This is a genomic window from uncultured Chitinophaga sp. (assembly GCF_902168175.1).
Lineage (GTDB): Bacteria > Bacteroidota > Bacteroidia > Chitinophagales > Chitinophagaceae > Chitinophaga.
Genome location: NZ_CABHOU010000092.1, coordinates 173,014 through 403,699, shown reverse-complemented (window position 1 = coordinate 403,699; position 230,686 = coordinate 173,014). Strand labels below are relative to the sequence as shown.

Here is a 230,686-nt window from a genome sequence, read left to right as displayed (position 1 = left end):
GGGTAATAGGTACCACCGTAAAAAGGCTGCTTGTTCGGCAACAGGAATACGTTCAGCGGCCAGCCTCCCTGCCCGCTCATGGCCTGCAAGGCATCCATGTATATATGGTCGAGGTCGGGACGTTCTTCCCGGTCTATCTTAATATTAATGAAATGTTTGTTCATAATGGCGGCAGTAGCTTCGTTCTCGAAGCTTTCCCGCTCCATTACATGGCACCAGTGGCAGGCGGCGTAACCGATACTCACCAGTATTGGTTTGTTCTGTTCCACAGCCAGGTTCAGCGCTTCTTCGCCCCAGGGGTACCAGTTTACGGGATTATGGGCATGTTGCAGCAGATAGGGACTGGCCTCTCCAGCCAGTTTGTTCGTATGTGCAGGTATCAAAGTGTCCGGTTTTTGATTGTAAGCTCCTCAAATTACAGGCCGCCCCAAAAGCAGCAGGGGAACGGTTTACACCGCTCCCCTGCAATTAATGATATTTTTCTGAGTTTGAATCTATTTTTTGCCCAGGTCGTTCAGATATTTTTCCAGCGCTGCTACCATCGAAGGTGCCTGTGGCGCCGGCGCTTTAACATCCAGGCGAAGACCTGCTTCTTCTACTGCTGCCGAAGTGGTAGGCCCAAATGCCCCAATAGCCGTACCGTTCTGCTTGAACTTAGGAACATTTTCGAAGAGCGATTTTACGCCCGAAGGACTGAAAAACACGATCAGATCGTACAAAGTACCGGCCAGGATGTCCTTCACATCGTTCGAAACCGTTTTGTAAAGGCTGGCTGTTGCGTACTCGCACTTGTTCGCCTTCATCCATTCTTCAATATCTTTCTTCTGGCTGTCGGAACTGGGGAACAGGAATTTCTCGTTCTCCTTGTGTTTGTTCATCACGTCCAGCAGGCTTTTGGTGGTACCGTCGGCCCCGAAAAATACTTTACGTTTACGGTAAAGTATGAACTTCTGCAAGTACAGCGCTACTGCCTCTGTAATACAGAAATACTTACAATCCTGTGAAACCTTTAGCTTGAGTTCTTCGCAAACCCTGAAAAAGTGGTCTACGGAATTACGGCTGGTGAAAACGACAGCTGTATAGTTGAGAATATCAACCTTTTGCTTACGAAACTCTTTGCCAGGTACACCTTCCACCCTAATAAACGGATGAAAATCCAGTCGCACGTTGAATTTCTTTGCTAAGTCGTAGTAGGGGGATTTCTCTGTCTCTGGCTTAGGTTGGGAAATGAGGATTGACAGTTGCTTTTCTTGCAATTCTTTTTTTTGCCCGCCTTTAATCATACGTAATTTGCTCTTGTGTTAACAATCGCAGTAATTTACATTACCAGTTAACCAATTAGGTTTAATAGTGCCTTAGTTATTATCAACACCGGCACAACTTCGAATGCGCAAAGGTAAAGAAAAAAATGCAACTTACTGAAAGATAAGTATTGCTTTACAAGGGTATAGGATCTTATATACCTATAAACAACCAGTAATACTATAGAAAATAAAGAAATGTATAGCATCGCCATCCCTAATTCGGTCTTTCCGAAGGCTAATAATACGAGGAAGGGCGCCAGCAATATGCCTAACACCTTGTTAATGAGGTATAGTACGAACACATAAGCATCTATCAGATCGGCGATGCCGAACAGCCAGCCGCAAAAACGTAATACCACGTATTTCACGAAATAAACGATGCCTACCAAAGCGATCAGCGCAGGAATCAGTATCCAGGCATTTTCGCCCACGGGATAATCCAGGCGTTTCATCAACAGGTATAAGTACAAACCCAGGCTGATGACGAAAAACACATTCAGCAAAAAGTTAGGGAAAGGCGACTGCGAAAGCTGGTCTTTTAACTGGCGCTGGCTGAGCGTAGGGTTAAAGAAGGCACGGAACAGGTCGGAAAAGTACTTTACGTACGCAGCGCGGATAACACCCAACAGCAGCAATACGCCGGCCACTGTATATATCAGCCAGTCGTCCTGCTGGTCGGGACGTACCGGGTTTATATCATAAAAAGGAGGATCGATTTTCTTGCTGAGCAAGGCGTTGCGCTCGGCTAAACCCGCCATCAGCGTATCGAAATGATGTACCGGCACTACGGTGTCGCGCAGCTGTGCGGCGCTGTCAATTGCAGGAATAGCAAGGGTTTTCGCAACTTGCAGAGAATCCTTCTTAACTTTGGGCACATACGGCCTCGCCACAGGAGGGGCCGTTTGAACTGGAGCAGCAGCGGGCGTACTGTCCGATTGCGCGGCAAGCGGGAAGTAGGCAAATAATAAGACAAGGAAAGATATAATACGCACCGGATAGCTTTTTTACTGCGATGCACCGAATATAGTGCAACTATTCTTGATCAGAAAATTTTGACAAAACTCCCTTGTATTTTCGAGGTTTGCAAATATTAGATCGTTTTCTTTTTTAACAGGAGCCATGGCCGGTATATATATTCACATCCCTTTCTGCAAAAAGGCATGTCATTACTGCAACTTTTACTTCTCCACCTCGGCGCAATACCGCGACGAAATGGTAGACTGCCTGTTGGCGGAAATGGAGTTGCAGCGCAGTTACCTGGCCGCACAGCCCATCTCCACTATCTACTTCGGCGGCGGCACGCCCAGTATTTTACCCGCGTCGGACATCAAACGCCTGCTGGATAAAGCCAGCTCGTTATTCGAAGTCACCACATCTCCCGAAATTACCCTCGAAGCCAACCCCGACGATCTCACACCGGAGAAACTGGAAGAGCTGACCAGCGCTGGTATTAACCGCCTGAGCATCGGCGTACAGTCGTTCCGTGAAGAAGACCTCCGCTGGATGAACCGCGCCCATAACGCGGAGCAGGCGCTTACCTCCATTGTAAACGCGCGCGCGGCCGGTATCGAAAACATCAGTATCGACTTAATATATGGCGGCCCCACGCTTACGAACGAAGGTTGGAAAGAGAATGTGGCCAAAGCTATTGAACTGGGCGTACCACACCTTTCCTGTTACGCATTGACGGTTGAACCTGGCACCGCGCTGGATTACTTCATCGAAAAGAAAAAGATACCGCCGGTTGATCCGGACAAGGCGGCGCAGCACTTTGAAATGCTGATGAACTGGGTGAGCGATGCGGGTTATGAACATTACGAGATATCCAACTTTGCACAGCCAGGTAAACATTCGCGGCATAACAGCAGTTACTGGAAAGGCCAGCCCTACCTGGGTTTGGGCCCTTCGGCACATTCCTATAACGGGCAGTCGAGGCAGTGGAATGTGGCTAACAACCCGCTGTACATGCAAAACATCCGTAAAGGACAGGTGCCTTTTGAGATAGAAGAATTAACCCCGTCGATGAAACTGAACGAGTTTATCATGATATCGCTGCGTACGGCCGCAGGCTGTAACCTCGAGGAAATAGCAGAAAGGTTCGGAGAAGAAAAAAGCCGGCAACTGTTGGCTGCCGGCTCAGAATTTATTGGAAAGGGCTGGATGATGTTAGAAGGTGTTACCCTCAAGCTTACACGCCAGGGCAAGTTTTTTGCCGATGGTATTGCTGCATCGCTGTTCTTTTAGCAACCGTCCTGTATTTCCAGTTCTCCTTTTTTATTAAACTTATAAGTCGGTTTCCCGTTATTCTTATCCATCTGCCAGATGTGTGTCATCTCTTCCGGTACGCCCATTTTATCGTGCATGGTGGCAGTACCTATGCCGTGCATCCTTAACCTGGTAAATACGCCCAGCACCTTGGTAGCAAAAGCTTTGCGCCATGCCTCATCCTGCAGGTACTTCACATCGTTCGGATTGGTTACATAACCGATGTTTAACATTACTGCCGTGGTAGGCGCGTTATCAAGTACATAAATTCCCTTTTCACGTACGATCGGATTCTTCGTTACAGGAATACCTTCCAGATCTTTCAAACTGGTTTGCATTTCCCGGGCTGCATGTACGGAGGAGCTGAAGTACTGATTTTTGTTTGAAATATAAATCTCCGAGCCGCTGGGAGTGGCATTCTGTGCGCCATTGGTGTGTATGCTCAGGAACAGGTTCGCCTTCTTTTTATCCTTCAGCATTTCTACCCGCCCCTTGGGGTCGATAAATTCATCACCAGAGCGGGTGTATATTATTTCGAAACCTGCAGCTTTCGCCTGTGTGGCAATTTCTTTGGTTAGCTGCATAGCCATATCTTTTTCATACGCATCGGCTCCTTTGCTTCCCCAATCATGGCCACCATGGCCTGCGTCAAGAACAATTACATAAGGCTCGTCATTAGCCGGCACTGTGCCCGGAGCAGTTGGTTTTTCAACCATGGCGAAGCTGTATAGCAGCACACCTGCTACGGGAATTACCAGCAGGAAGAATAGTTTTTTCATGTTGTGAGATGGATTAGTGAATAACATCGTAATGCGGCCTTTCAGGGGTTGCATGCTGAAAGTATGAACCGGTAACGACATGCCGGCCGTAGCCAGTTTTAATAATATACCTGCGTAGGTTTTTGCGTTTGTTTCGCCCGACACAATACGGTCTACCTGGTACTCATGCACTTCTTTCACCGATTTTTTATACAGCCATATTACCGGGTTAAACCAGCAAATGACCGTCACCAGCTCCAGCAACATCAGGTCGGCAGAATGGCGGAGCTTCACATGTGTTTGTTCATGCAGGAGGATGTGTGTCCGGTCATCGCTGGCAAAAGCATCGCGGTCAATAAAAATGTAATGGGCAAAAGAGGCATTAATGCCTTTCGTGAGTATAATGCGATAACCGTCTTGTGTAATTCTTTCACTGTTCCGTACCATGCGCCACATGCCTGCCACGGCCAGTAACAGCCGGCCTGCTACGATCATGGCGCCGGCCAGGTATACCATCCATACTACCTGCGGCCAGATGGGAGCCTGTGCTTCGCCGGCTGGTACCAGTTCATCTTCAAACCCGCCAGGCAGTACGGTTAACGTCACCTGTTGTAATGGCTGTATTACCGTCACGGGGGCCGCTGCAAAAGAACTTTCGATCGTTAACTGCGGTATGATTGCCGATGCAAACAGTGCCACCAGCAGGTATATACGTGACCAGCTAAAAAACGTGAGTCGCCTCAGTACTGCGAGGTACAACAGATAAAAGGCCAGCAGGCAAACGGAACTTTGTACCAGGTATTGAAAGAACACCGACATACACGGAGTTTTATTGTTTATCAATCAGTTTTTTCAACGCTTCTATGTCACTCGCTTTCAGCTTTTCTTCCTGCACCAAAAACGACATCACATTCGCAGCAGAGCCATCGAAATAATCGGCGATCATTTGTCGCATAGTGCGTTTACTGTACTCCTCGCGTTTTATTACCGGGTAGTACTCATGCGTTTTACCATACGCTTTATACGCCACAAACCCCTTCCCTTCCAGTATGCGCACGATGGAGGATATAGTAGTGTAAGGCGGTTTAGGCGATTCGTCGAGGTTTTCGATAATATCTTTCACGAACGCTTTGTCCAGCTTCCACAATACCTGCATCACCTTTTCTTCTGCTTTTGTAAGACTTTCCATTGATCATTGAATTGTACAATACGAATGTATAACGTATTTTTCAGTTAAACAACTATTTTATACGTTAATAAACTTATTTTTCAGTTAACCATCGTCAGACAAACCATTAAACCCCCGTTGCGACGCTCCGTTCAACGACAGTAGTACTATTGAGCGAAATACTTGTCGCAAACACACCCACAGGTATAAAAAGCGTCTTCATCGTCCGCTCACCGTCCGCTCAGCTACCGCTCACGCGCCGCTCATCTCGTATGTTCCTTATGTGTGTCCTACTTGTTTCTTCCTGCTCCCACGGGAAAATACTCCGTTCGGGAACAGTTTTTCCTCCGTTCAGGAACAGTTTTCGCCCTGCGGCTGACCGAACTTTACGGAAACAAACTATATCATCATGGCTATCTATACACATAATTCAATCACCTACGGGCTCACCGGAAAGTTCGGGGAACAGGGATATTTCAGGCAACATCACGGAAAAACGGTGTTATGCAAAGTGGAGCATCCTTACGCCGGGCAGGCTACAGCAAAGCAAAAAGAAAGCAATAACCGGTTCAGGCGGGCACAGTTGTTCGCACAATCAGTCATCCACGATCCGGCACGCAAAGCGATTTATGAAGCCCGGGCGCGGAAAGGACGCAGTGCCTACAACGAAGCCATTTCGGACGCCATGCGCGCACCGGAAATCAGACAGGTAAAGGTGGAAAACGGCATTATCAGCCTCCTGGCATTGGACAATTTTGAGGTAACAAAAGTGTATGCGCAGGTGTACGACAACACTGGCATGCTGGTAGAAGAAGGGCTGGCGGTTAAAGTAGCTGGTTTATTTAACTGGCAATACGAAGTAAAGGCTGTGTTTACTGTACGCGTGGTGGTAAAGGCCTTTGACGCCGCGGAAAACTTCGCGGAACAGGAACTTTTCGTAGAGGGCAAATCCCGGCTTTTGCCCAATAGTAATCCTGCCGCTGAAGGGAGTGACACAACGGCGGCTGAACAGGGAACGGAAGCTGGTTACCTAAATAAAACCTTTCTCCAGGGCGAGGAAAGCTTCGCCAGGATTGAGTCCTTCCCAGAGGATGGAGTGAACGGCCTGCGCGATAGGCATGTGGGCGCCGGTGGCCTTGTTGATCTCGAAAATACATTTGGCGGCATAATACCCTTCGGCCACCATATTCAGCTCGAGTTGGGCGGCCTTCACGCTGTAACCCTTACCGATCATGTTACCGAAAGTACGGTTACGGCTGTGGAGGGAGTAACAGGTTACCAGCAGATCGCCGAGATAGGCGCTGGCGTTGTAGTTATGCTGGGTGGTATTGCCTTCGGGCTGCTGGCGCTCGAAGGTTTCGAGAAACTCCTGCATTTCGCGGAAACAGTTGGTGGTGTATACACTCAGAAAGTTGTCGCCATACTCAAGCCCGTGCGCGATGCCACAGCCAAGGGCGTAAATGTTCTTGAGCACAGAAGCAAACTGCACTCCCATCACATCCCTGTTCACAATGGTTTGCAGGTAAGTGTTGGTAAACATATCGGCCAGGAGCTGCGTATTGGGCAAATTAATGCCCGAGAACGTAAGGTACGACAGCTTTTCAGCGGCCACCTCTTCGGCATGGCAGGGACCCGTAATGGTAAAATATTGCTCCAGCGGCAGGTCAAACGTTTCCAACAGGAAGTCGTTGATGAGCATATTGTCGCCGGGTATCAGCCCTTTGATGGCTGACACGATCTTTTTATCCTGTAATGCATCGTTAGAAAGTGGGGCCAGCACATCGCGCAAAAAGGCGGAGGGCACGGCCAGTATGATATAATCGCTGGCGGCAATTACATCAGCTACCGAATTGCTGAGGTGCAGCAACTGCGTATTAAAATATACAGAAGTAAGGTAGTGTTTGTTGTGATGCCTTAACTGCATATGGCGGATCGTATCTTCATTACGCACCCACCATTGCACATTATGTTCATTGTCTGTGAGGATTTTGGCCAGGGCCGTAGCCCAGCTGCCGCTCCCGATAATCCCGATTGTATTACCCATGCTCAACGTGTCCGGAAATTTCCTGCAATGTAAATAATATTGCCGGAACTTATTTAGACCCGCCTTCGAACAACTCGTTCTTGGGTACTACCTGCACCTTTTTACCGTTGCTCAGTTCGCGGGAAACAGCGGCGTATGGCGCGGCTATCACCTGTTCGCCACTTTTAATTCCGCTACGGATCTCGATGTTATTATCATCCTGTATACCGATCGTTACTTCGCGCATACGCACGGTACCATCGGCTTGCAGGATAAACACCACTTCGCGGATATCTTTTTTCTTTTCGGGTTCGTCTGAATTAGCAACTGGTGCGGCAGGCTTTTTATCCTTCTTTTCCACCTTGCCCGTATCGTTCATATCGCGGGTAGTAACGGCGGTGATGGGGATAGACAGTACGCCTTTACCATAACGGGTTTGAATGTCTACGCTGGCGCTCATACCGGGCCTTAACGGGAACACCTTTGCCCTGGAAGGATCGTACAGGTCAGCGTACGACTCGCGCAGCACGCGGATGTGTACGATATAGTTGGTTACCTGGTCGGCCGAGCCGGTGCTGGTGGTAGTAGCAGCATCCTTGCTGGAGCTGGCTATTTGTGTTACCAGGCCTTTGAACTTGCGGTTATTATAAGCGTCTACCTCTATAACAGCCGTATCACCATATTTTACTTTGGGAATATCGTTCTCTCCCACGTCTACCCGCACTTCCATGGTATTCATGTCGGCAATACGCAGCATTTCGGTACCTGCCATTTGTGCAGTACCTACCACACGTTCGCCTCTTTTAACAGGCAGCATGGAAACAATACCACTCATCGGGCTGGCAATGGTAGTACGGCCAAGGTTGGTATTAGCTTCTTTAAGATTTGCCTGCGCGCTTTGAACAGCAAACTTATTGCTGTTTACCTGTTGTACGGCGGCGTTGTAATCAGAGAGGGCAGCTTTGTAGTTAGCATCTGCCGTTTCAAATTCAGAGCGGGCAATTACTTTCTGGTCCAGCAACTGTTTGTTACGATCGTAAACAATTTTGGCCTGGTCCATACGCGCTTTAAAAGCATTAATGGAAGCATCGGCATTGGCCAGTTGGGCCTGCGACTGGCTTACGGCAGCAGAGGCCTTATCGCGCATGGAGCCGTATACATCAGCATAAATACGGGCCAGCACCTGGCCTTTCTTTACAGAGTCGCCCTCTTCCACTAACAGGTCGGTAATTTCGCCTGATACGTCGGAGCTTACTTTAACTTCTATTTCCGGGTAAATTTTGCCGGTAGCCGAAACAACCTCGATAATATCCCTGTTGGCCGCTTTGTCGGCAGCCACTTTAATACCATCATCCTTTTTTCGTCCCTTGAGTACTACAAACACCACTGCCACTACTAGTACTGCCAGTATGATATAAAGTATTCTCTTCCTTTTCATAAACGGTTTTGTTTCGGCCGGCGCCTACACTACAGCGTGATTTTCTGGTCGCGATAGAACTCCAGCAGTTTGATTTTAAATATATAGTCGTAAAGGGCGGACACCTTATCCACCTGTGCCTTAAATAGGTTCGTTTGCGTAGTAATATACTCCACCGAGTTCATTAATCCAACATTGTACCTTTTGGTAGCAAAGTCGTATGCTTTTTGCGATGCCGCTTCTGTAACGGCGGCTGCCTGGTACTTCTGCAAAGCTGCTGCTGCGTTGGCATGGGCCGTATATACATCCTGCCTGAGCTGCTGGCGGTTTATTGCCTGGGTTAGCTCCTGGTTGGCCAGGTCAATCTTTGCCCTGTTCACCGCGCTTTTATTTGCCCAGCCGTTAAGGATGGGAATATTAAGACTAAGCCCGATATATTGGCGGAAGTTATTATTGATCTGTGTACCGAAAGGCGTTTTTTGCGTGTTAAAGCTGTAGTTGGGCTGATAAACACCGTACTCGGCACCGCCTACGCTAACAGCGGCGATGGTATCGTACCCGTTAAACACAGGCGCACCAAACACTTCGCGGGAAGTACTGGCATAGTTGGTACCCATGCTGCCCGCTGCACGAAGGCTTGGGTACTGCTGGGCCTTTGTGGCTGCCAGGTAACGTTCGTACGAAAGCACCCTCGACCGGTCGGCCTTGGCCTGTGGCTGCGTAGACAATGCTGCGCTAAACACCATTTCGGGGGCGGTTTGCGCAATGTCCAACACAGGAGTTTCTTTAATATTAGCCGGAATTTCCGGTTCAAAAGGAATGTTGAAGTCGAGATTGAGGATGGCCTTCATTTGCAACACCGTAATAATAGCCTGGTTGCGCGCCGATACCAGCGTAGAGCTGTCGCGGGCCAGTTGCGCTTCCAGGTCGGCCTGGTTGCTTTCAGGCACAGAACCTGCCGCTACCAGCTTCTTCGTATTGTCCAGCTGCGACGAAGAAAGCGACACCTGCGATTCGCTGATCTTAACCTGTTCATTAGCCAGTAATATCTGCAAAAAGGCGTTAGCGATATTGAACGACATATCGTTACGGGCCTTTTCCAGCAGGAAAGTGCTGGCTTCCAGTTCGTATTTACTGCCTTTGATATTGTTTTGCACACGGAAGAAATTGAACAGGTTGGCCCCTGCGCTAAGACTTAAACCGCTGCTGAAAAGGGTGGTATTATCGAATGAGTTGGTGGTCGGGTTAATGGAACGGCCAAAGTTATACCCCACGTCTGCCCCCCCATTGATGGTGGGCAACTGTGAAAGCTGGTTCTGTTGAAGGGTAAGGGCCGCCAGCCTGCGCTGCAGTTCCGACTGTTTTATAGTTAGGTTATGCTCCAATGCAAATGCCACGCACCGCTCAAAACTCCACTTTTCCTGCGCTATTGCACGGAAGGAACCAACAAACAATAAGGAAGAAAGCAGGGCAGCTTTAACGCATTGATTTAATCTCATAGCCTGACAAAAGTATATTAATTGTAAAAACACCAGCTTCCTCATCTTGATAAATGGCAATTTAAGGGTAGGTATGGTGCAAGGCCATACGAATTTAACGGAAAACATCATATCAAAGGCTTTTATGTATTCAAACCACCGTATTTTTTTATAAATGGATGCCTATTGCACCTTTCCGTCCATAATGCGGACAATACGGTTGCCGTAGGTGGCATTCACGTCAGAGTGAGTTACCTGCACAATGGTGATTTTATCTTTCTCGTTCAGTTCTTTGAACAGTTGCATGATAGAGAGGGCCTGGTCAGAGTGGAGGTTACCCGTAGGTTCATCCGCAAAAATGACCTTGGGTTCGCCTATAATAGCCCGGGCAATACCCACCAACTGCTGCTGACCGCCCGAAAGCTGGTTAGGGAACAGGTCTTTTTTAGCCACGATGTTAAACCTGTCGAGTATGTCGGCTACACGGCTTTTACGTTCGGCGGCCGGTACGTTACGGTACAACAGCGGCGTTTCTATATTCTCGTACACGGTAAGTTCGTCGATAAGATGATAAGCCTGGAACACGAAACCGATGCTGCCCCGGTGCAACTGGGTACGCTTTTTTTCGTTCATCTTACTCACCAGTTCATTGTCGAAATAATACTCTCCCGCAGAAGGCTCTTCCAGCAGGCCCAGGATATGCAACAGCGTCGACTTCCCCGAGCCGCTGGGGCCCATGACAGACACAAACTCACCTTCATGAATATGCAGGTCGATGTCTTTCAGGATGTCGTTTTTACCAAAACCAACCGGGTAGTGCTTGGAAATATGCTTTAAGTGGATCATAACTAATATAGATGTCTTTATAAATATAAAAAGGTTATTCTGATCTTAATGATTTTACCGGGTTGGCGAGGGCAGCTTTAACAGACTGGATGCTTACCGTGAAAAGGGCAATTATAATGGCGGAGAGGCCTGCCAGTACAAACACCCACCATTGCAGGCCCACATTGTACGCAAACCCGTTGAGCCACTGCCCCATGGCGTACCACGCCAGCGGGGTGGCAATAACAATAGCGACGATTACCAGTTTAAGGAAGTCGCGGAACAGTAGTACCACAATAGCGGCTACACTGGAACCCAGTACTTTCCGGATGCCAATTTCCTTGGTGCGTTGGGTAATGGCCATAATAGCGATGGCGAACAGGCCCATGCAGGAAATAATAATAGTGATGATAGCGCCCGCCACGAACAGCTGCGTCATTCTCTTCTCCTCATTATATTGCCTGTTCACGTTCTCGTCGAGGAACGAACCACGGAATTCAGCCCCCGGCAGTATTTCAGCCCAGGCTTTTTCCACACGCGCCATAGAAGCTGGCAAATCGTTGGGCTGCACTTTCACAAATGCGTAGGAAACATTGCGTGCCCCTTCCGTCATGTTCAGCGATAACGGTTCTATTTTCCTGTTCAGCGATTTAAAGTTGAAGTCCTTCATAATGCCAATCACCTGGTGCTGCTCTCCATCTTCATCAAACTTTATAAACTTGTTCACAAGATCTTTATCGCCCAATTGTTTGGCCATCGTTTCATTGATAACTATTGCCGTAGAGTCGGACGCCATTTCCCGGGAGAAGTCGCGGCCGGCCACCAACTGGATCCCCAGCGTTTGCAGGTAATCGTAGTCGACGCACAGCCAGTGTGTATATACCTCACGATCGTTATAATCGAAACTGATCACTGAGTTCATGGACGAGCCATCGCGGCCCAGCCCCATATTATTATCGGCCCCCGTTACACCCAGGATGCCTGGCTGTGCGGCGAGTTTATTACGCAATAACCCCATCAGCACGTCTCTTCCCATTTCTCCCGCCAGTGGCATGCTGATCACCTGCTCTTTATTAAACCCAAGCGGTTTGGAGCGCAGGTAATTCGTTTGCTGCCAGGCCACCAGCGTACAGCAGATCAGCAGGGCAGAGAAAGCAAATTGCACCACGATGAGCGAGTTACGTACATACTGTTTCCTGCCAGGTTTTACACTGCCTTTTAAGGCCTGTACCGTATTAATGCGCGTCATCACCAGCGCGGGATAAACACCCGCCACCAGCGTCATTACTACAAACACCAGGAAGATGGAAAGCAGTATGGTAGGCTGTATGATCATACTCATGGTAAGCGGCACCCTTAGCCAGGCATTGTAGCCCTTCATCAATACAGCCGTAAGCCCGATACCCAACGCCAGGGCGATTAAACAAATAAGCACCGCTTCGCCCCATAACTGCACGATTAACTGCAGGCGCAAAGCACCCATCGTTTTGCGCATTCCTATTTCCTTTGCACGGTTAAATGCGCGGGCTACCGAGAGGTTTATAAAGTTGATGCAGGCGATAAACAACACAAAACCTGCAATGAGCAGCAGCAGGTAAGGCACTGTCCTTTTGATATCGCCCCCCGTACCACTCACGTTGTTGAAGTGTATATCACTCAATGGTATGCCGCCAAACTTCTTGATATACCCATCCGCGTCGGGTTTGGCACCATCGCGTTTGAGTTTTACAAGGTCATCCGCATAGTACTTATTTACCACCGCCTGGCTATGTTTTTCCAATCCTTCCGTGGTAGCATTATCAGCGAGTTTTACAAAGATCTCCGTGCTATAGTTCGTCCATACGTCCTTATTAGAGGCATAGGATGGATGGTTCTCTATCAACATCAGTGCGCCAAACGTTAAGTCGGAGTTCATCGGCGCATCCTGTATCAGGGCACTGATGGTATAGCTGTTCCAGGTATCCCCGAGTTTAAGCGACACCTGTTTGCCCACCACATCTTTTGTTCCAAACCACTTAACCGCCGACTTTTCACTGATCACGATGTTACTGCGTTCGTCCAGCGGGGTTTTACTACCCGCGATAATAGGGAAAGAGAAGATGCGGAAGAAGTCGGGATCAACAAACCGGATGCCCATACTGCCATTTTTCGCACCGAAGCGGTAATGCGCCCCACCGCCCAGGAAACGGGTAGATAATTCTACCTCAGGCATATCCTGTTTAATCACATCTTGCAGGGGCATGGGCATATTAGACTTCGGAGTAGCTCCTTCCGCCTTATTTTCCAGCTCAAATACCTGGTAAATGGAAGCGCCGTTCTCATGAAAGTTATTGAACGATAGCTGGAAGTGCGCCGTAACCGCCAGCAGCAAAGCTGCCGCCACCGCAACGGCCAGGCCGGTAACATTAATGGTGGAAGTGCCTTTTGACTTCCAGATGTTTCGCCAGGCGAGTTTAAAATAGTTCCTGATCATAACTTAATGTTTTATTATTCCGTCCGCAATGCGCGGGCGGGGTTCATCACAGCAGCTTTAACAGAATGAAAACTTACCGTTAGCAGCCCGATAACGATAGCCCCGGCACCTGCCAGCACAAATACCCACCACTCAATATTTATCCTGAACGCATAATCGTTCAGCCATTTGTGCATCGCATACCAGGCCAGCGGTGTGGCAATAAGCAGCGCTATCACTATCAGCCTGATTACCTCTTTCGTAAACAGCGCCACAATGCCCGTAATGCTGGAGCCCAGTATTTTCCGGATACCGATTTCCTTCGTGCGTTGCGTGGTGGCATGTATAGAGAGGCCGAGCAAACCGAGGCAGCTGATAATGATCATCAGGGCCATAGCCCAGGACAGCAGTTTACCGAGCGCCAGTTCGCTATTATAAAAGTTCGCTATTTCATCATCATAAAACTTTAGCGTAAAATCCATTTCCGGGAATACCTCAGCGGCAATTGTATTTATTTCAGCTATCGTTTTTTTCCAGGTGTCGGCGCTGCCTGGCTGTAATAGTATGTTGTAATCATAACAGTTCCTGATGTTACTGGTGATGAGTATCGGCACTATCTCAGCTTTTAAGGACCGTACGTGGAAGTCCTTAACGACGCCGACTACAGGCAGCTTCTTATCATTCCATTCAATGAAAGAGCCAATAGCATCGGCGGGATTTTTAAAGCCGGCCTCGCGTGCAGTCGTTTCATTCATAATAAACTCCCGTGCCGTATCGCTGGGTAACAGGTTACGGCCTGCCAGCAGCTTAAGACTATATATGGGCAGGTAGCTGGTATCGGCAATTTTGAACTGTAGGGTATGAGAGCGTCTTTCCTTTTGATTCAGGAAATATACCCCGCTGGACATAGAATTATTGCTGGCAGGCGGCTGATTGCTACGCCCTGCCATCTTAACGCCCGCCACATGCTGCAATCGTTCTGCAAACAACTGCCTGTTAGCCGCAGAGGCCTTGTAGAAGATAGAGCCGTGCAATATCGCCTCTTTACTAAAGCCTAAATCCTTTGTTAAACCATACCTGATTTGCTGCCCTACGATTATGGTGGCAATAATAAACACCAGCGCAATGGTAAACTGCGATACCGTAAGCACCTGTCTTAACCACGATTTGCTACTCCGCCCCGCTACCTGGTTCTTTAACACCGATACCGGCTCGAAGCGCGACATTACCATGGCAGGATAAAATCCGGACAAAAGACTAATAACTAATACCAGTAACAATACGAACATGATTACATGCGGCTGGAACAGCGTACTGAATGTTACCCCTTCAGGAATAAACGAACGGAATAATGCCAGGATAACAGGCACCAGCCCGATGGAAAAAAGCGTGGACAGCACCGTCAATAAAAGGCTTTCGCCCAGGAACTGCTGAATGAGCCGCGACTTAGAACTGCCCATTACCTTTCTCACTCCTATCTCTCTTGCACGGCTGCCCGCCTGCGCGGTTTGCAGGTTGATAAAGTTGATGCAACCTAAAATAAGCAGGAACGCCGCGGTAAATAATAAGCCTGTTAACGTGGCTTTGCTGGCAATACGCTGGTCGAATGCACCATAGCCATTATTGAAGTGCAGGTCGCTGAGCGGCTGTAAAATATAACTGGCCTTAGAATCCGGCGATGGTTTATTGTACTTGTTGCGTAACGAGTCAAGCCCGGCCTGTACCACTGCCGGCGATGTACTGTGATGCATTTTGACGAACAACTGGTTGGCCGAGTTGGTGCTGCCCCACTGTGCATCCGAACGCGCATCTGCCAAACCAGCAGCAATAAGCGTACGGCGCGAAATGAAAGTATGGAACCTGAAGTCGGTATTACCCTTTAAATCGGCCACCACGCCAATTACCTGCGTATGCACCGTATCATTATAAATGATCTCTCTGCCAATAACGTCGGCAGGCGCTACACCAGGAAAATACTTAGCGGCCACACTTTGCGTAAGCACCAGTTTATACGGTTCCTCAAAAGCAGCGGCGGTGCCAGCCAGCCATTCGTAGTTGATCAGCTTAAAATAATTAGTATCCGCAAACATGCTCCCCTCCTTACTGCGGAACGTTGTAGCCGTTCCTCCCAACCGCACCTGTACATCTTTAAGTAAACTAAAGAACGTGGTCATCTCAACTCCCGGTACTTCTTCCCTGATTGCCGCTGCCAGGGGAACAGGCACGCCGGAGGTTTTCATATTAAACTCCCCGAACGACAAGTCGGTCACTACGCGATAAATCTGGTCGTTATCTTTCTGAAACTTATCGAACGAAGAATCGTACTGTACGATCATGTATATCACCAGCGCAGCGCTGATACCAACGGCGAGGCTGGCCATATTGATCATGCTCAGCACTTTGTGCTTCCAGAGGTTGCGCCAGGCGATTTTGAAGTAGTTTGAGAACATTATACTTTTGGTTTTCGCTGTTCGTAATAATTTGGCTGGGTTGATAAATTGCCTGGAGGCAGGAATGTTTGAAGGCTGAAATGAGGAATGCCGGCAGACTGGCAGCGTTGATAATGCCCTTATATTTCAAGAGGTAAGGCCTTACGGTTTTAAAATAGTTTAAAAACATCGCCAACGCTCTTTACAGGGGATAAAACGTATCGCCGGTCCGCCTGCGATGGCGTCCGCATAAATAGCCGGTTAAAACAATGGTTGCAGGCAGCACCAGGAATACCACACAAAGGCCGTACAGCAGCACCTCACCCACGGCAGGCAGACCGCTGCCCTCCGCTCCGTGATAACCTTGTATTTCCACCAACGGCTTCAGTAAAAGCCTCCATTCTGTATTCATGATGACTGCATTTATCGTTTATACGTGAAACTGCTCCTTGATATTCTCCGTTACCACCCGTCCATCGAACAGGTTCACGATGCGATGGGCAAAACCGGCGTCGTAGGGAGAGTGGGTTACCATGATCATGGTAGTACCGGCGTTGTTCAATTCCTGCAACAGTTTCATCACTTCTTCACCGTTGGTAGAGTCGAGGTTACCCGTGGGCTCATCCGCCAGTATCAGGTTGGGGCGGGCTACCACCGCGCGGGCAATGGCCACGCGCTGCTGCTGGCCACCCGACAGCTGTTGCGGGAAGTGGTTACGGCGGTGCATGATGCTCATACGTTCCAGCACCTCTTCCACCTTCTTTTTACGATCGGCGGCAGGCACTTTCAGGTACAGCAGTGGCAACTCCACATTCTCGAATACCGTAAGTTCGTCGATGAGGTTAAAACTCTGGAACACGAAGCCGATCGCGCCTTTACGTAACTGCGCGCGCTGGCGTTCGCTCATGCGGGCTACCTCTTTTCCCCAGAAATGATAATCGCCGTCGGTAGGGTTATCCAGCAAGCCAAGGATGTTCAGCAGGGTAGATTTACCACATCCCGAAGGACCCATAATGGCCACAAACTCGCCATCCTGGATTTCCATATTGATACCGTTGAGTGCTGTTGTTTCCACTTCTTCGGTTGCAAACATCTTTTGTAAATTGACTGTTCTGATCATGACTTCATTTTTATGAATGATAGGGGGTAGATGTGAGTATCTAATTTATTAAAATGATAAAACTTCTTTATCGCCATAATTCTCGTACGAGGAGGTAATTACCTGTTCGCCAGGCTGCAAACCATCCAGCACCTCGAAGTACAGCGGGTTTTTACGGCCCAGGGATATCTGGCGCTTCACAGCTTTTTTACCGCTCTTATCCACCACGTACACCCAGTTGCCACCCGTATCGGAGAAGAAACCACCCATGGGCAGCAACACCGCTTCCGATGATTTACCCAGTTCCAGGTGGATAGGGGTACTTTGACCACGGCGTATACCTTCCGGCGTTTTGCCGTCGAATACCATATCTACTTCAAAACGGCCGCTCTTTACTTCAGGATACACCTTCGCGATCATCAGCGTATTTTCTTTTCCGTTAAACTCGAAGTTAGCTTTCAGGCCTACATATACGCGGGAAATATAGTGTTCGTCGATTTCCGCACGCAGTTTAAAACCGTCCATATCATCGATCTGGCCAATGTTTTGTCCGGCAGTAATGCTCGATCCTACTTCCACATTGATAGAAGAAAGCTGGCCACTTACCGGGGCACGCACCACCAGGTTGGCGAGGTTGCTTTTCATCATTTGCAGGTTACGCTGCGTACGCTCGATGGTAGCCTCGAGCTGTATGATTTGCAGACGGCTGTTCTCTTCCTGGTACTTCTGCGATTGTACTTCAATTTCGCGGTTACGCTTCAACTTCTCAAAATCTCTTTTTGATTTAAGAAAGTCCGACTCAGCGATCACTTTATCCTTAAACAGGCTTGAGTTACGATCGTACACATCTTTTGCCTGATCGAGGGTGTAATCGAGGTCGCTCAGGGTTTTATCCAGGGTAAAGCGATCTTGTTTCAGGCGCAGGCGGGTGTTTTGCAGCTCGTTAATGAGGCGGTACATTTCCGTTTCGCGGTTTACGAATTCCATTAACAGGCGCTGATTATCGAGGCGCAGGATAGAATCTCCCTTTTTAACCATGCTCCCCCCGTCGAGGTACTTTTGCATTACATAACCACCCTCAATAGCATCCAGGCGGATGGTTTTGAGCGGTTGCACTACTGCGGTTACCACGATATAAACATCAAACGTGCCCTTAGTGACGGTTGATACGGTTACTTTGTCTTTTTCAACATTGAGCCTGGAACGGTGATCGGCAAATATGAGCTGGTAAGCCAGCAGTAGGACCACCAGCGTACTACCGCCTATTATCATGATGCGTTTTTTGTTCCAGAACTTCTTTTCAATTTTTCTGTCCATGCAGTGTAAGTTTGCACCCAGCAATTTCCAATCCATATGCCAAACAGCTATTCCCTTTACCATGGCTGTTTCCGGCAAAATACATCTGATAAAAACGTCCTGTGCCGGACGCGCAGTGTTCGTTTCCGGACATTTGCCCATGGCTGATGGAGGAGGGTAAGAAAATATTGAGTGCCAGCAAATCTTTATTTATATTGCTTTACAGCCCGGATAGCGGGCTGCCTGCCATTCATCCGCAATAACGGGAACATTGTTTGCAGTTCCTGCATTAACCTAAAGAGATAATAACAACTATGCTGCAAGGAAAAATTCTTATAGTAGATGACGATACCGACGTACTGCGTGCTGCCAGGCTGTTGTTAAAACGCCATTTCGCACAGGTCGACTTTGAAAAGAATCCCCAGAAAATCCCATACCTCGTTACCAATTTCGACTACGATGTAATTCTACTCGATATGAACTTTACCCGCGACCTGAGTACGGGTAAGGAAGGTTTTGAATGGCTTGACAGGATACTGGACATCAATCCCAAAGCCTCGGTAGTGTTATTTACAGCCTATGGCGATGTGGAAATGGCCGTACGTGCTATAAAAGCCGGTGCGGTAGATTTTGTACTAAAGCCCTGGGAAAACGAGAAGCTGCTGGCCACCATGCAAAAAGCATTCGAGGCCCGGCAAAGCGATGGTGCCGACAAAACCATAGCCGCACCTGCCGCCAACAACAACCTTATCAGTGTTAGTAAAGCCATGCAGGACATACTGGACACGGCCGAACGCGTGGCCGCTACCGATGCGAATGTGCTGATACTTGGCGAGAACGGTACCGGTAAAGACCTGCTGGCGAGGCATATTCACCAGTTATCATTAAGGAAAGATAAATCGTTCGTAAGCGTAGACCTTGGCGCCCTCAGCGAAAGCCTCTTCGAAAGCGAACTATTTGGCCATACAAAAGGTGCCTTTACCGATGCCCGTGAAGACAGGACCGGCCGTTTCGAAGAAGCCAATGGCGGCACTATCTTCCTGGACGAGATCGGGAATATTTCGCTCCCTTTCCAGGCGAAGCTGCTCACCGTGCTACAGAACCGTTCCGTTACCCGCGTGGGTTCCAACAAATCGGTGCCGGTAAACGTACGCCTCGTTTGTGCTACCAATCGTAACATCACACAAATGGCTTCGCAGTACCTGTTTCGGCAGGACTTACTGTACCGCATCAACACCATCGAAATAAACCTGCCCGCATTACGCGATCGTACGGAAGATATTGTGCCGCTGGCGGAATACTTCCTGGGCATGTACCGCAAGAAATATAACCGTCCCGTTGCATTCCTGCACGACACTTTAGTGCAGCAAATGGAACAGTACGAGTGGCCGGGCAACATCCGGGAACTGCAGCACGCCATTGAACGTGCCGTTATTCTCTCGCAGGGCAAAACACTCATGCCCAAAGATGTGTTTATGAAGAACAATGCGGCCAGCGGCAACGAGAAACTAAACACCGGTTATAATCTCGAAGAGATGGAGCAAAACATGATTAACCAGGCACTGAAAAAATGTAGTGGCAATATAACCGAAGCAGCCAGGGAGTTGGGATTGAGTAGGGCGGCCTTATACCGTCGCATGGAAAAATATAACATCTGATAGTGAACAGGTTCAGTTTAAATATTCTCTTTCGGATAACAGCACTTTCCATCACCGTAGCATTGGGCGTATGGTTCCTGCTGCAGCACATGTATTTCCTGGCGGGTTGCATGCTGCCTTTGCTGGCCATACAGATATACGGCCTGTATTACTACCTCAACCGTGTTAACCGCAAACTCACGCTGTTCTTAGAATCGATCCGTTACGAAGATTTCAGCATCCGGTTTAGTGCGGATAATAAAATGGGCAAAAGCTTCAGCGCACTTAACCACCAGTTTAACGAGGTACTGGAAGCGTTCCGCCAAACACGCGCCGAACGCGAAGCAAGTCTGAAGTACATCGACACCATCATTCAACACATTAGCGTAGGTATACTCTCCTTCGACAACGATGGCAAAATTGAATTGATCAACCCGGCGGCCTTTCGACTGTTAGGCATTTACCGCCTGCGTTACATCGATGAGTTAAAACATACACATCCCGAGTTACCTGAGCTGATGTTATACCTGCAGGCCGGGCACAAAAGCCTGTTCGGCACGCAAAACGGGCAGCAGCTTTCCATAAATGCGGCCAGTGTAAGGTTACAGGGCCGGCTGGTAAAACTCATCTCTATCCAGAACATTCATGCCGAACTGCAGCGAAAAGAACTGGAAGCCTGGCAAAACCTTACCAAGATCCTGCGTCACGAAATCATGAACTCCATTACGCCCATAGTATCGTTGATTGGTACAATGAAGGATATCGTGGAGTACGATATAGCCGCCGGCACACCTGGTCCTGAAGCCGTGGAAGATTTAAAAGAAGCCCTGCAAACGGTAGAGAGCCGCAGCAAAGGCATTATGAATTTCGTAAATGCCTACCGCGACTACACCACACTGCCCGAGCCACAGTTTACACAGGTAAGCCTTAAAACCCTTATCGCCTCCGTTAGTAACCTGCTGCAGTCGGATATGCGTGCCGCCGGCATCACGTACCACGCGGGCGTATCGCCCGAAAATATAGAGGTACATGCCGATGCGGCACAGTTGCAAATGGTACTCATCAACCTGGTAAAAAATGCCATGGACGCGCTGGAACATACAGACAAACCACTCATCAACATAAAAGGATATATCAGTAGTACCCAGCAGGTATGTATTGAAATAGCAGACAATGGCCCTGGTATTGAGCAGGAAGCGCTTGAGCGGATCTTTATTCCCTTCTTTACTACCAAGAAAAAAGGCTCCGGTATTGGCCTTAGCCTGTCGCAACAGATCATACAAATGCACGGCGGGCAGCTGAAAGTGGTGAGTCCGCCTGCAGCCGGTACAACGTTTTATGTATTGCTTAATAGCTAAATAGTCTGTAAGTTGCGCTTACTCGACCGTTCCTTATGAGAAAAAAAATCTGGGGGCTACTGTATTTCATTGTGCTGGCAATCGATATGCTGGCCATTGCTGTAGATCTTCCCTATCCACGTTATATTACCAAGCCATTACTGATGGTTTTGCTGGCCTTTCACTATTGGTCGGATGCTATTAATCTGCAACAACCTGTACGTAATCTCATTTTTGCCGCGCTCATCTTTTCCTGGTGGGGCGATATTTTGCTCATGTTTGAACACGACAGTAATTTGTTTTTTATCAGTGGATTGATATGTTTCCTGCTGGCACATCTGGCCTATACTGCTTTCTTCCTGAAAGTAGAACACGATGAGTACTTCGTTAAACCACGACACATCACCTGGACCTGCCTCTCCCTCGTATATGCCATCGGGTTATTGTACCTTTTGTATCCCAATATGGCCGAGTTGCGGGTGCCCGTTACCATTTACGCACTGGTCATTACTTTCATGCTTTTATCGTCTATCTACGCCTTTGCGTTCAAGAATTCGCTGGGTGCATTTCTTTGTATACTGGGTGCCGTGCTCTTCGTATTATCCGACACGCTGCTGGCCGTTCGTAAGTTTTACACCCCTAATTCCATAGCCGGTATAGGGGTGATGTTTACCTATGGCCTGGCACAGTGGTGTTTAGTAGAAGGAAGCCTGAAGCATATGAAAAGCTAAGCTTTTTTACAAGGGGGAACATTTTTTGCCTTCTCTGCCGTAATTTTGGACACATATGCAAAAGACAGACTTTCTCGTAGTAGGCTCAGGCATAGCAGGGTTAACATATGCCCTGAAGGTTGCAGAACAATGCCCGGATAAAAAGATCACCATCATCACCAAAACCCGGGAGGATGAAACCAATACCAAGTATGCACAGGGCGGCGTTGCCGTGGTAAACGATCTTGAGAATGATAGTTTCGAAAAGCATATTGATGATACACTCATTGCCGGCGACGGTCTCTGTAACGAAAAGATCGTCGAGATCGTCGTAAAAGAAGGCCCCGAACGTGTTAACGAGATTATAGAATGGGGCGCTAACTTCGACCGCAATCCCGGCGGCGATCTGTCACTGGGCCGCGAAGGAGGTCACTCCGAATTCAGGGTTATCCACCACAAAGACGTTACTGGTAAAGAAATAGAACGCGCCTTGCTGGAAGCCATCCGCAGGCGCCCGAACATAGAAGTGATCACCCATTGCTTCGTGGTAGACCTTATTACGCAACACCACCTGGGTTTCCTGGTAACCAAATCGACCCTCGATATTGAATGTTACGGTGTGTACGTGCTCAACCTCCAGACCAATAAAATCGAAAAGATACTGAGCCGCATTACCCTGCTGGCAACAGGTGGCAATGGGCAGGTGTACCGCAGCACCACCAACCCGGTAATTGCTACCGGCGATGGGGTGGCGATGGTTTACAGGGCCAAGGGCAGGATAGAGAATATGGAGTTCATCCAGTTTCATCCCACCGCTTTATTCCAGCCCGGCACTAATCCATCGTTCCTGATCACAGAAGCAGTACGTGGTGATGGTGGCATATTGCGGAATAAGAATGGTGAGGACTTTATGCACAAGTACGACGAGCGTCTTTCGCTCGCTCCGCGCGATGTTGTTGCCCGCGCCATCGACAGTGAGATGAAGATTACCGGTACCGAACATGTATACCTCGACTGCCGGCATATGGATTTCGATAAATTCATCGATCACTTCCCCAACATTTATGAAAAGTGTAAATCGATAGGGATTGATATAACGAAAGATATGATACCCGTTGCTCCAGCTGCCCACTACAGCTGCGGCGGTATTAAAACCGACGAATGGGGCCACACCTCCATCCGTAACCTGTTTGCTTCGGGCGAATGTGCCAGCACAGGTTTGCACGGCGCCAACCGCCTGGCCTCCAACAGCCTGCTCGAAGCCATGGTATTTGCGCACCGCAGCTTCGTTAAAGCAGTAGAAGAAATAGATAAAACCAGCATTAAAGCAGATGTGCCCGACTGGGATGCCAGCGGTACTACCGCTCCAAAAGAAATGATCCTGATTACCCAGAGCCTGAAAGAACTGAAGCAGGTCATGAGTGATTACGTAGGTATTGTGCGCAGCAATACGCGTATACAACGTGCGTTGAAGCGGTTGGATATATTACACGAGGAAACAGAAGACCTCTACGAGCAAACAGCCGTATCGCCACAACTGTGCGAACTTCGTAACCTTATTACTGTTGGGTACCTTATTGTTAAAAGCGCAGCCTTCCGTAAAGAGAGCCGGGGCCTGCATTTCAATACTGACTATCCGTACAAGAGCGAGCTTGTACAGAATATAATCTTGTAAATAAAGCGGAGCAAGCTTCTCCCGTAACTGAGTGTGTATGTATTACCTGATGATGTTCGTTTCGTACGGTTTTTCCCTGCTGCCATTTCCAGTATTATACCTGTTCAGCGACTTTCTTTATGTAATGATGTATTATGTGGTCGCTTACCGGAAAAGGACCGTATTCGAAAACCTGCGTAAATCTTTCCCTGAAAAAACGGAGCAGGAGATCACACACCTTGCCAGAACGTATTTCCACAATCTTACCGACATGATGGTAGAAACCATGAAGCTGCTGACCATGAGCAAAGCGGAGTTGCAAAAACGCTTCAAGTGTGACCTCACTGTATTACAGGAACTTTATAAAACAGGCAGGAGCTGCCAGCTACACCTGGGTCACAATTTCAACTGGGAATGGGCGAACCTGTTTTGTATGCAGGGTGTCGATTATCCTTTCCTGGTGGTGTATATGCCGCTGGCGAGCAAGCCCGCCGACCGCATGTTTCGCCACTTCCGCGAAAAGTTCGGCAGCATCCTTATATCTGCTAAAGATATGCGCAATGCCATGGCGCGATGGCACGATAAACAATACCTTATTGCACTGGTAGCCGACCAAAACCCCGGCAAACGCCGCCGTGCCTTCTGGTTCGACTTCCTCCACCAAAAAACATTGTTCTACAAAGGCCCCGAAATGTCGGCCAGGCGGAACGATATACCAGTCGTGTTTGTTGACATCCGTAAAATAAAAAGGGGCTACTACGAAGCCAGACTGGAACTGGCTTACGACCACCCCGCGCAAACGCAGGAACGGGAGATTACAGGCCACTTTGTGAACTACCTGGAAAAGAACATACGCGAGCAGCCAGAGGGCTGGGTTTGGAGCCACCGCCGCTGGAAACACCAATATATTCCGGGAGAAACGGAAGTGTAACTCATTAAAAAGCCCCGACGACTGCCGGGGCTTTTTCTATCGCGCATGCATCCTCAAACAGTTGGGATCTTCAGCTTTTGGCCGGGGTGAATAAGATTTGGATCTTTGATCTGATCTTTATTTGCCTCGAATATATCTTTCCAGGAAACACCCGGATAGTTCTTCGCAATTTTGCTCAGGTTGTCGCCAGACTTCACTTCATATTCCGATGTTTGGCCGGCCGCTCCCTCTGCCAGGCTGATGTTTAATACAATGTCGGAAGCACGGTATTCCGGGTCCAGCTTTTCGAAAGCTGTCCATACCTGATCTTTAGCGGCGGTGCTGGGCGCAGTACCGGTAATATACAGCACGCCTTCCTGCTCGGTAGCCTGTAAGTTGGCTACACCGGCGCTGTTTGCCTGCAGAATAATATCTGCATACTTATCTTTTAAAGCCATGGGATTACATTTAAATAGTTTACAGTATTATTTCTTCACGGTGAGGTTATTGATCACTTTTTTGGGTTTAGACTGATCGGCTGCCTGCCTGGCTTTCTTAAGATCGTCTTTAGTTACTTCACCGGCCAGCGTTACTTCTCCATTTATTACCGTTACGGTTACGCCGGTAATGCCAGAAGCATTAAGCGATGAATCTACGCTCATACGGATTTTATCGTCCGGGCTAATTTCTACTGGCGGTGGCGGGGGGGCAAGTACTTCTGCAGGAGTTACTACAATGTTATTGGTTACCGACTTTACCCCTTTAACAGATTTGGCGCCATCCTCCGCAGCAGTTCTGGTGGCATCGTCCGGCACTTCGCCGCTGAGGGTTACAACTCCCTTAGCTACATCTGCAGTAGCGGTAGGGGCACTGGCTGCCAGTTTTTCTGAAACCTCCTGTTTGATCTTAGTGTCATTAGGACCGCAGGAAACAAGCCCGATCGTGATAAGACAGGCGAATAAAATGGATCTGTTTTTCATGGTGAATTTTTATAACTAGGAAACAAATCACGAGCCAGAGAGTTCAATTTTACTTGTTTAAATAATTGTTGCGCAGATGTATATAGAATATAAAATAATTAATATATTTGTGATATAATTGATTCTTACATACGTATCTGATTCATGAGCATGCAATAAAAAGCAGGACCAATAGCTAGTCCTGCTTTTTCTATTAATTTGAGGTGATGCACTTTTAGTTCAGCACGTTCTTTTCCTGAACGGTTTCGATGCCTTTGGTTTCTTTCAACTTACCATAACCGCCTGCAACATTACGCAGGTTGTGTATACCTTCCCTTTTCAGCAAAGAGCAGGCAATTACGCTACGGTAACCGCCGGCGCAATGTACGTATAGGTTGTGATTGTCTTCGAAATCGCCCAGGTTACCGGGGTCGGCCATATCACTTAAAGTTAAGTTGATAGCGGCTGTCAGGTGACCATCCGCAAACTCCGCGGGTTTACGAACATCTACTACCACCAGCTGAGGATCGTGTGGAATGTCCATCGCCAGTTCATCCGGATCGATAGTGATAATAAGGTCGATGCGCTCACCAGCTGCCTGCCAGGCTTCAAATCCGCCGGCCAGGAAACCTTCCACCTTATCCAGTCCCACGCGGGCAAGGCGAATGATCGTTTCTTCTTCCTTACCCTGATCGGTAACTAACACCATTGGCAGGTCGAAAGGCAACAGGCTGCCGGCCCATTCTGCAAAACGGCCTTCGAGGCCAATGCTGATGGAACCTGGTACAAAACCTTCGGTAAAGAGGTTCGCATTGCGGGTATCCAATATTACCGCGCCGTCTTTCACTTTCTTTTTGAAGTCGGGGATAGATAACGCCACATTCGCTTTTTCCATCACGTTATTCAGCGCGTCGTAACCTTCTTTATTAATTTTTGCGTTGATGGGGAAGTACTGGGGCGGAGTGGCCAGGCCAGTAGTCAGTTCCCGTATGAAAGCGCCTTTATCTTCCGCTTTCAATGCATAGTTCGTATTCTTCTCTTCACCAATAGTACTGGAAGTGTTTGGCCCCAGGTTTTTGCCACAAGCCGATCCGGGCCCGTGCGCCGGGTATACCAGTACGTTATCGCCCAGTGTTTTGATCTTGTTCTGCAATGAATCAAACAGCATAGCTGCCAGCTCTTCCTTTTCAAGGTTACCGCTAAACAGGTCGGGACGGCCCACATCACCCACAAAAAGGGTGTCGCCCGTAAACACAGCATGGTCGGCACCGCTTTCATCCTTTAACAGGTAGCAGGTACTTTCCAGTGTATGCCCTGGCGTATGTAGTGCAGTGATCGTTAATTTTCCGATGTTAAACACCTCGCCATCGGCAGCTTTATGAAAATCGAAGCCCGCTACGGTATCGGGGCCGTATACGATCGGCGCTTTAGTGGCAGCGGCAAGGTCGAGGTGACCGGAAACGAAGTCGGCGTGAAAGTGTGTCTCAAAGATGTATTTAATGGTGGCATTGCGTTCCTTCGCCAGATCGAGATAAACCTCAATATCGCGTAAAGGATCTATTACGGCTGCTACACCGTCAGATTCAATAAAATATGCAGCTTCTGACAGGCAGCTCGTATATAACTGCTTAATGAACATGGTTTTTGATTTTCACAAAGTTAATAAATCTCCCCCGGAACGCCCCGGGAGGCATGAAGTTACGAATAAACCCTATGCGGGGATATGAGTAAAATCAATACACCCATAGGCAGCCCAAAACAAAAAAGGCCCTCTCACCGGAGTGAGAAAGCCTTCAATATGTTTGGCCCCGCAGAAAGCGGTTTCGAAAAAGATATTAACCTACCAACTCTTCAACAAACTTAGCTACTTCAGCTATGCGTTGCTTGTTGATGGTATAATGGATAAACTTGCCATCACGCTCTGTGATAACGATACCTGCTCTTCTGAGGATCGCCAGGTGCTGCGAAGCAACCGACTGCTCAAGGCGTAATTTTACGTAGATCTCAGTTACAGTCATGCGTTTGTGATCTTCCAACAGTTTGATCATCTGCTGGCGCAGCTTATGGTTGATGGCCCTCAGTACCATTGCTGCCTTTTTAACGGCAATGTAATCCAATTTGATCTGATCTTTTTCATTGTTACCCCTAGAAATAATAAGAGTATTAGAAGAGGTAGTTAATAATGTTTTTTCCATCGCAAAATAATTTTAAATAATAATGAAATGACAGGGATCAACGGACAGTAAAAACGCGACTGTTAGAAAACAATCTCGGATATTGATTACACAAAATTATAATATTACTCACAATAAAAAAAATTTCTATACCTTCTTTTTTAATATATAAGCCCGAATACTTGCCAAAATCGCATGTTTTGACAATTTCATGACTTTGGGGAATAGTACTTATTTGCTACCCGGATGGAAAAAGGCTTTCAGGTAATGAGGGGCAAAATAGGCAAGGTCTTCGAAGTCATTATTAATGAATGACTTATCAGCTAAAGTTGCCATATGTGCAACAGAAATCTCGTATTGGGGGAATTTTGCGTTGGGCTGGCCCTCCATTAAAGGTTGCCATTTGGGGGTGCCATCGCCAAAAAAGTATATTTCGTGTGTGCTTAACCAGGTGTTATAAGATGATGCATCCAGCACCAGTGGCTGCGGCGCAAGCAAAGGAGTTAACTGCGCATCGTAAACCGCTGTAAATACTTCCATCCTGCGCGCATCTATCATTGGGCAATACAGGCTGTTAGTATTGCCCATGGCTGTGATGAGGCCGTTGGCCATCATCTTTAATGTACTTACCGCGATCAAAGGTTTCTTCCAGGCGTAACAAAGTCCTTTCGCTGTGGCCGCGCTTACACGAAGTCCTGTATAAGAACCCGGCCCTGCGCTTACGGCAATAGCATCAAGAGAAGCGGCGGTAATACCGGCAGTTTGCAGTATTTCCTGCACGAATAAAGGAAGCTTTGCCGCATGGTCCTTCTGTTCGGCATTCCTGATGGTATGCAGTACCTCTCCGTCTTTAGCAAGACAAACTGAACCTATGCTGGTTGCGGTATCAATGTTAAGTATCAGTGCCAATCTCTTCCCTGTTGGCTGCAAGCGATTTCATATACTGGAAATATTCGGCCTGCAGTAGTTCACAAATCTTGTATCGTTCCTGGCCCGTTTCTCTGTAAACAGCCTGTAGTACTTCGTACACCTGCTGAATACCTATCTTTTCGCACCACTCGAACGGGCCATAAGGGTAATTGGTACCCAGTTTCATTGAAATATCAATATCCCCGCGACTGGCCACCTGCTGTTCCGCGGCATAATAAGCCTCATTAATGATCATGCTTACCACACGTGGCGTAACCATTCCTGCCTGGTCGCCTACAATTTCGTAGGTCCATCCCAGTTGCTGCATTGCCTGTTGCAGGCGCTGCTGCTGTTCGGAAAAGGCGAGCGTAATTTCTTTTACCTTCATGCCCATGAACCCAGGCAGCAGATTGCAGCCTATTACATTTAGTGCCACGTTACCTGCAGCCTCAGCCTTCAGCATTCTCCAGGAGCTTTTTACCATACTACCCAACACCGTTATGTGGGGGAAGTCGCGGTAAACTGCCGCCCGCCGCGGATGCTCATCGAAAGTAAGGTCAATAACCAGTTGGTGATGTTCCCAATCGCGCACTTCGGAAAGCAGCGCTTTCCATTCCATTCCTACCTCACCTGCTGTTTGCTTCCATTCCTCCCAACGCCGCTCGTCGCCAATGACAAGGATGTTCATGCGCTAAATTTTGAAGGTAAGATCGATTTGGTGTATATGCCTATTTTACGGCAATCATAGATATTTCAACGCTCACGCCTTTAGGCAAACCTGCCACCTGTACTGTTTCGCGGGCAGGGTAATTGCCTTCGAAGTACTGTCCGTAAACTTCGTTAATCTGCGCAAAGTCGGCCATATCCATAATAAAGATGGTACTCTTTACCACATCGCTGAAGGTCATACCGGCTTCGGTAAGGATGGCGCGCAGGTTCTGCATAACCAGGTGCGATTCTGCCACCACATCTCCCTTCTTCACTTCATTAGTTACCGGGTCTATTGCCACCTGGCCGGAGATGTAAAGCGTATTACCCGCTTTTATCGCCTGGTTGTAGGGACCGATAGGCGCCGGGGCCTTATCTGTTTTAATGATCTGTTTTTCCATAATATCGCAAAAATAACATGTTCACGGCGGCTTTCCATGCATTTTTAGTCTATGTTTTTACATGCACCTGTGGAAAGTCGCAGTTCGCAGTACCATTAAATTTATCTTAATTTGCAATTGATTATTCTCGTAAACGATCCCAATTTAGCCTTAGTCAATTAAGAAAGATTCTTGTCCTTAACCCGGCCGAATACCGAATACTAATATGCGAGTTAACAGCCAAAACGGATTTTCACTTAAGTATGCCTGGTTTGTACTGGTAAAACTTTACATTGCCCTGTTCATCTTCAGTGCTACGTTTTTCTTATTGTTTATTACCCCGGCTTTAGCACCAGGGTTATGGCCTTACCTGTTAAGCTGTGCCGGTATTATCCTGTACATGCTTACTGCACAGTCCGAAAACTTCCGCCTGGTAACAAAAGTCAGCATTCAGCCAATCGCTCTTTTATTATCGCTGATAATGGCGCTTTCGTTGTTCGTGGTGCGCGACATACTCATCAAACTTATACCCCTGCCCTCCTTTGAGGCCGTTAACTTCTCCTCCGTGCGTATCGACTCGGTGCCTGCCATTATCGGCTCTGTATTTCTGCTTCCATTGCTGGAAGAAGTACTTTTCAGGGGCATTATACTTGAGGCGCTGTCCAAAAAATATCCACCTTCCTTTGCATTGGTGCAGTCGTCCGTAATTTATGCTGTGGCCACACTTAACCCGGTATACATTATTCCCAACTTCCTGCTTGCTATGTTATGCGGGCTCTTTTACTTAAAACTCCGCGACCTCTGCATACCTGTCTTTATACATATGGCGGGCCATATTGCGATGGCGTTTGTAATGGCAAAGGGGCATGCAGGACTGGCAGAGCTGTTGGGGAAAGGAGGTTTGCACTTTTCCATGGTATTAGCCGCCTTCGTATTGCTACCCTTAGGCTATTACTTACTGGAAAGGGTAAACGAAGCAGGCCGGTTACCTGTTACTTTCCGAATAAGAGGCCGGCGAGTTTAGCATCGTGACCATACACATCATCGCGGAAGTTCAGCTGCCCCGAACTGCTTACCCATGCAGTAAAGTAGCCGATAAACACTGGTAGTTTGTACTTCAGCGTTACATACTGTTCCTTTGCGCTGTTCATGGCTGCATCTATCCTTTTCTCCGTCCAGCTGCTGTCGTTGCGAAGCAGGTAAATGGCCAGTTTTCGTGGTTCGGATATACGTATGCAACCATGGCTGAAAGAGCGTTTGGTTTCGGCAAACAGGCCTTTGGAGGGCGTATCGTGCAAATAGATATTGTATTCGTTCGGGAACAGGAATTTTACTTTTCCAAGAGAGTTGGCGCCGCCCGGCTTCTGGCGGATAATGTAAGGGAAGTTGCGGGCGGTGTATTTACTCCAGTTTATAGAAGATGGGCTAATCACGTTCCCACTGCCGCCGGCCACTTCCATATTATGCCGGGCAAGGTAGCTGGTGCTGCGTTTAATGCCGGGCAATACCTCACTTCCTAATATTCCGGGAGGCACGTTCCAGTAAGGACTAAACACCACATACTTCATTTCGCGGCTAAAAATCACCGTACTGTTAGCGGGCGTGCCTACCACCACGTTACTGCTCCAGGCCAGTTGGTCGTTTTCATACACGTGCATCCGGAATTCCGGGATGTTCACCAGTATGTAATTACCGCCCGGATCAACCGGCACCCAGCGAATGCGCTCCATGTTCACCAATATCTGGCGGATGCGTTTAGACAACGGAACATTCAGGGCATTGAGGGTAGATTGATTTATTTCACCGTTTACGGTAAGGCCGAAACGGGTTTGGAACGAACGGAGCGCACTGTCTAAAGCAACGGTGAACAATGGCGAATTCTCATTTTCTTTCAGATCGCCAAGCGCCGACAGCCTTGCTTTCACAGCACCAATAGCTTCCGCCGAATCACCCTTCTTATAGCTCTTCTTGTCTATTTTGATCGTATCCCATTTCGTTTTGCCTTCGAGTTCCGACAGCCTAGCGAGTTCGCGGCGCAGCAGGTTGTACTGGCGGTTAACAGGCTCTTTACCTGCAAGATCGCCCGGCTTGGCTGCCACTACTGAGTCCAGCAGGCTGCTCATATCCATCTTTTTTCTGGGGATGTACCACTCCAGGTCGCGCGCCTTGTCGGAGGTCATACCACCCCATGTTTTATTGGCGTACGAAAAAAAGCGTGATGTGAGCTGGATATCGGCGTGCGGCAGGGTTGTATCACCCGACCTTAACTTACCCTGTGCGGTAAGCGTGTCGAACAGCATCATGAGTGCCGAATCGGCAGCCCCAATACCATAGGAGGCATCCATCCCCATCATATTCAGGAAACTCCCGGCCTGCTCCGTAACGCCCGACTCATTGATCCACGCATAGTGGAAATTACGTTTGCGATAAAAGTCGCGGATGTAATCGGCGTACTGTGTATCGCGGGCCAGGTAATTGTTTAAAAGGTTACTGTCTAGCGTAAGTGAAATGTACTCCTCGCGCGTATAGTGCGTAGTATCCCTGATAGCAGCCTGTTTTTTAGGTGCGTTCTGCTGACAAGAAACCGCTACCATGGCGGTAAGCAAAAGAAGGAGTAATGAAGAACGTGTAATCATGTAAGATAGTCGTTAAAACGTAATAGCACTATATAACAGGGCCGGGGGCCTCTTAGTTCGGCAAAACTACTAAAAACAAAGCGTCCCTTCCTGGTTGGGAAGGGACGCCTGTCAATAAGGTTTGATATTTTACAGTTTGATTTCTTCGTCGTTGGCGTCGAAGAACTTGTATTCAGTAAGGTGATAGTTCGAATCTGCGTGCAGTTTGATCCATTTTTTAAAGCGGAAGTACCATTTCCACTGGCGTGAACCGAGCCAGCCTTTTGTAAGGAAGGCATGCAGGATAGGGTGAATACGAATGGTAAGGCCCTGGTGCTGGTGGTTAAGCAGGTACTGCAGGTTCTTTTCGATATCCTCTACGATCAACATAGAAGCGCCGATTTTACCGGTGCCTTTACAGGCAGGACAATCTTCGGCCACCGAAATGGTTACCTCCGGTTTCACACGCTGGCGGGTGATCTGCATCAAACCAAACTTGGAAATGGGGAGGATCGTGTGTTTAGCACGGTCCTGCGACATAAACCTTTCCATATGTTCGTACACCGCTTTCTTATTTTCCGGCAGTTTCATATCGATGAAGTCGATGATGATAATGCCGCCAAGATCGCGGAGGCGTAGCTGGCGTGCTATTTCGGCTGCAGCTTCCAGGTTACTGGCCAAGGCATTTTGTTCCTGGTTGTTGCTGGAGCTTTTGTAACCGCTGTTCACGTCAATTACATGCAAAGCTTCCGTAGCCTCAATAATGAGGTACACACCACTATCCAGGTTTACTGTTTTACCAAACGAGGCCTTTACCTGGCGGGTAACGCCAAAACTATCGAAGATAGGCGCGCCGTTGTGGTAATAGGAAACGATGTCCTGCTTTTCCGGGGCGATTTTCTGAATGTAAGTTTTAGTGTCCGCGTAGATGTTTTTATCGTTCACCACGATGCGGTTAAAACTTTCATTGAGCAGATCGCGGAGGATGCTGGTCGTTTTGGTTTGTTCGCTCAGTATCTTTTGAGGAGGCTGTGCGTTGTGCAGGTTTGTCTGGATGTTTTTCCAGGTTTCCACCAGCGTCACCAGGTCTTCGTGCAGTTCAGCAGTTTTCTTTCCTTCGGCGGCGGTACGCACGATCACTCCAAAGTTCGGAGGTTTGATCGCTTCCACTATTTTCTGCAGTCGTTTTCTTTCCTCGGAAGAATGGATCTTTTTGGAAACGGCAACAATATCGTTAAACGGGGTTAGTACGATGAATCTGCCGGGGAGAGAAATTTCGCAACTGAGACGGGGGCCTTTGGAAGAGATGGGCTCTTTAAGAATTTGCACGAGGATATTAGGTTTACCGCCTAATACTTCAGTGATTTTACCGGTTTTGATGATTTCCGCTTCATTTTTGAATTTAGAGAAGTCGAAACCTTCCGGTGATTTGTCGCCGATGGCAAGTTGGGTAAACTTTAAGATAGAGCGAACATAGGGGCTGAGGTCGGTGTAGTGAAGGAACGCATCTTTTTCAAAACCGACGTCTACGAATGCGGCATTCAGTCCGGGGATCAGTTTCTTTACTTTTCCAAGGTAAAGGTCTCCTACCGCGAAGTTTGGGTTACCGCTCTCATGATGCAGCTCCACTAGTTTCTTATCTTCCAGCAATGCAATTTCAACACCAGACGGTGCTGCATTAATAATTAGTTCCTTATTCAAGGGTCCAAAATTTTAACCATTTAATACTTCACCTTTTATGTAAATGCCCGGGTTGAATAGCAGGATTTAGCCAATCACGTGATCGTTCAGCGTGATTGCCTGGCATTTTCACATAACGTGTGATGATAGATCGCTTAAGGGTTTAGTGATATATACAGGTCGTGTTCGGAAATTTTGCCGGCAGTTCAGTTTAAACAGCCTGCATGACTTCAGCAATTTAAGAATAATCGCTAAAATCATGCAGTATTGTATAAAAATTTCTTGTCGCGCCGCAAAAACATACCTGTTAGTATAAATGGCGGGAAACAGGAGTATTATTTCTTTTTCTTATGACGGTTCTTTCTCAGCCTTTTTTTCCTTTTATGTGTAGCAATTTTATGTCTTTTTCTTTTCTTTCCGCAAGGCATGCTAAATGAATTTTTAAATGTTTAATAATCAATTACTTAATACTCTTTATGTAATTGTCTATTTCAGCTCCAAGTTCCGGATCGCTAATCAGCGCACGGCATTGCTGGAATAGTTCAATTGCTTTTGCTTTGTCACCCTTGCTCCTGTATGCTTCGGCCAGTATAAACATGGCTTTGGCGTTATTCGGATTACGAGCCAGGAAGCCGTCCATACGCTCTATTGCTTTGTCGAACTGACCGGATGTGATGGCCATGTTCCCCAGCATGAGCTGTGCTTCGGCATTGTCCGGGTTGGCGGTTACGAGTTCACGTAATTTCGCTACGCCGGCCATTGGTTCGCCTGTTTCTACAAGAATGGTTGCCTGCAAGTACTTGAGTGAATCGGTTTGAGGAGGAGTAGAGAGCGCAATTGCCTTTTCGTACAATTCCACGGCCTGCTCGGCCTGCCATTTCATCACAGCAGCATCTTTTGCATGGCTATAATGTTTAAAAAATAAATTGGCTGCAAAGGTGAGGCTTTTTTCGGAATTTTCCAACTTGGCTGCTTCGCCGGCATAATAAGCAGCTACCGGCGTTTCATCGAGGCTCTCCCAAATCTCGTATAATTTGCGGTTAACAGCGATCTGCTGGGTCTTTACATCGCCTCTTACAACAGCATGTTCGAGGCTGTTGATCTCGGCCAGTTTATCGGCCGGGGCTTTTTCTTTCGCTTTCTGAAGCACGTCTTCAAATGAGGCCGCGGCCACCACAGGGGGTTGGCCGGGCATAACTTCACCTGCAGCCTTTTTGCTGGCCACAGGCACTGTACGTCCAAAAATGAACAAGGTAGCCACCAGTACGATGGCTCCGCCAATAAGAATCAGTTGAGATTTCTGCACCCTAAAATGTATTAGGATGCAAACTTAAGAACTTTTAAGTTTCTTTACTTCGGCAACAAACTCTTTTGATGGCTTGAACGCAGGAATGAAGTGTTCAGGGATCTCCACTGCCACGTTCTTTTTAATGTTACGGCCGATCTTCGCGGCGCGCTTCTTGGTGATAAAACTGCCAAAACCTCTAATGTAGATATGCTCGCCATTTGCTAACGCTTCTTTCACCTCCTTGAACATGGCCTCAAGAGTAACTAACACATCTACTTTGGGTATGCCGGTTTTTTCAGCAATGTTGTTTATTAAGTCAGCTTTTCTCATAATAGAGCGGAGGATTAGTACTTTAGTTTCAAAGATATTCAAAAAAATTTAATTGCTGAAGTTTCAAGCCGATAAAATTTAACATTTTTTCTTATGGATAACCACCACTGAAAATCTGTTTATTTGTGCTCTCATTCCAGCTTTTTTCCCTAAAAATCATCTTTTTAATGACAGATTGGGAACACGAATATATAGAAAATTTTGAATGTATAAAGATTTATTCTTGTGATTAGCCAAAAAGATTTTTTTTCGACCGCCCTTTTACGCTGGAATAAACTGGAAAACCGGCGCCAGATGCCGTGGAAAGGGGAAAAAGACCCTTACCGCATATGGCTTTCTGAAATTATTCTCCAGCAAACGCGCGTGGAACAGGGCTGGCCGTACTACGAACGTTTCACCAGCCAGTACCCAACCGTTATAAAACTCGCCGCAGCCGCGGACGAAGAGGTATTCCGTCTTTGGCAGGGGCTGGGGTATTATGCCCGTTGTAAGAATATGCTGGCCGCCGCGCGCGAAGTTGCCTCAGTGTATAACGGCAAATTTCCAGATACATATGAGGGTATTGTTTCACTTAAGGGCGTCGGCGCCTACACCGCAGCCGCCATCGCTTCATTTGCCTTCAATTTGCCTCACGCCGTACTCGACGGCAACGTTTACCGGGTGCTGGCCAGGTACTTTAATATAGATACGCCGATCGACAGCACCGCCGGCAAAAAGCTTTTTACTGCCCTGGCAGCCGAAATGCTTCCCGCCAAAGAACCTGCCACTTTTAACCAGTCGATCATGGATTTTGGTGCAGTGGTATGTAAACCGCAGTCGCCGGACTGCCCCCGGTGCCCGTTAAACAGTCATTGCGAAGCTTACAGTGTGGGAACCGTGGCCGAACTGCCGGTTAAAACAAAGAAACTCAAAATCAAAACCAGGTACTTTAACTACCTGTTCATGGAACACAAGGGCCATGTATACATCCGCAAACGCACCGGGAAAGATATATGGCAAAATCTACACGAGTTGGTGCTTTTAGAAACACCTGCCGAAACGGGTGTAGACGAACTAACCGCCTCGCCCGCCTTTGAAAAGCTGCTGGGCAAGGAAACTTATAAGATCACCCGGGTATCGCCCCTGCTGAAACAACAACTTACCCATCAAACCATTTATGCGCGGTTTATACACCTCAGGTTTGAGAAAGGCGTTCCCCAGCTTGACGACTGGATGGCCGTACCGCTGGATAAACTTCACCTGTACGCATTCCCGAAAACAATTATCAGCTACCTGCAAAGCGAGCAGCTTGCGCTGGACTAAATACTTTTATGGCCACCCTTCAGCGATCCCCGCGCTACCGCAAGGCCGCTGAAGGGTGCGGATCGCTCAATCCCAGCTTTCTCCCTGAATCGGCTTACGGTTAACTGCTCCTACTATACGTAAAAGCCGTTAACATGAATCCCTGCATTGTGTCGATCGCATGGACCTTGGGGATCGGGAAGCCTTTGGACTGACGTTTGAAAGTGTAGAGGGAGTATGGTGAAGCGGAGGATGAGCGGACGGTAAAGACGTGTTTTTGATCTGCGGGTGCGATTGCGACACCCCGCCTGATCCCCAGGATTTCCTTATCAACTGCCGCCTGAATGTGTAGAATAGGTGTGGCGAGCGTGTGGGGAAGCGGAGGGCAAGGCATGTTTTATACATCATGGGCATGATAGCGACAAACTATCATTCTTTAAGGAAATGCACACCTTTCTACTAAACAATTTCCGCCCGGCCAGCGGTTTGCCGTTAAAGGGAGTGACACAACGGGGGCTTAATAGAAAACTACTGCTTGCCCCCCCTGCATTATCACCTCACCAACAAGTACTGCCCTATCGCGAACGGCTGTTTTTAAGTGTGGCAGAGGATTGTGGCATTTGCACAGAATAAAGAACCACAGACTGTTTGGCACAAAAATTATAGTTAATGATTGGAAAAAAATATTAACTTTAGAAAGGTTGATTGATTACAGGAGGAATATTTAACAACAGATTAAAACCTACAATCATGAGAGGTGTCAATAAAGTGATTCTGATTGGCAATCTAGGCAGAGACCCCGACGTGCAATTCCTTGAAGGCAACATTGCCGTAGCCAAGTTCTCTCTCGCTACCACAGAAACATTTAAGGACAGGGCGGGAAAACTAATTTCCCAAACTGAATGGCATACGGTAGTCTTATGGAGAGGCCTGGCCGAACTGGCGCAGAAATACCTCCACAAAGGCAGTCTTGTATACATAGAAGGCCGTCTTCGGACCCGCAGCTGGGAAGATAAGGAAGGCAATAAGAAGTTTGCTACCGAAGTGGTGGGCGACAACTTAGTAATGCTTGACAAACGCATGGACGTCAGTAATGGTGAACATGCTATCCACCACCACCAGGGAACCACACCCGGCGGCACACCTGCCGGCGGCGAGGGCTATCCGGGCCTGGAGATACCGCCCATCAACGAACCGGCGGACGATCTGCCCTTTTAAGGGGTAAGACGGGCTCAACGTCATATTTCGCATTAATACATTCCATATATTTGCATGCGGGAAAGCGATTCAATCTAACAACCTGAATTACTTTCCCATTATTTTTGATTGTTTACCAAAGCGTTATCACTTGGCTCACCATCCGGCTAGCATTCATTTTTCGGAGACTATTCTATTACAGGAGCTCGCAACTCCACAACCTAATGTGGTGGTGTTCTTGCTGGTTATATTCCTGCTTTTGCTGCTATCCTTTATCGTATCCGGCGCCGAAGTGGCCTTCTTTTCCCTCAATTATAAGGACCTGAATGTGCTCAAAACCCGCCAGAACCAAAGCGGTAAACTGATCACAAAACTGCTGGAAAAGCCTAAATCCCTGCTCGCTTCGCTCCAGATTTCCAATATCGTACTTAATATCGCCTTCATCTTTATCACCAACTACCTGATAAACCAGATGGAAGCGCTGCAAAGCCTGGCTGTACTCTCAGCCGTGGTACGTATTGCGATCATCACCATCGTACTGCTGTTTTTTGGACAGATATTGCCAAGGGTATGGGCGGCACAGAACAATATCCGCTTTGCCACTTACTTTGCCTGGTTCGTAAACATTATCCACGCCACCCTGGAGCCTATCAGCGACTTCTTTGTGGGGCTGAGCGATGGTATTGAAAGCCGCCTGTTTCACCGTAACACCAAACCGGTAAACTACCAGGAAATAGACGAAGTAATAGCCATGAGCGTAGATCCGGACGCATCGCAGGAGGAAAAAAACATCGTTAAAGGGATTCTTAAATTTGGCAATATCGCCGTGAAGCAGATCATGCGCACGCGCCTGGACGTTAACGGCATTGAATACAACTCCACTTTCGACACCGTAGTTAAACAGGTGGCCGATCTTCATTATTCGCGCCTGCCCGTTTACAAAAACAACCTCGATACCATAGTGGGCGTAATTCATACCAAAGACCTGTTGCCGCACCTGGGTAAAACCAGCAATTTCGACTGGCATGAGGTAATGCGCCAGCCGTTTTTCGTACACGAACATAAACTGATCGAAGACCTGCTGAGCGAGTTTCAGACCCGCCACATGCACTTTGCCGTGGTGGTAGATGAATTTGGCGGCACTTCCGGTATTGTGACCCTGGAGGATATTATCGAAGAAGTGATCGGAGATATTAAGGACGAGTTTGACGAAGACGAGTTCAATTTTAATAAAGTAGATGACCGCACTTACGTTTTTGAAGGCAAAACCATGCTGAATGACGTTTGTCGCATTATGAACATTGCACCCGATACCTTTGAACTGGTAAAAGGCGAAAGCGACTCCCTCGGCGGCCTGCTGCTGGAGATTTCCGGTAAATTCCCGGAGGAGAACAGCGTGATCAGTTACGGTGCCTACGATTTTACCGTACTGGAAGTGAATAAAATGCGCATCCAGAAAATACAGGTGAGCATTAAATCCGGCATAGAAACAGAATAATTGTCAGTGAAAAGATACTATCCAATTTTAGCGGTAATGGTGCTGTTTTTAACAGCAACAGCCTGCCAGCAAACCTTTACTCCCAAACCGAGAGGTTACTTCGAAATCCCCCTTCCAAAGAAGGAATACAAGGTATTTGATGAACCGGGATACCCCTACACATTTGAATATCCTGCGTACGGGAAAATAGTGAAGGATACGGTGTTTTTTGACGCCAAACCCGAAAACCCCTACTGGATTAACCTCGAATTCCCGGACTTTAACAGCAAAATATACCTGAGCTACAAGACCATTGGAGGGGCCAACAGCATAGAGCAGCTGGTGAACGATGCCTTCAGGCTTACGTATAAACATACTTATAAAGCAGAGTTTATTAACGAAAGGTCGATAGAAACGCCCAACAATGTGTTCGGGTTGTTTTACGACGTGGGCGGTAATGCGGCCTCCGCCAAACAGTTTTTTGCAACAGACTCAACCAGGCACTTTCTGCGCGGGGCCTTGTATTTCTACGCTGCACCCAACGCCGACAGCCTGGCTCCAGTTATCCGGTTTTTACAGGAAGATATGGAGCATCTTGCTGGAACGCTTAAATGGCGGTAACTTTGTGTTATGATAGTGATTGACGACAAATACATCAGCGACGATGTAGTGGAAAAGAACTTCGTTTGCAATCTCACTGCCTGTAAAGGTGAGTGCTGTGTTGCAGGCGATTGCGGCGCCCCCCTGGACGAGTGGGAACTGGAATCATTAAAGACTATTTTCCCGAAGATCAAATCCTACCTGCGCCCCGATGGCCTGAAGGAAATTGAAAAAACGGGCCTTTATACAATTGACGACGAACATGGCTACGTTACCCCAACGGTAAATAAAGGCATTTGCGCCTATGCACACATCGACGAACAGGGTGTAGTGGGTTGCGCAATAGAAAAAGCATATAACGACGGTGTAGTGGATTACAAGAAGCCTGTTTCCTGTCACCTGTACCCCATAAGAGTTACCAAGTACGAGAGTTTTGAAGCCCTTAATTACGATCGCTGGGACATTTGTAAAGCCGCCTGCAAAAACGGCAATAAACTTAAGGTCCCTGTATACCGTTTCCTCAAAGATGCGATCACCCGTAAATATGGCACGGAATTTTATGAAGTGCTGGACAAGATTGCTACCAAGCAATACGAGAGTGAAATGTAGGAGTTACAGCTGCTTGTAAATCAACGCTGTTGCTACATGAAAGTTCTCTATCTTTACGCATCGATACTACCCAAACAATATGAATAAGACGGCAAGCACTTTTTTGGAGAAGAGTGAGGTGAAAGCTGCAGACCTCAAACATCGCAGCACCATCAACTTCAACATCGGAAAGTACAATGCGGCGGTGAAAAATGGTAAACACCAGTTTGCCGAACTGCCCATGGCACGTGAGCGCGCGAAGAACATCAAGTGGAGAGCCATCGAAAACCTGGATAAATATCTCGAGGATTTCGAGATGAACTTTATAAAGCGTGGAGGCAAAGTACTATGGGCCGAAACGACCGAACAGGCGCAGCAGGAAATCCTGAACATCTGCCGTGAAAAGAACTGTAAAACGGTGGTGAAGAGTAAATCGATGGCCACCGAAGAAATCCATCTCAATCATTTCCTGGAGCAGAACGGCATAGAAAGCGTGGAAACGGACCTGGGCGAATACATCCAACAACTGGATGGAGAACCGCCTTACCATATCGTTACGCCGGCTATGCACAAAAGTAAAGAAGACGTGGCCCGTTTGTTTGCCGAAAAACTCGGCACCGACCCATCTCTCACACCCGAACAGTTAACCCTGGTAGCACGCGAAAAGCTGCGGCAGAAATACGTTCAGGCCGAAGTAGGTGTTACCGGCGCCAACTTTATCATCCCGGAAATAGGTGGTATCGCGGTTACTGAAAACGAGGGTAATGCCCGTTTAACTACTGCTTTTCCTAAAACTCATATTGTTATCGTGGGCATTGAGAAAGTATTGCCTGCAATGACCGACCTGGCGCTGTTGTGGCCTTTGCTGGCTACTTTTGGTACCGGCCAGAAAGTAACTTCTTATAACACCATCTTTACCGGTCCACGCCAGGAAGGCGAAACCGATGGTCCGGAAGAGATGTATGTGATATTGCTGGATAACGGCCGTACGAACATCCTTAATGATGTAGAAGCCCGCGAGGCGCTTTACTGTATCCGCTGCGGCTCCTGCCTTAACGCCTGCCCTGTATATAAAAATGTAGGCGGTCATTCCTACGGCACCACGTACAGCGGACCGATAGGCGCAGTTATTACTCCACACCTGCGTGGTATGGACGAATACGTGCATCTTAGTTTTGCTTCCTCACTTTGCGGCAACTGTACCGAAGTTTGCCCCGTACGTATCAACCTGCACGAGTTATTACTCCACAACCGTAGTAAAGCGGTAGATGAAAATCATACGTCCGGCGGCGAAAAGCTGGGATGGTATGGTTGGAAACAAGCCTGTCTGAGTCGGAAAATGATGAACATTGCGGGTGGCAGGATTAAAAACCTGGTAGTGGGTAGATTGTTTGGTAAAGCATGGGGCAGCGATCGCGAGATGCCTGTATTTGCAGCCAAATCATTTAACCAGCTCTGGAAAGAGCGGAAAAAGTAACTACTCCTTCGCTTCGGCGGTTTTACGGCGGAAAGGGACAAACACCTTCACCCTCACCTTCTTCTTCGATTTAGAGGCCGGCAGCCATTTAGGGCCATCCTTGATAACCCTGATAGCCTCGGCGTGGGCTATTTTGTTAATGTCTTTTGGCGCGTGTAAGCTTCGCTCTATCTTAAACTGGCCAATAGTGCCATCGGAATTAACATCGAATGAAACTTCCACGCTGTCGTCTACATTCGCCTGGCTCATTTGGGTAGTGTACCGGACGTTATTGGCGAGATAGTCATTAAACTCCTCAAAACCATCTTCTGGCTCGGCGGCTACTTTTGCCCTGCTGAGCGCTTTCTTCCTAGCTCCATACCCAACTACTACCACGTCGTTCAGTGCAGCGGCATTCTCGTTCAGACTAATACTCAGGTTATTTTGCTGCGGATTTATCTTCAGATCTTTCGGGTTGTAACCAATACCAGCCAGGGTGAGATCCGACTGCCTGCTGCTATCGAGCTTAAGCGAGAATCGGCCCTGTTCGTCAGTAAGTGCCCAGTTATTAGATCCTTTTTCCCTGACGGACACGCCGGGCAGCGGGATTTTGTTCATATCTGTTACAACTCCCCGTACATTACGTTTAAGAGGTAGCGGAGCCGGAACGCTGCTGGCTGCTGCTACGCCAGTTGCCTTGTCTTCCAGCACCCCCAGATATCCTCTTCCTGGTTTGGCTGTCAAAGAATCGCCAGCGGTTTTTGCGGACAGGGACAGATTTTTATTTTTGTAGAGAAACGAGTCAGCCTTCGCCCCGTCAACAGAGAAGGCGAAAGCCTTGTTATAGGCAAGCGAATCTCTACGCACATCCATCGCCACCGCTCTCATTTTTGCGTGTTCGAGGCGATGTTCTTCTTTCGCCGCCTGTTTTTCCTTTAGCATGGCCACAAGATCCTGTTTGTCTGCCTCTGCTTCACTAACGGCTACCTCTGTAACTGGTACATTAGCCACTGTAGCACCCTGCACGGCATCTGCCCGGGTAGCCGGAGGAGTCTTAAACGTAGTCACGGGAGCGGCTTCTGATTCCGCTGCAGGAGGTACATTATTGGTTAGATCTTCCGGAACAGCACTCCCTGCTGCGGCAGTATCTGGTTTAAATTGTTTATTTACTGCCAGGGGACTGCGTTCCTTGGCCGGGTTCATGAACATGTATAGGCCGGTAGAGATGAAAATGAGCATGGCAGCCGCTGCCGCCCAGTAATAGTTTAGGCGGCGTACTTTAGGCGCGGCTTTACCCGACACCCTTTGCGACAAACGAGCCTGTAGGTCTTGCAGGTGATGACCCGCCGCGGCTTCAGGAGCTTCGGCAAATCCGTCCAGTGCCTCTGCCAGGAATGGATCGTCGAGCGCCTGTTTTTCCAGGGCGTGCATTGTTTTATCATCCAGTTTACCTTCGAGGTACAACCGGATGAGTTCTGCAGTGGGCTCCATATGTTTGTGCTGTTCTGTCATTTCACACCTCCTTCTGCTTTAAGTGCCTGTTTATCCATGCACAGCTTCAGGTTCCTTTTGCCGTTTTGTATATAGCTTTTTACTTTTTTGATGTCATACCCGGTCAATTCTTCCACCTCGCGGTAGCTCTTTTCCTGGAGATAAAACAGGTCTACGCTCCTTTTTTGCTCTTCCGGCAGCGTATCGAGGCATTTCTCCATAACCTGCAGGTTCTTCTCAAGACTGAGGCCATTTCCCTGTTCATGATGTAAATTTTCCCCGGTTTCCATAAGTGGTCTGTCCTCCATAGAAACCTCGAGTCCCTCGCGGGTTTTGGCGGAGCGAAGTTTCATGAGGCAGTGGTTACGGGTAAGGACGTGCAACCAGCTCTTGAAGTTCTGCACTTCGTGCTGTTTCAATTTTACGATCAGTTCCTCGAAAATTAGCATTACTTCGTCTTTTGCCGGTTCGGGGTCGAGATATTTGAGGCATACGCCATATACAAGGTCCATGTAACGCTGGTACAGTGCCGCCAGGGTGTCCAGATGGCCGTTGGCCTTGTACTCCCTGATCAATACTGCATCATCGGCCTCTGGCCTCATATGTTGGCGCAAAAAATTCATCTGTCTGTGGCAATAGTATAAAATTTCCGGTAATATTTGTGCAAAATGGGCAGGAAGATGGGCGATTTGCGAATCTCAGTTGGTTGGGGAATAACCATAAGGAGGATACAACGCCAGCCTGATTCTGCAATTCGGTATAATGCATCTCTAACTGGCTGGTCAACAGCAGCCGGCTACTTCTGCCACCTGTGCCTCATGGGCAGGGAGGCGCTTACCAACTTCGCGTAGTGCATGTTTGACATCTCTGTTTCCTACACCTGCGGTTTGCAATAAATCTTATCTCGGATATTAAACGTGGAATTATGGTAGTGATAGATTTGCAAAAGAGCGGCAATGCGCTGCACCGCCAGGAAAATTTGGAAAGCATGTTAAGAGTTCCAACTAGCTTGAAGAATGGTTAAGCTGTCGAAGGAGGTTAATCCCGCACCCGGTCGAAAACAAACTGGCCAGGAACCACAGGATCTCAGCAGCCGGTAACCGGCTAAGCTGTAATCCCGTGCCTCCCGGCCAGTCATATCATTACTAACGTCGGTTAGTGGCGGAAGTGGCGCATGCCTGTTACCACCATTGCCATACCGTGCTGTTTGCAATATTCAATTGAATCGTTGTCGCGGATAGAACCTCCTGGCTGAATTACAGCAGTAATACCAGCTTCATCTGCGATGCGTACACAGTCGTCAAACGGGAAGAACGCGTCCGATGCCATTACTGCACCTTTCAGTTCGAACTGGAACTGGTGGGCTTTCTCGATCGCGTGCCTTAATGCGTCGATCCTGGAAGTCTGGCCACAGCCTTTACCTACCAGCTGGCGATCTTTAACAAGAGCGATGGCATTTGATTTCAGGTGCTTACAAATGATATTGGCAAACTCCAGGTCAGATTTCTGTGCTTCGGTTGACGGAGCGGCTCCCACCTCTTTCCATTCGATGTGGCTGCCTTCGTCGTTCTGCTGCACCAGTACGCCGTTCAATACGTTTTTGTACATGTATTTAGCCTGTACCGGTTGCTTTTGCTGCAACAGGATGCGGTTTTTCTTGCCCTGCAGAATTTCAAGTGCATCGGCTTCAAAACCGGGTGCGATCAGGATTTCAAAGAAGATTTCAGTGATCGCTTTTGCAGTTGTTGCATCCACCACTTTGTTACAAACCAGTACACCACCGAAAGCACTTTCTTTATCTCCCTGTAATGCAGCATGCCATGCCTCTTCCAGTGTTGGACGAGATGCAACGCCACATACGTTTGTATGTTTGATTACGGCAAAAGTCGTTTCTGAGAATTCATTGATCAGCTGAAGAGCAGCGTCTACGTCTACCAGGTTATTATAGGAAAGTTCCTTACCATGTAACTTATCAAACAATTCGCTGAGGTTACCATAAAAAACACCCTGCTGATGTGGATTTTCGCCATAGCGTAACACCTGGCCCTGCGGAGCCGATACCTGGAAGTAAGCAGAAGGCTCGTTGTTCAGGAAATAACCAGAGATGGCTACGTCGTAATGCGCGCATACTTCAAAAGCTTTAGCCGCAAAACTCCTGCGTTGTTCGATGGTAGTAGCACCATTGCCATCTGTAAGCACCTGCTCCAGGTCGGCATACTGGTCTTTCGACGCCACGATCACTACGTCCTTAAAATTTTTACCTGCAGCGCGGATCAGGGATACGCCACCAATATCGATCTTCTCAATAATAGTCTGTTCTTCTTTGGTGCTTTTTACCGTTTCTTCAAAGGGATACAGGTCTACGATTACCAGGTCGATTTCAGGAATCTCGTACTGCTTCAATTGTTCGAGGTCCTGACCGTTTTCGCGACGGGCGAGGATACCACCGAATACTTTCGGATGAAGGGTTTTAACCCTGCCCCCGAGGATAGAAGGATAGGCGGTAAGATCTTCAACCGCTACGCATTTCACACCCTGCGCTTCAATAAATTGCTGAGTTCCGCCTGTGGAATAGATAGTTACGCCTTGCTCACCGAGCTTCTTAACAATATTCTCCAGGTTGTCTTTATAGAAAACGGAGATCAATGCAGATTTAATTTGCTTTTGCATGAATGGAAATAATTATTAGAGATTTAAAACGAAGGCCCCTTCATCCGGGACCGAAAAGCAGCGCAAAGTTAGTGCCTTGCAGTCATTTTTCCAGCTTTGAATACGTCTTGCCTGGTTAGATGCATCAATTATAACGGCAGAGAATTCATATTGTTCGGCTAACTGGCTGATTGTTACTGGTGGATTATGTGAAAGCAAAATATAATCCGTTTTTAATTTGTGGGAAGAACGTTGATAATTAAGCCTGTGGCTCACCATCGCTATCCTCACATTATAAAATTGAATGACGTTTCCAGATAAGAACAGCCCCTCCACCCTCCCCTCCTTCATCCTGTACAGCAGTTGTGCCGGGCGCACATTGTAACCATACAGAGAAACGGGTAAACTATCCGCCAACAGTTGCTGGCGCTGACCGTTAACGACGCCGATAGCGGTTTGCGCCGGTATATTATATACAATTATCTTCCGCTGGCGTTGTGCCTCCCAAAAACAGTAACTATGCACGCCGGCCAACAGCAGCCAGCAGCCGATACCTGCAACAAGTGCATACTTCATCTTCATAAGCCACCAGACTGCCATCGTCGCAATAATCAAATACAACAACAGCGCTTCTGTTCCGTTTAGCCACAAATTATCTGTTACGGCGAACGGCAGCCTGTTAATCCACTCAATGAAACCGTTCATCAAGGTAATGCCCCATTCTACCGCCTTACCCAACAGTGTAGCCACTGGCGTGAGGCCGCCAAACATCACCAGGAAAATTTCGCCATACAGCACGATTGTGGACATGGGAACAGCAATCAGATTAGCCGGCAAAAACAAGTTGGGGAACTGATGAAAGTAATAAAGACAAACCGGCACCGTCAGCAACTGCGCAGCCAGTGATACCGCTACCATCTGCCATAATTTGTCTGCCCACCTATTCCTGATATCCCATAGTTCATAAAGCGGCTTATAGAAAACCAGTATACTCAACACCGCCAGGTAAGAGAGCTGGAAGCCTACGTCAGCAATAAAATAAGGATTGTAACTTAGCAACAGGAAGGCCGAAGCCGCCAGTGTGTTATAGATGTTCGTATGCCGTGCTATCAGGAACTGCCCGATGGCAATGGTAGTGAACATTACCGCAGAGCGTAACACCGAGGCAGACGCGCCTGTAATAATAGAGAAGCCCCATAACACGATGAGAATGATTAATACCTTCAGCCAGCCCGTACTTTTCTTATCCGGCAGCCACTTCAGCAACCATAAAAGACTAACATAAATAAGCCCCAGATGCAAACCCGAAATGGCGATAATGTGTACCACTCCTGTATTAGTATATGCCTGCACTACATCCTTATCCAGCTCTTCCCGGTACCCGATGAGTAAGGCCTGGGCGATGCCGGCCTCCGCCGGCCCTTTTACGTATTTTCTCAATACATCTAAACAATATGCTTTGGCCCTTAGCAAACATTTCGTCACCACATACTCTCCCCGTCCCGGCAAAGCCTGCCAGTCGCCCGTCCGCAGATAGGCCTGGTGAAAAATGTTTGCCCTGGCGCAGTAGCCTGCATAGTCAAACGCTCCGGGATTACCCGGCCCTCGTATCCGCTGCAGCTTGTTACGGACGAGCAACCGACTTCCATATCCCACCGCCGGAGGACCTGAATCTTTTGCGAAGTACAATATCACTGTGCCGGCGTGCAACTGCATCAACCCAGCCCCTGCCTGCGCCGTTACGGTAGCTATGGCTTTCCAGGAGGCTTTCTTTTCAACCAACGGCTCCTGTACAGTAACCACCAAGGCCGTACTGTCATTCAAAACATGCCCGAACCACTGCGGGTTGTGACGCACGTCATAAAAATACAGGACCAGGTGCCCCAGCAGGTAAATCAATAAAAACACCGCTGGCCCCTGGCCTGCTTTAAGAGAGAACCGGATTTTAGGTGCGAAGTAGTTGACGCCTGCCACCGCAAGCAAAACAACGAACAGTATTATCAACAACGCGAACAGTGGCCATTGAAAATAGTGTTGCGAAAGTATGCCTGCAATAAGCGGCGGCAACAAACGCACAAAAGGAGCACGTTTAAAAGGGTTAACAAACATTAGTGATTGAAATTTTGATCACATGAAATTAGATCAATTCATGCATTCGCGGAGGCGAGAAATTGTCGGTTTCACTAGAGAATATCTCCAGTGTCACTTAATGTAAAAGGCCCACTTCTTACGAAGCAGGCCTTTTCCTTTATCCTTACTGAACAGTATTATTTGCTCAGGTACATGCTTTTTTCTTTGTACAAAGTTCTGAAGTAAGGGTCGCGCAGGTCTTTAATGAAACGAATAGCTTCGCCGGTCGATTTCATTTCAGGGCCGAGTTCCTTGTTTACACCAGGAAACTTGTTAAAGGAGAACACCGGTTCTTTGATCGCGAAACCGTCAAGCTTCTTCTCGATGGTAAAGTCGGTTAGTTTTTTAGCGCCGATCATCACTTTGGTGGCAATATTCAGGTAAGGTACCTGGTATGCTTTAGCGATGAACGGAGTGGTGCGGGACGCGCGTGGGTTGGCTTCGATCACGAACACCTGGCCGTTTTTAATGGCAAACTGAATGTTGATAAGGCCGCGAATATCCAGCGCACGTGCTATTTTCTCTGAGTAGTACTCCATGGTGGTAACCTCCAGCGGAGTGAGGTTAAACGCGGGCAATACCGCATTACTGTCGCCACTGTGGATACCAGCAGGCTCAATATGTTCCATCACGCCCATTACATGGAAGTTTTCGCCGTCGAAGATGGCATCTACTTCCGCCTCCTGGCAACGGTCCAGGAAGTGGTCGATCAGGATTTTGTTACCTGGCAGGTGTTTCAGCAGGCTAACTACTGAATCTTCCAGTTCCTCTTCGTTAATTACGATACGCATACGCTGACCACCGAGTACGTAAGAAGGGCGCACCAGTACCGGGTAACCTACTTCTTTTGCTACTTCGATCGCTTCGTCTGTATTATAAGCCGTACCGTAGTTAGGGTAAGGAATACCGAGTTCTTTCAACATGTCAGAGAAGCGGCCGCGGTCTTCGGCAATGTCCATGTTATCGAAGGACGTACCAATGATTTTGATACCTTTCTCTGTAAGTATTTTCGCCAGCTTCAATGCTGTTTGGCCACCCAACTGAACGATCACACCTTCTGGTTTTTCCAGCTCGATGATTTCCCACAGGTGCTCCCAGAACACCGGCTCGAAGTACAGCTTGTTAGCCATATCGAAGTCGGTAGATACTGTTTCGGGGTTACAGTTTACCATGATAGCTTCGTAACCGCTTTCCTGGATAGCCTGCAAACCGTGTGTACAGCAGTAGTCGAACTCAATACCCTGGCCAATCCTGTTAGGGCCGGAACCGAGTACGATGATCTTCTTTTTATCGCTCACTTTACTTTCATTCTCAGAATCGAATGTAGAGTAGAAGTAAGGTGTTTTCGCTTCAAACTCAGCCGAGCAGGTGTCTACCATTTTATAGGTACGCACAATGCCGAGTGCTTTACGTTTTTCGTACACTTCATCCTCTTCGCAATTACCAAAGAAGATGGCCAGTTGTTTGTCGGAGAAACCCATTGTTTTCGCATCTTTCAACAACAACTCAGGCACATCGCTCAATTCGTACTCCATCAATTTTTTCTCCATGATCACGATATCGTTGATCTGGTTCAGGAACCAGCGGTCGATATAGGTCATTTCATGGATCTTTTTCACGGAGTTACCTTCCATGAGCGCGTCTTTAATGCGGAACACGCGATCCCAGGTGGGGCGCTTCAGCTTTTCGATCAACTGCTCGTTCTTCATCAGCGACTTGCCGTAGTAACCCAGACCGATAGCATCGTTCTCAAGGCTCTGACAGGCTTTTTGCAATGCTTCGGGGAAAGTGCGGCCGATAGCCATTACTTCACCTACCGATTTCATTTGCAGACCCAATGTATCGTCGGCACCTTTAAATTTATCGAAGTTCCAGCGTGGCATTTTTACGATCACGTAATCCAGTGCCGGTTCAAAGTAAGCGGAAGTAGTTTTGGTAATCTGGTTCTGCAGTTCATCCAGCGTATAACCGATCGCCAGTTTGGCAGCGATTTTAGCGATAGGATAACCAGTGGCTTTGGAGGCCAGTGCAGAAGAGCGGCTTACGCGGGGATTGATCTCAATGGCGATCAGCTCTTCGTTCTCAGGATTGAGAGAGAACTGAACATTACAACCACCGGCGAAGTTGCCGAGGTCGCGCATCATTTTGATCGCTTTGTTACGCATGTCCTGGAAAGCAGTGTCGCTCAGGGTCATGGCAGGCGCTACCGTGATGGAGTCGCCAGTATGTATACCCATGGGATCGAAGTTCTCCACGGTACAAATGATCACTACGTTGTCGTTTTTATCGCGCAGCAGTTCCAGCTCAAACTCTTTCCAACCCAGTACGGCTTTTTCTACCAGCACTTCGTGGATAGGAGAAGCCTTGAGGCCACGGTCCAATGCTTCGTCCAAATCCTCGCGGGAGTGTACGAAACCTCCTCCGGTGCCACCGAGGGTAAAAGAGGGGCGTATAACCAGCGGGAAGCCTATTTCCTGGGCAAACTCCTTGCCTTCAAGGAAAGAGTTAGCCGTTCTTGCAGGCGCTACCGGAATGCCGATCTCGATCATCCACTGACGAAACAGTTCACGATCTTCTGCCTTTTTGATCGCTTTAACGTCAACACCGATCAGGCGAACGTTATTTTTCTCCCAGATACCCAGCTCATCAACCTCCATACAGAGGTTAAGTGCAGTCTGGCCACCCATGGTAGGCAATACGGCATCAATCTGGTTCTCTTCCAGTATCTGCTCAATACTTTCTACTGTTAGCGGCAGCAGGTAAACTTTATCCGCCATCATAGGATCGGTCATGATCGTGGCGGGATTAGAATTGATCAATATCACTTTAATCCCTTCTTCCCTGAGCGAACGTGCCGCCTGAGAACCGGAATAGTCAAATTCGCAGGCCTGACCAATAATAATAGGACCCGAACCGATAATTAAAACAGACTTGATAGAGGTGTCTATGGGCATTTCTTATTGCGATTGAAAAATGAAAAACCTAAGCTTTGATCTCCCTGCCCCAGCGAACAAAAAAATCGTGCAAAATTACGGGATAAAAAAGTTTTTCACCGCATTAATTTTAAGAAAGTACCAGAATAAAGATAGTAGTAGATTTTTTCTTATACCTATATGATATCATATGAAGCAATAGCGTACGTTTCGCCGGTTACTTATTTATTAGCATAAATGTAGACTAATTTCCAGCGACCATCGATTTTCTGGAATTCCATGTCGTCGATCGTAGCGGAGCCATCGTTAATAAGTGTGAGATCCTCTTCGCTTAATTCCTTCTTGGCACGCAACAAATCGTAACGCGTCATGTCCTCGCTGGTGCGCGACAGGTAGCCGCTGAAAAACTCAGGAAAACCATCTTTTTTCACGGTTTGTGTACCGGAAGCTTCCCTATTTCCCTCAACGATCAAAGGAAACTCAACGAATTGGCTTAGTGTAGTATAATCTTTTTTGATAATAGCGGAGTGCAGCTTCTTCCAGAATGATTCAAAGTCTTTAGGCTCAGTATCGCCAGACCTGGCATTTCCCACCAATAAACACAGGAAAGCAAATAGGGAAAGGATGCTCTTTTTCATAGGACAGGTAAATTTAGATATATCGAAACTCTAATATATATAAATATTCCGGAAATACGTAATAATCAACCCGAAAAATGTTTTTCCGCATATTGCAAATAAAATTCCGGGCTAAATATGCAAAATCCCAATATGAAAAATATATTGCATCCGTTTAACGATTATTACGTTTACCCGTTAGCGATATAAAGAAACAATACCCTCAATCCCTATAACCTATGAGACCCGTCAAATGCTGTCGTGAAAGATGACAGCATTTTTGTTTTGTAAGGATACCTAATCTTTCGGCGGCTGAGATCTGAGTTTAGCCAGTTCCCTTTTAAATTCCTCCATCTGTAGTTTCAGGCGCTCGTTTTCTGCGCGTAATTGCGCAAGTTCCAGCTCTGCACGGTGTTGTGACATTTGGTGCGCCTGGGTTAACTTTTTGTAATCTTCGAGGCTGCCGTAATATTTTTCGCGCCAGTTAAATGCTTCGTTATATTCTACACCAGCGTCATAAAAACCACCCGGATTAAGAAACTCGTTTACCGTCATATCCAGTCCCGACAGCACTTTGCGAAGCTGTTCGGCACTTAGTGTTTCCAGTTCCAGCAAATTATATAGCGCACGGCGGCTTAAGCGGATACGCTCCGCCAGCTTTGTTTTATTTATCCCCTTCTGGTCGATGAGCGTAGCCAGCCGCTTGCCCTGGTGCAAGTCTTCAGCATCGATTTTAATCACCTGGTTCCAGCTGTAAAACTGCTCCAGAGAAATACCCAGCACTTCACAAAACCCCACAAGTGTCGTTCTTTTTATTGACTCCTGACGGAGATAATAATGAGCGATCTGATTGCTGAAACCCGCGCGCTTAGCGAAGTCTATCACTTTGATTGCCTTGTCTTTAAGCACCTGCTTCAATCTCGCACCTTCGTTGATAATATTTTTTTGATCAACATTCAATGTAAATAAATTTTGGTATAATTGTGTATTAAATCAACTTTAAAAGTGATAATCTTACTATCAATATAAGATTTTTATTTACAAAAGGATTGCAACATTGTCAATTCAACAAAAAAAGCGTCAATATGCAAGTAAAAAAGATTTCATCCAGTAACTTCCTTCAGGACACGCACACACGCTTACTTAACCTGGCAAGAACGTTCAGGGAAAGCATCTGTGAAGAGTGCGGCTGGAGCGAGGCTACGTTTTACAGGAAAGCGAAAGGAAAGAACACTTTCAGTAATGCCGAAAAAGATAAAATCCTCGCAGTCCTCGAAATATTGCTCAAAAGCGCAGCGGAACAAAACGAAAAACACCGTACCCGCTAAATTCACACTATTGTAAAGTACCGAAAGCCACCCAACTGCCTGCCACTTCATACTCCAGCTATCCATCCACAAACATTATTTGTTCACCAAACATCATTGCCGATGCATACCTTACAGGACACATCCATTCCTGAAGAAAAACTGCGCTCCATTGTTTCCCAGTTCATCAAAACCTTACATGAAGCCGGCGGAAGAAGTATTTCTAACATCAATATTACTTTTCACGGCTGCGTAAACCACTTTACCACGGGTAAACAAACACACGCCGTACAGCTTCCCAACAAGGGAAACACCAAAATGCTTTTTTACCAGGAATTATCCGTAGAAGCTCCAATAAGAAACATGATTACCATTATAGCCCCGGCACATGAAGAAGAAGAATAGGCCGACCGGTTGTAATATTGCCAAACGAAAAGGGGTGCTGTGCATTAAATGCAGCCCCCTTATCAATAATTTATCAGCAGCAGTAAAGTAATAATGGTTAAAAGCAGCACCGCTGCTACCAGGTAACGAATATTAACACCCGACCTGCGAACCGGAACAACCTCCTCTGAAGGTGTATACACCCCGGCCGCCCAGGCAAACAACCTCCTGTCATACACTTCCCGGCGGCCTGCATCAGACAATACGGTATACGCCTCACTCACATTCTTAAACTCATCCTCCCATACCCCCTCTCCCCGATGCCTGTCCGGATGGTACACCTTGGACAACCTGCGAAACGCGCTCTTTATTTCTGATGCATCCGCAGTGGAAGAAATACCCAGTATGGTATAATAGTTTTTCATTCTCCCAGTTACTATGTAAAGCTAAGCCAGGCAGCACAATTTCCGATCAAACTAAAAACTTCTTTTAAAAACTAATAAATTAGTTATATATTGACGATACGAAAATAAACAGCCATGAAGTCAACACTACTCAGCATTATAACCACCCTCGTGCTCCCCTGTTTCGCTTCTGCACAAATGCAGGACTCATTGAACCAGTCGGTAGTAATGGAATACATGCAGAACCAGCAATACGACCTCGCTGCCACCTACCTGAAAGACAGGATAGACACGGAGAACCCGAAACAACTGTCAACGCTCGGCTATTTCTATTTCATGTCGTCGCAACTGCCTGCCGCCGAAAGTATCTATGAAAAAGTACTCGGACTCGACTCAGGCAATCTGCAGGCACATTTTTACCTGGGTAACATCTGGATGCAGAAAGACCAGCCGGAAGTGGCCATTCCACACTATTTTAAACTCATTGCCCTGCAACCGCAAAGCGCCCTATACCACAAGCTGCTCAGCACCGCCTGCGCCGAGGCACAGAAGCCCGATTCGGCCTTTAGCTTCCTGAAGGAAGCCGCCCGGCTCAATCCGAAAGATGGCAAAACGATCGGCAACCTGGGTAATTCATTTGTTGAAAGAAAGATGTTTGTGCAGGCTGACAGCGTATTGAACGCCTACCTCGCCATCGACTCCTCCCAATTCACGGTAGTGGCAGCCGCGGTTAAATCGGCGTATTTTCAGAAACAATACAAACGGGTCGGCCTGTTCGGCGAGTACCTCATGCAAACACACATTGTATCGCCCACTGTGTTTACTTATGTAATCGCTGCCAGCTACTACGACCGTCAGTACGAACAATGTTCGAAGGTGTACGGATACATGGCCCTCATGAACCAGACACCCGAAGCGGTCATTTACTATGCAGCCCTGGCAAAGAGCGCCTTGAAGCAATATGAAGAAAGCACCCAACTGCTGCAGCAGTGTGTAAGCCTGGCCAAATCGAAAAACCTTGGCGACTATTACGCCGGCATTGCCGACAATTACGAGCAGCTGAAACAATACAAAACAGCCATCAACCACCTCGATACTGCATATTATCTTTTCAAAAACCCCATCCACCAATATAGCATTGGCCGGATTTACGACCAGCACCTCAATAATGTGTTGGCAGCCAAAAAATACTATCACCAGTATTTTGTACGCGCCAAACCCGAGGACGCACAGGATTCGGCCATTCACCGCTTCGTGCGCGACAGGATGAAACAGTTAGCCAATTAACCTGCGGCAACACTATTATTCCTCATAGATCTTTCCTAAATTTAGCCTCTCGTTATAAAACTATTACAAAACCTTTTAGGGAAGCATCTATGTCATATCCGTATCAAATACGATCGATAGAAGAATATCAGCAAGCCTGGCGCGACAGCGTTACAGATCCTGAGGGATTCTGGGCTAACATAGCAGATCATTTTTATTGGAGAAAAAAGTGGGACAAGGTACTGGACTGGAACTTCCGCGATCCGGAAATTAAATGGTTCCAGGGCGCGAAGCTGAACATTACCGAAAACTGTCTTGACCGCCACCTGGGCACGCTGGGTAACCAGCCTGCGATTATTTGGGAACCCAACGACCCGGAAGAACACCACCGCGTTATTACCTACCGCGACCTTTACAACAAAGTATGTCAGTTTGCCAATGTACTTAAGAACAATGGCGTAAAAAAGGGCGACCGCGTTTGTATTTATATGGGTATGATACCCGAACTGGCGATTGCCGTATTGGCCTGTGCCCGCATTGGCGCTATCCACTCGGTAGTATTCGGCGGTTTCAGCGCACAATCTATTGCCGACCGTATACAGGATGCACAATGTAACGTGGTAATTACCTGCGACGGCGCATTCCGCGGCGCAAAAGATATTCCCTTAAAATCGGTGATCGACGATGCGCTGATGGCCTGCCCCTCAGTAAAGCGCGTAATCGTTTGCACCCGCACCCGCACGCCCGTGAGCATGCTCAAAGGCCGTGATGTTTGGTGGGAAGATGAGATCAAAAAAGTAGAAACCATGGGCAACCCGGCCTGCCCTGCCGAAGAAATGGATGCGGAAGATATGCTCTTCATCCTCTACACTTCCGGCTCTACAGGCAAACCCAAAGGGGTGGTACATACCTGCGGCGGTTACATGGTTTACTCCAACTACACGTTCGTAAATACATTCCAGTACCAGCCCCGCGAGGTTTACTTCTGTACGGCGGATATCGGCTGGATAACCGGCCATAGCTACATCGTGTATGGCCCGTTGAGCGCCGGCGCTACCACATTGATGTTCGAAGGCGTACCCACCTACCCTGATGCCGGCCGCTTCTGGGACATCGTTGACAAATTCCGGGTTAATATCTTATACACTGCCCCTACAGCTATCAGAAGCCTGATGAGCTTTGGTCTTGGACCGGTAAACCATAAGGACCTGAGTTCCATTACCAAACTCGGATCGGTAGGTGAACCTATTAACGAGGAAGCATGGCATTGGTTTAAAGATCATATTGGTAAAGGCAAAGCACCGATCGTTGATACCTGGTGGCAAACGGAAACCGGCGGAATTATGATTACACCTATTGCCGGCATAACACCCGAAAAGCCAGGTTTTGCCACACTGCCGCTGCCCGGTATACAACCTATACTGGTAGACGAAAATGGTAAAGAAGTAGAAGGTAACGGCGTAAACGGCAACCTTTGTATCAAGTTCCCATGGCCGGGCATGTTACGCACGACCTATGGCGATCATGAACGCTGCCGCAAAACATACTTCTCCACTTACGATAACCTGTACTTCACCGGTGATGGTTGTACCCGCGACGAGGACGGCTATTACCGCATTACAGGACGTGTGGACGATGTACTGAACGTAAGCGGCCACCGTATTGGCACGGCAGAAGTAGAAAATGCGATCAACATGCACCATGGCGTAGTGGAAAGCGCTGTAGTAGGATATCCGCACGACATTAAAGGACAGGGCATTTACGCCTTCGTGATCCTGGAAAAGCAAACACACGACCAGGAACTTACCCGCAAAGACATCCTGCAAACCGTATCCCGCATAATTGGCCCAATTGCCAAACCGGATAAAATACAGTTTGTGAGCGGCGTACCTAAAACACGCTCCGGCAAAATCATGCGCCGCATACTGCGTAAAATAGCAGAAGGTGATGCAGAGAACCTGGGCGATACAAGCACACTGTTAGATCCCGGTGTAGTAGATGATATTAAGCAGGGAAGATTATAAATACTGATGCCGTCCCTCCAGGGGGCGGCATTTTTCTTTTAGTTAAAGTGGTCGATAATAAGGAATGTTTTGAAGTTGGTGACGCTGAACGTTTGCTCGGGATCGTGTACAATAGCGTAACCCTTCCAGGTGCCGGTGATATAGCTATAAGACTCTGTAACAACAACACTACCCGCTGCGGTAATACCATTGCCAGTTACTGCGATGGTGTATTTCGGTGATGCTTCGAACAGGCTGCTGCCCCCAGGCGTAGCGGCGTTAAAATGCACATTGTATATTTTCCCGTTTAGCGTATTGGTAAGCAACACCAGCAGCTTCGTTTTATTTCCGGGCAACTCTTCCACCGTAACCTGCATGGCAGTTGTTTTAGGATGTGTACCCACATAAGCGTCGCCTACAGCACCTGTATTAAACCCAAATGAATAATTCCTCGAAGCCATATCCGGGTCTTCTTCTCTGCTGCAGGAAATAAAAAGGGTGGCGAACAGTATGGGTAACACAATGGCCATCTTCAGGGTCGATACAATTTTCATATAAGAATGTTTGGTGCGTACTACCAACATGTACGAGCTGTTTTACGCATTGGTTTTTGCTACTGGTCTTTTTGTTCAACAAACGGCTAAAACCTATCCTGGACGCGGGTTATGGTTAACAGGTAAGGGCCATTGGGCGTATGGGACCGGCCACAAACATACTCAAAACAACATCTCAATTAACTACAAAAAAAGTGCAGTGGATAATCACCCAAACTGCACTCGTATTACACTGTTGTTTGAAATATCCTTATCGCCTGATCACTACAGGCGTTCCTACTTTAATAATATTGTACAACTCCGCCACATCCCTGTCTTTCATGCTCACACAGCCCAGCGTCCAGTTAATACGCTGTTCTACATAAGAATCGTTGATGCCCGAAGCCGACTCCACACCGTGAATACCAATGCCGCCGCCAATATCTGTATTAGCCGACAGTCCGCGGCTGCGCGACTTCTCGTAAGATGCTGCATTCGGGTAATCGAGCAGCATAAAACGGTTCCAGCGATTATCTATCCGTTTGGAGAGAATACGGAAAGTGCCTTCGGGTGTACGACGATCGCCCTGAATTTGCTTGTCCGACATATCCTTGTTACCAAACACTACTTTGTAGATCTTGATCAAGGTTACATCTTCATACAAATACATCCTGTATTCGCTCTTATCCACCAGTAAAAACACCTTATCGGCATCAATAGAAGAGGGATTGAGACGGACGGTATACAAGTCGTTTTCGTTGTTAAAACTGCTCAGTGGGAAAATTAACACCAACAGGCAGTACCACATCATTTTCTTCATAAGGAGTTAAAATCATTGAGAATAACGCGGGGCCGCAAACAATTATTGTGATAAAAAAGTACGGGGAAGTGAGACAATAGCCCCACTTCCCCGTATATGATTTAATTTCAATGTATTAGTAACCGAATACTTCTTCAAGTGACAATTTCTTTACATCACCGATTTTCTTCAAATCGTCGGCTTTTACGTTTTTGTCGGACGCAACGATGCAATAAGTGTAAGGCTTGTTAGCCAGGTTGGCATCGTGGAACTTCTTCACATCGGCAAAGCCCAGGGTGTTAATGGCCGCGTAAGTGTCTTTACGCAGGTCCTTATCAAGGCCAAGGCGCTGCGCCTCGAGGTAGCTGAAGATGATACCGTCCTGCGTAATGCGCTGTGTTTCAATATCCTGCTTAATGCTTAACCTGGCCGTTTCCAGTGCTTTTTCAGATTCGGGCAGTACATTCAGCAATTCGTTCATACCACCGATCGCATCGCCCATTTTATCGGCCTGGCTGCCTACATAAGCAACTACTGCATACTGGTCGTCCTTTTTGCTGGGGGCGGAGTATACGGCGTAGGTAGAATAAGCCAGTGCTTTGGATTCGCGGATGGTCTGGAATACGATAGAACCCATGCCGCCACCGAAGTAAGCGTTAAAAAGTTCTACCACCGGCGTAGCTGTTGGGTCGTAAGCAGTGGCATTCCTGATCCAGTTTACTTCTGACTGCACCATGTCGTAATCGGCAAACAATACCTGGTTCTGCGCCTGGGATGTTTTGGCGAATTTAACAGCGGTTGGCGCTTCTTTGAAGCTGGCAGGAATAGCATGCAGTTTTTGAATATCGGTAGTGGCCGCTGCGGCAGTTTTAGGACCGTAGTAGATCACCGTTTGTTTGATATTGTTCAGATCGTGCAGTAAGTCCACGAGTTCGTTCGCCGTAAGTGCGTCCAGCTCTGCGTCGGAAAGACTGTTGTTGAACGGGTTTTTAGCGCCGTACATGGCATAACTCACCAGGCCGCGCATAATCTGTCCTTTATTTAGCTTGGCATCCGAACGACCTTTTTTAAGCCTGTTCTTCAATGCTGCCAGTGCAGCCTCATCTGCCTTGCAATTATTAACCACGTGTTCGTACAGTGCTACTGCCTGATCGAAGTTCTCCTGGAGGCCGGAAATAGTTACTGTAGTATATTCTGTACCCGCCGATACGTTGAAGGAGCAGGCAATGTTATAGAACTGACGGCTGATATCCTGCGCAGAATATTTATCTGTAGAGAGGAAGCTGAGGTAAGAAGCGGCCAGCGCCAGTTTCTTATTGTTCCAGCCACCTACTTCGTAACGGTAGTACAAACGGAACAGGCCATTGTCTGTATTCTGAACGGTTAACAGGTCGGCAGCGCCGATCTTTCCTTTCTGAATGTCTTTATTGTAATCCAGCCACTGTGGCTGTACAGGCGTGGCCGGGATAGCGGATACGCTTTGCAGGAAGGGCGACTGTGCATCGCGGTTTACTTCTACCGGCGTAATCGGCGGTTTATCCACCTTTACAATGCTTTTATCTTCGCCTTTACGTTTGTACAACAGCACATAACTGTTACCGAGGTATTTGTTGGCAAAGTCTACGATGTCTTTCTTCGTTACTTTACTCATATCATCGATAAAGGCCACATCGTAATTCCAGTTTTTACCTCTGTGTTTAATGAAACCGTCCATCAGGCTGGTAGCGCGGTTGTTGTTATCTTCCAGGCCCTGGATCTCGAACAGTTTAAAGTTATTGACGATCGCTTTGATCAGCGATTCGTCGAACTCGCCCTTACGCAGTATTTCGATCTGGGCAAGCAGCAGGTCTCTTACATCATCCAGTGTTTGGCCCTGTTTGGCGCGACCGGTGAGGGTAAACACGGTGTAATCTTTCCAGTTCATTTGCTGTACACCGGCACCCAGCAATTTCTGTTGCTGGTTCAGGTTAAGATCGAATAAACCGGCCTTTCCGTTAGAGAGTACCTGCGAAATAACCGTTGCCACTACGCTGGATTTAGTATCCAGTGCGCCGGGCAGGCGGTAAGCGATATTGATGTTCTCTGCATCCGGACCAAATACTTCTTTCACGATAGGCGCTGCAATGGGCTTTTCGGGAGCGGCTTTGTATTCAGTAACCGGCTTTGCCTTCATGTAGCCGAACTTCTTGTCGATGCTTTTAATTACATAATCCGGATCAAAGTCGCCTGCCATCACAACGGCCATGTTATTGGGAACATACCATTTGTTGTAGAAATCGCGGATGGCTTTCAGGTTAGGATTTTTAAGATGTTCTACCGTACCGATGGTACTCTGCTGCCCGTAATTATGTGTAGGGAACAACGTAGCCAACATCAGTTCGTACATCTTACGGCCGTCGTTATCCAGGCCACGGTTCTTTTCCTCGTACACCGCTTCCAGTTCGGTGTGGAAGATGCGGAACACCGGGCTGCGGAAACGTTCTGCCTGCACCGTAAGGTATTTATCGATCGCATTGGAAGGAATATCTTCTTCGTAAATCGTTTCTTCTACCCAGGTGTGCGCATTGGTACCCTGCGCACCCATGCCGGTCATCATTTTATCGTACTCGTTGGCAATCGCATATTTAGCGGCCAGGCCCGATAAACTGTCGATCTGGTGGTAAACTACTTTACGTTTTGCCTCGTCGGTAGTTTGATTATAGGTATCGTACAGACTTTCGATTTTGTCCAGGTAAGGTTTTTCCTTTGCCCAGTCGAGTGAGCCATATTTATCGGTGCCTTTGAACAGGAGGTGTTCCAGGTAGTGGGCCAGACCAGTGTGGTTGGCAGGATCGCTGTTGCTGCCTGCGCGGGTGCCGATGAGTGTCTGGATCCGGGGATCTTTTTTATTGACGCTCAGGATAACGGTAAGACCATTCTTAAGCGTATAAAACCTCGCCTTCATGGGGTCGTTGGCGATATACTTGTAGGTATAGCCGCCCGACGAAGCCTCTTTCCACTGAGCCTGGGCGGTGGTGTGTACAGCCCCGGCAAACAGCATCACAAAGAGCAGTTTGAACGTTTTCATAAATTGGTGGTTGTTTTTGGATTTTAAGATTTTCCAAATATAGGCTCCCGGAATCAATATAAACACCGAAAGCAGGAAATTATGGTATACGGCCGGATAAGTGGTTAAAAAACAAAAGGCCCGCTGCGGGCGGGCCTCATTGTATATTCAATTTATCTTGTAAGGTTAAAAACCATTCAGGCGTACACCTATTGCAAAAGGATATTGTTCCAGCCCGTAATCGTGCAGTGGGGTGAATGCTAAGTTACCATACAGTTTTACCGGTCCGTAACCCAGTTCACCCGTAAATCCGGCCTTCCACTTGTTCAGGTTAAAGTCGTCGGTACGTTTGATCTTGCCCCGCTCTTCGCTGATTTGTTTAGTACGCGATTTAAGCAGGTAACCGCCCTGAACACCGAAACTGGCCTTAAATGCACGGCCCGGACGAAGCGGGTTGGAAGTATAGTTAAGCATGAGCGGTACAGTGAGGTACTGCGCAAATAATTTGTTCTTGGAAAACTGTACGGTATCGCGAACGATAACAGTAGGATAACCTGGCAGGTAACTAATGTTTCGGGCGAAGTGGTAGTTATTAAACTCCATACCCAGTGCGTATTGCAGGTTAAATTTGTGTTTGTACAAATTAAGCCGCTGCATGAACAGCCAAACATTAATATTGACCGATTTGCCGGGCAGCAGTTTAAATTCTGACGGCGTGAGCGGCGAAGAAGCACTACGGGGGGCGAAGGTATTGAGCCCTGTAGCAGAATAATCGTACGACTTATTTACGCTCTGTTGCTCCAGGAAATAACCACTGCTGCCAATATTCGTAACTGGTGCAAAAAAGTTAAGCGCAGTCGCTTCGTTGTACTTACTACGGTCGGCGTAGTTATTAAACCCAAAGTCGAACACCAGCCATTTGGTATGCAGGTTTTTCTTCAGTTTGTTTTTCTGGTACACCGTATCCTGGTAAAATTTGTAGTTGGAACGCCCTCTCGTATCCTTGTTTTTAACAATGATGAGCCCTTTGATCTGCACGGTATCCGTTTGTACCTGTGCCATTCCATCTGATGCCATAAACAATATGGCCAGCACGAGTAAAATTTTATACTTCATATCGGTAATTGAAATCTGCTTTTATCATTTTCTTTTCTTTGAAAAGAAGCGCGCTACGTTCGTTACACCATTCATCAGTTTCGATTCGCCCGAGCTGCTCACCGACATAATCAGTTCGCCCTGTATGGGCGCGGGGGCAGCTGCGGCCACGGTAGCTTCCTGGGTTTTATCTTCCCGGGTAACGGCCGCTATGGCGGGCTCTTTTACATCTGGCCTCGGGCTTTCTGTTCCTGCGGCAATGTTGGTAGTCTTCTTCTCATTCTCTATCTTATTCACAATGTCCGTAGTGGCCAGTTGGCGCTCGGGGGCTGTAACGCTTGCTATTACAGGCGCCGTTGTTTGTTCCCTGCGTTGTTCCGGTGTTGCGGCCTTATTGTCTGTTTTCGGCTCCTTTGTTACAGGGGCGGTAGTTTTGGGGGTGATGCGACTCTTCGGTGCGCTGATGTTTTCAGCAGCAGCAAGAATAGCGGCATCGGTTTGCTTGTTTACCTCACTCGCTTTGGCAGGGATTGTTGCCGGGGCGGTTTGTTCGGTGGCAGGTTTGTTCTGCTGCTGCGCTACCGGGGTAGCAGGCGCATTGCCCGGCTGAGGCAGTTGCCATATGAGCAGGCCTGCAACCACTGCAGCTGCGGCCGACCACCAGTACACAGGGCGTAATTTGCGCTGTTTCGCTTCGGTTTGGCGGTACAGGCTGGACTTGTTTTCGAACACTACCGAGGTATCGGGGTACTGGCGGGTAGCGTTCCATAACAGCATTTCCTGCTTCACCTGCGGATGCTGGCGCATGAACTGCTCGAACTGGCCATGTTCTTCGGCCGACAGTTCATTGTCGAGGTAACTTAAAAGATAACTCTCATAGTTGTTGGTATTGATGGCACCACCGCGGTAAAGCATGGCTTTGTTGCCGAAGCTGAACGCCCCGGCCTCCGGCTTTAACCTGGTAGCTTCCAGCAGCGCCAGTTCCTGCCGTGCGGCAGGATTGCGCTCCAGGAATACCTCCAGGGCAGCCAGCTCGTCGCCTGCCAGCTCGCCATCTATGTAGCTCAGCAGGTACGATTCGTAGTTTGATATGTTAATGTCGATGGACATCTTACTTTATTTTGACGCCGTTGCCGGCATTTATCCTCCGTTTATATCACGTTATCCATTCTTACCAGGTAATCCTTCAAATGCGCTCTGGCCCGGTGCAAATATACTTTAACCTGCGAGGGGTTCAATTGCATGATCTCTCCTATCTCCTCATAACTATACCCTTCATAATCCTTCAGCATAATCAACGAACGCTGCACCTCACTCAACCGGTTTAAAGCTCCTTCCAGCACATTCCGGGCATTGTGCACCTTATGGTCCGATACCCGGTCTTCTTCCTTAAACTGATCTACCAGCGTTATCCGCTTCACTTTCCGCACATGGTCGATCATATTATGGTACGCTACGGTAAACAGGTAGCTCTTGGCCTTTTCTAAAGGCACATCACTACAATGCTTCCATAAAATCTCAAATGCGTTCTGTACCACATCTCTCGAATCTTCCGCGTGCTCAAGGTTCTTTACGATAAAGCGAAAAAGATTATCGGCATACAGATCAACGCATTTGTTGTACTCTTTTTCCGTCATCCCGGGTATTGACTATTGTGCAAAGTTCCGACAAATACATTTATATCCTGCATCCTGCTTATACCAAACATTCGTGTATTCATACCAGAAGCGCTAAACACCAGATAATCAACACCTTTTATGTAGAGTACGGTAATGGCGGCAGGCAATTACAAGCAGTAATGATAATTATATGACGCAAAGCGGCTCTTAAATGTTACATATGGGTCAAACTTTTTTACAATTCGCAGAAAGCCCGGGGCTGCCATGGAATATCTGGATACATTTATCCTCTAACTTTGTACAAGGTCATAAAGCCGCTATCATGAACCAGAACTTTTCAACACGCATTAACCAGGAGCTGAAAGAGATTGAAACCGCAGGGTTGTATAAAAGGGAACGAATTATCAATTCGGACCAGGGCGCCGAAATAGAAGTAAATGGCAAAACCGTTATTAACTTCTGCGCCAACAACTACCTGGGCCTCTCCTCGCACCCTAAAGTGCTGGAGGCCGCTCACAAGGCGCTCGACAGCCGCGGTTACGGCATGAGCAGCGTACGCTTCATTTGCGGCACCCAGGATATTCACCGCGAACTGGAACTTAAGATCGCCCAATTCCTCGGCACCGAAGATACCATCTTGTACGCAGCGGCCTTTGACGCCAACGGCGGTGTATTCGAACCCCTGTTTAACGAGCAGGACGCTATCATCTCCGACGCACTCAACCACGCTTCCATCATCGACGGTGTGCGCCTTTGTAAGGCTCAGCGTTACCGTTATGAACATAACAACATGGCCGACCTGGAAGCCAAACTTCAGGAATCGGCACACCTGCGCAGCCGCATTATTGTTACCGATGGTGCTTTCAGCATGGACGGCACCGTAGCACAACTGGGTAAAATATGCGACCTGGCCGATAAATACGATGCCATCGTAATGATCGACGAAAGTCATTGCTCCGGGTTTATGGGTAAAACAGGACGCGGTACCCACGAATACTGTGGTGTAATGGGCCGTATAGATATTATCACCGGCACCCTCGGTAAAGCACTGGGCGGCGCTTCTGGTGGTTTTACCAGTGGAAAGAAAGAGGTGATCGACATGTTGCGCCAGCGCAGCCGTCCTTACCTGTTCTCTAACTCGCTGGCACCCAGCATTGTAGGCGCTTCTATTGCTGTGCTGGACATGCTGAGCGAAACGACCGAACTGCGTGATAAACTGGAGCAAAACACCAAATACTTCCGCAGTAAAATGACGGAAGCCGGCTTCGACATTAAGCCCGGCGACCACCCAATCGTTCCCGTAATGCTGTACGATGCCGTACTAAGCGCACAGTTTGCCGACAAACTGTTGCAGGAAGGCATTTACGTGATCGGCTTTTTTTACCCCGTTGTGCCTAAAGGCCAGGCCCGCATACGCGTGCAACTGAGCGCAGGTCACGAGCAGGAACACCTGGATAAGGCGATAGCAGCCTTTACCAAAGTGGGCCTCGAACTGGGCGTAATTAAAGACAAAGCAGCTGTTTGATTTTAAAATTGATAAATGGAGTAAGGGGTTGTTCTATACAGAACGACCCTTTTTGTTTTGACCAGTCGCCTTGTTGCCGCTGAAGGGTGCGACGCAACGGACGTTTAATAGAATTTCTAACGCCTGGCCCACCCTTTTCTTTATCCTCATTATTTGTCAAAGTTTTTCAAATAACCGGAAATAAGCGGGTGTTGCCTTACTTTTGCAGCGTTAAAAAGATACAGATGAAAACTTTTGGGTGGATATTATTAGCGGCTGGAGTATTGCTAAACGCCTGTGCGCCCAACAACGTGCACAAGGAAGATAGCTGGGAAAAATATTTTGCAGAATACAAGGCTGAAGGCTGTTTTATGCTGTTCGACAACGGCCAGGGCGACTTTAAAGTATATAATATTGACCGTGCCAAACAGCCGTTTTCGCCGGCAAGCACCTTTAAGATATTCAACTCCCTGGTAGCCCTGCAAACAGGCGCCATTGCCGACACCGGCACTGTTATAAAATGGGACAGCATCGTTCGCTCCTACCCGCAATGGAACCAGGACCTCAGCATGCAGGCCGCCTTCCGCGCTTCCAGCGTCCCCTATTTCCAGGAAGTGGCCCGCCGCATTGGCAAAGACCGTATGCAGCACTGGCTCGACACCGTGAAGTACGGCAACATGAAAATCTCCGCAATCGATACTTTCTGGCTCGATAACACCTTGAAAATCACGCCGGACGAAGAGCTTGGTTTCGTAAAGAAACTCTATTTCGACCAGCTTCCTTTCTCCAAAACCACCATGGAATTTGTACGTAACATGATGCTGATGGAGAAAACACCGCAGTACACGCTTAGCTACAAAACAGGCTGGGCCGTGTTAAAAGACAAACAAATCGGCTGGATCGTAGGCTGGATCGAGAAAGAAGGTCTTCCTTCCTTCTTCGTACTGAACGTAGAAAGTGAAGATCCTAACTTCGATATGAAGACCGCCAGGATCGACATCCTCAAAAAAATCCTGAAACAGGAAGGCTATTTCTAATACTATTAAGATGGTTTGATAGAAGGTCCGGCGTTGCCCGGGCCTTTTTTTATGCCCTGAACAGCCGGGTTCGTAGCTCCCTGCACGATCCTGGTACGATCGCGGCTACATCCCAGGTATATCTAAAGTTAATATAAGGTAAATCCTAGGTTGATTCTAGGTTCATATACCTATGATGAGCCTAGAATGAACCTAGAATGAACCTAGGATGAACCTAGGATGAACCTAGAATGGTATAAGGATCCTGGAAGGATCGTGCAGGGGGCCTCGTACTGGGTCTTGTCCTGCTATAGGTTTACACCTGTTGTTAGGAAATACTGAATTTGGTTTACAAAGATCCTGGTTGTCCTGAGGCCGGTTTACAGGTTTCAGGAATAGTCCTGTTGGAGGTTGGCACCTCTTTTTGGAGGTGCTTTCCATTGTTTTTTAGGTATTTCCCTGATAATAAGTCACGTTGAACTCTTTGGCAATAGAGCCATAGCCTCCAGTGCTGGCTAAGTAAGCGGATACAACCTGGCGCATGAAATTTGGCTCATCCTTAAAGGAGCCACCCCTCTTTTTTTGTCGGGTTTTATCCATGTTTACTCTTTTGAAGGTGTAAACCTTTTTTAGGACGTGACCGGAAAAGCCATAAGGCACAACTTGTAAGAGAACTGATTGCCCTACGGGGATTGGCAGGCGAAAAAGGGGGAAACAGGCCGTAGAAAAATCACCTTCAGAAGTTATTCGTTAAAAAACTCATAAATAACTCACGGCGACTCTTGCAAACAAGTATAAAAAAATTATTTTTGAAGGCAGGCCGTATCGATTGATGATAGCCAGCCAACTTACAACATGCTACGTTTTCAACATACAGAATACCTTTGGGCCCTTGCACTGTTATTGGTGCTGCTGGCAGCTTTCCTCTTTGTTACATGGTGGAAACGCCGTTCTATCCGCCGCATCGGCGATCCGGAACTGGTAGAAAAACTGTTTACCGGTTATTCCCGTAAGCTGTTCACACTCAAGTTCATACTGGTGTTTATCGCCTTCTTTTTTGGCGCTGTAGGCCTGGCTAACCTGCAAAAAGGCAGCCGTATGGAGAAAATCACCCGTAAAGGTGTGGATGTGATCGTTGCGCTGGACGTAAGTAAGAGCATGCTGGCCACCGATGTAAAGCCCGACCGCCTTACCCGCGCCAAACAAATGGTGACCCGCCTGATGGAAAAGCTGGACAATGACCGTATTGGCCTGGTAGTATTTGCCGGTAACGCCTATCTGCAAATGCCCCTCACCGTAGATTATTCCGCCGCCCGCATGTTTCTCGCCACCGTGAGTCCGGACATGATACCGACACAGGGTACGGAAATTGCACAAGCAATACAGATCAGCAACGAGGCTTTCAATAAAAAAGAACGTAAACACAAGGCCCTCATCATTATTTCTGATGGTGAAGACCATGACGAAGGCGCAATTACGCAGGCTAAAAAGGCGTTTGAAGATGGGGTGGTGATTAATACCATCGGCGTAGGCTCTTCTAACGGCTCACCGGTACCCGACGCAGAATCGGGCGGTTTTAAGAAAGACCGCGACGGCAAAACGGTGATATCAAAATTAAATGAAGAAGAACTCCGTTCGCTGGCAGCTGCCGGCCGCGGTGTATATCAACACCTGGACGATGCCGAAGATGTAGTAAGTACGCTGGCCGCTAAAATAGACGGCATGGAGCAAAAAGCTTTCGGCGAAAATATATTTACAGATTACGACAGCTACTTCCAGTACTTCCTCGGCATTTGCCTGGTGTTACTGGTAATTGAACTGTTTGTTCCGGAAGTGCGCCGCACCCGCGAAACAACCACGAAAGCTGCTTAAATTAAAACGAACATGACCAGATTATTCACCATAAACACACTTGCACTGCTGCTGCTAACCACAGTCGCCGCTTTTGCGCAAAGCAGTAACAAGTATATACGGCAGGGCAACGAACTCTATAAAAAGAAACAGTATGCCGATGCCGAAGCATCGTACAAGAAAGCGGTAGAGAAAAACCAGGCTTCCGTAGAAGGTAATTATAACATGGGCAACTCCATGTACGAGCAAAAACGCTTTGAGGATGCACGCAAACAATATGCGAGCAGCGCGAAACTGGCACCTACCAAATTAGTAAAGGGCGATGCAAATTATAACACGGGCAACACCTTTATGGAGGAAAAGAAGTGGGAAGAAAGCATTAAGTCCTATAAGGCTGCGTTAAAGGCAAATCCGCAGGACGAGCAGGCCCGCTACAACCTTGCTTATGCCCAGCAAATGCTGAAGCAGCAGCAACAACAGAACAAAGACAATAAGGATAACAAAGACAAAAAGGACCAGAAAGATAACAAAGACAAAAAGGACGATAAAAAAGATCAGGATAAAGACAAGGATAAAAAAGACCAGGACAAAGACAAAAAGGATCAGGATAAAAAAGACGACGAAAAGCAGGACAAGCCTGATCCAATGCCCAGCAAACTAAGTCAGCAGGAAGCCGAAAACCTGTTAAAAGCACTGGCGCAGGAAGAAAAGAAGTTACAGGATAAAGCGAAAAAGATAAAAGGTCGCCCGGTAGCAGTAGAAAAAGACTGGTAAACCGAAACGGTTGTTAAAATATAAGCCCCCGCAGGAAACTGTGGGGGCTTTTCATTTTCTCTCATAAACAAAAATCCGGTAGCTGGTACCGGATTTAGCTTGATAATAACAACCTTTCTATTGATTCTATGGTAACCTTGAATTCTACTTTACAGTGCTTCGTTCATTCTCAAACATCCTCAACACAGTTTCGGAACGAAACAAAAACATGGTCTCCGTTATGGATCGATGCAAAATTAGGTGCCAGGGGCACATAAACATTGGACAAAACGGCTATTAACTGGTACTATTTGAACATCGCATCGCGGAAGTCGTGCGGCGATGAACCGGTGTGGTTACGGAAAAAGCGACTAAAATAGGCAGGGTCCTCAAACCCAAGCTCATAGCAGATTTCCTTTACAGAACGCTGACTGAAAGCAAGTTGTCTTTTGGCTTCCAGCACCAGCCGGTCGTGCAACATTTCAGTAATAGTTTTGCCGATAGCCTCCTTCGTAATTTCACTTAACCGCTTGGGCGTAAGCGAAATAGCCTCCGCATAAAATCCGGCCTGATGTTCATTGCGAAAATGGGTTTCGAGGATGCGGCGCACCTGGAGTACACGCGTATCGAACTGCGAGGGTACCGAGGTATTAGCAGTATTCACCTTCTTTTCGCGTTCGGCGATAGTAAGAAAGGCATTCAGGTAGTTTTTGAGGATGCTGCGGCTGTACTTTCCGTCGTTGGACGCACTTTCGCCATACATTAACTGCACTACTCCCAACAGCGCCCTGGCGGCCTCGGGACGTATACGTACCGGCGCATATTCCTGCGAATAGTCAAAAAGGGTGGTAAGGTCGAAAAACACCTCCCTATCCTGTTTATTAGAAAAGATGAATTTCTCCGTAAAAACAACCGCATGTCCCTCCCGCTCGTAGTCCAGCACCTGGTGTACCTGCCCGGGACGCAGGAAAAACAGCATATCATCCTCCAGTTCGTAACTCACAAAATCCACTACATGCCGGCCTTTACCCTTTGTAAACCAGATAATTTCGAAGGTATCGTGGGTATGTGGGTAAGAACTAAGCTCGTTCTGGAACGCACCAAGGTCGAACACCGAAAACTGGCCCTTCATGGGGAGCTGCTGGTAGGGGATGGCAGATATGGCTTTAGGGTTTGGCATACTATAAAGGAAACAAAAAAACCGGAAAACAGGCCCGGGTTTTACATTAACGGGATTATCCTTTTTTTAATGCTTCATACCTTCCCCGCTTTTGTCTAATTTTGAACCTCGTAAAGGAGGAACAGTATGCAATTGTATTGCGATTCATTAACACAGTATAAGAGACTGGCTACACTGGAGGCAAAGGTAGGCGACCTGCTGATCGGGAATTTTAACCCTATCCGCATCCAAACCATGACCACCACGGACACCATGGACACCAAGGGCACCATTGAACAGGCAGTGCGCTGCATAGAAGCCGGTGCCGAGCTGGTGCGCATTACCGCCCCCAGTAAAAAGGAAGCCGAAAACCTGCTCCCCATCCGCGATGGGTTGCGTGCCCGCGGTTATAAAACACCGCTGGTAGCCGATATTCACTTCACACCTAATGCAGCCGAAGTAGCGGCCCGCATCGTGGAAAAAGTGCGTATCAACCCCGGTAACTACATCGATAAAAAGAAATTCGAACTGCTGGAATACACCGACTCCGAATACCTGGAGGAGATCGACCGCATCCGCGAGCGGTTTACACCGCTGGTGAGCATATGCAAACAGTATGGCACCGCCATGCGTATAGGCACCAACCACGGTTCCCTGAGCGACCGCATCATGAGCCGCTACGGCGACACGCCCATGGGCATGGTGGAAAGCGCGATGGAGTTCCTTCGTATTGCCGAAGACCTTAATTACCGCAACATCGTGCTGAGCATGAAGGCGAGTAACCCGCAGGTAATGGTGCAAGCTTATCGCCTGCTGGTACAAACCATGCAACAGGAACTGGGCCACGCCTATCCGCTGCACCTCGGCGTTACCGAGGCTGGTGATGGTGAAGACGGCCGTATTAAATCGGCCATCGGTATAGGCACCCTGCTGGAAGACGGTGTTGGCGACACCATTCGTGTATCCCTTACAGAAGATCCCGAGTTCGAATTACCAGTTTGCCGCGACCTGGTTAAACGCTATACCCGCCGTGAAAACCACGCGCCCATAGCACCCATGCCCGCCAACCTGCCTTATTCACCTTATGCTTACAAACGCCGCGAAACCATTAACACCGGTAACATCGGCGGTAAACAGGTACCAGTTGTAGTGGCCGACTTTAGCCACCTGCAGCAAATAACAACTACCGACCTGCAAAGCATTGGTTACAACTACGACGAGCCTACCGATAAATGGAACATTGGCGACGCTGCTGCCGATTACATTTTTACGGGCGATAAGATACTGGACTTCGCCCTGCCCGGCACACTAAAGGTAATTACCTACCCCGCTACCTGGGAAAAGGCCGCAGACAAAGAAAAATACTTTCCTTATTACAGTACCAAAGACTTCCTGGAGGCCGCGCCGTACAACCGTATTGCCACCATTAATTTCGTGGACGTAAATGCCGACGAGTTTACACAGGGTCAGGTAAAAGAGTTCATCGCGCAGTTAAGTAACCCAACGCTGGCTGGTGCTGTGATACCAGTTATACATGCATCTTCCGGACACGCCATGGCTTCGGTGCGCCGTACGCTTGTGGAGTTGGCGGACAAGCGCGTAAACAGCCCGGTGATCCTTCAATCCATCAGCAGGTTGAACAATGCCGACGATGACCTGATCCACTATTCCACCGAAAGTGGCGCTTTGCTGCTCGATGGTTTTGGAGATGGGCTTTGGTTGAAACAGGCCGCTAATGCCGAACATCAGCCAACTATCGTGAACAATGTGGCATTCGGTATACTGCAGGCTACGCGTACGCGCATCTCCAAAACCGAGTACATATCCTGTCCATCCTGCGGCCGTACGCTGTTCGATTTGCAGGAAACCACGGCTCGCATCCGCGCTGTAACCAATCACCTGAAAGGCGTTAAGATCGCTATCATGGGTTGCATTGTTAATGGTCCGGGCGAGATGGCCGATGCCGACTTCGGTTATGTAGGCAGCGGTGTGGGCAAAATCACCCTTTACAAAGGCAAGGATATTATGAAACGCGGCCTGAATAGCGATGTAGCTGTAGCCGAGTTAATAGACCTGATCAAAGAAACCGGAATGTGGGTGGATGCGCGTTAATGCGTTACCAGCTACTTAGCATATTGAAACACCTGCCGGAAACGGTGGGTGTTTTTTTATGTGGATAGATTAAACAAGAACACCTGCCCGGATGAAGCGGCAGGTGTTTCGATATCACTGATTTTTTGGAGATCCCGTTAGGGATTTGGGGCTAAATGCGTTTAAGCATGGTACAAAGGTAATATGCGTAACAGGGGTAAGACAAGCGTAGTTCTACGTAATTTATTACGTGTTAACCCGGCAGGGCTTGCCACCCGTACCTGGCACATCAGCATAAAAAAACCGCTGTAGCAGGCTGCCACAGCGGTTTCAATAGTATAATCATTTACTAGATGTCGTATTCAAGGTTAGGCCTCAGCCATTTTTCGGTTTCTTCTACGGTCCAGCCTTTACGGGCGGCGTAATCTTCCACCTGGTCCTTTTCTATCTTACCCAAACCAAAATACTTTGACTCAGGGTTAGCCATGTACCAGCCACTTACGCTCGAAGCAGGGAACATTGCCAGCGATTCGGTGAGAATAATGCCGGTATTAGCGGTAGCATTAAGCATATCGAACATCTTCCACTTTTCGGTATGGTCGGGGCAGGCAGGGTAACCTGGTGCCGGACGAATACCTGCGTATTCTTCCTTGATAAGATCTTCGTTAGAAAGATGCTCTTCGTTTGCATACCCCCAGAATTCTTTTCGTACACGTTCGTGCAATAATTCCGTGAAGGCTTCTGCGAGGCGATCGGCCAGCGCTTTAAGCATAATGCTGCTGTAGTCATCATGCTCTTTCTCAAACTTCTCCAGCCACTTCTCAATACCAATGCCCGTTGTTACAGCAAAGCCGCCAATGTAATCTTCCTTACCATAAGAGGCAGGCGCAATAAAGTCGGCCAGTGAAAAGTTGGGCTGACCCGGCGCTTTCTTAATCTGCTGGCGCAGGAACTCGAGGTTAACCTCCGTACCATCAGGCATTTTTACCGTAACCGTGTCCTCTCCGTTGGAGTTGGCAGGAAACAGGCCTATTACAGCTTTACAGCCTAACCACTTTTCCTTCACCAGGCGACCCAGTTGCTCTTTCGCATCTTCATACAGTTTAGTAGCTTCTTTACCCACCACTTCGTCTGTTAAAATCTGCGGAAACTTGCCATGCAGTTCCCATGCAATGAAAAACGGCTGCCAGTCTATATATTTCGCAATTTCCGCAAGGTCGTAATCTTCAAACACCTGTAATCCTAACTTAGCAGGCTTCACTGGCTGAAACTTCTCCCAGTCGATCTTTGTTTTATTCTTGCGAGTATCGGCAATAGAGAGGTATTGTTTGACCGGTTTTTTATTGCGGAACGAGTCGTTCAGTTTTACATATTCACCCTGAACACCGGTGAGGAAGTTCTTCTTCAACGCCTTATTAAGCAGGCTGCCCGTAACCGTCACACTGCGCGACGCGTCCAGTACGTGTACTACACCATTCTCATATTCAGGCGCGATTTTCACCGCGGTATGCGTTCTTGAGGTGGTAGCACCGCCAATCAGCAAAGGAATATCGAAACCCTGGCGCTTCAGTTCGCGGGCCACGTGTACCATTTCATCAAGACTAGGTGTAATAAGGCCACTCAGTCCAATGATGTCAACTTTATGTTCGCGTGCTGCGGTCAGAATTTTCTCTGCTGGCACCATCACACCGAGGTCAATGATATCATAACCGTTACAGGCCAGTACCACGCCCACAATATTTTTACCAATATCATGCACATCACCTTTAACAGTGGCGAGCAGAATTTTACCGGCAGATTTAACAACACCGCCATTCAGTTCCACCATCCGCAGTTTCTCTTCTTCAATAAACGGTGTTAACACCGCCACCGATTTCTTCATCACGCGGGCGCTTTTTACCACCTGGGGCAAGAACATTTTACCACTGCCGAACAGGTCGCCAACGATGTTCATACCATCCATCAGCGGGCCTTCGATTACCTCCAGGGGGCGGGAATAGAGCTGCCTTGCTTCTTCGGTATCTGCTTCAATATAGTCAGTAATGCCGTTTACGAGTGCGTGGCTCAAACGCTCCTGCACTGTACCATTACGCCACTTCTCGTCTTTCTCTATCACCTTACCTTTTGCCTTTACCGTTTCGGCAAACGCAATCAGTTTTTCGGTAGCATCTTCGTTTCTATTTAATATTACATCTTCACACAGGTCGCGCAGTACCGGATCTATTTCATCATAAATCTGGATCATACCTGCGTTTACAATCCCCATATCCATACCCGCCTGAATAGCGTAGAACAGGAATACAGAGTGCATAGCCTCGCGCACCACATCGTTACCACGGAAGGAGAAGGAGATATTACTCACACCACCACTCACCTTGGTAAGCGGCATCAGTTCTTTGATCTTACGCGTAGCTTCGATAAAGTCTACTGCATAGTTATTATGCTCCTCAATACCGGTAGCAACAGCAAAAATGTTGGGGTCAAAAATGATATCCTGCGGATCGTAACCTACCTGTTCGGTAAGTATTTTATAGGCGCGGTGGCTGAAGTCTACACGCTTCTGATAGTTATCGGCCTGCCCATGTTCATCAAAAGCCATTACAACAACGGCCGCGCCATAACTCTGGCAAATACGGGCCTGTTCAATAAACTTTTCCTCCCCTTCTTTTAAGCTGATGGAGTTTACCACACATTTACCCTGCACACATTTAAGTCCCGCCTCAATGATGCTGAACTTACTGGAGTCGATCATAATGGGGATCTTCGAAATGTCTGGCTCAGCGGCTAACAGGTTCATGAAGGTGGTCATGGCCTTTTCGCCGTCGAGCAGCGCATCGTCCATGTTCACGTCCAGTATCTGGGCACCGCTTTCTACCTGCTGGCGGGCAACAGACAGTGCTTCTTCATAAAGCCCCTCGCGTATAAGGCGGGCGAACTTCTTAGAACCGGTTACGTTAGTACGTTCACCAACGTTGATGAAGTTAGTTTCGGGCCTTACAACGAGTGGCTCAAGACCGCTCAGTCGTAAGTAAGGTTTGATCGTAATTTCAGTATTCATTTTCTCCTTTGCTAAAAGCCGTTGGCAGCTTTGTATAATGTTAAGCCAGTGCCTTTTCTACAGCAGGTAAGGGCCTTGGTGTAATTGTTTTCACATGTTCGGCTATGTGGCGAATGTGGTCGGGAGTGGTGCCGCAGCAACCGCCAACGATGTTCACAAAACCCTCGCGCGCGAAGTCTTCTATTATATGTGCTGTATCCGCCGGCTCCTCATCGTACTCACCAAAAGCATTTGGCAGGCCCGCATTTGGATAACAGCTGGTATAACAGCTGGCAATTTGAGCAAGCTCCAATATATGAGGGCGCATTTGCTCACCACCCAAAGCGCAGTTAAGCCCGATAGAGAATGGATGTGCGTGCATCACCGAAATATAGAAAGCTTCCAGCGTTTGTCCGCTCAGTGTTCTGCCCGATGCATCGGTAATAGTGCCGGATATCATGATAGGCAGTTCCATATTATACTCGCGGAAGTATTTCTTAGCTGCATAAATCGCCGCCTTCGAGTTCAGCGTATCAAATATTGTTTCAATAAGCAGGATGTGGGCGCCTCCTTCTACAAGACCGCTGATCTGCTCATAATAAGCATCTGCTACTTCATCAAAGGTTACGGAGCGGTAGCCAGGGTTGTTTACGTCCGGCGAAAGCGACAGCGGCTTGTTCATTGGCCCGATAGCGCCTGCCACAAAGCGGGGCTTCTCTGGATTCCTAGCCGTATAATCATCAGCCGCGCGGCGGGCTATCTTAGCCGCTTCCACGTTCAACTCGCGGGCTATCGACTGCATATCGTAATCCGCCTGGGCAATCGTCGTACTGCTAAACGTGTTCGTTTCAATGATATCTGCACCTGCTTCCAGGTACTCACGATGGATAGCCTCAATAATTTGCGGTTGCGTAATACAAAGCAAGTCATTGTTCCCCTTTACGTCGGTATGATAATTCTTGAAACGTTCGCCGCGGTAGTCCTCTTCTTCGAGCTTGTAGCGCTGGATCATGGTGCCCATCGCACCATCAATTATTAAAATGCGCTCGTTGGCGCATTGCTGGAGTGTTTTCATTGTTGTTGTGTTTATTAGTTTCGGTTTTAAAATGCCCGGGGTCGAACAATAAACAAATCCACCTAAAGGCACGCAAAGATAATAAAACTATTATTAAAGAAATAAAACCCTCTACAGTAAAGGGTTTACAAACTTTTTTAGAGGAATAATAAAAATAATTTGGATTAGTCTATAAACCCTACTATTTTTGTAGAGTAATAATGATACAAGAGTTTACAAACTTAGTTCTTTATCAATAGCGCACCAAACCACCATTACTATGCTTATCCTGGAACAACAACAAAAGCTGAACACCAAAAAGGCAGAACTGGCAACAAACTGCCATCTCCCCTCCTGCGAATGTAGTTGTATGCGAATGTGGATGTAAATCTGCCTAACGGCACGCCGCGATACTTAAACGGGTATCAGGCAACAACATCTCATTTACTTTCTAAACCAGCCAAGATGACCATACAACAGTACATCAATCAGCTTACCAGCAATTTCGAGAAACTGGGACTTACAAAGGTAGACCAGGAAGACTCGCTGACCAGCAACACCTTTAAGGTTTGCTTTATAAACAAATACGAGCTGCACCGGCAGGAAGAACTGCTGGGAACGCCCAGAAACATTAAGAAAAAGCGGAAGCCCTCAAAGCTTCTTTAAAGATAAATGCAACAATTGCGTATTCATAACGTGGAATAGTTACCGTAGACAGGTGCTCTCAAGCACCTGTATTTTTTTTATACACTCGTATACGCAAGTCCGAACACACTAATCTTAAGGTCCTTTATACCAGCCAGACTATTAGCGCAAGCCTCCATGGTGGCCCCGGTCGTAAGCACATCGTCCACCAGCAGCACATGCTCCCCCTCAAGACCTTCGTTCTTTCTACTGTAAAATACTTCACTAACGTTCTGCCATCGGTCAATGCGGCCCTTATGGGTTTGCGTATCAGTAAATGTTTTTCTGAAAAGCACATCCTGCCTTAAACGACAGCCTGTTACTTCACTTATACCACTGGCCAGCACAGCAGCCTGGTTATAGCCACGCTTCTTTTCCCTGCTTTTAAACAGAGGTACGGGCACAATGCTCGTTGCATCCGTTAACCAGCCACTTTCCATTAGCATATTGCCCATTTGCCTGCCCAGGAAAAACGCGATGTCTTTACGGCCAAGGTATTTAAAGGAATGAATAAGGTGTTGGAGATGCGAATGTTTGCCAAAGTAGTAGGCCGCAGACGCATGCTGAACAGGCACACGGCCCCAGAAAAGCTTTTCTACAGGATTATTTGGAACGAGGTGGTATCGCGTTACAGGCAAACGATGGTAACAACGAAGGCATAGAATTTCTTCATTTCGTGAAAGGTCGCGTCCACAACTTTCGCAACTGTGAGGGTAAAACAAATGGAGTAAAGCTGATAACATGGTCGATAATTTACCACTCAATTTACGAGATAAATTATCACAAAATGCTTACTGGTAAAAGATTTCGGCCCGCCATGTATATACCGCACTAACGGGTTTTAATTATCATTTCGCGAAGGGCAAGCAGCTTCTTTCTCAATATTTCTTTGGTCGCCTCGTCGTTCAGATTACCTTTCTCATCAAACTTTGTATTTGCCTGGGCCACCAGTACTTCAGGCTTATGTACAGGCTTCATGTCCAGGTATTGAAACACTGGCAAAAAGGCCTGCTGCATGCGAACCGTACCCCAATGCCCCAACGTAGCGCCCATCAATGCCACAGGCTTACGCAACAAAGGAGCATCATCGCCCCGCGAAGCCCAGTCAATTGCGTTTTTAAGTCCTCCGGGAATGGAGTAATTATATTCAGGTGACACAAGTACCACCCCATCTGCCTTAGCCAGTACTTCGCGAAAATGTTTAACAGAAGCGGGCCGCTCTTCCGAAGCAGGAATATCAAGGTCTGCATTATAAAGCGGCAAACTGGCAATGGAAAGTATTTCGAAAGCTGTATCGTTAGGGAGGAGCGTACTTAGCTGATGTAACAGCTTTGTATTATAGGACTCTTTTCTCAGGCTGCCGGATATACCGACAAGGTGTACCATATCACTCATCATACCTATTTTTACGCCACCTGGCGCAAAAAACATACCGCGCCTTGTTAAAACAACCTTTGATATACCTCTTCTACTCTCCCAAGTGGTACTACTTCAATTTTAAGCTTGTTGAAGTCCAGGCCTTTTTTATTGTACTTAGAGATGAATATCTTTTCAAAGCCCAGCTTCTCCGCCTCGGCAATGCGCTGTTCAATCCGGTTTACGGCACGTATTTCTCCACTTAAACCTACTTCTCCGGCAAAACATACCTTATTAGGTATGGCCAGGTCTTCAAAAGAAGAGAGTAATGCGCACAACACTGCCAGGTCAATCGACGGATCTTCTACCCTAATGCCGCCGGCTATGTTAAGGAATACGTCTTTCACCCCAAAATGGAAGCCCCCGCGCTTTTCTAACACCGCCAGCAGTAATTGCAGCCGGCGCAGGTCGAACCCGGAAACGGTGCGTTGCGGAGTACCGTAAACCGACTGGGTAACAAGGGCCTGCACTTCTATAAGCATCGGCCGAAGCCCTTCTATGGTAGATGCAATAGTGACGCCACTTAACATATCCTCCCGCTGGGAAATGAGGATTTCAGAAGGATTAGTAACCTGTCGGAGCCCGTCGCCCGTCATTTCGTATATACCCAGCTCAGCCGTAGAGCCAAAACGGTTTTTGATGGTCCGGAGGATGCGGTAGGCATAATGCTGGTCGCCCTCAAACTGCAAGACAGTATCTACCATGTGTTCCAACACCTTTGGACCCGCAATTGAGCCATCTTTGGTGATATGACCGATGAGAAAAACAGGGGTATTTGTCTCCTTTGCAAACCGTTGCATTTCCGCTGCAGTTTCTCTTATCTGAGATACGCTTCCCGGAGCAGATTCTATTAATGGAGTTTGAAGTGTTTGTATAGAGTCTATTATAACAAGATCTGGTTTCAACTTCCTGATCTCTGCGAAAATTGTTTGTGTTGATGTTTCTGTTAACAGATAAAACTGATCGTTGGTGATCTTCAACCTGTTAGCACGCATTTTTATTTGCTGTTCACTTTCTTCTCCACTTACGTACAGTATTTTAAGATGCTTTAACAACAACGCATTTTGCAGGAACAGAGTAGACTTTCCAATGCCTGGCTCTCCGCCTACCAGCACAAGCGAACCCGCAACTATCCCCCCGCCCAGCACGCGATTGAGCTCACCATCGGGAGTAAGGAAACGCTTCTCTTCAGTTGCATCCACTTCATCAAGACTAACGATTTTATGAACGCGCTTAGTTTCTTCTTTCCACTCTTGCTGCCTTAACGGAATTTCCTTCTGAACCTTTTCTTCAACAAAAGTGTTCCATTGATTACACGAAGGACATTTTCCAGTCCATTTTGCCGTTTCATATCCACAGTTCTGACAAAAAAAAGCCGTTCTAATTTTACTCATGTGTTAAAGGTAATGGAAAAGAAATTTTTGAATGGATGATGAAAAGTGAAGATGAAAAAATGGATGAAATGAAGATCAGAAAATCTGTTAAAAAACGTGTTCTGAAAAGCAACGAAAAAGCCTAAAATGAGAAAAGAGCCAACGGAAGATTCCGCTGACTCTTTCTACTTACTAACCCATTAAATTCAGGTCTAAATTACTAAATGACCTGAGAATAAAAAAGTTTATTTAAAGGATGTTAATAACTTTTAAAGTGTTAATTGCGTCACTGTCAGATCGGCTGGAAGGCCCGATTGTAGCCCTTTTCAATTGAACAGAAGTTTTATAGTTTACTCGTAATATATTGATAAATAGAGCTAGTAAAGATTCGTTTGATATATAAATATTCCATCATATTAATACAATAAATAACGTGATGTTTTACTTGGAAAATACCCCAGAAATGATCTTTTCCAGCCAGATTGACAGTGTTAAATTTTGTGGCCTGACAAAATTCGTGTCAACAATGCTAGTACTACTTTTTTGTGTTAAAGCTTTATTAAAACGCGGCGTTTGGTAAGCGATTTGAACATAAGAAGTAGCGATTGAAAGCTAACAAACAAAACAAATATTTATAATATGTATATTTCACCTATGATTACTGTCACCTCCATCATTTTCCTGCTAATAGGCATGATCGTGAGCTGGCGACTGAAAAGCAAAATGAAGCAATATGGCCAGGTACCAACGTCGTCGGGCCTTTCAGGCAGGGAAATAGCCCAGAAGATGCTGAGAGACAATGGAATAACAGATGTTAAAGTCGTTATGACCGAAGGTTTCCTGAGCGACCACTTTGACCCAAGAAGTAAAACTGTGGCCTTAAGTCCGGCTATTTACGAAGGCCGCGACGTTGCCGCCGCCGCGGTGGCGGCCCATGAATGCGGGCACGCTGTGCAATATGCCACTGCCTACCCCTGGATCGGCTTCCGTTCTACGATGGTGCCTGCTGTCCAATTTGCCTCCAATATCGTTCCGTGGGTATTAATGGGAGGTGTATTGTTACTTAATGCCTTCCCGGCCCTCTTACTTGGCGGTATTATACTATTTGGTATTACTACGCTGTTTTCAGTTATTACACTGCCAGTGGAGTTTGACGCCTCCCGCCGCGGGCTGGCCTGGTTGAACAGTGCCAATATTACCCGTCCACAAGAGCATAAACAGGCGCAGGACGCCCTTAAATGGGCTGCTATGACCTATGTAATAGCCGCGCTGTCGTCTGTGGTTATCCTGGTGCAGTATATCATGATATATGCGGGTGGGCGCAGCCGCGATTAGAATTCATCTTACAAGATAAGTTTATACGAACCCCTCCTGCGGCCTGGCTGCATGGCGGGGTTTCTTTTTTTATAGAGAATAAGTCCATCTTCCCTATAATTATCCATCAGAACCCGCTTAAACAGGGAACTTAACAAGGTGTTGAAAACTCTGATACAAATTTTTTATTGTAAATCAATTCGTTATAGAGGCCCACTCAAAAAAAGTCATCCAAATTGATGGTTATTATATTTTAACCGGTTAACTTTGCCCTCCCGAAATAGGACGTTAAATTTTATTTTTTTAAACAATGAATACTTTAAGTTTCAAAACAAAATCGGCCAACGAGGCTACCATCAAGCGCGACTGGCACGTTGTAGATGCTACCAACCTGACAATGGGACGTATGGCAGCAAAAATTGCTTCTGTTTTAAGAGGTAAAACCAAGCCTTACTACACTCCCCATGCAGACTGTGGTGACTACGTAATTGTTCTCAATGCTGAGAAGATCGTTTTCACAGGCAACAAAATGGAAGAGAAAGAGTACATCACTTACTCCGGCTACCCTGGTGGTCAGAAGAAAGAGGTGGCTAAAGACCTGATCCGTCGCCGTCCTGAGCTTCTGATCGAGAAAGCTGTAAAAGGCATGCTCCCTAAGAACCGCCTGGGCCGTAGGATGTACAAAAAGCTTTTTGTATATGCTGGTGCCGAGCATCCACATGCTGCTCAGAAACCTCAGTCTTTAACTTTCTAATTTTCTCTTGATACATGGAAAAGCAAAAAAATACCATTGGTCGTCGTAAGGAAGCAGTTGCCCGCGTATACATTGGCAAAGGCACCGGCGCTATTACCGTAAACGACAAGGACTATAAAACATATTTTTCCCTGATCTACCTGCAAAATCAGGTGGAACTGCCGTTGAAAACTATTGATGCAGTAGATAAATTCGACGTGAAGGTTAATGCTGCCGGTGGTGGTATTAAAGGCCAGGCCGAAGCAATTAAGCTTGGCATCGCCCGCGGTCTTTGCGAAATCAATCCTGAGTTCCGTCCCGCACTGAAAGCAGCTGGTCTGCTGAAACGTGATCCTAGAGGCGTTGAACGTAAGAAACCAGGTAAACGTAAAGCAAGAAGGAGCTTCCAGTTCTCTAAACGTTAATAGCTGGAATCGTCGAATTCATTTTTTGACTATCAATCTGATTAAAACAACATGGAAAATAATACTTCATTACAGCAGCAGTTACTGGAAGCAGGCGTGCACTTCGGTCACCTGAAGAAAAAGTGGAATCCTAAGATGCTGCCTTACATCTTCGCAGAGAAGAAAGGTATTCACATCATCGATCTTAATAAAACTGTTGAAGGTCTGCAAGAAGCAGCTGCAGCATTGAAATCTATTGCTAAAAGCGGCAAAAAGATCATGTTCGTGGCTACTAAAAAGCAGGCGAAAGAAATCGTAGCTGATGCAGCAAAACGCGTAAACATGCCTTACGTTACCGAAAGGTGGTTAGGTGGTATGCTTACTAACTTTGCTACAATCCGTAAGAGCGTTAAGAAGATGCAGAGCATCGAGAAAATGCTGACTGACGGTACTTTCGATAACATCACCAAGAAAGAGAAACTGACGCTTACCCGCGATAAGGACAAAATGGAGAAAGTGCTGGGCGGTATCGCTCAACTGGCACGTGTTCCAGCTGCCTTGTTCATGGTAGACATCAGCCACGAGCATATCGCACTGGCGGAAGCAAAACGCCTTGGCATCTCTACTTTCGGTATGGTGGATACCAACTCCGATCCTACCAAAGTTGATTTCGCTATCCCTGCGAACGACGACGCTACTAAATCTATCGCAATCATCGTAAACTATATCGCAGCAGCTATCGCAGAAGGTCTTTCTGAAAGAGCTACCGATAAAACAGACGAAGTTGCTGAAGAAGAAGAAGCAGACAACAGAGCCCGCAAGTTCGAACTGGAAGGTGGTGACGAGCGTGGCGAAAGAGGCCGTGGTCCAGGTGGTCCTGGCCGTGGTCCGGGCGGTCCTGGTCGTGGCCCTGGTGGTCCTGGCCGTGGCCCTGGTGGTCCTGGTGGCCGTGGCGGCGGACAGAACCGTCCTGGTGGTGGTGGCAACCGTCCCGGTGGCGGTGGTAACCGTCCTGGTGGCGGCGGTAGCCGTCCTGGCGGTGGTGCCGGCGGCGGAGCAAGAAGGCCTGCTGGTCCAAGATAAGTTAGTGTTTAGCCCGTTAGGGTATCTATACCTGTAATTGTTGAATTGCCTGAATACTTATGAAAATAAGGTTTAAGCAATTCAACAATTCAGTATTAAATGGTTTCATAGGGACCCTGTACGTACAGGTTTAACCATTTAATAATTGACTTCTCCCCCCTTCCCCTTTACTATTTAGTAATTTGACACGTAACAATTAAAACTCTTTATATACCATGGCAACAATTACAGCAGCTGATGTGAACAAACTGCGTCAGCAAACAGGAGCTGGTATGATGGATTGCAGGAAAGCACTGGTTGAAAGCGACGGTGATTTTGAAAAAGCAGTTGACTATCTGCGCAAAAAAGGCCAGAAAGTTGCAGCTCTCCGCTCCGACCGCGAAACCAAAGAAGGCGTTATCATCGCTAAAGCGAATGGCAAAACAGGCGTTATCGTTCTGTTGAGCTGCGAAACTGACTTCGTTGCTAAAAACGAAGACTTCGTGAACTTTGCCCAGTCTATTGCAGACCTGGCACTGGCTAACGATGTTAAAACCGTTGAAGAACTGGGTGCAGCTACGCTTGATGGCGCATCTGTAACAGATAAAGTAAACGACCAGGTAGCTAAAATCGGTGAAAAAATCACCCTTGCACGCTTCGAAAGAGTTGACGCTGCTTCTGTAACCGCTTACATCCACGGTAACTACCGCATGGGTGTACTGGTTGGTTTCACACAGGAAGTATCTGCAGAAGTTGGTAAAGACGTGGCTATGCAGATTGCTGCTATGAACCCTATTGCCGTTGACGAAAAAGGTGTTCCTGCTGAACTGATCGCTCGCGAAAAAGAAATCGCTATCGAACAGATCAAAGCCGAAGGCAAACCTGCTGAAATGGCTGAGAAAATCGCACAGGGCAAACTGGCGAAATTCTACAAAGAAAGCACCCTGCTGCAACAGGCATTCGTGAAAAACGGCGATCAGTCCGTTGCTCAGTACCTTAAATCAGTAGCTGCAGATCTTAGCGTAACAGGATTTACAAGAGTAGCATTAGGATAATGCAACCTCAATATAAAAAAGGAGAGAATTTAACATTCTCTCCTTTTTTTTGTGTATAATCGTAACCGGCAGTAAACCGCCGGTCAATAGAAAGCGTGAAAATTGCCCCTGTATTTGTAAATTGCACCGCGAATGGTCGGGATCATAAGAGGAATTCAACAAACTAATCATAAAGTATCATGTTGCCAAAGTACAAACGTATTCTGCTCAAACTGAGCGGGGAGTCCCTTATGGGCGAGGGAAATTATGGAATAGATCCAAAGGTGATAGGTCAGTATGCGCAGGAGATCAGGCAGGTAACTGACCTGGGAGTACAGGTGGCGATCGTGATAGGAGGAGGAAACATTTACCGGGGCATGAATGAAGCGGAAACCGGTATTGAAAGGGCTCAGGGCGACTATATGGGCATGTTGGCTACGGTAATTAACGGCATGGCAATGCAGAGTGGCCTGGAAAAAATGGGGCTGTATACGCGCCTGCAATCCGCCATTAAGATGGAGCAGATCGCTGAGCCTTACATCCGCCGTCGTGCTATTCGCCACCTTGAAAAAGGCCGTGTAGTGATTTTTGGCGCCGGTACCGGTAACCCTTACTTCACCACAGATACCGCTGCCTCGCTCCGCGCCATTGAAATACAGGCCGACGTGATCCTGAAAGGTACCAGGGTAGATGGCATTTACACCGCGGATCCGGAGAAGGACCCCACTGCTACCAAATACGAAACCATCACTTTCTCAGAGGTTTACCAGAAATCGCTTAATGTAATGGATATGACAGCCTTTACGCTCTGCCAGGAAAACAAACTGCCAATAATCGTGTTCGATATGAACAAAACCGGCAACCTCCTGAACGTGATCATGGGAAGAAATGTGGGTACACTGGTTAAAGGATAACAAACAATATTGAAAAAGGAGATACGGATCGTATCTCCTTTTTATTGATTATCTGTTTAGTACGGATTTTATCTCCTCAACCGGGATTGCCAGTGTTATTTGTCCGGCGGCATAAGCGGCTATTTCGTACGGTGTATAGCTAAACACCACGTACTTATCCGTCATGTAGAAATTGTCGTTAGGCTTAATCGTTTTGTCGAACAGGAGGCCCTTGTCCAGTTCCTCATTATCTCCCACCCCATATTTTTTTCTAAATGCCTTCTCAAGTGCTTTCCCTACCACACTCTCATACCCGGGTTTAAACACATCTCCAGGCTTTATGCTCTTGTTTTTCGCCAGGTCAAAAAATGTATACATCGATCCGCCATTACCGTGTGCGCCACCTGTAAATTCATAATAAGAATTTTCCAGCACCAGGTAAGGATAACGGTTCCAAACCACATCCATATTATTTTGCGACCACCATTGCAATGCCGCCGACGGCATGCCGGTTTCTGTAGTGTCAACATCTTTCAGATCGCCCATATAAGCATCATTGAAGCTGTTTAATAGTGTTCTGGCATAGGCCTCTGCATCCGTAAAGCGCTTCTTCTCACTTTTTGTGATCGTATCACGGATCATTTGAAGGGTTTCCTCGGGCGCACCGCCTATTGGCCATAACACCGACACTTCGGAGGAAGATGACGGCGATTTAGGGTCGTTTGGCCTTAATTTGGTCGTATCGCTCATTACCACCAGCTTAAACTCAATAATGCCCGTATTATCCTCCTTCAAAGAGAAAGGATAGGTTTTAGTGCCGCTGGTCCAGTTGCCTGCATAAGCACCGCTTTCAAGTTTACCTTTTAATTCGTTCTCACTTTCGCCGGAATAATTTTCCTCAATCAATACCAGGTAACCGGTTGTATCCTGTTTACTGTACAACTTTATAGGTTCGCCGATCTTATCGTACACATAATACCCGCTGATGTCGTTGGCCGACGAGCGGATCAGTTGCATGGTTACAGGCTGGCCGGCAATAGTACCTTTAAACTGTTTGTAAAACCGGGTGGGCATGTTCGACACGCCGTGTACATCAACGGCTGTTTCGGAAACCTGGCTGCTATCTCCGTTATTACTGCTTGTTTGAGGCTGGCAGGCCGCTGCTATCAGCAAACCCATCAGAGATAAGAGTTTTCGCATGGACTAAGGTTCTGTTGATCATGACAAAGATAACCATCAGGCCGCAAACTGCTAAAAATCATCTGTCCGGCGCGTATACAAAATCCTACCTTTGGTTTAGAAAAAGTATTGAACGATGTTAAACCAGAAAGTGGCAGACCTGCGCCAGGACTACCGTAAAGCTTCGCTTAACGAAAGCGATGTGGCAGCCGATCCCCTGCAGCAATTTGAGAAATGGTGGCAGGATGCAATAAGCAGTGAGATATATGAACCGAATGCTATGACCCTTGCTACGAGCAGCCCCGATGGGCGTCCGTCTGCAAGGATCGTATTACTAAAGAGCTTTGATGCCGATGGCTTTTTGTTCTTTACCAACTATCAAAGCCGTAAGGCGCTGGAGTTAGCCGCCAACCCTTATGTTTCGTTGTTATTTTTCTGGCCCGACCTCGAGCGGCAAGTGCGTATAGAGGGAAGCGTTAGCAAGGCGCCGGAGCCGGTTAGCAACGAGTACTTCAGGTCGCGGCCTGCAGGCAGTCGCATTGGCGCTATTGCGTCTCCGCAAAGCCAGGTCATTCCCGACAGGACTTATCTCGAAAATAAAGTGAAACAGCTTGAAACCCAATTAGGTGAAACAGTGCCGGAGAGGCCTTCACATTGGGGCGGATATGTGGTAAAACCGCAAGCAGTGGAGTTTTGGCAGGGACGAAGCAGTCGCCTGCATGACAGGATCAGGTATAGCCTGAACGTAACGTGGAAGATCGAACGTCTTGCCCCATAAAAGCATATAGCGGAAGCTGGTTACCCCTCTTCCGCTATATTAGTACCTTACTAGGCTTTCTTTGCAGCAGCTTTTGCAGCAGCAGCCTTTTTAGGCTTAGCTGGCCTTGCTTTACCGAAAGAACCATTGGAAATCTTACCTTTTTTGGTTTTGATATCACCTCTACCCATGACTGAATTTTTTAATTGTGTTGTTAATTATGATTAGCCCGGCACCATCATTTTTCCATAATAACTGCCAGTTTACGCTACAAAAATAAAAAAAGCAAGAAACAAAAATGTTCCTTGCCCGAATAAGTTGGGTTGCCAACTACTAAAGCTTGTCAGACAGAGCTTTACCAGCTTTGAATTTAGCCACTTTTTTAGCTTTGATCTTGATGATCTGGCCAGTTTGCGGGTTTCTACCGTTACGTGCAGCACGTTTAGAAACAGAGAAAGTACCGAAACCAACTAAAGTTACTTTACCACCTTTTTTCAGGGTATCAGCAACAGCTTTAGTGAAAGAATCCAAAGCTTCGTTAGCTTGAGTTTTGGTAACGCCAGAATCTTTGGCAATTTTGTCGATCAATTCGGCTTTGTTCATAGTTAGTTAAGATTTAACTAGTGAGAAAATGTTTGATGTGAGCAAATATAGCGCGTTTTATCAGATTACCAAATTTTTCAAAAATTTCCGAACCATTTTTTTGTAGGCTGAAAAAGCCTACTGGTAAAGGTTACAGCTGATCGGTATCTTTTAAACATCTATCTGTTACACCTCATTGTTTATCCAAAACGCTGTACCACAAAGGGTTTTACTACTATATTGCCTGAAGTACATCCAATAACCAACTATTATACCAAAGGCTCAAGCCCTTGAAAATAGTGAATTTCCTGTGGATAAGTTTAACGTTACTGTAACGCTCAAACCACCTGCATAACGGTTCTGAAGGCCACGAACTGGTCGCCAAACATGTTATACGACAGTTGTCTGAGCCGTGGCGCATGTTCATGCAGGTACGTTTCATAGTTCTCCACGGTGTCGGTGGAATATTGAATAGTGTAAGTTGGCCCTTCGGAGTCGTCCTGTTCGAGCAGGCGACAAATCCTGTAATCATGAAAAAGTCCGGTGTTCATGATCTCGGGGATATGCTCTCCCTTCATCCACTCCAACCAACGATCTGCAACGACGTTGGTCACTTTAACGGTAACGTTATAAATGATCATGTTTGCTGGTTATATTATTATTGATATCAGGCCTTTAGTTCGATGTATACAGGGCAATGGTCGGAGTGTTTAACATCCTGCCATATTTGCGCATCGGCTAACCGGCTTTGCAATGGTTCTGTAACGCTTATATAATCGATACGCCAGCCCTTGTTATTGTTCCTGGCATTTGCACGGAAGCTCCACCAGCTATATTGATGAGGCTCAGGGTGATACTGGCGATAGGTGTCCACAAAACCATTGGCGAGGAACTTGTCCATCCAGGCCCTTTCTTCAGGTAAAAAGCCAGAGGAGTCCTTATTGCTAACCGGGTTGTGGATATCTATAGCCTTATGAGCAATGTTGTAATCACCGCAAACCACCAGGTTGGGCCGTGTTTTACGCAGTTCAGCCAGGTAATTATAAAATTCATCGAGCCACTGATATTTATAGGTTTGCCTTTCCTCACCCGTAGTGCCGGACGGGAAATAGGCATTTACAAGCGTTACGTCGCCAAAGTCCAATCGTATAACACGCCCTTCAGCATCGCTTTGCGCAAATCCACTTCCGTATTGCACATTATCTGGCTTTATACGGGTGAATACCGCCACACCGCTATACCCTTTCTTTTGGGCAGGAAACCAGTAGTCCCTAAACCCAAGTGCTTCAAACTGCTTAAAATCCACGTTCTCGCGATGGGCTTTTACTTCCTGCAGGCAAATAATATCCAAAGGAGCTTTACTTAACCATTCTACAAACCCTTTATTCATAGCGGACCGGAGGCCGTTTACGTTATACGTTGCTATTCTCATGGCAAATGTTTGCGACAAAAATAATGGAAGCTGAGGAATGGGGAGAGGAAAATCGGGAACTAAATAATTAGAAGGCAGGACTCATATCAGTGGTTACAAAACCCGATCATCAATGTGTAGTCGGTACGCGTTATTGTCGTTGCTAATGGGGGGGTAAAACAAAAGGCACCCCTTTCGGAGTGCCCAAGTCGTCTTGTTGCGATGTTGGAACTATTAGCCCAGGATACCGCCGCCGCCGATGTTAAGACCACCTAACAAACCGTTAAGCAGGCTAGTTACGGAGCTAAGCAGGCTGTTAACACCACCTGTACCACCACCGATACCACCGCCAATGTTACCAAGGCCACTGGTGAGTGAGTTAGTATCCAGGTTGAGGCCGGCAGAGATAACACCGTTGTTGTTAAACAGACCCAGTGATAAAAAGCCACCATTTGTTTCCTGTGCAGTAGTTGCTTCCAATTCCTGGCAACCATAGTTTTGAACTTGCAAGTTTTCCATTGTATATAGGAGTTTTTGGTTAAAAAGACAGTTTTGAAAATGATTTACTTCCTCCGGGATACTCCAGACGCCTTTGAGGCTACTTAGTATAAAACACCAACTCAATAGAATCCGGGGAAAGTAAATGGGGTGACCGGCAGACCGGATAACCGCAGGATCTCTACAATAAGGGTTAGCTCTTATTACGATACCGGTTGTAAACTTACAACACCCGCCAATACCGGCCTTGTTCATTCCTGTTCATTTTCTGTTCATTTACATTGATCCTGTTCATTTTATGAACACGAGGCCTATTAGGAAATAATTAACATCAGATATCAATAAATAATTTTAAACGCAAATCCATATCCTATTGTTTCAACACCGATTTTTGTAATTTAATATCAAAACCCCCACGTTATGCAAGCCTTTCTCCACGAATCCGGCTCCCTTATTTGGGTACTGCTGTTAGTTGTTATTAGTATCATTTTACAACTTCTGTTGCTACGTTGGGCAATGCGGATAAATGATATGATATTTTACCTCGACAAAATAAATGAGAAGCTGTTTCACCTACTGGAAGAAAAAAACAAGGAGAAGGAGAAGAAGAGTGAGATATGATTGTAACTGGCGCATCTGGCAGGTAACAACTCAATCCAGGCTGAGAAATGGCCATTGCAAGGAGCAATCAGGCAAAAGTGGCATTTATTATAAGATAGCCATCCGTATGGCCTGACGTTATGCTCATTCATTATGTACTCTTAATAAGACACGACCGACCGGCTGTACTTAACCAGCCACATTTGTGCGCCAGTCATACATTTTGCCTGATGCGATGACTTATCCCAAATGAGATAGATTAACATTCCCTACTAAAATCAAACTACTGCCACTGTGTGCCGACAGCTACTCATTTTATGGTCCTCTGTTCTTATCATTAACCCCTCCATAAAGAAAAAGAAGGAATAAGCCAGCTTTAAGCCTGTTCATTTTCTGTTCATTTTTCAAATCCTTTACCATCGTGCATTTACGGCAAAAGGCGGTGTTAACACCGCCGCATAAAATGAACAAAATGAACAGCCGGTTTTTCAAACATTCTATGTAATTTTCCGCCATGCAAATTGATAGCCCTTAAATCGATTTGCTAACCAACCAATCAACCATGATCCGACCGCCCGGCGACTGGTTTATTATTGACCCTTTTGTTACCAAAACGGGAATTTGTACTATAGGCCCGGGGGAATTCCCAAAAGCAAGTACCTAAATACACCAAAACCATGAATGAGGCCCAAGACTCCGCAGGAGCGACGGACAATTCAACCAAAGCAACCTTACTTCCTCCCATCGGGGTATTAAGGAAACGGCCGGAGATACCCATAAGCATAAAGGAACTGTTGGTTATTATTATACTGCGGCTTCGACAGGATGCAGAAGACAACAAGCTCTAGTTGCAGATGGGTTATAGGCGAAACAAGATTTACTGGTAATTTGACTTGAAGGTCCTGGCAGGTGACTGCCGTTGCTAGTATTCTTTATGTCTGCTAAAGTACCTGGCGGTATTAGGAACCATTTTTAATACAAGGCTTTGTAACCATAATTATGAATGAACGAATAATTCGTTGAGGCGGAGCTATGCCTGTCAATTACGCTGGCAGCGATGTTTTTTTACACAGCAGGACCAGATTACACCGGGAGCCGCGGTATCCCTTGCTAATTGGGGCATAGCAGGGATCACGTGAAGCCGGAAGCGGCTCCCTTTAAAAGTTGTGTTAAGGAGGTCTGGCAAATAAGCGAGTGATGTACACACTACCCAAAAGGGGTAAAGCAGGCAATTAACTTTTTGCCTGACATCACACATGATAGTGGAGGTTGTGTATTCCGTACCGTCTTTGGATGGGCATCTTGGGCATGGTGCGGGAAAAGCAACCTCTCTTCTAAAGCTTGTAAGAAGTAATAGCTGAACATGGACCCGCATAACAGCAGGTAGGGATAAACTGTAGAGCGTTTAACTTTTTGTCTGAGACCACACACAGATAGCGAGAGGTTGTGGATTCCGTACCGTCTTTGGATGGGCATCTTGGGCATGGTGCGGGAAAAGCGACCTCTCTTCTAAAACTAAGAAGTAATAACTGAACATGGATGCGCATAACAGAAGGGGGTAATTGGAGAGCATTTAACTTTTTCTCTGAGACCACACACAGATAGCGAGAGGTTGTGGATTCCGTACCGTCTTTGGATGGGCATCTTGGGCATGGTACGGGAGAAGCGACCTTTCTTCTAAGACTCATAGAAATTGATAATCGACGCAGATGTGATAACAGAAAGAAGGAATAAATATATTGACGAAAAAGGAGGAGGGTGCCAGCCGGCCTGTATCGGGTGTGCAACGCTGTATGGACGACTGTACAAAAACGCCCTCCTACCTTAAATGACTAGCTAACAAACAGCGCAATAACACATGTACAAAAGATAGGTGACGGGCAGAAAGAAAGGATGGGATACATAAGTCAACGAGAGCAACCAACAAGGATCGCCTGACTGACGGTCAGCCACGCAGTAAATTATTAGAAAACACTAACGCACTGAAATACCATGCTTTTAAACGAATGTCGTACTCAATCTAAAATCTGTTTCTCATCGAGCCTACCGGCGCCGCCACCGCGAGGCCCGACGTCAGTACTTAATCCGATTAACAATAATTGGCATTATGAGACTAGCTGCCCGGGCTAGTGCAGCACTCGTAATGTCCGGGCCCGCTGCGGAAGTTTTTGGGATGCGGCCCGGCGGGCCCTTTCCTCTCTAATAACTCTCTGAAAAAAATTTTTTTACTCTTAAAATCGTAGTACATGACGAACATCGTGGAACTCTCAACGATGTGCTGTTACAAACAGCAAGCCTTACTAACAAGGCCGGAACATAAAAAGATTATAATCAACAGTCTTAAGTTTCTCGTTAAAGAAAAAAGAATTGTCCTGTATGGCTTTGTGATCATGCCTAGGTATGTGCAAGTACTTTGGCAAAAGCAGGATGAGTGGAAGGACAAAAACGTGCAGCAAATGTTTTCAAAATACACCGCACAAAAGATCAAACACTACCTCAAATCCGAAAATCTGCCCGAATTAGAGTCATTCAGGAGCAATCGGACCGACCGTATCTATCAATTTTGGGAACGTAATGGCAGCAAAAAAATCATACTTACTTACCAGGAAGCACAGTCTGAATTAATGTTCATGCATATTGCCCCCTGCGATATTATGATTTGCAAAATACCGCAGCACTATCACTACTCTTCCGCGAAATTCTATTACTCTAAAGTAGATCAATGGAAGATGCTGACAGATATTTCGGAACATCTGCAGCGACCGAGCGGTCCTCCACCTAATCGTCCGGAATAGTAGACGAATACGGAATATACATCGAGAAATTTACTTGCCCGGGATGTTATCTGCGATGTAAATAGCATAGAAAGACCGTTTGGCTGATCAAAAATATTTTCACTGCATTTAAGGGTAAATCAATCATTGAAAAGTGGGATGGGGCTTCCGAGCTGGCCCGTAAGCCGGCAAAGGAGCTAACTACAGAATGACGGAAAAGTAACGTGTTAAGGCCATTCGTTTGTTCATCACCACCGGCGCAAGATGAATGAAAGGCACGTTATCTGTATAAACTCATGTCGCCTGCAATATCAAGCAAAAGGGTGAATGTAAAGGGCATCCATCCACGGAGTAAAATCCGAGGAGAAGAACCTTTTTGCTGATCAAAACCACTTTTAATGGACTGGGGGTCAATTAGTCATCGAAAGTGGGGCGACGAGCTTCCTCGCTGGCCCGTAAGCTGGCAAAGAGGCTCACTAAGAACGATGAAATACGCCGTACGTATGAACAGTAGTCTGTGCATCGCTATCGGCGTAAGACATAAAGAAAGACAGGCTTTCCGTTAAACTCATGGCGTGTAAATAACCAGCAAAGACGCAATGTACAGGGGCATTGCCGTATGCAACAAACCCTCGGAAAGACCGTTTCGCTAATCAAAACCACTTCAATCACCGGGGCTCAGTTAGTCATTGAAAAATAGGAAGACGAGTTTCTGCGCTGGCCTGTAAGCCGGCAAGGAACTCACTGGCAAAATGACGCCAATCCGCCACTGCACGTATAGGCGTTCGTCTGAAATTCATTATCGGACTAAACGGAAAGACAACCTTTCACATAAACTGCGGCTGCCCGGACGACCCAACGCAGGATTGAATAAGCATCGGGCATTAACAGCACAGCAGATCCAGTGAGGGGACTGTTTACTGATCGAAAGTACCTCGAATGATGCAATTGACTTATCAGCCCGACGGAGCGTAAAAAAGCAGAAACGACCTTGCTTTCCTTCAAAATGTTAAACAACGGGAACTTTTACACCGTGCGGATATTCTGTAATAAACTATCGCTGGCAATTATTGCAGGAACAAAACGCATTGAGAAGCGATCTTTATGTTCTATTACCTGCAAGGTCTATCAGCGACAGTAACGGGGACAATAGTGGAACCCAGTGTTAGCCGGCTTCGCAGCATTGCCCTCTTAATACACAAAATGAGTATCTTAAATATGCAAATCAACAAACGCGGTTTCGGGATCAACTGGCAGAACTACCGCAATAAAACACACAAAATGAACGAGTTCGCCGATTGAATAGCTTCCCTTAATTTTGCAGGTGTTTCTTCAAAGTACATTTTCCCCGATGGGGTAATAACTTTACCTTTAAGTACGAACTCTTATAATGATAGCACGCGATAATCAGCAATATATACAACGATTTACAGACGTCTACACACGCCTCAACGAAAGGCAGCGCGACGCCGTAGATCACACCGAAGGCCCGGTGATGGTAATTGCAGGTCCGGGAACGGGTAAAACGCAGATCCTGGCCTCCCGCATCGGCAAAATCCTTCAGGACACGGACTTCCTTCCTCAAAACATTCTTTGTCTTACTTATACCGATGCAGGAACTGTAGCCATGCGCAAACGTCTGACCGACTTCATCGGCCCGGACGCCTACCGCGTTAACATCCATACTTTCCACTCTTTCTGTAACGAAGTAATACAGGATAACCTCGCTCTGTTCGAAAAAAACACACTCGATCCGATTTCCGACCTGGAAAAAATCCAGATGCTGAAGAAATTGATTGACGCCTTTCCCAAGGACAATCCTTTGAAAAGATACCGCGGTGATGTGTATTTCGATATGCGAAACCTCGCCTGGCTGTTCTCCACAATGAAACGGGAGGGCTGGACGTCGGCATTTATTAAAGAACGCATCAAAGTCTATATCGACAGCCTGCCGCTCCGCGAGGAATATATCTGCAAACGGGCCACCAAGGTATTCAAAAAGGGAGATGTGCGTACTGACAAAATTGAAGTGGAACAAGAGAAGATGTCGCGCCTGGAAGCCGCTGTCGAACAATTTGACAACTTCCAGCGGGAAATGCACAAGGCCAACCGTTACGATTTCGACGATATGATCAACTGGGTGATCAGGGTATTTGAAGAAAACGACGCGCTGCTCTCCGATTATAAGGAACGTTTTCAATACCTGCTCGTCGATGAATACCAGGATACCAGCGGTACGCAGAATAAACTGATCCAACTGCTGATCAGGGACGAGGATAAACCCAACGTATTCGTGGTGGGCGACGATGATCAGTCGATCTACCGTTTCCAGGGCGCCAACGTGGAAAACATGGAACTTTTTGCCAGCAGTTTTGCGGAAGACCTCCATACGGTAGTACTTACCCAAAACTATCGCTCCGTACAGAATGTACTGGACGCGTCGATGTCGCTGATCGAAAACAATGGCAACTCGCGACTTGTAAACCAACTTCCCGGCTTAAGTAAACACCTTGCTGCCAGTAATGCTAAACTCATTGCACTTGATATTCCCCCTGAGATACATCGCTATAATACCAGTCGCGACGAGATGGCCGGCATTACGCTGGAGGTAGACAAACTGGTTAAACAAGGTGTACAGCCAGGCAAAATAGCCGTCATCTACAAGGAAAATAGGTATGGCGAAGACCTTACGCAGTATTTCCGCCTGAAAGGCATCCCCTTCTACTCAAAAAGAAACACCAATTTATTCGATATACCTTTCGCCCGGAAAATCCTGCAGCTGCTTCGCTACATTGCAGCGGAACTGGAAACTCCAAATAGTGGCGATGATATCCTGTTCGAGATCATGCACTACGACTTCTACAGGATCGCTCCGATAGAAGCCGCACTCGTAAGCATACGTACAAACGAAAAGAGTTATACCGACGGTAAAACTTCCATCCGTCAATATATCCAGGAATGGAATAAGGCCCGCAACCCTACCCTATTTTCTACCGCACCGCCAGACGAGATACTCGCCCTGGGCGGCATGCTGGAAAAATGGCTGGCGGAGTCGCAAAATCTTACACTTCAGCAATTGTTCAGCAGCATCATAGGTGATGGCGGCATTCTTCGTTACATTATGGATTCGCCGGAAAAAATATGGCTGATGAAAGTATTACAGGCCATGTTCGACTTCGTGAAAGATGAGACCCATCGTAATCCAAACATGAGGATACGGGAACTGATGGCTGTGATAGACCTCATGGAAGACAACGATATCCCGATTTCCCTGGTACAGGTATCCGGGAACGAAAAGGGCGTGAACCTGATCACTGCGCACGGTTCCAAAGGCCTGGAGTTCGAATATGTGTTTATTGCCGGGGCTAACAAACACCTTTGGGAGGGCAAACGTAAGAACAGTACAGGTTTCGCTTTCCCCGACACGGTATTCACCACCCAGTCGACCTCCACCGATGAGCAGGAACTTCGTCGCCTGTTTTACGTGGCGGTTACGCGTGCGGAGAAATACCTTTATATCTCCTACCCTGAATTCCGCCAGGATGGCAAACCGCTGGAACCGAGCATGTTCATTGCAGAAATACTCGAACAGCACATCCTGCCGAATCATAAAATAGAACTCAACGAGGAAATCCTCTTTGATTTCGAAGTACTACAATATGGTAAAGAACTGGCACCGGAAATCCAGAAGGTGGACCAGCTGTTTATAGATGCCCTGCTGGGCAACTTTGCCATGAACGTTACGGCGCTCAACAATTATCTCAACTGCCCGCTATCCTTCTTCTACCAAAACCTGGTGCGTGTACCATCCGGCCGGTCGGAGAACACGGAATTTGGTTCCGCGGTACACTATGCACTGGAAAAGCTGTTCCAGAAAATGCAAACGAACCATAACGCATTTCCCGCAAAAGAAGAATTTCTCCGCGACTTCAAAGCCAGCATGATGCGCAACCGCGAATGCTTTACCCGCGAATCGTTCGACCGGCGCATGGAATATGGTATCGATATACTCGGTGATTATTACGACAAATACCTGCCACACTGGAACACCATCGTGAGCGTAGAACGTAATCTGCGCAACATCACAGTGAACGGAGTGCCTATCAAAGGTAAAATTGATAAACTGGAGTTTGATGGCGGCGAAGTGAACGTGGTAGATTACAAAACCGGCGATTACCAGAAAGCCATCAAGGACTACCGCAAATTCGAACGCCCTAACGAACGTGATCCGAATGGCGGCGACTACTGGCGGCAGGCGGTGTTCTATAAAATACTGCTCGATAATTACAAGCAAAAGAACTGGCGCGTGGTGAGTACCGAGTTCGACTTCGTGGAACCCAACAAGCAAAAGGAGTATCACAAAGAAAAGGTGTTCATTACCCCTGAAGATATTACAACCGTTACCCAGCAGATTACCGAGGTTTGGTCAAAAATCCAGAACAAGGAATTTTACACTGGCTGTGGTAAAGAAGATTGCCGCTGGTGCAATTTCGTAAAGGATAATAAGCTACAGGTTGCGCTACATGAACTCACCGGTGGTGAGGAAGAAGAGGCATAGCAGGAATTTGGGCCGTTTTTTGCCGAAAGGCACTAAGTTTGCAAATATTTTAATACATCCGTTTAGGTAATATGAATCAGATTTTCAGGTTCGGGGCGTTGGTGCTGATGGTGGTAATCTCCTGCTTTTTAACGCAATGTGCGAATATCGTGCCTCCGGGCGGCGGTCCTAAAGACTCGTTGCCTCCAAGATTATTGTCGGTTAGTCCGCCGGATTCGTCGCTGCATTTTTCCAGCAAGAAAATCTCTTTCACCTTTAACGAGTATATCGAACTTGATAACGTGATAGAAAAGCTGATCGTTTCGCCCACCCTGAAACGTACGCCCACGATCACCGCCAAACTGCGGACGATCACTATTGCGATAAAAGACACGCTCAAACCTAATACCACCTACACTTTCAACTTCAACGACGCCATCCGCGACCTGAACGAACGTAATCCCATCAACGATTTCCAGTACGTGGTGTCTACCGGCGATTACCTCGATTCACTCCAACTGTCGGGCACCACGATTAATGCGGAAACGGGTATGGTAGACAGTACCGTGGGCGTTTTCCTGTATTCGAACATGGAAGACTCCGTGGTATCTAAGGAAAAACCGTTATACTATGCTAAAAGCAGGGGTGATGGCAGTTTCCGTTTTAAAAACCTGGCGCCTGGCAAATACAAGATCTTCGCCTTAAAAGAAGAAGATCGTGACCTGCAGTACACTCAGCACTCGGAATATATTGGTTTTGTGGACAGCGCAATCATTCTCGGTGCCAACGTAACCGGTGTTAACATGGCCCTTTTCCGCGAAAAAGACACAGTTGTTATTGCTCCGCCCGAGGAAGAAGAGCCGGAACCGGAGGAAAAGAAAGAGAAGGAAGGAACTAAAAAGAAAAAACCTACGCTACAGGCAAGTGCCAATCTGGCGGGCGGCTTGCAGGAACTCGGCGAACCATTGAGTATTGGTTTTTCGCTCCGCGTAGGTAATCTCGACTCCACCCAAATATTACTGCTGGAAGATACTACCCTGCGCCGCGTTGCATTTACTGCAAAAATGGACGACTCTGTACGAAAAACCCTACAGATGACTTATACCTGGAAAGAGGGAACGCCCTACCAGCTTATTCTTCCCCAGGGTTTTGCGACAGACACACTTAATCAGCCATTTGCTAAATCAGACACGATCCGGTTCACGACAAAAGAGAGGTCCGATTACGGCACCGTTTCCATCAGCATGAAACTGGTGGATACTAACTACCTGAAAATCAAAGATAGTGTACAGTTCATCGTGCAGCTTGTTTCCAATAAAGAGGTAAAATACAGTGGCGACATCAGCTCTGGAACCTGGAAACGCGACCTGATACAACCCGGCGACTACGAACTCCGGATATTGGTAGACGAAAACGGCAACGGCATTTGGGACACGGGCATTTACTACGGAACACCGAAAAAACAGCCCGAAAAGGTATTCCCCTTCCCAAAACCGGTACAGATTAAGCCCAACTGGAACGTAAACCCGAACATTACCCTCTAGATATTAGTTACCTTTGTTGTATGATTGTTTCTTCTGCTTTGATTGAAAATGCGGTGAATGAATTTGCCAAACTCCCCGGTATCGGTAAAAAAACCGCGCTGAGGTTAGTTTTGCACTTGCTGAAGCAGGAAACCCCGCAGGTAGAGCAATTTGGCGAAGTCATCACCCGCATGCGCCGCCAGATAAAGTTCTGTAAGCAATGCCATAACGTTTCCGACCACGACACCTGCAATCTCTGCGCAAGCTCCACCCGCAATCAAAAGGTAGTTTGCGTAGTGGAAAGTATCCGTGATGTAATCGCGATCGAAAACACGCAACAGTTTAATGGCACCTACCACGTACTCGGCGGCATCATTTCACCGATCGATGGTGTTGGCCCCGACCAGCTTAACATTCACACCCTGGTAGAGCGGGTGCAACAGCAAGGTGTGGAAGAAGTAATCATGGCCGTTAGCCCTACCATCGAAGGCGATACCACCATCTACTACCTCTCTAAAAAGTTAAAAGATCTTCCCGTAAAAATAACCACGATCGCCCGCGGTATTGCCTTTGGCGGCGAGCTGGAGTACGCAGACGAAATGACCCTCGCGCGGTCGCTGACTAACCGTCTGCCACTTGAAAACTACCTTCAGAACAAGTAATAAGAGTTGGGTATCAGCTTCAGTATAACCATTAGGCCCCCGTTGTGTCACACCCTTCAGCGACAGCAACAACATTGGGCAGCGTTCCCTTAGTCCCATCGCGGTACAGTGTATACACCGAACTATAAACCTAAAGGTCACTCCCTGCGACAGATACACCGCATAATGGAATAGAAAGGAAAGCCTGGGGAGGACCTGTCGCTGAAGGGTGTGACACAACGGCGGCTCCATACAGATTCCATCGCCCGTTTCCCAAATAAAAATCTTTGCGCAAAAGCCACTTAATAAACCGCTTAACCTGATTTTAACCATTAACAAATAGTTATCACGGGATATTGGGTCAGGATGCCTAACTTTATATCAATCAATAAAAAGCCACAGAGATATGTTCAAAATAATGTTAATGTCTGCTTTACTTTTCGTTACTGCCAAAGGTGGTATCTACGACTTTAAAGTAGAGGCACTGGATGGTAAAAAGAAGATCAGTTTCTCTGAATATAAAGGGAAAAAGATCCTCATCGTTAACACGGCTTCGAAGTGTGGACTTACGCCGCAGTACGAAGGCCTCGAGGCGCTGTATCAAAAATACAAGGGCGAACTGGTGATCGTAGGTTTCCCGGCCAATAACTTCAATGGCCAGGAACCGGGTACAAATGCGGAGATACAGCAGTTTTGCACAAGCAATTACAGCGTTACCTTCCCCATGACCGCTAAAATTTCGGTGAAGGGCGACGATATCCACCCGCTGTACAAATGGCTGCTGGCGGAAAGCAAAGCTAAAAACTTTACGCCCGACCAGGTTACCTGGAACTTTCAGAAATACCTGCTCGACGAAAAAGGCAACCTCGTAGCGGTATTTCCTCCTAAAACATTACCATTGGCACCAGAAGTGATCGCTGCCATTGAGAAGAAATATTAGCCTTTAAGTGCCGGACGCTTATTGTCCGGCACATTTATAGGCCTCCAGGAAAAACCAATATACCGAATGAATACACTTTTACGCCCCTTGAATACGCTGGTGACAGGTCTGTTTGCGCTATTAATTTCCGCCTGCGGTTCCGACGACGGGATGGCCGAGAATTGTTCTCAATCGGCCATCGGCCTCACGATTGGCGGACGGCCACAACAGCTGACGCTCGTAAGCTCAAATATGATCCGCATTACTAACATCGCCGGCAGCTACAAACTGCTGAGCGTTGAAGCCATTGCCGATTCGGTTAAAGTAATTGCCAATATCACCACGGGCCACTACCGTACCTACTCCGAACTACAATCCGACAGCATTCCGGTCGGTGTATACACCTACTCGCGCACCGGGACCGACAGCAGCGGACGCATACTCGTAGGTATTTCCGCCGGCAGTTCCTACCAATTTGCGATTACCGATACGGCCTCCATCAACATCACTACGGTAGATCCTGTAAATCGCACTATTACCGGCAGTTACTACGTCAGCACCAGTTCACCAGCATTTACGGCCAGCGGTTACTTCAGTAAAGTTTGCTTCCAGTCGCTCCGATAATTCACCGCGAAAATCACCTGCTTTTGTGCTATTTTCACGGCTGAACTAATCGTTACAATGTTTTTTTCAGATGTCATAGCCCAGGAGGAAGTACGCGACCATTTAATACACGCTGTTAATAACAACAGGCTTAGTCATGCCATGATATTCCTGGCGCCCGAAGGGGCTGGCGGATTACCACTGGCGCTTGCCTTTACGCAATACCTGGTTTGCGAAAACCGCCAGGAGTACGACTCATGCGGCAAATGTTCGGCCTGTATCAAAGCTTCGCAATACATCCATCCCGATATTCATTATTCTTACCCTGTTATACCACGCAAGTCGGGCGATAAACCTATCAGTACCGACTATGCTTCCGAATGGCGCGAGTTTATTTCGCAACAGCCTTATGGTAACGCATACGACTGGTTACAGTTTATTGGTGCCGAAAACAAACAGGGGAACATTACCACGCACGAGTGCCAGGACATTATCCGCAAACTGAGCCTTAAAAGCTTTGAGAGCCAGTACAAAATACTGATGATGTGGATGCCCGAATACCTGGGCAACGAAGGGAACCGCCTGCTCAAACTCATAGAAGAACCGCCTGCCAATACCATTTTTATACTGGCCGCCGAAAACCAGGAACAGATACTGGCGACTATACTTTCGCGCACACAACTGGTTAAAATAAACCCCTTACCGAAAGATGCCGTGGTGAAAGCACTGGCCGCACGTAACCACACGCCCGAACCAAAGGCAAGGCAAATAGCCACTATCGCCGCCGGCAATTACCGCGAGGCTACTCACCTGCTGCAACATGCCGAAAACGATTATCACGAACTGTTGCGCAACTGGCTCAACTACATTTTTACACAAAACCGGATTGCGTTACAGGAATGGGTGGAGTTGATTTCCAACGCTAAAATGGGGCGTGAGAACCAAAAGCAGTTCCTGCGTTACTTCATTAACCTGCTGGAACATTCCGTTCGCCTGCAGTTTATGGACCGCAGCCAGCTGGCTTTCTCCGAAGAGGAAATGGACTTTGCCGCCAAGCTGCAAAAGCTGGCTAACCTTGAGCAGATGCAACTGATCACCGGGGAACTGGACAATGCCTGTTATCATATAGAACGTAATGCCAACGGCAAAATGCTGTTTCATGCGCTCTCTATAAAACTGCAATACATCTTCCGTAACCGCCCGATGCCGGTATAAAGCGGCAGTTGTTGTTATATAAGGCATAACACTTACCTTTGTTGTTATTGCCTGCTCTTTTTGTTTACTCAAACTAAATCTGTATTTTTAAAAGAACTTGGCTTTAGGCTGGAATTGTTTTATTTGTAAATTTTAAATTGATATAATATGGCTTGTGCCGGATGTGGTACAGGTGCGGAAGGGAAGCCGTCAGGGTGTAAGAGTAACGGAGGATGTGACAGTGGCGGATGTAATCGCCTCAATGTGTTTGACTGGCTGGCGAATATACCCCTTGGTGATAGTTTAGCACCATTTGACATTATAGAAGTAAGTTTTAATAACGGCAGTCGTAAGGATTTTTTCCGCAATGTCACCAAACAGCTCTTTGAGAAAGGAGATATGGTGGCCGTGGAAGGTGTTAGCGGCTTCGACGTAGGCATGGTGAGCGTTACCGGGGAACTGGTAAAACTCCAGATGAAAAAACGCCGCGTTGACGATACGCCGGAAGTAAAAAAACTGCTTCGCCGCGCCACTAACGACGATGTTAACAGGATGCAGGATAACAAGGCCCGCGAAAAAGAAGCGTTGGTAAAAGCACGCGCGCTGGCCCGTAACCTGGGACTTGAAATGAAACTTACTGAGGTAGAAATTCAGGCCGACGGCAGAAAGGCAACTTTCTTTTATACTGCCGACGACCGTGTGGATTTCCGCGAGCTCATTAAAATATTTGCCTCCGAGTTTAGGGTGAAGGTGGAAATGCGCCAGATAGGCGCCCGCCAGGAAGCCGGCAAGGTAGGTGGTATTGGTAGCTGCGGACGCGAACTATGTTGTTCTACCTGGCTCTCTGATTTCAAATCGGTAAATACTACCGCCGCCCGCTACCAGAACCTCTCAATCAACCAGGCAAAACTCAGCGGCCAGTGCGGCCGTCTTAAATGCTGCCTGAACTACGAACTGGATACTTACCTGGACGCACTGAAGGAATTTCCTGAAGATGCTGATACGATCGAAACAGCCGGCGGCACCGCTTCGCTGCAGAAACGCGACATCTTCAAAAACCTGATGTGGTATTCCTACGACAATAGCAGCAAACAATACCCGCTTACTATCACCCGCGTTAAAGAGATCCGCCAGCTTAACAGGCAGGGGGTTAAACCGGACGAACTGAAAGCAGTGGAAATTGTTTCCGGCAAACCGAACAAGGAAGCAGATCTTGGTTTTGTGGACGTTGTAGGTCAGATCAGCCTCCGCTCCCTGGAAAAAGCTTCGCAGAAGCGTAAGCAGAAGAATAAAGAAAAAGGCCAGCAACCGCAGGCTAAAGATAACAGAGGTGGTAACCAGCAGCCGGGCCAGCAAAAGCCTAAAGGCGAAAACGCCCAGAAGCAAAGGCAGGGTAACCGTCCGCCACGGCCAGAAGGAGAACCTAAACAGGAGGGCCGCGGCCCACGCCCTGAAGGTCAGCGTCCTGAAGGTCAGCGCAATGAACGGGGACCGAGGCCTGAAGGTGGTCAGGGGCCAAGGCCGGAAAGAGGACCAAGACCTGAAGGCGGCCAAAAGCCAAGACAGGAAAACCGCGGACCTAAACCAGAAGGTGGCCAGCGCCCTCCTAAACAGGAAGGCCAGAAACCAAGACCTGAAGGTCAGGGGCCAAGGCCGGAAAGAGGACCAAGACCTGAAGGCGGCCAAAAGCCAAGACAGGAAAACAGACCTCCGAGACCAGAAGGTCAGAAGCAGGAAAACAGGCCACCAAGGCCCGAAGGCCAGCAGAAACCGAGGCAGGACAATCGCCCCCCGCAGGGCCAACGTCCACCAAATCCTCCAGATAACAATAATTAATAATATATTTGCAGCAGCGTAGCCAACTACGCTGCTTTTTTTAACCTTATCTCCTAAACCCGAACCTATTCTCCTATGATTGGCTTCCCTCCCAGGGCCCAAACCAGCGTATACCTGGACCAATACACGCCCGACCAATACCGATCTCTATCCTGGATGGCCATGGAACTGCTTGGCTGGAACATCAGCAAAGTGACTGAAGACAGTGTGAGCGCCGTTACCCCATTCTCTTTTCTCTCTTTTCACGACCGCGTGGTGGTGAACGTTTCCGATTACGAAGCCGAATTTGCGAGTACCAGCATGGGCATGCAAATCATCGACTTTAACAAGAACCGGAGAAACCTGCGGCAACTTACAGAGGCTATTGCTTCCATTGCGGAGAATACACCACCCGAAAAGCTGGACGCCGAATTTGCTGTACGCCGCGAAGCTACTCGTGAAGACGCTGCTCAGTCTTATATTTCCAGCAGCCGTGAGCGTATAGTGGATGGCTTTTTCGCTGTATTTAAACCGGTGCCCGGTTATTACGTAACGCCCATCCTCATCACCCTTAATGTACTCGTGTACCTTTTGCTGGGCCTTACCACTTTGTTTACGGGCAACTCTTTTCTCGCCATACACCCGTTAATATTGATACAATTCGGCGCGGACTTTAAACTATACACACTTACCGACGAGCCATGGAGGCTCTTTTCATCAGTATTTATGCACCTCGACGTACTGCACCTGTTTTTTAACATGTACGTACTGATGGTTTGCGGCATTTATCTCGAAAGGATTATTGGCTCGTGGAAGTTCCTGGCGGCTTACCTGATCTGCGGTTTCGCCGCCTCAACCACCAGCCTTTGGTGGAACGATCTTATCCCATCTGTTGGCGCATCCGGTGCTATCTATGGACTTATCGGCATCCTGCTGGCCATGTTGTCGTTGAAGAAGCTGATTGAACCTGTAGAACGGCAGTCGCTGCTTATCAGCATCCTGATCACCATTTGCTTTAATTATGTGATTGCACTTGTACAGGGTAGCCGCATCGATCATGGCGCACATTTTGGCGGGTTGATATTTGGTTTCCTGCTTACCAGGGGCTACTATTTCGCCATCTTCCAGGAAAAGAAAGAATGGCTTAAAAAGTGGGCCTTTACTACCAGCACGGCCATTGTTGCGGTAATAGCCATCATCCTTTTCTTTAGTATGAAATGGAACGCGCAGGAGTATGCCGACCAGGTAGACCGCCTGAAACGCAATGAAGGAATGGCCTCCACCGTTTCTGATTACACGCTTATCGGTAATGGCCGTACGCTCTACGCCGACGCATCTATCAGTAATAAGATCAAAAACTTTGGTATTTATTATATGGACCAAAACCTGCACCTGCTGGAAGAAATGAACGAAAGCACTTATTCGCCCGGTGCCAAAAAGGTGAACAAAGCGTTGCGGGAGTATTACAGCCTTTATAAAGAATACTATGAAGTGCAGTATGCCCGTGTAGAAATGGGCGACTACCACTACAACAGTCGTATAGACGAACTGTTTGACCAGTTGCAGGTAGAGAAGAAAAAGATAGCCCTGCTTGGTTTTTACATTAAATAACTACTTCTCTTCCTCGAAGAAGAGTTTATAAAACTGCATATTACTTGCCTCATCGAAACCGCGTTCTATCAGTTCGCGGTTTCCGTGTATATATACATGGAAGTTGCGGTCTAACTTCAGGATGCTTTTGAATACACGCTGCTGCTTTTTCATGGCCGGGCCTGAAATTTCGAACTCGTCGGGCACGTCCAGGCGGTATTCCTGCTGGTAGTGTTCGCGGTATTCTTTAAACGATTCAATAGCGTCCTGGTTGCCGAGCACTTCGGTGGCAAACTCCTCCATCTGGAAGTTTTCCTTTTCTTTGAAGTAAGTGGCAGTACGGTTCAGCAGGTCGATCTGGTCGGCGCGGTTCATGTCATATTCTTCGGGCAGGCGTTGCTCAACGAACTGTTTGCAGAGGTTCACCATGGTTTCGGTCTGGTGGTAATTATCTTCGCGGCGCACCACCTGTAAAAACGCATCTTTCCAGTAAACCGCTTCGTTTTGTTTGCCTACGGCATCTATCACGCTCACTTTGTACCCTTCTTCTTTTTCGAGGTTGTACACCAGGCAGCCTTTATCCAGCTTGCTGATGTTAATACCGTCGTCGTAGTTTACTTCGTAGTTGTCACTGTTAAGGAATACTTTAAGGTAAGTGTCTTTATTTTCTGATTTAAAGATGCCTACTGCTTCCACCTCTTCCCCATCTACCAGGCATTTGGAAAAATATACAATGTACAGCTCCCCGCCTTTGATTTTGGGGTGCGTGCTGTGTTTGTACAGGTGTTTGGCGATGTTTACCGACTGGTCGGTGAAGCTTTCCTTATCCTCGAAGATAAGGCTACAGTATTTGTAGATCTCGTTCAGTTGGATATCCGCTTCGTGGGTAAAGCGAAAATATTCGCCGTTGTTGGTAAATGGCTGTATGAAGTAGGTAAGCAGCAAATTGGTGACCGTTTCGTCCTGCAGTTCGAAAGGTTGTTGCGAAAGCAACAGCGGTTCATCCTGCGAGGAGTTGCCCACTTTATGGATAATAAAACGCTCGAGGTCCTGTATTTGCTGTACGTTAATCATATGCCTGAAATTGCCACGCGAAATAACAGAAATTGCCCGGCTTTCCGAAAACTTTAAACGCTGTTTATTCTAAGCTGCTGTAAATAAATGATTTAGGTTGACAAAAAAAGATGGGCTGCCTTGCAGAACAAAGCAGCCCATCTCTATTATCAGTATAAAAATTACATGTTTAAGCCACCGCAAACGCTGATGGTTTGGCCGGAAATGTAAGCGCCCATATCAGAAGCCAGGTACAGGCAGGTGTTAGCAATATCTTCCGGTTTGCCAAAACGGCCTAAAGGAATTTTGTCGATATATGCCTTAGCGCCATCGCCATCTTTCAGGTAGCTGGTCATATCTGTTTCCACAAAACCCGGTGCTACTGCGTTAACGCGGATGTTACGGCTGCCCACTTCGGCGGCAATGGATTTGGTGAACCCGATGATACCTGCTTTAGAGGCTGCATAGCTGCTCTGCCCCGCATTACCTTTCATTCCAATGATAGAGCTCATGTTGATGATTGAACCGCTGCGGGCTTTCATCATTGGGCGTATAACCAGTTTGGTCATGTTGTACACGCTCTTCAGGTTAATGTCCATCACATCGTCCCACTGCTCTTCGCTGAGGCGCAGCAGCAGGTTATCTTTAGAAATACCTGCGTTATTCACACAAATATCAATGGTACCAAATTCTTTAACTACGTCGTTTACCAATGCTTCACAATCTGCAAATACGCCGGCATTACTTTTATAAGCTTTAGCCTTAACGCCTTTGGCGGTCAGTTTTTCCTCCAATGCCTTCGCTTTTTCGTCGGAACTTACATATGTAAAAGCCACATTAGCGCCATGTTCTGCGAACATCAGTGCAATAGCTTCACCAATTCCCCTGCTCGCACCTGTTACTATCGCCACTTTGTTTTCAAGTAATTTCATTTTTTGTTGTCAGTTTAACAATTGGTAAAAAAATAGGTAAAGATGAATGGTTTTATTTTTTGATAAAGGCCAGTATTTCTTCCAGGTGATTACGTTCGTTGTTGAGTCTTGGCACTTTGTGCTGCCCGCCCAGTTTACCTTTGCTTTTTAACCATTCGCAGAAGGTGTTTGGCGGCATCACGTGTACAACAGGCAAACGCAGCGCCATATCTTTATGGCGTTTGGCTTCGTAGTCGGAGTTAACTTTCTTCAACGTGTCGTCCAGCACGGTCACAAACTTCTCGCGGCTATCGGGCTCTGTGTCAAATTCGATGAGCCATTCGTGCCCACCACTACCTTCATCGCTGAAATAGATGGGAGCTGCGGTATAATCGTTTACCACGGCGCCGGTTGCCTCACAGGCGGCAGCAATCGCTTTGTCCGAATTATCTACGATCAGTTCTTCCCCAAATGCGTTAATGAACGATTTGGTACGGCCACTTACACGTACGCGGTAAGGCGCCAGTGAAACGAATTGTATGGTATCGCCAACGATGTAACGCCAAAGGCCACCGTTGGTGCTGATGATGAGTGCGTAGTTTTTGCCGAGTTCAACTTCGTTGAGTTGCAGGGTGCGGGGCTGCTCCTTTCCATATTCCTCCATGGGCATGAACTCGTAGAAGATGCCGTGGTTCAGGAAAAGCAGCATTCCCTCCTCGCCCATTACATCCTGCGAGGCGAAGAAGCCTTCGGAGGCATTGTAAGACTCCTGGTAATGCATATTAGGCTTCCTGATCAGCTTTTTAAACTGTTCACGGTAGGGCGTAAAGCTTACGCCACCATGGCCATACAGTTCCAGGTTAGGCCAAACGTCGGCCAGGTTATCGGTACCGGTAAGCTCAAATATACGTTTGATCAGTACGATGGTCCAGGTGGGCACACCTACAATGGAGGTCACGTTTTCGTGAATTACGGCCTGGGCCATCCGTTCTATCTTCTCTTCCCACTCATCCATAAGGGCGATAGAAAGGTCGGGGGTACGTACCAGGTTGCCGTAAAACGGCATATTCTGCAGCATTACGGCGCTCAGGTCACCATAATAACTATCACCATCGGGCGATAACTTATTTACCTGGTGGCTGCCACCAATGGCCAGACCTTTACCGGTAAGCAGTTCCGAATCGGGGAAGTTATTGTAATACAGTGAAAACATATCACGGCCGGCGCGGTAGTGGCACTCGTCCAGGCTCTCTACTGAAATAGGAATGAATTTGCTTTTATCCGAGGTGGTGCCGCTGGATTTTGCGAACCATTTGATAGGTGTGTTCCATAGTACATTTTGCTCTCCCTCCATCATCCTGTGGATATATCCTTTGATGGAATCGTAGTTTTGTACGGGCACGCGGGATTTAAATTCTTCTATCTTAAAAATATTGGAGAACCCGTATTGTTTACCAAACTCGGTGTATTGCGCAGCGCTGAGCAGGTTTTGGAACACCTGCTGCTGAACCTGTAGCGGGTATTGCATAAAATACTCGATGCGGCCCATGCGCAACCTTGCCAACTGTGATATTGCGGGACTTAAAATCTTCATAAAGGTTTATCGTAGGGTGAAAAGCGTGTTATTGTTTAGCGGCTTCGTCAAGGTAATTCTTGCGTCTCAGCACGAAATTCTGGCCAAGATACACTTTTCTAACCTGTTCATCTTCTGCCAGTTCCTCAGCCGAGCCAGCCTTCAGGATTTTGCCTTCAAACAACAAATACGCCCTGTCTGTGATGGAAAGTGTTTCCTGCACGTTGTGGTCCGTGATGAGGATACCTATGTTTTTGTACTTAAGCTTGGCTACAATTGATTGAATGTCTTCTACCGCAATGGGGTCGATACCGGCAAAAGGTTCATCGAGCAGGATGAACTTAGGGTCTACCGCCAGGGCACGGGCTATTTCAGTTCTGCGCCGTTCGCCACCACTGAGTACGTCGCCCGGGCTTTTGCGCACATGCTGCAAACGGAACTCTCCGAGCAGACTTTCGAGTTTCTCTTTTTGCTGCGCCCTGGTAAGCTCGGTCATTTCCAGTACTGCGGAGATATTATCTTCCACGCTCAGTTTACGGAAAATGGAGGCTTCCTGAGGCAGGTAGCCAATTCCCATTTGCGCCCGTTTAAACATCGGCAGCTTCGTAATATTTACATCCTCCAAAAATACTTCGCCCTCATCAGGCTTAACAAGTCCCACTACCATATAAAATGAAGTGGTTTTGCCAGCCCCGTTAGGGCCCAGCAATCCTACTATTTCGCCCTGACTCACTTCTACTGACACGTGGTTAACCACGGTGCGGGCGCCATAGCGTTTTACTAGCTGTTCGGTATGTATCCTTAGTGACATATATATGCAAACTTCGCAAAAATAAGAAAATAGTACTCTCAAAGCCTTTATTAGCTAATTATGTACCGATATATTATTTTTGCCCGGGTTTTAGATAATCCGCGCACAACATATGAAAGTTACTGAACATATTGCTCAGGCAAAGGATACACTCATCTCTTTTGAGATACTTCCCCCGTTAAAAGGCAAAAGTATTGAGTCGATTTATGATCACCTTGATCCACTGATGGCCTTTAAGCCTGCTTTTATCAATGTAACTTATCATCGTAGTGAGCATATGTTCAAAAAACGGGCAGACGGCTCGTTCGAAAAGGTGGAGATCCGCAAGCGCCCCGGCACGGTAGGTATTTGCGCCGCTATCATGAACCATTATAACGTAGATGCGGTGCCTCACCTTATTTGCGGTGGCTTTAGCAAGGAAGAAACAGAAAACGCCCTGATCGACCTTAACTTCCTGGGTATCGACAATGTGCTGGTACTACGCGGCGATGCGCCCAAAAACGAATCGTTTTTCGAGCCTCACCCCAACGGTCACCGTTATGCCATTGACCTGCTGCACCAGGTATCTAATATGAATAATGGCATTTACCTTGAAGAAGACCTGGTAGAAGGGCTCAAAACCAAATTCTGCATAGGTGTGGCAGGGTATCCCGAAAAACACTTCGAAGCACCCAATATGCAAAACGACCTCGAGCACCTGAAGAAAAAGGTGGAGGCCGGGGCCGATTACATTGTTACGCAGATGTTCTTCGATAATCACAAGTTCCTTGAATTCGTAAAGAAATGCCGCGAGGCTGGTATTAAAGTGCCTATCATCCCCGGCCTTAAACCGATTACGTCTAAAAAGCAACTGACGGTGTTACCTCGAATTTTCCATGTAGATATTCCTACAGAGTTGTCTAATGAAATACTGAAATGTAAAACGGATAAGGATGTGGAGCTGGTGGGTACGGAGTGGCTTATCCAACAATCGAAGGAACTGAAAGCGGCAGGCACCCCGGTGCTGCATTACTACACCCTCGGCAAACCTAAAGTGATCCAGCAGGTGGTGGAGGCCGTCATCTAACTAAAACATAGCTGAACTTCTATAAAAAAAGCAGCCATCGTGTAGAAACGCGATGGCTTTTTTTCCCTATAACTGTCACACCTTTAAATGTGTTTTCACTTATTGTGATGATTCAATAAAAAGACGCGCCCATTCGTGCATACCCCTACGCACGGCAAAAAAAATCTCAGGAAAAAAAGCCTAGTGGTCTTCGCGGTTAAAAAGATAGCCCAGGGTGAGCCCCATGTAATAGTTTTGGGTAGTAGTGGCGGCAGTACGGTCGATGTCCACAAAACCCATTGCATAGTTCGCACTCAGGATAAAGTGATTATTGAATTCGATACCCAACATACCGTTTATGCCAAAGTCCCACGGAAGAATACGGATAACGGAGGAGTTGGTGTTAGATGATTTAGAAAAATCGATGCTACGGGAGCCTGTTTTAACGGTGTTGCCGTTGCGGCTTACTTTAAACTCGTAGCGGCCATCGAGGCCGTAAGCCACATAAGGACCCGCGCCCAATAACAGGCGGCCGATACCAATCGGCTGTTTATACACCAGGTTTACCGGCACTTCAAGATAAGATAAACGCATACGGGTACCAGATGTAACATACGCATCTATCAGATCAGGCTGCGCATATTTAACGGGGGTGAACTCGGTACCTTTCGTTACAAACCGAAGGCCCGGCTGTAAATAAAGGTTATTAGGCAGAAGCGGAATGTTGAACAGCACGTCGACATGTATACCTTTTACCGGTTTAGTAAACGATGCTACATTACTATAATCGGCGCGGTTTTGCCCATCGAATTTAAGATCGGCGATCGTATATCCCGCTTGTACGCCAACGCTCACCTGCGCTTTGCATACGGTGGAAATAAGGAAAATGAGGATAAGGGAAATACCGTAGAATTGTTTCATGTGCTTCTCTGTTTTCTGGATTATAACCGTCGAGATTAAACTGCTCTTAGCATGGGGCATAATACTTAATACCGGGCAACGGCTAAAACCGCGCTAGCAAGGGATTCATATTCACAAGGTGTTCAGGTGGGTGTCCGGTACTTAAATCTAATTCCTATGATTATCTAGTTCTCTCTGTTCGTAGGGGTAATTAGGATAGCTGAACAAATTACAGGTATAAAGGTTGCTGTTTTTTTCCAAATAAAATATCCAGCCGGCAGGCTAAGCATCAATATTTTTTTTCTTAATGCTTAGCTGCGGCTGGATACTAATGTATTGCCTTATTTTTCAGTTAGTTAGCGACCGAACTTGTAACCTACGGATACGCCGAAGGAGTTGTTCCTGAAAGCGTTATCGTTGTCGCCGTCGTGACGGAGGTTAATGAAGCCCATTTCTGCGTTTAGCGTAAAATTGAGCCCGCTTTTCATCTCGTAACCAAACTGTAGGTTACCGCCGGAATCAAAACGCTTCACGCCGTCCAGGTAGTCGTCTTCAAAAATATCGTCGGAGTTGCTGCCGAACTTACCGCCTACTGCGTATGCGAAGTACGGACCAACGCCCAGGATAAGATTACCCGTGCCCACTTCTGGTTTGAACAGGAAGTTTACGGGAACGTTGATGTAATGTAAGGACCTTTCGTAGCTGATGTCTGTTCCGCCAATAAAGTCGCGGCTATCTTTACTGCCCTTTCCCACGTACAACAGGCTGGGCTGAATATAAAATTCATCTGCCAGTGGAATATCGGCAGTAAAACCTGCTCTAACACCAACTTTGATGTCGCTGGTTTCTTTATCACCACCAACTTTAGTGGTTACGCTTGAAAAGCTGGGACCTGCAACGATACCGAATTTTGCCTGACCAAAAGAAAGACCTGCAATAAACAGCGCCGCGGCCGATAACAATACTTTTTTCATGATTTACTTTGTTTATAATTGGTTTTTAACTAGGCTTTGTTGTTAGGTGAAAGCTTATTATCTGCCAAATAAATAGCCTACAGAAAAGCTTAACACCCTGTTTTTGTTCTTATCGTTCCTGCTATCATCTTCACCGGACAGGATCTTAGCAAAACCCAGGCCATACTGTGCAGATACGATTACATTTCCGAATTCAAAGCCGGTTAAGATGTTACCACCCCAATCAAAACGTTTATATTTGTCAAAACCCTGGTTAGGATCACCTGTATTAAATGGGCTATCATCATCCCACTTGATATTGCTTTCACCAGTTACAGCAAGGTCACCTGAACCAAGCTGGTACTTATTTTTACCGGCTATACCAAAGGCAGCGTATGGTCCAAGACCTATAAAGAACTTGTTAGAACCATCTCCGCCTAACGGAATTTTACCCACGAAGTTTACTGGAATTTCGATGTAAGCGGGGTTAGTAGTGGATTTGAAATAATCTACATCACCTGAATTACCTCTTTCTACTTTTGAGCCTTTAGTGCTGTAAAATACACCTGGCTGAATCGATAATATGTCAGAAAGCGGGAAGTCAGCTACAAGACCGGCATTCCACCCGGCCAACATCTTGTTATTGTCTACCGACCCGTCGTTTGATACTGTAATGTTCGAAAGATTTAAGCCGCCCTTTACTCCCAGCCGTGCCTGTGCAGATGCACCTACCGCGATACCTAGTGCTGCAATAGAGAATAAGATTTTCTTTGTCATAACCTAAAGTTTAAAATTGAGTTGTTTGTTTGACCGTTAAATGCCAAAGACTATGCCAAAGGAATGTTAACGTCTTTTAACTTATTGAAAACCAGGTTACTGAAGAGGGTCTTAATGTTAACTAGTTACTGACTGTTTTTGTTGCTTGTGTATCGAGATGTTGTAGAAAACCGATCAATTGCTCCACGCCTAAACGTTTCGCGATGATCTTTTTCTTTTCATCTAACAGGTATATTACGGGTGTACTGTATACATCATATAAGCGGCGGTAATTGCTCTTGTTTTGCGGGTCAAGTGCATGCGTCCAGCCGGTGAGTTTGTGTTGTTTAACGAAGCTTACCCACTCGTCTTTGGTACCCTCTGTTTTAACACCTAACACGGCAATGCCCTTATCTTTCCAGATAGCTTTGTATGCAGAATCGATGCGGGGTATTTCTGTTTTACAGTGACCGCAGGTTGGGTCCCAAAAAACGAGGATGGTGTATTTGCCCTTAATATTATACAACGATACAGGCTTGCCGGTGGAGTCTTCCAGCACCAATGGCGCTGCAGGCTGGCCAATAAGATTGGGGGCAATAGTATAAGCACGTGAGATAATTTTGTTCTTCTGATCTTCTGTAAGCCAGGTAGCATCGCCCGCCACATAATATTTCTCCACAAGATGTACGAACACAGCGTCCATACCCATGTAAGGGGACGTTTCGTATGTGTTCGTTAACCACCACAGCACGAACTTAAACATCTCTTTATCGGGTCGCGCTTTTGCCAGTATCCTGTCGGCCTCTGCGTTAATAGAGTCGGCTTCGGGCACTACGAGCTGTGAGAAGTATTTCTGTAACTTATTTTCGAATACGGGTGTACGAACCAGGCGACCATCAGTAAGGTCGGTAAAATCCCAATAGTGGCTTTTGTAATAACGGTAGGGAAAAGTGGAATCTGCTGTACCGTCTGCTTTTTTAGGCAGTGTGGCAGGAACTTCCGGATCTTTCATCAGCTTAAAGATGGCAGAAAGCAGCGCTTTGGGGTGCTGACTGATGATTTCTTCCCGTTTTGCCTGGATCTTTTTGAACATCGCCTGCTGTGCCGATGCAGCTTTCGCGGTATCTGCCTTAGTTCGCAGGGCAAGCAGCCTTTGTATTTCCTGGTTTTCGGCCTCCATGCCAGCCAGCGATTTATTATAATTCAGGAAAAGATCATTGTCGGGCGAGCCGGTGTACACGGTACCTTTAAGCAGGTCGGCACTATCTACTGCTATAGAAAATGTTTGTTGCTTGTCGAGCAGCATCTCGAAATAGCGCTGGCGACCAGGTAACACGATAAGATAAATGCCTCCAAGTGCCTTTTCTGTTCCTTTGAGTACTGCCACCCCGGCAGGGCTGATCTGTGCCGAGTCCATCAAATAGGTGCTTTTGCCCATATAATGACCCAGGTACAGCGTACCGCTATTATACCCCTTTAATTTTACGGTAATATTATAGCCCTGCGCATGCAGAACAGCACAAAAGAAAATGCCAATGGTGGTAAGTAGTAGTTTTTGCATAGGGATCATAAAAATAGGAAAAAAGGTGAACTTGTTTTCTTGTTACCTTTGCACCCGTGAGAAAAAAGAATGTAGTCCTGGAAAATGTGCCGGTAAGCGGTTACGCCGCCGAAGGTAAGGGCCTGGCCCGGCAAGATGGCAAAGTTATTTTCATTGAAGGCGGCGTTGTACCCGGCGATGTGGTAGACGTTAGACTGGCAAAGAACAAAAAAGACTGGGCCGAAGGAAGAGCCGTGCACTTCCATACCCTGTCGCCCGACCGGGTTGATCCTTTTTGCCGGCATTTTGGCGAATGCGGCGGTTGCAAATGGCAGATGCTGCCGTACGATATGCAGCTGCAGTATAAACACCAGCAGGTGGTAGACCACCTGACGCGTATCGGAAAGGTAACCCTGCCCGAAATAAGTCCTATCATGGGCGGAAAAGAAACCAGCCATTACCGTAATAAACTGGAGTTTACCTTTTCCAACAAGGCTTATTTAACCAATGCCGAAATGGCTGCTGCGGGCGATGAAATCCCCCGCCGTAACGCTATTGGCTTTCATGTACCCAAGCTGTTCGACAAGGTACTCGACATCCAAACCTGCCACCTGCAGGCGGAGCCGGCCAATCTTATCAAGAACACGATCCGGGAGTATGCCGAGGCGAATGAGTTGTCGTTTTACGACATCCGCCAGCAAACGGGCTGGCTGCGTAACCTCGTACTGCGCATTTGCACTACCGGCGAGGTAATGGCCAACCTGGTAATTTTCCACGAAGACAAAGAAAAGCGGGAAGCCCTGCTCGATCATATATTAAAGACTGTTCCCGGCATCACCTCCCTGTTATATACCATCAATCCAAAGAAGAATGATAGTATCTTTGACCTGGAGCCTAAAGTATATTATGGAAAAGGCTATGTGGAAGAGAAACTCGAGGACTTTGTTTTCAAGATCGGCCCCAAATCGTTTTTCCAGACTAATACCTACCAGGGCGAGGCGCTTTATAAAGTAACCCGCGACTTTGCCGGCTTAACCGGCACGGAAGTAGTGTATGATCTTTATTGCGGCACCGGCAGTATCGGGATATTTGTTTCCCGTTTGGCTGGTAAAGTAATAGGGATAGAGCTGATAAAGGAGGCGATAGATGATGCCATCATTAATGCAGAGCAGAACAATGTAGCCAACGCAACTTTTTACGCGGGTGATGTGATAGATATAGTGGATGATGCTTTCTTTGCCAAACACGGCGCGCCGGACGTGATTATTACCGACCCTCCAAGGGCTGGCATGCACGAGAAACTGGTGGAGAAATTACTGGAAGTAGGTGCCCCGAAAATCGTGTACGTGAGCTGTAACCCGGCTACACAGGCCCGCGACCTTGCCCTGCTGGACGTGATGTACACCGTGGAGAAAGTACAGCCTGTAGATATGTTTCCGCATACCCACCATATAGAAAATGTGGTGCTGCTGAAGAAAAGATAATTAATTCACCATTATAACGAACTAGCGAATCATGAGCGACTACAGGCCTGGGAACTTTTCCATACTGCCGACGGTGATAAAGAACCTGATGATCATTAATGCTTTGATCTTCTTTGGAACAATGACCTTGCCGAAAGAAGCACAGTTGTGGGTTGACCACCACCTTGCACTTCACTACGTTGGTTCCGACCTGTTCATGCCACACCAGGTAATAACACACCTGTTTATGCATGGAAACTTCGGGCACCTGTTCGGCAATATGTTTTCACTCTGGATTTTTGGCAGTATTCTCGAAAACTACATAGGCCCGAAGCGTTTTATTATTTTTTACATGGCTTGTGGGCTGGGTGCTGCTTTCTGCTATATGAGCGTGGTGGCCTGGGAAAACCACCAGCTTACAACGCTTGCGTTTAAATTCATTAACAGCCCAACTTACGGCAACCTGATGGAGTTGCAGAATAAATTCCACATCGACCGGTATGTGAACCAGCGTATTGACGGTTTGGCCGATGCCTTTAGCGGAACTCCAAGTCAACAGGATATTGATTTTGCAAAGTATTATGTGAACGTAGCCGTTTCCGGTTACCGGAATATACCAATGGTTGGTGCGTCTGGCGCTGTTTATGGTATCCTGTTCGGTGCGGCCTACCTGTTTCCTAACGTGGTGCTTTATCTCTACTTCCTTTTCCCGGTTAAACTTAAATATGCTGCCGCAGCAATGATCATTTGGGAGGTGTGGCAAACCATACAAAACAATCCTAACGATAACGTTGCGCATTTTGCACACCTGGGAGGTGTTTTGTTCAGCTTCCTGTTACTTCGGAGCTGGACCAAAAGAGGGCAACCTTAACACCATTACAAAACTTTAAACATAACTGCTTTTTTCCATCGATCCATCTTAAAAGCAGGGCACGGATTTTGAACTTTTCAACTGATGGATTCTTTAATTTTGTAAACAAAGCATTATGGCCATGCACGCTGTAGAAAAAGAACGGACCCAACGTCTTTCACTTGGAGAGGAACGGAATATGGTCACCCACCTGCTGGTTGTTAACCTGGCTGTGTTCATCCTTGTTCAGTTTACGCACGTTATTTACCAGATGGAAAATATGCCGGCTAACCAGTTTGGCGACAGCGTTTTAAAGAACATCCAGGTACAGGCCTATCTCCCGGAATTTATCCGCACACCATGGACCGTTATTTCTGCTCTTTTCGTACATACCCGCGTAATTGATATATTCAGTAACATGGTTTGGCTGTGGGGCTTCGGCACCTTCTTCCAGCAAATGGCCGGCCACCGCAGGGTGTTACCGGTTTACGTGTTTGGTGGCCTTACCGGTATTGCTGTTTACCTTGCAGCCATGAACCTGCTGCCTGCTTTTATCGCCATCAGGCCAGGAGCGGCTATGGCGGGCGCACATGCCAGCGTAATGGCCCTTGCCGTTGCAGCTACGATCGTAGCGCCTAAGTTCAGGGTGCTGCCTACGCTGATGGGCGGCATTCCCTTCTGGATCATTTCTCTTGTCTTTTTCGCACTCACCATAGGCTCTCACGTATCCGACAGGGCCGAGCTCACCCATTATGCCTACCTGCTTGGCGGCGCCCTCTTCGGATGGCTATATGCAACCAGGCTTAAAAAAGGTAAGGATATCGGGGAAGGTTTCAACAAAGCGGTATTCGGTATCAGTCACATGTTCCACCCAAGCGACGAGAAAGTATATAAACAGGAACAGATACCCGGCACTATCCATCTTAAAAAAGATGCCCCGGCATTTCGTAAAGTAAGCCAGGTGCCCGAGCACAGGCTCAACGAAATCCTCGACAAAATTAACAGCCAGGGTATCGATTCACTATCTCCCGAAGAAAAAGATATCCTGCTTCGCGCAAGCGCTGAGGACGGAGGTTGCTGATCATCAAACCCTGAAATTCTTCCGTACATCCAAAAATCACGAATAATTTAGGCGGAGAGTGCTAATTTAGCGCTCCCTAACCTCGACTTAAGTGAAATTATTTAAAACCATCATCCGGCGTTTGTTGCTATGGGGAAATATTGCCCTTGCCGCCGGTCTGCTATTTTCTGCGTACGCACAGTACATCCGGCCCGACAAGTTCTGGCCCGCGGGTTTTGCCGGCTTCGCATTCCCCTTTCTGCTGGTACTTTGTGCCGTTTGCCTGGTTATATGGCTGTTTTTTAAAGGTAAAAAGCGATATTATTTCGCCATATCTGCTATTGCCATCCTGCTAAGCACAAGGGCCATCCTGCAAAGTTGGGCGTTACACCCCTTCCATTCCGCTCCCGAAGCTACAGCCGGCGACTTTAGCATTATGTCGTTTAACTGTAGTATGATGGGCATGCGTGAGTACCAGGACAATCCCGAACGCCGTGCCAGCATGTACGATGTAATAGCCGAAACCAACCCGGACATACTTTGTATGCAGGAGTTTTACAGTAACGACGCACCCGGCCGCCTGCACAACCTGGACTCTATTGCCGCCATCGGCAAATACCAATACCACTACTTTTCCAAAGATTTTACCCGTTGGGATACCTGGCACTTTGGCACCGTTGTGTTTTCACGCTTCCCGATTGCCAACGCACAAACTATCCAGCTGTTTGGCGGAAAGGAAACCGAAAACATGATACGGGCCGATATTGTGGTGGCTGGCGATACGATCCGTGTGTTGAGCGTCCACCTGAAATCGTACCAGTTTAACCAGGGCGATTACTCCAAACTCGGAGCGGTAAACGGTGGCGATTTACAGCAGGGCCGCGGTGTAATAGGTAAAATGAAAGCTACATTTAGTGTACGGGCCCGGCAGGCGGATATTGTAGCCGCTGAAAGGGATAATAGTCCTTACCCGGTGATAGTGGCGGGCGACCTAAACGCCATCCCCGTTTCGCGCACTTACCGTACCGTAAGGGGCGATCTGCAGGATGCATACCTCAAAACCGGCTTCGGCTGGGGTCGTACTTTTGCCTCGCTGGCGCCTACCCTGCGCATCGACTACATACTGCCCGCAAACAGTTTCGGCATACAGGATCTGCGCATTTACCGCCGTAACGGCTTCGAACACTTTCCAATACTGGCTACCCTCTTCGTAAAGAAGTAAAAATATTTATTGCTGCGGGTAAACCCGCCCGCAGCAATACTTTTCGTCACACGTACGCTCCATATCCATCCCATCGGCCCCAGCCTTTTCCTTTTTTCCATTAAATTTATACCCGGCGATAACCAAACACTGAGCGTTGAAATTCTTACGACTATTTACGAAAGGGTTCTTTCTGACTGTAAACATTACAGCCGTTATCTTCTTTTTGCTGGCCTGCCTGGCCCCCTTTATATCGCCCGCACGTTTCTGGCCCATTGGTTTCTTTTCACTCGCTTTTCCTGCCCTGTTCGTTACCATGGTGCTGTTTACCGTATTCTGGCTTGTTTTCCATGCCAGGTATGCGCTGCTGCCCATTATAGCCATGCTGTTAGGCTGGAAGTCCATCTCTTCGTTCGTGGCCTTTAACTGGCCCGGGCAGGTGCCACAGGCCGACAGCACCGTAGATAAATTTAAGGTGATGAGCTACAACGTAGCCCAGTTTGGCCTGTATCGCGATAAAAACAGTGCCCCCACCCGTAAAGCAATGTTCGAACTGATTAAAGCGGAAAATGCAGATGTACTGTGTATGCAGGACTTCTACACCTCCGAAAAAAAGGGCGACTTTAATAACCGGGAAGACATTTCCAGGGAAATGAAACTGCCTAACCGTTATTTCTCCAGCGACTTCAACCGGAACGGCTCGCAGCACTGGGGTTCTATTATCTTCAGCCGCTACCCGGTGATAAAGTCCGACAAAGTGAAGCTGGACATAGGCCCGATGGGCGAAAGCCTTATTTACGCCGATATCCTTCGTAAAGGTGATACCATCCGCATTGTTAACATGCACCTGGAGTCGTACCGCTTTAACAGCGAGGATTACGCATCAATAGAAAAAATAAAGAAACAGGAAGATACCGGCCTGGTGGCCGCAAAAGGTATTGTGCAAAAGATGCGGGAGGCTTATGTGCGCCGCAGTAAACAGGCCGACCTGGTGGCAGGTTTTATTAAAGCCAGTCCGCACCCGGTAATTGTTTGCGGCGACTTTAACGATACACCCGCCTCCTACACCTACTTTACCGTAAAAGGCAAACTGCAGGACGTGTTCCTGGTAAAAGGAAACGGCATTGGCCGCACCTTTACCAGCCTGGCACCTACCCTGCGCATCGACTATATTTTTGTCCACCCGGTGTTTGAGGTACATAGCTTCCGGAAGGTAGATAAGTCGGGCCTTTCGGACCATTACCCGGTAATTACCGAACTTTCTGTGCGGCAGGAGCAGGACAATTAACCGCTGCGGCCCTGCACAGAACATTCATTATATTTGCAATCCGCCCGAAAACTTCGAAATTCGGTCCACGAGAAAATGAATATGTCAGAATTTAAGATACACAACTCGCTTACGAGGCAAAAGGAAGTATTTACACCGCTATATCCCGGCCACGTTGGTATGTACGTTTGCGGCCCTACCGTTTCCGGAGAGTCGCACCTGGGTCATGCGCGCCCTTATATCACTTTTGATGTACTGTTCCGCTACCTGCAACACCTTGGCTATAAAGTGCGCTACGTGCGTAACATTACCGATGCGGGCCACTTTGAAGAAGAAGGCCGCGCTGCGGAAGATAAAATAGCCAAAGGCGCCCTGCTCGAAAAGCTGGAACCGATGGAACTGGTGCAGAAGTACACTAACCTGTACCACTGGGCCATGTTGCAGTTCAATTGTAAGGAGCCCAGCATAGAACCTACTGCCACGGGCCATATTACCGAGCAGATTGAAATGATCCAGAAGATCATTTCCCAGGGTTATGCTTACGAAGCCAATGGCTCCGTGTACTTCGATGTGAAGAAATACGCAGAGAACTTTAAATACGGCATTCTCAGCGGTCGCGTGCTGGAAGATATGCTCGAAACCACCCGCGAACTGGAGAACCAGGATGAAAAACGCGAGAAGGTAGACTTTGCCCTGTGGAAAAATGCCCCGGCAGAACACCTGATGCGCTGGCCAAGTCCCTGGGGATATGGTTTCCCTGGATGGCACATCGAATGTTCGGCCATGAGCAGCAAATACCTCGGCCAGCAATTCGATATCCACGGTGGTGGTATGGACCTGCAGTTCCCGCATCATGAGTGTGAGATCGCGCAGAGCGAAGTGGCACATGGTGAGCTGATGGCGCGCTACTGGATGCACAATAACATGATTACGATCAACGGTCGTAAAATGGGTAAGAGCTATAACAACGTGATTAAACTCACGGAGATGTTCGCCGGCACACACCCTTTGCTGGAGAAGCCTTATAGCCCTATGACCATCCGCTTTTATGTACTGCAAACCCATTACCGCAGCACGCTCGACTTCTCCAACGAGGCCCTGCAGGCTGCGGAGAAAGGCTTACAGCGCTTATGGGATGCTTACGCCATATTACAGCAACTCTCCTATGCCACTAACGGCACAGGCCTCAACGAAGAACTGGACAAACAGGTGCAGCAACTTTGCAGCGAGTGTGCTGAGCATATGAACGATGACATGAACACCGCCAAGGTAATGGCTAACCTGTTTGAACTGGCGCCGGTTATCAACTCGCTCCGTCACGGGCAAATTAAAATGCACGAGATCAGCGAGCCTGCCTTTAACCTGCTGAAACAAACCTGGGATACTTACCTGATAGAAATACTCGGCCTGGTACCTCAGAAAGCGGAGGACAGTGATAAATTGGGTGATGTACTGCAACTGCTCATCGACATACGTAAGGAGGCGAAAGGACGGAAGGACTATGCTACCTCGGATAAAATCCGTAACCAGTTGCTCGAAATCGGTATACAACTGAAGGACGAGAAAGATGGAACGGTAAGCTTTTCGGTAGAATAAATTAAAAGACGACATGCAAAAATTAACGTGGATATCGGGAATGGCGTTGCTGATGGCTGCCTGCCAGCCTAAACCCAAACCCGCAGAAACCAACACGCCCACCACCAACACTATTTCTACCGCTAATGTGCCGGTGTTTTCGGCAGATTCTGCATATGCTTACGTGGCAAAACAAGTGGCGTTCGGCCCCCGCGTACCAGGCACCAAAGCGCAAAAGGAATGTGCCTCCTGGCTCATTAAAACCCTGCGCCCTTTATCTGATACCGTGTACGTGCAGGAAACTACCGTTACCGGTCCTGAAAAACAGAAACTGCCTTGTATTAATATAGTGGCCAGCTTCAACCCGGCTGCCAAAGACCGTGTACTGGTACTGGCGCATTGGGATACCCGTCCCTGGGGCGACCAGGATGCCTTTAACAAGAAAACACCTATCGATGGCGCCGATGATGGAGGCAGCGGTGTTGGTGTGATGATGGAACTGGCGCGCCAGTTTAAACTGAAACAGCCGAACGTAGGTGTAGACCTGCTGTTTACCGATGTGGAAGACTATGGTGTTTCGCATGTAGAAGACAGCTACTGCCTGGGTACACAGTACTGGGCGAAGAACCCGCATGTAAAAGGCTACAAAGCCAACTACGGCATTTTGCTCGATATGGTGGGCGGCCGTGGCACACAGTTTTTCATGGAAGGCTTTTCTAAACGTGATGCCTATGCGCCGATGAAAATGTTCTGGGATGTGGCCAATCAACTCGGTTACTCTTCCCAGTTCCGTTACGAAAGTCCGCAGGACGCTGCCATTACGGATGATCACTATTATGTGAACACGATGACCGGCATTCCTACTTTTGACATTATTGCCCTTCAGCAGAATGGCAACTTTGCCCCGCACTGGCATACTGCGAACGATAATATCCAGATCATCGATAAAACTACGCTGAAAGCCGTGGGCCAAACCCTGCTGCAGGTGTTGTATACACAGCCGCTGAGTTATTAAATGCCCGCGGGTTAAACGTCCGCCATGGCTAAAAAAGCAAATATACCCGCGCCTGTTGAACTCGCGTACCTCGAACACCTGAGGAAAGACCGGCGCCTGAATAAGATACTGAATGAGCCGCTGGCCATATTGCCTGTCAAACGCAATATAGCCCTGCGGCTTATTGGTTCCATCATGTCGCAACAGCTTTCTGTTAAGGTGGCCGATGTGATTTACAACCGCTTTTTAGCCCTATACGGCGGCAAAGAGCCTACAGCCGCACAAGTACTCGCCACGCCTCCTGAAACACTGCGCAGCATAGGTCTTTCGAACGCCAAGGTTTCGTACGTGCACAACGTGGCCCGCTTTGTACAGGACGAGCAACTTACTGATAAAAAACTCTACAAACTCACGAATGACGAAGTCATTACCTATCTCACCCAAATCAAGGGGGTAGGCCGCTGGACCGTTGAAATGCTGCTCATGTTTTACCTCGGCCGTGACGATGTGTTTGCCATCGACGACCTCGGCCTGCAGCAATCCATGATCAAACTGTACAAACTCGAAGCCCTCGATAAAAAAGCGCAGCGGCAGAAGATGCTGGAAATATCGGCCAAATGGTCGCCGTACCGCAGCCATGCCGCGCGTTATTTGTGGGGCTGGAAAGATGGGAAATGATGGGACGGGCATTGGAACACCGCTCAGCCGCCGTTGTGTCACTCCCTTCAGCAGCAGTAACAACACTGGGCAACATTGAGTTCTTCCGTAGCGGGGGTGTATACACCGTATCATAAATCTAAAAATCATTCCTCTCAGCGAAAGAATAGGGGTTGTTCAGGTGTCGCAAACACACCCGCGTGCTAAAAAGCTGCATTGCCGTCCGCTCACCCTCCGCTTCTCCATACTCTCACCATGCTTCGCTTCCAACCTACTTACAACAACATTGCCCAATAGCGGTTTGTCGCTGAAGGGAGTGACACAACGGGGGATGACTAGAAATACTGCTGCTGGTCACCTGTCGCAAATACACCCGCGTAGCAGGAAACCGGTATAACCGTCCGCTCATCGTCCGCTCACCCTCCGCTTAGGTGCCGCTCACCTCGTATCTATCTCCTATGTTCCTTATATCTTTCCTGTATCAGGCAGGGTATAAAAAAGGGAGAAGGAATTGCTTCCCTCTCCCTTCCCACGTATTGACCGGGTTTAATTACTTCACGATCTTCAATTCGTTAATGATATTGGTAGCGCCGCCCAGTTTATCTATACACCAGAGTACGTAGCGAACGTCCACACAAATGGTGCGGTTGAGTACCGGGTCGAACTGGATTTTGTGGCTGAGCGCCTCGTAGTTACCATCGAAGGCGAGACCGATAAGCTCGCCGTTACCGTTGATAACCGGGGAGCCGGAGTTGCCGCCGGTAATATCGTTGGTGGTGATGAAACCCACCACGAGGTCGTTACGTTTGATGTCTTTGTACTGGCCAAAGTCCTTTTTAGCGTAAAGGTCCATCAGTTTAGCAGGAAGGTCGAATTCGTAATCGTCCTTTTTGTATTTCTCCATAACACCAGTGATGGTGGTTACGTAGTCGTACGAAACAGCGTCGCGGGGCTTGTAGGGTTTCACGGTGCCATAGCTTAAGCGCATGGTGAAAGTAGCGTCGGGGTAGCGGCTTTTGGTCGGCTCCCTTTCGATTACCCCTTTGAGGTACAGGCGGCCCAGTTCGTTGTTACCAGCTACAAACTGGTTGTACATCGGCGCGTATTTGCTGGTGTAGTTTTTCACGAAGGCCGATGCATAGGCGTAAGCCGGATCGTCCTGCAGTTTCACGTTATCGGGTTGCGCTACAAAGGCTTTCCATTTGGCATCGTCGAATATCATGGTGTTGGCGAACACCGAGGCAGCCCAGGTGCGGTATGTTTTCTCATCATCAAGGCCGCCATATTTCTTTAACGATTCGTAGAAACCGATCGGGTGCTGGTCTTTAGGAATATCGTTGTAATACATCATGGCGGTAGCGGCCAGGATTTTCAGGTCGCTGGGTTTGTTCTCTTTTTTCAGGAAAGCTTCGCGTGCTTTTTCGGCTGCAGCCAGTGCTTCTTTTACACCTGCTTTTTTAGCGATGGCGTTTTCCACCTGCATCAGCGAGCTGGCGAAAGCGGCTAACGGCGAGCCGAAAATACCTTCATTGAGGTATACGCGCAGTTTAGCATAAGGCGTCCATTTCTTATACAGCGCATCGTACTGAGGGAAAATAGTTTCGTACTCCGGTTTACCTTTTGCCCATGTGTTAAAGGCCGCTTCCTGTTTCTGTTTATCGCCGTAAACATCGTACTTGATCAACTGTTTGCTTTCGCCGTCGAAGAACTTCCAGTAATTAGCGATACCTGCGTAGCTGGAGGCCAGTTGCAGTTTAACCGCCGGGTCCTTCTTCATTTCCTCGAACATATACTTCAGGCGTACGTCGCGGAGATTTACCGTATATGGGTTTTCGATATCAGTTTTCAGTTTAACGCCGTAAGAAGTTTCGTAACGGTTAGTACCGCCGGGGTAGCCGTAGATCATGGCATAATCGTTCTCCTTTACGCCTTTGATAGATACAGGCAGGAAGTGTTTAGGCTTCAGGGGAACGTTATCAGTTGCATAGTCGGCAGGTTTACCATCTTTACCGGTGTATACACGGAATACGGAAAAGTCGCCGGTATGACGGGGCCATTCCCAGTTATCCGTATCGCCGCCGTATTTACCAATGCTTTCGGGAGGTGTGCCTACGAGGCGTACGTCGTTATAACGCTCGTACACGTACATCAGGAACTGGTTAGCTTTAAACAGTGGGCTGATGCGGGCTTCCTGGTAGGGAGCTGTTACCGCTTTGGCAGTAATTTCCGCCGTTGCTTTCTGGATAGCGGCGGCTCTCTCGGCGCCGGTAAGTCCTTTCGCTGCCGCCTCAATCTGCGGGGTCACATCTTCCACCTTCACCAGGAACTGCACAGAGAGGCCTTGGGAAGGTATTTCCATTTGTTTGGAGGTGGCGTAGAACCCATTTTTAAGGTAATTATTCTCAACAGAGCTGGCAGTGGCTATAGCATCGTAACCACAGTGGTGGTTAGTGAAGATGAGCCCTTCGTTGCTCACGATTTCGCCGGTACAGCCGCCGCCGAAGATGATGATAGCGTCTTTAACAGATGATTTGTTGATGCTGTACAACTGCTCCTTGGTAAGCTTCAGGCCCTTTTTGACCATGTCGTTGTACACCTGCTGGCCAAGGAGGTAGGGTAACCACATACCTTCGTCGGCCTTCGCTAATTGGGCCGCACATAACAGCAAAGCGATGAATACCGTTTTCTTCATAATGGAAGTATTATTGATTTTTGTTGTAAAAAGGAGCCAAACCTAGCTAATTTTTCGCTAACAGCCCACACTAAGCGGGATAACACCCTTTTTTAACATGCCCTGCGGAGCTATGGCGGTAAAACTGGAATATCTTTTGCACTACCCTGGGCCTAAACCATACTATTATGCAACATATTTTATTGGTCCTGGCGGCAACAGCATTATTATCCTGCCAGGAGAATAAAGGCACTAACACCAGCAGTACCGATAGTTCCAACGAAAAGATAAGCGAGGGCGCAGCACAAATAAGAGAAGGCATGCAGGAAAAGGCAGATACAGCCACCAGCAACTTCAAACGCCAGCGCGATAAAGCCCGCGAAACCCTGGAGCGCCAGCGCGATTCGATAGACAAAAAGATAGACGAGCTGAGAGAAGATAACTCTAAACGTGGCGACAAAGCCCGCGAGCGCCTGAAAGCAACCCGCGAAAGGGTAAATGAGAAGCTGGACGACGTAAAGAATGCCACTGCTGAAACCTGGGATAAAACCAAGAGAGGCGTTGATACCTTTTTCCAGCGGTCCGACCGGGAGTGGCAGGAATTCAGGCGTGACTTTAAGGAATTATGGCATTAGGAAGATACCCGGTGTAATAACACCGTTGTTCATTGTGAGGCCTGCCGCGGAAACATGGCAGGCATTTTTTTTGTTGTAATGCGGTGTATACACCGAAAATATACATTTTAAAGTGCAGCATGAGCACATCTTCCGCTATCCCATCAACATAAAAAAGCGACCATGTATACACCATCGCCCCATCCCATCAGCGCATAAAAAAACGGCGGTGTAAACACCGCCGCCCAATCACTTATTCTCACAAACTTATTTGAAGTTATAATAAACACTACCGCTTTTAAATCCACTGGCAGATAATTCCGGCACGAACGTTTTGACCCTTGTTACGCCATGCGCCACATCGAAAATAAACTCAACTTCTTTTTCAGAATAAGCACAATCGCGGCAAAAGCGCGCTGTGCGCAGGAAATGATAGTGGCCATCCTTTGTTTCGTCTATCAAAAACAATTTATTCTGATAGTCGCCATCCATGAATTTATCCACGATATAAGGCACACCGTTGTCGAAAGAGATCTTCGTTTTCTTTGCTTTAGTGTTGACGAAGTAATTGTTGGTAGCAAGGTTGATTGCCTGGCTATAAGGCTTAAGCACGTAAGTGTACATCACTACAACCCCACTCAATTCCTTTAACTGGCCACCTTCGCGTACATATAGTACCGAATCAAGCTGGTAGTTCTTGCGGTAAGGCACACTATAGTCGATAATACCCACGGAGAGCAGTTCCTGCATAGGTGGCACGGCATCTATGAGTTGCTGTACTTTAAGTGTGTTGGCAGGTGTAGTTGTAGTGCGCGCAATTTTATTATCGGGGAAGTACAGTACATTAATAAAGTAACCCGGTACCGTCATGGCATCGCGCAGTTTTCTTTTGGTGATGATGCTGTAAGAGATACATTTCTTCTTCGTAATACTATCGGCCAATTCACTCTTCGAAAAAACATATCCAGGGTCTTCCTCCAATAACAGGTGCTGGCTAAAAACGGGCGTGTAGGCTGCCAGACAAGCCAATAACAATTTGAACTTCATTATGGTTTCGTTTGCTGCATTCGGTGCTTCGCTTGCTCACTCAGTTGAGTTTCATGAGGCAAAGTATAACATTTTTATAACTTTGGTCGCCCCTACATAAAAGAAAACGGGTAAAAGGCCTAAATAGATGCCTTTTACCCGTTAAACTATAGTTAATGTAATCTTCTATTTGCCCAGCTTCCAGCCACTGCGGTATTCGCGTTTCACGAATTGGTTAGCAGGTTCGAAGTTGGTGATCTTCATATTAGCACCATCCCAAAGCAGTTTAATACCACGGCCAGGGAAGTTGTTACCGTCTTTGTAATCGTAGCTGCGGATAGCCAGGTTGCCCATCAATACTGTTTCTGTAAGCGGACCAGCGATCTCGAAAGGTGAGCTCAGCTGTTTTTTGCCGTAACCAGCTATGCAGGCGTTAACCCACTGTACATAGTGACCTTCCGGAACACGTGCAATGGTTTGCTTCACATTTACTTCCTTAGTGCGGGAAGTTGGTAGCAACGTAGGATACATACCATAGGTACCACACATCATCTTACCCTTAGTACCGTAGAAAATTACGCCGCTGGTACCGTCACGGTCGCCCATTGGCTCGCTGGGGCCCAGTTCTTCCGGACGCGCAGGTTTCAGGCCACCATCTATCCAGTTCATATAAATATCCTTCTTGCCGTTTTTACCCGGGAACTTCAGCCTTACGCTGGAAGATGGGGGACAGCTATCCGGGAAGTATCCGCGTTTGAACTCATCTACATAAACACTACCAACGCTGCATTCCACTTCAGAAGGATAACCCAGGTCAAGGATTCGGAAAGGCGGTTCGATAATATGGCAACCCATATCGCCCAATGCGCCCGTACCGTAATCCCACCAGCCGCGCCAGTTAAACGGAACCAATTTATCCACGTAATCTTTATAAGGTGCAGTACCCAGCCAAAGGTCCCAATCGAGTTCCTTTGGTAATACGCCTTTATTAGCCGACCATGGAATACCCTGCGGCCATACGGGGCGGTTAGTCCAGCAACTTACCTCGGTTACATCGCCGATTAAACCTGCCTGGTACCATTCCATAAGCTGGCGTACGCCATCGCCGGAGGCGCCCTGGTTCCCCATTTGGGTAACTACTTTATATTTTTTAGCGGCTTCCGTAAGTACGCGCGCCTCGTAAATGTCGTGTGTAAGTGGTTTCTGAACATACACGTGTTTGCCGAGCTGCATAGCGGCCAGCGCCTGTATGGCGTGGTTATGGTCTGGTGTAGATACTGTTACCGCATCTATGTTTTTATGTTCTTTGTCCAACATTTCGCGGAAGTCTTTATAATACTTCGCTTTCGGGAATGCCTTTACTGAAGCGGCTGCGCGCCTGTCATCTACATCGCACAGTAAAACAACATCAGCAGGCCCTTTGGCTATTTCGGCAAGGTCGCTCTGACCTTTACCGCCAACACCTATACCCGCCACCCTAAGCCTGTCGCTGGGTGCAGTAAACCCTTTACCTCCTAAAACGTGACGTGGAACGATCATGAAACCAGCGGCCGCAGCTGCACCGTTTCTCAGAAACGATCTGCGTGAAACCTGGTTTTCTTTTGTAGTTTTCTCTGAGAGCATGAGTGGATAATTTTGAATCAATATAAAAGAAAATGAATTTAAATAATAATTTCCTGTATGAATGGAAAAGAGGGTATTTTTGAAACCATCATCAAAAACAACTGATTACGCATGCCGGCCACTAAAAAACATCCCGCCGCTCTGCCATTTCTATTCCTGGCAGAAATGTGGGAACGCTTCGGTTTTTATCTCATTCTGGGAATCTTCCAGCTATACCTTACAGACACTGCTAAAGGCGGCTGGGGCATGGACCGCAAAACAGCCGCAGACATCTTCGGCACCTATATCGCCTTCGTATACCTCACCCCATTTATCGGCGGCCTGCTGGCCGACAGGATCATGGGTTACCGCAAATCGATTATCCTTGGCGGTATATTGATGGGGCTGGGTTACCTCGGTCTTGCGGTACACAATTTAACCATATTTTACCTGTCCTTAGCCCTCATTTGTATTGGTAATGGTTTCTTCAAACCAAACATCAGTACGCTGTTGGGTAATGTGTATAACGACGAGGCCTATAAAGCCAATAAGGACCTTGGTTATAACATCTTCTACATGGGCATCAACATAGGTGCCTTTATCTGTAATTTCTTCGCCGCGTTCCTGCGTAATACCATTGGTTGGGGTGCCGCTTTTGCGGCGGCTGGTGTTGGTATGTTCCTCGGTGTTATCATCTTTATTATCGGGATGAAGCACTACCGCCACGCCGATGTATTAAAGCCCGCACAGCCCGAAGACATGCCTATGAGCAGCATACTGGCGCAGGTATTTTTACCGGCCATTGCAGTAGGTGTTGCCGGCTGGTTCATTCCCGGAAATATATTTGGTTCCGATAGTACCGATGCGTTCATCTTCGCCTGCCTGCCCATCATTTACTTCTTCGCAAACCTGCTGCGCAAAGCGTCTAAACAGGATAAACGTCCGGTAGCCGCACTGCTGGCCATCTTCGCTGTGTCTATTATGTTCTGGGCCGTGTTTAAACAAAATGGGACCGCGCTCACCACATGGGCGCAATACTATACCGATCGCGAAGCACCTAAAGCGATAGAGAAGCCAATGGAAAAACTCTACCTCGTGGAAAAGATCGCGAACGAACAGGACTCCGTAACCGCCTATGATAAAGAGTTTAGGGTGATAAGAGATGCGAACGGGCAACCCGTTAAACTGTGGGGAAAAAATCCTTACTTTTCGAACGTAGCCCCTGCCGATATGCCGGCAGAAGGCACTACCGTTAACCTGATCAACACAGAACTGTTCCAGTCTATTAACCCATTCTTTGTTGTGGTGTTAACACCGCTGGTGATCATGTTCTTCGTATGGTTACGCAAAAAAGACAAAGAGCCGTCCACCCCGAAAAAGATTGCCTGGGGCCTGCTGATTTCCGCCTTCTCCACGTTTATGATGGTAGCCGCGGTGTATGTGTGCAGTAACGGTGAAATAAAAGCTTCGCCATGGTGGCTGATCGGCTGTTACGGTGTGATCACCGTAGGTGAATTATTCCTAAGCCCGATGGGACTTTCGCTGGTATCTAAACTGAGTCCGGCCCGTTTAACCTCGCTGATGATGGGAGGCTGGTTCCTGGCCACATCCATTGGCAATAAGTTATCCGGCATCCTGGCTACGCTGTGGGACGAGTACGATAACAAAGCGAACTACTTCCTTGTGAACTTCCTTTTACTGGGCATTGCTGCCGCTATCATATTCATGATGCTGCGTTGGTTAAATGTGATTTTCAAGGAGAATGTAAAATAGATGTATCCTGATAAGAGAAAGGCTGCCGGTACAAAACCCAGGCAGCCTTTTTTATTTTGAGATGATTTGGTTTACGGGGCGTACTATACACCTATCCCTCCCAGGTCATTATCGTACCTCTGTCTTCCGGCTTGATATATAATGGCAGCAAGTGCTCATCGTACGCCACGCCATATTGTTTCAGCACATCATCCGGTACGCCGTCCCAGGCATTTGGCGTATTACCCACATAACCCAGGTCTTTAACACCCTCCTTGCTGGTGAAGAAACCCGTGGCAGTAAGGTTCCGCATCGTCGTAAAAAAGTTGACGCCCTGGCTGTGTGCTGGTTTCGCTTTTGCAGGATAAGCTATCTGATCGACTATCGCCAATCTTTGCTCATTGCTGCTTTCGGAAAATATCTTTCCGTGCGAGTTCAGGCTAAATACATCCAGCCAGCGAAGACCGCCGCGCAACGGTGTTTGGTATTGAGGCTGGTCTTTCACCATAAACTCTATAAAATCGGGCACCCCTGCTTCGGTAGCACTTCCTGAATGCTCGTCTTTCGGAATGATGATGTCCACCAGGATACCGATAGTCGTGAACTCCGCCGCCGTGAAAAATTTCTCTGCATTCAGTTTCGCATCGCGCTCGACCTCCTCCGGGGTACGGCCGTAACCGCCTGCCACTTTCTTTTCATCCTTCTTTACTTCTTTGCCCTCTTCGTTGCAGGCCGTAACCATGGCCCCTGCCGACAACGAGCCAATAACCAGGGCTTTCAGCGATTCTCTCCTATCCATGTTGTTGTTTTTATGTTGATGAATAGTGTTAGATATTTTGTTTCTTCAGTTCATCGAGTATGTACTCGGACGCCCGCAACGACAGCGCCAGTATGGTCCAGGTAGGATTTTTATCTGCCTGTGAAACAAACGGGCCACCATCTACCACAAACAGGTTCTTCACATCATGCGCCTGGTTAAACCTGTTAACCACCGAACGTTTGGCATCGTCGCCCATACGCGTGGTGCCTACTTCATGAATGATGCGGCCCGGGTTCTCCAGCCCGTAATTCTTTTCCACGCCGGGTTTATCACCCAAAGCCACCCCGCCCAACTGATGGATCAACTGCTCGAAAGTATCCTGCATATGTTTCGCCTGTTTAATCTCATGCTCGCTCCAGGTATAGTTGAAGCGTAACACCGGGATGCCGAATTTATCTACCGTGTTCGGATCTATCTCGCAGTAATTATCTTCCCGCGCAATAGCCTCACCCCTTCCGGCCATACCAATGGTGGCGCCGTAAAAGCGGCGGTAATCGTTCTTCAGCGAAGCGCCGTAACCACCTGCGGCCATACCTTCCACATTACCCTGCAAACCCTCTATACCAAAGCCGAAACCATACATGGGCATGCCCATACTTCCACCAAACTCAATATGGTAACCGCGGCCGAAATCAAGCTTCCTGTTATCTAACCACCACGGCACGTACATGTGCATACCGCCTACTCCATCTTCGTTATAACGTTTCCTGTCCATTAGCTGCGGCAGAAACGCACGGCGCGAAGAGCCCGTGGAATCGTGCAGGTACTTGCCAACGAGCCCGCTGGAGTTGGCAAGCCCGTTATCGTGGCCGCCATTTTTTGAGTTAAGCAGTAACCTGGCCGATTCGCAGGCACTGGCTGCCAGTACGAACACCTTTGCGTTTACCTGGTACTCCTGCAGGTCCGTTTTATCAACATACGAAATAGCAGTGGCCTTACCGGTTTTATCGGTTATTACTTCGCGGGCCATGGCGTTCACGTACATATCTACATTACCCGTTTTTAAAGCCGGGCGTACCAATACTGAAGAGGATGAGAAATCACCGTATACGGAGCAGCCCCGGTTGCACTGGCCACAATAGAAACAGGCACCACGCTCTTTGTTCACAGGCCGTGTAAGCATGGACATACGCGACGTAATTACCGGTAGTCCAATTTTACGGCCCGCATCTCTCAGTAACAACTCGTGCAGGCGTGGTTTAGGCGGGGGAAGAAAGAAGCCATCCGGCTCGTTGAGCATATTTTCTTTGGTGCCAAATACACCGATCATTTTATCTACGCGATCATAAAAAGGCTTTACATCGTCGTAACTGATAGGCCAGTCGTCGCCCAGCCCATCTACACTTTTATGTTTGAAGTCGCGCGGGCCAAACCGCAGAGAAATACGGCCCCAGTGGTTGGTGCGGCCACCCACCATCCGCGAGCGGAACCAGTCGAACTGCGTTTTGCCTTTTTGCGTGTACGGTTCCCCGTTAATTTCCCATCCGCCATAGGCTGCGTCCATATCCCCGAAAGGGCGGGTGGTGTTAGCGCCGCGGCGGGGCGAGTCGTACGCCCATTTAAGCTGGGTCGATTGTTCCGGGTCGGCAGGATCGTACTTGGGGCCGGCTTCCAGCAAGGCCACTTTTAAACCGGCTTCGGCCAGCACTTTCGCTGCCATACCACCTCCTGCTCCCGAACCAACAATACACACGTCGTACACGGGACCTTTCTTCCTTATCTCAAAAGACATAATCGTGGATTTAAATTTGACCTTAGTAGTACTAAATCTAAAAATTAAACGCCGTAAATGGTAGGTGTTTTTTAACTTACTGTAATATTATTTTTATGACCGAGCAGCTTCCATACATCCTGGGTGTAGACATTGGCACCAGCAGCACCAAAACCATTGCAGTATTGCGCAGCGGCAAAGTGATCGCTGACAGCAGGGAGGCTTATCCCACCCACCAGCCCCAGCCTGGCCGCAGCGAGCAGGATGCACATCAACTTTACGAAGCCATTCTGAAAACCATCCGCAGCGTAACGGCGCAATTGGGTTATGCCCCGGCAGCAGTGAGTTTCAGCAGTGCTATGCACAGCTTCATGGCTGTAGATGCTGCAGGTAAACCATTAACCCCGCTCATCATATGGTCCGACAACAGGAGCGAAAGTTATGCTGTTGCATTGCGTAACACGCCACAGGGGCAGGCTATTTTCAGGCAAACCGGCACACCGGTACATCCGATGTCGCCGCTCTGCAAGCTGATGTGGCTAAAAAACCAGGAACCTGCTATATTTAACGCCGCACACAAGTTTATTGGTATCAAGGAATATGTTATTTACCAGCTTTGTGAAGCGTACATCACCGATTACGCGATTGCGTCGGCCACCGGGTTATTCGATATCAGGCAAAAGGTGTGGAGCGCCGAAGCGCTTGCGCTGGCCGATATTACAGAAGATCGTTTGCCCGTTGCCGTTCCATCCGCCCAAATTTTACCTCCTGTACATACCGCATTACTTGCCGCTAATGGACTAGCCACCAGCACCGTTTTTGTTGCCGGTGCCAGCGATGGATGCCTGGCACAACTGGGCAGTGGCGCTATCAATCCCGGCGAAGCCGCCATCACCATAGGCACCAGCGGTGCCATACGCACCGTTACCACGCATCCGCAGGCCGATGAAACAGGGCGCCTGTTTACGTATGTGCTGGAAGACCGCTACGTGAGCGGCGGGGCAATCAATAATGGCGGAGTGGCGGTTCAATGGCTGGCCGGGATACTTACTCCCGGGGCCTTTTCAGCAGCTGCTTTCACAGAAGATGCGTTTACTGTACCACCGGGCTGCGAAGGATTACTATGCCTGCCGTACCTGCAGGGCGAGCGCGCCCCCGTGTGGGACAGTCGCGCCAGCGGGAGTTTTGCCAACGTCCACCAACACCATACTGCAGCGCATTTTAAACGTGCGTTAATTGAGGGAATTTCATTTAGCCTTTATAGCATTGTAGAAGCGCTGCTCACTACCGCTGGCCCTGTTAAACAGGTGTCTGTAAGTGGCGGGTTTACCGCCTCTGAGCAGTGGATACAGCTGCTGGCCGACATCTTCCAGTTGCCGATGCTGCTTGAAAAAGAAAACGACGCTTCCGCACTGGGAGCCGCTTTACTGGGCTGGCACGCGTTAAAAGAGATAGACATGTGGGCTTACAACCCACCGCCCGGCACCAAAGTGTTTGAGCCTGGTAAGGCGCATTACGAAACGTACATGCGCAATTACAAGGCATTTGGAATGCTGTATCATCAAATGAAACAAATAGAAGCGGTGTTAAGGGGATAATTATGCTCCCCTTTCGAACATCCTGTCCAGGTCCTGCAGCTTAAACGAGATATAGGTAAACCTGCCACCGGGCGATACGCTTGGCATACTGCAGGCAAATAATTCATCGATCACATTCTGCATTTCGCGTGGCGTAAGCGGTTTTCCCCTGGGAATAGCGTTATTGCGCGCCATAGAACGTACCAACTGCTCGCGGCGGTTGTGCTTCAGTTCGTGGCTAAAGTTCTTGAATTGTTCCAGCAACCCTTCGATGGTGGCCTGTTCGTTACCCGTTTGAATATCGGCAGGTGTACCCCGAACGATGAAAGTGTTGTTTCCGAAAGGCTCCAGATCGTAACCCAAAGCATTTAAATCCGCCAGCATTTCCGACACGAGTACCGCATCGGCAGGCAACAGATGTAACGTTTGGGGGAAAAGGCTTTGCTGTGTAGGCACCGGCGTTTCAGACAATGCACGGTTATAACGCTCGTACAAAATCCTTTCGTGGGCAGCCTGCTGATCTATCAGGATGAAACCAGACTTAATATGCGACAAAATGTATTGCTGATGTACCTGCATTGGCACCTTTTGGCCGGTGCCTACTTCCTGCCAGCGCTCGTCTATCACAGAGGCGGTAGCAGCAGGCATTTGTGGCTGCGGTTCAATATCCGACGGGCTGGTATAGCCTCCCAATGCCGGGCGTGGCCCTTCGTAGAGGTCTTTCCAGTGGCGGAGATTACTATTGCTGCTTTTATCGATTACGTGCGCCTGGTTGGCTTGTGTAAAACTTTTGTAGATAGAACTATTGGCCGATTGCGCCTGTTCTTCACGGGTAAACGGTTTAGACACCGCATCCAGGCTCTGAATGCCAGGGTCCAGATCGAAGTCGAGTGCGGGTGTTACGCTAAACTGTGCGAGTGCGTGGCGGATGGCCGACTGCACGAACGCATACATCACCTTTTCATCATCAAATTTTATTTCCTGTTTGGTAGGATGCACGTTAATGTCCACATGTGCAGGATCGAGGTCGATAAACAACACGTACAGCGGGTAGCTGTCGGTCGGGATCATTTCCGCGAAAGCGTTCATTACCGCGTGGTGCAGGTAAGGACTTTTGATAAAACGGTTGTTCACGAAAAAGAACTGGTCGCCGCGGGTTTTCTTCGCCGTTTCCGGTTTGCCCACAAACCCGTTCAGGTCCATATAGTCCGTAGCCTCTTTCACCGCTACAAGTTTAGCATTGTAGTGCTGGCCGAGAATAGCCACAATACGTTGCTTCAGCGATCCTTTTTCGAGGTGGAACAGTTCCTGTCCGTTATTATTAAGGGAAAATTGCAATTCGGGGAACGACATCGCCACACGGATGAACTCGTCTACAATATGACGCATTTCCGCCGCATTACTTTTCAGGAAGTTCCTGCGGGCCGGCACATTAAAGAACAGATTTTTCATTGAAATGCTCGTACCCGCCTGTGCCTGGCAGGGCTCCTGCTTTTTCACGACACTGTTATCTATCTCTATATAAGTGCCCAGTTCCGAGTCTGGCTTGCGGGTTTTCATTTCCACTTGCGATACTGCGGCAATAGATGCCAGCGCCTCGCCACGGAAGCCCATTGTGCGGATCTGGAACAGATCGTCGATCGTATTAATTTTCGAGGTGGCATGGCGCTCGAAGCACATCCGCGCGTCCGTTTCGCTCATTCCTCCTCCGTTATCTATCACCTGCACCAGTTCTTTACCGGCGTCGCGGAGAATGAGTTGTATTTCTGTAGCGCCGGCGTCCACGGCGTTCTCCAGCAGTTCTTTCACTGCCGAAGCCGGGCGTTGAATTACTTCACCGGCGGCTATCTGGTTTGCTATGTTATCGGGTAATAAATTGATGATATCAGCCACTTCCTGCCTTTTGCGCAAATGTAGCAATTCATTACTTGTTAATGACGATTAACCGTCTTTAATTGTCCCCGGTGCTTTTCAACACCCGATATGCAGTACATTTTGTTAAAATCTATGTCGTTCTTTTCCGCCACAATCCAATACGTTGCCTAATTCGTACCTTTAACTGTGATACATCAATGGTATGAATATTGGTGTTAAAATGTAGTTAACAGGTAATCAATTAAGATATGAAATCGTGGAATCTGGTAATTTTGGTTTTATCCGTTTTTGTTAGTAACTGTTCATACTCCCAGCAAAGTGGGAAAAATGCCAAACATATGGAGGATAAAAAGAATCCCGTATACTCACGTACGGACACTAGTAAGGTAAACATGGCCGAGGAGGAGTGGAAAAAAGTATTACCACAAAAAGTGTATGAGATAGCGAGGGAAAAAGGCACAGAATGGGCATTCACAGGCAAATACTGGAACTCAACGGAAAAAGGCACTTATTACTGTGCGGCATGCGGTAACCCGCTTTTCGTTTCGGACACCAAATTTGAAAGTGGCTGCGGCTGGCCAAGTTTTTACCAGCCTATTTCAAAAACAAGCGTTCTTTACACGCCCGACAACACGCATGGTATGCAGCGCACAGAAGTGCAGTGTGGCCGTTGTAAGGCGCACCTGGGTCACGTTTTTGACGACGGCCCGCCGCCAACAGGCCTGCGCTACTGTATCAACTCTGTAATTCTCGACTTCGACAAAGCCCAGGCGGCCGAAAAGAAGTTCGACAAAGACAAAGGAGCCGCCACTAAAGAAAAAGAATAATCCTCAAGCCAACCTCCTAGCACAAAACATTGGTCCGTACCCCTTATGGTTATACGAAAAACTATAAGGGATACGGATTTTTTTTGACGCCAACGCACCGCAGCCTAAAAAGAGCTATATTTAGTAGGCCTAAACTTACCTTTTATGAAAGCACTAAAAGTTCTCGCCTGGATCGTAGGCGTGCTGGCTGCGCTCTTTCTAATACTCCTTTTTGCCGCCCCATCGCAACTACACGTAGAACGATCCATACAGGTGAATGCTCCTGCCAATGTGGTTTGGGAGCATCTTGTTAAATTCGAAAACTTCAATAAATGGAGTACCTGGCGACAGGCCGACACCGCTGCCGTGTACACCATTACGGGCACCGATGGCACCGAAGGCGCATACACCTCCTGGAAAGGTGAAAAGCTTGGTGAAGGCAAACTGCAACACATCTCTCTTACGCCATACAAAGAAATCAAACAGAAAATATACTTCTTTAAACCCTTTAGCTCCGAAGCGAACATCTTTTTTACCCTGGAAGAAACGGACGGAAAAACCAAGGTGAACTGGGGATTTGATGCCGAGTACCAACGCCCGCAGAATATCATGGGTATGTTTATGAAAGGTGCATTGGAAAAAGATTTCCAGCAGGGGCTGGATAATATGAAGAAAGCAGTGGAAAGTCATAAACCCGAAGCCGGCGCAACCCCGGAAGCCGGTAAATGGCAAGTAAAGGAAACCGAATTCCCTGCAACAACCTACGCTGTTGCACGTAAAACAATACCCATCTCCGAAATTGATAAGTACATTGCCGCCAGCCTGCCCGAAGTATACGAAACCGTAACCGCCGCTGGTTTACCTCCTGGCGTACCAACCGGCCTCGTATTTAGTTATGATGAGAAAAGTGGCAAAACTGATATTGCTACGGCTATACCCATCCCGGCCGACAGCAAAGCCGGTCCGAAATTGAAACTGTTTACGCTTAACACCGCAAAAGCTGTGTATGTAGACTTTTACGGCCCTTATGAGAAAACGCCCGAAGCGCATACCGCGATAGACGCCTACCTCAGTACACGAAACCTGAAACACAAGTACCCGGTAATAGAGCAATACGTTACCGACCCCGCATCCGAACAGGATACGGCCAAGTGGCTAACAAAGGTGATTTATATCTTAGAGTAAACGCAAAGCGCGGCCTAAACCTTGAATGGAAGGAATTGTTTGGGCAAACTGCCAGCAAACACGACAATGTTTAAAGAGCAGATTACAATTGAGCGCGACCTGTACTTAGACTTTGGATGTTAGTTTTTCAACTGCTAGATAAGATTCTCTAATTCCTGCGCGCAGAAAGTTGGTTCAATTTCTATTACCTCGTATAATGCCAACTGAAGCTTATCGAACGGATCTTCGGCAAGAATGGCTTCCACCTCCCTGCGTGAAGATGCTTTACACAGAATAATTCCACCCGTGCGGGGTTTGCGCTTGCCGGACAAGATAAAATGTCCGCTCTGGGCATATTTGTCCAGGAAGATTTTATGTGCATCCAGGTAGTGGTCGATGGCGGCCAGCGGACGGATGTACTGTAACATGATTAGGAACATCGGCTTTTTCAATAAACGGTTATGAATCACTGATTAATACAAAGGTATATAAAACTATCAGATATTTATTTTTTATAATAGACTGGGCATAAGACTGATAAATGGTCATAGCACAGGTTTTAACTTTGATACGGCTTTGTTAATAAACTGATAATCATCGATTTTATTGTCTGCTGTCAAAAGCAGGCCATTTACCGCCCAAATTAGTCCAGCTATAAAGATTCGGAACGCATTAGCAAAAAACGTTGTATTTTCGCTCCTAATTCTCAAAAACCTTTAACGTTTTTCTCTTTTATGAAAAAGAACATTTCCAAAGTTTTGTTGACGATCGGTGCTGCCGCAGTGGTAGCGTTGTCGTCTTGCTCTAAAGTACCCACGCAGAGCAAGCACATTCCCAAAGAAGCAGCTTTTGTGCTGAGTATCGATGGGAAACAGATCCAGGATAAGATCGCATCCGGCGGACTTACCATGGATAAAGTATTTGAAACCTTACAAACCGGCCAGGACACTTCTAATCCTGTGCTGAAAGGATTCAAAGAAATCGAGAACTCAGGTCTCGATATCAAAAGCAACCTGTATATCGCAGTTACGCCTAACACTACCCGCAATGTAGTGATAGACCTGATCGCTAAACTGGATGACGGTGCTAAATTCGAAGCATTCCTGAAAAAACATAACGCCGCAGTTTCTATCAAAACTGAAGGTGCTGATTTCAAATATGCAGAGGTTGAAAGCGCAGTTGTAGGCTGGAACAAAGAAACTGTTATCGCTGTTTCCGTACAAGGCGGATCTGGCGATGGCGAAGCTGCTGCTGGTAAAGTAGAACTTACCCGCCTCTTCAAACTGAAAGAGAGCGAGTCTGCTAACAGCATCGAAGGTTTCAAAAAACTGATGAAAGAAAAAGCAGACGTGGCGGCTTTCGTAAACCTGAGTTCTATCTACAACCTGGACCAGGGTGCTGCTGCAGCGATGATGATGACCAGCCTGAAAAAACTGTATGAAGGTGCTTACTACACTGCTACTGTTAACTTCGAGAATGGTAAGATCGTTTCAGAAATGAAGTCTTACTCCAGCGACGCACTGGCTAAGATCATGAAGAAATACAGTTGGGAAGGTGTTAACCTCGCTATGCTGGAAAAATACCCTTCTTCTAACATCGACGGTTTTGCCCTGCTCAACTTCGACCTCCGTATGATCGGCGACATCATCAAAGAAGCTGGTATGGACGGTCTGGTTAACATGGGTATGGCTCAATCAGGTCTTTCCCTGGAAGATGTACTGAAAGCATTTAAAGGTGAGATCGTAGCTGTTGCTTCTGATTTCAAAACTGTTAAAACTGTATCTGAGTGGGACACCACCTACAGCTACAACAAAACAGAAGTTAAATGGCTGGTTTCCCTGAAAGTAGGTGATAAAGCTTCTTTCGAGAAGGTAATGAACTCTCCTATGGTACAGCAGGCCTTTACTAAACAAGGCGACAAATACATCATGAAAGAAGAAATGGGCCCTGCCGGTTTCTCTGTTTACATCGATACTAAAGACGTTATCGTAGCATCTGATGCTGCTTTACAGGCCGAATACCAGGCTGGTAAAGGTAAAGCGGTTGTTGCTCCGGAAGTACTGAGCGAAGCTAAAGGCAGCCCTGCTGTTCTTTACGTTGACCTCGAGAAAATCCTGGCCAGCGCTCCGCTGAACGAAATGGACGCTCCTGAAGTAGAAGCAGAACTGAAAACACTGTTCAAAGACATTCGCATGGTAAGCGAAAAGCCAAGCGGCAGCGTGTCTACCTCTAAGTTCGTGCTGAACTTCAAAAAGCAGGACCAGAACTCACTGGTGCAGCTCATCAACTTCGGTTTGAAAGCTGGTAAAGCTATTCAGGCTAAACAGGCTGCACAGCGTAAAATGTGGGAAGATATTTCAGAAGATACAACTGTTGCTGACGATGCTGCAGTAGCTGTAGATACAGTAGTAGCTGTTCCATAAATTATATTTCAGTTATAACTGATAAAAAAGCTGTCCTGCGGGACAGCTTTTTTTATGCACCCGCTTGGCGGCGCAAAGATTTGTATTAGTTTTATTGACCCGGCATACCGCCGGTCAGGCATTTAACCACACAGCGCAACATGGAAATCGCACTTAACCAGTTGGTACCCATCCCCCTGCGGGACAAAATTCTCCAGCAGCAGTCGGATGTATGGAATAGCAACATTACGTTCCGGCCAGGGCGTTTTATCAAAATAAAAGCCCCCTCCGGTACCGGCAAAACCACGCTTATACATTACCTGTACAACATCCGCTACGACTATACGGGCAGTGTGTCCTTTAACGGAAAACCCTGGCCGCAGTACAGCAGCGAGGAGCTGGCTGAACTTCGTCAGCAGAAAATAAGTGTGGTGTTCCAAGACCTTCGCCTGTTCGACCAGCTAACTGCCAGGGAGAACATAGAACTCAAAAGAGTAATGCTGCCCAAACCTTATCATCCCGCAGAAAAAATACAGGAAATGGCCGAACAACTGCGTGTAACCCACGTATTGCAGCAGAGCGCCAGAACCCTCTCTTATGGCGAACGCCAGCGCATCGCGATCATTCGCGCCCTGATGCAGCCCTTCGAATGGCTGATGATGGACGAGCCATTCAGTCACCTCGACGACGCCAATGCGAGCCGCGCTGCCGAACTGATTGCCGCAGAATGTACCGCACGGAATGCAGGCTTCATCCTCACCGACCTTGATGATGACCAGCGATTTAACTACCACGACCATTACCACCTTTAACGCTATTGCTACATGCAACAATTTTTTGCTTTACTGAAAAAGATCATCCGCACCGGCATTGGCAGGGTACGATTCCTGATGGCAGGTATAGGACTTGGGGTGGCCATGTTACTGATTTTGATTGCCGCGCAGGTAAATACGAACTTTAACGAGCTGCTACACGGCAGTGCCAACGCCAGCGAAACGATCGACTATCTCGTTATCAACAAAAAAATTACTAACGAAACCTCTGGCAATGAGAGCGCCAATGCGTTCAGCGATAGTGAGATCCAGGAGCTTAGTAAACAACCCTTCATTGATTCGTTCAGCTACATTACCTCCAACCAGTTTAAGGTGATGGCCGAAATTCCTGCATTCGGTATTCAGTCGATGTTGTTTTTTGAATCGATGCCCAATGATTATGTAGATGTAAAAACCGAGAACTGGAACTGGAAAGAGGGACAGGGCGAACTGCCCATCATTGTGCCCAACAGCTTCCTCGACCTGTACAACTTCGTGTTTGCCATTGGGCAGGGCTCACCGCAGGTATCACAGGAAACCATTATGGCGGCGGCGGCCATCAAAATCACGATCTATAATGATATTACCGGCGAGTCGTTTACCGGTAAGATCGCCGGCTTTTCCGACCGCATTACCACTATATTGGTGCCACAGTCATTTATGAACTGGGCCAATAAAAAGTATGGAGGGCAGGCAACCAAAAAACCATCGAGGGTGATCGTAAAAACGAAAGATCCTTCGAACCCTCAACTGGTGCAGTTCCTCAAGGAACATAAGTATAGTACCAACGAAGAAAAACTGCGCTTCAGCCGCTATCGCGGGATTGTAGACATCATTACTTCTGCCGTTAGCTTTTTTGGGTTGATATTATTGTTGTTTGCACTGCTGGTGTTCAGCATGTTCATACAATTGGTGGTAGAGTCGTGCAAGTACGAGATACAGTTGTTAATTACGCTGGGCGCAGCGCCAAGGCAGCTACAACGATACCTGATGAAGCAATTTGTGCCGATGTATTTCATTATTGGCGGGGCCTGTTTCTTACTGGTGAGCGCATTACAGTGGTGGGCTTCTGTTCAGCTGGCCAAACAGCAAATGTTCGTATCGCCCTACCCTGGCGTTATGACGGTGGTGAGTACGGTACTTATTCTTTTGCTGGTGTACATTGTAAACGCGTGGAACGTGCGTAAATACATTAATCAACATTAAACAGCTATAACCATGACAAACAAGAAATTTGTGCATGTAGTAAATTTCTATCTCAAAGCCGGTCTTTCTGCGGATGAGATCAAAGCTTTTGAAAGCGGTGTGAGCGAACTTGCTAAAGTGGAAGTGATTAAAACATTTAACCTGGGGAAACCCGCTTCTACCGACCGTCCGGTGATTGACCGCAGCTACAGTTACTGCCTGCTTACGGTATTCGACAGCCAGGAAGATCATGATATTTACCAGGTACACCCGGTACATCTGAATTTCGTGGATACCTGTAAAGACTATTGGGAGAAAGTAGTGATTTTCGATTCGGTAAGTATATAAACCATATTAGTAACGGGGGCTGGTTTTACTGGTCCCCGTTTTTTTGATCGCGCATAGCCTTAATCGTTTCCATGATGTCGTCGGCCGATTGCGCGGGTTTGTTTTCCCCATCATTTTCGTTGATCATTAAAATATTGGGGCCGTCCATGGGGCCGTCTTCCTCCTGACTCCTGAGTGCGTGCAGGAAGCGGATAGTTTTAAGGATGTTGTCTGCAGCAGTATTATCAGCGGCAGGCGTTTCGGATATATTCTGTGTATCTATGATGGTAGAAGTAACTGTAACCGTTCCATTGTCGACGCAATCGCCCGGATCACTACCTTCCTCGGGCGTCATCCAGGGGCGGGGGATGCGGGATGGTGTTTGTTCGCTATCGTTGATGTTCTCTGATGCCGGCGTATTTGATGCTTCACCGTTTCTCATCGTGTTGATAGTTGCAAGGATATCGTCTGCGGCGGCGTGTCCGTTACTTTCAATTGCTGGTGTATACACCGAACCATTATCATTATGGGTTGATGCAGACGCCTGCCCACCCCCACCTCTCATAGCATTGATGGTCGCCAATATATCATCTGCGGCAGCATGGCCATTAGTTGTTGGTATATTCTCCGAGGCCTGTTCGCTATCATCATCATCTGATGCTGATACCTGATCACTTCCATTCTTAATGGCATTGATCGCCTGCATATCATCCGCTACTGTTGGTGTATGCACCGTGGCGATATGATCATCATCATCTGATGCAGATACCTGATCACCTCCATTCTTAATGGCATTGATCGTCGCTTGCATATCATCCGCTACTGTTGTGGCGATATGATCATTATCATCTGATACCGATACCTGATCACTTCCATTCTTAATGGCATTGATCGCCTGCATATCATCCGCTACTGTTGGTGTATGCACCGTAGCGATATGATCATCATCATCTGATGCTGATACCTGATCACCTCCGTTGTTAATGGCATTGATCGTCGCCTGAAGATTATCCGCTGCTGTCGGTGTATACACCGAACCATTCGTCACTTCCTCACTATCTTCCGGGAACGTTTCTGACGGTGTTAACACCGAATTATGTTCGGCCGGTGGTGTATACTTAACTTCATTAGTCTTCAACATGGCATCACCTTCCCTCGCATCGAGGTTACCGGTTCCCTGGTTCGCTGCAATATCCGTAGCTACGTTCTCTGCAACCGAATCATCTGCAGGCCGATACCAGCCATATTGCCCCGGCGTCCTCCTCGGCCTGACCACCACCCCTTCTACAAGTGGAGAATAGGGCGCTAACGTCGGAGGCGCCTCCACGATCTCTTCTTCATATACCAGCTGCGAGTCATGCGGTATTACAAAGGTTTCCTTCACACGCTTCGCTGCAGCCAGGTAAGGAATCCACGCTGCGGCCATTACCAATACCACCACTTCTGTTATGCCTTCGTGTACCAGGGTTTGATGCAGGAATAGGGAAGAAGGTAACAAACGGATAGCCGCAAATATCACCAGCTGGATAATATAAAAAGCGATCATCGTGCGCGGGAAAATATCGCGGCGATGAAAGAACAGGAAACAAAGCATTACGGAGAACACCGCCAGCAATACCTGGCAGCACACCAGCATCACAAGGCCCAATTGCAGGATAGTCACCTCGTTACCGGAAGATATTTTCATCATATCCTGCCAGGTGCTGTAGTAAAACGTATCCATACCTGCCAGCGCCAGCAGCATATAAAACGGGCGGAAACAAAGACCGATACCCATTATTATCAGCCATCCGTTGATTGGTAACGGATTTATGCGGTCTCTTAACGGTAACACGCTGCGGCGGGAATACAATACGGCCATTACTGTGAACATCATGGTGAACATTATACCCAGCGCCACCATCAGCCAGTTCCAGCCACCATCGGGCGCAAATCTGTTGTAACCTCCCACTCCATATGGATTGTAGGAAAACAGCAGGTTTACCGAAGTAGCAATAGCCGAAACTTCCGGTATATAAGATTCCATATAAGCGTTTGGAATTTCGGCCGCAAAGGTTTCATACCTGTATTTAAGCGTCACCAGGTCGCCCTTAATCACCGCATCGAAATCAAAGCGGTAATAGGCATTGCTGATATGCACAGGTTCGGGAGCATTACTCCAGGTGGCCGGCATATGCAGCTCTATCTCGTAATCGATGCTGTAAGGATACTTTAGCCAAACATTACTTTTCCTGGAACGGTTGGTTACATACGGCACCTGGTCCGATAGCATCTTTACTTTTGAAACGAAGTTGAGACTGCCGTTGTTCAGTGCTGTATCGTATACCCAGGGCTGCCCGATGTTATAGCTTTCAAACACCTCGTATACGTTTTCGTCCTCTTTGTCTTTCGTGTACAGCGAGTCTTTTACCGTTACGCCGCTGTATGTTTCTCCATAAAAATCCCGGAAGCCACGCTCCTTCGAGCCCAGGCTGGAGCCGGCGAACTGCGCCCGCACATCGTCTGCAAAGCTGCCCGTATACGAAGTTTTTACTTCGAGTGTTGATGCTTTGTAGTTATCCCGGGAAAGCACGTACTTCTCTTTCACTTTTATTCCTCCGTCCGTACCTCCTTTGATGAAAGAAAAACCTTTACTCCCATTGCCGATCACCAGCGCCGCGCCGTAAGGCAGTGCGCCGCGCTTGTCCAACTGACCGCGCTGGTAAGCGATCGTCGGATCTATCCAATATTCTTTTCCATGAAAATCCATCATTACAATGGCATGGTTAAAGGCGTAAGGTGAAGGATAAAAATCGACGACATCGCCTTCGAGGTAGGTGTTAACATAGGCGATATAAGCATGAACGCCTTGTGCCTTTAGTAAGGTGGACAATAACAGCGATTTATCTTTACAATCACCAAAACGCTGCGCCAGCACTTTATCCGGCTCGTTGGGGCGATGTGAGTACTCGCCCATTTCGATACCCATGTAACGGATATCGTCCTGCACAAAACGGATGGCGCCGGTAATATACTTCAACGTATCGTTACCCGATGCTGCTTTTAGTTCTGCTATTTTCGCCAACAGGTTACTGCCGTTAGCCGATGTATAATTGATCTTTTTTGCCCAGTCTATTATCTGCAACCATGAAGTATACTCGGTGACCTGGGTATAAGGCATTTCGCTCGTTCCCTCTTCTCCTGACTCACCGGTATACAGCGAATCGCCAAGGTCCCATTCATACAGGTTAAAGCCATTCAGCACCGATTCCTTTGGTTCAGGCGCATCGTTCATGCTGTTAAAACGCAGCTTCCTTTCGGGCGAGGCAATCAGCGTACGGTAGAAGTTAAGCACCGGCTCGTCGGCCGAAAAGTAGAAGGAGTTGAAGTATTTGTTTTCGAAGATGGGGTTGCGGCCAACAATGGAGTAAGCATACTCCAGCTCATCGCCCTTACGAACATCTTCGGGAAACAGCAGCGCCGTACCGGTGCCGCTATAGATAAACTGCGCCAGGTCTTTTTCCTGTTGCAGAAATTTGAATTTTGACGCATCAAGTATGCTGATCACTTTGCCATTACGCCGCAGTTGCACCTCGTGGAAATAAAGCTTTTCGTACGCCGGCCGGTATTCTACAGATATTTCTGCGCCGTTCTGTACACCGGCTTCTGTAATAATCCTGCGGATGCTGTGATGATATACGGTTTTCTTCTCCACATGATGCTGCTCCTCGTACAACACTTCATAATATCCGTTTTCGACCTCCCGGAGATTGGGTTTTCGGTTAAGATCGGGATGGTAGGGAGCAAGCCAGGAAGGTGGAGAAGAGATGGAAACGCTCATGTTTTGCGCGCGCAGCAACACCGGCAACATTAAAAGTAAGCTGCCAGTCCATAGCAGAAAGATGCGGGCGGCACGGCTCATGGGCTGATAATTAAATCCGGTAAGGGATCGGAGGTCAAAAATACGGGTAAAAACCGGGATATCGGCAGCTTAGCGGATAGCAGGGACAAATTAAGGGAAGGCTGATGCGATTCTTTGTTCGAAAGGCGACGGTGTATACACCGAAGGGCGAAGTACACGCAACGTCTATGTATACACCGCCACTTATTCAAAAACCACCACATCACAATACCAGATGCCATGTTTACACCGCCGCTCCGTATATACGCAATAACCAGGTATACACAGCCCAATCCCCATCCCACCGCTGAACGGAGCGTCGCAACGGCGGCTGAATTATCTTCCTGGAGCCGGTCCCCAAATAAAAAAGGAGGACAGTACTGCCCTCCTCTCCAATATGTTTAAGCTTACGCTACTCCGCCGTTAACGCATACACGGCAAACGACGCCAGCCAATGCTCGCCCGCATAATCGCCACTCGCCACATTAGGCAGCGATGCCTCCAGGTGACGTTTAGCCAAACCGCGGATCGCAGGCTCGTTACTGCCCGCATGGCGAGCAATGTTGTAGAGGCACCACGCACGGCTCAGGTTCAAACCATCGAGGTGTACAAGTTTGCCATCTGTACGGTCTTTCACCATACCAATCGTGAGAAAGTTAGAGCCTGGCACATAGATAGCAGGCAAAAATGCTTTCAGCCATTTCTGGTAAGCTGCCGGTTCAAGCACGCGCCACATCAGGTCGGCCTCCTCGAGGCAGGGCGACAGGAAATCGTAACCGCCTGGCTCATACGCAACCGGACACGCCTTGTCGTTTATGTAAAACTTGTTCGCTGCCTGGCGGATAGACACTCTCAAATCGGTATCCTTTACTGCCGTTGCATAATCCCAGGCCAGACTAAGCCCAAACGCCAGGTTGGTATGCTCGCCTACACGAATCGGATAGGCCAGTTTCTTCAGAAAATCTACATAAGAGCGGGAGAAGTATTGGGCCAGTGGCGCCACATTTTTCGCTAACTCTTTGCCCAGCGGATCGTCCCAGGTAAGCAGTTCTGTTTCCAACTGCAACAACCAGCTCCAGCCATAAATACGTTCAAAACCTTTATTCTCTTTGTTGCGGTAAAGTTTCAATTCCTGCAAAATGTTATCCGCCGTAAGGTTTTCCGCCAGCTTTGCACGGATCACCGCAGCTTCAGGCATGGCCGGGAACATCTTTAACAGTCGCACCAGCATCCAGTGACCATGTACACTGCTATGCCAGTCGAAACAACCATAAAATGCAGGATGATAATTTTTAGGCTCCGTAATAAGCGAACTATCGCTGAAAACGATACCTGTTTTATAAGGAAACGGCTGCTGCATACACTTCAGCGGCAAACCCGCAAAGTGCGACGCCCCTTGTTGTGTAAGCGAAAGAACACCGCCTTTTTCTGTGTATAATGCAGACTGCCCGCGCAATCCGGCGGTAGAGAGTAAGCATAGGGCTGCTACGTAAACCGAAAAACGTTTCATTATCTGTTCAGTAAAAGTTTGAAGTAAAATGATGGTCGGGTCAGTTTTTTACGGATGTCCATTTCATAGAACATGCACGATACCAGTTCCTGTAACTGTTTGTTTCGTGTAGCCGCTTTCATCAGCCAGTTAAACAGGCGCGGATATTTCACGAGTTTCTGTAAACGGTGGCTCAGTTGCAGTTCTGGCCATAAAGAACGGTATACGGCTATATCATAACCAGCAAGCGCTTCGGCAGAAAAACTGTTCGTCTTCAATGCTTCGGCCGCCTGGTTAGCCGCATATACACCACAATACATCGCATTGCCTATTCCCTCGCCCGTAAACGGATCAATAAGATAAGCGGCATCACCGGCCAGCATATAACGGTTACCGGATATAGGCCGCTTTTTACTACCAAGCGGCAGCCCGTAACCTTCCAGCGGCGATACCATCTCCGCATGCTTAAACCGCTCCTGGAAAATAGGATCGTTGGCTATCGTATCTGTCAGTAATTTCTTCAGGTTTACTTTCTTCGTACGCACATCTTCAGACAGCATATCCATGCCCACATTGGCTTCGCCGTTAGGCAGCGGGAATATCCAAAGGTAGCCGGGCAGCAGCGATTTCAGGAAGTGCAGTTCTATAAAACTGTCCTGCTGCATACCGGTAACGCCCTTGTAATAAGCACGTATGCCGGCGGCATAATACTCCGGTTCCATCTTAATGCCCGCCACTTCTTTCGTAAAGGAAGAGTGTGCGCCATTGGCCACTATCAACAGTTTGGCCTTTACTTTAAAGTCGCCTTTTGAATCGGACACTTCGTATCCATCATCCTTCAGCTCGTATTTATCGATACTAACGCCTTCGAATAAACGAATGTTTGTATTAGCGCGCTTCAACTCCTGCACCAGGAAGTTATCGAACTCCATACGTTTGCAAACGAAACCTTCGGGCAGATCGGCTGCCCTGCTATAATTGGGTTTATACGGCACATCTATATGCAGCCTGCCGGGCGATACGAACCGTACGCCCCAACTGTCTTCTTTGACTACGGTATCGCGAAACCGCTGCGCCATTTCGGGATCTATACGCTGCAGGTGCATGATCACCTTGCCGCTAAGCCCGTCCCCGCATACTTTATCGCGGGGAAACACCGCTTTATCTACCACCACGCAGGATATCCCCAGCTTGTTAAGCTGTAAGGCCGCCGTAGCGCCACCCGGGCCCGCGCCTATAATACAAACATCTGTTTCCATCATGGGCGTTAAGATACGCAATTCTCTGGCTAACAGCCACTATCTTTGCCGCAAAAAGCTTAGAATATGTTCGGTAATATCTTCGGAAAGCTGCAGGAAGCGCAGCAGAAAATGAAAGAAAGTAAAGAACGCCTGGCTGGTGTAACAATGGACGGTGAAGCTGGCGATGGCGCAATTAAAGTAACGGTTACCGGTAACCGCGAAGTAAAAAGCATCGACATTGCGGAACACCTGTTTGCTGCCGATAAAAAGGAAGAAATGGAAGACCTGCTGCTCACGGCCCTTAACCGCGCATTGAAGAATGCCGAAAGCGCCTGGGAAGCGGAAATGAAAGACGTTGCCGGCGGAATGCTGGGCCCATTAGGCGGCCTATTGTAATCGTAACGATAAAAAAGAAAAGGCGTACTGGTTTTCAGTACGCCTTTTTTATGCTTTGGAAAACCCGAAGACTAAGCTTCTTCGATTTTCATCATTTTAGAGTATTTCTTACGATCTTCTTCGTCCAGGTATACTTTACGCATACGGATGAAGTTAGGCGTAACCTCGATGCACTCGTCCTGCTGGATGTACTCCATACATTCTTCAAGTGTCATCAGTGTTTTAGGCGCAATGTTGGTAGCACCATCGGTACCCGAAGCACGCATGTTGGTCAGTTTCTTGCCTTCATTTGCGTTTACTACCAGGTCGCCTGGTTTGCTGTTTTCACCGATAATCATGCCTTTGTACACTTCTTCTCCCGGATCTACGAAGAAGAATCCACGGTCCTGCAGTTTATCCAGGGAGTAACCGGTGGTAGTACCTGCTTCTTTAGCGATCAGTACACCGTTGTTACGGCCGGGGATTGGGCCTTTCCATGGTTTATATTCGTTGAAGCGGTGCGCCATTACAGCTTCACCTGCTGTTGCTGTCAGCATTTGCGTACGCAAACCGATCAAACCGCGTGAAGGAATTTCGAATTCCAGGTGCTGCATATCGCCCTTGGTTTCCATCACATGCATTTCACCTTTACGACGGGTAACCAGGTCAATTACTTTAGAAGCAAATTCCTGCGGCACGTCTACTACCAGGTTTTCAAATGGTTCGCTACGTTTGCCATCGATCATTTTTACGATTACCTGAGGCTGACCTACAGTTAACTCGTAACCTTCACGACGCATTGTTTCGATCAGTACTCCCAAGTGAAGAATACCACGACCGTAAACGATAAAGCTATCTGCGTTGTCGCTGTCGTTAACGCGAAGCGCCAGGTTCTTTTCCAGTTCCTTCGTCAAACGATCGCGCAGGTGGCGGCTCGTTACGAACTTACCATCTTTACCGAAGAATGGTGAGTTGTTGATGGAGAAGGTCATGTTCATCGTAGGTTCGTCTACGCTGATAATTGGCAGCTGCTCTGGATTTTCAGCATCAGCAATGGTATCGCCAATATTGAAATCTTCAAGACCTACCACAGCGCAAATGTCACCTGCATATACTTCAGTAACTTTCTTTTTGCCAAGGCTTTCGAATACGTACAGTTCTTTTACCCTTGCTTTCCTTGTCACACCATCGGCCTGCATCAGGGTAATTGGCTGATTTTCTTTGATTATACCACGGGTTATTTTACCTACGGCAATACGGCCAAGGAAGGTAGAATAGTCCAGGGAAGTGATCTGCATTTGCAGGTTACCTTCCGGGATCTGTGGTTCTGGAACATATTTCAGGATACCATCCAGCAGGGGGATGATGTCTTCGCAAGGAGTGTTGGAGTCGTTGAACCAGCCATTTTTACCTGAACCGTAGAAGGTTGGGAAATCCAGCTGAGCTTCTGTAGCGTCGAGGCTAAAGAACAGGTCGAATACGGCATCGTGTACTTCGTCCGGGCGACAGTTTGGTTTATCAACTTTATTGATAATTACCATTGGCCTCAGGTTCAGCTGCAATGCTTTCTGAAGTACGAAACGGGTCTGGGGCATTGGTCCTTCAAACGCATCCACGAGCAGGATAACGCCGTCGGCCATTTTCAATACTCGTTCAACCTCACCACCGAAGTCGGCGTGGCCTGGAGTATCGATAACGTTAATTTTCACGCCTTTATATTGTACAGATACGTTTTTAGCGAGAATGGTGATACCGCGCTCCCTTTCAAGGTCGTTATTGTCCATGATCAGGTCACCAGTTTCCTGGTTCGAACGGAAAACGTTAGTCTGGTGAAGGATTTTATCCACCAGGGTAGTTTTGCCGTGGTCTACGTGCGCGATGATAGCGATGTTTCTTATTTGCATAATTTTCAACCTTTTAGCTATCCGTAACCCCAGTCAGTACAACTTTTTCAGACCAAAAAACAGACAGCACTCCAAAAGAAGGCGCAAAGGTACGAAATTACTCGGGATTAAGGCTTTAATAGGTTTTAAATTAATGTAATCAAACTGCCATATCTCTTTAAGCTATGATTACCAGCCAGTTGAATAATCATGGAACAAGCTGAAGTGCGGCTATTAAGCCCCCGTTGTGTCACTCCCTTCAACGGCAAACCGCTGGCCGGGCGGGGGAAATACAGGGCATCTGACCAAGATCGTTGCTGCATCCTTGCTGATTGTTGCTGTAAAGTAGCTAAAACAGGGAGGTTTCAGCAAGGAACCAGCAAGGATGGTCGAAGGATGCAGGAAGGGAATACGATTTCAATCGGGTTGTCGCAATACCCCCCTCTCACGCCAAAACGTGTACAACCGGCCGCTCACCGTCCGCTTATGTGCCGCTTACCCGCCGCTCAGGTTATATCGTCCTCCTATCTTTCCTGTATCTGTCTACCATCTAAAACCGGTTCACTATTTGCTCGTTTTAGTTCCTTTAAATATCAAAAGCCAACGAACATGTGCAGGAAATCTATTCTAACGATCGTTTCATTATTTATTATAACGCTGGCTTTTGCCCAGCAACCCACCCCGCAGGACGCCGACCTCAGCGCTTATAAGTATCCTTACGAGGTAAATTACTTCCCACTAAATGTGCAGGGCCAAAACCTCCGCATGGCTTTTATGGACGTGAAGCCGGCTAAACCGAACGGCAAGGTGATTGTGCTACTGCACGGCAAAAACTTCTGCGGCGCTTATTGGGATAGCACGGCCGCCTCGCTCAGCAACAAAGGCTTCCGGGTTATTATTCCCGACCAGGTAGGTTTCGGCAAATCGTCCAAACCGCAGCATCTTCAATATACTTTTCAACTACTGGCACAAAACACCAAATTACTGCTCGACTCGCTGGGCGTTACGAAAACGGCGATCCTCGGCCACTCGATGGGTGGCATGTTGGCCGTTCGGTTTACCCTCATGTATCCCAACTTAACAGAAAAGCTGATCCTCGAAAATCCGATCGGGCTCGAAGACTGGAAACTGCATGTCCCTTACCAGAATATCGATCAATGGTACAAAGGCGAACTGGCGCAGAATTACGAGAAGATCAAAAAATACCAGCTGGAAAACTACTATGCAGGTCAATGGTCGCCCGCGTACGAAAAATGGGCAGCACTGCTCGCCTCCTGGACATTACACCCCGACTACCCTCGGGTAGCCTGGAATGCAGCGCTTACCTACGACATGATTTTTACCCAGCCGGTAGTATACGAATTCCCTAACATCAAAGTACCCACGCTGCTCATCATTGGTCAGCGCGACCGCACTGCCCTTGGTAAAGCCAATGCTTCTGAAGAGGCAAAGAAATTACTGGGCAATTATCCGGAACTCGGTAAGCTGGCGGCCAAACGTATCCCCAATTCGCAACTGGTGCCAATAGAAGGGGTTGGTCACCTGCCTCACATAGAAGCGTACACGAAATTTATTACGCCATTAATTAGTTTCCTGGAGAAATAAGTGGTGTTATTTTAACAAACAGGCCCGAAGCATGCTCAAAGCAACAAAAGAGCCTGGAGAAGGTGGTTAAAATAGTATGGGACGCATTTAGCGTCCCATTTTTATTTAACCGTTTGCAGTAGTAACTGGAAAGCGCTCTGGTTGGCCGGGTTATCTAACGCCCGTCCGATGTCCAGCTTTTCGCGCGAGGTAAGATGCAGGCTCAGCGCCGCTGCTTTATCGTCATGCTGCGGCACATACTGGAATATGATCCGCTGGAACATATCTTTTGCAAAATAACCCTCCATGTAATTGATCATATGGTCCTGGTGAAAGTCCTGCATGGCGCTCCAATGCGTTTGCATCGAAAACAGCGGTTCAAACAGCAAATCACCCAGGTCTTTGTGCGCTTTTACCGGATGCACATCGTTTTTGCGGGTATCCCTTATCTGCACAAATATTACTCCGCTGGTGTTTTCATTAATCCACTCGCGGAAGGTGTATAAATAGCGTAAGGTGGTTTCCTGTCCAAAGTTATCGCGTATGCCCGCGTCCATTACATCTACGATAGGCTTGCTGGGCAAAAACACGTTAGGCAAAACGTATGGAAAAGTGGCACACATGCGGATAGCGCTGGACACACGGAGGTTTTGTGCATTCTGATCAGCGAAGAACTGCGAGAAGTCCACACCATCGATATCCCTCACATTCCTGTTAGGATATTTATACTCCGCCGCACACAGGTAACTCACCGGCTGCGGAGAAATCAACAGCCGCCTGCCGTCTGCATTAATCGTCGCGTTCCATATCAGCATCGGGATGGCCGCCAGCTGCTCCGGTATTTTATATTCTCCGATTGTTTTGGCCAACGCATCACCGGTATTAATGTTTAACTGCATCTCAAAGGCATACCCTCTGTCCCGGCCATATTTATTATCCCCGATCTTGAATTGCCTGAAAGGTGTAATAAAATCGTTCACCGCCATCGAACCAAATACCGCATTCAGTAAATCGCCCGATATCTTATCCTTCCAAACCGTGTCGCAGGGATTAATTTGCTGCCCCTGCAAAGCACGCAGGTACAACTCTCTGTAATAAGTAGCCCCCATCATACCGCCCGATGCGCCGGATATCAGGGTAGTGCGTTTCGAAAAGCCGAAGTTTAACATACTGTCCAGCCGTTGAAACACGCACAAAGTCCACAGCGCCGATCGCGATCCGCCGCCGCTGGTATTGACGATAATCAGCTTCGGTTTTACTGAATCCGGGAACTTGGCGCGCCAGGCTTCAAGTATCTTTAACGTTTGTTGTTTATCTGCTTCAGAACGATCGGCGGTAAAGAACTGCTGGAGATGCTGCACGCTGTATTCCGGCCGCGCATCTTTATTCCGGTAATTCATCCCGTAAGCCTTGTTACGGCTATCCACGAGGTCGTGCTTCACCATCCAGTTCAGCACCAGCATTAGCACGATAGCCATGGGTATCGCCCAGCTTTGCAGCAGGTAGGCGTAAGCGCCTGCCACCCCGATCAGGAAGGCAAAAAAGATCATTACACTTGCTCCTGCAGGAAGCCTGAATACGGAATAGTCCATCAGGTACGAGAGTATCACGAGGGCCACCAGCGCACAACCTACGGTTATCATCGCCGCAAAGTGGTGCTGCTTAAATATATTATCGAGAAAGTGTTTGTTATAGTGATTCACATTACGCGCCCTCCGTATCCTCCAGGGAGACGTAAAGTAGTTATGCACAGGCAGTGCATTTTCATCCGGCTCCTGCGAGGGCTTCAGCACTGTGCGCAGGAAGTTGCGGGGATTGCCGAACTTCTTTTCCAGTCGCCGGCCAATATTCTTATCCGCATTAAAAAAATAAAAGAAGCAGAAAAAGATGATGATGAGGTATCCGCAGATAAACCCTTCCATCAGTAACAATATACCTGCCGTCGAATTCAGCTCCTGGAATACCTGGTATTGCCACAACCGCAGTAACAGGCAAAACACAAAGCCAAACGGAATGATGGAATTATTGAGGCAATATTTAAAGAAGGGCTGCGATGTGGTGGCGAGGAATTTAAACCGGCCGGTGTGTAGTATAAAAGTCGTGATGTGCCAGCTCATGGTAAATCCCGCAGTGGCCATTCCCAGCATGGTAGTGCTGTAAAAATTCACCTCTCCCAGGTACTCTGGCGCCAGATAAAGCGCATCTCCCCCAAATACCTTTGCAAAACCGCCAAAGATGGTACTAAACAGGATGAGCCAAAATATCAACAACACCTGGTACTTTCTAAAGTGCAACAGCAGTAACTGAATAGGGAAGGAATAGTAAAATTTGAACACAAAATATTTCACTTGTGACCGGTCGTTTCGATAAACTTACGGAAAAATTCGAAGCGCCCCTTCCTTCCCCTCCTTTTTATTTCTTTACCAGGAAACGTGTCCACGTCATTACCATCAGCAGCAACATACCCACAAACTGGTGCAGCAGGGCGTAGTATAAAGGAATTTGAGATTTACTGTTAAGCACCGTAACAACGCCGAGAAACACTTGCAAAAGCACTATCAGCAAAGGAAGCAGTCTTGTACGATGTAAAAGACTGTTTTCCGGCGTGGCTGCCACCTTCCAGAACCAGAGCGCGATCAGTATTGTAAGCACATAGGCCAGCCCGCGGTGAATAAAATGGATGGCCATCAGGTTGTGCGTAATACTGTTCAGGAATCCTTCGCCACCTGACATGCGCGGCACCATCATTCCATTAATATCCGGCCAGGTTGCGGCAGCCAGCGCTGCATCCAGCCCGGCCATAAAACCTCCGTAAATAAGTTGGATGGTGAGCAGTATCAGTATCCAGTTGTTAAGATTACGCAATCCCGGCTGCGGCAATATTTCTTTTACCGGCACGCTCAACTTCAACGCAAACCAGAATGTATATACCAGTAACACCAGCGCAGCAATAAAGTGAATAGACAATCGGATGTGGCTCACCGAAATATCAGTTTCGTTTAACCCGCTCTGTACCATTATCCATCCGATTGCTCCCTGTAAACCGCCCAGTAAAAAGAGTATGATCATGGGATTGATCATCTCGCGGCTGATTTTCTTTTTTACTATAAATATCACAAAGGGGATAAAAAATACAATGCCGATAAGGCGCGCCCAGTTACGGTGCAGCCACTCCCAGAAGAAGATGCTTTTAAAGTCCTGCAGCGTAAAATGTTCGTTCACCAGTTTATACTGCGCAATCTGCTGGTATTTGTCAAACGCCTCCTGCCAGGCCCTTTCGTTCATAGGCGGCAGCGCGCCCATGATTGGTTTCCACTCAGTTATCGAAAGTCCGGAGCCCGTTAAACGGGTGATGCCGCCCAGTAAAACCTGCACGATGATCATACCTACTCCCACGAAAAGCCAGATAATAATGGCCCGGTTCTGTTTGTAACTATTTGTATTCATAAACGCGGCAAAATTACGTCAGAAATCGTCAATACTACGCGGATTTATGTGTATATTAGAATAGATTTATTCAACCCTGCATGCGAACCATATTGTGCCTACTGTTATCTGTGTCTTATTGCCAGTTAGCCCTCGCGCAACAACCTGCACTAAAACTGGGCAGCGTACATGGTTATGCCGGCGCTTATTTCAGCGGAGCCCGGCCGGGACAATTATCAGAGATGCCTTCCCGCGTAAAGGAAACCGAACATTTTCCCGCTTTTAATACCGACACCCTCTATCGTGAGCAAGACCAGTTCATTAACACCGGCGGTGTACACGTAGCGCTCTACACTTCATGGGAGTTCTACAATAAGCGGAGGGATGCCTACAATTTGCGCAAGGAACTGCGGGTAGGCGTCGAATATGTGAGTTACAATTACAAAACAATTTCGCTGGATACCTCCATTCGTTACAGCGATGTAACGCGGATTACCCGTGTTGCTTATAAACCAAAGCGCCACTATCTTGGGGTTTATGCAGACTTTTTGTTGAAAAGCACGCCCCGGAGGAGAATACAGTTGTTCGGAGGCGCGGGTCTGCGAATGATGTACAGTTTTACCGGGCAAATCCGCGAGCGGCTTACCAGGAGTGCCGGTTATGAAGATGGCTCAGCCGAAGTGGTGCAGGAAATTACCATGTACCATAATATGAAGAACAGTATCGAAACCGGACTTATTTTCCCTTTTGGTATTCGTTTCTTCCCCCAGGGAAAAGTGAGTTTTGGGGTCGAGCAGCGGTTCGGGATGCTTTTTATCAAGGAACCCGGCTTATCTGCTTATATTTCAGGCAATCTTTCCTATGGCGCATCCGTGATGTACCGGCTCTGATATCTTTTTTCTGCTCTTTCATGTATTTCATTTCCATACAATCCCACTTTTTGTAAATTTACCCCAACTAAACCTGACCCATTGCTGAAGTCTTTTTTTCAGAAAGAAATGTTGGAAGCTGGCTGTGATGAAGCCGGAAGGGGTTGCCTGGCAGGTCCTGTATTTGCTGCGGCCGTTATTCTGCCCAAAAACTTCCGTCATCCCCTGCTTAATGATTCCAAGCAGATGAAAGAAGGGCACCGTAACGAACTGCGCCTTATTATAGAAGAGAAAGCTATAGCCTATGCAGTAGCGAGTGTATGTAATGTGGAGATAGATGAGATCAATATCCTGAAAGCCTCGTTCAAGGCTATGCACAAAGCATTGGCACAGTTATTGATGCAACCCGGATTGATCCTTGTCGATGGAAACCGTTTTCTGCCATATGGGGAAACGCCACATGAATGTATCGTCCAGGGCGATGGAAAGTATGCTTCAATAGCCGCTGCTTCTATTCTTGCCAAAACTTACCGGGACGAATTCATGCACCAGCTTCACGATCAGTTTCCGCATTATGGCTGGAAAGTGAACAAAGGTTATCCAACGCGGCAACACCGCAACGCTATCCGGGAACATGGCGATACGCCCTTTCACCGGAAAACGTTCCGCCTGCTGCCAGCACAGCTCGAGTTAGGACTGGACCTGGATGCAGAATGACTTTATACCGATTGCCAACAACACAACAACCTAATTTAGAAACTGTATATATCTTTAATTTTGAGCCCGATAGATAAGTCATGTTAAAGCAGACACAACAGCAGAAACTTCTGCAGAAACTTTCACCACAGCAGATTCAGTTAATGAAACTGCTACAGGTTCCTACGGCTATACTGGAAGAACGTATTAAGGAAGAACTGGAAGAAAATCCTGCATTGGAGTACGGAGAAGACGAACAGCAGCCAGCCGAGGAATTTCAGAATACAGAAACCGCCGCCGAAGAGGGAGAAACCGATGATTTTGAACCCGATGGCAGTGAAAACGAGTACGACAATATTGATATTTCCGAATATGTGAGCGAGGGAGACGATGACATTGCGGACTACAAACTCCGCGATGACAATTACCCCGATCCGGACGAGCAGCGCACCATTCCTATTAAGGTAGAAACATCTTTCCACGATTACCTGCTTAATCAGTTGGGTATGCTGGAACTGCCCGACCGCAAATCCGCTATTGCCCAGCAGGTGATCGGCAGTATTGATGACGATGGCTATTTGCGCAGGGAAGTAAGTGCGATTGTTGATGACCTTTCTTTCTCCCAGAACATTTCTACTGACGAAGAAGAAATCAAAGAACTGATTAAAATAATCCAGGAATTCGACCCTCCCGGCGTTTGCTGCGCAGACCTCAAAGAATGCCTGTTGCTGCAATTGAAACGCCGTCCCCAGGACGATCCCGGTGTACATACCGCCATCCAGATCCTCGAGTATTACTTCGACGAGTTTACGAAGAAGCACTACGAGAAAATCCAGAAATCGCTTGGCCTTTCCGACGATGACCTTAAAGAGGCCATCACCCAAATTATCCGCCTCAATCCAAAACCAGGTGGCAATCACGCTACCATCAACAAGGCGGAGAGTTATGTAATACCCGACTTCTTTATTCTCAATAATAACGGCAAACTCGAACTGTCGCTCAATTCCAAGAACGCGCCCGACCTCCGTATTTCCGAAGGTTACCGCGACATGCTCCGCGACTACGACCGTGGCGATAAAAAGGACAAGCGTCAGAAAGAGGCAGTTCTCTTCATCAAACAGAAGATCGATGCCGCCAAGTGGTTCATAGACGCCATCAAACAAAGGCAACACACCCTGCTTTCCACCATGGAAGCCATTATGAACTATCAGCACGATTTCTTCCTTACGGGCGACGAGACCACCATGAAGCCCATGATCCTGAAAGACATTGCGGATATCACCCAGCTCGACATTTCCACTGTAAGCCGCGTGGCCAACAGTAAATATGTGCAAACCGAGTTCGGGACCTTTAAGCTCAAGTTCTTCTTCTCTGAGTCGCTTTCTACCGATAGCGGCGAAGAAGTATCTACGCGTGAGGTGAAAAAGATCCTTTCCGACCTCATTGGCGGCGAAAACAAGCGCAAGCCCCTGAGCGACGAGAATCTTACCAAAATGCTCCAGGATAAGGGTTACAATATTGCGCGCCGTACGGTGGCCAAATACAGGGAACAATTAAATATACCTGTAGCCCGTCTGCGGAAAGAACTTTAATTTCGCGCAGAACTTTTCAAAACATGGAAGACTTGTATGTACAGGCCAGCCGTAAGGCGAAGCGGCCGGAATTTCCGGATGGGCTTACGTTTGCGGCCAAACTGTTTTCGTATTTACTACACCCCTTATTTTTACCGGTACTGGTTACCTTTATGGCGGTAACGGCGCTGCCGGAGTATTTCACCGCCTTTAAGGCCTCAAGTCTGCGTTTGCCTTACGACGTGTTATACTTCCGGGTAGCCCTTAACACACTGGTGTTCCCGATGCTGGTGGTGCTGTTATGTACGGCGCTGGGCTTTGTTTCTTCTGTACACATGGCAACCCAGCGCGACAGGATCATTCCCTACGTAGCCACGATCATATTTTACTTTTGGGCGTTTTACACCTTTTTAAGAGAAGGTGCGGCCCCTGGTTTCTTTACTTCCTTTTTCCTGGGCATATTTCTTACCGCCAGTATTTGCCTGGTGGCCAACAATTTTATAAAGATCAGTATGCACACCACGGGCTGGGGCGGCGTTATAGGCTTTTTCCTTGTATTGATGTGGGGACTCGGCCTGAACGTGTCGCTGCCATTGGGCGTAATACTTGTGTTTACGGGCATTGCGGCTACCTCCAGGCTCGTATTATCGGCCCACACTACATGGGAGGTGTATATTGGCTTATTTACCGGCATACTCGCTCAGCTGATCGCCTGGTGGATTCTCGGTTAACCGTTCCTTAAAATTATTTCTATTCTTTTTTTACTACGCAGATCCTGTGCGTGGCGGGGGATGATCTTTGTATTGTCCTTGAGGGTTAACCCAAAAGAAACCAACGAGCGTTACTATAAATATTAGCACGTGAATAATAAATGCTAATTTTTTTAGGATAATTTGAAATAACATTATACCTTAGCAGAACCATTAAATTTGTAATAAATACTTACTAATTATGTCAACAGCCAATGCAGAAAAATTGAAGGCGTTACGCCTTACAATGGACAAAATAGACAAGGATTTCGGTAAAGGGTCCGTGATGATGATGGGCGAAAAAGGTGTTGTACCGATGGAGATCATCTCAACGGGATCTCTTGGTTTGGACATTGCGCTCGGCATTGGCGGTCTCCCTAAAGGCAGGATTGTAGAAATATACGGCCCTGAATCCTCCGGTAAAACCACCGTGGCGATTCATACTATAGCCGAAGCACAAAAGAAAGGCGGTATCTGTGCCATCATCGATGCCGAGCATGCGTTTGATAGCGCCTATGCACAGCGTCTGGGTGTAGATGTAGATTCACTGCTTATATCACAACCCGACCATGGTGAGCAGGCATTGGAAATCGCCGACCGTCTTATTCTTTCCGGAGCGGTAGACGTAGTGGTAATTGACTCCGTAGCTGCCCTGGTTCCAAAAGGTGAGTTGGAAGGCGAAATGGGAGAAAGCAAGATGGGCCTGCAGGCAAGATTGATGTCACAGGCACTTCGTAAACTGACAGCGACTATTTCCAAAACCAATTGCTGCTGCATATTCATTAACCAGCTTCGTGAAAAGATCGGTGTGATGTTCGGTAACCCCGAAACCACTACTGGTGGTAATGCACTGAAGTTCTACGCTTCTGTACGTCTGGATATCCGCCGTATGAGCCAGATTAAAGATGGCGATGAAGCGGTAGGTAACCGTGTAAAAGTAAAGGTGGTAAAAAATAAAGTAGCTCCTCCTTTCCGCCAGGCGGAATTCGATATCATCTTCGGTTACGGCATTTCCAAGGTTGGTGAGCTGATCGATATGGGTGTTGAATTCGGTATCGTTCAGAAAAGCGGTAGCTGGTTCAGTTATGATACCAACAAACTCGGCCAGGGTCGTGACGCAGTTAAAACCCTGCTCCAGGACAATCCTGAATTAGCGAACGAAATCGAAGGCAAGATCAAAGCGAAGTTGCTGGAACAGCAGGCTGCGGCGAATGCTTAAGGTTTGCGAGCTTTAGTAATTGCTGAAGTTTGAAGATTGGTGGAGGGCAAAAGGCTTCAACTGTGTGGTGAAGACAAAACTTAAACTGCCGGATGAGCATAAAGCTCAAACCAAAGGGAGAGGACGAAACCTAAACTGCCGGATGAGCATAAAACTCAAACCAAAGGGAGGACAAAACTTAAACTGCCGGAGGAGCATAAAACTCAAACCAAAGTATAAGGTTAGAACTGAAACTACGTATTGAGTCAGAAGCCGTAACAGAAACAAGAAGCCGCAAGTTTCGATTAGCAAAATAACAAAATAGCAGCCTGCCGGAAATACCGGCTAGTCTGCCCGATATAAGATTTTACAACGTTGACATTAAACCATTTAATTAAACGTTTGTTTGGGTTAGTTTAGTAACAGAGTCCGCTGTCCAGCGGACTTTTTTCATTTGTGCTTGACTTGGTGCGGAGTCACCCGCAGCAAAGGCTAAATGCCTCTCCACAGAAAAGTTCGAGCGCGTCCGTAGTAAAAACCGATTGTACATAGATTCCAAATGCACTACGCAAAAGAGACGTTCCTTAAACTACTCCGGTTTTGCTCTAGATTATTATAGCTAAATAACTACTAAAACCAATCAACACGGTTGTATGACTACTCGCTTCGATCCGGTAAATAACACTATTTCGCGAAGTAGACGTTATGAGGAAATCTCCTAATTCAGGCGGCGCACTCCGACCTGAACCTAGCCTCCACCCCGAATACGCCCGAATACCGGAACATAAAAAAACCGGCGCCTGCAGCACCGGAACAGTATGCTAAATTGGAAAAGCTTTCCCCTATGTGATACAGCGGGTTATTGCCACCACAAAATTCACAACGTTTGTCAACAATGTTCGCCGGCAATTACCGGCTGTATAACACTATAACTTCCTTCCCACGTACACCGAATAATCCGGCAATATCACCTGGTACTCCTGGTGCATCAACGGCGAAGTCATCAGGAAATCGGCAGAAGCCCTGTTAGAGGCCATCGGGATATTCCAAACAACACCCAGTCGCAGCAGGGCCTTAATGTCCGGGTCATGCGGCAACGCTTCCATTGGATCCCAAAAGAATATGATGACATCCACCTTTCCTTCCGCCACCATCGACCCTATTTGCTGGTCGCCGCCAAGCGGTCCGCTCAGTAACTTACGGACGGAAACATCCAGAGCTTCCTCTATAAGTTTACCTGTTGTGCCGGTGGCATACAGCTCGTGACGGGAAAGTACAGTCTTGTTATACACAGCCCACTCAATCATTTCCGCCTTCTTGTGATCGTGCGCAATAAGGGCGATTCTTTTACGGGCATGTAAAGTCTTTATCTGTTGCATACTACAAAAATAACAATAGAATCTAATTTGTTATAGATATGAACATCAATATTTAAAACAATAATAGCCAAAGCCTATAAGCAGATCGTAAAATTCGATGGGGCGGCTGGCACTATTTGCCGCCCATATGGCCGAAAGTTGCTAACTTCGCAGGAGTTAAATTGTAAAAAATGATCAAGACAGGAAATCCAATCATCAGCATTTATACGGAAATGACGCCTAACCCGGAAACCATGAAGTTTGTGGTTAACAAGCTGTTATATCCGAACAAATCCATCGATTTCCCAGATGCGGCCAGCACCAAGGCATCACCCCTTGCGGCTGAATTGTTTACTTTCCCCTTCATTCGTGGCGTTTTCATCTGTAGCAACTTTGTTACGCTTGCCAAAACACCCGACACCGACTGGAGCGATGTGATTCCTTCTATCAAAGCATTTCTGAAAGAATACCTGGAAGATAACCGCGAGGTTATTAACGAGGAAGATATAGAACAGGTTCCCCTGAGCACCGACGAAAACGACATCGTTACCCGCATCAAGGAACTGCTCGAAAACTATGTGAAACCAGCAGTAGAAATGGACGGCGGTGCCATCCAGTTCAAAGATTACCACGAAGGGGTGGTTACGCTGATGCTGCAGGGCTCGTGTTCCGGCTGCCCTTCTTCCATGATCACGCTGAAATCAGGCATCGAAGGCATGATGAAGCGTATGATCCCTGAAGTGAAAGAAGTAGTAGCTGAAGCTGAATAAGGCTAATAGTTAAGCAATTGATAGCAAAAGCATGACCTTCCCGGTCATGCTTTTTTATTTTACCGCCCGTAAAGGCAACTCCGCATTTACTGCTTCTTTTGTTAGCTTTACGCCCCAGCGACCAAAAAATCGTGTATAACGAATATGAGAGGAATTATACCGGCCGCAATAGTTTTGCTGTGTGCAGCACAACTGCCCTTATCGGCCCAGAAAAACAGTGTAACAAAAAAGAACAGCACCGTCACAGAAGCAGTAGTTACTTACGGTATCCGCGCCAATGGCAAAGAACAACCGGGTAGCTCGCTCAAACTCTTTATCCGCAACGGACAGGCGCACATTGTGCAGGGTAACAACCGCGAGAAAGAGCAACAGTACATCGACTATGCAGAAAATGCAACCCTGCAGGTACTTTCTCTTGAAGACGGAAGTGTATCGGTACTCAAGAAGCCATTCTCCAGCCAGGCAGAGGCCACTTTGCTGCCCGACACGGCTACCATTCTTGGTTATCCCTGTAAAAAAGCAAAACTGACGGTCCGCTCCAACGCCATCGAGGTTTGGTATACTACCGCCCTCGCTGTTAAAGGCAGCCCCACATTTTCTATCGCGCCGCAGTTAGGCCTCGTGCTTAAAATTGTGCGTAATGGCAACTTTGAGACTTTCGCCCGCGACATCACCTTCCGTAAGGTTACCGACCAGGAGCTGGCATGGCCAGGCAATAAGGGAACACTTGTAGATGAGCCGAGTTACCAGGCTGTGATTATCAACAGTCGTTACAAAACCATCAACATCTTTACCAACGAGCAACTTAGCTTCGGTAACCCTATCAACAACCCGGAAGGTGAGCAACTGAACCAGACGTACCATTATTCCGGAGGCACCATCGTGCTTAAAAAAGTGGCTTTACCCAAAGCCAGGCGTGGTCAGAACCTGTTCGCAGAACTCACTCAACGCTCAAACGGCGACGCTTACGACCGTACAGGCTCCGTGTTTATCATTCCCCTCGATAAAAAAGAAACCTTCTTAAAAGGCCTGAAAGAGGGCTCTAAAGCACTTCCATCGTTTACGGCGAGTAACGGCAAAGTGTATCAGGGCGTAGTGGCTACGGACAATTACCTGCCTATTCTTGAAGTAATGCGTTTTTTCACTCCTTTCGGTGTTGGCCACTTTAACAAGCAGGTACAAATCAAAGGTTATCCATGGGCCGACTCGGTTATTTATAAACAAGATGTTAGCGAACTACTGCCAAGGCTGGAAGGCGAGGTATGGGTGGGTGTTTTTATCGGCAACTACGATAAAGGCGGTCATAAAGTAAGCCTCGACTTCAAATACTACCCTGGCTTTGAGGGGGAACGTCCGGAGGCGCAGTCTACCGCCTGGATCATGCCGGTATTTAATACTACCAACGTAATGGAAATGACCGGCCAGGAATACGGTACGATGTTCGAAAAGGATTCGCTTACAGTTATGGTTGATATTCCCACAGGAGTATCGAACCTGAAAATGCGCTACATCACCACCGGCCACGGAGGATGGGGCGGCGGCGATGAGTTTAATCCGAAACTCAACGAGATTTTTGTAGATGGTCAGCGTGTGTATCATTTCATTCCATGGCGCACCGATTGTGCGGTATACCGGCTGTCGAACCCATCGTCGGGCAACTTCGGTACCGGCCTCTCATCGTCGGACCTTAGCCGTTCGAACTGGTGTCCGGGCACGCTTACATTGCCGGTAGACGTTCCGCTGCCGGACCTTAAGCCTGGCAAACACACCTTTAAAGTGGCGATTCCTTTAGGAAAATCCGAGGGTGGCAGCTTCAGCGCCTGGAACGTTTCAGGAACGCTGATCGGTGACAAAAAGTAATTTCTGATAGCAGATAATAAGCATGGAGCAGATCTATAACGAAATAATCAAAGGCTTCCAGGCAATGACCTGGTTAGAAGGGGTAGCGGTAATTTTCGGCATCCTCAGTGTTTTGTTCTCGAAACAGAATAAAATCGCTGTGTACCCAACTGGCATTGTAAGCACCGGTATTTACATCTACCTGTTTTTTGCCGCGGCCCTTTATGCAGAAGCTTCGCTCAATGCTTATTATCTCATCATGAGTATATATGGCTGGTATGTGTGGACCAGACGAGATGCGCAGCAACAGGAAACCAGCATTAGTAAAGTAAACAGGAGAGAACTGACTATAGCCATCGCGATATCTGCCATAGGCTGGCTACTCATTTATCTAGTATTGAACCAATTTACTGACTCCACTACGCCGCTTATGGACGCATTTGTGTCCGCAACCGCCTGGAGCGGCATGTGGTTATTGGCTAAACGAAAAGTGGAGAACTGGATATTCCTGAACATCTCTAACTTCGTGGCGGTACCGCTGTTGTTTTATAAACACATGGCGCTTACCGCTTTGCTTACCATCTTCCTGTTTATTATCGCTGTAATGGGCTACTACCAGTGGCTCCGCATGCTCAGACAGGAAACAAAACAAGCATCTTGAAGAAAGTAGTTGTTATAGGGCCTGAATCTACAGGTAAAAGTACGCTCAGCGACATGCTGGCAAAACATTACCATACAGTGTGGGTGCCGGAATTCGCACGCGGGTATATAGATAACCTCGCGCGGCCGTACGAGAAAACCGACCTCATAAAAATAGCAGAGGGGCAACTGGCGGAAGAAGATAAAATGTCGGCCCAAGCCAACAACCTGCTTATCTGCGATACCGATCTGCATGTAATTAAAGTGTGGAGCGAGGCGAAGTACGGCGACTGTGATCCCAGGATCATGGAACTCATTGCCGGCCGCGAGTACGACATGTACCTGCTTACCTATATCGACATTGCCTGGGAACATGACCCTCAGCGCGAACACCCCGATCCGGAAGAGCGTGTGTACTTCTATAATATTTACCGCGACATCGTTATCAACTCCGGTTTGCCCTGGGCGGATATTCGGGGCGGTTATGATGAACGATTGCAAAAAGCGATTGAGGCTGTCGATCGGCATATCTTATAAAAAAAGCCCGGTGTTCATTACTGACACCGGGCTTTTCATTTATTTAATCATCTCTTTAATATCAGGATCGGGCGCGAGGTTTCGCATTTGTTGAAGGATGCGTTTTTGCCGCCATACGGTAATGCGGGCAGCCGGCACCACGGTGTGGGTAATCGGGTTGGGAAGACAGGCAGCAATCATGGCAGATTCTTCACGGTTCAATGCAGATGCCTTCTTTTTATAATACGTTTGTGCCGCGGCCTCTATCCCAAAAATACCATCTCCCATTTCTGCTACATTCAAATACACTTCCAGTATCCGCTTTTTCCCCCAAATCTTCTCGATCATAAAGGTGAAATACACTTCCAGCCCTTTGCGGAACCACCCGCCACCCTGCCATAGAAATACGTTTTTGGCCACCTGCTGACTAATCGTGCTGGCCCCTCTTCTTCGCTTTCCCTTTTTACTTTCGTCTATTGCTTTTTCAATGGATTTATAGTCGAACCCTTCGTGATCGGGGAACAGTTGATCCTCGCTGGACATCACGGCCAGCTTCGCATTGGCAGAAATATCAGCATAATCCACCCACTGCCTCTTAAAACTTTTATCTGATCCGATAAGCCCTATGCGGCTGCCGATCATCGTAAGTGTTGTAGGCGGGTTCATCCATTTTAATGCTATTATATAGACCAGGTGCGCAATAAAAAGTACCAGGAGTACTATTTTCAGTTTACGCCATATCCTGGGAACAATTCCTTTTGTCTTCATTCAAGGATCCGGTTTTTCTAAATCGGCGGAAAGTTATAAAGATTATTCGTTATAAAGATTATTTCGGAACCACATTTGTAACAAACTGTTTGCCGCGTTGTTAATATAACATCGCACTTTAGCAATAAATCGTAAGTTTAGATTATGTTATTAGAAGTCCATCCGCAAAATCCAAATCCCCGGAATCTTAAGACCATCATCGAGTGTTTGAAAGACGGCGGGGTGATCATTTATCCTACAGATACGGTATATGGTATGGGTTGCGATATTTTTCAGCACAAGGCAATAGAACGGATTTGCCGGATCAAGAATATCGATCCTAAAAAAGCACACTTCTCTTTTATCTGTTACGACCTCAGCCACTTGTCAGACTATGCGAAAAGTGTGGACACCCCCATTTTCCGCATACTAAAAAAGGCACTGCCAGGTCCGTACACCTTTATTCTTAACGCCAGCCGCGAAGTACCGAAACTATTAAAAACCAAACGCGATACCGTGGGCATACGTGTACCCGACAATAACATTTGCCGCACCATCGTTAAGGAACTGGGCAATCCGGTAATGAGCACCTCCCTTCCTGTAGATGAATATGTGGAAGAATATACTGACCCGGAAATCATTCACGACAAATTCGGTAAACTTGTAGACATAGTGATAGATGGTGGTCCGGGTGGCACGCGCTTTTCCACGGTAATAGACTGTACAACCGGCGAGCCGGAACTCATTCGCGAAGGAGTAGGAGATTACGATGCCGTACTTTAAAATCAAATTTATGCGTTCAGGAATATTTCTTTTGATGATGATGGTTGCCGGCTCAGCCGCTGCGCAAACCGCGCCGGTTAAGGCCGACACAGCTTTCTTCCCTGCCCGCAAACCATCACCGATCATGGCGCCTAAACCTACGGCTGGGTATCTCATCCTCTCGCCTTCTAATAATTACAACCAGCACTTTGGTTTCTTTTGTAAGCAGGAATGGAAACTGGAGAAGCAAACCAATATTCCCATCCGTTTAAGGCTTGGATCGTTGGAGCAAACCAATCGCCTGGAAGGCAAACATTAATGTTCATTACTCTACCCAATAAAAAAGCCGCCTTTTTCCAGGCGGCTTTTGCACAATAAGTCTGTTTCGTATTTATTTGATGCCCATTTTTTTAGCCAAATCTGATGGAATGGCTTTCTTATTCACCATGTAGCAGGTGGTTTTGTAGGCAAAGTAAGGTACTGAAGCATAGAAGTAACCGCCGCAAGGGTTTTCGGTACCCCATGAGTTTTTCACGATAAAGTACTTAGCTCCGTTCTGATCTTTAACGAGGCCGGTAATGTGCATACCGTGATCGTCCTGTGTTTCAAAGTTATCGAAAGCCTGCTGACGCAGTTCCTGTGTAATTGCTTTTTCTTTTCCGGGTTGAGTGAACAATGTTCCACGTTCCTGTGGGGTCATATCAGTCATTTCTTTTTCAGGAATGATAGCCAGACCGTCTTTAAAGTTGAAGGTTTTTTCGCTCACATCGGCAGCCCAGGCAAGAGAGTAACCATTAGTTACCGCCGTTTCAGCGATTTTGGTGAAGTCGGCCAGGGGCACGTTATAAACCTTCTCCCAGTTCCAGTTGTCCGGAACTTCCAGCACAAACTGCTCGTAGAAAGGATGGTGTGTGAAAGAAGAAATCACTACATAATCATCTGCATTCAGACCAAGATATTTGGCGAAAGATTGCGGTGTGTATGACTTTCCTTCGTATTCGAATTTGTCGGGAGCAGTACCGATGTAGGCATCCAGTACGCCGTTAACGGCCTTTTGCCAATTAGGGTTTACCCCTTTGGCATCGCCCAGGGTTTTAACCATACCTTCCAGCAGGCCTACCATTTCAGCGTGGTTGTACGATTTTGTGCGGTTGCCATCGTATACGCTTTGCGGAACGAGGCCATATTTTTTTAGACACAGCAGATCATCGGGGAAACCACCACCTTCGCCAAAGTTGGCTTTACCGTGCATGCGGATGTAGTTTTCGGCTTTTAAGGGGTACATGTTGCGCACCACGAACATCTCGCTCAGGTTCAGGTTTTTCACCTTACCTGCACGTAATACTTCCGATTCGAAAAAGGAAAGGCCGGAAAAAGACCAGCAGGTACCGGTTTGACCCTGGTTTTGAACGTCGGTGGCTTCAAGGTTTTTGATCGTGGTAAACTCGTATTTGCTACCGTCTTTGTTGGTTTTGGTTTGCGCGAAAGCCGCAGTTGCGCACAGCATGGCCGCACACATCATCCATTTCTTCATAATGATTGATTTTTTAAACGGGCCAAATATAAGGAAACCCCATCAACCCAAAATAAAAGAAAGGGAAGAGCGGAAAACCGCCTACGCCTCTTGATAATCGGCCCGGTTTATTTCCCAGCGCCATAACTCATCCTCTTCCTGGTCCGTAATGGCCCCGGCAAAGTGCATTCCTGCTTTCTGCAGCACTTTAACTGCAGCATTGTATTCCTCCAGGGTATGGGCCCTCACCGTGTTAATGTAGCTGTGGCTAAAAGCGAAGCCGATGAGCGCCATCACCATTTCTGTGGCATAGCCCTTTTCGCGATATTCGCCGGCTATTTCGTAACCGATTTCCACTACACCATTTTCGCAGGCTTTGCCCTTAAAACCACCGGTTCCGATAAGGCGCCTGTCTTCTTTATGAATAACGAGATAAAAAAACCAGCCGAGCATAGAGGGGTCGTTACGCAGCTTATCGTATGCGAGCAATACCATTTCAGGATATTCGGTCCAGTTCTCCGGAACACTGATGTCCAGGAGGTCCGCCAACACTTCTTCACCCTGAAAAAGAGCTTCGAAATGGTGAAGGGTGCAGGGTAACAATTGTAACCTTGAGGTTTCGATCATGGGAGAAAACTAGTAAAGGAATTTGAGATTTGCAATGGGGCATTAAAAAAAAGGATAGTTAGGAATGCCTCCTAACTATCCGCGAATCAATTTATTATCAATGTGCTTCGAGCCAGTTGGCGCCAGTTCCGATTTCGGCTTCTACAGGAACCTTCAATGGGAGCGCGCGTTTCATGCAATCGAGAATGAGCGGTTTTAAGCGGTCGAGTTCCTCCACATGAGCATCAAATACCAATTCGTCATGCACCTGCAGCAACATCTTCGATTTAAAGTTTTGCTGCTTCAGTTCCTTATGGATCGTGATCATCGCCAGTTTGATCATATCCGCTGCGGTACCCTGTATCGGCATGTTGATCGCATTTCGCTCGGCATAACCACGCACTACCGCATTAGAAGAGTTAATATCTTTTAACCAGCGTTTACGGCCCAGCAGCGTTTGCACATAACCATTCGTTTGGGCGAAGGTCACCTGGTTTTCCATGTACGACTTAATAGCAGGATATTGCGCAAAGTAGTTATCGATAAGCATTTTGGCCTCGCTACGGGCAATACCCAGGTTCTCGGACAAACCAAAGGCGCTTACGCCATAGATAATCCCAAAGTTTACGCTCTTGGCATTCCGGCGCATATCAGTCGTCACATCCGGTAAATCAACACCATACACCTTGGCTGCCGTCGCCGTGTGAATATCGATGCCGTTCTGGAAAGCCGACATCATATTTTCATCTTCGCTGATAGCGGCAATAATACGCAATTCGATTTGAGAGTAATCCGCCGAAAGCAATGTGAAGTCGCTATTCCGTGGCACGAACGCCTTACGGACTTCGCGGCCACGCTCTGTGCGGATGGGGATATTCTGTAAGTTAGGGTTGTTGGAGCTTAAACGTCCGGTAACAGCCACCGCCTGGTTATACGATGTGTGTATACGGCCGGTACGTGGATTTACCATCAGTGGCAGCGCATCAACATAAGTAGATTTCAGTTTGCTCAGCTCACGGTATATCAGGATGTCTTCTACTATCTTACTTTTATTCGCCAGTTTCGCCAGTACGTCCTCTCCTGTTGCGTATTGGCCCGTACGGGTTTTCTTAGCTTTAGGATCGAGCTGTAATTTTTCGAACAGTACCTCTCCCAGTTGTTTAGGCGAGCCAAGGTTGAATCGGACCCCCGCCTGCTCGTACACACTTTCTTCCGCGCGACGGATATCGGTTTCCAATTGTTTGGAGTAGTCCGATAACGTTACGTGGTCGATGGCAATACCTTCAAACTCCATATCCACCAACACTTTCACTAAGGGGTTTTCCACATCGTAAAACACGTTGCCTACTTCTTTGGCGGTTAGTATGGGCTGGAATTTTTCTTTCAGTTGAAGGGTGATGTCGGCATCTTCGGCGGCATAATCCTTTACCTTTTCTATCTCCACATCGCGCATATTGCCCTGGTTTTTACCCTTTTTGCCAATAAGCGTTTCGATAGAAACCGGTGCGTATTGCAGGTACTGAGCACTCAGCAAATCCATGCTACGGCGGCCTTCCGGCTCAATGAGATAATGTGCGAGCATCGTATCGAACACCTTGCCCTTTATTTCATAGTCGTACCATTTAAGCACCAGCATATCGTACTTCAGGTTCTGACCGATAAAAGTAATGTCGGCAGCATCGAATACCGGTTTAAAGATGCTCAGCACAGCCAGCGCGTTTTCCCGGCCTGTGGGTACGGGAATGTACCAGGCCTCTCCTGCTTTGCAGGAAAAACTCATACCTACCAGCTCCACATTGTTGGCGTCAGTGCCCGTAGTTTCTGTGTCAAAACAAATTTCAGCATGAGTAAGCAGGATGTTTACCAGCTCCTGTTGCTTTTCTACAGTGTCCGAAAGGTGATATTCGTGTGGCGTGTTTTCTATATTCTTATCCGCCTGCAAGCCGAACTGCGGTCCCTCGGCTTCTTCTGCATCAGCTACAGGAGCGGTTTTACTCTCAACCGCGTTGCCGAAAAGGTCTTGCTGTACGGGCTTTGACGGATCGCCGGTGAGCGCGTTAAAGCCTTCGCCCAATATTCTTTTACCAAGCGATTTAAATTCCAGTTCGGTGAATACTTCTGTGAGTACCTCCTTCTGCATTTCTTTGATGCAGTAGTTCTCTTCATGAAAATCTACCGGTACATTGGTAATAATGGTAGCGAGTTTTTTGGAAAGGATGGCACTTTCGGCGCCCGCCTTGATCTTCTCTCCCATTTTCCCCCCGATTTTATCCGCATTTGCCAACACATTTTCCAGGGAATGATATTCGGCGAGGAGTTTCATGGCCGTTTTTTCGCCCACACCGGGGATACCCGGAATGTTATCCACGGCATCGCCCATCATCCCCAAAATATCTATTACCTGGTGCACATCCTGAATCTGCCATTTGGCGCAAATTTCTTTGGGGCCGAGAATTTCCTCCTTTGTACCCTGGTAAGGCGGCTTCCAGATAAACACATTGTCTTTTACCAGCTGGCCGTAATCCTTATCCGGCGTAACCATATATACTTCATATCCCTGCGCGGCCGCCTGCCAGGCCACAGTTCCGATAATATCATCGGCCTCGTAACCGTCCAGTTCCAGCACAGGAATATTAAATCCTTCGATAATTCTTTTGATATCAGGCAACGCGTCCAGCAGATCTTCGGGCGCCTCTTCACGGTTCGCTTTGTAATCCACAAAGTCGGTATGCCTTTCGGTAGGAGCCTGTGTATCGAAAGCCACGGCTATATGGGTAGGTTTTTCTTTGTTGATGAGGTCGAACAACGTGGAGGTAAAACCGAATTGCGCATTGGTGTTGCGGCCTTTGCTGGTAATGCGGGGGCTGCGTATCAATGCGTAATAGGCGCGATAGATAAGCGCCATTGCATCTAATAAAAACAATTTCTTACTCATGGCGGTAAAAGTAATGAAATAACCGATTTCTAAATGAGGGTTGATGCCAGTCTCTTGATAGTAGGGTGTTTGGATTTAACACACATTCCCTAATTTTGCCGGCATGAAAAAAATATATCATCTGTCGGCCTGCAGCACCTGCAAACGAATTTTGGACGAGGTTGGAGCCGTGGAAAAGGGCGTAAAGCTACAGGACATTAAAACAGAACCGATCACACCGGAGCAGATAGACGAAATGAAAGCGCTGGCTGGCAGTTACGAGGCATTGTTCAGCCGCCGTTCTATGAAATACCGTCCCATGGGCCTGCACGAAAAAACGTTAAGCGAAAAAGACTACCGCAACCTGATACTGGAAGAATACACCTTTCTGAAAAGGCCTGTAGCCATTATTGGCAAACAAATTTTTGTTGGTAACGACAAAAAAACGGTGGAAGGCCTGAAAGCTGCTTTATAACGAAGCCGCGAACTTACGTACCACCTCTTTATACGCACTCATGTCCTGCTCCTGGCTAAATGAGCGGAAAGGGAAATTTTTAGATGCTTTCAGCGCCTGGGTGAGGTCAAACTCATGCTGGGGTACATTATAAAAATATCCTTTTTCCATCAGCCATTTTCCCAGGTATTCCTGCTCGGTTTGGCCGGGCGTGGGTACCAGGATCGCTTTTTTATCCAATTTTGCCAGGTCCATAAGCGTTGTATAACCGGAGCGGCTTAATACCAAACCCGAAGCCAGCATGGCATCGTTCAGCTCTTTGGCATTGAGGTGGCTTACGTGAGTGATGCCCGAGGCAATCTCTTTCTTAAACGCCTGGTCGGGTTTGCCGCTCACAATCAGCGCTTTAACCGGCAAGGGTTTAATTTGGGAGATGATAAGCTCTTCGAGCTGGGTGCGTTGCGGCTCCGGACCGGAAATAAGTACCAGCAGGTCGTATTTCTGGGCCACGCCCTGCTTTTTCTCGAAGCGGGACAGGCAGCCGAGGTAAGTTACATTGGCAGGCAGTTCAGATGGATGTGCCAGTTCTCCGCTAAGATTAGGCTCGCCGCTAAAATCGGGCACCCAGCATGCAGAATATTTTTTAATATAGAAGTAGTTGATTCTCTTTAATATTTTCTCCGTTATGCCGCCGAAAGGGGTTTTAATCAGCAGCTGATGGGAGATAAAAACGCAGGGAATATCCGGGTGGGAAAGTCCGAAACGGTTGTCAGAAATAACGGCATCGATACCATGCTCTTTTACCGTTTTGTGCAGCCAGGCCTTTTCGTTCGCCACCGCTCTGTATATTTTAGGTATTTGCTGCACGATCTTCAGGCCAAAGAAAACACCCTTTTTCGCATACCTTATATTATACCCGGCAAGCGGTAAAATAGTGAGTTGTGGAAATTCCTGTGCAAGCAGTGCAGCATGTTTACCTTCGGCCGCAATAAGCACCTCGCAGCCAGCGTTTAATAGTTCAGCAATGAGCGGAATGTCCCGCGTGGCGTGGCCCAGCCCCCAGTCCAGCGGAACTACCAGGATTTTTTTTGGAACAGGAGAAGATGTGGACAAATAATTATGTTTTTTTTACGAAAATAGTTTAATTTAGAAATGCTCATTGTTAAGAAACAGTAAACTCTCACAGCGGCTGGAAGTTTAAATGAAGGATTTAGAATGAAAAAAGTACATTGGATTTTGTTACTGTTGTTGTCAGTCGGTTTGTTTGCGCAGGGTTGCGGCGTTTTGAAGAAAAATGATTGCGGTTGTCCCACGATGAACAAGAAGCGGATGCATTGAGCTAAAAGCCTAACTAACCTATCCTTGAAAATGCTAAGCAAAGATGTCAACTAATCAGAGAACACTCAAATCAAATTCAAATGAAGCCTGTAGAAAGAGACTTATTGATCTTGCTACATGAAGACCGCTACAATGAGCAGCAGATTCAGAACGAAGTGAAGCAGCTAAGCGACATGCTCTCATTGATAGAAACAATGGATTATATTTCCACGGCCGCAGAAGTAGCAGATTGTAACAAACATCGCGTTAGCAGCAAACGTAGCGTATTGGAGAAAGCCTTCTTCCGTAAAGAGCCACGTGCTTTCGAATTTATTATCCACAAGAACTGATAAGAAGAGAACGTTATTAAAAAGTAGCATTGCCGCGTTATGACCATCTCCCAGGCCGATACTTTTTCCTCCCGTTTTAAATCTACCACTGTCAATTTCTTTTTTTCTTGTTAGGTTTGCGAGCAAATAAATCCGTTGTGAATGATTGATTTTTCGCACCTGCAAGACTTTCTATCGCCCGTTTCCAAGTCATTCCTTAATGACGAGAACGAATATGACGATTACCAAATCGGCCATGTTATTGATCTTTATGATGAAGATCGCATTCCTGATTTTGATGCTGCAGACATTGTACTGTTAGGCGTTGGCGAGCAACGTGGCGGCTTTGCACGTACCACCAGCACTCAGGGACCGGACACTATCCGCACTGAATTTTACCGTCTTTACCACTGGCACCGTGATCTTAAAATTGCTGACGCAGGCAACCTGCTGGCCGGTAATACTTTAATAGATACTTACGCTGCCATGCGGGCCGTACTCACCGAGTTTATTGACGGCGGAAAAACCGTTATCATTCTTGGTGGCGCCCACGACCTCACCTACGCACAGTATCGCGCTTACGCCGATAAAAAATACATCATTGAAGTGTCTGTGGCCGATGCGCTTATCGACCTCATGGAAGAGTCCTCAACGGCCGATACCGGGTTTTTAATGACCATGTTCACCGAACAGCCCAACTACATCCGTCATTACAATCACATTGGCTTCCAGAGCTATTTTATACAACCACGCATGCTCGAAACCCTGGACAAACTGCGGTTCGACTGTTTCAGGCTGGGCAAAGTGCGCGAAAACCTGGAAGAAATTGAACCCGTATTACGCAATACCGATTTGTTTAGCGTAGATCTCAATATGATCAAACATGCTGATTCGCCAGCCAACAGCCTGTCTCCAAACGGATTTACCGGTGAAGAAGCCTGTGTTCTTTCGCGCTACGCTGGCATGAGTTCGCAGTTAAGCTCCTACGGTCTATACGGTTACAATCCTAAAAAAGATAAAGACAACCTCACCGCCAAACAGGTAGCACAAATGCTGTGGTACTTTATGGATGGCCGTTCGGTTAAACATAAAGAAGCCCAACTACACGACCGTGAAGCTTTCCTGGAATTTCATATCGCATTTACCGATATAGATACTACCTTTCTGAAGAGTAAGAAAACAGGCCGCTGGTGGATGCAATTGCCCGATAAGGCATTTATTCCCTGCGCCTACAGCGACTACCTGCTGGCGAGCAACAACGAAATACCAGAACGCTGGCTGCGCTCGCAGGAAAGAATGTAATCTTAAAACATTTGCCCCATGGTTACGAGGAGAGAACGGATTGTGCGCCTCAGCATCATTCAGAACGCCCAGGACGTGGCGCTGATTGCTATTGGTGTATTGCTGGCGGCGGTTGGTCTTAAGTGTTTCCTTCTACCCAATGGCTTCCTGGACGGAGGTGTTACCGGCATTTCGTTGCTTGTAAACAGGCTTACCGGCGTTTCTATTTCGGTGTTACTGGTGTTGCTTAACATCCCGTTCATCTTACTGGCTTACAAACAATTATCAAAAACATTCACCTTAAAAACAGTGGCCGCCATTCTCGCATTGGCGGCCAGTTTGGGTTTTATCAACGTGCCTGTGGTTACACAGGATAAACTGCTGATCGCGATTTTTGGCGGCTTCTTCCTGGGTGCCGGTATTGGGATGAGCGTACGCGGTGGCGCGGTGTTGGACGGTACGGAGGTGCTGGCGCTATTCATCAACCGCAAAACCATACTATCCGTAGGTGAGGTAATTATGTACTTCAACGTCATCATTTTTGGCGTAGCGGCTGTTCTCATCAATATAGAAACGGCTTTGTACGCTATGCTCACTTACCTCTGCGCGTCCAAAACAGTGGACTTTGTGATCAGTGGTTTCGAGGAATATATTGCACTTACCATCATCTCCAACAATGCCGACCTGGTGCGTAAAACGCTTACACTTAAGCTGCGCAAGGGTGTTACCGTTTTTAAGGGCAAAAGCGGGTATGGTAAAAGGGGTGAAGTGGATAATGAGATTGATATCATTTATACTGTAGTTACGCGCCTGGAAGTGCATAAAATAATAGATGAGATAGAAAAGATCGATGAAAAGGCATTCATCATCCAGCATAACATTAACGATACCAAAGGCGGTATGATAAAGCGCAGGGCCACGCACGTATAAATTCCTGGAGAATTTTATTATCTTTCCCATATGCGTTCCCCGTTATGTAAAACAACGCCACACTTAACATGAAACCTTACTTTTTTACCGCATTATTTATGATAAGCGCAGCAACCAGCTTTGCACAGGAGAAAATTTACCTCTACCCCGATAAAAAGGGCTTGCACATTGGTGGCAATCAAAAAACAGAAGACGCTCCTTTTATCGAGCATTTTGCCGCTAACGGCGATAAACGTAATGGCGCGGCGGTGTTGGTTTGTCCCGGTGGCGGTTATGGCCACCTGGCAGTTGGCCACGAAGGTGCCGATGTGGCCAGGTTCCTCACTAACGAAGGTTTCGACGCTATTGTGTTACATTATCGCCTTAACGATCCTCAGCAATCCGGCTCCCGCTACCCTGCCCAATATGACGACGTAACGACGGCGATGCGTATTGTTAAATCCAAAGCAGAAAGCTGGAAACTGGACCCGGAAAAAATTGGGGTGATGGGCTTCTCCGCCGGCGGTCACCTTGCATCTATGCTCACTACTATTCACGTCGCAGCCAATCCATCTTCCAAAACTAAATGGGAACAATTCAGCAGCCGGCCAGCCTTTTCCATACTTGTATATCCTGTTATATCTATGTCGGCCGATTACCGGCATGTTGGCAGCGGATTTAACCTGATGGGGCCTAACCCTGCGCCGGGCCTGGCCGATTCTCTTTCCACAGATAAAAGAGTGAATGCGCAAACACCGCCCACCATGCTTATTCATTCTACCGACGACAAAACCGTCCCGGTAGAAAACGCAATCGTATTCTATAAAGCGCTGCAGGCCCATAAAATTCCGGCCACACTGCATGTATACGATCACGGCGGGCATGGCTATGGCATGGCACCTAAAGATCCGGTGCTTAATACCTGGCCTTCGCTGTCGGTGTTATGGATCAGGGAAAAACTGAAACTCTAGTTAGCAGTAACATGATTAAACAAAACAAACCACCAATCGCCAGCACCTGGCGGTAGGCGAAAAACTGCGCCCATCGTGTACGGTAATCACTCCAGTTAGCGGGGGGACTATCGACCTGCCAGCCAGCTATTATTTTGTTGATGGGATTATTCCCTTTTAATGCCAGCAGGAAATCGGCGAAAAAGCAAAGCATGGCGGCATACCACCACCAGTTACGTGGCTCATGCCCAATAGAACTAACCAGCAATACCGGCACCAGCAAACAACTGAGCAACATCGTGACGTAAATAAAACGGAACGGTTTGCCGATATGCCGGTCTATCGTTTGGCGCATTAACGTGTATTCACGTGCGGGCAAATCGCGCAGTACATTGGTAAAACATACTAAATAGTAAAACGCCTGGCCGGCAATAATGCCAAAGCCAATCAGCTGGTACAGCAGTACGAACTTCAGGAACATCATGATTTGGGGTACTTGTGGGGAAAGGATGACCGGCCTTAACCGGCCATCCATCTATCAAAATTAACTAAAGAAAACTGTCGCTTTCGCGGTAGGCCTTAATCAGCGATACCTCTCCTTCTTTACCAGGAAAGGCATTGCCATGCTCCATACCTAATACACCTTTAAAGCCTTTTTTGTGCAGGTATTTAAAGATGTTTTTATAGTTGATCTCTCCGGAAGTAGGCTCTTTACGACCCGGATTATCACCTATCTGGATGTACGCAATTTCGCTCCAGCACCAGTCCATATTGGGAATAAGCTGGCCGGTGTTGCGCTGCATATGGTAAATATCATAAAGAATTTTGCAGGCGGGACTGTTTACGGCGCGGCAAATCATATAGGTTTGATCGGCGGTACGCAGGAACAGGTCCGGATTATCGCTCAGCGGCTCTAACACCATGGTGAGGTTATGTTTGGCGAGGATATCGGAACCGAGCCTTAAAGCATCGATCACGTTGCCGGTTTGTACACCGATGGGGAGGTTGCGTTCAAAGTAACCGGGAACCACGGTCATCCATTTTGCATTCACACGTTTAGCCACTTCTACGGCTTTGTTGCACACGTCCACAAACCGGTCTTTAAATTCTTGTTTGCCAGTTGCCAGCGATACTTTCCAGTTATCGCCCGCATCTATTACAAACACACCCATGCGCATACCGAGTTTGCTCATTAGTTTACTCACCTTTTCCTGCTCCTCCACGCTTCTGTTCATCATCCCGTTGTCTTCCAGGCTACGGAAGCCCTGGTCGTACATAAACTGGATCTGGTCGAGGAAGCTGTCGCCCGCGCTGTTTTTGAACATGCCGGCGTGTGGGGCGTAGTCGAGATTAAAAGGTTTGCCTTTTTCTGGTAACGTGGAATCTGCATGGCTTGCATTAGCTGCGGCGGCCCCGAAAGTAAGGGAACCTATGCCGGCAAGTGCGCCGTGCTGGAGGAATTTTCTTCTTTCCATATAGCGTTTAAATTATATAAGTGTTGTTGATACGCCTTTAAATTTAATAGCTTTTTTCAGCTAATTACCAGTGATCCTATAAAAATTGCAAGTTTTTACATGATTGGTTAATGCTCATCAAATAATCATTGCGTTCCAGCAAACATTTTAATAAATTCACCCATCCTTCTTTATAAATTCTATTAATGACAAAAAAATATGTGGCCTTCTTGCTGCCCGCGCTCCTTGCCGGGTCGGCCTATGCACAAAAACAAACGGAATTCACCGCTTACGAACAAAAAATTCCAGGTTCGGATATCATTTTTAAGATGGTACCCATTAAAGGGGGCGAGTTTATGATCGGCAGCCCTGCTTCCGAGAAAGGGCGCGCTACAGACGAAGGCCCTCAAAAAAAAGTGAAGTTAGAGCCCTTCTGGATGGGCGCTACCGAAGTGAGCTTCGATGCCTATGACTTCTATGCCGATCCTGACAAAGAAAAAGACTTGCCTGATGGCATGACCCGTCCCAGCCCTCCATATATAGACCTTACCCTGGGTATGGGCAAAAGCGGCGGTTTCCCGGCTAATAGTATGAGCCAGTACGGCGCTCTTATGTATTGCAAGTGGCTATATAAAAAAACCGGCGTATTCTACCGCCTGCCCACCGAAGCGGAATGGGAGTACGCCTGCCGCGCGGGTTCTACAACGGCCTATCCATTTGGCGCCGACAGCACAAAACTATCTGATTATGCCTGGTTTGGGGGTAACAGCGACTTCAAGTACCATAAAATAGGGGAGAAAAAGCCGAACGCATGGGGACTTTACGATATGCTGGGTAACGTGGCCGAGTGGACGCTGGACCAGTACGATGAAACTTATCTGTCTAAAATAAGCGGCAGCGAGCCTTCGAACAAACCGACCGCGAAAAATCCGCGTACGCTTAAGGGTGGCAGCTATGCAGATCCTGCCGGGCGCGTTCGCAGCGCAGTGCGTATTAAGTCAAATATGGACTGGAACCGCCGCGATCCGCAAATTCCCCGCAGTTATTGGTGGAATGCCGACTCGCCGTTCGTTGGTTTCAGGCTGGTACGCCCGGTTAAGCAACCTTCTCCGGAAGAAGTAGAGCAGTTTTTTGCCGATTACGTGGACAAGTTCAAAGGTGCCCGCTAATCAAATATTTCTAAAAATGTGCTAACCATTTTGTACTTTTTAGATGTTTCCAAGACACGTTCCATTTTATAATACTTTCACTAAAACGGGCCTGTACCCGCAAGTCCGGTAAAATATCAATCATGCAAAACGAAAAAGACCAGAAATTCCACGAAGGGCGCAGAGATTTCATGAAGCAAGGCTCCCTGCTGGCGGGAGGTATGCTTGCAGCCCCACTCTTTTCTCAGGCGAACTACTTCTCAGGTTCTGCCGGTGTGATCAAAGTTGCTCTGATTGGCTGTGGTGGCCGTGGTTCCGGCGCCGCCGTGCAAGCCCTCAGCACTAAAGAAAACGTACAACTGGTAGCAATGGCCGATGCCTTCCGCGACAGGCTGGACGGTGCTTACGATAATATTAAAGAGGCAATGGAAGGCAAAGAAGGCCGTCTTGCTGTAAAAGAAGAAAATAAATTCGTTGGTTTCGACGCATACAAAAAAGCAATTGCGCTGGCCGATGTGGTAATCCTCACTACACCTCCGGGTTTCAGGCCTATCCACTTCGAAGAGGCGGTTAAACAGGGCAAACATGTATTCATGGAAAAACCCGTGGCTACCGACCCTGCCGGTATTAAAAAAGTACTGGAAGTTGCCGAACAGGCGAAAGCTAAAAAACTGAACGTAGTGGTTGGTTTACAACGCCACTATCAGGACTCTTACCGCGAACTGGTTAAGCGCGTGCAGGACGGCGCTATCGGCGACATCCTCTCCATCCAGGTTTGGTGGAACCAGGGCGCACTGTGGGTAAAACCACGCAAACCCGAGTACACCGAAATGGAATACCAGATGCGTAACTGGTATTACTTTAACTGGCTTTGCGGCGATCATATCGTAGAACAACACATTCACAACATCGACGCCGGTAACTGGTTTAAAGGTGGCGTTCCCGTTAGTGCTGTAGGTATGGGCGGTCGTTCGTGGCGTAATGGCAAAGAGTACGGCGAAATATTCGACCACCACTACGTTGAGTACCGCTATGCGGACGGTGTGGTAATGAACGCTCAGTGTCGCCACTGGAAAGATTCTACCAGCCGTGTAGATGAGGAAATTGTTGGTACTAAAGGAAAGGTAATTGCCGATAAAGCTGTTATCCTCGACCATAAAGGAAACGTGGTGTATAAGTTTGAAGATAAAAAACCACGTAACCCATATCAAACTGAACACGACGAGCTTTTTGCTGCCATCGCGAAAGGCGAATTTAAATTCCAGGATGCGAAGATGGGTGCAGAAGCTACACACAGTGCTATCATCGGACGTATGGCTACTTACAGTGGTCAGACTATTCCATGGGATAAAGCGCTGGAGTCTGGCATCAGCCTGCAGCCAACCAAATACGCATTTGACGCAGCTCCTCCGGTGTTGCCCGATGCGGATGGTCTTTATTCTTATGCTAAACCAGGCAGCGTAAAGTATTTCAGCTAATATTTTTTGATGTGATACAAACCCTGTGCAGCTTAACTGCACGGGGTTATTTTTTTATATTGATGATAAAACTGTTTATGAGTATGCGTCGCCTCGCGCTATTGGTATCAATTGCTTTCACCGCGCTTAATACAACAGCCCAAACAAAACAGGTTGCATTATGGGCCAATGAAATGCTCCAAAACCCCGCCCTTAAAAGCGCTCACGTTGGCATTTCGCTATACGATCCTGCAACCGGCAAATATATATACCAATACCAGCACGACCGCTTCTTTGTACCGGCTTCCAACACAAAAATTATCACACTTTACACTGCCCTCCAGCATCTTGGCGATTCGCTGCCAGCTGTGCGTTATGCAGAAAACGATACGGCCGTTTTTATCAAGGGCATGGGCGATCCCTCCTTCCTCTACCCCGATTTCGGCTACCAACCTTTATTTAACTATCTCTCTAAAACGAATAAACGAATTGTGCTGCTTCCGGCAGTAAATGAGAACGAGCGTTACGGCCCGGGCTGGGGCTGGGGCGATTATGCGGATTATTACCAGCCGGAACGAAATGAATTTCCGCTGTACGGCAATGTGGCCTGGATTAATTATAATAAGCGGGGTTACCATGTAGCTCCTTCCTTTTTTCATCATCCCGATTATTTCCAGCTACAGCCGGATAACAGTGCGGGCGAACCTGTAGCCACGCGCGATGAGCGCCGGAACTTCTTCTACCTGAAATATAAACCTGGCGATACTGCAAAGCTTGAAGGAGAGGTACCTTACATCACCGGAGGTTTAAAAGATATTGCCAACCGCCTGCAGGACACCTTACAAAAACCGGTATACATCGGCTCCTCCTGGCCCGCAGGTGCTAATGTGCGCATTATGCACAGTGTACCAGCCGATACTTTGCTACAACCTTTTATGCACCGCAGCGATAATTTCTTTGCCGAACAAATACTTATGATGGTATCCGCCCTCAAATGGGACACTATCAGCAGCTATAAGGTAATTGAGATGATGAAAGCCTCGTCGTTGAAAGATTTGCCCGATACACCACAGTGGGTAGATGGATCAGGACTTTCGCGATTCGATCTTTTTACGCCGCGCGACTTTGTAACGGTATTAGAAAAAATGTACCGCACTTATCCAAAAGAGCGTTTATTCGCACTATTCCCAACGGGCGGCAAAGGCACGCTGAGGGCTTATTTCCGCGAACACCCGGGAACAGTTTTCGCTAAAACCGGTACGCTTAACGGCGTGGTTTCGCTGAGTGGTTTTTTAGTAACGGAGAAGGGGAAGACTTATATTTTCAGCATCCTGGTAAATAATCATCGCAGCAGCTCCACCAACATCCGGCGGGCTACAGAAAAGTTCCTGATGAATATCCGGGCGAAGTATTAAGGCTTATTAATGTTGTAGCTGTAAATCTGCGTGGTATCGCTCTCTGTATCTATCTGAATTAAACCTACGTTTAATGCATAAAAGCTGGTGCCCAGCGTGCCGAGATCTATTGGAAGCCCAGCAATAACAACAGACGCGTCTGTGCGTACGGCAATCACTTTTTTGAAGGTTTCTACCAATACCACCTTATCAAAATCTTTTTGAGTGATGGTATATTTTAACTCCAGTCTTGCATCGCCAAGGGGCGTTTCTACCGAAATCGTATCTACCCAGGATGAGCCTGCACGTACATTATCTTTCAAGTTTGTGGTCACGATCTGCTCCGCGTCGTAATTATCTACGTCTACCTCACTGGCGGTTTGTGTGTATACACCGTTGTTGCAGCGGGCCAGCAAAATCGAACCGTCCGCATCGGTTTGCAGTACTTTATATTTCAGTGCATCTACAGTAGAATCGCCAAGCACGCTAACGGTATAACTGCTTACATCGCCATCGGTGGTGGTGGCTGTATATGAAAAAAAGGAGCCTGTATAGTAAGGCGCATAACCACAAAGTGTTTCATTCGATGGTCCCTCCTGGCTTGTTTCCTTTCTGCAGGCAAAAAATATAAGGCCCGCGCCTGTTAACACTAACAACAAAGTCCTGGTCCGCATAAATTCAGGGTTTATTCAACAAAGTTAATGATTGATGACTATAATTTCCGGGAAGGTAAAAATGGTCTCGTTTTGATATTTTTTAAAGGATTGTGTCGCGGCGACACTTATATTTCGAAAACGTTTAACAATTTTTTAACTAATTTGGTTGTATATCAGTTCTAATAACCTTTAAAAGATCTGACATGTTTGTAGTTCCACGAAATCCGGACGCCTGACCTCGTTTTCACGTTATTGCTTTTCAACGGTGGCCGCCCATCAGATGTAACCATTTTTCAACTCAATTTTTAAACCAAAAATCCAAATCGTACTTAAGACTCGTTAGCTCAGCTAAACCCAAAACGCCATTCTCGAAAATCGAAATTGACTTAGTAACCATATCTGATACCCGTGCAACAGGACGCGCGTAATCGCTGTGTGTCGTTTATTCATCAACCCGTAAATCAATTCCACAAACAATTGGTATAGACATTTTTATCACCCAAAAACCCTGATCATGATTGCATTTCCACGCCTTTTCAGCGCCACGCTGCTGCTGGCCGCTGCATTTGTAACCCTGGGCCCACCTGATACAAAGGCCCAGAACGTTGTGAACTCACCCACATCTTCGAAAGACATTACCGTTAAAGGAAAAATCAGAGATGGAAAAAATGCCTCCCTGCCCGGCGTCACGGTAATGATTAAAGGTACCACCAAAGGTACTACCACAGACGATAAGGGCAATTTCACCATCAACGCGGTAAACGCAGACGCAACGCTTGTAGTTCAGTTTATTGGCTACGAATCACAGGAATTATCCATTAAAGGACAAACCTCATTTTCCATTTTACTGAAAGAAAGCGAAAAACAGTTGGACGAGTACGTAGTTGTAGCCTACGGTACACAGAAAAAAATTACCAAAACAGGGGCGGTAAGCTCCGTAAAAGGTTCTGAAATCAAGCAGGCGCCTACCGTAAACGTGTCTAACGCGCTGGTAGGCCGTGTAGCTGGTCTTGTGGCTGTTAACTCCAGCGGCGAGCCGGGTTACGATGGCTCCAGCCTGCTCATTCGTGGCCGCGCTACACTCGGTAACGCCAACCCGCTAACGGTAATCGATGGTATTCCCCGCGATGGCCTCCAACGCATCAACCCAAATGATATTGAAAACATTTCAGTGTTAAAAGATGCGTCTGCCGCCATTTACGGTTCACGTGCAGCCAACGGTGTTATCCTCATCACCACTAAAAGGGGTAAAACCAGTAAACCTATGTTAAGCTACAGCTTTAACCAGGGCTTTACTACACCTACCCGTTTGCCTGAAATGGCCGATGCTGCCACTTATGCACAGGTCCAGAACGAAATTAACGAAGCGGGCGGCTCTCCTATCACTAATACTCCGGAAGAAATCCAGAAGTATAAAGATGGTTCTGATCCATGGGGTTACCCCAACACCGACTGGCTGGATGCGGCGATTAAACCCATCTCCCTCCAAAACCGCCACGACCTTTCTGTGAGAGGAGGTAATGAAAAAATACTGTACTTCATTTCGCTGGGTACGCTTTTTCAGGATGGTATTTATAAAAGCAGCGCCACCAAATACCGCCAGCACAGCATTCGTGCAAACATGGATGCAAATATCAACCGTTACCTCACCGTTAGGCTCGACCTCTCGGGCAGGCTGGAAGACAGGAACTTTCCACCACGCAGTGCCGGTTCCATTTTCCGTGCCCTGCTGCGCGGCCGTCCTACTGAAGCGGCTATATGGCCAAATGGTTTGCCTGGCCCCGACATCGAGTATGGCGATAACCCTGTGGTTACAGGTACCAACCAGATTGGTTACCAGCGCGACAGGAACTATGTGCTGAATAACAACCTCGGTTTATTGTTCTACGTGCCTGGTGTAGAAGGCCTGTTTATCGATGGCAACTTTGCGCTGGATAATAACTTCAATTTCAATAAGAGATTCACCAAACCCTGGACGCTCTATTCCTTCGGTGGTTACGACGCTAACGGCGAACCTATCCTGAATGGCTCACAACGCGGCGTGAGCGCGCCCGAGCTGGAGGAATGGTATAACCAGGGCCAAACCATCACCATCAATGGTAAGATCAATTACTCCAAAACCTTTGGCAAACATTACCTCAGCACTTTCATGGCGGTGGAAAAAAGTGAGGCGAAAGGCGATAACCTGTATGCGATCAGGAAATACTTTATTTCCGACCTGGTAGACCAGATATTTGCCGGTAGCGATCGTGAGAAAAACAATGGCGGCGGCGGTTATGCATATGCCCGTCTTAACTACTTCGGCCGCGTATCGTACAACTTTGCTGAAAAATACCTGTTCGATTTTAACTGGCGTTACGATGGTTCGCAAAACTTTCCATCCGACAAACGTTTCGGTTTCTTCCCTGGCGTATCAATGGGATGGGTGCCGAGCAGCGAAGGTTTTTGGAAAAACAACATCAGCTCCAACATCTCCGATTACTTCAAAATCCGCGCTTCGTGGGGACAACTGGGTAACGACCAGATCGATAACTTCCAGTACCTCACCACTTACGGTCTTAGCGGTACGGGCGTAATGTTCGGCGACGAATTGAATAAGGCTATTTATCAAACGCGTACGCCTAACCCGGATATTACCTGGGAAGTATCCAACAAATATGATGTGGGCTTGGAAGCTAAATTTCTGAAAGGCCTCATTAGCCTGGAAGCAGATTACTTCTTTGAAAAACGTTCTAACATTCTTGCCAAAAGAAGAGCGTCAATTCCAGCTTATACGGGTCTTACACTGCCTGATGAAAACATTGGAAGTGTGCAGAATCAGGGCTTTGAATTGCAACTGGGTCACAAACGCACAGTCAATAAGTTTACCTATGAGATACTGGGTAACGTATATAATGGCAATAATAAAATCCTCTTCTGGGATGAAGAGCCGAATGTGCTGCCCTGGCAAAAATCTACCGGTAAACAAATTGGTTCTGCGCTTTACTACGAAGCCATTGGTATATTCCGCGACCAGAAAGCGATTGACGATTATCCCCACCTGGCGGACGCCCGCCCCGGCGATGTGATTTTTAAGGACGTGAATAAAGACTCGGTGATCAACGATAAAGATCGCGTTCGTAATAACCAGACCGCAACACCTACCTGGGTATTTGGTATTACCATGGCGGCCAGCTATAAAGGTTTCGACCTCACCCTGCTTTGGCAGGGTGCCGCAGGCGCTAAACAATACATGCGCACAGAATCTGGTTTGATAGGCAACTTCCCTAAAGCGTTTGTAGAAGATCGCTGGACAAAAGATAACATCGACGGCAGTTTCCCGCGCCCTTACGACCGTGACCGTGAATACTGGGTTAGCCGGCCAAATACATTCTGGTTCTGGGATACCGACTACTTCCGTTTAAAAACGCTGGAGCTGGGTTACTCCCTTTCCGACAAGTTGCGCAAACGTATTGGTATCGAAGATCTGAGGATATATGTAAGTGGTCAGAACCTCCTCACTTTTGATAAAGTAAAGATCTTCGACCCTGAATTACCTTCCGGCAGCGGCCAATACTATCCGCAAACCAAAATTTATAACGTCGGCATTAACGTAACCCTCTAAATCCATGTTTATGAGAAACAATCTTATCAAAATAAAGCACTTTTTGCCTTTCCTTCTTTTGATTGGAATGGCCGCCTGTAACAAAGACTTCCTGGAAAAGAAACCGCTGGATGCGTACAGCGATCTGGATGTGTGGAACGATCCAAACCTGGTACAGTCCTTTGTAAATGATATGTATAACCAAATGCGGCACGGCTATAATGAAGTGATGCTTAGCTCTATGACCGACGAAAGCCGGTTTATACATAACTACGGCACCACCCAAAGCGTAAGTGGTGCTATGTCGCCCGACGATCTTGGGGCGCTTAACCTGTTTGGCGAATGGAACAAACATTACTCCGCCATCCGCAACACCAACCTTTTCTTCGAAAAAATAGCCGCCGTTCCGTTTAAGGACGAAGCTTTGCGCACGAGACTGAGAGGAGAAGCACATTTTATGCGCGCCTACTTTTATCATATGCTGGTGAAGTATTGGGGCGGTGTTCCGCTTATCACCAAAACATTTGGGTTAAAGGATAAGGACATGCTGCTGCCACGTAATTCCTTTGAGGAGTGTGTGAAATTTATTAGTGATGAATGCGATAGCGCGATTACTTTATTACCCGCAGTACAAAGTGGTGCCAATAAAGGCCGTGCCACCAAATACGCTGCTATGGCACTTAAATCACGCATTCTGCTATATGCCGCCAGCGATCTGTTTAACCGTCCCGCCCCTGCCGACCCTTCATATGGTTATGTTGGTGGCGACCGGGTTGCACGTTGGACGCTTGCCCGTAACGCAGCTAAAGCCATCATCGACTCCAACAAATTCGATATCTATAAACCGAGTGCCGACCCCGTGGAAAACTATACGCGGGTGTTTATGGACAAGGATAATATCGAAGCTATTTTCGTGAAGTATTTTAACAGGGAACTACTGGGCACCGACCACGATAAATACAATGGGCCCAATGGTTATCATAACTGGGGCGGCAACGTTCCGTTAGAAAATTTTGTGGAGGGATACCAGATGGCTGACGGTACGCCATTTAGCTGGACCAACCCTACCATGGCAGCACAACCGTATGTAGGCCGCGATCCGCGTTTTTACGCTACTATTTTGTATGATGGCGCTCCCTGGAAAAAACGCGCTACCGATGGTATAGACTTCGACCCGATCGGTAAAGTACAAACGGGCCGTTATGAAATTTGGAACGCGGCTAAAAATGCGATGGAGCTGAGAAACGGTCTGGATACAAGACAAAGCAGCCTCGAAAACTGGAATGGTACTTACACTGGTTATTACATCCGTAAGTTTATGGACATTAACCTGGACGCGCAATTTTTCCGCGGCGATAAACCATGGCAGTTCTTCCGTTATGCAGAAATTGTGTTGAACTACGCAGAGGCATGTATCGCATTAGGTCTCGAAGACGAAGCCCGTACCTACATCAATAAGGTACGCACCCGTGCGGGCATGCCTGCCCTCACAGCCGCCACTACAGGTCAGGCCCTCGTTGACCAATACCGTTACGAACGTCGCTACGAACTGGCTTATGAAGAACACCGCTACTTCGATGCACGTCGCTGGCTTATTGCCACCACGGTGTTTACTGGCCCGGCCAAGGCTATTGATATTTACGCAAAACTGAACCCCGACCGTGTAACGCAAACGTTCATTTACACGGTACTTTCTGCGGATGTACAGCAGCGTAGTTTCCTGGACAGGCATTACCTGTTACCAATACCGTCCGACGAAATGCGCAGAGATAATTTGCTCAAACAAAACCCGGGCTATCCTATTAACTAAAGCTTGGTAATAATTGATATAGGAGGATGTGTGTACTTATTACGCACATCCTTTTTTTTGTTAATTTTTTGGGTGAAATAATAAAGCATCGTAAATTCATCTTCCAATTGTAAACAGCCACGTGTAGAATATAAAAATTAAAAGCTTAAGACAAGGTTTGGCCCCGATTGAATAGTTACAACAAAAAGAAAACAGCCTCGAAGATTAAAACCACACCTTGTAAGACGATTTAACAGATTTATCATGGACCTTTTTTAACCCGGCTCGGCCTGCGCCCTGTTGTTATTTGTATTGCTGGTAACATTAAAGCAATCATCTGCTCACATTTCCTTAATGTGGCGGTAATGTTCCCTTAATGCAACTGTGTGACCTTTGGGGCGCAAAAAACAACATACTTGCAAACCCGATGTTAAAACGCATTAAAATAAAACCAATGAAAAACAATCTTACGTTTTCTCCAAAAAAGCAACTCATTTTGGCCCTCCTGCTTATAGGTGCTGCTTATCCATCTGTTGCCCAAAACCCTGTACTGGCTTACAACAATACTACCCCGGTTGAAAAAACCGCAGGTGTTGGTGAAAAGAAAAATCTTAAAGTAAGTGTGAGCTCAGAGGCCGAAAATCCTTTGCTGTTCAGGGTTACCATCGCAAACCCGACTAAGGAGAGAATTACCATGTTTATTAAAGATGGTAATAACAACATTCTTCACCGCGAAGTACTGGAGGCCGATCCGCAGATTACCGGCCGTTACAACCTCCAGTCGCTGGAAGATGGTGCTTACTATTTTGAATTCCGCAATGGTAAGAACAGAATCGAAAAAGTGGTGGACATCAAAACCGAAGTTTATTCAAACCGTGTTGTAGCCATAGACTAATAAAAGCAAAGGGAGATAGCTGATCACTATCTCCCTTTTAATTTTCTGTTTGGCGTGTCGCTATTTTGCTGCCATTGCCTGATACAAGGCATCCATCATATTTGCACGCACATTCAGCGCAGATATTTTTGTATTGGAGCCGCCATTGGGTGTAACGCGATTACTAAGGAATACGAATACCAGGTTACGTTCGGGGTCTACCCACACACAAGTACCGGTAAAACCAGTATGACCGTAAGTAAGCGGCGATGCGAACCTTGACGGGTATGGATCGCGGCGTGTTGTATTATCTTTCTCCGGTTTATCAAACCCTAAACCTCGACGGCTGATGTCGCTGTTGTAGGCCGAAAACAGTTTAATCGTTTCTGGTTTGATGTATTGTACGCCGTTGAACGTTCCGCCGTTCGCCAGCATCTGCATTAAAACACCCAGGTCGTATGCATCGGAAAATAGACCCGCATGACCGGCAATGCCACCAAACATGGCTGCCCCCGGATCGTGTACATCGCCCCTTATCCACTGAATGCGAAAGTAGTTTTCAAACTCAGTGGGCACTATCTGCGAAAGTGGAAAACGCTCCCTTGGCTGAAAGCCGGTGGTCGTCATACCGAGGTGGTCGTAAAAAGTTTCCTTTACATAATGGTCCAGCGATTTACCGGTGATTTGTTCTACTACTTTCCCGAGAAAAATAAAGTCGTTATCGCTGTATACATAACTGCTTGAACCAAGTTTGCTCGTCAATATGCGTTGGAACATCGTGTCGTTATAACGCGGTTCCATGTACATATTTTCGGCTACACGTAAGGTATGCAGGCTATCCTGCTCCTGGCGGTATAACATGGTGTCGGGATAACCGTTCGCATACACCGTTTCTTTGTAAAACGGGATGTACGATACCAGGCCTGCCTGGTGCAGCAGCACATCGCGGAGGCGAAGATTGGCTTTATCGGTACCGCGCGTCCATGGAAGATAAGCGCCCAAAGTGCTGTCGAGGTTTAAGCGCCCTTCGTCGTACAAACGCATCACCGATATAGTGGTAGCACATATTTTAGTAACAGATGCGAGGTCGTAAATCGACTGGGGGGTTACGGGTTCCCGCTGGCTGTAGTCATAATGACCGAACGCTTTGTTGTAAACCAGTTTCCCATCTTTTAAGGCAAGTACCGCACAACCGGGCGCAGCGCCTTTGGCGATCATGTCGTAAGCCAGCGAATCTATGCGCATTAACGCAGCGCTGCTCATACCAACCAACTCCGGTGCTGCTTCTTCCAATATTGTAACTGGTTTTGTGTATTCGGTAATACCATCACCAAAGTGAAAGTTGTTGCATACTGTAACTGGCAGTTTGCCTTTAGGCATAATACGGCCGAACAACATTTCTGCAGCAGCACGCTGCGTTGTCGAATCATCTTCATAAGCAGCTACGATAGTGGTGGCATCGCAGAAGAACTTGGCGGCGTAAGGGTTGCCGAACAACACCGTAGCGGCAGGCATTTCCTGCTGCAGCTGGTTAATGATTTGCTTTTGTGTGCGCGTTATACCAAAACCGTTTGCCGGACGGCGGCTGTAATTATGCAAACTGATAATAACAGATGTGTATTCTTTCTTCAGCCTTTGTACCAATGCCGGTATCTGTGCTTCACCCATGCGGGTGGAGAAGATGTAAGTATCTACATCGGGCTTCATTTCTTTGATAGCGCCGAGGAAAGTGTTGTTACCATCGGCGCCAACTGCCAGTACGGCTATTTTGCCGCCGGTGTTAACTGCCGGTGAAAAAGGAACAAGGTTATTATCATTGCGTAAAAGCGTAAGGGCTTCTTCGGATACGCGTTTGCGCAACGCCATCGTTTTCACGTTAATATCTTCGCCAATGTTGGTAACATCTATCGGCTGCCAGTTGCCCAGGCCGAGGTCGTACTTGGCGCGTAATACTTTTTTTACGCGTTTGTACACTTCTTCCCTGCTGATCCGTCCCTTTTTTATCGCTACTGCAATAGCATCAATACTGCCTTTGGAAGTAGAAGGCAGTTCCATCAGGTGATTGCCTGCCAGCAGCGATTGTAAAGATTCCTGGCCCCTGGTATAATATTTTGCAATCCCCTGCATTTCAAGCGCATCGGTTACGATTAACCCATCAAACCCTAAATCATTCTGCAATAATTTGGTAACGGTGTTGTAGGAAATAGAACTGGGGGTATTGGCTCTTTTATCGAGCGCCGGTATGTTCAGGTGTGCTACCATCACCATTCCAACACCAGCTTCTATTGCTTTTTTAAAGGGATATATTTCGAGAGAATCGAGTTCTGCGAGTGATTTTTTAATGATCGGCAGATCGAAGTGTGAGTCCGTATCGGTGTCGCCGTGGCCGGGGAAGTGTTTGGCGCAGGCCATTACGCCCACGTCCTGCATACCTTTGATCATGGCTACGCCCATACGCGCTACCTGGTATTTGTCTTCGCCAAACGAGCGATCGTTAATTACCGGGTTGTTGGGATTGTTATTCACGTCCACCACGGGAGCAAAATTCACGTTGATCCCTACGCGTTTACACTGCTCACCGATGGCGCGACCTATTTCGTAAATAAGCCCGCTGTCCTGCACGGCACCCAGCATTAAGTTGCGGGGAAAAGAAATAGCACTGTCCAGGCGCATACCCAGGCCCCATTCGCCATCGATAGCGACCAATAACGGCACTTTACTTATTGACTGATAAGCGTTTAACAGGTTTGCCTGCCTCGCTGGACCTCCCTGGAAAAACACCAACCCGCCTATTTTGTTCGTGCGGATGTCACGCATCACGGCGTTAATATGGTCCTGGCCAAGGTTGGAATGGGCGCGAATCATAATCAACTGCGCAATACGCTCTTCGTGATTCAGGGAATTGAAAACACTGTCGACCCAGCGGTCGGCCGCTGTACGGGGACTTTTGTCTGTGGTTTTCTTTTGTTTTTTTTCTTTCTCAGAAACATGATCGTGAACGTGGCCCCGGGACGCGTAGTTTACCATTAGCAACCCGGTGAATCCTATTGCTAAAAATATCTTCCTCATTTTATAAACATACAACGTTTTGTGCAGTGAAAGTTCTTAAATTACATGGAAGGAGTTGAACAGTAATACATTATATCAACTTATTATATAAATATTGCTCATTCCCATTCGACAAACCCTGTTTTTAAAACATCTAGCGTTTCTTCACTTTTGTTGAAAACTGTTTATGAATACAGGTAATTTCTTTGCAAGATTTCATCAATTGTAATTTAAATTATAAATGCTTTCAATTGTTTGTTATATTTGCAACTTACACGAGTACGCAACTTTATTAGTATAACAATGGTCAATCTTATTTTATTTGGCCCTCCCGGCAGCGGAAAAGGCACACAAAGCGCGAACATCATTGAAAAGTATGGACTGATCCATTTGTCTACCGGCGACATGCTGCGTAGCGAGTTGGGTGCGAAAACTCCCCTGGGCCTCGAAGCTCAGAAGTTTATCGACCAAGGCCTGCTGGTTCCTGACGAAGTGGTGATTGGAATGATCAGTTCGAAACTTGACGCTAATCCTGAAGCAAGAGGCTTTATTTTCGACGGTTTCCCACGTACTACGGCTCAGGCCGAAGCGCTGGACAAGCTGTTGTTATTAAAGAAAACGGCCATCTCCATGGTACTTTCCCTGGAAGTTCCTGAAGATGAACTGGTACGCCGCCTGCTTAACCGCGGACTTACTTCCGGCCGTACAGACGATGCCAGCGAAGAAGTAGTGAAAGCCCGTATCGTGGAATATCATAATAAAACCGCTCCTGTGGCCGACCACTACGCCAAATTTGGCAAGTTTAAAAAGGTAAAAGGTGATGGTAGTGTAGACGGAACTTTCGAACTCCTCGGTAAGGAACTGGATGCGCTGATCGGCGAAATAGTTTAAACAAACCTTACAGTAGCAATACTGTTGGTACATTATATAAACGCAAAGATCTTCAAAGGGAAGCCAATTGGCCAAACTTTACGATCTTTGCGTTTTGCTTTTTAAAATAAACCGGGAAAACAGGATGACCTGACCCGGCAACAACATCATGGAAAGAGGGAACTTTGTAGATTATATCAGGGTGTATTGTAAGTCCGGCAAAGGCGGGGCAGGTTCGATGCACTTTATGCGCACCAAGTTTAACGCCCAGGCCGGCCCCGATGGGGGCGATGGTGGTCGCGGCGGGCACGTAATACTCCGGGGCAATGCCCAGTTGTGGACGTTGCTTCACCTGCGCTGGTATAAAAATGTAATAGCCGAACACGGCGAAAATGGTAGTGGTGATAACTGTACCGGCAGGTATGGGGAAGATGTAATTATCGAAGTGCCTCTTGGCACTATTGCCCGCGATGAAGAAACAGGCGAAGTGGAAGCCGAGATATTGGAAGATGGCCAGGAAATTATCTGGATGCCTGGCGGACAAGGTGGTCGTGGCAACGCTTTCTTCAAATCGGCCACCAACCAAACCCCGGAATATGCACAACCCGGCATGCCGGGTATGGAAGGCTGGAAACTGCTGGAACTGAAAGTGCTGGCCGATGTTGGTCTTGTTGGTTTCCCTAACGCTGGTAAATCGACCCTGCTTTCCAGCATTACCGCCGCCAAACCTAAAATTGCCAACTACGCGTTTACTACACTCACCCCTAACCTGGGTATGGTACCCTATCGCGAAGGCAAATCGTTTATCATGGCCGACTTACCCGGTATTATCGAAGGTGCGCACGAAGGCAAGGGTCTTGGTCACCGCTTCCTCCGCCATATCGAGCGCAATCCGGTACTGTTATTCCTGATTCCGGCCGACAGCCCGGACCACAAAAAGGAATTCGACATTCTGGTAAACGAACTGGAACAATACAATCCCGAACTGCTCGATAAACAATTCCTGCTGGCCATCAGTAAAAGCGATATGCTGGACGATGAATTGAAAACCGCCATCTCGGCGGAGCTACCGGAAAACGTGCCGCATGTATTCATTTCTTCTGTAACCAATATGGGGCTCAGCGAATTAAAAGATATACTGTGGGATGCCCTTAATGCTGTAGAAAACAGCGGTACCGGCTGGGACGAAGAGGAAGAAGACGGGGAGGAAGGAGAAGAGTAATTGATAGAAACGCGTCGGGCCCGCAATTGCGAGCCCGATCAACGCTTTCTCCATAATTATAAAAGATCCGACTAAGGAACTATATTGGGGGAACAAATTTTCTGCTATGAAAAATGCTCCGTTAACCTGGGCACTTTTATCCTTTGCCCTATATTTTATTTTCTCCCTCGGCTTGTACTACTTTATCCTGCAAGAGCCTATCAACACTAATTTTTTCACAAAAACGTTTTTTGTGGCCTCCTGTTTCGCGGTGTTTAGTTACTTTACTACTTCCCGTAAGCGCAAAGAATAAATTTTTCTGTTACTTATATATAGTATAACGAACCGTTCCATTGGGTGAACTGTTTTATATTAATTTATCAGTGTGTCGGAACAACCTGCGCCGCTTCTGCCGTTTGCATTACTTCTGTTATTGCCCTTTCCATTTCTGAAGTGCCTTTGTACAAATTACTCACGCCCACAGATATACCCTTTTCCGATAAAAGGATGAAGTAATAACGTTTTTGTTCCGTGCCGCGGCGCAGGTAACAATCGGGGTTAGCTGCTGAGGCCCGGGCCTGCGAAATGGCCTGCAGGCAGTTGGCTTTGTTGTGGAAACTATGGCCGTGCAACAGCTTTTGGTCCATATCATTACGAAAGGTGAAACGGTAGTGATCTATTACATTTCGCTCCATTACGAACTTATTCATCGCACATTATTTTATGAACATGAAGCTAACCATTACTTATATAGTAGATCTTGCATTTTGCGTTATAGCACCAGCAAAACGCTGGTTTCCATTTCATTTTGGGCCTGAAATTTGAAACCAGTGCCTGTTTAGTTATTTTCGCAATTTTTCAAGGGAACTAAAGACGGTTGAATGTTGAAGAAACTCTTAGCAGGGATGATGTTGTGTTGCGGTATTGTACAACAAAGCCACGCACAGTTGCCCCCGAAGCGCGAAATGCGCGCAGTTTGGATTGCCACGGTTGGAAATATTGATTGGCCTTCACGCAAGGGCTTGTCTGCTGGCCAGCAAAAGCAGGAGCTTACCAACATGCTCGACGAAATGTTGAAAGATGGTATGAACGCCGTTTTTTTCCAGGTACGCCCTGCGGCCGATGCGTTTTACGCCTCTTCCCTTGAACCATGGAGCGAGTACCTGAGCGGCAGTCAGGGCCGTGCCCCGGAACCTTACTACGATCCGCTGCAGTTCGCTGTAGAAGAGTCTCATAAACGCGGTATGGAAATTCACGCCTGGTTTAATCCTTACCGGGCAGTAATGAATAACCGCAGCAGCAGCATTGCTCCCGGCCATATTACACGCCAGCGCCCCCAATGGTTCCTTAATTATGGTGATCAGAAATTATTTGACCCGGGGTTACCCGAGGTGCGCAACTATTTTACAGAGGTGATCCGCGATGTGGTAAAACGTTATGATGTGGATGGCATTCACTTCGACGATTACTTTTATCCTTACCGTATTCCGGGCAAAGAGTTTCCGGACAACGGCTCATACCGCGTGTATGGCCGCAATATGAACAAAGATGACTGGCGCCGCTGGAATGTGGATACATTAATGCACCAGGTGAGCATTGCCATTAAAGCAGAAAAGCCCTGGGTGAAATTTGGTATCAGCCCGTTCGGTGTTTGGCGCAACCGCGACCGTGATCCCGAAGGTTCCGACACACGCGGCGGTATGACGAACTACGATGACCTTTACGCAGATGTACTTAAATGGGCGCGCAATGGCTGGATCGATTATACAACTCCACAGTTGTACTGGGAGTTTAGTCACCGCCTGGTGGGTTACGGCGTATTAATAAACTGGTGGGCCAATCACGCTTACGGCCGCCACGTGTATCCGGGCCTGGCTATTTACAAAGTTAACAGTACGGCCACCTGGCGCGACCCAAACGAAATTCCGAACCAGGTAAAGGCTAATCGCTCGCTCGCTAATGTACAGGGCGCTGTGTATTTCCGCGCGCAATCGTTTGTGCCTAATGCGCTGGGCGTGCGCGACTCACTCCGTAATCACTATTATAAATACCCCGCGCTTTTACCCACCATGCCCTGGCTGGACAACAAAGCGCCGGAAGCTCCCTATTTTATTGATGCGTTCGAGCGCCCGGGTGGCCTGGCCTTACATTGGTCCGACGACGATACCTCCGGCCAAACGATACGTTATGTCATTTATCGTTTCGGCGATAAAGAAGTCGTGAACCTGAACGACCCGACTAAAATTGCTGCCATCGTTCCACAAATGCCCGACCCCATGTGGCTGGACCCGAAATATGTGCCCGGCACCCACTATGTATATTTTGTAACCGCGCTGGACAGGCTGCACAATGAAAGTATACCGAGCGATGCGTTGCGAATGCAAACGGTGAATGGTAAAACGAAGTTCCTGTTTGAGCCTTAGGCTGATAGAAGACATTTTACTTAACCCGGCAGTTATAGTACTGCCGGGTTATTTTTTTCTTTTGCTGGAAATCAGGGATTGCGCCTGCAGGGTTTTTCCGGGTGCGGTAATTTGATTACGATGCCGTGTAAATAGGTGGCTGGCGGCTGTCATCTGACAAAAGGCAATGGAAGCGACCACCCGCGAGTGTGAGCAGCCATCAATCAATCATAATCCGACTTAAAAATTAAAAGAAAATATAATACAAGGGGCTGATACTAAACCTCTAGGGTGAACATCCTGTAAGAAATCGAGAATTTGAAAGTAGCCGCCGCGGGCGGCTAACCGTTCTTTATCCTAAAATATCCCGGAGTTAACACATTTTGCTCACTTGCAACTGTGTCTATATCAAATAAATGATATCCCATTTTTGAAAACTTCTAAATTTTGGCGGTTAAACAAACGTTTATGTAAAAAATACCGCATTCTATTAGTATCTTTAAACCGTTCCCGAAACAATACAGTACAAATATTCCAAAAAGGCACAAGGTCAGTCTGCTGGGAAACGTGTATTCGAATTAATGAATTAAATCTAAGCCAATGCGTGAAGAGAGCCAATTGCAAGGTTTGTATCGTCCCGAGTTTGAATCTGATGCCTGTGGTATCGGTTTTGCCGCCCATATTAAAGGTCGCAAATCGCACCAGATCATCCGCGATGCATTGACTATGCTGGAAAACATGGAACACCGCGGTGCATGCGGTTGTGAAGTTAACACGGGCGATGGCGCCGGTATCCTTATCCAGATGCCGCATGAATTCCTGTACGACGAATGTTTGAAACTCGGCATTAAACTGCCGGGCTTTAGTAAATATGGTGTGGGAATGGTGTTTTTCCCGAAAGAACCACGCTGGCGCGAAGAGTGCCGCGAAATTATGCAGCGCTGCGCAGAAAAACTTGGCCTGGAAATCCTTGGTTTCCGTAAAGTGCCCGTTCGCCCCGATGGTATTGGTGAAGGCGCGCTTTCTGTAGAACCAGAGATAGAACAGGTATTTATAGCCAGCCCTTTCCAGATTTCTGATCCAGAAGAGTTCGAGCGTAAACTGTTCGTACTGCGTAACTACGTTTCTAAAACAATCCGTAATTCCGTTTCTCCTGATAAAGCTCCTTTTTATATAGCGTCGCTTTCTTACAAAACGATCGTTTATAAAGGTCAGCTTACCACTTACCAGGTACGTCATTATTATACAGATCTTAGTGATGAGCGTATGGTATCGGCTTTCGGCCTCATCCACTCCCGCTTTGCAACCAATACTTTCCCCAGCTGGCGCCTGGCTCACCCTAATCGCTTTATTGCGCACAATGGTGAAATCAACACGCTGAAAGGTAACCTGAACTGGCTGCGCGCTGGCGAAAAAAGCTTCATTTCCAAATACTTCACTCCTGAAGAAATGGATATGCTTACCCCGCTGGTGGAAGAAGGTCAGTCGGACTCGGCCTGCCTTGACAACGTAATTGAACTGCTCGCCCTTACCGGCCGCACCCTTCCTCATGTAATGATGATGATGATTCCCGAAGCCTGGGATGGCAACGAGGACATGGACCCGGAAAAGAAAGCATTCTACGAATATCACGCTTCGCTAATGGAGCCTTGGGACGGTCCCGCTTCTATTTCTTTCACCGATGGTAAAATGATTGGTGCCACCCTGGACAGGAACGGTCTTCGTCCTTCCCGTTTCGTGGTTACCAAAGACGATCGCGTGATCATGGCCTCTGAAGCTGGCGTACTCCCGATAGATCCATCTAACATTAAAGAAAAAGGACGCCTGCAACCGGGCAAAATGTTCGTAGTAGATATGGAACAGGGCCGCATCATTGAAGATACGGAACTGAAAAAAGCTATCTGCTCCCAACAGCCTTATGCAGAATGGCTCAATAAATATAAGATCCGCCTCGCCGAACTGCCTGAGCCAAGGGTAACCTTTACTCACCTCGAGCATGAGCAGATCTTTAAATACCAGCGCGCTTTCGGTTATTCTACCGAAGACCTGGAAACAATCATCGCTCCAATGGCGATTGATGGTAAAGAGCCGATTGGTTCTATGGGTACAGATGCACCACTGGCTATCTTAAGCGATCAGCCGCAGCACCTTACCAGCTATTTCAAACAGCTGTTCGCCCAGGTAACCAACCCTCCCATCGATCCTATCCGCGAAAGACTGGTGATGTCGCTGGCCACATTTGTGGGTAATAATGGTAACCTGCTGGACGAAAATCCGCTGCACTGCCATAGCGTTGCCCTCAACCATCCAATTCTGACGAACTACGAACTGGAAAAAATCCGCAGTATAGATACCGGCATTTTCCAGGCAAAAACTTTACATACTTATTTCCGTGCCGACGGTAAACCCGGCTCCATGGAAAAAGGCCTGCAACGCCTTTGCCGTTATGCGGTAGATGCGGTAGAAGATGGGTTTGAAGTGATCATCCTGTCTGACAGGGCGCTTGACTCCGAACACGCTGCCATTCCTTCTTTGCTGGCTGCTTCGGCTGTTCACCACCACCTTATCCGCAAAGGTTATCGTGGCCAGGTTGGCCTGATCGTGGAAGCTGGCGATGTTTGGGAAGTTCACCACTTTGCCTGCCTGTTGGGCTTCGGCGTTACAGCCATCAACCCATACCTGGCACTCAGCACCATCCGCGACATGCGCCTTAACGGCAAGTTACAAACAGAGCTGGATGTGGATAAACTGAAGAAAAACTACGTGAAAGCGGTTTGCGAAGGCTTGCTGAAAGTATTCTCTAAAATGGGCATCTCCACCCTGCAATCGTACCAGGGCGCACAGATTTTCGAAATACTCGGGATTAATAAATCCGTTGTAGATAAATACTTCGTTGGCGCGGTATCCCGCATTCAGGGTATGGGCCTCGACGAAATTGCAAAAGAAGCACTGGCGAAACACTGGCAGGGTTACGGCAGGAAAGAAACGCCTATCCAACGCCTGACGGTGGGTGGTATTTATCAGTGGAAACGTAAAGGTGAGTTCCACCTCTTCAACCCACAAACTATTCACCTGTTGCAATATGCAACAAGACTGAACGATTATCCTACGTTTAAAAAATATTCGAAGGCTGTAAACGACCAAAGCGAAAAAGCAGCAACGCTCCGCAGCATGCTTACGTTCAAACGTACGCGTCCCGCTATCTCTATTGACGAGGTAGAATCTGCCACAAGCATTCTTAAACGCTTTGCCACCGGCGCTATGAGCTTTGGTTCTATTTCGCACGAGGCACACTCCACACTTGCCATTGCCATGAACCGTATTGGCGCAAAAAGTAATACAGGTGAGGGTGGTGAAGATGAAATGCGTTACGAGGAAATGCCAAACGGCGACTCTATGCGTTCGGCCATTAAACAGGTAGCATCTGCCCGTTTCGGTGTTACCAGCTACTATCTTACAAATGCAGACGAACTGCAGATCAAGATGGCGCAGGGCGCTAAACCCGGCGAAGGTGGCCAGTTGCCTGGCCATAAAGTAGACGAATGGATCGGTAAGGTACGTCACTCCACCCCTGGTGTTGGTTTGATTTCTCCGCCACCCCACCACGACATCTACTCTATCGAAGACCTGGCACAGCTCATTTTCGACCTGAAGAACGCTAACCGTGCAGCGCGCGTAAGTGTTAAACTGGTATCGAAAGCTGGTGTAGGCACCATCGCTGCCGGTGTAACCAAAGCGCATGCAGACGTGGTACTGATTGCCGGTTACGACGGAGGTACCGGAGCATCGCCCATCAGTTCAATTAAACATGCTGGTCTCCCTTGGGAGCTTGGTTTGGCGGAAACTCACCAAACACTCGTAAAAAATAAACTGCGCAGCCGTGTAACTGTACAGGCAGATGGCCAGATGAAAACTGGCCGCGACATCGCTATCGCTACCTTACTGGGTGCAGAAGAATGGGGTGTTGCTACTGCCGCCCTCGTTGTGGAAGGTTGTATCATGATGCGTAAGTGCCATGTTAACACCTGCCCTGTGGGTGTGGCTACTCAGGACCCGGAACTGCGCAAGCGCTTTAACGGCGATCCACAGCACGTGGTAAACTTCTTCCACTTTATGGTAGAAGAGCTTCGTGAGATCATGGCCGACCTGGGCTATAAATCCATCAATGAAATGGTAGGCCAGGTAGAAAACCTGCAGGTGCGCGAAGGAATTGATCACTGGAAATATAAAAACCTGGACCTTTCTCCAATCCTTTACCGCGAACCATCGGCTCCTGAAACCGGTTTATACAAACAGGAAGAGCAGGACCATGGCCTGGCAGAAGTAATCGACTGGCAGTTGCTTAAAGCAGCACAACCTGCGCTGGACAGCAAAACACGTGTATTTAAACAATTCTCTGTAAAAAATACCGACCGTACTATCGGCGCTATTCTTTCGAATGAAGTATCTAAAAAATACAAGAGCGAAGGTTTGCCGGAAGATACGCTTCACTTTAAATTCAACGGTTCTGCCGGTCAAAGCTTCGGTGCATTCTGTACCAACGGCCTTACCCTGGAGCTGGAAGGCGAAACCAATGATGGTTTTGGTAAAGGTCTTAGCGGTGCCAAACTGGTACTGTACCCATCCAGCGAAGCAGTTGGATTTAAAGCGGAAGAAAACATTATCGCTGGTAACGTAGCCTTTTACGGTGCTACTTCCGGCGAGGCTTACATCCGCGGTAAAGCGGGCGAACGTTTCTGCGTACGTAACTCTGGCGCTACCGTTGTGGTAGAAGGTGTTGGCGACCATGGTTGCGAATACATGACCGGTGGTAAAGCAGTAATCCTCGGCGAAACGGGCCGCAACTTCGGTGCGGGCATGAGCGGTGGTATTGCTTTCGTGTACGACCTGAAAGGCCAGTTTGCCAGCCGTTGCAACAAAGAAATGATCGACCTGGATCCGCTGGATGAAGCAGATGCCGCTATGTTACAGGACTTGCTCACTAAGCACCACGCCTATACTAATAGTACGGTTGCCAAGTTTATCCTCAAAGATCTTGAGAATCAACTGTCGCACTTCGTTAAAGTATTCCCGAAAGAGTACAAGGCAGCTTTAAAAGCAAGAAGTGCTGCAGGTTCATTGAAAGAAGGCAGCGAAAAGAGCGGTAAATAATTTTTTAACTGTAAAAGTGCCGCCCGACGGCGGAGGTGCGTTATGGGTAAACCAACAGGATTTTTAGAATTTACAAGGGAGCTTCCCGGCAAAACAGATCCTTCTGAAAGGAAAAAGCACTACAACGAGTTTGTAGAGCGCCTTCCCGAACAGAAGCTGAACCAGCAGTCGGCCCGCTGCATGAATTGCGGCGTACCTTTCTGCCACAGCGGCTGTCCTTTAGGTAATGTTATTCCGGAGTTTAACGATGCTGTGTATCGCAAAGACTGGGCGGAAGCTTACGACGTTTTATCATCTACCAATAATTTCCCGGAATTTACCGGCCGTATTTGTCCTGCGCCCTGCGAAAGTGCATGTGTGCTTGGCATTAACCAGCCACCGGTAGCTATCGAGGAAATTGAGAAACATATTATTGAAATCGCTTTCGATAAGGGCCTCGTGCAACCGCGTATTCCGCGTATGCGCACTGGTAAAAAGATTGCTGTAATTGGTTCAGGCCCCGCGGGCATGGCTGCTGCAGCACAACTTAACTACGCCGGCCACCAGGTTACCATTTTTGAAAGGGACGATGCGCCCGGCGGTTTGCTCCGCTACGGCATTCCCGATTTTAAACTGGAAAAATGGGTAATCGACCGTCGTGTTAAACTGATGGAAGAAGAAGGCGTTACTTTCCAATGCAGCACCAATGTGGGTGTAGACGTGAAAGTAAATGACCTGCTGCGCGATTATCATTCCATTGTACTGGCAGGTGGTTCCACCATTCCGCGCGACCTGGCCATTCCCGGCCGCGAGCTGAAAGGTGTACATTTCGCGATGGACTTCCTGAAACAACAGAACAAACGCGTAGGCAACCGTATTGTTGGATCGGCAGATATACTGGCCACCGGTAAAAACGTGGTAGTAATTGGCGGTGGCGATACCGGCTCCGACTGTGTAGGCACCTCTAACCGCCATGGTGCTATTAGCATTACCCAGCTCGAATTATTACCCAAACCTCCTACAGAACGCACTACTTATATGCCATGGCCTACCTACCCGATGGTACTCAAAACTTCGTCTTCGCACGAAGAAGGTGCCGATCGTAAATGGGCAATTGCCACCAAAGAATTTGTTGGTGATGGTAATGGCAACCTGAAAGCATTGAAGCTGGTGGACCTGCAATGGACCGCATCTTCAGATGGTAAACCGGCCCGCTTCACCGAAGTAGCCGGATCGGAAAGAGAAGTTCCCTGCGAACTGGCTTTCCTCGCCATGGGCTTCGTTCACCCCCAGCATTTTGGGATGGTGGAAGACCTTGGAGTGGAATTGGACGAGCGTGGAAATGTGAAGGCAAGCGAGAAAGCTTACCAGACTTCCATTCCCAAAGTATTTACAGCTGGCGACATGCGCCGTGGCCAATCCCTGGTGGTTTGGGCTATAAGCGAAGGTCGCGAGTGCGCGCGTAAAGTGGACGAGTTCCTGATGGGCTCATCTCAACTGGAAAGTAAAGATGCTTCCCTGATGGCGATGATGCTCGATTAAGTCCCTTTACCGTTTTATCAACCTTTTTATCTAAATTTTTCTCATAAGCAGGTTTAGATTTTGTTGTAACCTTCAGCCGGGCCGGGTTTTTACCCGGCCTTTTCTTTTTTGGTTGATGCGATACCCTCTTCTGAATTAGTTCCCCATATTTATCTTTGGTCTGTGGCCGGTGTTCCCCGAAATTATATTTATCTACACGGCACATATCTTGTACTTTAGCAATACCTTAATCTTAAAACTTATAAACTATGCGTTGGTCAGGCAGGCGCGAAAGCGGCAACGTAGACGACCGCCGCGGTATGAGCGGTGGCAAAATTGTTGGCGGCGGCATTGGCGGTATCGTCATTGCGCTCATCATCTATTTCCTGGGCGGCGATCCGTCGCAGGTACTTCAAACACAACAAACTTCGCAAACAGAGTTAACCCCGGAACAAAAAGCCGAGGAGGACAAAGCAGCTAGTTTTGTGAAAGTAGTGCTGGCCGATACGGAAGACGTTTGGAACAAGCTTTTTAGCGCGGACAATAAACAATACCAGGAGCCAACCCTCGTATTGTTCTCCGGTATGGTGGAATCGGCCTGTGGCAGTGCGAGCAGCGCGTCCGGCCCGTTTTACTGCCCATCCGACCAGAAAGTTTACATCGATCTTTCTTTTTATGATGAGCTGAGCCAGCGTTTCGGCGCGCCAGGCGATTTTGCGATGGCCTATGTAGTAGCGCACGAAGTGGGGCATCATGTGCAAAACATCCTCGGTATATCCGACAGGTTGCACAATGCGCGTGGACGTGTAAGCCAGGAGGAATACAATAGATTGTCTGTTAAGCTTGAATTACAGGCCGACTTCCTCGCTGGCGTGTGGGCGCATCACGCACAAAAATTGAATAACATTTTGGAAGAGGGCGATATAGAAGAAGCACTTAACGCCGCCAACGCGATTGGTGACGACCGCCTGCAGAAACAGTCACGGGGCCATGTAGTTCCCGATGCATTTACGCATGGTACTTCGGAGCAGCGGATGTACTGGTTTAAACGCGGTTATGAAACCGGGGATTTGAGTAAGGGCGATACGTTTAAAGAATTATAGAAGAAGACGGGAGTCGCTTAGGTGATCTCCCATCTTCAAAAACATATCCAACAAAAAGGCTGCTCTTGTGAGACAGCCTTTTTACATTTATTGAATTCCATATTGCTTGCGAAGTAAATACAGGTACGGTTCAAAAAGATGGTTGATAAACACATTTTTACCATCAAACTTAAACTTCTCTTTATAAGCATCGTCGGCCATAAGTATAACCGGGCAGCCCGCCGTCATGTAATTATTACTGTACACATAGGCCGGCATCTTTAAATCCGGGAGGGTTTTCCTCACTAATGTAGACACGCCTTTTCCCAACGTTCTCCGGAAACGTTTCATGGATTTGGTGCTGGCGCGGTTCAGTTTATTATATACTGATTTGCCGTAAATGCGTACAAAGAACTTCTGCTTTTTAAGGGCGCCGGGAATATCCATAAAGGCATTTACCTCGTTAAAATCTTTGAGGGTTTGGAGAGAGAAGGGCGTTTCAGGCACCCAGTCTTCACTGTTCACCACCCTAAATCCCCAACCGCCACGGGTAATGTAATCGAAGTCGTATGCGTAGTACAAATTGCCCGGTTTGGGCGCGGCGCTGCAATATGTTTTATACCGAATGTCTTTAGGCAAATCTTTATTATACTCGAAGTAAGAGCGGGCAAGGAAAGCAATGGCGCCACCCTGGCTATGCCCGATAATAATAATATCCTTAACGCCCTGCTGGTATACCTCTTTGATCTTTTGCACCATCGATGGTGCCATGGCGGCCAGGGAAACTGTCCACCCCGCATGCACATACGATACTGCCGTATCGGCTGCCAACTGATAATCAAAGCGGGAGTTCTTATCTACCTCTATCGTGCCTTTCGCTGGAATCATGGCCGCATAAAAATTCGCCAGCCAGCTTTCGGTTTTGCCAATAGTGCCGCGTATTGCAATTACGGCTACCCCATCTTTCCTCATCCACAAAAACCATTTATTGTACAGCCCAACCTCCGGAGAAGTAAATAGCAGTTTATAGTCGCTGCCATTGTATGTATTAGCCGCACTGTCGTTACGTTCCGGCAATTGCAATAGTTGCGCATATTCGTGTGCATCAAAACCAGGCTTTAACTTTTGACCCAGGGATATCAGGGGTAGGGAAATTAACAGGCAGAGCAAAAAACGATGCATGTGGCTATTTTTTATAAACTTAACAAAAAATGAGTTTCAATGTTGCCTTCAATTAGGGCATCTGCTAAAGGAAAGTTCGTAAATTAGCTACTTAGCCTGTTATCATTTATGATCAACATTTATAAAACCGACGAAAACGGCATCCCGTTCATCCAGCATATTGCAAACAATACCTGGCCCGAAACGTTCGGCAACATATTATCCGCCGACCAGATCAGCTACATGTTGTTGATGATGTACGATCAGCAAGCGTTGCTGAAGCAAATGAACGAACTGGGTCATGTGTTTTTGCTGGCCAGGTACGAAGGTCAGACTGTTGGTTTTGCCAGTTACGAATTGAATTATAAAGGCGAACCAAACATAAAACTTCATAAAATTTACATCCTGCCCGAAATGCAGGGCAAAAAAATAGGGAAACAACTGATAGACGAGGTAGCTTTTATCGGCCGTAATGCCGGGCAGCAGGCACTTTTACTGAATGTAAACCGCGATAACAACGCTATAACTTTTTATGAGCGTTCCGGCTTTACGGTGATAGGTGAGGAAGACATTGATATCGGCAACGGTTACTTTATGAACGATGCCATTATGCGTAAACCACTTTGATTTTTTAATTTCCACGTAAAATATAATTCCATGACAACATCCAAACCATACGACTGGTCAAAGTTCCGCACCCGGATTCCTGTGAAGGCCGGTATCCGTGATATTTACAATGCCTGGACCACGAAAAACGGTATTGAAAGATGGTTTTTAAAGAGCGCCAATTTTGTTACGGCCGAAGGTACCGAGCGAACCGGCTCCGTACAAAAAGGCGATAGTTATACCTGGACCTGGTTTGGTTATGGAGAAGAGGTAAATGAAAAAGGAACAATTCTTGAAGCCAATGGCCGCGACTTCTTCAGTTTTTCCTTTGCCGGAGAATGTAAAGTGTCGGTGTATATACAGGATGAGGCAGGTGAAGTGGTGGTAGAATTGGTACAATCCAACATACCCACCGATGAAAAAGGAATGACCAGTATTCACATTGGTTGTATGGGCGGCTGGACGTTTTATCTCGCCAACCTTAAATCGTACCTCGAGGGTGGTATAGATTTGCGCAACAAGAATGTGCTTATTAAAAACGTTATCAGTTCATAAAAACGAAGAATGAAAATCCTATCCAATTTTACTTTTCTATTCGCATTCCTGCTGTTGTTTTGCACCGCCTGCAGTCGTAAAATTACCGAAGCCGGCAAAGCATCTTATTACGCCGATAAGTTTAACGGCCGTAAAACCGCCAGTGGCGAAACCTTTCGCCAGTCGAAACTAACGGCCGCGCATAAAACCTTGCCTTTCGGCACCAAAGTTAAGGTGGTAAACAAGAACAATGGGCGCTCCGTTAAGGTGAGGATTAATGACAGGGGCCCGTTTGTGGCCGGCCGCATTATCGACCTTTCTAAAAAAGCGGCGCAAAAAATAGGGCTTGTGCAGAGTGGAGTAGCAAATGTGGAAATAAGGTATAAAAAGAGAAAGCGCTGACCGGCGCTTTTTTTTAACGGTAATTTTAAGCATTTCGGCTTCAGTTTTAAGAAAAATCACCATATATTAGAGGTAACCTATGCTTTATAAACAATGAACGACCAGGACAATTTTAAGATCAGGGTGATGTTTATAGATGCAGATACCGGGCAAACGCTTGGTACATCAGACCTTTCACCGGAGCAGTTACCTGAATCCTTTGAAATACCCACCACCCTGGAACTAGGCAACCATAAATGGGAAATACAGGAAGCTGATCCCATTTCGGCCGACATCTTTCTAAAAACGAAGCAGCTTACGCTCATACTCAAGCGGTTAGATAGTATCGACCCGACTTCCATCATTTTTTCGCTACCCACCATTTCCAGCGAGGTCCCCTCTGTAGAAGGCTGGCAACCCTACCCTGCATTTGTTACTTACATTACAGATGACGACTGGCGCCAGTCGGAGTTTATCAACATTAGTAAACTTAGCCTTATTGGTTCCGAAATGGACGAGGTAAAAGCAGTATGCATTCACGAAGGCCGCGAAGTGGAAAACGGTGGGCGGATATTTAATAAGATACACGTACGCGCAAAAATTGGCGAGCCGCAAATCTTTATTGCGATGTACGAACTAAAGAACCTCCTCAAAACGAAGGAGGTGGGCAGTATTGCGTTCTCGGGTTATCCCGGATTTGTGAAAAACGGTTTTGCCATCAACACCCCTAACGCCCAGTTTTATGGCATCGAAGAAAATGGCGTGGTTAAAACTCTTTGCATGCACGCCTTTACAGACAATGCCTCTCTCGAAATGGAAAGAGTGAAAAAGACGTTCCACCTGGTTTTTGTGGAATGGTGTAACTGCAACATATTACTTCCTTAACCCACACTCTCTCACTCAATTGTCAGATTTTAACCGGCGGCTTGCATACCGGACAATGGGTTTTTAATTTGTAAGCACCAATAATTATGTACATGATGAGATCTATGTTTCTACTGCTGCTATCTATGGCGGCGGGCGGCGCGATAGCGCAAACCACAAACGCGGTAGCACTTCCCGGTTTTACCGCTTATGCACAACCCAACGAACAAGGGGTAGATATTTCCGGACGCAACGGGGTGATTAACTGGACGGACGCCGGTACCGAAATAAAATTCTATTGCCACATCAGTACACCGGGTAACCTTAAACTAGCCATCAACGCAAAAGCCGATGCGGCCAGTAAAATCAACATATCCGTTAACGGCATAAATAAAACGATTGCCATTACGCCCGGCGACTTTGCCAGCACACCTGTTTTACAAACGAAGATTAAAACTGCGGGCTTTTATGAAATAACGCTTAAAGGTGTGGAAAAGCAGGGCAAAGTATTTGCCGATGTAAAAGAAATTACGCTTGACGGGCCGGCCACAAAAGATATCCAGTTCAATCCAAAAAGCTGGCGTCGTTCAGCATCTGTACATCTGAACTACACGCCGCCCGAAGGCAAAAATGTTGAATATTTCTATGGAGAAATTAAAGTGCCGGCGGGCGATGACAAGATTGGTACTTATTTTATGTCGTGCGGATTTCACCGTGGCTACTTTGGTATGCAGGTAAATTCTGAAACAGAACGTCGCATCATCTTCTCCGTTTGGGATTCGGGCAAAGAGCCCGATGATCGTAAAAATGTGAAGTGGGAAGACCGGGTTACTTTGCAGGCAAAGGGCGATAGTGTGGTGGCCAGTGGTTTTGGCGGCGAAGGCACCGGTGGTCACAGTCATTGGGTATATAACTGGAAGGCCGGCGAAACTTACCGCTTTCTTATGCACAGCGTTCCCGATGGTAGCACAACGCTTTACACCGCCTACTTTTTTGTGCCCGAACATAATGAGTGGAAACTAATCGCGAGTTTCCGCGCACCGAAAGATGGTAAGTACATGGGCCATCTTTATTCATTCCTCGAAAACTTCAGTTTCGAGAATGGTAATAAATATCGCAAAGGTTACTTTGGCAATCATTGGATTAAAACGCCGGAGGGCGAATGGATAGAGCTTACGAAAGCGCGATTCACTAACGATGCAACTGCCAAAGCTAAAGACAGGCTCGACTTTGGTGGCGGTTCCGAAAATGGCTGGTTCTATTTATGGACGAGTGGTTTTGTTCCGGCAAACGCCAAACTCGGCGACACGTTTGATCGCCCGGCTACAGGCAAACAACCGGACATCAAACTTCCCCGTTTCTAATTTCGGAGGTCATATATACAAAGCCTGGTCGTATATGATATGGCCAGGCTTTCTTTTTTATAAGGAATTATTTCAACGGCTCATCGCTCAACGTTTTCAGAAACGCAATTACGTCCTGCTTTTCTTCATTCGTGAGGTGCAGCGAATCTGTTGGTAAAGTTTGGTTTTTTAGGTTGATGCCGAGCCCTGCCCCACCACCATTATTGTAAAACTCCATCACCTCGTCCAAGGTGCTATAAATTCCATTGTGCATGTAAGGTGCCGTGAGCGCAATATTGCGCAAACCCGGCGTTTTAAAAGCGTGGCGATGCAGATCAATTTTATAGAGGTTGTATTTCCCTTCATCCTCATCCAGTATTTTGGAATCGGCCGCCGTGGGTACACCTAATACTTCGGCTTCCATTCTATCGTATCGCGGCGGAACATTGCCATTAAACAACGGCGCAAAATGGCAGGTGCCACATTTCGCTTTACCCATATAAAGATTGAAGCCCCGGGTTTCTGCCGCGGTCAGCGGATTTTTGCCTTGAAGCATATATTGGTCGAAACGACTATTCATTTTAGTGAGCGAACGGATGTAAGCGGCAATAGCCACTTTCACCTGGCGGCTGTGAATAGTGGTATCGCCAAACGCCTTATTGAACAAATCTGTATACGCCTTTTGTTGTTTGATTTTTGCCACCGCATCTTCGAGCGACCCGTGCATTTCCGATGGGTTATTCACAACATCGGTCACCTGGTCTTCGAGGTAGGCAACGCGTAAATCATAAAACTGACCTGACTGTAAAGCTGCGTTCAGCAATGTTGGCGTATTCCGCATCTGTGTGTTATCGTTAAGCGATGCCGCCAGCGGCAAACCATCTGTGAAGGCTTGTTCCGGTTTATGGCAGGTGGCACAGTTACGTTGATTGTTGAAGGATAAGATAGGATCGTAGAATAACTTTTTGCCCAGTTCCGCCTGCTCGTCCGAATTTTTCGCCACCTGGCTCGACGAATAAAAAGCTGTATTATAAGCCGCTTTCCCGAACGGGTTCACCGCGTCCGGGTGCAGGAATGATGGTTGTGTTGGTGCTCCGATATTCAAGTTCCTTCTGCAGAGCAATATTTTTTCATAAAGCGGATTAAGGTATTTGCTGATAAATGTAAGCCGGTCAAATTCATTAAAGGTCCCGGCATGAAGCGCGTTCTTTGCTTCGTCGAACAACTGCTGCGTCGATTTTACTAAATCCGCATCTTTAATTTCATCTTTATAAAAGAGCCAGATTGTCCTTACACCGTCCATTGAAGCTTTGGCTTCGGATAAGCTGGCAAAAGCTACCGGCGAATCAAAACCGCTGATACCCAAAGCCATTATACGAAGCAGTTCCTGACGCATAGCGTCAAACAGTTGCACGTCGGTAGCCACCAACAATTCGGCCGTGCGCCCCAGCCTGTTCACATTCGATACCAATCGCGCAGCTTCCATACGGAGGTTAGCACTGTCCTTTTTCTTCACGACCGAGAATATCATTTCTTCCATTACCTGGAAACCTTCAGGAGCTTCCACCACATCCCGTTCGCCAGCATCTACTTCATCAAGGTTAGGGCCGTTGATGGCTTTGGCAGTAACGGGACTGAAGTATTCCACCAGGGCTTCCAGTTTTTTATATGATTTACGGGCAGCAAAAAAAGCCTTTTGTATTTCTTCATCGTCCGCATGACGCTCAATCTTTCTCCTCAGGTTCGCCGCATCTTCCTCCAGTTCATCCGCCTGCAGGCGATACCAGGTAAGCGTTCGTTTACCCTGTACCGAAACGCCCTCGGGGCGGCGGCTGGCGGTAATCGAAGCAATGCCAATTGCATAAAGGAACATAACGGCAAGTATTACACGCATTTTTTAGTTTTTTCGTCAAAAAAGGAAAAAATCCCCTGTCGTAAAACGACCAGGGGATTGGTTAACCGAACTTTTGAGGGGTAAATATTATTTAGGCAACCCTTTGATCACCAGTATCTGGCTGGCCTGGTTTTCTGTCACGCGTTTTGTGCCACCATCTACGCCGGCATATTTTGTACCGGTCCAGGAGTGTGGCTGCACTGCCAGCGTAAACATATTTGGTACGCCGGTAACATCACTCACGTCCACCAGCGCGCCAAACTCCCAGCTACCTTTTTTCGTGGTGGGGTTGCTGCCATATGTTGCAGCATCGGCGGCATTTCGGTGATGATCAATTTCCAATACAATTTTCAGCTGTTTGGATTTGATGTCGTACTGATAGATATAACCATCGTGCGTTTCTTCACCATAAGTGTTTGAATCCTCCTGGATGTATACATAATTTTCGGTTACACAAATGTTGTCCACATTCTGGAAATCTTTCGCAATGCCGGTTTTGTCGTCGCCGTCCAAAATCACTTCGAGTGTACCTTTCAACGGATTAGTAGCATCCATTACCAGGCGATAGGTGCGGCCGAATTTTGTGCGGGAACCATCAGCATTAAAACCTGATTTATCCTGACCGGTAACATTAAAATATACTTCGCGGCCGGTAGCACTGCTGCCTTTGCGATAATCTATATCTTCCACGCGACCGAATTTCAGCGCTTTCAGTACATCAACTTCGGCGTTGATGGCAGCGCCAGTTTTCGTTTCATAGTTATCCACTTTTACGAATTCAACTTCGTAAGTCTGCCCAACTTTTACATTGGTTTCAACCTGGTCATTGTCTTTTCGCTTAAGCATATACAGCGAACCGCTGTTCAGATTGCCAACACTGTTACCAATATACATGGCCAGCTGCCCGGCAGCTGCACCGCTATCATCGTCGCCAATGATAATAATGGTTTTGTCTTTGTACGCTTTTTTAGGAAGCGGCACGGCATTTTCTGCGCTCCAGTGGCCGAGAGCGGGGAGTTCATGTTTTCCGGCGGCGGCGGTGGTAGCAGCAAATGGGTCAATACCATTGGTATAAGATTCTACGCTACTCTCGCCAGAGGTAAGATAAATAGGACCAAAGCCATGTTCGGCGGGTGTTGCGAGTGTTGCGGAGCAAAGGCGCCATTGGCCACCATCGGAATTCAGGATGTACTCGCCCTTTACCGGTTTAAAAGTTTTGTCGAGGGTAATGCGGCTTACGGCGAAGTTGTCTTCGTGGTTTACCAGCATCAGGTACTTATCGTCTTGTTTTAACAAGGCTGTACCATCGGCTGAGCCGCCAAAAATAAAGCTGGGGCTTTCGGTAAGCACATCGTCGCTACCGATAAGTGAAAAAATTTCCAGTGTTTCAAAGCCGTTTTTTTTAGTAACGAAAGCTGGGGTTGCGGAATGGTTCTTGAGTACGATATCCGCATTGGTGGTCGTAGTCGGTTTATCCTTATCGGAACAGGCCGAAAGTGCGAAACCCGCAGCCAGGCCAAGGGTGATTACAGGCATAAATTGCCTCGATAACAGAGTCATGTCGGAGTTTTTTGGTACCATGAAGCTACCCCCGGCGTGTTACCGGCTCGTTATGCGAACTTTAATTAATTCTGAAATCTTCACCCATAGCTGCAAAACGCGGCTAATCCTTATTTTTATACCAAATTCCGAGAAATGTTCAAACGCGCCATTTTGCCCATTCCAGATAAATTGAACCCATTTAAGGTGCGGAAACCCCGCATCATGAATTTTAATCCTGTAACCAGTGTCCTCACCCGGCCTATTCCTGAAAATGTAAAAATCACCGTTTTCGAGTACGATCCGAAGGAAGTGCATGAAAATGTGATAGCCACCTTGCGGGATTGTACGGCTTACCGCAACTCGGAAAAAATAAAATGGATTAATGTAGATGGGCTTAAAAAAGAGGAGGTCAATTTTATATGCCGCGAGTATGGTATTCACTACCTGTTAGAAGAAGATATTCTCAGCATTGGCCAGCGTGCAAAAATGGACGAAGTGGAAGATCGGCTCTTTTGCCTGTTACCCATGGTCTACTTCAAACCCGAATCTTCTATCGTGGAACAAGAGCAGGTAAGTTTGGTGATGGGTAAGAATTTCGTAATCTCCTTCCAGGAGGATCCGGCGCGTGATGTGTTTGATCCTGTACGCGAGCGTTTGCGCATACAGGGTTCCAAACTCCGAAGCATGGATACCGACTATTTATTTTATGCGTTGCTGGATGTAATCGTAGACAATTACTTCACTGTAATGGACAAGCTTGGCGAGCGCATAGAAATTATGGAAGATGTAATTCCTCATCAGGCTAATAAACGCACCCTCGCCCGTATTAACTACCTCCGGAAAGAAATGCTCATTTTCAAACGTGCCATTTCCCCCGTTCGCGAACTGGTAAATGGATTGCTGAAAAGTGATAATGAATTACTGCAGGAGCGCACCGAAAAATATTTTAAAGATGTGTATGACCACATTCTACAGGCAACGGAGCTGGCAGAAAACTACCGCGATATGATTACCAACCTGTTAGAGTTGTATCATACGCAAACCAGCCTCAAGATGAATGAGGTAATGAAGGTGCTGGCAGTGGTAACCACGTTAATGGCACCGCTCACGGTTATTGCCGGCATTTACGGGATGAACTTTGAAAACATGCCGGAGCTGCATTCACCCCATGGTTATTTCTACACCCTTGTGGTAATGGGCGTCATGTTAATTGGAATGATTATTTTCTTCCGGAAAAGAGGCTGGTTTTAAACCGCGGTTACTTCTTTTTATATACCGGCACTGTTGAACAGGGTTCGCCGTACATAATACTTTTTGCCACCGGGCGAAGCAGCCGGGTTATTTCCACATAAGCCGCTTCGGTTACTGTTTTATCGCCACAACCTTTTATCACCACGCGTTTATCTACGAACTTGTTTGCATCTATTGCAGCCAGTTTCCTCAAATACAAACTGCGCTGCAAATATTCCGCATCACTAAAAGCTGCGTATTTAGCGATGGGTTCGAGATAGGTAACTACAAGCATGTAAGCCCAGGCGGGCACTATCGCATCGGCCGAACAGGTGATGGCCACATTTTTATCACGGTAAACTTCCCAGTCGAGGCCTTGCAGCGCCGCACGAAAATCCTTTTCTTTCAGGATCATTCCCATAAAAAGGTAGTCCTTTACATCAAATACTGCAATCTCGCCTTCCGGATAGTAATCTTCCAGGTCGATGGTTACTATACCACTCTGCGCAACTTTATTGATAATTTCTTCCATAGTACTTCTTTCTGGTCCTACAAATTTACGGAAAAACAACCTCGCTTCTCCGCATAAAAAAACCGGCCCCGTAAACGGAGCCGGCCATATAATCAGTAATTTATCTACTAGAAGAATTTAGAGCGGTTATCTTTTACCTCTGCTTTTTTCTTCAACACGTCGAACAGCTGCTGATCTACTACAGAACGGAAGCTTTGTTCGTAAGAATTACGCAATACTGTGTAATCCAGCGGAGCTTCAGGGCTTGCAGTATAACCGTCAATTTTCACAACATACACACCTGCATTTCCGTAAACCGGGGCCGATACGTTTGCACCCAATGCTTTATTGAAAGCAACACCTGCAATACGTGGTTCAAAACCGAGGGAAGCAATAAAACCGGTGGTGAAACTAACACCCGTAGCATTCATAACTGGCTGGTTAGTAGCCTGTGCCGCTGCCTGAAGCGTTTTAGGAGAATTAAATTTAGCAGCGATCTGGTCGGCCTTTTTAATTCTTCTTACTTCTGCTTCAACCTGGGGCCTAACTTCAGAAAGTGCGATGGTACCTGCTTCGCGGATACCGGTAAGTACAGCAACAATATACCTGTCTTCCAGAGATATTACACCGCTCACCGCACCTTTGTCCGCTTTATAAGCCCAGCTTACGAGTTCGCGCGACTGGCCAAGACCAGATACGATGAAGTCCATCGGACGGATATTTTCAGCAATACGTTTGGTGAATCCTTTTTCCTGGATGGCTTTATCAAATTCAGCCTGCGTATGATGTTTGGCTGCAAATTCGCCGGCAGTAGTAAATGCTTTACTGCTGGTTTCAGCGCTGGGATCGATAGACCTTGTGAGGTAAGCTACTTTCATCGCTGGTCCGAAATTCTTCTGTTCCATTACCTGAATAACAGAGTAACCAACTGGCAGTTTAACTACTTTGATCTGACCTTTGCTTCCTTCTGCAAAAGCAAAATCTTTGATTTCATTTACAAATTGGCTGCTAGGCGTCAGTTCGTATTCACCATTTCTTGCTTTGCTGTCGTTGTCGTCAGAGAACTGGCTAACCAGTGCAGCAAAATCAGCACCACCGCGGATAGCTGCAGCCAGGCTGTCAGCTTTCAGTTTTGCGGAGGAATCGCTTACTCCTTGCTGAGTGGCTATTAATATATGACGGAACTTAACTGAGTCCGGCATTGTTTTACGATCAACGATTTTAGCGTAACCTACTGCATTTGCATCGATGAAAGGACCATATACGGTACCCACCGCAAGATTCTTGATGGAATCTTTATAAGGATGCCTGCTCTCAGAGTTAGCAATAAAAGCGTCGAAGTATTTGGTGGTAGAGTTATTATTAATAAAAGCAGCTACTTCTTTAGTAGTGTCCAGTTCCTGTTTCAGGCTGGTCAGTTCTGCAAGCGCAGCCGAAGAGTCGAGGCCTGAAGGAAGTGCATCGAATGATACATACTCAACACGACGGCCTTCTTCCACCTGGAAACGAGCCTTGTTTTTCTGAATATAATCGTTCATTTCAGCATCGGTTACTTTAACAGAGCTGTCTGCGATAGTAGCGTAAGGAACACTAACGTAAGAAATGTTAGCTACCTGTTTGGTATCAGCAGTTTGCTGAGTGGCCAGCCATTTCGGGAAATATATACCTTGTCTTATCAGCGCTTTGTATTTATCGTCGCGCAGCGTTTCGGCCAGTATTTGTTCAAAACGCAAAACCTGTGCGCGGGCTTCGCCGGTTTGATCCTGGCTAAGACCTTGTGCAACATTTTGCAAAGCGGCGCGGTTAAATTCACCTGTCTGAGGATTCGTGAATTCACGAACCACCATTGGGTGCGGATTTTTACCCAATAATTGGTCGGCAAGCTCAGCCTCGGTTACTTCGATGCCCAGTTTGCTGTATTGGTCTTTGTTAATTTGTTCAAGCAGGAATGAGTTCCAAACTTCTTCCCTAACATACTGTTGGGTTTGGGGGTCGATTGAACCGCTTGGCATTTGTGTGCGCAACGCAGCCTCACGTTCCTGGATGCGGCGATTGTACTCCGCATATTCAAGTGTTTCACCATTTACTTTACCAACAGTTGTAGACTGGTTTCCCATGGAACCTCTGCCGAAAAAAGCATCCTGTAAAAGGAAAGCAACAATTGCGACACAAATCACCACAATAATTACCACGGCATACTTATCCCGGATTTTCTGAATTACTGACATATATTATATGGTATAAAAATTAAGGACAGCAAAAATAGAATAAAATAACTGTAACTGCAAAATAGGTTTTTATCGGCTGTAATTCAATACAGGTAAAGGTTTTAGCCGTCTTAAAAGGGTGCATTTAACACCTTCTTTCACAGGTTATCCACATTTTGCTCGTAACAGGATAGACAAAATAGTAATTAATAATCTGCTTTTTACACAGGCTGGCAGGCTTTTTTCAAAAATTTAACAGCTTTATGGTTATTCACATTTCGGAACAACCAACACATAAATCCACATTCATTTGTTAAGAACGTGGATATGTACCCAGGTTTTTGTGAAATTATTTTTTCGCCGGATGATTTCAGTTTTAGGGTGTTATTTATTCACAGTCTATGTTAAGAACCATGGTATAAAGCCCAAAAGTGTGGGAAAAGGGGGTACTTTTTCGCTGGACAACTAAATTTTACTTTTTGAGGTTTGGTTGTTCAGGTCAGAGGGTATGTTAATAACAGACATCTGTTCACAGTTTGTTAGGCGATACCCACCAACGGGGTTATACACGCTCAACTCTTTCCACACTGTGGATAAAGCGGTCCAAATTCAATGCCAGTAACAACCTTCGTTGTTAATTAACTGTGGATACACCATCAAAATGTAATAACAACTACCTTTGTAAAATCAGAGAAAACGTGGTTTCCACATATCCACCCTCCTAATAGTAGTGAGCTTTTCTCTTTTTAAAAAAATAATTAGATTTATAATTATGAATAAGGAAGTTACGGAAGCGAAAAAAAATTTGCAAAAGTCAGGATTTTTGAATATAGCGGTTGATGTGAACATGGATCTGTTCGCGGAGATTGAAAAATTGAAGAAAGAAAAGAACGCGATTATCCTCGCGCATTATTACCAGGAGCCTGATATCCAGGACGTTGCCGATTATATTGGCGATAGTCTCGGGCTTAGTCAGCAGGCCGCTAAAACTGATGCTGATATAATAGTGTTCGCAGGTGTTCACTTTATGGCTGAGACCGCAAAAATTCTAAGTCCGCAAAAAAAGGTGCTTCTCCCCGATCTTAAAGCTGGTTGTTCGCTGGCAGATAGCGCGCCGCCGGAGTTGTTCCGCAAGTTCCGCGAAAAGTATCCCGATCACCTGGTTATCTCTTATATCAACTGTTCTGCAGGTATCAAAGCACTCAGCGATATCATTTGTACGTCTTCTAATGCCGAAAAGATCATCGAAAGCGTTCCGAAGGACCAGCCTATCATTTTCGCGCCCGACCGCAACCTTGGGTCTTATTTGATCAAGAAAACGGGTAGGGATATGGTATTGTGGAATGGCGCGTGTATGGTCCATGAAATTTTCTCGCTGGAAAAAATACTCAAGCTGAAAGTAAGGCACCCTAAGGCAAAAATACTGGCGCATCCTGAATGTGAGGCAGCCGTGTTGGAAGTGGCCGATTTTGTTGGGTCGACTACTGGTATCCTTAAGTTCTCTCAACGCGATGAGGCACAGGAATATATAGTCGTAACAGAAACTGGTATTCTTCACCAGATGCAAAAAGAAAATCCGCAGAAGACTTTCATTCCAGCTCCCCCGAATAATGCCTGTGCCTGCAATGATTGTCCGCATATGAAATTGAATACGCTGGAAAAACTTTACCTGTGTATGGAGTATGAAGAACCGGAAATTACAATGGAAGAAGGATTAAGGCTCGCCGCGAAAAAGCCTATTGATCGTATGCTGGAGATAAGCGCCGCCGCCGGCTTATAATATTTGATAAGATTTTTCAAAGCCTGTGGATGGGAACATCTGCAGGCTTTTTTTTGAATTTTTATTTGAATTATTTATTATGTTATCTATATATGATTATAAGTAAATATTTTATATATTATAAACTATGTTTTGAGATGGGAAGGTTTGATGTTTATAGTCGCAGTATTTAACAGGTTATTTCACACCATGATTGGTCTGTTGCCGGTTAGTTTACTGCTCGGATGATTACCTTATTCCGAAAGCATAAATGCCCAATTTTATGTTTATCGGAAAATAAAAAGCCACACCCGAAAGTGTGGCATATAAAAATGTCAGGCTGATGATAAAGTTATTTGGCTAATTCTTCGACCCAAATAAAATCGGCTTCAGTTTTACGGAGTGATAAATTGTATCCAGCAACTATAATAGAGATCGGATCTCCAAGCGGAGCTATTTTTTCCACTTTTACTGTTTCACCTGGTACGCATCCCATTTCCATCAGTTTGATATGAATTTCGTCTTTTTCGAATTCCCTGATAACTGCGCTTTTTCCAATCGTAAGGGCGGATAATTTGATCATGCCGTTTTTCATTTGTTGGGTGAATAACCTGTCTGTCCTTGTTAATAATTTGTACTCCCGGCAAAAGTACCGTACCCGGAGCAGTATACAAAAAAAGAGAAGGCGTTGATCCGAATTTTCACCATAATTTTACAATCAATTTTAAAGGATAGATATGGCAGTAAAGTTTGCGATGCATGAGGTGAAAGTGAACCTCAGGAATAAAAACAAACTAAAACAGTTTATAGGTGAGTTATTTGAGCGTGAAGGTCAGGAACTGGAGGACCTTCAATACGTATTTTGTTCGGACGAATATCTGCTCACCATCAACCAGCAGTTTTTGCAGCATGACACTTACACGGATATTGTTACATTCGAACTCTCTCCCACCCCGGAAGTAACAATGGGCGAAATATATATAAGTACAGATAGGGTTGCCGATAATGCGGAGAAGTTTGATGTTGATTTTGAGCAAGAGTTGCATAGGGTAATTTTTCACGGTGCGCTGCATCTTTGTGGATTTAAGGATAAGACTAAAAAGGATGAGGAAAAGATGAGGGCGAAGGAAGACGAATATCTTTATCTGTACTTTGAAGCAAAGTAGACAATTTCTTGTATTTGATATTTTGATCAGGTTCATCTCAGGGTGAACCTTTTTTATTTTCATCTAGTTCCCACGTATGTTTTGAATGAATATCATGAGGTGTATCACCGTAAATGTTCCTGTAAATAGATAGGTCTTTAGACCAGCCTTCAAAATTTGGCAACAGTATATGGAATCAATATGCGGAAACCGGTAGCTGAGTTTTATGATTATGTATAGATTCTTGCTTAGGTTTTACATTGGTTTTCATAATATGGAATAGTATTAAACTTGTGGTTTGAGTTAGACACACACTGGTGAAAGCGTAAGCAAACAGCTAAGTGAACAGTAAAGCAATTTTGGATAGACATGTTTAGGAATCTATGCCTTTACTGGTTTGTTGTATTTTCTTATCGTGTGTTAAGCGGACGGTGTGGTATATTCTTTATAGTGTATTTGTGTAGGGGCATAATTCGGATTGAAGGTGTCATTGTTTTTAGGCAAACTAGGTTACTACCAACTTGCAAGATATCTTTTTAGATAGGCAGGAATTACCGAATGCTGGATACTGTTAGGGGGAGTTGGGTATGCAATTATATTTTTCTATCGAACTTCTTTAGCATTCGCTCATTACGCCAAGATGTATTATATGTAAAAGTGGAGGAAGTTGTTGGTTCGCGTGTGTGGAGTATTGTCTATTTGGTATGGTTACAATAAGTAAATGCTCGAATTGTAGTATTTAAATATCTGCCCCTTTCCTATTGTTATGATTAATAGGTTTGTGATGTTGTTCACTTTGGCTACTAGCGTCTGGATGTTCAACTATCTATAATGTTCCACGTGGAACATTATAGATAGTTAGGAAGGTTGATTTAGCAGATACTCTTTATATAATAATATCAGGAAGTATTAAAGTTGTAGTTACGGGTGGCTACTTCGATTTTTACATGGACATTCAATTGGTGGATGGTGACTGCATCGTTTCTTCAAATGACTAGTTCTTAATAAAGGAGTGCATAAGATGAATAGTAGGTAAGTTTGGGAAACACTTCTCATGTTAGGGGTTGGTGAAGGCATGACGAAATCTGCCGATTCGGGATAGCTAACCACTAATCTAGGATGTAAACATGTTGTATAGTGAATTGATAATATTTAGTGAAAGTGGATATTACTTCATTAAGAGTCAGGGTGCCTGGTATGCTTTGCTCTATTAGATGGCGTATTTAGATCGTTACCCAAAAAGAATACTAGGTAGTTTTGGGTGTATTTGTCCAGGCGCTAATATTAACCGAGGGACTAAGTTTGAACGTTAACACATTTAGGAGATAGAGGCATAAGTGGAGCGACCTCTAAGTACGACATAGATGCTCTCATTTAAATTTGAGCCCGGTACTATTGGGGACGCTCGTCCTCCAAATGTATATATTATATCTACAAAATATCTTCCAAGGTAGCTAGGTAAGGATAGTAATACCAAGTAAGATGGGTATTTCGGTATATTACTTACTACCGGACGTTCTTCAATGTTCCACGTGGAACATCGAAGAACGTATTATTACAAGACTTTTGATGTTCCACGTGGAACATTTATACACAGTGAATAAATGTTGGGGCAAATATTTGGCATGTGTTCCGCGTGGAACATTGGACGTTTTACTGGCTAAACCCCTCTCCCTTTAATCTTTAATGTTCACCCCAACTAATCTTTGCATAACTTTGCAATCTCAAATTCTAAGTATGTTCCCTTCTTACGATGTTATTGTGGTTGGCGCTGGTCATGCCGGCTGTGAGGCTGCAGCTGCGGCAGCTAATATGGGGTCCCGGGTTTTACTGGTGACTATGAATATGCAGACGATTGCCCAGATGAGTTGCAACCCAGCCATGGGCGGTATAGCAAAAGGCCAGATTGTTAGAGAAATAGATGCCCTGGGTGGATACTCTGGTGTCGTTACCGATCAGTCTATGATACAGTTTCGCATGCTGAACCGATCTAAAGGACCGGCGATGTGGAGCCCACGTACGCAAAATGACCGAATGTTGTTTGCCGCTAAGTGGAGAGAAGGTTTGGAAAATACGCCGAATGTCGACTTTTATCAGGATATGGTGAAAGGACTTCTTGTTAAAGATGGTGTTTGTTTTGGTGTAATTACTGGTCTTGGTCATGAGATAAAAGCGAAATCCGTGGTGCTTACCAACGGTACTTTCCTGAATGGTGTAATGCATATAGGCGATAAACAGTTCGGTGGAGGTCGGGTTGCGGAGAAAGCTTCTACAGGAATTACTGAACAATTGGTAGAACTGGGCTTTGAAAGTGATCGTCTTAAAACGGGTACACCTCCCCGTATTGATGGAAGAAGCCTCGATTATTCTAAAATGGAAGAGCAGAAAGGTGATGATGAAATTGTTGGTTTCTCCTACCTCGACATTGAAAAAATTAAACCGGCTGAACAAAGAAGCTGCTGGATTACCTATACCGATGCTAATGTTCACGAAACTTTAAAGACCGGCTTCGACCGGTCGCCAATGTTTCAGGGTAGAATTCAGGGTGTTGGTCCAAGGTATTGCCCAAGCATTGAGGATAAAATAAACAGGTTTGCAGAGCGTGACAGGCACCAGTTGTTCGTAGAGCCAGAAGGTTTTAATACCGTGGAGATTTATGTAAATGGTTTTTCTACCTCCCTGCCTGAAGATGTTCAGTATAAAGCAATGCAAAAAATAGCCGGTTTTGAGAACGTGAGAATGTTCCGCCCGGGTTATGCTATTGAGTATGATTTCTTCCCCCCTACCCAACTTACCTTTTCCCTGGAAACAAAACACGTTTCGAACCTGTTTTTTGCCGGGCAAATTAATGGTACTACCGGTTACGAAGAAGCTGCCTGCCAGGGTTTGATGGCCGGCATTAATGCTCACCTCAAGGCAAAGAATGAAGAGCCTTTTATTCTTAAAAGAAGTGAAGCTTATATTGGAGTACTTGTAGATGACCTGATAAATAAAGGAACTGAGGAACCTTACCGCATGTTTACCTCCCGTGCCGAGTTCCGTACCCTGCTTCGCCAGGATAATGCAGACCTCCGGCTGACCGAAAGGAGTTATAAAATGGGATTGGCATCGGAAGAACGGATGGAAAAAGTAAGGCGCAAACAAAGTGGCGTGGAGAAAATAAGGGCAATTTTGAAAGAACTGCCTATCGATCCGGAAGATATCAATCACTTTTTGCAGGAAAAAGGATCTGCCCCACTTACCCAAAGACAGCGCGCACATCAGATTTTACTTCGTCCCGCTATCGATATTTTCTCCATGATGCAAAATGTAGACAAAGTGAAAAATGCCTTTGAGGAGTTTGATCGTGATACTTTGGAGCAAGCGGAAATTCAGGTGAAGTACGAAATGTATATCGATAAGGAAAACGAACTGGTAAAGAAAATGGGACAACTGGAAGATATGGTGATCCCGGATACATTTGATTATTCTAAACTGATCTCATTATCGGCGGAAGCGAGACAAAAGTTTATAAAAATCAAACCGCGCACTTTAGGTCAGGCGAGCAGGATAAGTGGAGTAAATCCGAGTGATGTACAAATTCTAATGGTTTACATGGGGCGTTAGAAAAAATGAGATATTTATAAAATTGAGAGGAAGGACGAAAATCCTTCCTTTTTTTGTGAAAAAAAGTGGAAAGTGGCGAAAAATCGTCATTTTTTGGTGGGTTAAATTTCAACGATCGTCGATTGGTTGATATTAGTTGTCGTAAAAGGTTTAAGTTTGCTTAAATCGTCTAAAAAGGTGCTTTTTGTGGATCGTAGCTTCTGAAAAGAAAAATATAGGCAAAAGCAACCTCAAAATTTCATTTGTCGTATTCATAATCAAAATTCTGTTGGGAAAATAGCCGAGACTATACCCGGTTAAATTTTTAACACAAAAACTGACATGATTAGAAAAAACGACCGGTGTTAATTTTAAACACTTATATCAAGTAAAATATTCTGTGCAGGATATAGCAAACATCATCGACGGCTGTAAGCAGTGGAAACGCGGCAGCCAGGAAGAATTGTACCGGCAATTCTATGGCTATGCTATGGCCATTTGTTTGCGTTATGCTAACCATAAGGAAGAGGCGGTTGAAATGCTAAATGACGGATTCCTTAAAATCTTCACACACATCTCCACTTACGATACTTCCCGTCCCTTCAAAAGCTGGCTCGCAAGAATTATGGCGAATACTGCTATTGATCACCTGCGGGCACAAAAACGTTTGTTGTTTGCAGAAGACATCAATAAAGTGTACGACCTGGGTTCGGGGAATGAAGATGCGCTGGATAAAATTTCTGTTGATGAACTATTGAAGCTTGTGCAGGAATTACCGCCCGCATATAAAACAGTATTTAATCTGTATGTAATGGAAGGTTTCCAGCATCAACAAATAGCTGACATGCTGGGAATTTCTGAAGGAACTTCTAAATCCAATTTGTTTAAAGCTAAGCGAATTTTAAAAGAGAAGATAGAAAAAGCAGCGGCGTATAATACAAACGAAAAAAAAGACCTGCCGCCGCAGGTTGCCAAAGTAAAAAATGAGTGATCATTTTGAAGATAGAATCAGGGAGAAACTGCAGGAGGCAGACTTTCCATTTGACCAGGACTCCTGGGCAAAAATGGAACAGAAGCTTGATGCAGTAGCACCAACGCCTACGTACAAACGTCGTCCGTTCTTTAAATGGTGGATGGGCGGAATGATTGTACTGTTTGGCGTTTCCGCGTGGATCACTGTTTGGTATATTGGACGTGAGGAGGAAAAATCTGACGATCGTCAGTTAGTAATCTCCTCCCCTGCCAACAATAATAATGATGTGGAAAAAACTGCTGCAGGTAACGAAAGCGCCGCATCCACCGGAAATAATACAATACCAGGTAATACTAACGGTAACGGAAGTGTGAATAATGTTGATAAACGAAGCGCGACATCTTCATCAACTGAAAACAAAACAAATGTAGGTGGTGAACGTGATGTAGATAATGTTGATAACACTGTCCGTTCCGGTAAAACAATAACGTCCGGCAAATTAAATAAAACGCCATCGAACGCACTTAGATTATCTGCCGGAACGAATACAACTGGTAATCATATAGATAGGTCACCATTATCCAGGGGCAAAGCGGAAAATAACAAGAATGTGTCCGTTATGCCTGGATTAACAGCTAAAACTAAAGGCTTATCCACACTGAATGATGAAAATGAAAAGGCTATAATTGAAGAGAAGGTAACATCGGGAAAAGAGGCTGTGTTATCCACATCAGTAGTTGAAAATAATGTTGCGAATGATGTAACGTCGTTACCAGGAAACGTATCAAACCAAAATATAAATGCTGCGCCGGAGCTTGATTTTTTAAATTCCGCTGCAACCAAACCCGTTAAAATTACTGCCGCTCTATTGGCAAAACCTGTTGGTTTTCATACCAACAGTATTGTGGGAAAGGCAGCACAAAAAAGAGGATTTGCCATAGGATTCGCTATGGGACCAGATTACAGCGTGGCCCCTTGTTTCCAGTTTGGTGATTTCGGTATATCTGCCGGGTTGCAACTGCAGTATGCTTTTAATAATCGCTGGTCGGTTTCGACAGGTGCCTTTTATGCGAGGAAAATATACGGAGCAACAAAGGCCGATTATCAATCCAATTATAATTTTCAAAAAGTAAATGCGGATTGCGATGTGCTGGACGTGCCGCTGAATATAAATTATACTTTGTTCCAGAGCGGTCGCCACGCCTGGACCGCCACATTGGGTTCGTCGAGTTATTTCATGCTCAAAGAAGATTACGAAATGTATTACAGCAGCACGAATGTGAGAAAGTACGAGTATAAAAACGGCAGCCAACATTATTTCTCCATGCTCAACCTCGGCATTGGTTACCAGCAACAGTCGGGCCGCCACTTTATGTGGGGACTGCAACCCTATGCAAAAATTCCCATTAGCGGAGTGGGACACGGTAACGTAAAGCTCACGTCGTTCGGCGTGTTGCTACATGTAAACCTGACCGAATATTAAGTGTAGGGTGACTAAAATCATATGGCATACTGAGAAAGTAATGCCGTGTAAAATGCTGCACCATGGTACTTTCGCAGAGTAATTAAACCACACCGTATGGACCAGCTTGTGAAGAAATACAATGTGCCCGTTCCCCGTTACACCAGTTATCCCACCGTACCTTTTTGGCATGAAACCCAACCCGGTGACTGGGAGCAACATTTGAACAAGCAGTTTTCGGGAAATGCTTTGAGAGAAGGGATTGCGCTATACATGCATCTTCCGTTTTGCGAAACACTTTGCACCTACTGTGGTTGTAATAAAAAAATCACCAAACGTCATTCCGTAGAACCGGAGTATATGGCGGCTTTACATAAGGAG

The 230,686-nt window shown here is 47.1% G+C and carries 189 protein-coding genes (2 of these 189 running past the window's edge); 100 read left to right on the top strand and 89 right to left on the bottom strand.

Annotated features, from left to right (window positions below; all coding sequences use genetic code 11):
- The 3 genes from QZT80_RS20980 to QZT80_RS20970 all read right to left on the bottom strand — a co-directional run.
- Nucleotides 1–383, bottom strand: partial view of a thioredoxin domain-containing protein gene (locus tag QZT80_RS20980; protein WP_295126765.1) — the beginning only. 1,675 nt of this gene lie to the left of the window's left edge; only the first 383 of its 2,058 coding nucleotides appear in the window; it begins with the start codon at nucleotides 381–383; the stop codon falls past the left edge of the window.
- 111 nt (nucleotides 384–494) lie between these two features.
- The gene (locus QZT80_RS20975; protein WP_295126763.1) at nucleotides 495–1,256 is read right to left on the bottom strand and encodes a uroporphyrinogen-III synthase; all 762 of its coding nucleotides are present in this window, start codon (nucleotides 1,254–1,256) and stop codon (nucleotides 495–497) included.
- Nucleotides 1,257–1,330: 74 nt separating this feature from the next.
- Complete coding sequence (locus tag QZT80_RS20970) at nucleotides 1,331–2,296, bottom strand: DUF4271 domain-containing protein (protein ID WP_295126761.1); 966 nt, start codon at nucleotides 2,294–2,296, stop codon at nucleotides 1,331–1,333.
- Between the two features lie 127 nt (nucleotides 2,297–2,423).
- Between QZT80_RS20970 and hemW the strand changes: the two genes are divergently transcribed.
- The gene (hemW, locus tag QZT80_RS20965) at nucleotides 2,424–3,548 is read left to right on the top strand and encodes a radical SAM family heme chaperone HemW (protein ID WP_295126759.1); all 1,125 of its coding nucleotides are present in this window, start codon (nucleotides 2,424–2,426) and stop codon (nucleotides 3,546–3,548) included.
- On the opposite strand, the gene QZT80_RS20960 is transcribed toward hemW, so the two are convergent.
- From QZT80_RS20960 to QZT80_RS20910, 11 genes are all read right to left on the bottom strand, one after another.
- Nucleotides 3,545–5,146, bottom strand: a complete 1,602-nt coding sequence (locus QZT80_RS20960; RefSeq protein WP_295126757.1) for a M56/M15 family metallopeptidase — start codon at nucleotides 5,144–5,146, stop codon at nucleotides 3,545–3,547. The two genes, hemW and QZT80_RS20960, sit on opposite strands and share 4 nt — an antisense overlap.
- 10 nt (nucleotides 5,147–5,156) lie before the next feature.
- On the bottom strand, nucleotides 5,157–5,516 hold the full coding sequence (locus QZT80_RS20955) for a BlaI/MecI/CopY family transcriptional regulator (RefSeq protein WP_295126755.1): 360 nt from the start codon (nucleotides 5,514–5,516) through the stop codon (nucleotides 5,157–5,159).
- A 1,009-nt stretch (nucleotides 5,517–6,525) separates the two neighbouring features.
- On the bottom strand, nucleotides 6,526–7,539 hold the full coding sequence (locus QZT80_RS20950; RefSeq protein WP_295126753.1) for an NAD(P)H-dependent glycerol-3-phosphate dehydrogenase: 1,014 nt from the start codon (nucleotides 7,537–7,539) through the stop codon (nucleotides 6,526–6,528).
- A 49-nt stretch (nucleotides 7,540–7,588) separates the two neighbouring features.
- The gene (locus QZT80_RS20945) at nucleotides 7,589–8,956 is read right to left on the bottom strand and encodes an efflux RND transporter periplasmic adaptor subunit (RefSeq protein WP_295126752.1); all 1,368 of its coding nucleotides are present in this window, start codon (nucleotides 8,954–8,956) and stop codon (nucleotides 7,589–7,591) included.
- A 29-nt stretch (nucleotides 8,957–8,985) separates the two neighbouring features.
- Nucleotides 8,986–10,434 (bottom strand): TolC family protein, encoded by a 1,449-nt coding sequence (locus QZT80_RS20940; protein WP_295126750.1) that lies wholly within the window; start codon nucleotides 10,432–10,434, stop codon nucleotides 8,986–8,988.
- 162 nt (nucleotides 10,435–10,596) lie between these two features.
- Entirely contained in the window at nucleotides 10,597–11,259 is a 663-nt protein-coding gene (locus QZT80_RS20935) for an ABC transporter ATP-binding protein (RefSeq protein ID WP_295126748.1), read from the bottom strand.
- 34 nt (nucleotides 11,260–11,293) lie between these two features.
- Entirely contained in the window at nucleotides 11,294–13,711 is a 2,418-nt protein-coding gene (locus QZT80_RS20930) for an ABC transporter permease (protein ID WP_295126747.1), read from the bottom strand.
- 14 nt (nucleotides 13,712–13,725) lie between these two features.
- Nucleotides 13,726–16,140 (bottom strand): ABC transporter permease, encoded by a 2,415-nt coding sequence (locus QZT80_RS20925; RefSeq protein WP_295126745.1) that lies wholly within the window; start codon nucleotides 16,138–16,140, stop codon nucleotides 13,726–13,728.
- Between the two features lie 181 nt (nucleotides 16,141–16,321).
- Nucleotides 16,322–16,531: a hypothetical protein gene (locus QZT80_RS20920; protein ID WP_295126743.1), complete on the bottom strand. Its 210-nt coding sequence runs from the start codon at nucleotides 16,529–16,531 to the stop codon at nucleotides 16,322–16,324.
- Nucleotides 16,532–16,549: 18 nt separating this feature from the next.
- On the bottom strand, nucleotides 16,550–17,239 hold the full coding sequence (locus QZT80_RS20915) for an ABC transporter ATP-binding protein (RefSeq protein WP_295126740.1): 690 nt from the start codon (nucleotides 17,237–17,239) through the stop codon (nucleotides 16,550–16,552).
- 48 nt (nucleotides 17,240–17,287) lie between these two features.
- Nucleotides 17,288–18,535: an efflux RND transporter periplasmic adaptor subunit gene (locus QZT80_RS20910; protein ID WP_295126737.1), complete on the bottom strand. Its 1,248-nt coding sequence runs from the start codon at nucleotides 18,533–18,535 to the stop codon at nucleotides 17,288–17,290.
- A gap of 293 nt (nucleotides 18,536–18,828) precedes the next feature.
- Here QZT80_RS20910 and QZT80_RS20905 point away from each other — a divergent pair, with 293 nt between their 5' ends.
- From QZT80_RS20905 to QZT80_RS20885, 5 genes are read left to right on the top strand one after another with little or no spacing between them, the layout of a single operon-like run.
- Nucleotides 18,829–20,172: a sigma-54 dependent transcriptional regulator gene (locus QZT80_RS20905; RefSeq protein WP_295126734.1), complete on the top strand. Its 1,344-nt coding sequence runs from the start codon at nucleotides 18,829–18,831 to the stop codon at nucleotides 20,170–20,172.
- A gap of 2 nt (nucleotides 20,173–20,174) precedes the next feature.
- The gene (locus tag QZT80_RS20900) at nucleotides 20,175–21,509 is read left to right on the top strand and encodes an ATP-binding protein (RefSeq protein WP_295126731.1); all 1,335 of its coding nucleotides are present in this window, start codon (nucleotides 20,175–20,177) and stop codon (nucleotides 21,507–21,509) included.
- Between the two features lie 35 nt (nucleotides 21,510–21,544).
- Complete coding sequence (locus QZT80_RS20895) at nucleotides 21,545–22,219, top strand: lysoplasmalogenase (protein WP_295126728.1); 675 nt, start codon at nucleotides 21,545–21,547, stop codon at nucleotides 22,217–22,219.
- 55 nt (nucleotides 22,220–22,274) lie between these two features.
- Entirely contained in the window at nucleotides 22,275–23,873 is a 1,599-nt protein-coding gene (nadB, locus tag QZT80_RS20890; protein ID WP_295126725.1) for an L-aspartate oxidase, read from the top strand.
- Nucleotides 23,874–23,910: 37 nt separating this feature from the next.
- Nucleotides 23,911–24,783: a lysophospholipid acyltransferase family protein gene (locus QZT80_RS20885; RefSeq protein ID WP_295126722.1), complete on the top strand. Its 873-nt coding sequence runs from the start codon at nucleotides 23,911–23,913 to the stop codon at nucleotides 24,781–24,783.
- Nucleotides 24,784–24,836: 53 nt separating this feature from the next.
- Here the strand turns inward: QZT80_RS20885 and QZT80_RS20880 are convergent, their stop codons facing one another.
- From QZT80_RS20880 to QZT80_RS20850, 7 genes are all read right to left on the bottom strand, one after another.
- Entirely contained in the window at nucleotides 24,837–25,220 is a 384-nt protein-coding gene (locus QZT80_RS20880; RefSeq protein WP_295126719.1) for a LysM peptidoglycan-binding domain-containing protein, read from the bottom strand.
- A 27-nt stretch (nucleotides 25,221–25,247) separates the two neighbouring features.
- The gene (locus tag QZT80_RS20875) at nucleotides 25,248–25,742 is read right to left on the bottom strand and encodes a BON domain-containing protein (protein WP_295126717.1); all 495 of its coding nucleotides are present in this window, start codon (nucleotides 25,740–25,742) and stop codon (nucleotides 25,248–25,250) included.
- A 214-nt stretch (nucleotides 25,743–25,956) separates the two neighbouring features.
- Nucleotides 25,957–27,360 carry a rhodanese-like domain-containing protein gene (locus tag QZT80_RS20870; RefSeq protein ID WP_295126714.1) on the bottom strand — a complete coding sequence of 468 codons (1,404 nt, stop codon included), beginning with the start codon at nucleotides 27,358–27,360 and terminating at the stop codon, nucleotides 25,957–25,959.
- 196 nt (nucleotides 27,361–27,556) lie between these two features.
- Entirely contained in the window at nucleotides 27,557–27,916 is a 360-nt protein-coding gene (locus tag QZT80_RS20865) for a helix-turn-helix transcriptional regulator (protein ID WP_248077696.1), read from the bottom strand.
- Between the two features lie 210 nt (nucleotides 27,917–28,126).
- Nucleotides 28,127–28,804: a tRNA (adenosine(37)-N6)-threonylcarbamoyltransferase complex dimerization subunit type 1 TsaB gene (tsaB, locus tag QZT80_RS20860; RefSeq protein WP_295126709.1), complete on the bottom strand. Its 678-nt coding sequence runs from the start codon at nucleotides 28,802–28,804 to the stop codon at nucleotides 28,127–28,129.
- The gene (locus tag QZT80_RS20855) at nucleotides 28,788–29,492 is read right to left on the bottom strand and encodes a 3-hydroxyacyl-CoA dehydrogenase family protein (RefSeq protein WP_295126706.1); all 705 of its coding nucleotides are present in this window, start codon (nucleotides 29,490–29,492) and stop codon (nucleotides 28,788–28,790) included. Before QZT80_RS20855 ends, tsaB begins: the two co-directional genes overlap by 17 nt.
- A 40-nt stretch (nucleotides 29,493–29,532) precedes the next feature.
- On the bottom strand, nucleotides 29,533–29,913 hold the full coding sequence (locus QZT80_RS20850; protein WP_295126703.1) for a RidA family protein: 381 nt from the start codon (nucleotides 29,911–29,913) through the stop codon (nucleotides 29,533–29,535).
- Between the two features lie 205 nt (nucleotides 29,914–30,118).
- Between QZT80_RS20850 and QZT80_RS20845 the strand changes: the two genes are divergently transcribed.
- Entirely contained in the window at nucleotides 30,119–30,916 is a 798-nt protein-coding gene (locus QZT80_RS20845; protein ID WP_295126700.1) for a type II CAAX endopeptidase family protein, read from the top strand.
- Here QZT80_RS20845 and QZT80_RS20840 read toward each other — a convergent pair.
- From QZT80_RS20840 to QZT80_RS20825, 4 genes are all read right to left on the bottom strand, one after another.
- A complete protein-coding gene (locus QZT80_RS20840; protein WP_295126698.1) occupies nucleotides 30,885–32,528 on the bottom strand; it encodes a L,D-transpeptidase family protein in 1,644 nt (547 codons plus the stop codon). The two genes, QZT80_RS20845 and QZT80_RS20840, sit on opposite strands and share 32 nt — an antisense overlap.
- 129 nt (nucleotides 32,529–32,657) lie before the next feature.
- A complete protein-coding gene (locus QZT80_RS20835) occupies nucleotides 32,658–34,208 on the bottom strand; it encodes an Rne/Rng family ribonuclease (protein ID WP_295126695.1) in 1,551 nt (516 codons plus the stop codon).
- A 439-nt stretch (nucleotides 34,209–34,647) separates the two neighbouring features.
- Complete coding sequence (locus QZT80_RS20830; RefSeq protein ID WP_295126693.1) at nucleotides 34,648–35,493, bottom strand: tetratricopeptide repeat protein; 846 nt, start codon at nucleotides 35,491–35,493, stop codon at nucleotides 34,648–34,650.
- A 24-nt stretch (nucleotides 35,494–35,517) separates the two neighbouring features.
- On the bottom strand, nucleotides 35,518–35,805 hold the full coding sequence (locus QZT80_RS20825) for an HU family DNA-binding protein (RefSeq protein WP_073084475.1): 288 nt from the start codon (nucleotides 35,803–35,805) through the stop codon (nucleotides 35,518–35,520).
- 225 nt (nucleotides 35,806–36,030) lie between these two features.
- On the opposite strand from QZT80_RS20825, the gene mutY reads away from it, so the two are divergent.
- From mutY to QZT80_RS20795, 6 genes are all read left to right on the top strand, one after another.
- Nucleotides 36,031–37,107 carry an A/G-specific adenine glycosylase gene (gene mutY / locus QZT80_RS20820; protein WP_295126678.1) on the top strand — a complete coding sequence of 359 codons (1,077 nt, stop codon included), beginning with the start codon at nucleotides 36,031–36,033 and terminating at the stop codon, nucleotides 37,105–37,107.
- 729 nt (nucleotides 37,108–37,836) lie between these two features.
- Nucleotides 37,837–38,304 carry a single-stranded DNA-binding protein gene (locus QZT80_RS20815; protein ID WP_295126675.1) on the top strand — a complete coding sequence of 156 codons (468 nt, stop codon included), beginning with the start codon at nucleotides 37,837–37,839 and terminating at the stop codon, nucleotides 38,302–38,304.
- 205 nt (nucleotides 38,305–38,509) lie between these two features.
- Nucleotides 38,510–39,781, top strand: coding sequence for a gliding motility-associated protein GldE (gene gldE / locus QZT80_RS20810; protein WP_367112885.1), 1,272 nt, complete (start codon nucleotides 38,510–38,512; stop codon nucleotides 39,779–39,781).
- A gap of 36 nt (nucleotides 39,782–39,817) precedes the next feature.
- Complete coding sequence (gene gldD, locus QZT80_RS20805) at nucleotides 39,818–40,381, top strand: gliding motility lipoprotein GldD (RefSeq protein ID WP_295126670.1); 564 nt, start codon at nucleotides 39,818–39,820, stop codon at nucleotides 40,379–40,381.
- A gap of 9 nt (nucleotides 40,382–40,390) precedes the next feature.
- On the top strand, nucleotides 40,391–40,969 hold the full coding sequence (locus QZT80_RS20800) for a DUF3109 family protein (protein WP_295126667.1): 579 nt from the start codon (nucleotides 40,391–40,393) through the stop codon (nucleotides 40,967–40,969).
- Between the two features lie 79 nt (nucleotides 40,970–41,048).
- Nucleotides 41,049–42,425 carry a LutB/LldF family L-lactate oxidation iron-sulfur protein gene (locus QZT80_RS20795; RefSeq protein WP_295126664.1) on the top strand — a complete coding sequence of 459 codons (1,377 nt, stop codon included), beginning with the start codon at nucleotides 41,049–41,051 and terminating at the stop codon, nucleotides 42,423–42,425.
- Here QZT80_RS20795 and QZT80_RS20790 read toward each other — a convergent pair whose 3' ends face one another.
- The 7 genes from QZT80_RS20790 to QZT80_RS20760 all read right to left on the bottom strand — a co-directional run bounded on the left by QZT80_RS20790 (nucleotide 42,426) and on the right by QZT80_RS20760 (nucleotide 53,184).
- On the bottom strand, nucleotides 42,426–43,916 hold the full coding sequence (locus tag QZT80_RS20790) for a carboxypeptidase-like regulatory domain-containing protein (protein ID WP_295126662.1): 1,491 nt from the start codon (nucleotides 43,914–43,916) through the stop codon (nucleotides 42,426–42,428).
- A complete protein-coding gene (locus QZT80_RS20785) occupies nucleotides 43,913–44,497 on the bottom strand; it encodes a sigma-70 family RNA polymerase sigma factor (protein WP_295126659.1) in 585 nt (194 codons plus the stop codon). Before QZT80_RS20785 ends, QZT80_RS20790 begins: the two co-directional genes overlap by 4 nt.
- Before the next feature lie 553 nt (nucleotides 44,498–45,050).
- Complete coding sequence (purH, locus tag QZT80_RS20780) at nucleotides 45,051–46,565, bottom strand: bifunctional phosphoribosylaminoimidazolecarboxamide formyltransferase/IMP cyclohydrolase (RefSeq protein ID WP_295126656.1); 1,515 nt, start codon at nucleotides 46,563–46,565, stop codon at nucleotides 45,051–45,053.
- Between the two features lie 15 nt (nucleotides 46,566–46,580).
- Nucleotides 46,581–48,653, bottom strand: a complete 2,073-nt coding sequence (locus tag QZT80_RS20775; protein ID WP_295126653.1) for a ComEC/Rec2 family competence protein — start codon at nucleotides 48,651–48,653, stop codon at nucleotides 46,581–46,583.
- A 158-nt stretch (nucleotides 48,654–48,811) separates the two neighbouring features.
- Nucleotides 48,812–51,628 (bottom strand): carbamoyl-phosphate synthase large subunit, encoded by a 2,817-nt coding sequence (gene carB / locus QZT80_RS20770; RefSeq protein ID WP_295126650.1) that lies wholly within the window; start codon nucleotides 51,626–51,628, stop codon nucleotides 48,812–48,814.
- A 200-nt stretch (nucleotides 51,629–51,828) separates the two neighbouring features.
- Nucleotides 51,829–52,245: a hypothetical protein gene (locus tag QZT80_RS20765; RefSeq protein ID WP_295126647.1), complete on the bottom strand. Its 417-nt coding sequence runs from the start codon at nucleotides 52,243–52,245 to the stop codon at nucleotides 51,829–51,831.
- 276 nt (nucleotides 52,246–52,521) lie between these two features.
- A complete protein-coding gene (locus QZT80_RS20760) occupies nucleotides 52,522–53,184 on the bottom strand; it encodes a helix-turn-helix domain-containing protein (RefSeq protein WP_295126645.1) in 663 nt (220 codons plus the stop codon).
- A gap of 125 nt (nucleotides 53,185–53,309) precedes the next feature.
- Here QZT80_RS20760 and QZT80_RS20755 point away from each other — a divergent pair, with 125 nt between their 5' ends.
- Together QZT80_RS20755 and QZT80_RS20750 are read left to right on the top strand one after the other, a co-directional pair.
- A complete protein-coding gene (locus QZT80_RS20755) occupies nucleotides 53,310–53,552 on the top strand; it encodes a hypothetical protein (protein WP_295126642.1) in 243 nt (80 codons plus the stop codon).
- 102 nt (nucleotides 53,553–53,654) lie between these two features.
- On the top strand, nucleotides 53,655–53,936 hold the full coding sequence (locus QZT80_RS20750; protein WP_295126640.1) for a hypothetical protein: 282 nt from the start codon (nucleotides 53,655–53,657) through the stop codon (nucleotides 53,934–53,936).
- A gap of 62 nt (nucleotides 53,937–53,998) precedes the next feature.
- Here the strand turns inward: QZT80_RS20750 and QZT80_RS20745 are convergent, their stop codons facing one another.
- Nucleotides 53,999–54,340: a DnaJ domain-containing protein gene (locus QZT80_RS20745; RefSeq protein WP_295126637.1), complete on the bottom strand. Its 342-nt coding sequence runs from the start codon at nucleotides 54,338–54,340 to the stop codon at nucleotides 53,999–54,001.
- Between the two features lie 114 nt (nucleotides 54,341–54,454).
- On the opposite strand from QZT80_RS20745, the gene QZT80_RS20740 reads away from it, so the two are divergent.
- Nucleotides 54,455–55,606: a hypothetical protein gene (locus QZT80_RS20740; RefSeq protein ID WP_295126634.1), complete on the top strand. Its 1,152-nt coding sequence runs from the start codon at nucleotides 54,455–54,457 to the stop codon at nucleotides 55,604–55,606.
- Nucleotides 55,607–55,695: 89 nt separating this feature from the next.
- Nucleotides 55,696–57,609, top strand: coding sequence for an acetate--CoA ligase (acs, locus tag QZT80_RS20735; RefSeq protein ID WP_295126631.1), 1,914 nt, complete (start codon nucleotides 55,696–55,698; stop codon nucleotides 57,607–57,609).
- A gap of 38 nt (nucleotides 57,610–57,647) precedes the next feature.
- On the opposite strand, the gene QZT80_RS20730 is transcribed toward acs, so the two are convergent.
- From QZT80_RS20730 to QZT80_RS20705, 6 genes are all read right to left on the bottom strand, one after another.
- Nucleotides 57,648–58,142, bottom strand: coding sequence for a hypothetical protein (locus QZT80_RS20730; protein ID WP_295126629.1), 495 nt, complete (start codon nucleotides 58,140–58,142; stop codon nucleotides 57,648–57,650).
- 250 nt (nucleotides 58,143–58,392) lie between these two features.
- Nucleotides 58,393–58,941, bottom strand: coding sequence for a murein L,D-transpeptidase family protein (locus QZT80_RS20725; protein WP_295126626.1), 549 nt, complete (start codon nucleotides 58,939–58,941; stop codon nucleotides 58,393–58,395).
- 115 nt (nucleotides 58,942–59,056) lie between these two features.
- Nucleotides 59,057–61,987 carry a pitrilysin family protein gene (locus QZT80_RS20720; protein ID WP_295126624.1) on the bottom strand — a complete coding sequence of 977 codons (2,931 nt, stop codon included), beginning with the start codon at nucleotides 61,985–61,987 and terminating at the stop codon, nucleotides 59,057–59,059.
- A gap of 165 nt (nucleotides 61,988–62,152) precedes the next feature.
- Entirely contained in the window at nucleotides 62,153–63,082 is a 930-nt protein-coding gene (locus QZT80_RS20715) for an outer membrane beta-barrel protein (RefSeq protein WP_295126621.1), read from the bottom strand.
- A 24-nt stretch (nucleotides 63,083–63,106) separates the two neighbouring features.
- Complete coding sequence (locus QZT80_RS20710) at nucleotides 63,107–64,171, bottom strand: hypothetical protein (protein ID WP_295126619.1); 1,065 nt, start codon at nucleotides 64,169–64,171, stop codon at nucleotides 63,107–63,109.
- Nucleotides 64,172–64,212: 41 nt separating this feature from the next.
- On the bottom strand, nucleotides 64,213–64,698 hold the full coding sequence (locus QZT80_RS20705) for a sigma-70 family RNA polymerase sigma factor (RefSeq protein WP_295126617.1): 486 nt from the start codon (nucleotides 64,696–64,698) through the stop codon (nucleotides 64,213–64,215).
- Nucleotides 64,699–65,002: 304 nt separating this feature from the next.
- On the opposite strand from QZT80_RS20705, the gene kbl reads away from it, so the two are divergent.
- The 4 genes from kbl (at nucleotide 65,003) to QZT80_RS20685 (ending at nucleotide 69,825) form a co-directional block, all read left to right on the top strand.
- Complete coding sequence (kbl, locus tag QZT80_RS20700; RefSeq protein WP_295126614.1) at nucleotides 65,003–66,205, top strand: glycine C-acetyltransferase; 1,203 nt, start codon at nucleotides 65,003–65,005, stop codon at nucleotides 66,203–66,205.
- Between the two features lie 224 nt (nucleotides 66,206–66,429).
- Nucleotides 66,430–67,221, top strand: coding sequence for a class D beta-lactamase (blaOXA, locus tag QZT80_RS20695; protein WP_295126611.1), 792 nt, complete (start codon nucleotides 66,430–66,432; stop codon nucleotides 67,219–67,221).
- An 834-nt stretch (nucleotides 67,222–68,055) separates the two neighbouring features.
- Complete coding sequence (locus tag QZT80_RS20690) at nucleotides 68,056–69,072, top strand: VWA domain-containing protein (RefSeq protein ID WP_295126608.1); 1,017 nt, start codon at nucleotides 68,056–68,058, stop codon at nucleotides 69,070–69,072.
- A gap of 12 nt (nucleotides 69,073–69,084) precedes the next feature.
- Entirely contained in the window at nucleotides 69,085–69,825 is a 741-nt protein-coding gene (locus QZT80_RS20685) for a tetratricopeptide repeat protein (RefSeq protein ID WP_295126606.1), read from the top strand.
- A gap of 286 nt (nucleotides 69,826–70,111) precedes the next feature.
- Here QZT80_RS20685 and QZT80_RS20680 read toward each other — a convergent pair whose 3' ends face one another.
- Complete coding sequence (locus tag QZT80_RS20680; RefSeq protein ID WP_295126603.1) at nucleotides 70,112–70,984, bottom strand: helix-turn-helix domain-containing protein; 873 nt, start codon at nucleotides 70,982–70,984, stop codon at nucleotides 70,112–70,114.
- A 126-nt stretch (nucleotides 70,985–71,110) separates the two neighbouring features.
- On the opposite strand from QZT80_RS20680, the gene ispG reads away from it, so the two are divergent.
- Nucleotides 71,111–73,075 carry a (E)-4-hydroxy-3-methylbut-2-enyl-diphosphate synthase gene (gene ispG, locus QZT80_RS20675; RefSeq protein ID WP_295126600.1) on the top strand — a complete coding sequence of 655 codons (1,965 nt, stop codon included), beginning with the start codon at nucleotides 71,111–71,113 and terminating at the stop codon, nucleotides 73,073–73,075.
- 328 nt (nucleotides 73,076–73,403) lie between these two features.
- On the opposite strand, the gene metH is transcribed toward ispG, so the two are convergent.
- Together metH and QZT80_RS20665 are read right to left on the bottom strand one after the other, a co-directional pair.
- On the bottom strand, nucleotides 73,404–76,112 hold the full coding sequence (metH, locus tag QZT80_RS20670) for a methionine synthase (protein ID WP_367112884.1): 2,709 nt from the start codon (nucleotides 76,110–76,112) through the stop codon (nucleotides 73,404–73,406).
- Nucleotides 76,113–76,152: 40 nt separating this feature from the next.
- The gene (locus tag QZT80_RS20665; protein ID WP_295126598.1) at nucleotides 76,153–77,166 is read right to left on the bottom strand and encodes a homocysteine S-methyltransferase family protein; all 1,014 of its coding nucleotides are present in this window, start codon (nucleotides 77,164–77,166) and stop codon (nucleotides 76,153–76,155) included.
- Nucleotides 77,167–77,610: 444 nt separating this feature from the next.
- On the opposite strand from QZT80_RS20665, the gene QZT80_RS20660 reads away from it, so the two are divergent.
- Nucleotides 77,611–77,811 carry a hypothetical protein gene (locus tag QZT80_RS20660; RefSeq protein WP_295126595.1) on the top strand — a complete coding sequence of 67 codons (201 nt, stop codon included), beginning with the start codon at nucleotides 77,611–77,613 and terminating at the stop codon, nucleotides 77,809–77,811.
- Between the two features lie 77 nt (nucleotides 77,812–77,888).
- On the opposite strand, the gene QZT80_RS20655 is transcribed toward QZT80_RS20660, so the two are convergent.
- The 3 genes from QZT80_RS20655 to radA form a co-directional block, all read right to left on the bottom strand.
- Nucleotides 77,889–78,572, bottom strand: coding sequence for a ComF family protein (locus QZT80_RS20655; protein ID WP_295126592.1), 684 nt, complete (start codon nucleotides 78,570–78,572; stop codon nucleotides 77,889–77,891).
- Nucleotides 78,573–78,660: 88 nt separating this feature from the next.
- The gene (locus tag QZT80_RS20650; RefSeq protein ID WP_295126589.1) at nucleotides 78,661–79,260 is read right to left on the bottom strand and encodes an NADPH-dependent FMN reductase; all 600 of its coding nucleotides are present in this window, start codon (nucleotides 79,258–79,260) and stop codon (nucleotides 78,661–78,663) included.
- Nucleotides 79,261–79,271: 11 nt separating this feature from the next.
- Nucleotides 79,272–80,639, bottom strand: coding sequence for a DNA repair protein RadA (radA, locus tag QZT80_RS20645; protein ID WP_295126586.1), 1,368 nt, complete (start codon nucleotides 80,637–80,639; stop codon nucleotides 79,272–79,274).
- A 618-nt stretch (nucleotides 80,640–81,257) separates the two neighbouring features.
- Between radA and QZT80_RS20640 the strand changes: the two genes are divergently transcribed.
- The 6 genes from QZT80_RS20640 (at nucleotide 81,258) to pyrH (ending at nucleotide 86,079) form a co-directional block, all read left to right on the top strand.
- Nucleotides 81,258–81,953 carry a zinc metallopeptidase gene (locus QZT80_RS20640; protein WP_295126584.1) on the top strand — a complete coding sequence of 232 codons (696 nt, stop codon included), beginning with the start codon at nucleotides 81,258–81,260 and terminating at the stop codon, nucleotides 81,951–81,953.
- A 289-nt stretch (nucleotides 81,954–82,242) separates the two neighbouring features.
- Nucleotides 82,243–82,686 carry a 50S ribosomal protein L13 gene (rplM, locus tag QZT80_RS20635; protein ID WP_295126581.1) on the top strand — a complete coding sequence of 148 codons (444 nt, stop codon included), beginning with the start codon at nucleotides 82,243–82,245 and terminating at the stop codon, nucleotides 82,684–82,686.
- 14 nt (nucleotides 82,687–82,700) lie between these two features.
- Nucleotides 82,701–83,090, top strand: coding sequence for a 30S ribosomal protein S9 (gene rpsI / locus QZT80_RS20630; RefSeq protein ID WP_295126577.1), 390 nt, complete (start codon nucleotides 82,701–82,703; stop codon nucleotides 83,088–83,090).
- 51 nt (nucleotides 83,091–83,141) lie between these two features.
- Nucleotides 83,142–84,152, top strand: a complete 1,011-nt coding sequence (gene rpsB, locus QZT80_RS20625) for a 30S ribosomal protein S2 (RefSeq protein ID WP_295126574.1) — start codon at nucleotides 83,142–83,144, stop codon at nucleotides 84,150–84,152.
- Nucleotides 84,153–84,367: 215 nt separating this feature from the next.
- Nucleotides 84,368–85,186 (top strand): translation elongation factor Ts, encoded by an 819-nt coding sequence (gene tsf / locus QZT80_RS20620; protein ID WP_295126571.1) that lies wholly within the window; start codon nucleotides 84,368–84,370, stop codon nucleotides 85,184–85,186.
- 179 nt (nucleotides 85,187–85,365) lie between these two features.
- Nucleotides 85,366–86,079: a UMP kinase gene (pyrH, locus tag QZT80_RS20615; protein WP_295126568.1), complete on the top strand. Its 714-nt coding sequence runs from the start codon at nucleotides 85,366–85,368 to the stop codon at nucleotides 86,077–86,079.
- Nucleotides 86,080–86,127: 48 nt separating this feature from the next.
- Here the strand turns inward: pyrH and QZT80_RS20610 are convergent, their stop codons facing one another.
- Entirely contained in the window at nucleotides 86,128–87,258 is a 1,131-nt protein-coding gene (locus tag QZT80_RS20610) for a DUF3298 and DUF4163 domain-containing protein (RefSeq protein ID WP_295126566.1), read from the bottom strand.
- A gap of 115 nt (nucleotides 87,259–87,373) precedes the next feature.
- Between QZT80_RS20610 and pdxH the strand changes: the two genes are divergently transcribed.
- Nucleotides 87,374–88,015 carry a pyridoxamine 5'-phosphate oxidase gene (pdxH, locus tag QZT80_RS20605; RefSeq protein ID WP_295126563.1) on the top strand — a complete coding sequence of 214 codons (642 nt, stop codon included), beginning with the start codon at nucleotides 87,374–87,376 and terminating at the stop codon, nucleotides 88,013–88,015.
- Nucleotides 88,016–88,065: 50 nt separating this feature from the next.
- On the opposite strand, the gene QZT80_RS20600 is transcribed toward pdxH, so the two are convergent.
- From QZT80_RS20600 to QZT80_RS20580, 5 genes are all read right to left on the bottom strand, one after another.
- Nucleotides 88,066–88,185 (bottom strand): 30S ribosomal protein THX, encoded by a 120-nt coding sequence (locus tag QZT80_RS20600; protein ID WP_295126560.1) that lies wholly within the window; start codon nucleotides 88,183–88,185, stop codon nucleotides 88,066–88,068.
- Nucleotides 88,186–88,327: 142 nt separating this feature from the next.
- Nucleotides 88,328–88,597: an HU family DNA-binding protein gene (locus QZT80_RS20595; RefSeq protein WP_295126557.1), complete on the bottom strand. Its 270-nt coding sequence runs from the start codon at nucleotides 88,595–88,597 to the stop codon at nucleotides 88,328–88,330.
- 317 nt (nucleotides 88,598–88,914) lie between these two features.
- On the bottom strand, nucleotides 88,915–89,217 hold the full coding sequence (locus QZT80_RS20590) for a DUF4286 family protein (protein ID WP_295126554.1): 303 nt from the start codon (nucleotides 89,215–89,217) through the stop codon (nucleotides 88,915–88,917).
- 26 nt (nucleotides 89,218–89,243) lie between these two features.
- Nucleotides 89,244–90,008: an exodeoxyribonuclease III gene (locus QZT80_RS20585; protein WP_295126552.1), complete on the bottom strand. Its 765-nt coding sequence runs from the start codon at nucleotides 90,006–90,008 to the stop codon at nucleotides 89,244–89,246.
- Nucleotides 90,009–90,221: 213 nt separating this feature from the next.
- A complete protein-coding gene (locus QZT80_RS20580; protein WP_295126549.1) occupies nucleotides 90,222–90,506 on the bottom strand; it encodes a hypothetical protein in 285 nt (94 codons plus the stop codon).
- A gap of 399 nt (nucleotides 90,507–90,905) precedes the next feature.
- On the opposite strand from QZT80_RS20580, the gene QZT80_RS20575 reads away from it, so the two are divergent.
- From QZT80_RS20575 to QZT80_RS20530, 10 genes are all read left to right on the top strand, one after another.
- Nucleotides 90,906–91,106, top strand: coding sequence for a hypothetical protein (locus QZT80_RS20575; protein ID WP_295126546.1), 201 nt, complete (start codon nucleotides 90,906–90,908; stop codon nucleotides 91,104–91,106).
- 2,225 nt (nucleotides 91,107–93,331) lie between these two features.
- Complete coding sequence (locus tag QZT80_RS20570; protein ID WP_295126543.1) at nucleotides 93,332–93,880, top strand: transposase; 549 nt, start codon at nucleotides 93,332–93,334, stop codon at nucleotides 93,878–93,880.
- A 1,369-nt stretch (nucleotides 93,881–95,249) separates the two neighbouring features.
- Nucleotides 95,250–98,417 (top strand): ATP-dependent DNA helicase, encoded by a 3,168-nt coding sequence (locus QZT80_RS20565; RefSeq protein WP_295126540.1) that lies wholly within the window; start codon nucleotides 95,250–95,252, stop codon nucleotides 98,415–98,417.
- A 71-nt stretch (nucleotides 98,418–98,488) separates the two neighbouring features.
- Nucleotides 98,489–99,940, top strand: a complete 1,452-nt coding sequence (locus QZT80_RS20560) for an Ig-like domain-containing protein (protein WP_295126537.1) — start codon at nucleotides 98,489–98,491, stop codon at nucleotides 99,938–99,940.
- Nucleotides 99,941–99,960: 20 nt separating this feature from the next.
- Nucleotides 99,961–100,581: a recombination mediator RecR gene (gene recR / locus QZT80_RS20555; RefSeq protein ID WP_295126534.1), complete on the top strand. Its 621-nt coding sequence runs from the start codon at nucleotides 99,961–99,963 to the stop codon at nucleotides 100,579–100,581.
- Between the two features lie 403 nt (nucleotides 100,582–100,984).
- A complete protein-coding gene (locus tag QZT80_RS20550) occupies nucleotides 100,985–101,500 on the top strand; it encodes a glutathione peroxidase (RefSeq protein WP_295126532.1) in 516 nt (171 codons plus the stop codon).
- A 66-nt stretch (nucleotides 101,501–101,566) separates the two neighbouring features.
- Nucleotides 101,567–102,103, top strand: coding sequence for a hypothetical protein (locus tag QZT80_RS20545; protein WP_295126529.1), 537 nt, complete (start codon nucleotides 101,567–101,569; stop codon nucleotides 102,101–102,103).
- A 57-nt stretch (nucleotides 102,104–102,160) separates the two neighbouring features.
- Nucleotides 102,161–103,297, top strand: coding sequence for a hypothetical protein (locus QZT80_RS20540; protein ID WP_295126526.1), 1,137 nt, complete (start codon nucleotides 102,161–102,163; stop codon nucleotides 103,295–103,297).
- Between the two features lie 147 nt (nucleotides 103,298–103,444).
- On the top strand, nucleotides 103,445–105,112 hold the full coding sequence (ricT, locus tag QZT80_RS20535) for a regulatory iron-sulfur-containing complex subunit RicT (RefSeq protein ID WP_295126524.1): 1,668 nt from the start codon (nucleotides 103,445–103,447) through the stop codon (nucleotides 105,110–105,112).
- A 75-nt stretch (nucleotides 105,113–105,187) separates the two neighbouring features.
- Complete coding sequence (locus tag QZT80_RS20530; RefSeq protein WP_295126521.1) at nucleotides 105,188–106,702, top strand: rhomboid family intramembrane serine protease; 1,515 nt, start codon at nucleotides 105,188–105,190, stop codon at nucleotides 106,700–106,702.
- Here the strand turns inward: QZT80_RS20530 and QZT80_RS20525 are convergent, their stop codons facing one another.
- From QZT80_RS20525 to lptB, 4 genes are all read right to left on the bottom strand, one after another.
- The gene (locus QZT80_RS20525; protein WP_295126518.1) at nucleotides 106,703–107,755 is read right to left on the bottom strand and encodes a nucleoid-associated protein; all 1,053 of its coding nucleotides are present in this window, start codon (nucleotides 107,753–107,755) and stop codon (nucleotides 106,703–106,705) included.
- A 161-nt stretch (nucleotides 107,756–107,916) separates the two neighbouring features.
- Complete coding sequence (gene fabG, locus QZT80_RS20520) at nucleotides 107,917–108,666, bottom strand: 3-oxoacyl-[acyl-carrier-protein] reductase (RefSeq protein WP_295126515.1); 750 nt, start codon at nucleotides 108,664–108,666, stop codon at nucleotides 107,917–107,919.
- Between the two features lie 52 nt (nucleotides 108,667–108,718).
- On the bottom strand, nucleotides 108,719–110,239 hold the full coding sequence (locus QZT80_RS20515; protein ID WP_295126512.1) for a GH3 auxin-responsive promoter family protein: 1,521 nt from the start codon (nucleotides 110,237–110,239) through the stop codon (nucleotides 108,719–108,721).
- Between the two features lie 28 nt (nucleotides 110,240–110,267).
- Nucleotides 110,268–111,029 (bottom strand): LPS export ABC transporter ATP-binding protein, encoded by a 762-nt coding sequence (lptB, locus tag QZT80_RS20510; RefSeq protein ID WP_295126509.1) that lies wholly within the window; start codon nucleotides 111,027–111,029, stop codon nucleotides 110,268–110,270.
- Between the two features lie 112 nt (nucleotides 111,030–111,141).
- On the opposite strand from lptB, the gene metF reads away from it, so the two are divergent.
- On the top strand, nucleotides 111,142–112,095 hold the full coding sequence (metF, locus tag QZT80_RS20505) for a methylenetetrahydrofolate reductase [NAD(P)H] (RefSeq protein ID WP_295126506.1): 954 nt from the start codon (nucleotides 111,142–111,144) through the stop codon (nucleotides 112,093–112,095).
- Between the two features lie 180 nt (nucleotides 112,096–112,275).
- On the opposite strand, the gene QZT80_RS20500 is transcribed toward metF, so the two are convergent.
- From QZT80_RS20500 to QZT80_RS20485, 4 genes are all read right to left on the bottom strand, one after another.
- Nucleotides 112,276–112,995: a porin family protein gene (locus QZT80_RS20500; RefSeq protein ID WP_295126503.1), complete on the bottom strand. Its 720-nt coding sequence runs from the start codon at nucleotides 112,993–112,995 to the stop codon at nucleotides 112,276–112,278.
- Nucleotides 112,996–113,330: 335 nt separating this feature from the next.
- A complete protein-coding gene (locus QZT80_RS20495) occupies nucleotides 113,331–113,948 on the bottom strand; it encodes a porin family protein (RefSeq protein ID WP_295126502.1) in 618 nt (205 codons plus the stop codon).
- A gap of 57 nt (nucleotides 113,949–114,005) precedes the next feature.
- Entirely contained in the window at nucleotides 114,006–114,704 is a 699-nt protein-coding gene (locus QZT80_RS20490) for a porin family protein (protein WP_295126500.1), read from the bottom strand.
- A gap of 121 nt (nucleotides 114,705–114,825) precedes the next feature.
- On the bottom strand, nucleotides 114,826–116,244 hold the full coding sequence (locus QZT80_RS20485; RefSeq protein ID WP_295126497.1) for a TlpA family protein disulfide reductase: 1,419 nt from the start codon (nucleotides 116,242–116,244) through the stop codon (nucleotides 114,826–114,828).
- Nucleotides 116,245–116,300: 56 nt separating this feature from the next.
- Here QZT80_RS20485 and rlmD point away from each other — a divergent pair, with 56 nt between their 5' ends.
- The 8 genes from rlmD (at nucleotide 116,301) to QZT80_RS20445 (ending at nucleotide 125,311) form a co-directional block, all read left to right on the top strand.
- Nucleotides 116,301–117,707, top strand: coding sequence for a 23S rRNA (uracil(1939)-C(5))-methyltransferase RlmD (gene rlmD, locus QZT80_RS20480; protein WP_295126494.1), 1,407 nt, complete (start codon nucleotides 116,301–116,303; stop codon nucleotides 117,705–117,707).
- Between the two features lie 31 nt (nucleotides 117,708–117,738).
- The gene (locus tag QZT80_RS20475) at nucleotides 117,739–118,557 is read left to right on the top strand and encodes a rhomboid family intramembrane serine protease (protein WP_295126491.1); all 819 of its coding nucleotides are present in this window, start codon (nucleotides 117,739–117,741) and stop codon (nucleotides 118,555–118,557) included.
- Nucleotides 118,558–118,672: 115 nt separating this feature from the next.
- Nucleotides 118,673–119,617 (top strand): rhomboid family intramembrane serine protease, encoded by a 945-nt coding sequence (locus tag QZT80_RS20470; RefSeq protein WP_295126488.1) that lies wholly within the window; start codon nucleotides 118,673–118,675, stop codon nucleotides 119,615–119,617.
- 91 nt (nucleotides 119,618–119,708) lie between these two features.
- Nucleotides 119,709–120,818 (top strand): endonuclease/exonuclease/phosphatase family protein, encoded by a 1,110-nt coding sequence (locus tag QZT80_RS20465; RefSeq protein ID WP_295126485.1) that lies wholly within the window; start codon nucleotides 119,709–119,711, stop codon nucleotides 120,816–120,818.
- Nucleotides 120,819–120,954: 136 nt separating this feature from the next.
- Nucleotides 120,955–122,085 (top strand): endonuclease/exonuclease/phosphatase family protein, encoded by a 1,131-nt coding sequence (locus tag QZT80_RS20460; RefSeq protein ID WP_295126482.1) that lies wholly within the window; start codon nucleotides 120,955–120,957, stop codon nucleotides 122,083–122,085.
- An 81-nt stretch (nucleotides 122,086–122,166) separates the two neighbouring features.
- Complete coding sequence (gene cysS / locus QZT80_RS20455; protein WP_295126479.1) at nucleotides 122,167–123,660, top strand: cysteine--tRNA ligase; 1,494 nt, start codon at nucleotides 122,167–122,169, stop codon at nucleotides 123,658–123,660.
- 13 nt (nucleotides 123,661–123,673) lie between these two features.
- Nucleotides 123,674–124,654: a M28 family peptidase gene (locus QZT80_RS20450; RefSeq protein WP_295126476.1), complete on the top strand. Its 981-nt coding sequence runs from the start codon at nucleotides 123,674–123,676 to the stop codon at nucleotides 124,652–124,654.
- A 24-nt stretch (nucleotides 124,655–124,678) separates the two neighbouring features.
- Nucleotides 124,679–125,311: a DNA-3-methyladenine glycosylase 2 family protein gene (locus tag QZT80_RS20445; RefSeq protein WP_295126473.1), complete on the top strand. Its 633-nt coding sequence runs from the start codon at nucleotides 124,679–124,681 to the stop codon at nucleotides 125,309–125,311.
- A 529-nt stretch (nucleotides 125,312–125,840) separates the two neighbouring features.
- Here the strand turns inward: QZT80_RS20445 and QZT80_RS20440 are convergent.
- Entirely contained in the window at nucleotides 125,841–127,982 is a 2,142-nt protein-coding gene (locus QZT80_RS20440; protein WP_295126470.1) for a S46 family peptidase, read from the bottom strand.
- 167 nt (nucleotides 127,983–128,149) lie between these two features.
- On the opposite strand from QZT80_RS20440, the gene QZT80_RS20435 reads away from it, so the two are divergent.
- Complete coding sequence (locus QZT80_RS20435) at nucleotides 128,150–128,596, top strand: hypothetical protein (RefSeq protein ID WP_295126468.1); 447 nt, start codon at nucleotides 128,150–128,152, stop codon at nucleotides 128,594–128,596.
- 246 nt (nucleotides 128,597–128,842) lie between these two features.
- Here the strand turns inward: QZT80_RS20435 and QZT80_RS20430 are convergent, their stop codons facing one another.
- Both QZT80_RS20430 and QZT80_RS20425 read right to left on the bottom strand, forming a co-directional pair.
- Nucleotides 128,843–129,622: a hypothetical protein gene (locus QZT80_RS20430; protein WP_295126465.1), complete on the bottom strand. Its 780-nt coding sequence runs from the start codon at nucleotides 129,620–129,622 to the stop codon at nucleotides 128,843–128,845.
- A 165-nt stretch (nucleotides 129,623–129,787) separates the two neighbouring features.
- Nucleotides 129,788–131,224, bottom strand: coding sequence for a Gfo/Idh/MocA family oxidoreductase (locus tag QZT80_RS20425; protein ID WP_295126462.1), 1,437 nt, complete (start codon nucleotides 131,222–131,224; stop codon nucleotides 129,788–129,790).
- Nucleotides 131,225–131,335: 111 nt separating this feature from the next.
- Here QZT80_RS20425 and QZT80_RS20420 point away from each other — a divergent pair, with 111 nt between their 5' ends.
- The gene (locus QZT80_RS20420) at nucleotides 131,336–132,976 is read left to right on the top strand and encodes a peptide MFS transporter (RefSeq protein WP_295126459.1); all 1,641 of its coding nucleotides are present in this window, start codon (nucleotides 131,336–131,338) and stop codon (nucleotides 132,974–132,976) included.
- 91 nt (nucleotides 132,977–133,067) lie between these two features.
- Here the strand turns inward: QZT80_RS20420 and QZT80_RS20415 are convergent, their stop codons facing one another.
- The gene (locus QZT80_RS20415; RefSeq protein ID WP_295126456.1) at nucleotides 133,068–133,754 is read right to left on the bottom strand and encodes a gluconate 2-dehydrogenase subunit 3 family protein; all 687 of its coding nucleotides are present in this window, start codon (nucleotides 133,752–133,754) and stop codon (nucleotides 133,068–133,070) included.
- Nucleotides 133,755–133,782: 28 nt separating this feature from the next.
- Complete coding sequence (locus tag QZT80_RS20410; RefSeq protein WP_295126453.1) at nucleotides 133,783–135,507, bottom strand: GMC family oxidoreductase; 1,725 nt, start codon at nucleotides 135,505–135,507, stop codon at nucleotides 133,783–133,785.
- Between the two features lie 95 nt (nucleotides 135,508–135,602).
- Between QZT80_RS20410 and QZT80_RS20405 the strand changes: the two genes are divergently transcribed.
- Nucleotides 135,603–137,084 (top strand): gluconokinase, encoded by a 1,482-nt coding sequence (locus QZT80_RS20405; protein ID WP_295126451.1) that lies wholly within the window; start codon nucleotides 135,603–135,605, stop codon nucleotides 137,082–137,084.
- On the opposite strand, the gene mutL is transcribed toward QZT80_RS20405, so the two are convergent.
- A complete protein-coding gene (gene mutL, locus QZT80_RS20400) occupies nucleotides 137,085–138,974 on the bottom strand; it encodes a DNA mismatch repair endonuclease MutL (protein ID WP_295126448.1) in 1,890 nt (629 codons plus the stop codon).
- Between the two features lie 302 nt (nucleotides 138,975–139,276).
- Here mutL and msrB point away from each other — a divergent pair, with 302 nt between their 5' ends.
- Both msrB and QZT80_RS20390 read left to right on the top strand, forming a co-directional pair.
- Nucleotides 139,277–139,765 carry a peptide-methionine (R)-S-oxide reductase MsrB gene (gene msrB, locus QZT80_RS20395; protein ID WP_367112883.1) on the top strand — a complete coding sequence of 163 codons (489 nt, stop codon included), beginning with the start codon at nucleotides 139,277–139,279 and terminating at the stop codon, nucleotides 139,763–139,765.
- A gap of 144 nt (nucleotides 139,766–139,909) precedes the next feature.
- Nucleotides 139,910–140,929: an SRPBCC family protein gene (locus tag QZT80_RS20390; RefSeq protein ID WP_295126443.1), complete on the top strand. Its 1,020-nt coding sequence runs from the start codon at nucleotides 139,910–139,912 to the stop codon at nucleotides 140,927–140,929.
- A 134-nt stretch (nucleotides 140,930–141,063) separates the two neighbouring features.
- On the opposite strand, the gene QZT80_RS20385 is transcribed toward QZT80_RS20390, so the two are convergent.
- Entirely contained in the window at nucleotides 141,064–141,336 is a 273-nt protein-coding gene (locus QZT80_RS20385; RefSeq protein WP_295126440.1) for a YciI family protein, read from the bottom strand.
- A 306-nt stretch (nucleotides 141,337–141,642) separates the two neighbouring features.
- Here QZT80_RS20385 and QZT80_RS20380 point away from each other — a divergent pair, with 306 nt between their 5' ends.
- The 4 genes from QZT80_RS20380 (at nucleotide 141,643) to QZT80_RS20365 (ending at nucleotide 145,655) form a co-directional block, all read left to right on the top strand.
- Nucleotides 141,643–143,331, top strand: coding sequence for a DUF4836 family protein (locus QZT80_RS20380; RefSeq protein WP_295126438.1), 1,689 nt, complete (start codon nucleotides 141,643–141,645; stop codon nucleotides 143,329–143,331).
- A 140-nt stretch (nucleotides 143,332–143,471) separates the two neighbouring features.
- Nucleotides 143,472–144,122 (top strand): ATP-binding cassette domain-containing protein, encoded by a 651-nt coding sequence (locus QZT80_RS20375; protein ID WP_295126436.1) that lies wholly within the window; start codon nucleotides 143,472–143,474, stop codon nucleotides 144,120–144,122.
- Between the two features lie 12 nt (nucleotides 144,123–144,134).
- Nucleotides 144,135–145,328 carry an FtsX-like permease family protein gene (locus QZT80_RS20370; RefSeq protein ID WP_295126433.1) on the top strand — a complete coding sequence of 398 codons (1,194 nt, stop codon included), beginning with the start codon at nucleotides 144,135–144,137 and terminating at the stop codon, nucleotides 145,326–145,328.
- A 12-nt stretch (nucleotides 145,329–145,340) separates the two neighbouring features.
- Nucleotides 145,341–145,655: a Dabb family protein gene (locus QZT80_RS20365; protein ID WP_295126430.1), complete on the top strand. Its 315-nt coding sequence runs from the start codon at nucleotides 145,341–145,343 to the stop codon at nucleotides 145,653–145,655.
- Nucleotides 145,656–145,680: 25 nt separating this feature from the next.
- On the opposite strand, the gene QZT80_RS20360 is transcribed toward QZT80_RS20365, so the two are convergent.
- The 3 genes from QZT80_RS20360 to QZT80_RS20350 all read right to left on the bottom strand — a co-directional run bounded on the left by QZT80_RS20360 (nucleotide 145,681) and on the right by QZT80_RS20350 (nucleotide 152,265).
- Nucleotides 145,681–149,535 carry a DUF3857 domain-containing protein gene (locus QZT80_RS20360; RefSeq protein WP_295126429.1) on the bottom strand — a complete coding sequence of 1,285 codons (3,855 nt, stop codon included), beginning with the start codon at nucleotides 149,533–149,535 and terminating at the stop codon, nucleotides 145,681–145,683.
- Nucleotides 149,536–149,926: 391 nt separating this feature from the next.
- Nucleotides 149,927–151,024, bottom strand: a complete 1,098-nt coding sequence (locus QZT80_RS20355; protein ID WP_295126426.1) for a DUF2891 domain-containing protein — start codon at nucleotides 151,022–151,024, stop codon at nucleotides 149,927–149,929.
- On the bottom strand, nucleotides 151,024–152,265 hold the full coding sequence (locus tag QZT80_RS20350; RefSeq protein ID WP_295126423.1) for an NAD(P)/FAD-dependent oxidoreductase: 1,242 nt from the start codon (nucleotides 152,263–152,265) through the stop codon (nucleotides 151,024–151,026). The genes QZT80_RS20355 and QZT80_RS20350 overlap by 1 nt, the downstream gene beginning before the upstream one ends.
- A gap of 63 nt (nucleotides 152,266–152,328) precedes the next feature.
- Between QZT80_RS20350 and QZT80_RS20345 the strand changes: the two genes are divergently transcribed.
- On the top strand, nucleotides 152,329–152,640 hold the full coding sequence (locus tag QZT80_RS20345; RefSeq protein ID WP_295126420.1) for a YbaB/EbfC family nucleoid-associated protein: 312 nt from the start codon (nucleotides 152,329–152,331) through the stop codon (nucleotides 152,638–152,640).
- A gap of 71 nt (nucleotides 152,641–152,711) precedes the next feature.
- Here QZT80_RS20345 and typA read toward each other — a convergent pair whose 3' ends face one another.
- Nucleotides 152,712–154,523 carry a translational GTPase TypA gene (gene typA / locus QZT80_RS20340; RefSeq protein ID WP_295126417.1) on the bottom strand — a complete coding sequence of 604 codons (1,812 nt, stop codon included), beginning with the start codon at nucleotides 154,521–154,523 and terminating at the stop codon, nucleotides 152,712–152,714.
- Nucleotides 154,524–155,111: 588 nt separating this feature from the next.
- On the opposite strand from typA, the gene QZT80_RS20335 reads away from it, so the two are divergent.
- Nucleotides 155,112–156,107: an alpha/beta hydrolase gene (locus QZT80_RS20335; protein ID WP_295126415.1), complete on the top strand. Its 996-nt coding sequence runs from the start codon at nucleotides 155,112–155,114 to the stop codon at nucleotides 156,105–156,107.
- A 101-nt stretch (nucleotides 156,108–156,208) separates the two neighbouring features.
- Here the strand turns inward: QZT80_RS20335 and QZT80_RS20330 are convergent, their stop codons facing one another.
- Together QZT80_RS20330 and QZT80_RS20325 are read right to left on the bottom strand one after the other, a co-directional pair.
- Nucleotides 156,209–158,422 carry a patatin-like phospholipase family protein gene (locus QZT80_RS20330; RefSeq protein WP_295126412.1) on the bottom strand — a complete coding sequence of 738 codons (2,214 nt, stop codon included), beginning with the start codon at nucleotides 158,420–158,422 and terminating at the stop codon, nucleotides 156,209–156,211.
- Between the two features lie 76 nt (nucleotides 158,423–158,498).
- The gene (locus QZT80_RS20325; RefSeq protein WP_295126409.1) at nucleotides 158,499–159,533 is read right to left on the bottom strand and encodes a COX15/CtaA family protein; all 1,035 of its coding nucleotides are present in this window, start codon (nucleotides 159,531–159,533) and stop codon (nucleotides 158,499–158,501) included.
- A gap of 80 nt (nucleotides 159,534–159,613) precedes the next feature.
- On the opposite strand from QZT80_RS20325, the gene QZT80_RS20320 reads away from it, so the two are divergent.
- The 5 genes from QZT80_RS20320 (at nucleotide 159,614) to recA (ending at nucleotide 164,616) form a co-directional block, all read left to right on the top strand.
- Nucleotides 159,614–160,402 carry a hypothetical protein gene (locus QZT80_RS20320; RefSeq protein WP_295126406.1) on the top strand — a complete coding sequence of 263 codons (789 nt, stop codon included), beginning with the start codon at nucleotides 159,614–159,616 and terminating at the stop codon, nucleotides 160,400–160,402.
- An 81-nt stretch (nucleotides 160,403–160,483) separates the two neighbouring features.
- A complete protein-coding gene (locus tag QZT80_RS20315; protein ID WP_295126403.1) occupies nucleotides 160,484–161,098 on the top strand; it encodes a ribonuclease HII in 615 nt (204 codons plus the stop codon).
- Nucleotides 161,099–161,178: 80 nt separating this feature from the next.
- The gene (gene rpoN, locus QZT80_RS20310) at nucleotides 161,179–162,669 is read left to right on the top strand and encodes an RNA polymerase factor sigma-54 (protein ID WP_295126401.1); all 1,491 of its coding nucleotides are present in this window, start codon (nucleotides 161,179–161,181) and stop codon (nucleotides 162,667–162,669) included.
- A 23-nt stretch (nucleotides 162,670–162,692) separates the two neighbouring features.
- Nucleotides 162,693–163,379, top strand: a complete 687-nt coding sequence (locus QZT80_RS20305) for a hypothetical protein (protein ID WP_295126400.1) — start codon at nucleotides 162,693–162,695, stop codon at nucleotides 163,377–163,379.
- A 220-nt stretch (nucleotides 163,380–163,599) separates the two neighbouring features.
- A complete protein-coding gene (gene recA / locus QZT80_RS20300; RefSeq protein WP_295126398.1) occupies nucleotides 163,600–164,616 on the top strand; it encodes a recombinase RecA in 1,017 nt (338 codons plus the stop codon).
- A gap of 905 nt (nucleotides 164,617–165,521) precedes the next feature.
- Here recA and QZT80_RS20295 read toward each other — a convergent pair.
- The gene (locus QZT80_RS20295; protein WP_295126395.1) at nucleotides 165,522–165,974 is read right to left on the bottom strand and encodes a methylglyoxal synthase; all 453 of its coding nucleotides are present in this window, start codon (nucleotides 165,972–165,974) and stop codon (nucleotides 165,522–165,524) included.
- A gap of 170 nt (nucleotides 165,975–166,144) precedes the next feature.
- Between QZT80_RS20295 and QZT80_RS20290 the strand changes: the two genes are divergently transcribed.
- The 4 genes from QZT80_RS20290 to QZT80_RS20275 all read left to right on the top strand — a co-directional run bounded on the left by QZT80_RS20290 (nucleotide 166,145) and on the right by QZT80_RS20275 (nucleotide 169,738).
- A complete protein-coding gene (locus tag QZT80_RS20290; RefSeq protein ID WP_295126392.1) occupies nucleotides 166,145–166,723 on the top strand; it encodes a NifU family protein in 579 nt (192 codons plus the stop codon).
- Between the two features lie 144 nt (nucleotides 166,724–166,867).
- Nucleotides 166,868–168,583, top strand: coding sequence for a PNGase F N-terminal domain-containing protein (locus QZT80_RS20285; protein ID WP_295126389.1), 1,716 nt, complete (start codon nucleotides 166,868–166,870; stop codon nucleotides 168,581–168,583).
- A 22-nt stretch (nucleotides 168,584–168,605) separates the two neighbouring features.
- Nucleotides 168,606–169,223: a nicotinamide riboside transporter PnuC gene (pnuC, locus tag QZT80_RS20280; RefSeq protein WP_295126386.1), complete on the top strand. Its 618-nt coding sequence runs from the start codon at nucleotides 168,606–168,608 to the stop codon at nucleotides 169,221–169,223.
- Nucleotides 169,220–169,738: an ATP-binding protein gene (locus QZT80_RS20275; RefSeq protein WP_295126383.1), complete on the top strand. Its 519-nt coding sequence runs from the start codon at nucleotides 169,220–169,222 to the stop codon at nucleotides 169,736–169,738. Before pnuC ends, QZT80_RS20275 begins: the two co-directional genes overlap by 4 nt.
- 39 nt (nucleotides 169,739–169,777) lie before the next feature.
- Here the strand turns inward: QZT80_RS20275 and mtgA are convergent, their stop codons facing one another.
- On the bottom strand, nucleotides 169,778–170,485 hold the full coding sequence (gene mtgA / locus QZT80_RS20270) for a monofunctional biosynthetic peptidoglycan transglycosylase (protein WP_295126381.1): 708 nt from the start codon (nucleotides 170,483–170,485) through the stop codon (nucleotides 169,778–169,780).
- Between the two features lie 144 nt (nucleotides 170,486–170,629).
- On the opposite strand from mtgA, the gene QZT80_RS20265 reads away from it, so the two are divergent.
- Both QZT80_RS20265 and QZT80_RS20260 read left to right on the top strand, forming a co-directional pair.
- Nucleotides 170,630–171,247, top strand: a complete 618-nt coding sequence (locus QZT80_RS20265; RefSeq protein WP_295126378.1) for an L-threonylcarbamoyladenylate synthase — start codon at nucleotides 170,630–170,632, stop codon at nucleotides 171,245–171,247.
- A gap of 10 nt (nucleotides 171,248–171,257) precedes the next feature.
- A complete protein-coding gene (locus QZT80_RS20260) occupies nucleotides 171,258–171,545 on the top strand; it encodes a hypothetical protein (protein WP_295126375.1) in 288 nt (95 codons plus the stop codon).
- 72 nt (nucleotides 171,546–171,617) lie between these two features.
- On the opposite strand, the gene QZT80_RS20255 is transcribed toward QZT80_RS20260, so the two are convergent.
- The 3 genes from QZT80_RS20255 to polA all read right to left on the bottom strand — a co-directional run bounded on the left by QZT80_RS20255 (nucleotide 171,618) and on the right by polA (nucleotide 176,280).
- On the bottom strand, nucleotides 171,618–172,760 hold the full coding sequence (locus QZT80_RS20255; protein ID WP_295126372.1) for a C1 family peptidase: 1,143 nt from the start codon (nucleotides 172,758–172,760) through the stop codon (nucleotides 171,618–171,620).
- Nucleotides 172,761–172,841: 81 nt separating this feature from the next.
- Nucleotides 172,842–173,366 carry a GNAT family N-acetyltransferase gene (locus QZT80_RS20250; protein ID WP_295126370.1) on the bottom strand — a complete coding sequence of 175 codons (525 nt, stop codon included), beginning with the start codon at nucleotides 173,364–173,366 and terminating at the stop codon, nucleotides 172,842–172,844.
- A gap of 97 nt (nucleotides 173,367–173,463) precedes the next feature.
- Entirely contained in the window at nucleotides 173,464–176,280 is a 2,817-nt protein-coding gene (gene polA, locus QZT80_RS20245; protein ID WP_295126368.1) for a DNA polymerase I, read from the bottom strand.
- A gap of 103 nt (nucleotides 176,281–176,383) precedes the next feature.
- On the opposite strand from polA, the gene QZT80_RS20240 reads away from it, so the two are divergent.
- Entirely contained in the window at nucleotides 176,384–176,734 is a 351-nt protein-coding gene (locus QZT80_RS20240) for an arsenate reductase family protein (protein ID WP_295126365.1), read from the top strand.
- Here the strand turns inward: QZT80_RS20240 and QZT80_RS20235 are convergent.
- Complete coding sequence (locus tag QZT80_RS20235) at nucleotides 176,729–177,826, bottom strand: glycosyltransferase (protein ID WP_295126362.1); 1,098 nt, start codon at nucleotides 177,824–177,826, stop codon at nucleotides 176,729–176,731. The two genes, QZT80_RS20240 and QZT80_RS20235, sit on opposite strands and share 6 nt — an antisense overlap.
- 305 nt (nucleotides 177,827–178,131) lie before the next feature.
- Here QZT80_RS20235 and QZT80_RS20230 point away from each other — a divergent pair, with 305 nt between their 5' ends.
- The 4 genes from QZT80_RS20230 (at nucleotide 178,132) to QZT80_RS20215 (ending at nucleotide 181,520) form a co-directional block, all read left to right on the top strand.
- On the top strand, nucleotides 178,132–178,380 hold the full coding sequence (locus QZT80_RS20230) for a hypothetical protein (RefSeq protein ID WP_244836519.1): 249 nt from the start codon (nucleotides 178,132–178,134) through the stop codon (nucleotides 178,378–178,380).
- A gap of 141 nt (nucleotides 178,381–178,521) precedes the next feature.
- A complete protein-coding gene (locus QZT80_RS20225) occupies nucleotides 178,522–179,661 on the top strand; it encodes a formimidoylglutamase (protein ID WP_295126357.1) in 1,140 nt (379 codons plus the stop codon).
- Nucleotides 179,662–179,679: 18 nt separating this feature from the next.
- Entirely contained in the window at nucleotides 179,680–180,570 is an 891-nt protein-coding gene (locus QZT80_RS20220) for a YitT family protein (RefSeq protein ID WP_295126354.1), read from the top strand.
- Between the two features lie 68 nt (nucleotides 180,571–180,638).
- A complete protein-coding gene (locus QZT80_RS20215; protein ID WP_295126352.1) occupies nucleotides 180,639–181,520 on the top strand; it encodes an alpha/beta hydrolase in 882 nt (293 codons plus the stop codon).
- Here the strand turns inward: QZT80_RS20215 and QZT80_RS20210 are convergent.
- Nucleotides 181,498–181,983 carry an anthrone oxygenase family protein gene (locus QZT80_RS20210; protein WP_295126349.1) on the bottom strand — a complete coding sequence of 162 codons (486 nt, stop codon included), beginning with the start codon at nucleotides 181,981–181,983 and terminating at the stop codon, nucleotides 181,498–181,500. The genes QZT80_RS20215 and QZT80_RS20210 overlap by 23 nt on opposite strands.
- Nucleotides 181,984–182,047: 64 nt before the next feature.
- On the bottom strand, nucleotides 182,048–182,974 hold the full coding sequence (locus QZT80_RS20205; RefSeq protein WP_295126346.1) for a TIM barrel protein: 927 nt from the start codon (nucleotides 182,972–182,974) through the stop codon (nucleotides 182,048–182,050).
- Nucleotides 182,975–183,159: 185 nt separating this feature from the next.
- Between QZT80_RS20205 and QZT80_RS20200 the strand changes: the two genes are divergently transcribed.
- The 3 genes from QZT80_RS20200 to QZT80_RS20190 all read left to right on the top strand — a co-directional run bounded on the left by QZT80_RS20200 (nucleotide 183,160) and on the right by QZT80_RS20190 (nucleotide 186,973).
- On the top strand, nucleotides 183,160–184,122 hold the full coding sequence (locus QZT80_RS20200; RefSeq protein ID WP_295126343.1) for a formylglycine-generating enzyme family protein: 963 nt from the start codon (nucleotides 183,160–183,162) through the stop codon (nucleotides 184,120–184,122).
- Between the two features lie 122 nt (nucleotides 184,123–184,244).
- Nucleotides 184,245–185,579 (top strand): Gfo/Idh/MocA family oxidoreductase, encoded by a 1,335-nt coding sequence (locus QZT80_RS20195; protein WP_295126341.1) that lies wholly within the window; start codon nucleotides 184,245–184,247, stop codon nucleotides 185,577–185,579.
- 62 nt (nucleotides 185,580–185,641) lie between these two features.
- Nucleotides 185,642–186,973 (top strand): D-alanyl-D-alanine carboxypeptidase, encoded by a 1,332-nt coding sequence (locus QZT80_RS20190; protein WP_295126339.1) that lies wholly within the window; start codon nucleotides 185,642–185,644, stop codon nucleotides 186,971–186,973.
- On the opposite strand, the gene QZT80_RS20185 is transcribed toward QZT80_RS20190, so the two are convergent.
- Nucleotides 186,970–187,626 (bottom strand): hypothetical protein, encoded by a 657-nt coding sequence (locus QZT80_RS20185; RefSeq protein ID WP_295126336.1) that lies wholly within the window; start codon nucleotides 187,624–187,626, stop codon nucleotides 186,970–186,972. The genes QZT80_RS20190 and QZT80_RS20185 overlap by 4 nt on opposite strands.
- Before the next feature lie 496 nt (nucleotides 187,627–188,122).
- Here QZT80_RS20185 and QZT80_RS20180 point away from each other — a divergent pair, with 496 nt between their 5' ends.
- The 3 genes from QZT80_RS20180 (at nucleotide 188,123) to QZT80_RS20170 (ending at nucleotide 193,875) form a co-directional block, all read left to right on the top strand.
- On the top strand, nucleotides 188,123–191,212 hold the full coding sequence (locus tag QZT80_RS20180; RefSeq protein WP_295126333.1) for a TonB-dependent receptor: 3,090 nt from the start codon (nucleotides 188,123–188,125) through the stop codon (nucleotides 191,210–191,212).
- Between the two features lie 10 nt (nucleotides 191,213–191,222).
- Complete coding sequence (locus QZT80_RS20175) at nucleotides 191,223–193,001, top strand: RagB/SusD family nutrient uptake outer membrane protein (protein ID WP_295126332.1); 1,779 nt, start codon at nucleotides 191,223–191,225, stop codon at nucleotides 192,999–193,001.
- A 433-nt stretch (nucleotides 193,002–193,434) separates the two neighbouring features.
- Nucleotides 193,435–193,875: a hypothetical protein gene (locus tag QZT80_RS20170; protein WP_295126329.1), complete on the top strand. Its 441-nt coding sequence runs from the start codon at nucleotides 193,435–193,437 to the stop codon at nucleotides 193,873–193,875.
- A 60-nt stretch (nucleotides 193,876–193,935) separates the two neighbouring features.
- Here QZT80_RS20170 and QZT80_RS20165 read toward each other — a convergent pair whose 3' ends face one another.
- Nucleotides 193,936–196,923, bottom strand: coding sequence for a glycoside hydrolase family 3 N-terminal domain-containing protein (locus QZT80_RS20165; RefSeq protein WP_295126327.1), 2,988 nt, complete (start codon nucleotides 196,921–196,923; stop codon nucleotides 193,936–193,938).
- A 282-nt stretch (nucleotides 196,924–197,205) separates the two neighbouring features.
- Here QZT80_RS20165 and QZT80_RS20160 point away from each other — a divergent pair, with 282 nt between their 5' ends.
- Together QZT80_RS20160 and obgE are read left to right on the top strand one after the other, a co-directional pair.
- Nucleotides 197,206–197,793 (top strand): adenylate kinase, encoded by a 588-nt coding sequence (locus QZT80_RS20160; protein ID WP_295126325.1) that lies wholly within the window; start codon nucleotides 197,206–197,208, stop codon nucleotides 197,791–197,793.
- A 148-nt stretch (nucleotides 197,794–197,941) separates the two neighbouring features.
- Nucleotides 197,942–198,994, top strand: coding sequence for a GTPase ObgE (gene obgE, locus QZT80_RS20155; RefSeq protein ID WP_295126320.1), 1,053 nt, complete (start codon nucleotides 197,942–197,944; stop codon nucleotides 198,992–198,994).
- A gap of 359 nt (nucleotides 198,995–199,353) precedes the next feature.
- Here obgE and QZT80_RS20150 read toward each other — a convergent pair whose 3' ends face one another.
- The gene (locus tag QZT80_RS20150; protein ID WP_295126318.1) at nucleotides 199,354–199,683 is read right to left on the bottom strand and encodes a hypothetical protein; all 330 of its coding nucleotides are present in this window, start codon (nucleotides 199,681–199,683) and stop codon (nucleotides 199,354–199,356) included.
- A gap of 171 nt (nucleotides 199,684–199,854) precedes the next feature.
- On the opposite strand from QZT80_RS20150, the gene QZT80_RS20145 reads away from it, so the two are divergent.
- The 4 genes from QZT80_RS20145 (at nucleotide 199,855) to QZT80_RS20130 (ending at nucleotide 209,129) form a co-directional block, all read left to right on the top strand.
- Nucleotides 199,855–201,396: a family 10 glycosylhydrolase gene (locus QZT80_RS20145; RefSeq protein WP_295126316.1), complete on the top strand. Its 1,542-nt coding sequence runs from the start codon at nucleotides 199,855–199,857 to the stop codon at nucleotides 201,394–201,396.
- A gap of 579 nt (nucleotides 201,397–201,975) precedes the next feature.
- Nucleotides 201,976–206,526 (top strand): glutamate synthase large subunit, encoded by a 4,551-nt coding sequence (gene gltB / locus QZT80_RS20140; protein ID WP_295126314.1) that lies wholly within the window; start codon nucleotides 201,976–201,978, stop codon nucleotides 206,524–206,526.
- 42 nt (nucleotides 206,527–206,568) lie between these two features.
- Nucleotides 206,569–208,047 (top strand): glutamate synthase subunit beta, encoded by a 1,479-nt coding sequence (locus tag QZT80_RS20135; protein ID WP_295126311.1) that lies wholly within the window; start codon nucleotides 206,569–206,571, stop codon nucleotides 208,045–208,047.
- Between the two features lie 248 nt (nucleotides 208,048–208,295).
- Nucleotides 208,296–209,129: a neutral zinc metallopeptidase gene (locus tag QZT80_RS20130; protein ID WP_295126308.1), complete on the top strand. Its 834-nt coding sequence runs from the start codon at nucleotides 208,296–208,298 to the stop codon at nucleotides 209,127–209,129.
- Nucleotides 209,130–209,216: 87 nt separating this feature from the next.
- Here QZT80_RS20130 and QZT80_RS20125 read toward each other — a convergent pair whose 3' ends face one another.
- Complete coding sequence (locus tag QZT80_RS20125) at nucleotides 209,217–210,290, bottom strand: lipase family protein (protein ID WP_295126305.1); 1,074 nt, start codon at nucleotides 210,288–210,290, stop codon at nucleotides 209,217–209,219.
- A gap of 108 nt (nucleotides 210,291–210,398) precedes the next feature.
- Between QZT80_RS20125 and QZT80_RS20120 the strand changes: the two genes are divergently transcribed.
- The 5 genes from QZT80_RS20120 to QZT80_RS20100 all read left to right on the top strand — a co-directional run bounded on the left by QZT80_RS20120 (nucleotide 210,399) and on the right by QZT80_RS20100 (nucleotide 214,018).
- Nucleotides 210,399–210,896: a GNAT family N-acetyltransferase gene (locus tag QZT80_RS20120; protein WP_295126302.1), complete on the top strand. Its 498-nt coding sequence runs from the start codon at nucleotides 210,399–210,401 to the stop codon at nucleotides 210,894–210,896.
- Nucleotides 210,897–210,926: 30 nt separating this feature from the next.
- Nucleotides 210,927–211,430, top strand: coding sequence for an SRPBCC domain-containing protein (locus QZT80_RS20115; RefSeq protein ID WP_295126299.1), 504 nt, complete (start codon nucleotides 210,927–210,929; stop codon nucleotides 211,428–211,430).
- A gap of 9 nt (nucleotides 211,431–211,439) precedes the next feature.
- Nucleotides 211,440–211,811, top strand: a complete 372-nt coding sequence (locus tag QZT80_RS20110; protein WP_295126296.1) for a septal ring lytic transglycosylase RlpA family protein — start codon at nucleotides 211,440–211,442, stop codon at nucleotides 211,809–211,811.
- A gap of 93 nt (nucleotides 211,812–211,904) precedes the next feature.
- Nucleotides 211,905–212,675 carry a hypothetical protein gene (locus QZT80_RS20105; RefSeq protein ID WP_295126293.1) on the top strand — a complete coding sequence of 257 codons (771 nt, stop codon included), beginning with the start codon at nucleotides 211,905–211,907 and terminating at the stop codon, nucleotides 212,673–212,675.
- A gap of 92 nt (nucleotides 212,676–212,767) precedes the next feature.
- Nucleotides 212,768–214,018, top strand: a complete 1,251-nt coding sequence (locus QZT80_RS20100) for a DUF3472 domain-containing protein (RefSeq protein WP_295126290.1) — start codon at nucleotides 212,768–212,770, stop codon at nucleotides 214,016–214,018.
- Between the two features lie 67 nt (nucleotides 214,019–214,085).
- Here the strand turns inward: QZT80_RS20100 and QZT80_RS20095 are convergent, their stop codons facing one another.
- On the bottom strand, nucleotides 214,086–215,891 hold the full coding sequence (locus QZT80_RS20095; RefSeq protein WP_295126287.1) for a cytochrome c peroxidase: 1,806 nt from the start codon (nucleotides 215,889–215,891) through the stop codon (nucleotides 214,086–214,088).
- A gap of 87 nt (nucleotides 215,892–215,978) precedes the next feature.
- Nucleotides 215,979–217,451: a hypothetical protein gene (locus QZT80_RS20090; RefSeq protein ID WP_295126285.1), complete on the bottom strand. Its 1,473-nt coding sequence runs from the start codon at nucleotides 217,449–217,451 to the stop codon at nucleotides 215,979–215,981.
- Between the two features lie 204 nt (nucleotides 217,452–217,655).
- Between QZT80_RS20090 and corA the strand changes: the two genes are divergently transcribed.
- The gene (gene corA / locus QZT80_RS20085; RefSeq protein ID WP_295126282.1) at nucleotides 217,656–218,684 is read left to right on the top strand and encodes a magnesium/cobalt transporter CorA; all 1,029 of its coding nucleotides are present in this window, start codon (nucleotides 217,656–217,658) and stop codon (nucleotides 218,682–218,684) included.
- A gap of 7 nt (nucleotides 218,685–218,691) precedes the next feature.
- Here the strand turns inward: corA and QZT80_RS20080 are convergent, their stop codons facing one another.
- Nucleotides 218,692–219,195, bottom strand: coding sequence for a DUF2480 family protein (locus tag QZT80_RS20080; protein WP_295126280.1), 504 nt, complete (start codon nucleotides 219,193–219,195; stop codon nucleotides 218,692–218,694).
- A gap of 107 nt (nucleotides 219,196–219,302) precedes the next feature.
- Nucleotides 219,303–221,402, bottom strand: a complete 2,100-nt coding sequence (locus QZT80_RS20075) for a peptidylprolyl isomerase (RefSeq protein WP_295126277.1) — start codon at nucleotides 221,400–221,402, stop codon at nucleotides 219,303–219,305.
- A 751-nt stretch (nucleotides 221,403–222,153) separates the two neighbouring features.
- On the opposite strand from QZT80_RS20075, the gene nadA reads away from it, so the two are divergent.
- The gene (gene nadA / locus QZT80_RS20070; protein WP_367112882.1) at nucleotides 222,154–223,161 is read left to right on the top strand and encodes a quinolinate synthase NadA; all 1,008 of its coding nucleotides are present in this window, start codon (nucleotides 222,154–222,156) and stop codon (nucleotides 223,159–223,161) included.
- A gap of 331 nt (nucleotides 223,162–223,492) precedes the next feature.
- Here nadA and QZT80_RS20065 read toward each other — a convergent pair whose 3' ends face one another.
- Nucleotides 223,493–223,723: a FeoA family protein gene (locus tag QZT80_RS20065; protein ID WP_295126272.1), complete on the bottom strand. Its 231-nt coding sequence runs from the start codon at nucleotides 223,721–223,723 to the stop codon at nucleotides 223,493–223,495.
- Between the two features lie 154 nt (nucleotides 223,724–223,877).
- Between QZT80_RS20065 and ybeY the strand changes: the two genes are divergently transcribed.
- The 5 genes from ybeY to hemN form a co-directional block, all read left to right on the top strand.
- On the top strand, nucleotides 223,878–224,306 hold the full coding sequence (gene ybeY, locus QZT80_RS20060; protein ID WP_295126269.1) for an rRNA maturation RNase YbeY: 429 nt from the start codon (nucleotides 223,878–223,880) through the stop codon (nucleotides 224,304–224,306).
- Between the two features lie 1,716 nt (nucleotides 224,307–226,022).
- The gene (gene mnmG / locus QZT80_RS20055; protein ID WP_295126266.1) at nucleotides 226,023–227,891 is read left to right on the top strand and encodes a tRNA uridine-5-carboxymethylaminomethyl(34) synthesis enzyme MnmG; all 1,869 of its coding nucleotides are present in this window, start codon (nucleotides 226,023–226,025) and stop codon (nucleotides 227,889–227,891) included.
- Nucleotides 227,892–228,270: 379 nt separating this feature from the next.
- Nucleotides 228,271–228,861, top strand: coding sequence for a sigma-70 family RNA polymerase sigma factor (locus tag QZT80_RS20050; RefSeq protein WP_295126263.1), 591 nt, complete (start codon nucleotides 228,271–228,273; stop codon nucleotides 228,859–228,861).
- A complete protein-coding gene (locus tag QZT80_RS20045; RefSeq protein ID WP_295126260.1) occupies nucleotides 228,854–230,326 on the top strand; it encodes a hypothetical protein in 1,473 nt (490 codons plus the stop codon). Before QZT80_RS20050 ends, QZT80_RS20045 begins: the two co-directional genes overlap by 8 nt.
- A 96-nt stretch (nucleotides 230,327–230,422) precedes the next feature.
- Nucleotides 230,423–230,686: the 5' portion of an oxygen-independent coproporphyrinogen III oxidase gene (gene hemN, locus QZT80_RS20040; RefSeq protein WP_295126258.1), read on the top strand. 1,089 nt of this gene lie beyond the right edge of the window; the window shows 264 of its 1,353 coding nt (coding positions 1–264); it begins with the start codon at nucleotides 230,423–230,425; its stop codon lies beyond the right edge, outside the window.

Bases quoted from the DNA above. Each gene is read 5' to 3' on its own strand.
- hemW (WP_295126759.1), top strand. From the start codon at position 2,424: ATGGCCGGTATATATATTCACATCCCTTTCTGCAAAAAGGCATGTCAT.
- QZT80_RS20960 (WP_295126757.1), bottom strand. From the start codon at position 5,146: ATGTCGGTGTTCTTTCAATACCTGGTACAAAGTTCCGTTTGCCTGCTG.
- QZT80_RS20955 (WP_295126755.1), bottom strand. From the start codon at position 5,516: ATGGAAAGTCTTACAAAAGCAGAAGAAAAGGTGATGCAGGTATTGTGG.
- QZT80_RS20950 (WP_295126753.1), bottom strand. From the start codon at position 7,539: ATGGGTAATACAATCGGGATTATCGGGAGCGGCAGCTGGGCTACGGCC.
- QZT80_RS20945 (WP_295126752.1), bottom strand. From the start codon at position 8,956: ATGAAAAGGAAGAGAATACTTTATATCATACTGGCAGTACTAGTAGTG.
- QZT80_RS20940 (WP_295126750.1), bottom strand. From the start codon at position 10,434: ATGAGATTAAATCAATGCGTTAAAGCTGCCCTGCTTTCTTCCTTATTG.
- QZT80_RS20935 (WP_295126748.1), bottom strand. From the start codon at position 11,259: ATGATCCACTTAAAGCATATTTCCAAGCACTACCCGGTTGGTTTTGGT.
- QZT80_RS20930 (WP_295126747.1), bottom strand. From the start codon at position 13,711: ATGATCAGGAACTATTTTAAACTCGCCTGGCGAAACATCTGGAAGTCA.
- QZT80_RS20925 (WP_295126745.1), bottom strand. From the start codon at position 16,140: ATGTTCTCAAACTACTTCAAAATCGCCTGGCGCAACCTCTGGAAGCAC.
- QZT80_RS20920 (WP_295126743.1), bottom strand. From the start codon at position 16,531: ATGAATACAGAATGGAGGCTTTTACTGAAGCCGTTGGTGGAAATACAA.
- QZT80_RS20915 (WP_295126740.1), bottom strand. From the start codon at position 17,239: ATGATCAGAACAGTCAATTTACAAAAGATGTTTGCAACCGAAGAAGTG.
- QZT80_RS20910 (WP_295126737.1), bottom strand. From the start codon at position 18,535: ATGGACAGAAAAATTGAAAAGAAGTTCTGGAACAAAAAACGCATCATG.
- QZT80_RS20905 (WP_295126734.1), top strand. From the start codon at position 18,829: ATGCTGCAAGGAAAAATTCTTATAGTAGATGACGATACCGACGTACTG.
- QZT80_RS20895 (WP_295126728.1), top strand. From the start codon at position 21,545: ATGAGAAAAAAAATCTGGGGGCTACTGTATTTCATTGTGCTGGCAATC.
- nadB (WP_295126725.1), top strand. From the start codon at position 22,275: ATGCAAAAGACAGACTTTCTCGTAGTAGGCTCAGGCATAGCAGGGTTA.
- QZT80_RS20885 (WP_295126722.1), top strand. From the start codon at position 23,911: ATGTATTACCTGATGATGTTCGTTTCGTACGGTTTTTCCCTGCTGCCA.
- QZT80_RS20880 (WP_295126719.1), bottom strand. From the start codon at position 25,220: ATGGCTTTAAAAGATAAGTATGCAGATATTATTCTGCAGGCAAACAGC.
- QZT80_RS20875 (WP_295126717.1), bottom strand. From the start codon at position 25,742: ATGAAAAACAGATCCATTTTATTCGCCTGTCTTATCACGATCGGGCTT.
- QZT80_RS20870 (WP_295126714.1), bottom strand. From the start codon at position 27,360: ATGTTCATTAAGCAGTTATATACGAGCTGCCTGTCAGAAGCTGCATAT.
- QZT80_RS20865 (WP_248077696.1), bottom strand. From the start codon at position 27,916: ATGGAAAAAACATTATTAACTACCTCTTCTAATACTCTTATTATTTCT.
- QZT80_RS20855 (WP_295126706.1), bottom strand. From the start codon at position 29,492: ATGAACATCCTTGTCATTGGCGACGAGCGGCGTTGGGAGGAATGGAAG.
- QZT80_RS20850 (WP_295126703.1), bottom strand. From the start codon at position 29,913: ATGGAAAAACAGATCATTAAAACAGATAAGGCCCCGGCGCCTATCGGT.
- QZT80_RS20845 (WP_295126700.1), top strand. From the start codon at position 30,119: ATGCGAGTTAACAGCCAAAACGGATTTTCACTTAAGTATGCCTGGTTT.
- QZT80_RS20840 (WP_295126698.1), bottom strand. From the start codon at position 32,528: ATGATTACACGTTCTTCATTACTCCTTCTTTTGCTTACCGCCATGGTA.
- QZT80_RS20825 (WP_073084475.1), bottom strand. From the start codon at position 35,805: ATGAGAAAAGCTGACTTAATAAACAACATTGCTGAAAAAACCGGCATA.
- QZT80_RS20815 (WP_295126675.1), top strand. From the start codon at position 37,837: ATGAGAGGTGTCAATAAAGTGATTCTGATTGGCAATCTAGGCAGAGAC.
- gldD (WP_295126670.1), top strand. From the start codon at position 39,818: ATGGTGCTGTTTTTAACAGCAACAGCCTGCCAGCAAACCTTTACTCCC.
- QZT80_RS20800 (WP_295126667.1), top strand. From the start codon at position 40,391: ATGATAGTGATTGACGACAAATACATCAGCGACGATGTAGTGGAAAAG.
- QZT80_RS20795 (WP_295126664.1), top strand. From the start codon at position 41,049: ATGAATAAGACGGCAAGCACTTTTTTGGAGAAGAGTGAGGTGAAAGCT.
- QZT80_RS20790 (WP_295126662.1), bottom strand. From the start codon at position 43,916: ATGACAGAACAGCACAAACATATGGAGCCCACTGCAGAACTCATCCGG.
- QZT80_RS20785 (WP_295126659.1), bottom strand. From the start codon at position 44,497: ATGAGGCCAGAGGCCGATGATGCAGTATTGATCAGGGAGTACAAGGCC.
- purH (WP_295126656.1), bottom strand. From the start codon at position 46,565: ATGCAAAAGCAAATTAAATCTGCATTGATCTCCGTTTTCTATAAAGAC.
- QZT80_RS20775 (WP_295126653.1), bottom strand. From the start codon at position 48,653: ATGTTTGTTAACCCTTTTAAACGTGCTCCTTTTGTGCGTTTGTTGCCG.
- carB (WP_295126650.1), bottom strand. From the start codon at position 51,628: ATGCCCATAGACACCTCTATCAAGTCTGTTTTAATTATCGGTTCGGGT.
- QZT80_RS20765 (WP_295126647.1), bottom strand. From the start codon at position 52,245: ATGAAAAAGAGCATCCTTTCCCTATTTGCTTTCCTGTGTTTATTGGTG.
- QZT80_RS20755 (WP_295126642.1), top strand. From the start codon at position 53,310: ATGCAAGTAAAAAAGATTTCATCCAGTAACTTCCTTCAGGACACGCAC.
- QZT80_RS20750 (WP_295126640.1), top strand. From the start codon at position 53,655: ATGCATACCTTACAGGACACATCCATTCCTGAAGAAAAACTGCGCTCC.
- QZT80_RS20745 (WP_295126637.1), bottom strand. From the start codon at position 54,340: ATGAAAAACTATTATACCATACTGGGTATTTCTTCCACTGCGGATGCA.
- QZT80_RS20740 (WP_295126634.1), top strand. From the start codon at position 54,455: ATGAAGTCAACACTACTCAGCATTATAACCACCCTCGTGCTCCCCTGT.
- acs (WP_295126631.1), top strand. From the start codon at position 55,696: ATGTCATATCCGTATCAAATACGATCGATAGAAGAATATCAGCAAGCC.
- QZT80_RS20730 (WP_295126629.1), bottom strand. From the start codon at position 58,142: ATGAAAATTGTATCGACCCTGAAGATGGCCATTGTGTTACCCATACTG.
- QZT80_RS20725 (WP_295126626.1), bottom strand. From the start codon at position 58,941: ATGAAGAAAATGATGTGGTACTGCCTGTTGGTGTTAATTTTCCCACTG.
- QZT80_RS20720 (WP_295126624.1), bottom strand. From the start codon at position 61,987: ATGAAAACGTTCAAACTGCTCTTTGTGATGCTGTTTGCCGGGGCTGTA.
- QZT80_RS20715 (WP_295126621.1), bottom strand. From the start codon at position 63,082: ATGAAGTATAAAATTTTACTCGTGCTGGCCATATTGTTTATGGCATCA.
- QZT80_RS20710 (WP_295126619.1), bottom strand. From the start codon at position 64,171: ATGTCCATCGACATTAACATATCAAACTACGAATCGTACCTGCTGAGC.
- QZT80_RS20705 (WP_295126617.1), bottom strand. From the start codon at position 64,698: ATGACGGAAAAAGAGTACAACAAATGCGTTGATCTGTATGCCGATAAT.
- kbl (WP_295126614.1), top strand. From the start codon at position 65,003: ATGAACCAGAACTTTTCAACACGCATTAACCAGGAGCTGAAAGAGATT.
- blaOXA (WP_295126611.1), top strand. From the start codon at position 66,430: ATGAAAACTTTTGGGTGGATATTATTAGCGGCTGGAGTATTGCTAAAC.
- QZT80_RS20690 (WP_295126608.1), top strand. From the start codon at position 68,056: ATGCTACGTTTTCAACATACAGAATACCTTTGGGCCCTTGCACTGTTA.
- QZT80_RS20685 (WP_295126606.1), top strand. From the start codon at position 69,085: ATGACCAGATTATTCACCATAAACACACTTGCACTGCTGCTGCTAACC.
- QZT80_RS20680 (WP_295126603.1), bottom strand. From the start codon at position 70,984: ATGCCAAACCCTAAAGCCATATCTGCCATCCCCTACCAGCAGCTCCCC.
- ispG (WP_295126600.1), top strand. From the start codon at position 71,111: ATGCAATTGTATTGCGATTCATTAACACAGTATAAGAGACTGGCTACA.
- metH (WP_367112884.1), bottom strand. From the start codon at position 76,112: ATGAATACTGAAATTACGATCAAACCTTACTTACGACTGAGCGGTCTT.
- QZT80_RS20665 (WP_295126598.1), bottom strand. From the start codon at position 77,166: ATGAAAACACTCCAGCAATGCGCCAACGAGCGCATTTTAATAATTGAT.
- QZT80_RS20660 (WP_295126595.1), top strand. From the start codon at position 77,611: ATGACCATACAACAGTACATCAATCAGCTTACCAGCAATTTCGAGAAA.
- QZT80_RS20655 (WP_295126592.1), bottom strand. From the start codon at position 78,572: ATGTTATCAGCTTTACTCCATTTGTTTTACCCTCACAGTTGCGAAAGT.
- QZT80_RS20650 (WP_295126589.1), bottom strand. From the start codon at position 79,260: ATGTTTTTTGCGCCAGGTGGCGTAAAAATAGGTATGATGAGTGATATG.
- radA (WP_295126586.1), bottom strand. From the start codon at position 80,639: ATGAGTAAAATTAGAACGGCTTTTTTTTGTCAGAACTGTGGATATGAA.
- QZT80_RS20640 (WP_295126584.1), top strand. From the start codon at position 81,258: ATGTATATTTCACCTATGATTACTGTCACCTCCATCATTTTCCTGCTA.
- rplM (WP_295126581.1), top strand. From the start codon at position 82,243: ATGAATACTTTAAGTTTCAAAACAAAATCGGCCAACGAGGCTACCATC.
- rpsI (WP_295126577.1), top strand. From the start codon at position 82,701: ATGGAAAAGCAAAAAAATACCATTGGTCGTCGTAAGGAAGCAGTTGCC.
- rpsB (WP_295126574.1), top strand. From the start codon at position 83,142: ATGGAAAATAATACTTCATTACAGCAGCAGTTACTGGAAGCAGGCGTG.
- tsf (WP_295126571.1), top strand. From the start codon at position 84,368: ATGGCAACAATTACAGCAGCTGATGTGAACAAACTGCGTCAGCAAACA.
- pyrH (WP_295126568.1), top strand. From the start codon at position 85,366: ATGTTGCCAAAGTACAAACGTATTCTGCTCAAACTGAGCGGGGAGTCC.
- QZT80_RS20610 (WP_295126566.1), bottom strand. From the start codon at position 87,258: ATGCGAAAACTCTTATCTCTGATGGGTTTGCTGATAGCAGCGGCCTGC.
- pdxH (WP_295126563.1), top strand. From the start codon at position 87,374: ATGTTAAACCAGAAAGTGGCAGACCTGCGCCAGGACTACCGTAAAGCT.
- QZT80_RS20600 (WP_295126560.1), bottom strand. From the start codon at position 88,185: ATGGGTAGAGGTGATATCAAAACCAAAAAAGGTAAGATTTCCAATGGT.
- QZT80_RS20595 (WP_295126557.1), bottom strand. From the start codon at position 88,597: ATGAACAAAGCCGAATTGATCGACAAAATTGCCAAAGATTCTGGCGTT.
- QZT80_RS20590 (WP_295126554.1), bottom strand. From the start codon at position 89,217: ATGATCATTTATAACGTTACCGTTAAAGTGACCAACGTCGTTGCAGAT.
- QZT80_RS20585 (WP_295126552.1), bottom strand. From the start codon at position 90,008: ATGAGAATAGCAACGTATAACGTAAACGGCCTCCGGTCCGCTATGAAT.
- QZT80_RS20580 (WP_295126549.1), bottom strand. From the start codon at position 90,506: ATGGAAAACTTGCAAGTTCAAAACTATGGTTGCCAGGAATTGGAAGCA.
- QZT80_RS20575 (WP_295126546.1), top strand. From the start codon at position 90,906: ATGCAAGCCTTTCTCCACGAATCCGGCTCCCTTATTTGGGTACTGCTG.
- QZT80_RS20570 (WP_295126543.1), top strand. From the start codon at position 93,332: ATGACGAACATCGTGGAACTCTCAACGATGTGCTGTTACAAACAGCAA.
- QZT80_RS20565 (WP_295126540.1), top strand. From the start codon at position 95,250: ATGATAGCACGCGATAATCAGCAATATATACAACGATTTACAGACGTC.
- QZT80_RS20560 (WP_295126537.1), top strand. From the start codon at position 98,489: ATGAATCAGATTTTCAGGTTCGGGGCGTTGGTGCTGATGGTGGTAATC.
- recR (WP_295126534.1), top strand. From the start codon at position 99,961: ATGATTGTTTCTTCTGCTTTGATTGAAAATGCGGTGAATGAATTTGCC.
- QZT80_RS20550 (WP_295126532.1), top strand. From the start codon at position 100,985: ATGTCTGCTTTACTTTTCGTTACTGCCAAAGGTGGTATCTACGACTTT.
- QZT80_RS20545 (WP_295126529.1), top strand. From the start codon at position 101,567: ATGAATACACTTTTACGCCCCTTGAATACGCTGGTGACAGGTCTGTTT.
- QZT80_RS20540 (WP_295126526.1), top strand. From the start codon at position 102,161: ATGTTTTTTTCAGATGTCATAGCCCAGGAGGAAGTACGCGACCATTTA.
- ricT (WP_295126524.1), top strand. From the start codon at position 103,445: ATGGCTTGTGCCGGATGTGGTACAGGTGCGGAAGGGAAGCCGTCAGGG.
- QZT80_RS20530 (WP_295126521.1), top strand. From the start codon at position 105,188: ATGATTGGCTTCCCTCCCAGGGCCCAAACCAGCGTATACCTGGACCAA.
- QZT80_RS20525 (WP_295126518.1), bottom strand. From the start codon at position 107,755: ATGATTAACGTACAGCAAATACAGGACCTCGAGCGTTTTATTATCCAT.
- fabG (WP_295126515.1), bottom strand. From the start codon at position 108,666: ATGAAATTACTTGAAAACAAAGTGGCGATAGTAACAGGTGCGAGCAGG.
- QZT80_RS20515 (WP_295126512.1), bottom strand. From the start codon at position 110,239: ATGAAGATTTTAAGTCCCGCAATATCACAGTTGGCAAGGTTGCGCATG.
- lptB (WP_295126509.1), bottom strand. From the start codon at position 111,029: ATGTCACTAAGGATACATACCGAACAGCTAGTAAAACGCTATGGCGCC.
- metF (WP_295126506.1), top strand. From the start codon at position 111,142: ATGAAAGTTACTGAACATATTGCTCAGGCAAAGGATACACTCATCTCT.
- QZT80_RS20500 (WP_295126503.1), bottom strand. From the start codon at position 112,995: ATGAAACAATTCTACGGTATTTCCCTTATCCTCATTTTCCTTATTTCC.
- QZT80_RS20495 (WP_295126502.1), bottom strand. From the start codon at position 113,948: ATGAAAAAAGTATTGTTATCGGCCGCGGCGCTGTTTATTGCAGGTCTT.
- QZT80_RS20490 (WP_295126500.1), bottom strand. From the start codon at position 114,704: ATGACAAAGAAAATCTTATTCTCTATTGCAGCACTAGGTATCGCGGTA.
- QZT80_RS20485 (WP_295126497.1), bottom strand. From the start codon at position 116,244: ATGCAAAAACTACTACTTACCACCATTGGCATTTTCTTTTGTGCTGTT.
- QZT80_RS20475 (WP_295126491.1), top strand. From the start codon at position 117,739: ATGAGCGACTACAGGCCTGGGAACTTTTCCATACTGCCGACGGTGATA.
- QZT80_RS20470 (WP_295126488.1), top strand. From the start codon at position 118,673: ATGGCCATGCACGCTGTAGAAAAAGAACGGACCCAACGTCTTTCACTT.
- cysS (WP_295126479.1), top strand. From the start codon at position 122,167: ATGTCAGAATTTAAGATACACAACTCGCTTACGAGGCAAAAGGAAGTA.
- QZT80_RS20450 (WP_295126476.1), top strand. From the start codon at position 123,674: ATGCAAAAATTAACGTGGATATCGGGAATGGCGTTGCTGATGGCTGCC.
- QZT80_RS20445 (WP_295126473.1), top strand. From the start codon at position 124,679: ATGGCTAAAAAAGCAAATATACCCGCGCCTGTTGAACTCGCGTACCTC.
- QZT80_RS20440 (WP_295126470.1), bottom strand. From the start codon at position 127,982: ATGAAGAAAACGGTATTCATCGCTTTGCTGTTATGTGCGGCCCAATTA.
- QZT80_RS20435 (WP_295126468.1), top strand. From the start codon at position 128,150: ATGCAACATATTTTATTGGTCCTGGCGGCAACAGCATTATTATCCTGC.
- QZT80_RS20430 (WP_295126465.1), bottom strand. From the start codon at position 129,622: ATGAAGTTCAAATTGTTATTGGCTTGTCTGGCAGCCTACACGCCCGTT.
- QZT80_RS20425 (WP_295126462.1), bottom strand. From the start codon at position 131,224: ATGCTCTCAGAGAAAACTACAAAAGAAAACCAGGTTTCACGCAGATCG.
- QZT80_RS20420 (WP_295126459.1), top strand. From the start codon at position 131,336: ATGCCGGCCACTAAAAAACATCCCGCCGCTCTGCCATTTCTATTCCTG.
- QZT80_RS20415 (WP_295126456.1), bottom strand. From the start codon at position 133,754: ATGGATAGGAGAGAATCGCTGAAAGCCCTGGTTATTGGCTCGTTGTCG.
- QZT80_RS20410 (WP_295126453.1), bottom strand. From the start codon at position 135,507: ATGTCTTTTGAGATAAGGAAGAAAGGTCCCGTGTACGACGTGTGTATT.
- QZT80_RS20405 (WP_295126451.1), top strand. From the start codon at position 135,603: ATGACCGAGCAGCTTCCATACATCCTGGGTGTAGACATTGGCACCAGC.
- msrB (WP_367112883.1), top strand. From the start codon at position 139,277: ATGGAGGATAAAAAGAATCCCGTATACTCACGTACGGACACTAGTAAG.
- QZT80_RS20390 (WP_295126443.1), top strand. From the start codon at position 139,910: ATGAAAGCACTAAAAGTTCTCGCCTGGATCGTAGGCGTGCTGGCTGCG.
- QZT80_RS20385 (WP_295126440.1), bottom strand. From the start codon at position 141,336: ATGTTACAGTACATCCGTCCGCTGGCCGCCATCGACCACTACCTGGAT.
- QZT80_RS20380 (WP_295126438.1), top strand. From the start codon at position 141,643: ATGAAAAAGAACATTTCCAAAGTTTTGTTGACGATCGGTGCTGCCGCA.
- QZT80_RS20375 (WP_295126436.1), top strand. From the start codon at position 143,472: ATGGAAATCGCACTTAACCAGTTGGTACCCATCCCCCTGCGGGACAAA.
- QZT80_RS20370 (WP_295126433.1), top strand. From the start codon at position 144,135: ATGCAACAATTTTTTGCTTTACTGAAAAAGATCATCCGCACCGGCATT.
- QZT80_RS20365 (WP_295126430.1), top strand. From the start codon at position 145,341: ATGACAAACAAGAAATTTGTGCATGTAGTAAATTTCTATCTCAAAGCC.
- QZT80_RS20360 (WP_295126429.1), bottom strand. From the start codon at position 149,535: ATGAGCCGTGCCGCCCGCATCTTTCTGCTATGGACTGGCAGCTTACTT.
- QZT80_RS20355 (WP_295126426.1), bottom strand. From the start codon at position 151,024: ATGAAACGTTTTTCGGTTTACGTAGCAGCCCTATGCTTACTCTCTACC.
- QZT80_RS20350 (WP_295126423.1), bottom strand. From the start codon at position 152,265: ATGATGGAAACAGATGTTTGTATTATAGGCGCGGGCCCGGGTGGCGCT.
- QZT80_RS20345 (WP_295126420.1), top strand. From the start codon at position 152,329: ATGTTCGGTAATATCTTCGGAAAGCTGCAGGAAGCGCAGCAGAAAATG.
- typA (WP_295126417.1), bottom strand. From the start codon at position 154,523: ATGCAAATAAGAAACATCGCTATCATCGCGCACGTAGACCACGGCAAA.
- QZT80_RS20335 (WP_295126415.1), top strand. From the start codon at position 155,112: ATGTGCAGGAAATCTATTCTAACGATCGTTTCATTATTTATTATAACG.
- QZT80_RS20325 (WP_295126409.1), bottom strand. From the start codon at position 159,533: ATGAATACAAATAGTTACAAACAGAACCGGGCCATTATTATCTGGCTT.
- QZT80_RS20320 (WP_295126406.1), top strand. From the start codon at position 159,614: ATGCGAACCATATTGTGCCTACTGTTATCTGTGTCTTATTGCCAGTTA.
- rpoN (WP_295126401.1), top strand. From the start codon at position 161,179: ATGTTAAAGCAGACACAACAGCAGAAACTTCTGCAGAAACTTTCACCA.
- QZT80_RS20305 (WP_295126400.1), top strand. From the start codon at position 162,693: ATGGAAGACTTGTATGTACAGGCCAGCCGTAAGGCGAAGCGGCCGGAA.
- recA (WP_295126398.1), top strand. From the start codon at position 163,600: ATGTCAACAGCCAATGCAGAAAAATTGAAGGCGTTACGCCTTACAATG.
- QZT80_RS20295 (WP_295126395.1), bottom strand. From the start codon at position 165,974: ATGCAACAGATAAAGACTTTACATGCCCGTAAAAGAATCGCCCTTATT.
- QZT80_RS20290 (WP_295126392.1), top strand. From the start codon at position 166,145: ATGATCAAGACAGGAAATCCAATCATCAGCATTTATACGGAAATGACG.
- QZT80_RS20285 (WP_295126389.1), top strand. From the start codon at position 166,868: ATGAGAGGAATTATACCGGCCGCAATAGTTTTGCTGTGTGCAGCACAA.
- pnuC (WP_295126386.1), top strand. From the start codon at position 168,606: ATGGAGCAGATCTATAACGAAATAATCAAAGGCTTCCAGGCAATGACC.
- mtgA (WP_295126381.1), bottom strand. From the start codon at position 170,485: ATGAAGACAAAAGGAATTGTTCCCAGGATATGGCGTAAACTGAAAATA.
- QZT80_RS20265 (WP_295126378.1), top strand. From the start codon at position 170,630: ATGTTATTAGAAGTCCATCCGCAAAATCCAAATCCCCGGAATCTTAAG.
- QZT80_RS20260 (WP_295126375.1), top strand. From the start codon at position 171,258: ATGCGTTCAGGAATATTTCTTTTGATGATGATGGTTGCCGGCTCAGCC.
- QZT80_RS20255 (WP_295126372.1), bottom strand. From the start codon at position 172,760: ATGAAGAAATGGATGATGTGTGCGGCCATGCTGTGCGCAACTGCGGCT.
- QZT80_RS20250 (WP_295126370.1), bottom strand. From the start codon at position 173,366: ATGATCGAAACCTCAAGGTTACAATTGTTACCCTGCACCCTTCACCAT.
- polA (WP_295126368.1), bottom strand. From the start codon at position 176,280: ATGAGTAAGAAATTGTTTTTATTAGATGCAATGGCGCTTATCTATCGC.
- QZT80_RS20240 (WP_295126365.1), top strand. From the start codon at position 176,384: ATGAAAAAAATATATCATCTGTCGGCCTGCAGCACCTGCAAACGAATT.
- QZT80_RS20230 (WP_244836519.1), top strand. From the start codon at position 178,132: ATGAAGCCTGTAGAAAGAGACTTATTGATCTTGCTACATGAAGACCGC.
- QZT80_RS20225 (WP_295126357.1), top strand. From the start codon at position 178,522: ATGATTGATTTTTCGCACCTGCAAGACTTTCTATCGCCCGTTTCCAAG.
- QZT80_RS20220 (WP_295126354.1), top strand. From the start codon at position 179,680: ATGGTTACGAGGAGAGAACGGATTGTGCGCCTCAGCATCATTCAGAAC.
- QZT80_RS20215 (WP_295126352.1), top strand. From the start codon at position 180,639: ATGAAACCTTACTTTTTTACCGCATTATTTATGATAAGCGCAGCAACC.
- QZT80_RS20210 (WP_295126349.1), bottom strand. From the start codon at position 181,983: ATGATGTTCCTGAAGTTCGTACTGCTGTACCAGCTGATTGGCTTTGGC.
- QZT80_RS20205 (WP_295126346.1), bottom strand. From the start codon at position 182,974: ATGGAAAGAAGAAAATTCCTCCAGCACGGCGCACTTGCCGGCATAGGT.
- QZT80_RS20200 (WP_295126343.1), top strand. From the start codon at position 183,160: ATGACAAAAAAATATGTGGCCTTCTTGCTGCCCGCGCTCCTTGCCGGG.
- QZT80_RS20195 (WP_295126341.1), top strand. From the start codon at position 184,245: ATGCAAAACGAAAAAGACCAGAAATTCCACGAAGGGCGCAGAGATTTC.
- QZT80_RS20190 (WP_295126339.1), top strand. From the start codon at position 185,642: ATGATAAAACTGTTTATGAGTATGCGTCGCCTCGCGCTATTGGTATCA.
- QZT80_RS20185 (WP_295126336.1), bottom strand. From the start codon at position 187,626: ATGCGGACCAGGACTTTGTTGTTAGTGTTAACAGGCGCGGGCCTTATA.
- QZT80_RS20180 (WP_295126333.1), top strand. From the start codon at position 188,123: ATGATTGCATTTCCACGCCTTTTCAGCGCCACGCTGCTGCTGGCCGCT.
- QZT80_RS20175 (WP_295126332.1), top strand. From the start codon at position 191,223: ATGAGAAACAATCTTATCAAAATAAAGCACTTTTTGCCTTTCCTTCTT.
- QZT80_RS20170 (WP_295126329.1), top strand. From the start codon at position 193,435: ATGAAAAACAATCTTACGTTTTCTCCAAAAAAGCAACTCATTTTGGCC.
- QZT80_RS20165 (WP_295126327.1), bottom strand. From the start codon at position 196,923: ATGAGGAAGATATTTTTAGCAATAGGATTCACCGGGTTGCTAATGGTA.
- QZT80_RS20160 (WP_295126325.1), top strand. From the start codon at position 197,206: ATGGTCAATCTTATTTTATTTGGCCCTCCCGGCAGCGGAAAAGGCACA.
- obgE (WP_295126320.1), top strand. From the start codon at position 197,942: ATGGAAAGAGGGAACTTTGTAGATTATATCAGGGTGTATTGTAAGTCC.
- QZT80_RS20150 (WP_295126318.1), bottom strand. From the start codon at position 199,683: ATGAATAAGTTCGTAATGGAGCGAAATGTAATAGATCACTACCGTTTC.
- QZT80_RS20145 (WP_295126316.1), top strand. From the start codon at position 199,855: ATGTTGAAGAAACTCTTAGCAGGGATGATGTTGTGTTGCGGTATTGTA.
- gltB (WP_295126314.1), top strand. From the start codon at position 201,976: ATGCGTGAAGAGAGCCAATTGCAAGGTTTGTATCGTCCCGAGTTTGAA.
- QZT80_RS20135 (WP_295126311.1), top strand. From the start codon at position 206,569: ATGGGTAAACCAACAGGATTTTTAGAATTTACAAGGGAGCTTCCCGGC.
- QZT80_RS20130 (WP_295126308.1), top strand. From the start codon at position 208,296: ATGCGTTGGTCAGGCAGGCGCGAAAGCGGCAACGTAGACGACCGCCGC.
- QZT80_RS20125 (WP_295126305.1), bottom strand. From the start codon at position 210,290: ATGCATCGTTTTTTGCTCTGCCTGTTAATTTCCCTACCCCTGATATCC.
- QZT80_RS20120 (WP_295126302.1), top strand. From the start codon at position 210,399: ATGATCAACATTTATAAAACCGACGAAAACGGCATCCCGTTCATCCAG.
- QZT80_RS20115 (WP_295126299.1), top strand. From the start codon at position 210,927: ATGACAACATCCAAACCATACGACTGGTCAAAGTTCCGCACCCGGATT.
- QZT80_RS20110 (WP_295126296.1), top strand. From the start codon at position 211,440: ATGAAAATCCTATCCAATTTTACTTTTCTATTCGCATTCCTGCTGTTG.
- QZT80_RS20105 (WP_295126293.1), top strand. From the start codon at position 211,905: ATGAACGACCAGGACAATTTTAAGATCAGGGTGATGTTTATAGATGCA.
- QZT80_RS20100 (WP_295126290.1), top strand. From the start codon at position 212,768: ATGATGAGATCTATGTTTCTACTGCTGCTATCTATGGCGGCGGGCGGC.
- QZT80_RS20095 (WP_295126287.1), bottom strand. From the start codon at position 215,891: ATGCGTGTAATACTTGCCGTTATGTTCCTTTATGCAATTGGCATTGCT.
- QZT80_RS20090 (WP_295126285.1), bottom strand. From the start codon at position 217,451: ATGACTCTGTTATCGAGGCAATTTATGCCTGTAATCACCCTTGGCCTG.
- corA (WP_295126282.1), top strand. From the start codon at position 217,656: ATGAATTTTAATCCTGTAACCAGTGTCCTCACCCGGCCTATTCCTGAA.
- QZT80_RS20080 (WP_295126280.1), bottom strand. From the start codon at position 219,195: ATGGAAGAAATTATCAATAAAGTTGCGCAGAGTGGTATAGTAACCATC.
- QZT80_RS20075 (WP_295126277.1), bottom strand. From the start codon at position 221,402: ATGTCAGTAATTCAGAAAATCCGGGATAAGTATGCCGTGGTAATTATT.
- nadA (WP_367112882.1), top strand. From the start codon at position 222,154: ATGAATAAGGAAGTTACGGAAGCGAAAAAAAATTTGCAAAAGTCAGGA.
- QZT80_RS20065 (WP_295126272.1), bottom strand. From the start codon at position 223,723: ATGATCAAATTATCCGCCCTTACGATTGGAAAAAGCGCAGTTATCAGG.
- ybeY (WP_295126269.1), top strand. From the start codon at position 223,878: ATGGCAGTAAAGTTTGCGATGCATGAGGTGAAAGTGAACCTCAGGAAT.
- mnmG (WP_295126266.1), top strand. From the start codon at position 226,023: ATGTTCCCTTCTTACGATGTTATTGTGGTTGGCGCTGGTCATGCCGGC.
- QZT80_RS20045 (WP_295126260.1), top strand. From the start codon at position 228,854: ATGAGTGATCATTTTGAAGATAGAATCAGGGAGAAACTGCAGGAGGCA.